The following is a 226,890-nucleotide window of genomic DNA, read 5'->3' as shown; positions in this document are numbered from 1 at the left end:
CAGCAAGACTTGCGTAGATACGTGCAAACGTTCGCGTATCGACACTACGTCTGGCGGCTCCCATGCACCACATGAACAGAACCATCAGGCCATAAAGGGCCGCATGTGACGTCTGTCCGCCCAGGATGGCATTTATCGCCATGCCCGCCAGAACGGGGTAGAGCAGGAATGCAACGTTTTCAGCAATAACCAGCATGAAAGTAATGCACAATTTCTTTCTGTGCCGCCAGGCAAGTCTCTTAAGTGAGATAGCAACCCCGGGGGCCATAGGTTTGTCGTTGCCTTTATAAATCATGATAAATTATATTAAACATCTGTGTGTAAAGGGTTCTGCAGTTGGTTTATTATGTCAGCTAAGTGAAACGAGACAGCAGAACAGAGCAGTCATAAATCCATGTGCTAAGTGTAACGTGATGATGTCAATCGTGAATGGATGTTTTATGGAGGATATGTGTACTCACTCCTGAGGTTATGTATCATATTGACATTGCATAATATCAAACCATTCTTATACATAAACATAAAGGTAGTCCGCAAAAGAAAACCATTAAAAAAAATTCATAATAAAAAACAAAATCATAGATATCTGGAAAAGTATTCAAAAGCAGATGTAATACAATGATGGTGTGTATAAACACTAAAACCAGACCGAATGTTATTGCAATGAAGTTTTTAAAAACTCCAGGTTTTTTCTGAATAATAAATGATAATGCTGTAATGATTATCAAAACACGAATCAGTAAAGATGAGGGTAATGTTGATTCTACTTTTTCATTAATTGAATGCACAAGGTAAAGCCAGGTAGATAGCAACCCATATGAAACGATGCAAAATAAAAGTGAGGCCATCAAATTCTCGCGCCGGAAAAAACATTTAGTCAGCACCATAAAACTCCTTAGACAAAGTACATATTGCATGCACCACTTAACCTGGTTGTAGATTATCACTTAGCGATGTTGATTAATTATTTATAAAATGTGTAGTGAATATGGAGAGTGAGTCTGGTAAAATTTTAAGAAAATTTCTTGATGAACTTTTCCAAAAAGTACCTGTCAAAAGACATCAGATTGAAAATTAATGTTTGTAATTGAGTTAAAGAGCTTTAAGCATGACGATAAAAGTGCTTTCAGGGTAAAATGCATGTTGTCATCAGCACTGTGGAAGAAAATATGAACAACAACAATCTGATTATCGTCGCAGAAGACGATGATGACATCGCTGCCATACTGACAGGCTATTTACGTAAGGCAGGTATGAAAACCTTAAGAGCCGAAGACGGTGAGCAGGCAATCAATCTTACCCGTCTGAACAAGCCTGATCTCCTGCTATTGGACATCCACCTGCCCGTGTACGATGGCTGGAATGTTCTCACCACGTTAAGAAAGGAAACGAATGTACCGGTCATCATGGTGACAGCACTGGATCAAGACGTTGATAAACTGATGGGGCTACGGCTCGGGGCTGACGACTATGTGATAAAACCCTTCAATCCATCTGAGGTTATTGCCCGGGTTGAAGCTGTGCTTCGCAGAACCAGACCGGTTGCAGAGTCTACACATTCACGGCCTTTAAGAACGCCTTTTTTAACGATTTATCCTGATGAGTTTTACGTTGAAATCACTGCACAAGGTGAGGTTTCCACGCCAGTATTAACCACCACTGAGTTTAAGCTTTTAACCTATTTGGCGAGAAACCCGAGAAAAGTCTGTTCACGTGAAGAGTTACTCGATGCGTGTTTACCTGAGGGAGACTCGCTGGATCGTACTGTAGACAGTCATATGAGTAAACTTCGGAAAAAGCTTGAACATGCCGGATTGAAGGGCATTCCGGAAAGCATCCGAGGATTAGGCTACCGGTTGGGTGACAAAAAATGAACAAAGAAACGATTCTGAGCCGTCAGATTTTGACATATATGTTGTTGTTAACGTTTGTTATTATTGCCATTGCAATACTAGGTTCCTACTTATTTTATAGTTTCCTGATTTATTACCTGCCGGGTGGAATGAACGAAGGTAGTGAAGATGCTATGACATTCCTTGACTGGATGTGGATTCTGATGGCGTCCATTACCAGTCTGGTCGTTGCACTTTTCTTTACCGTAAAGCTGTCTGCAAGAATATTCAACCCACTGAATGACGTTGCATACAGCCTGAAACAAATCTCTCAGGGAAACCTTAGTGCCAGAGCATTTAACAGCAGTTCTAAGTTGGGAGAGATGAATAGGCTCGTCAATGACTTTAATGAGATGGCTGAAAAGTTACAGACGCTGGATGCGCAGCGAAATTTATGGAATGCTGCAATTGCTCATGAACTCCGGACGCCGGTGACTATCTTACGTGGGAGGCTTCAGGGACTGGTTGACGGTGTTTTCGAACCAGAACCGTCGTTATTCAGAAACCTTCTTAAACAAACTGAAGGTCTGACCAACTTAATTGAAGATCTCCGCGTCGTGAGTTCTTCAGGAGGCGCAGGGTACTCCTTGATGCTGAGTGAAGTCGATCTCAAGGCCACGATTTCAAATGCGCTTGATACCTTTTGGCCGGACTTTGATAAAAAGCATTTCAAAATTGTCACTGAGATTAACCAGCAGTATTGCGTTTGCGATCCCTTACGCATTATTCAGTGCCTCACCGTTCTTTTTGACAATGCCTTAAAATACTCCACATCACAAACGCTGTTAATAAAGAATGGTATTACAGGAAACGATAATTTTATTATCGTTCAGGACCAAGGACCTGGAATTCCTGAAGAACTCCAGAAGTCCTTATTCCAGCCTTTTCAGCGAGGAGAATACGCCAAAAATATTAATCCAGAGGGCTGTGGTTTAGGGTTGTCGGTAGTTAAAGCCATTATGTGCGCCCACGGTGGAGACGTTAGCTATAGTTTAACACCAGAAAATGGCTCACTTTTCAAACTCTCATGGCCTGTTTAAGGGCATGAATACACAGGCTCGATCGAACCTGTTTTAGCAAGAGACAGATCCCACATACTGCCGAGTTTTGCGTCCCAAATTGATGGGGTGATTTTAAGTTTGCCTCTTTTGGGGCTTAATGTTATTTCGCTGAAATAGATATCATCTCCTTTTAGCATAAGATCGACGCGGCAGTAGTCTATTTCTTTTGCTAAGTCCTGGGCGGCAATAACGGATTTATGAAATGATTCTGGTTCATCAACCGGCAATGGCGTGTTTGGGTATTCCATCTGAAAGGGTTGTAAATTCCACGCTCTGTCATAAACGTTAATGAATTCGTTTCCATCGCTGTCAGTAAAGTCGGCCTCGATAAAACATGCCACACCGTGAAAGCAATGTATTCTTATCATTTCCGGAGTTATATTCCGGTGTTTACTGGAAAATAGATCCAGATACATTTCGCATAGGATCACGGGTGGTATGTTTTTATACTGCCATTCTCTGGTCGTATAATACATGTTCTTTTTAAGAGATAGTTTTAATTTGCTTTTAACCTTAGCGGGATCAATATTCGTTTTATCCGTGCATATGACCGCGCTACCACTATCATGATTGCATTTCAAAACAAATTTTGAGGGAAGTTTGTCGAAATCAATATCATCAACTCTATTATAAACACCTACTAAAGGAATAAGCTTAATTAAATTAGTCCGTTTCTCAACATACTGCCTGACCAGAAGTTTATCAGCAAGCAATGTATAAAATGGGTTGTGGATAAATAAAATGCGATGGCAAATTTTCTCATTAAGCGTTACAGGGTTGAGTAAATCCGGATATGTGCCAGATATTTCTCTTAACCTGTCTGCATGAAATGAAATGTCATTAGTCAAAATTGTTCTGCATTTTCTTAACAAATATTCAATGTATTTGATTTGATAGTTTATTTTGTTCATAACACCTCCGGTTCAGAAAGGAAATTCTGACAGAGGTTTGTTGATTTATTTTTTGCAAATTATGGAGAGTATATGGACCGACTTGCTTCTTTATTAACAGAAATTAATCCGGACCATTGTCCGCGCCTTGCACGAATCGGAAAAGTTAACTGCACTGAAGATCCGCTCTGAACGAAGAGCGGATCTTCAGTGCAAAAGAACAGCAAGGCCCGCCTTTATTATTAATAATGCCTTATCTACAACTGCTGAGTTACCCAGCTACCATTTTCAGCGAAAAATACCGTCGCATCGGCTCCATTGACCAGGGATATTTGAGGAGGTATGTGGCCAATATCAACATCATACAGTACGGGCACGGCAATATTCTCAAAAGCGGCTTTAAGGGCATCCAGATAATTATGTTTAGTCGGGTCGCTTACGTCGGGTGCAGCACTTCTGCCGATAAGAACACCATTTAAGTTATCAAACCAACCCTGTAATCGTAAGCTAAATAATGCGCGTGTTAATTCACAGGGAGCCATTTCCACATTTTCAAAATAGAGGATTATTCCTTGAGGGCTATTGCTCGCCTTGAACAAGGGCACATTCCCGAATGGTGTACCTGCTAACCTGGATATTATTTCGAGGCAGCCGCCGATCAGTTTCCCGCTAAATGTCAGAGAAGATGTAACACCATCAAGGCGTTTCCACTGTGTTTTTTGGGTCAGATTGAAACCTCCGTCTGACGCTGTTCCCCATTGATTTTCATCCGCTTGAAATGCTGTTGAAGAGTACTGTTTGATTACAGTTCCCCGATTCGATTCCAGAATTTCCCATACGGCCTGAGTGGTGGCATCTAACTTTTGAGCGCCAAGATCCATGAGGTTCGGTCCATGCAAAGTAGCCCAGCCCGATATCGTCATCAGTGGGAAATGAAGTGTACTAAGATCTGAAAAGCCCACAAACCATTTTGGTTTAGACCGGGACAACAGATCAAAATCAATCAAATCAAGTAATTCCATCGCCAGATCACCGCCCCAAGGTGGCATAACAGCTTTTATATCTGGGTCAGTAAGATAAGACATTAATTCTTCAACGCGAGAAAATTTAGTTGCGCTTTTATTTTTGTGCTGCGAGCGTAAGCAGCGTCCTTCGCGGACCTGGTAACCTCTTTTCTTTAGGTTTTTTATGGCGAGTTCCAGTCTGGGATGCAGATGTTCAGGTACGCCAGAAGAGGGAGCGGTTACACCAATAACATCTCCTGGAGCCAGCCTGGGTGGAAAGAGGACACTCATGGATAAATCCTTTTCAGAACATATAGAATTCCATAGCACCACGAAGCGGGAGCACAGAGTACGCTGAAGTCACGCGTGAGAAACGCTTTCCCGGGCTGAGAACCAGGAAAACCGATAACCATCTCCGGCAAGAAATCAGGCTCCGAGCCCAACATGTTGCCGGGTGGCGGCTGGCGCCTTACCCGGCCTACAAAGGCTACCCGCGATTTGGCGCTCTATTCGCGCCCTTCGTAGGCCCGCGCAAGCGTAGCGCCGCCGGGCAAGGACAGCGGGCACGGAGCCGATTTTGTGCCGGGTGGCGGCTGCGCCTTACCCGGCCTACAAAACTCTTCTGGTGGCATGCCCCAGGCCCGCGCCTGCACAGCGCCGCCGGGCAGTTACTGCGCCTGCTGTTGCGCCTGTGCCAGCTGGCGAACGATCGCCTCGCGCCGCGCATCCCCTTCCGGTAGCCGGGCCAGCAACGCCTGCAGGGCCGCCACGGCCTCGGGGTAATCTTCATTACGCACCGCGCTCAGGGCCAGCATCTCCAGCACCGGCAGGCTGTTCGGCTGCCGCTGATGCAGGTCACGCAGCAGCAGCTCGCCCATCCGAACCTGACCGCTATCTCCCGCCCGCACCAGCGCGCTGGCGTAATCGAAAGCCGCCGCCGGGTCGTCCGCCGCCAGAGCATGCGCCCGGCCAAAGGCGCCGATCGCCGTCTCGCCATCGTTTAACAACAGGCCCAGCCGCCCAAGCAGCTGCCAGCCGGCGAGGTCGTTCGGGGTATCCTGCAGGTGACTGCGCAGGCCAAGCCGCAGCTCCGCCAGCTCATCCATTCGCAGCGGCGCCGCCGTCGGGTCCTTAACCTGCTGCAACAGCGCAGGAAAATGTCGTTCAGCCTGCTGCCAGAGCAGCACCTGACCAATATCGCTGGTTTTCAGATACAGGCCCAGACTCAGGACCACCAGCAGCAGCGCGCCCGGAAGCAGCGCCCAGCGGCGTAGCGGCCGTTCGCCAGGCTGTGCCTGGGGCGGAATATCCGTCAGCAGGGTGCGCTGCAGCTCGACGACCAGCGCCGGGTTGTCCTCGCCGCGCTCCTGCGCCAGCTCCTGCAGGCGCGACTGGTACAGGGCGCGGTTGAGGGCATCGCGGTCTACCGCCCCTTTGCCCGACCACGGGAAGTACAGCAGCCCCAGCGCGCCAGCCAGCAACAGCCCGGCGATAACCACCAACAGGCTCATCGTTCTTTTCCTTCTTGCAATAATGCCGCCAGCCGCTGGCGCTCTTCGGCGCTGAGCGCCGCGTCAGGAATGTCGCGACGGCGCGCGCGGGCGATAATCACTCCCGCGCCCGCCAGCACGAACAGCCCCGGCCCCAGCCACAGCAGCACCGTGCCCGCGGTCAGCGGCGGCTCGTAGCTGACAAAATGACCGTAGCGGGCCACCATATAGTCAACGATCTGTCCTTTCGTTTTCCCCTGCTGCATCAGCTCGTACACCTTCTGCCGCATATCAGCGGCAATCATCGCGTTTGAGTCGGCGATGCTGTTGTTCTGGCATTTAGGGCAGCGCAGTTGGGAGGTGATCTCGCGGAAGGCCTGCTCCTGGGCCTCATCCTTAAACTGCCACGTATCGATGGCGGCCCACGCCTGGCCGGTCAGCATCAGCGCCAACAGGATGACTATTACACTTCTCATCAGCCCGCCCTCCGGTTGTATTGATCCCACAGCGGCTGGAGCTCCTCGCGCCACACCCGTTCGTTCAGGTCGCCGGCGTGCCGCCAGCGGATAATGCCCTGACCGTCGACGAGAAACGTCTCCGGCGCGCCATAGACCCCGAGATCCAGGCCAAGCATGCCGTTGCCGTCGTAGAGGCTCAGCCTGTAGGGATTACCCAGGCGCTGCAGCCAGCTCATCGCCTTCTGGCGATCGTCTTTGTAGTTCATCCCCACCACCCGCACGCCCTGCTGCGCCAGGCCGTTGAGAAACTGATGCTCGGCGCGACAGGTTGGACACCAGGTGGCCCAGACGTTGAGCAGCAGCGGCTTGCCGTCAATCAGCGTCCGTCGGTCCAGCGTCTGACCGGGGGTATTCAGCGCTTCAAGGCGAAATTCCGGCAGCGGTTTGCCAATCAGCGCCGACTCGAGGGTCGTCGGGTCATCGCCATCGGCGTTGCGCATCAGCTGCCAGAACAGCGCGGCGGCCAGCGCCAGAAACAGCACCAGCGGGATAAACAATAGCTTCCGGTTCATGAGGCCTCCTGCAGCTTCTTACGCATCCGGTAGCGCGGATCGAGCATGCAGCACAGACCGCCGAGGGCCATCAGCACCCCGCCGTACCAGATCCAGCGAACGAACGGTTTATAGTACAGACGCACCGCCCAGCTGCCGTCGCTCAGCTCTTCCCCCAGCGCGGCGTACAGATCGCGGGTCAGCCCGCCGCTGATCGCCGCCTCGGTCATCATCATCCGGCTGGCGGTGTAAAAGCGTTTCTCGGCATACAGCGTCGCTTCCGGGCGGCCGTTGCGGGTCACGGCGATAATGCCTTCGCCGCCGGTCCAGTTGGGGCCGACGATATTGCGCACGCCGTTAAACACAAAGTGATAGCGGTAGATATCGATGCTGTCGCCGGGGCGCATCCGTACATCGCGCTCCACGCTGTAGTTCTGGCTGAAGGTGATGCCGATAACGGTCACCGCCACGCCGACGTGACCGAGCACCATCCCCCACTGGCTGCGGGTCAGCGTGCGCAGGCCGCGCCAGAAGCCGTGGCGATGGGTGGCCCGTTCGTGAACCTCCATCAGGGCGAAGATCAGCACCCACAGGGCCATCATCAGGCCTATGACCGCCATGGCGGTGATACGGTCCTGCAGCAGCCACGGCAGCGCCAGAGAAAGTGACAACGTCACCAGCAGAGCGATAATCAGGCGCTTAATCTGCCTGGCGACGTCATCGCGCCGCCAGCGGATCAGCGGCCCCAGCCCCAGCAGCAGCGCAAACGGCGCCATCAGGGCGGTGAACATGGTATTGAAGAACGGCTCGCCGATGGAGATGCTGCCGAGGCCCAGCTCTTTATGCACCAGCGGCAGCAGCGTTCCGAGGAGCACCACCAGCATCGCGGCCATCAGCAAGATATTGTTGCCAAGCAGGAACGTCTCGCGCGACCAAAGCGTATGTTCCACCCGCGCCCGCACCCGGCCGCCCTTCAGGGCGTACAGCAGCAGCGATCCGCCGATGGCGACAATCAGCAGTACCAGAATAAACAGCCCGCGCGACGGATCCGAGGCGAAGGCATGCACCGAAACCAGCACCCCGGAGCGCACCAGGAAGGTGCCCAGCAGGCACAGGGAGAAGGCGGCGATGGCCAGCAGCACCGTCCAGGCGCGGAAGCTGCCCCGCTTCTCGGTCACCGCCAGGGAGTGCAGTAGCGCGGTTCCCACCAGCCACGGCATAAACGAGGCGTTTTCCACCGGGTCCCAGAACCACCAGCCGCCCCAGCCCAGTTCGTAGTATGCCCACGCCGAGCCCAGCACGATGCCGAGAGTGAGGAACATCCATGCCGCCTGGGTCCAGGGACGCGACCAGCGCGCCCAGGCAGTATCCAGCCGGCCCGCCAGCAGCGAGGCGATGGCGAAGGCAAAGGCCACCGAGAAGCCGACATAACCCATATAGAGGATCGGCGGATGGAAAATCATGCCGATATCCTGCAGCAGTGGATTGAGGTCGCGGCCATCAATGGGGTACTGCGGCAGGCCGCGGCTGAACGGATTGGAGGTGAAGAGGATAAACAGCAGGAAACCAAAGGCGATCATCCCCATCACCGCCAGCACCCGGGCGACGGCGTCGAGCGGCATCCGGCGGCTGAAGATGGCGACGGCGAAGGTCCAGACGCTGAGCAGCAGAACCCACAGCAGCAGCGAGCCCTCGTGCGCCCCCCAGGTCGCCGCCACCCGATACCACACCGGCAGCGCGCTGTTGGAGTTTTCCGCCACGTAGCGGACGGTAAAATCATTGACCACAAAGGCGTGCACCAGCAGCAGGAAGGCGCCGCCGATACAGGCGAATAGCCCACAGGCCAGCGGCCGCGCCAGGGCCATCAGCCGCCGATCCTGCCGCGCCGCGCCCCACAGGGGATAGACGCTCAGGAGCAGCGCCAGCCCCGCCGCCAGACACAATAAAAAGTTGCCCAGCTCCGGCATCATGGCTGCGCCCCCGTTTTCTCCGGCGTCATGGCGTTTTTCACCTCCGGCGGCGTGTAATTTTCATCATGTTTGGCCAGCACCTGCTGGGCGGTAATATGCCGCTCGCCGTCCAGCACGCCCTGGGCCACCACGCCCTGCCCTTCACGAAACAGGTCCGGCAAAATGCCCTTATAGCTGACGTCCACCACCCCGCGGGCGTCATACAGCTTAAAGCGCACATCGAGAGTTTGCGGGTCGCGCTGCAGGGAGCCCGGCTGAACGTAGCCCCCCACCCGCAGGCGCTGCCCGGTATGGGGTAGCGCCCGGGTTTCCGTTTTACCGTAGATAATTTCCCCCGGGGTGTAGAACAGATCGATATTGCTGCTCAGGGCGTACAGCGTCAGGCTGACGGTTAGCCCGAGGCCGGCGAGCACCGCCAGCACGATATACAGCCGGGTTTTACGACGCGCTTGCATCCGCTGCCTCCTTGTCATGTTCGCGGGCGGCAGCGATCCGCCGCTCGCGCGCCTGCTGGCGTCGCACCTCATGGAACAGCGCCCGCCGCGCCCACAGGGTATGCACCGTCAGCAGGCCAAAGGCGGCGACGGTCACGGCCACCGCCAGCCAGACGTACACGGCATAGCCGCCCATATTCAGGAAGGCAGCGAAAGACGAAAAGGCGGGGCTCATCGGGCGGCTCCTTTATTCACCAGCGCCACCACCCACGGTCGACGGCGCTCCAGTTGCAGGATCAGGTTACGCAGGCGCATCAGGGTCAGGGTGACCGACAGCGTGAGGAAGGCAAAGATGCAGATCCGCAGCGGCAGACGCATGCTTGGGTCGATGGTTTGCTGCAGGTTGGTCGAGCCCTGGTGCAGGGTGTTCCACCAGTAGACCGAGTAATGAATGATGGGCAGATTGACCACCCCGACCAGCACGAGGATCCCCGCCGCGCGCCCGGCCAGCCGCCGGTCGTCAAAGGCGTGCCACAGGGCGATGACCCCGGCATACAGAAACAGCAGCACCAGCTCTGAGGTCAGGCGGGCGTCCCAGATCCACCAGGTCCCCCACATCGGCTTGCCCCATGCCGCGCCGCTGACCAGCGCCACCAGGGTGCAGACCGCCCCCACCGGCGCCAGGGCGGCGATCGCCAGATCGGCCATTTTGATCTGCCAGACCACCCCGACGAAGGCCGCGACGGCCATCGCCAGGTACAGCCCCATCGACCACATCGCCGCCGGGACGTGAAGGTACATGATCCGGTAGCTTTCCCCCTGCTGATAGTCCGCGGGGGCGAAGCCAAAGCCCCACCCCAGGCCGATGACCAGCAACAGCGCGCTCAACGCCGCCAGCCAGGGGATCCAGCATCCGCACAGGCGGTACAGCCGCTCGGGGATCGCCAGTTGATGTAACGCTTTCCACATAGACGCTTACTCACACGGTTATGATGGCCGCGCCCGCAGGCGCAGCGAGTTATCGTACGGTCAGCCGCAGCGCAGCGGCGGTGGCGAACGGACACAGGGTGGCGCTGGCGGTTAAGAACGCCGCCAGCATCGCCAGATAGCCGCCGACCGGGAGCCCGGCGGCCGCCGCCTGGCAGGCCGCGGTGGCGAAAATCAGCAACGGCACCGCCAGCGGCAGCACCAGCAGGCTCAGCAGGACGCCGCCGCGCTTCAGGCCGACCGTCAGGCCAACCCCCACCGCGCCGAGAAAACTGAGCGTCGGGGTGCCGAGCAGCAAGGTCAGCGCCAGCACACCGGCGTCATGCAGACTCATCCCCAGCAGCAGCGCCGCCAGCGGCGAGACGATCAGCAGCGGCAGGCCGCTCATCATCCAGTGGGCAACCACCTTCACCAGCACCACCGCCACCAGTGGCGTCGGCAGGAGCATCAGTTGCTCCAGGGAACCGTCCTGCCAGTCGTCGCGAAACAACCGATCCATCACCAGCAGCGCCGCCAGCAGCGCGGCGACCCACACCACGCCCGGCGCAATCTGCGCCAGCAGCTGCGGCGCGGCGCCTACGCCGAACGGAAACAGGGTGATGACGATCAGAAAGAACCAGAGCGGATTGAGGATCTCCGCCCCGCTGCGCCACGCCAGGCGCAGTTCCCGGGCCAACAGCGCACGCATCATTGCCCGCCTCCAGCCTCGCCGCCGAGGCGCAGGGTGCGCAACGGACAGCCCAGCGGCCGCAGCGGCTGGTGGGTGGTGAGGATGGCGCATCCCCCCTGCCGGGCGTGCTGCTCCAGGCGACGGGTCAGGGTTTCCATCGCCGTGGCGTCGAGGGCGGTGAACGGCTCATCGAGGATCCACAGCGGCGCGTCGGTTAACCACAGGCGGGTAAGCGCCACCCGACGCTGCTGCCCGGCGGAGAGCTGGCTCAAGGGGAGATCTTCATAGCCCGCCAGGCCGACGGCAGCGAGGGCGCTTTCCCGCTGCTGAAGGCGGCTGGCCGGAAAGAAGAAACGCAGGTTTTCATCGGCGGTCAGCGCCGCGTTAACGCCGGGTTTATGGCCCAGCCACAGCAGCTGACGGTGAAATGACTCCCGGACCTTCGCCAGCGGCTGGCCCTGCCAACTCACCACCCCGCTTTCCGGGCGCGCCAGGCCGCAGAGGATCCGCAGCAGCGAGGTTTTCCCCGCGCCGTTATCACCGGCGACCTGCAGCAGCTCGCCGGCAGCGAGGGACAGCGTCAGCGCCGCAAACAGCGGTCGATCGTCAACGATGCAGGTCAGTCGCTCTGCATGCAGCATGAAGGCAAACTCCTTGATTCAGACAGTATTTTACGTCGTCGCTAAGTATGGGGTGCGCCGCGCGGGCGACGCAACCCTGACGGTTACTGTCCGGCCCCCGGCAGCTTCGAGATATCGGCGTTGCCTAACGCCTTCTCATCATGCGCCGCGGTCTCCTTACGCACCTTCGCCACATCGCTGGCGCTGACCGCCGGCGCGTTGTTGCCCCAGCTGGTGCGGATGAAATTGACCACATCCGCCACCTGCTGGTCGTCCAGGCGCCAGCCGAACGACGGCATGGTCAGGTTGGAGACTGCATCTTTCACCGCCGGCGTGGTGCTCCCGGTCAGAACGATGTGGATAAGCGAAGTGGCATCTTCGGTCTGGACCACCGGATTGCCCTTCAGCGACGGGAAGGCGCGCTTATAGCCTACGCCGTCGGTGCGGTGGCAGGCGGCGCAGTTATCGACATACAGCGCGGCGCCGGTTTTGCTGTCGTTACCCTTCCACAGATCTTTCGCCACGCTGTCTTCCACTGGGGCTGGGGTCTGTTTGCCGCCGCGCGGCGGGAGCGACTTCAGGTAGCGGGCGATGGCGGTGATGTCGTCATCAGAGAGATACTGCAGACTGTGCTCCACCACATCGCTCATGCCGCCGAAGACCACCGATTTATCGTTGCGTCCGGTTTTGAGGAACTCGGCCAGCTCGGCTTCGCTCCAGGTCCCCAGACCGTCGCGGTTTTCGCCGCGCAGGCTGGAGGCGACCCAGCCGTCAATCGGCGCATTGCTGCCCGCCAGGTAATCATCGCCTTCGCTTTCGCTGAGCGCTTTTTCCTGCATCGTCAGGCTACGCGGGGTATGACAGGCGCCGCAGTGGCCCAGGCCTTCCACCAGATAGCGGCCGCGCTCCAGCACCGGGTCAACCTGCGGGTTGGCGACAAAGTCGCTCGGCGTCGGGGCGAAGATGCCGCGCCAGAACGCCAGCGGCCAGCGCATCGACAGCGGCCATGGGATGTCGGTGTCCTTGTTGGCGACATTCACCGGCTCCACGCCGTGCATAAAGTAGGCGTACATGGCGCGCATGTCCGCTTCGCTGATCCGCGCGAACGAGGGATACGGCATCGCCGGATAGAGCGTGGAACCGTCTTTCCGCACGCCCTTGCGCACCGCGTCGTCGAACTCTTCGAAGGTGTACCCGCCAATGCCGTGTTCTTTATCCGGCGTGATATTGGTGGAGTAGATGGTGCCGATCGGCGTCTCCATCGGCAAACCGCCGGCGAAAGGTTTCCCCGCTTTGCCGTTGGTGTGGCAGGCGACACAGTCCCCCGCCCGCGCCAGATACTCCCCCTGCTTAATCAGATTGCTGTCCGCAGGCGCCTCTTCGGCAAAAGCCGCGCAGCTCAATGCCCCAAGCACCAGGGCCGATAACCATTGCATTTTCATCATCTGCCTTCCTTTATGCCTGCACCAGGGGACCCGGATTTTTCAGATACTGCTCACGGATCGCCTTCGCTGACCAGTAGGCCAGCGCTGCCACCGTGCCGGTTGGGTTGTAGCCCAGCCCCTGCGGGAACGCGGAGGCGCCGATGACGAAGACGTTATGCACGTCCCAGCTTTGCAGATAACGGTTAACGGCGCTGGTTTTCGGATCTTCCCCCATCACCGCCCCACCGTTCATATGGGTGGTCTGGTAGGTGGTGGTATCAAAGTGGCTGTTGGCGTTTTTTGGGCTGCCGAGGATATATTTCGGCTTCATCGCTTTGGCGATCGGCGCCATCTTATCGAACATAAACTGCGCCATCTTGATGTCGTTTTCCTGCCAGTCGAAGGTCATGCGCAGCAGCGGCTGGCCGAAGACGTTTTTGTAGTTCGGATCAAGATCGAGGTAGTTCTGCCGATAGGACTGGTGCGCGCCGTGGGCATCCATCGACAGGTGATGGGTGTAGGTGTCGGCCACCGCCGCTTTCCACTTGCTGCCCCACGCCGGGGTGCCCGGCGGTACCGGGAAACCGGAGATGGGCTTGGTCCCGGCCTGGTTGACCCAGAATGGCGAACCGCCGACAAAGCCCGCCGCGCCGTGGTCGAAGTTGTCGGCGTTGAAGTCGTCGACCCCGACGCCGTTGCCGCCCGCGCCGATAAACGGGTTGGTATAGGTGTCTTTGTCGAAAATGGCCTTGATGGTGGTCATGTTCTGGTAGGCGAAGTTACGCCCCACCACCCCTTCGCCGGTCTCCGGATTGTACGGTTTGCCGATCCCGGAGAGCAGCATCAGGTGCACGTTGTGGAACTGGAAGGCGCCGATAATCACCAGGTCCGCCGGCTGTTCCATTTCGCGCCCCTGGCCGTCGACGTAGGTCACGCCGGTGGCGCGGGATTTGTCGTCGGTCAGGTTGACCTTCAGCACGTTGGCGTTAGTCCGCAGCTCAAAGCGTTTTTCCTGGCGCAGCGCCGGCAGAATGTTCACGTTCGGCGAGGCTTTAGAGTACATGTAGCAGGCGTAGCCGCTGCAGAAACCGCAGAAGTTGCACGGGCCCATCTGCGCGCCGTAGGGGTTGGTATAGGAGTCGGAGGTATTGGCCGACGGCAGGTTATAGGGGTGATACCCCACTTCCAGCGCCGCTTTTTCAAACAGCTGCGCCGACCAGGTGTTTTTCTGCGCCGGCAGCGGGAAGTCGTCCGAGCGGTCCGGGGCGAAGGCGTTGCCGCCGCGGCCTTTGCCGACGACCTTGCCTTTGATCGACCAGGCGGTCCCGGAGGTACCGAATACTTTTTCCGCTTTATCGAAGAACGGTTCCAGCTCGTCGTAGGTGACGCCGAAATCCTGGATGATCATATCCTGGGGGATGAAGTTTTTGCCGTAGCGTTCTTCATAGTGGCTGCGCATCCGCAGCTCAATGGGATCGACGCGGAAATGGACGCCGGACCAGTGCAGCCCGGCGCCGCCCACGCCGGTACCCGGCAGGAAGGCCGCCAGCTGGCGATAGGGCACCGCCTGTTGGCTGGTGTTATGCCGGATGGTGACGGTGCTTTTCGATAGATCCTGGAACAGCTTGCGGCGGATGTTGTAGGTCAGCTCATCAATCACCTGCGGATAGGCGCCGTCCGGCCAGGTGTCGCGCATCGGGCCGCGCTCCAGCGCGACGACGTTGAGCCCCGCTTCGGTCAGCTCTTTGGCCATGATCGCCCCAACCCAGCCGAAGCCGACGATCGCGACATCGGTTTTTTTCAATACGGTGGCCATGATTACACCCTCTCCCCATTAATTGATACCGGCGGGAAGGGGTAGCGTTCGCCCCGTTCAACCCAGTCCATAAAGTCGGCGCGCGCGCCGGGAAAATTAATCAGCGTCCAGCCGACCATGCCTTTATTGCCGCCATGGATCGGGTCGCTGAAGAACCCTTCGCGGGTGTTTTGCAGCAGATAGGTGAAGAACAGCGAGGCCGGCAGCTGTTTGAACTCGGCTTTACCCGATTCCCACAGGCCGAGCGCCTCGTCCTGCTGCTCGCTGCTCAGTTCAGCGAAGGTTTTATGATATTTGTCCTGACACCACGCCTCGGCGTCGGCGATCCCGAGGTTATAGATCTGTTTGGGCACCAGCGGCAGCTGATAACCCATCTCTTTCGGCACGTCGGGATTGAAGGGCCCCTGCATATACCAGATGGAGCCGGTGGCGTAAGGGGTATTGAGCTGGCGGTCGATAAACTCCGGGACGCCGGCCTCTTTGGCGCCGGGACCGAGTTCATCCGCCGGGATTAAGCGAGCGACGGCGGCGTTGATAAACGCCCACTCACGATCGTTGAAGAACTGCGGCTTCCAGTCGCTGGCCGCCGCGGTGTTCCCGGAGGCTGGCTCTGAAGCGGGGGCCGCCTGCGCGGTCGCGCTGGTGGCCACGCCAATAGCCCCTGCTCCCGCGCCGCCGATCACCACCGTCGGGATCAGCGCCATCGATTTCACCAGGAAATCACGCCTGGAATTGTTGGTTTTCTCGCTCGACATCATCACATTCCTGTCATTGAAAATTACTGTTTTTGTCGCTGACAAAACCAGTGAATGTCGTGCTGGAACCGATACCATTGCGCTTTTAAACCGCTTAGCGTCTGGCCCGGCCCGGCAAGTCGGATAAAACATCGCCAGAGGCGATATCATTTATAGGGTTATCGTTTGGATAGTAGACGATTCTCAACGAAACGCGGAAAATCGGAGAGAAATTCACCGGTCTGTCATCGTGAGAAGAGTGCTGCCATAACCTTGAGGCGGTAAACCAGCGGCATTCACACCGCGCTGAGCTTACCCATGCGCCAAAAAAGAGTGACTTGTATCACAAATGTTATTTTTTGTTTATGGTACATGGCAGATTAAACGTCTGTAAATACTCGTATTAGGAATAATTAAACATTTTGAGCTGTTAAAAAAGTTAATAACCGTTGTTAACTATCTTGTATCTATTGTCCGGCTAGCGCCTTCAGCTGGTGATGTACCATCCACAGGAGAAGAGAAGATATGTTCGATCATGTGAAATTCGGCGTTAGCGACTATGCCGCCAGCAAAGCGTTCTTTTTGCAGGCCCTGGCCCCGCTTGGCGTAACGCTGGTCGGCGAAGGCGAACCGAGCTACGGCGCAGAGCTGGCCGGCAGCGGCGATGCTTCTCTATGCCTCTATCAAAGTGCGGAAAAACCGGCGCCGCTGCACATTGCCTTTCGCGCCGACAGCCGCGAGCAGGTCGATGCCTTCTGGCAGGCGGCGCTGGCCGCCGGAGGAAAGGACAACGGTGCGCCGGGGCTACGGCCAAACTACCACGCCAGTTACTACGCCGCGTTTGTGATTGCGCCAGACGGGCACAATATTGAAGCCGTGTGCCATCTGGCGGGGTAACGGGCGGCTACCGCTGCGGAAAAATCCACACATCCTCCGCCGGGAGCGTCAGATGGCAGTGTTCGGCATCGCGCAGCGCCGTTCCGTAGGCGCGCAGCGGAAAGTCGTCGCCTTCGGTACGGAACAGGTACTCCCAGCGGTCGCCGAGGTACATGCTGGTCAGCAGCGGTAGCTGGAGGCTATTATCCTGCGCGGCGCCGTCAAGTCGCAGGCGCTCGACGCGGATCACCGCCGTCGCCGGCTCGCCAACGCTAACCCCCTCGCCCGCTCGCCCCCACAGGCTCCAGCTGGCGCCTTCGATCCGCGCCCTGCCGTTCTCCAGCGCCATCACTTTGCCGTGCAGGCGGTTATTGCTGCCCATAAACTCAGCGGCGAACAGCGTCGCCGGGCTGCCGTACATCTCCTGCGGGGTCCCCTGCTGCTCAATGACGCCATTGTTCAGCAGCAAAATACGATCGGAGATGGCCATTGCTTCATTCTGATCGTGGGTGACCATCAGCGCCGACAGGCCCAGCTTAATGATCAGCTCGCGCAGAAACACCCGCGCCTCTTCGCGCAGCTTGGCGTCAAGGTTGGAGAGCGGTTCATCCAGCAGGATCACCGGCGGGTTGTAAACCAGCGCCCGACCGATGGCCACCCGCTGCTGCTGGCCACCGGAGAGCTGGTGCGGATGGCGGTTGCCAAGGTGCCCCAGCCCCAGCTGATCCAGCACACGCTGCACCCGCTCTTTTATCTCCCCGGCGGCCACTTTACGCAGCTTCAGCGGATAGGCCACATTGTCGAACACCGTTTTGTGCGGCCACAGGGCATAGGACTGGAACACCAGGCCGAGGTTACGCTCTTCGGCCGGGATCTCGCTGCGCGGCGTGCCGTCGTACACCGTGCGGTTGCCGATGGCGATCCGTCCGCTCGTCGGTTTTTCCAGCCCGGCCACCGCCCGCAGCAGCGTGGTTTTCCCACTTCCCGAAGGCCCCAGCAGCGATACTACCTCCCCCCGGCCGAGCGTCATGGACACCCCCTTCAACACCGGGTTATCGCCATAGGTGAGATGCAGATTTTCTACCGATAACTCAATCATGTAATTTCACTCCAAAGCGCAGGGCGATACCCAGGCCAATCACCACCAGCAGAATATTGATAAAGGAGAGCGCCGCGACGATATCGATGGCCCCCGCCGCCCACAGCGACACCAGCATCGAGCCGATGGTTTCGGTACCCGGCGACAGCAGATAGACGCCGGTGGAATACTCGCGCTCAAAGATCAGGAACATCAGCAGCCAGGAGCCAATCAGCCCATAGCGCGACAGCGGAACGGTCACGTGGCGGGTGATCTGCCCCCGCGAGGCGCCGGTGCTACGCGCCGCCTCCTCCAGCTCCGGGCCCACCTGCAGCAGCGTCGAGGAGATGAGCCGCAGGCCGTAGGCCATCCACACCACGGTGTAGGCCAGCCAGACGCTGAAGATGGTGTTGCGCAGGGCGCGCAGCTGCACGATAAGGTGCTCCCGCAGCCAGTCGGCCACCGGCAGCGCCGAGAGCCAGCCGTGCTTCAGCGACTGATCGAGCCACATCGGCACAAACAGGAATACCCACAGGAATGCCAGCCCGGCCAGCAGCCCCGGTACCGCGCGCGGGACCAGCACGCTGTAGTCGAGAAAGCGGGTGACGTTATCCGCTTTGCGGTGCATAGCGATGCCGACAAACAGATAGCAGATCACCGCCAGCGCGCCGCCGATGATGCCGATAGCCATCGAGTTGACGATCGCCCGCAGCAGGTTGGGCTGCTGCCAGATATTGTGGAACGTCGCCAGCGACAGCTCATCCCACAGCGACACGCCGACGCCCCAGTTGGAGATAAAAGCGCGCAGCGCCACGCCGAGCAGCGGTACGCCGATGGTCACCGTCAGCCAGGCCACCACCACCGCCCCGGCCACCCAGCGCCATTTGCCCAGCGGCAGCGCCCGCGCCTGGGACGCCTTGCCCTTCATGGTGACAAAGCGGTTGGCGGTGCGCATCAGCCTTCGCTGGAGCATCACCAGCGGGATGGTGATGCAGATCAGGACCACCGCCACCGCCGCCATCAGATGGTAGGAAGGGGTGCCGAGCTTGTTAGTCAGCTTGTAGAGATAGGTCGCCAGCACCATGTTGCCCTCGGGGTCGCCCAGCACCAGCATCAGACCGAAGACTTCCAGACCGAGAAAAAAGAGCAACACGCAGGCGTAAAGAATGGATGGCCGCACCATCGGCAGACTCACCGAGGTCATCACCTGCAGCGGCGTGGCGCCGACGGTGCGCGCCGCCTCTTCCACGTCGGAGCCGACGCTGCGCAGCGCCGAAGAGATATAGAGATAGGCATGCGGAACGTGAGTTAAGCCGGCGATGACCACAATGCTGAACATCGAGTAGATATTCCACGGCACAAAGCCGATCAGCTGCTGCGCCCACTGGGAAAAGAAGCCTACCGGCCCGGCGGCCACCACGTAGCCAAAGCCCAGCACCATCGGCGAGACGAAGATCGGCACCAGGATCAGCGGCTCAATGATCCGCCGGCCGGGTAAATCGGTGCGCACCATCAGAAACGCCAAAATACCGCCCAGCGGAATGGCGATAATCACCAGGCCAAAGGCCAGAATAAAACCTGACCTTAATGCCAGATAAAAATCCGGGTCGGTAAAAATAAAGGCGAAGGCTTCCAGACTCCACGATTTGGAGCGGGAAAAGAACGGTGCCGAAAGAAAACTCTGCACCACAATAAATAACAGTGGGACATAAATCACCAGCGCCGTGATGCACACCACCACGCCGCGCGGCAGCCCCTGCCACTTTCTGCGTAATACGTTCATGGTTCATCCCTTCGGTCAGGTGAATAAACCCGCCGGGTGTGAATAGGGGCATCAGCGATGCCCCAGGGGAGGATTATTTCGCGGCGGCGCTGCGCCATTGTTTAATAAACTGCAGACGTTTTTGCGGCTGTAAATAATCGAGCAGCGTTTCGTTGACCGGGATCGGTTTTAACGCTTTGCCCAGCAGCGCGGTCATGCCGTCGATATCATTTTTACCTGCAATATCGCGACGAATAGAGGGAATATCCGCCTGGCTGGCGAGGATCTGCTGGCCTTTTTCCGACAGGACATAATCCAGCCACAATTTCGCCGCATTGGGATGTTCGCTCTCCTGGCTAATAAACGAGACGCGGGAGAGCACCAGCACGTAATCTTTCGGATAGGCAATACCTAAAGAGGGATCGTTTTTCGCCCGCGCTTCGGCATAAGAGCCAAGAATGTTATAGCCGATCAGGTTTTCGCCGGAGGAGACGCGCTCCATCATCGTGCCGGTGGAAGACTGCACCGTCAGGCCGCCTTTGGCGATATTCGCCAGGTCGGCAAAATAGTTCGCGTCGGCCTGGCTGTCCTGTACCGCCAGCATAAAGCCGAGGCCCGATTTTTCGATATCGTAGGTGGTGACTTTGCCTTTAAATTTATCGGCCTGGCTGGCGATAAGTTTTGCCAGCGCGGTATGCGAATCCGGAACCTCATTCTGCGGGATCAGCCGTTTGTTATAGATAAACACCACCGGCTCATAGGTAGTGCCATAGGCTTTTTGCTGCCAGACCGCCCAGTCGGGTAATTGCTTCACCTCCGGCGAGGCATATTGTTCGGCGTATTCGGTGGCTAATTTCAGCGCGGTATCCATCGATGAGCTCCACACCACATCCCCGCTGCCGCCCCCGGCGGCCTGTTCGCTGATATAGCGGTTATACAGCTCGGTACTGTTCATGTCGTTATATTCGACTTTGACGCCCGGGTATTGCGCTTCAAATCCCTTAATTAACGGCCCGGCCGCTTTGGTATCGGTCGTGGAATAGACCACCACCTTGCCCTCTTTTACGGCGGCATCAATCGTTTTTTGATAATCCGCGGGATAGCCCGCAGGCACCTCCGCCCAGGCGGCACAGGCGAAAACGGCCGTCAGTGAAACCACTAAACCACTTATTTTCTTATACATGATACCAACCTTTAATCATCAATTAATAAACACAAATTTAACATATAGTGGTATCAGCTCCCCTTGCAACGACGGGGATGGCTTTTTTCTGGCTTTTGTGACACTGGCAGAATTTAAAAATGTGGTGTTTATGGCGTTAATTAAAACGCGATCCCGGCCCGGTTTTTTATCGTCTGTCGTATGCGCAGGCGCTGGCGCAGCGGCATGTCGCCGGGAGACGCCGCCCTTGACCTTCTGCGCCGGGCGGCGCAGCATAAAACGGCAAACATAACAAAATAACAACAGACTACAGGAGAGAATCAGTGCCTACAGGACACCGCTTTCTGGCGACGGATCTGCATCAGTTTGTCGTCTCACTGTTTACCCATCTCGGCAGTACCCCAGGGGAAGCCACCCTCGTCGCGGACCATCTGATCGCCGCCAATCTTGCCGGGCATGACTCCCACGGCGTCGGGATGATCCCCAGCTACGTCAAATCCCACACCGGTGGTTTTCTGCATCTCAACCGCCACGCCACGGTGACCAAAGACGCCGGCGCCGTGGTCACCCTCGACGGCAACGCCGGCTTCGGCCAGGTGGTCGCCCACGAAGCGATGCAGTTAGGCATTGAAAAGGCGAAGCAGCATGGTATGGCGGCTATCGCCCTGCGCAATGCGCATCACGTCGGACGCATCGGCTACTGGGCCGAACAGTGCGCCGCCGCCGGGCTGATCTCCATTCACTTCGTCAGCGTCATCGGCGACCCGATGGTCGCCCCGTTCCGCGGGAAGGACAGCCGCTTCGGCACCAACCCGCTGTGCGTGGTGTTTCCCCGCGCGGGCCATCCGCCGCTGCTGCTGGACTACGCCACCAGCGCCATCGCCTTTGGTAAAACCCGCGTCGCCTGGCATAAAGGCGAAGCCGTGGCCCCCGGCTGCCTGATTGACGCCGAGGGTCGACCCACTACCGACCCGGCGGTGATGCAGACCTCGCCGCTGGGCGCCCTGCTCACCTTCGCCCAGCACAAAGGCTATGCCCTGGCGACGCTGTGCGAAGTGCTCGGCGGCGCGCTCTCCGGCGGGCAAACCACCCATCAGGAGAGCCTGCAGACCAGCGTCGACGCCATCTTTAACTGCATGACCACGGTGATCCTGCGCCCGGACGCGTTCGATGCCCCGGACAGCCAGGCACAGACGGAGGCCTTTATCGCATGGTGTAAGAAGTCGCCGCACGATGTCGATGCCCCGGTGCTGGCGCCCGGCGAATGGGAGGCCGCCAACCGCGAAGCGCGGCTGGCGCAGGGGATCCCGCTGGATGCCGGCAGCTGGCAGGCAATCTGCGCCGCCGCGCGCGACGTCGGCCTGAGCGAATCGCACTTCGACCGCTGCCGCCCTCTCGCCTAGCCGCGTGTTACCCCGCAGAGCGTCTGACGTCGGCGCTCTGCGTCATCGTCATTAGTGACGAGGTCATGCTCCCGTCATCAATCTCTTTTCATTTTTCAATACAGATCAATAGCTTAAATTCTGGCACAAGACCTGCATAGCGCAACAGGCCTGCGTCTGCATCACCACCAGGCGATACCGCGATCGTTGCCCGTCGGGCCCGGCGCGACAGCGATCCTCAGTTCACTGTTAACAGGTCTGTTACTGATGAAAAAAATCACGAGCGTGTGCCCCTACTGCGGGGCGGGTTGCAAACTTAAACTGGTTGTCGACAACAATAAAATCATTCGCGCGGAGGCCGCCGACGGCGTCACCAACCAGAACCAGCTGTGCCTGAAAGGCTACTACGGCTGGGATTTTCTTAACGATACGCAGCTCCTGACGCCCCGTCTTAAACAACCGATGATCCGCTACCAGAAAGGCGGCGCCTTCACGCCGGTCAGCTGGCAGGAGGCGATTCGCTATACCGCCAGCAAGCTCAGGGAGATCAAAGAGAAGCATGGCCCGCGCGCCATCATGACCACCGGCTCCTCGCGCGGCACCGGCAACGAAACCAACTATGTGATGCAAAAGTTCGCCCGCGCGGTGCTGAACACCAATAACGTCGACTGCTGCGCCCGCGTCTGCCACGGCCCCTCCGTCGCCGGGCTACAGCAGGCGCTGGGCAACGGGGCGATGAGCAACTCGATTAGCGACATCGAAAACTCGAAGTGCCTGCTGGTCTTTGGCTACAACTGCGCCGACTCCCATCCCATCGTCGCCCGCCGGGTAATCAAGGCCCGGGACAACGGCGCCAAAATCATCGTCTGCGATCCGCGGCGCATTGAAACCGCGCGCATTGCCGATCGTCATCTGCAGCTCAACAACGGCAGCAACATGGCGCTGGTAAATGCCTTCGGCTATGTGCTGCTGGAGGAGGAGCTGTACAACAAAACCTATGTCGAACGCTATACCGAAGGGCTGGATGCTTACCGCGAGGCGGTGAAGGATTACGCCCCGGAAGCGGTGGAAGGGATTGTCGGGGTCAGCGCGCGGGAAATCCGGGAGGCGATGCGCATGTTCGCCGCCGCCCCATCCGCCACCATTATGTGGGGCATGGGGGTCACCCAGTTTGGCCAGGCGGTGGACGTGGTGCGCGGCCTGGCAAGCCTGGCGCTGCTCACCGGCAACCTGGGACGGCCCAACGTCGGCGTGGGGCCGGTCCGCGGGCAAAACAACGTACAGGGCGCCTGCGATATGGGCGTGCTGCCGAACCTGTTCCCCGGCTATCAGGAGGTCACCGACCCCGCCGTGCGGGCGAAATTCGCCGCCGCCTGGGGCATCGACCCGGCGCTGATGGACGACCAGGTCGGCACCCGCATCACCGAGGTGCCGCATAAAGCGCTGACCGGCGAGATCAAAGCCTATTATATCATGGGCGAAGATCCGCTGCAGACCGAAGCCGACCTCGGCCTGGTGCGCAAAGGCATCGAGGCGCTGGACTTCGTGGTCGTGCAGGACATCTTCATGACCAAAACAGCGGAAATGGCCGATGTCCTGCTGCCGGCCACCTCCTGGGGCGAGCACGGCGGCGTCTTCACCTGCGCCGACCGCGGGTTCCAGCGGTTTGAACAGGCGATCCCTCCGGCGGGGAATGTGAAGCGCGACTGGGAGATCATTAGCCTGCTGGCCAGCGAATTGGGCTATCCGATGCACTATGAGAACAACCAGCAGATCTGGGACGAGATGCGCGAGCTCTGCCCGCTGTTCTACGGCGTGACCTGGGAGAAAATGGGCGATATGGGCCATGTCCAGTGGCCGTGCCCGACCCTCGATCATCCCGGCACGCCATGGCTGTATAAAGACAACCGCTTCGACACCCCCTCGGGTAAAGGGCAGCTGTTCGCCACCGCCTGGCGCGCGCCGGCGGAGCGCCCGGATGACGAGTGGCCGCTGGTGCTCTGCACCGTGCGGGAAGTCGGGCATTATTCCTGCCGCTCGATGACCGGCAACTGCGCCGCGCTGCAGTCGCTGGCCGACGAGCCGGGACGGGTGCAGATGAATCCCGCGGATGCGCAACGACTGGGGATCGCCGACAAACAGCTGGTGTGGATCAGCTCCCGGCGCGGGAAGGTGATCTCCCGCGCCGACCTCAGCGATCGCATCAATCCGGGGGCGGTCTATATGACCTATCAGTGGTGGGTGGGCGCCTGCAATGAGCTGACCCAGGATAACCTCGATCCGATCTCCAAAACGCCGGAAACCAAATACTGTGCGGTGAAAGTGGAAGCGATTGCCGACCAGCAATGGGCGGAGCGCTATGCCTGGACGGCCTACAGCGACATGAAAGCGCGACTGAAAGCCGCTGCCGACGTCTGACCTCAGGGAGCGCAGCGCGCTCCCTCTGCCGCTGCCGGTGGGTTACGCCGCCGGCAGCTGTTTCTCCACCAGCCCCACCCACATGGCGACGCCGGGGCCGATCAGCGCATCGTTAAAGTCATAGCTGGCGTTATGCAGCGGCTTCGACGGGGTTTCGCCGTCGGTGCCTATCCAGAAATAGGCCCCCGGACAGGCCTCCAGCATGCAGGCAAAATCTTCGGAGGCCATCGACGGCGCCTGATTCCAGCGCACCGCTTGCGCGCCGAGAGTGGCGACGGCCACCTCGCGCACCTGCTGCGCCTGCAGCGCATGGTTTTTGGTCACCGGATAACCCGGGAACCAGCTAATCTCGCCCTGCACATCGGACACCTGCGGCTGGGTCGCCACATAGCTTTCGATGAGCTCCCGCACGCGGGCGCGAACGCGATTGCTCAGGCAGCGGAAGGTACCGCGCAGCACCACGGTGTCCGGGAGGACGTTGATCGCCTCGCCGCCGTTTATCTGGGTGATGCTGACCACCGCGGAATCCTGCGGCGACAAGCGGCGGGAAGGAATGGTCTGCAGCGCCATTATCAGCTGCGCCGCCGCGACGATCGGATCGGCCCCGCTCTCCGGCATCGCCGCATGACAGCTCTTTCCGCGCAAGGTTATCTCGAAGGCGTCCAGTGAGGCCATCATCGCGCCATCGCTGAGCGCCACTTCGCCAAGAGGGATCCCCGGCCAGTTATGCAGCGCGTAGATGGCGTCCATCGGGAAGCGCTCAAACAACCCCTCCTCCACCATTTTGCGCGCGCCGCCGAGGTTCTCTTCCGCCGGCTGAAAGACAAAGTGGACGGTGCCGCTGAAATGGCGGGTCTGCGCCAGATGGGCGGCGGCCGCCAGCAGCATCGCGGTATGGCCATCGTGGCCGCAGGCGTGCATCACCCCGGCGCGGCGTGAACGGTAGCTGACGCTCCCCAGCTCGGTGATCGGCAGGGCGTCCATATCGGCGCGCAGGCCGATAACCGGCCCGGGGCCGTTCTCCAGCGTCGCCACGACGCCGGTGCCGGCCAGCCCGCGATGCACCTGCAGCCCAAACGAGGCCAGCAGCTCCGCAACGCGGCGCGAGGTCTCCTGCTCCTGATATCCGAGCTCAGGCGCGGCGTGAAATTCACGTCGCCAGCCAACGGCTTCGGCGATCAATGACGGCGATACGGCCATGTATTACTCCTTTCCTGCATAGCGTAATGCTGAATAATCGGTCATGCGTCGCGTTTTTCCCCGTCGCTCACCGGCGTCGGGCGCTGCCGCTCCCTCCGTTATATCCTGTCGTTACCACGCTGACAACGTCACGGAATGCGGCGGCGGCGCGGCGTACAGCCCACCTGCTGCCCTGCGGCCCTTTTTTGGTAGTGATTTCAACGGTGACAACGGCCAGTCGATTAATTATTATGCAACTCAGGACGGCAATTTGCCGAAGGATCCACTACTGACCTCTCCGTCATCGGAAATAAAATGTTTAACCCAGACCAGAATCGTCTTGCCCCCACGCTGGCGATGATCATGGCCGCGTCGCTTGTGGGATTTATCACCGGCTATACGGTGCCGTTAATCAGTCTTGAGCTGGCGCAGCAGCAGATCGCGCCGCTGTACGTCGGCCTGCTGGCCGCCCTGCCGCCCGCCGGCATGATGATCTCCTCTTTCCTCTCTCCTGCGCTGTGCCGGCGCGTTGAAATGGGCGTGCTGCTGAGCGGCAGTCTGATCCTGCTGGCGCTGGCGACCATCGCCTCATGCATGACTACCGATATGACGCTGCTTTTGCTGCCGCGCCTGCTGACCGGCCTGGCCTCCGGGGTCATTATCGTACTCGGCGAAAGCTGGATCACCGGCGGCGCGGCGGGCAGCCAGCGCGCTACCCTCACCGGTCTCTACGCCTCGGCCTTTACCGGCTGCCAGCTGGCCGGGCCGCTGCTGATCTCCGTCGGCCCCGCCTGGCAGACCTCAGCGCTGATAGCGATTGTCGCGGTCACCGCCGTCTGCCTGCTGATGCTGCGCCATCTGCCCACCGGCACTCGTGAAAGCCTCGGGGAGCGCGCCAGCTGGCGCAGCCTCGGCGCCTTTCTGCCGGTACTGGCCTCCGGGGTCTTCTGCTTCGCCTTCTTTGACGCCAGCATCCTCGCCCTGCTGCCGCTGTACGGCATGGACAAAGGGCTGAATGAAGGGCTGGCGGTGCTGCTGGTCACCGTGGTGCTTACCGGAGATGCGATGTTCCAGACCCCGCTCGGCTGGCTGGCCGACCGGGTCGGGATTCGCCGCGTGCATCTGAGCTGCGCGGTGGTTTTCAGCCTGTCGCTGCTGGCCCTGCCGCTGATGCTCGGCTCGCGCATTCAGCTGATGGCCATTTGTCTGCTGCTGGGCGCCGCGGCGGGCGCGCTTTATACCCTGTCGCTGGTGCGGGCGGGGAAAACCTTCAATGGGCAGAAGCTGATTATGATTAACGCCCTGTTCGGCTTTTTCTGGTCCGCCGGCAGCGTTGCCGGGCCGGTAGTCAGCGGCATGCTGATCGGCATCACTGGTTACGATGGCCTGATCGTCACCCTGGTGGCCAGCGGCGTGCTGTTCCTGTTGATTCAGTGTCTGTGCAAAAACGAGAAAACCCTGCTTGCCAGTGAGCAGGAAGATGACATGGACGAGGCGACGGAGTCCGCACGGTAGTCTTCACGGGCTGGCCTGGCGCCAGCCCTTTTTTATGGCCCTCACCGGAGGGTATCCTGTTCTTGCTGGCTCACTGCTGTTAACCATTGCCGGCCCCCCAGCCGAGAGGAAATTCCATGGAAAGTAATACCTTACATCGTGGCAGATTGATCGATCATATTCTGCTGGTTGTCGAAGACTTTGAGGCAAGCAAAAACTTCTATACCGCCGTACTGTCGGCGCTGGAGATCCCGGTTATCACCACCGCCAATGAATACTTGCTGGCCGACGAACTGGTGGTGGCCTCACGCCACAGCCCGGAGGCTGCCGGGAAACTGACTGGGCGCCACCACCTGGCATTCCAGGCCAGAGATCGTGACATGGTGGACGCTTTTTACCATGCGGCGCTGACCCATGGCGGACGTGATAACGGCGCGCCTGGCGAACGACACTATCATCCTGGTTACTATGCCGCTTTTGTGCTGGATCCTCAGGGGAATAATATTGAGGCGGTGTACCATGGCAAGGCTGAGCGCAGCGCCGGGTCTGTTGCGATCAGCTTCACGCAGTAAGCGGGCGAAAGTCACATTTTCTTACCTGCGCAATTCCCATAATAAATGTGGGTGTTATCATTTCCTTAATGAATAATTCATACCCATAGCTGAGGCGTCGATGCTGGAAAACCTAATCATCTGATAATCAGACTTCCGACCATCACTGGCCGGACTGATTATCACTGCGCTGAAATCGAATGCGGACACTGGCGAGTGTTCGCCTATTTTGCCCATGATGATGACAAAGGTTTCCCGGTATGAATGTTTCCCCTCAGGAGCAAGCGACTTTATTCATTCTCGTCCCCTGCGGACAAACGCTCCACATCCACGCGATGGCAGCGAGACCCCTCCCTCGCATAAGAAACGTCACCCCCAGCCAGTTAACCCGGTGCGTTATCCCTGTGCCATGCTCGATCACTCCCTCTGCATGCCGTTGCGTTGCCTTACCCAATGACAGTCGCCAGGCGAATTTTATCTTTCGGTTTGTCATTCCGCGGCCAGCCTGTGACGACAGCCGCAAGGGATCCACATCAACCAGGCCCCGATACCAGGGAAACCGTCACCGACCAGGGAGTCTTCGCGTATGAAATTAGCGTTGGGACCGTACATCCGTTTTAGCAGAATCTTGTTATTTCCGCTGGCGATGGTTATCTATGATTTTTCTGCTTATCTGACTACCGATCTCATTCAGCCGGGTATTATCCACATCATCCGGGAATTTGAGGCTGATGTTGCGTTAGCCCCGGCCTCTGTCAGCCTCTATTTAGCCGGGGGGCTGGCATTACAGTGGCTGCTGGGGCCGCTCTCCGACCGCATTGGTCGCCGCCCCGTACTACTGACCGGAGCCATCATCTTTGCTTTGGCCTGCTTCAGCATGATCTTTGTCACGTCGATTGATCAATATCTTATCGCCCGTTTTATCCAGGGAACCAGTATCTGCTTCATTTCGACAGTCGGTTATGTCTCCATCCAGGAGGCTTTTGATGAAAAAGAGTCTATCCGCATTATGGCGGCGCTGACATCCATCGTTTTGCTGGCGCCGGTAATCGGGCCCCTGGCGGGCGCTGGCCTGATGAATTTCCTGCACTGGAAGTTATTGTTTGCGATCATCGGCGCCATGAGCTTGCTGGCCTGGGCGTTACTGATTTTTAACATGCCAGAAACGGTCACCTCTCAGGGCTGGGGGTTTCGTCCGGGAGAGGTATTTTCCGAGTTTGTCCGCGCCTTTAAACAGCCGGTGGTGCTCACGGGCGCGCTGGCGTTGTCATTCAGTAACCTGCCGATAATCACCTGGGTAGCACTCTCTCCGGTGATCCTGATCGATGACGGGGGGATGTCGCGCGGCGCCTATGCCTGGACCCAGGTGCCTGTCTTTGGCGGCGTTATTATTGCCAGCATCATCGTGGCCCGTTTTATCAAGGATCCCACCTCTCCTCGCTTTATCTGGCGCACTATCCCGATACAGCTGACCGGGTTGTTGGTATTACTGGCGGGAAATATTGCATGGCCCCATACCTGGTGGTGGTCCGTTTCAGGAACAAGTCTCTATGCCCTCGGAACAGGCCTGTTGTTCCCCGTATTATTCCGTTTTGCGCTTTTTTCCCACTCCCTGCCGAAAGGGACGGTTTCAGCCACCATCAACATTGTGGCGCTCAGTTTTATGGCGGCCTCGGTGGAAGTAGCGCGCTGGGTTTACTTCCAGGCTGGCGGCAGAATAGCCTTTCACTGCCTGGCGCTGATAGCGGGAATCGTCGTCATCATGCTGGTCTCGCGCTTGTTAAAACTTCGTCAACAACATCTCCTTCAGCCAGCCTGAAGGTTTAGGCCTTTTTACCCGCAACAGGAGAACACTATGTTTTCATACATTATGCTGGGAACGAACGATCTGCCACGCGCCATCAAGTTCTATGACCCGTTAATGGCGCTGCTGGGGCACGTCAAAGCCGGCCGTAACGAACAGGGGGCGTCCTGGGGCACCTTCAACGGCAATCACACCTGCGGGCTGTGCGTGGGCGTTCCTTTTGACCAACAGCCTGCCGGGGTGGGTAATGGAACGATGGTGGCGCTTAACGCCCGCTCCGTCGCACATATTGCGGAACTGCATGCCCTCGCCCTGCAACTCGGCGGACGTGACGAAGGCGGTCCCGGTCACCGGCCGCAGTATGGCGACGGTTTTCACAGCGCCTACGTCCGCGATCCCGACGGCAATAAGCTGGCGTTTGTTTACTATGCGTCTACAGATTGAATGGCTGCAGCGGAGGTGGCTTTTGCAGGCGGAGATAAGGGAGTCAGGACGGCCAACTTCGCCGTCCTTATTCACCGAGGAATAAAAAAGCCAGCAGCTCAAGCGCTGCGGCTTATCTTCCCGGCAAGTTATCTACCGCAAAGTGATAACGTAATCCGGCGTCGCGCATACAGCGTTTCCGCCGCCAGCTGAAAATGATATTCCATCGCCTTCAGCTTTTTCGTCTTGAGCTGTTTTAGTGGAATACCCTCGATATGCCCTGTCGCGACCAACCACCGGATTTCAGCCGTACTCAGCTTGAGCTGTTTTTTCAGTATTGATAGCAGGCTGATGCGAAATGGCTGACTGACTCTGACGCGCACCGTTATCCGCTGACATGCCATCAACGTAACCGACCATTGCTCGTGAATACGAAAATCAGGTTGCCCCGACGGCTCGGCGCGGTTGCGCTTCAGCGTCGCGAGGTCAGCGGCATAATAGTGAACCATGGCTGCATCGTTCTGCAGCAGGCGCTGAAGCAGTTCACGGTTTATCTTGCTGACGTGCAGCCTGGAAAACAGGGCGATATTCCAGGTGTAATCGCAGCGCGTGCATTTATAGATGCTCCAGATATCCAGCAGCTTCTTTTGCGAATTCACCCGGATGGCGCCGGAAGGCGCGAAGTCGCGTTTCACATTGCAGGCGGGGCAGCGTTTGGCAATGTGCTGATACCCCACGGGCGTGACCGTCCATGTAACTGTCATAACGTACCTTTTTTAACCCATACGAAACCGAGTCCGTCATTAACGGACCATGATTTTTGGCGTATGAAAAATAGTTAATCGCTATTTTTCAGTGGGTTAAAAAAAGATTTCCAACGTTATTTCCCTGGAGAAGTCCTAATCGACACCCTGAGATTAACAAAGGGGTTATCGCGGGATATATGAGCCCAGTCAATGTTTGTGCGGATGATTAAAAGCTTCGTCAATACACCCGGAATGCTCAGCGGGCTGGCATCGCGCCAGCCCGCCCGGTTTACAGCACCTTGCTGAGGAACGCGGCGGTGCGTGGGTTGGTCGGCGCGCTAAAGATCTGCCCCGGCTTGCCCTCTTCCTGAATCACGCCCTGGTCGATGAAGATCACCCGGTCGGCCACTTCGCGGGCAAAGCCCATTTCGTGGGTCACGATCACCATGGTCATCCCCTCGCTGGCGAGGTTTTTCATCACCTCCAGCACGTCGCCCACCAGCTCCGGATCCAGCGCCGACGTGGGCTCATCGAACAGCATTATCGACGGCTTCATCGCCAGCGCGCGGGCGATGGCTACCCGCTGCTGCTGGCCGCCGGACAGGCTCGAGGGCCAGGCGTCGCGCTTATCGCTTAAGCCCACCTTCGCCAGCAAGGCTTCCGCCAGGTCGACCGCCTGCTGGCGCGGCATATTGCGCAGATTCATCGGCGCCATGATCAGGTTTTCCAGCACCGTCATGTGCGGGAACAGGTTAAAGCGCTGGAACACCATGCCGACGCTTTCGCGCATCTTGTTGAGGTCGGTGGTCCGGTCGTGGGCGGCAAAGCCGTTAACCACCACCTCGCCTTCGCTGACCGTCTCCAGGGCGTTCATGCAGCGCAGGAAGGTGCTTTTCCCCGAGCCGGATGGGCCGATGATGCACACCACTTCCTGCGGTTTAATATCGCAGCTGATGCCGCGCAGCACGTGGCTGTCGCCGAAGCGCTTATGTAAGTTATTAATGTGAATCACTTTTGCCAAACCTCTTTTCCAGACGGTTAACCAGCTGCGCCAGCATGAAGGTGATCACCCAGTAGACCAGAGAGATGGTCAGGTAGGGTTCCCAGTAGGTGGCGTAGGCGCCGGAGACGGTGCGCGCGGCATAGGCCAGATCGGCCAGGCCGATCGCCGAGGCCAGCGACGAGTCTTTGACAATGGCGATGGCGTTATTGCCCAGCGGCGGCAGAATGCGGCGAAACGCCTGCGGCAGGATCACCTTGCGCATGGTTTTCCACCACGGCATGCCCAGCGCGCGGGAGGCCTCCATCTGCCCTTTGTCGATCGACTGGATGCCGGCGCGGAAAATCTCCGACACATAGGCCCCGGCGTTAAGGGTGATCGCCACGATGCAGGAGAGGAACGCCCCGTAGCTGGCGCGCAGCTCGCGGGCAAAGTCGGCGCTCATCAGGCCGCTGGTCACCAGCAGGCCGTCGCGCGGGTTGATAAACAGCGGCACCAGCGCAAAGTGCACCACCATAATCTGCACGAACAGCGGCGTGCCGCGGAAGGCGCTGACGTAAAAGCGCACCGGAAACTGCACCAGGTAGCGGAGAATATATTTCCACGGCCCGTGCTCGGCCTTCGCCATCCGCCCGAGACCGAGAGTTAACCCCCACAGCGTCCCGAGGATCACGCAGATAATGGTACATTTAATCGTCATCAGGGCGCCGTCCACAAACAGCGGGCCGTACTCCTCGATGATCTCCCAACGGAATCCCGTCATAGTCCTTCCCTAAAAAATACGGCTATCGCCTGGGCGATAGCCGTGGTCACTGAAAAAGGTGGATTATTGCGCTGGCAGCGTCGGCACGTTGTCGTCGAACCAGGTTTTATAGATTTTGGCGTAAGTCCCGTCAGCAACAATCTTTTGCAGCCCGGCGTTGATTTTGCCCAGCAGTTCGCTGTTGCCTTTCGCCACCGCAATACCGAAATACTGACGCTCAAATTTGGCATCCGGCACCAGCTTGAACTGCTTCTCCGGGTGCTGTTTGATGTAGTACTTCACCACCCCGACGTCGCCAACCGCGGCGCTGACGCCGTCCTCAAACAGCTCCTGGAGCATCAGCGGGGTATTGTCGAAGCGCTTGATCGCGGCGCTGTTTTTACCCAGCACCTCAGAAACCACGATATCGCCGGTGCTGGAGTTCACCACCCCGACCTTCTCGTTTTTCAGGGCCGCCAGCGAATCCACCTGCGAGTCCTGAGCGACGACGATAGACTGTTCGGCCGGGAAGTACGGCGCGGAGAAATCGACCATCTGTTTGCGTTTATCGGTGATGGTGATCCCGGAGATGATGATGTCGCGGTCGCCGGTGTTCAGCGTGGCGAAGATGCCTTCCCATGGGGTATTGACCAGCTTAACGTCAAAGCCTTCGGCTTTGGCGATGGCTTTGATGATGTCGATGTCGAAACCTTCCAGCTGTTTCTGGCTATTTTCAAATTCAAACGGCCGGTAGGTGCCGCCGGAGCCGACGGTATAGGTTTCCGCAGCCGCCTGTCCGGCAGCCGTCAGCGCGGCTATCATGCAACACGCTTTGAGCAAATTCTTGACCATGAGATTTCCTTTTTATGCATTTATTTTGCATAAAAATACACACACTCACTTTTATATGCAACCGGAAACCTTCCCGCTGGTGAATTATCTTCTCAATGGCCCCGTTTACCGCCGGATTTACCGATAGCCCGATGCAGATCGTTGATTCGTTTCAGGGATTTCACCGTTTTTTGTGGCGTGGTAGAGGCCACCGACAGGACAATCATCTCGAGACAGACCAGCACCGTACCGTGCAGCGGCATCCGGCTACTGTCCCCGCCGCGCGGGACGTCGATCACCACCTGCGCCTCCTGGCTGAAGCGCGAGTCCACCGCCTGGGTCAGCAGGATGGTCGGAATACCCAGCCGCTTCGCCTCGCGCAGGGTGGTCAACCCTTCGCGATGGGGGGATTTTTGCCCCATCATGATCAGCACATCGCCGCGCTGCAGGCCGATAAGCTGTTCGGCAAGGCTAAAGCCCGTGCGGTTCATCACGTACGCCGGCAGGCCAATACGGCTGAACAACCGGGCGGTGTATTCGGCGAGGATCCCCGAGGCGCCGATACCGAAGATCCCCACCTGGCGCGCGTCGCTGAGCAATGCCACCGCCTGAGCCACCGCCGCGCGGTTGTCGGCCCGCGACAGGACCTCGCACACCCGCTGATGGCCTTCAAGCACAAAATCAATACTGGAGTTGACGTCGCTGGAGAGCGCGGTAACCGTCGAGCGCATCTTTTCCGCCGAGGTGACCGAGGTGCCGAACCAGCGCTCCATGGTCTGCTTAAGCTCGCGCAGCCCGGCGAAGCCCAGCGCCTGGATGGCACGCACCACCGTGGCGTCGGAGGTCTGGGTCGCGGTGGCGATCTCCATCGCCGTATGCTCCAGCACCACCTCGCGGTTGTCGTTGATATAGCTGACCACCGCCCGCAGCCGGGGGGAGAGCTGGTGCGCCCGGGCGCGATAGCGTTCGCCGAACAGATCGACTTTGCCCTTCTCTTTTTTTACCGCGCTTTTCATTTGGCCTCCGCCGGGATCGGCCTGCCGGCAATATGCGACTGCACCTGGGCCACCATCAGGGACAGCGCGGCGTAGGAGTTAGAGATCACCTCTTCCCGCGGCAGTAAAATATAGTGCCCGGTGCGGCAGGCGCGCATAAAGTCGCACCAGCCGGGCATCACGCCCTCCATCGCCTGCAGCTCATCCTGCGGCTTACCGCCGGTATCCGACCGCCAGGTGGCGAAGACAAAATCAGCGTCCAGCTCCGGCAGCTGTTCCGCGCTGACGTCAATGCGCTGGCCGTCGGGGATCCGCTCAATCAGCGGCGGAAAGCGGAACCCGGCGTCGCGCAGCACCCGGCCCAGCGCATGATACGAATGATGCACCGTGACCTTGCCGTTGTTCGCCTGGATCACTGAGACGCTGTATTGCGGTGGGTTGACCATCGCTTTCAGTTGTTTAATTTGTTCCTGATAGCGGCGCTCGAGGATCGCCAGCCGCGGCTGGGTGCCGGTCAGCTGCGCCAGCTTGCGGTAAATCTCCGGGGCGCTGCCCTGCAGATGGTCGATGCTCACCGTCGGGGCAATCTTCTCCAGTTGCTCCACTGACACGTGGCGGCTGGGCTCAGTGATGATCAGATCCGGCCTGGCGGCGGCTACCGCTTCCAGATCGATATCGGCGGTGCCAATAAAGCGGATATCGCTGTTGTCGAAATCGACGCCGGTGAGCTGGGCGCTGGATCGCAGGTAGTGGCTGCCGTCCGGGCGCGTCCGGCCGTGGCTGGCGATCGGCGGCGCCCCGAGCTCAATCAGCGGAATGGTAATGTCGAGATCGTGCATCGAAACGATACGCTGCGGATGCAGCGGTACGGTGACGGTGCGGCCTAAATCATCGGTGAAAGTTTGAGTTTGTGGGGCGGCGGCGCTGACGGCCCCCGTCAGCAACAGCAGCAATGAGACGAACCAACGCATACTACCTTCCTGGTTAAAGGGCATCACGGCGACGCCAGAGCAAGACAACGAAGAACGGGCAGCCCACCAGGGCAATGACAATCCCCGCCGGGATCTGCAGCGGGGCAAACGCCAGCCGGCCAAGGGTATCGGTCGCCAGCACCAGCAAGGCGCCAATCAGCGCGCTGCCGCACAGCAGCGATACCTGGCCGCCGCGCAGCACGAAACGCGCCATATGCGGCGCCATCAGGCCCACAAATCCAAGGCTGCCGACGCAGGAGACGCTGGCCGAGGTCAGCAGCACCGGGGCGAAAAAGCGCAGCACCGTCAGCTGCTGCAGACGTACGCCGAGGCCGATGGCGGTCCGGTCGCCCAGCAGCGCCACGTCCGCCGCCCGGGCGGTACAGAACAGGATGATGGCCCCGGGCAGCGCCCAGCAAAAAGCCACCGCCAGCAGCGGCCAGGTGGCGGCCTGCAGGCTGCCCGCCAGCCAGATCATCGCCGTCTGCACGTCGCGTACGTCGGCGGTGGTCATAAAGATGCCGACCGCGGCCGCCAGGCTCCAGGAGACGCCGATGCCAATTAAAATAAAGCGCGGCCGCGAACAGTCGCGGGCCAGCGTCAGGACCAGCAGGGCCACCGCTATGCCGCCGACCATCCCCGCCAGCGGCCGCCAGACCAGGCCTACCGCCGGGAAAAACAGCACCAGCGCCAGAACCACGATGCTTGCCCCCTCTTTGACGCCGATCAGCCCCGGGTCGGCCAGCCCGTTACGGGTGATGCTCTGCATCGCCGCGCCGGCCAGCCCCAGCATGGCCCCGCACAGCAGCGCCATCAGGATCCGCGGCAGGCGGATATCAAACAGAATAAAGCGCGGCTGCTCGCCCATCTCCTGCGGCGCCAGCAGGGCCCGCGCCAGCGTCGACGCGGGCAGCGGATAGCTGCCGCGGCTGAGGCTGTACAGCCCCAGCGCCAGCAGCGTCAGCACTATGCTGGCGGCAATTTTTAACGCCGCAGGACGCAGCAGCAGATGACGGGAGGCGAAAGCCAGCGGCCGAAAACCGGCCCGGTGAACGGCGCGCGTCATTTAAAAAACCTCGCGGCGATAAAGATAAACAACGGCGCGCCCACCAGGGCGGTCATCGCTCCGGTGGCCAGCTCCTGCGGCGCGACCAGCGTCCGGGCGGCGATGTCCGCCAGCACCAGCGCCAGCGCCCCCACCGGCGCCGCGAGCGGCAGCGCCAGGCGGATATCTTCCGTCACCAGACGGCGCACCACGTGCGGCACCACCAGCCCGACGAAGCCGATCGGCCCGGCCACCGCCACCGCCGCGCCGCAGAGCAGCGCAATCGCCAGCAGGCCCAGCAGCCGCGTCTGGACGAGATTAACGCCAAGGCCCAGCGCCACCTTATCCCCCAGCGCCAGCACGTTGAGGCGTGGGGCAATGAGCAGCGCGACGCCAAGGCCGATCAGCGCCGGGACCAGCGCCGTCTGCAGCGTGCTCCAGTTCATTCCGGCCAGGTCGCCGGCCAGCCAGGTGCGCATCGCCAGCAGCGTCTGTTCATCGAGAATCAATATCGCCGCCGTCACCGCCGACGCAAACCCTGACAGCGCCACTCCGCACAACGTGATGCGCAGCGGCGTCGCCCCGCCGCGCCCGGCAGAGGCCAGCGCCATCACGCCACCGAACAGCAGCCCCGCGCCGCAGGCGGCGGTCAGCGGGCGCCCGGCGGGGAAAGCGCCGAAGGACAGGCCCAGCGCCGAGGTCGCCACCACCGCCAGCGAGGCGCCGGCGTTAAGCCCGAGAATATGCGGCTCGCCAAGCGGGTTACGGATCACCGTCTGCAGCAGCAGCCCGGCGACGCCGAGCGCCGCGCCGGTCAGCAGCGCCGCCGCCAGCCGCACCAGACGCAGATCGACGATAATCCGCTGCTCAAAGTTACGCGGATCGTACTCCAGCAGCGCTCGCAGCACCGTCTGCGGGGCGATCCAGCGGGCGCCTAAGCCAAGATGCACCAGCGAGGCGGCGATAAGCAGCAGCGTTAGCAGAAGCAGCGCCAGCCGGGGGCGGGGGCGACGCCGCGCGGAAAGCAGGATGGCCACGCTCATTGTGCCGCTGCCTGGCGGTCGCGAAACGGCATAAAGAAGGGTTTGCCGGTTTGCGGGTTAATCGACATCTGCACGTCAACGTCAAACACGCGTTTAATCAGCTCAGGGCTACAGACATCGTTGTCGCTAATCGTGCCGGCGATGCGCCCCTGTTTAAGGAATACCAGCAGATCGGCGTAGTTCACCGCAAAGTTAAGGTCATGGAGCACCGTCACCACCGTGCGGCCATGTTCGCGGGTGAGGGTCTGGAGCAGCTCAAGGATATCGACCTGATAGCGCAGATCGAGCCAGGTGGTCGGCTCATCGAGCAGAATGGTGGCCGTTTGCTGGGCCAGCGCCATGGCGATCCAGCAGCGCTGACGCTGGCCGCCGGAGAGGCTGTCCACCGGCAGATGGGCGAATTCGGCGGTACCGGTTAAGCGCAGCGCCTCCTCTACCGCCAGCTCATCGGCCTCGGACCACTGGCGCATCAGTCCCTGCCACGGGTAGCGCCCGCGCGAGACCAGCTCGAAAACGGTCAATCCTTCCGGGGTCAACGGCGATTGCGGGAGGATGCCCAGCTGGCGCGAGACGGTCTTCGTCGGCATCTGGTGAATGGCTTGCCCGTCCAGACGCACGCAGCCGCCGAGCGGTTTCAGCATTCTGGCGATGGTCGAGAGCAGCGTGGATTTGCCGGATCCGTTCGCCCCGGCCAGCACCGTCATTTTGCCGGTGGGAATGGTCAGGTTGATATCGTCAACGATCAGGGTCTGGCCGTAGCCGGCCGACAGGGCATCCAGTACGATCCCCTGCTCTGCAGGTTTCACCCGCTGTGGCATAACTCGCTCCTGCGCCGCAGCGTTCCAGGCGATAGCTGGACATTCTGCAGTCAAATCAAAATAAATCTCATTCTCTTTTGATCATGACGGGGATGAATGTAGTAGTCAATACTCGCCATCGTCTTCAGACGGGGACGCTGACTACAGCGAGGCTGTGCCAACGCAATATAATTAAAATAAAATAATATCAGCTAGATAACGACAGAACATTCCCTACTGGAGGTGTTTAAAACGTCCTGTTCCTCGCCGCTGAATTTTTATCTTGCATAACGTTTACTACTACATCCCTTCATGATTGAATGATTCTCAATTACACATCTGAAGGCGCATTCAGACGCTAAACAGAGTGCTTTTATTATTCAGGGCAATGATTTTATTGGCTTAATCTGACCGCAAAGGCAGATTCGTTCACGAGAAACAGATAATGACTCAACCCCATGTCGCCTGCAGGACGTTGCCAGGGCGCGCGCTTTTTTCGCTTCTTTTTTTAGCCTCACCGGGATTAATGGCCGCCGACAATCGCGCGGCGAAAAGTACTAACGACGCGGAAGAGACCATCACCGTAGTGGCCGACGGCGCGCAGCAAAGCGCCACAAGCGGCTATCAGCCGCTCAGCTCCGCCACCGCGACGCTAACCTCGATGCCGCTGCTGGATATTCCCCAGGTGGTCAATACCGTCAGCGATCGGGTTCTCGAAGATCAGCACGCCACCTCACTCGATGAGGCGCTGTATAACGTCGCTAACGTGGTGCAGACCAACACCCTCGGCGGTACCCAGGACGCCTTTACCCGCCGCGGCTTCGGCGCCAACCGCGACGGCTCGATCATGACCAACGGCCTGCGCACCGTGCTGCCGCGCAGCTTTAACGCCGCCACCGAACGGGTGGAAGTCCTGAAGGGGCCCGCCTCGACGCTGTACGGTATCCTCGACCCCGGCGGGCTGATCAACGTCATCACTAAACGGCCGGAGCGGCAGTTCTCCGGTTCGGTTTCCGGGACCTCCACCAGCTTTGGCGGCGGCACCGGCAGCGTCGACATCACCGGCCCCATCGAAGGCACAAATCTGGCGTACCGACTGATCGGCGAATATCAGAATGAGGATTACTGGCGCAATTTCGGTAAAAACAAAAGCAGCTTTATCGCCCCTTCCCTGACCTGGTTTGGCGAGCGGGCAACGGTGACCGCGTCCTATTCGCACCGCGACTACAGCGCCCCCTTTGATCGCGGCACTATCTTCGATCTGAATACCGGCTATGCGGTTAACGTCGATCGCAAAACCCGCTTCGATGAAGCGTTTAATATTACCGATGGCTATTCCGATCTCGCTCAGCTCAACGCCGAGTATCGCCTTAACGACGCCTGGACCGCGCGCTTCGACTACAGCTACAGCCAGGATCATTACAACGATAACCAGGCGCGGGTGATGGCCTATGATTCGGCGACCGGCAACCTCACCCGCCGGGTCGATGGTACCCACGGTTCAACGCAGAAGATGCACTCCACCCGCGCCGACCTGCAGGGCAACGTGGTAGTGGGCGGCTTTTATAACGAGCTGCTGACCGGCGTCGCCTATGAGAATTACGATCTGCTGCGCACCGATATGCTGCGCTGTAAGAACGTTAAAGGCTTTAACATCTATCATCCGGTCTACGGCACTCTCGACACCTGTAATACCGTCTCCGCCTCCGACAGCGACCAGCGGATCCAGCAGGAGAGCTATGCCGCATACGTGCAGGACGCGCTGTACCTGACCGACAACTGGATCGCCGTCGCCGGCGTGCGCTACCAGTACTACACCCAGTACGCCGGTAAAGGCCGACCGTTTAACGTCAATACCGACAGCCGCGATGAGAAATGGACGCCGAAAGCCGGCCTGGTCTACAAGGTCACGCCGAACGTCTCCCTGTTCGCCAACGTCGCCCAGTCGTTTATGCCGCAGTCGTCGATCGCCAGCTATATCGGCGAGCTGCCGCCGGAAGAGTCCACCTCTTACGAAGTGGGCGCCAAATTCGACCTGTTAAACGGCATTACCGCCAATATCGCGCTGTTTGATATTCATAAGCGTAACGTGCTGTACACCGAGAGCATTGGCGATGAGACGGTGGCCAAAACGGCGGGCAAAGTGCGTTCCCAGGGCGTGGAAGTGGATCTGGCCGGGTCCATCACCGATAACCTCAGCGTGATCGCCAGCTACGGCTACACCGACGCCAAAGTGCTGGAAGATCCGGATTACGCCGGGAAACCGCTGCCAAACGTACCGAAACATACAGGTTCGCTGTTCCTGACCTATGACATTCATAACGTCTATAACAGCAACACCCTGACCGTCGGCGGCGGCGGCCACGCGGTCAGCAAGCGTTCCGGCACCAACGGCGCGGATTATTATCTGCAGGGGTATGCGGTGGCGGATGTGTTTGCCGCCTATAAGATGAAGCTGCAGTATCCGGTGACGCTGCAGGTGAATGTGAAGAACCTGTTTGATAAGACCTATTACACTTCCTCGATCGGCACCAATAACCTCGGCAACCAGATTGGCGACCCGCGCGAAGTGCAGTTCACGGTGAAGATGGATTTTTAAGCCGGACCATGGCGTCGCGCCGGATATTCATTGCCGGGCGGCGCTGCGCTTGCGCCGGCCTACCTTTCCGTGACATTTGTCGCAGTTCGTAGGCCCGGTAAGGCGCAGCCGCCACCGGGCAAAACAGGCGCCTGGCACCGGATGCCCATTGCCGGGCGGCGCTGCGCTTGCGCCGGCCTACGTTTCCGTGACATTTGTCGCAGCTCGTAGGCCCGGTAAGGCGCAGCCGCCACCGGGCAAAAACAGGCGCCTGGCACCGGATGCCCATTGCCGGGCGGCGCTGCGCTTGCGCCGGCCTAGTTTCCGTGACATTTGTCGCAGCGCCACCGGGGAATGCGTTCAGCTTACCAGTCCGCCTCCTGGCCGAGGATGCGCAATATATCCTGACGATGCTGCAGCAGCTGCGGGTTATCGCGATGACGGGGAAAAGCCAGCGGCAGCGCAAACTCGGCGATAATCCGCCCCGGACGCGGCGACATCACCAGCACCCGCTCGCACAGCAGCAGCGCCTCTTCGATATCGTGGGTCACCAGCAGGCTGGTATACCCCTGCTGCTGCCAGAGGGCGATCAGCTCCCGCTGCATACTGATGCGGGTCAGCGAATCGAGTTTGCCCAACGGCTCGTCGAGCAGCAGCAGACGCGGTTCGTTCAACAAGGCGCGCGCCAGCGCCGCACGCTGCGCCATCCCCCCGGACAGCTGCCGCGGCCACGCCTCGCTGAAGGCCTGCAGCCCGATGCGGTCAATCAGCGCGTCTGCCTTCGCCTCCAGCCCCTTTTTCCCCTGCGCCTGCGGGCCCAGCAGCACGTTCTGCCGCACCGTCAGCCACGGATAGAGCGTCGGATCCTGAAACACAAGAATTCGCTCCGGCCCCGGGGCGCCGAGCGCCGCGCCGTCGATCTGCATCTGTCCGCTCTGCGGCGCTTCCAGCCCCGCCAGCAGCCGCAGCAGGGTTGATTTACCGCAGCCGGAAGGGCCCAGCAGCGCCACGCTTTCCCCCGGGCGCAGCTGCAGGCTGATATTCTCCAGCACCGGTACCGTCTGTTTGCCAAGCGTAAACGCATGATGAAGATGGCTGATGGATACCGCCGCGCCGCGCGCTATCGTCTCGGTTACCATTGCATCCCTCCTCGCTGCCAGCTCAGCAGCCGGTCACGCAGCATAAATAATCCGCTTATCAGGCCGGAGCATAACAAGGCCATCACCAGCAGCGCGGCATACATATTAGGATAGGCCGCCCAGCCCTGGGCCCACTGGAGGTAAAAGCCGATCCCCGACTTCACCCCGACCATTTCGGCGACAATCAGCACCGAAAACGACGCGCCGAGCCCCATAAACAGGCCGACAAAGACGTTCGGCAACGCGGCGGGGATCGCCACCCGCAGGATCAGGAAACGCTGGCTGGCGCCGAGGGTCCGCGCCACGTCGTACCACGCCTTATCAATGCCCATCACTCCGGACCAGGTCAGCACCGTGACCGGGAACCAGGTGCTCAGCGCGATCAAAAACACGCTGGCGCCGAAGCTCGAGGGAAAAATAAACAGGCACAGCGGCAGCAGCGCGGTGGACGGCACCGGCCCCAGCAGACGTAACACCGGATGCACCCAGTAGCCAATCCGTTGCGACCAGCCGATGGCCAGACCGGTGATGAACCCGCTGCTGGTACCCAGCAGCACACCAAGCCCCAGCAGCCCCAGGGAGTGCAGCAGGCTGTCGAGCAGGCGCGGCCAGTCGTCGTGCAGCACCTCGATCAGCGCCTGCGGCGGCGCGAAGAATGGTACCGGCAGCACGGCAGTTTTGGCGGTCAGCCCTTCCCAGACAGCAAACAGCACCGGCAGCAGCGCCAGCCACTTGCCGGCATGCAGCACACGCGCGCCGCGCGCCCGCCAGTAGCGATAGCTCAGCGCCAGCAGCAACAAGCCGCCGCCGAGGGTGAATTGCGCCAGCGCCCAGCCTTCGCTAAACGGCCAGCGCCGCCCGGCGTCGGGCCAGGTCAGAGTAAACAGACCGCCCAGCAGCCACAGCGCGGCGGCCAGCAGCCCTTCTCCCCACAGCGGCGCGCGGCCGGTGGGGTGCGCCAGAGCCTGCTCAGGCGAATACGTTGGCATAGATACTCTCCGCGAACTGATGGGGATCGGTACCCGGCTTGATCACCTGCACCCGCTGCAGGTCGACCGCATACTGCGTCAGCTCTTTCACGAACGCTTCGCCCACCGCGTGATGGCCGTGGCCCTGCCCGTGGAGGATGCCGCTCACCTCCGCTTCACTGGTATTCAGGGCATGGGCGAGGAAGGATTGCGCCACGCTTTCCGGATGCGCAGCGGCATAGCTGTGCGCCTCAAGGATCGCCTGGGTGAGCGCCGCGGCGGCCGGTTTATGGTCCCGCGCCAGGCTCCCGCTCACCCCCAGCACGCAGCAGCTGAGGTTGGCATAATCCCCGGTCATATTGCTGGCGATCAGCTGATACTTACCGGTCTCCAGCAGACGATAGCTGAACGGCTCGCTGCCGCTGATGGCGGCGATTTCGCGCTTGTCCAGCGCCACGCTGAGCAGATCCGCCGGGTAGACTTTCCACTGCACGTCGCTGATCGGGTCGATACCGTGGCGCTTAAGCAGAATGGCGAAGAAGTTTTTATCTGGTCCGGCCATGTCGGTGACGCCGATGGTTTGCCCCTTCAGGCTCTCGAGGCCGCCGAACGGCGAGTCTTTAGCCGTCAGCAGGTTCAGACAGCCGCCATGGGTCCCGGCGGTGAGCTTGACGTCAAAGCCCTGCTCCAGCGCCTTCAGCCAGCGCAGCGCCATCCCCACCCCGGCGTCGGCCTTACCGGTGGCGATCGCCTCCAGCAGCACATCGGTGGAGCTGCCGAAGTTAACAAACTCAACGTCGAGGTTGTATTTACTGAATATCTTCTGCTGCTCGGCGACGGCGACCGGCGCGAGGCATACCGCGCTTTTGTTGATCGCCAGCTTGATCTTGTAGGGCTGCGGCAGGCGCAGCGCCGGATGGGCATCGCCGCCGGCCATGTCCGCCATATCATGAGCCCACAGCGGCAGAGAGACCCCGGCCAGCGCCAGGCCGCCGCTGAGCTGTAAAAAACGGCGGCGGGAAAAAGGGGTTCTGGTCATGGTGTCACCTCGGCGGCGGGCACGCTAAAACGGCGGTCAAAGGTCGGCTTCACGTCCAGCCGGGTGCGGATCAGGCCGTTGGCGAGATAAAAGTCCGCCGTTGCCTGCTGCTGGGCCACCGTTTCCTCGGCCAGCGGCTGCCACTGCGACTGGCGGTTGGCAAACTGCGCGCGGGCGATCTCCGCCGGGAAGCGGATGATCTCCCCCAACGTTTTGCCGTAGCTGTCGAGATTGGCGTAGGCCCAGCGCTCGGCGCCGGCCAGGCGCTGGAGATAATCCTGCAGCGCGGCGCGTTTTTGCGGATCGTTAAGCGCGGAATCCGTTGCCGCGAGGAAGGTATTCCCCGGCAGCAGCCCTTTGCCGCTCACCAGGAGCTGCCCCTCGTTGGTCTTCACCATTTGGGTGGTGTAGGGCTCCCAGGTCGCCCAGGCGTCCACCGAGCCGTTTAGCAACGCCACTTTGGCGTCCACCGGGCCGAGGAACACCCACTGCACCTCCTTCGGTGAAATCCCCGCCTGCTCCAGCGCTTTCAGCGCCACGAAATGACCAATCGACCCTTTACCGGTGGCGATGCGTTTGCCTTTTAAATCAGCGCCGCTTTTTAACGTGCTGCCGGGGGATACCAGCACCGCGGTCCCCGCCGGGTTGCTTTTATCCACGGCAATAGCTTTGACCGGCGCACCGTTGGCCAGGGCGAAGAGCAACGGCGCATCGCCGATGATCCCCGCGTCCACGGCGCCCGCGTTGAGGGCTTCCGCCAGCGGCGCGGCGGCCGGGAACTCGGCCCACTTAATGTCGTAAGGGAGATTTTGCAGGGCGTTGGCCGCCTCCAGCTGCGAACGCATGCCGCCTTTTTGATCGGCGATACGCAGGGTAAGCCGCTCCTGCGCTGTCGCGTAGCCGCCCAGCGCCAGCAGCATCAGCGCGGCCGCCACCCGGCCTGAAAATGATAGACGCATCGTGATTATCCTTGTGATTGAAAGACGAAGTTGCCAGCTGCCAGCCAGGCGCTGTCGCTCTGTGGGGTATGTACCCGTCCGCAGAGCACATTGCGGTAGTGGCGTTCCAGCGGGTTTTGTCGGCTGAGACCATGATTGCCGGTCAGCTCGAGCGCGATATTCACCGCCTGAATGGCGTTGTCGGTGATGGTGACTTTCGCCAGATTGGCCTCGATGGCGGAAAAGCGCAGCGCGGCGGCCTGCTCCAGCAGGCTGCGGTTGACCAGCAGCAGCCCGGCGATCTGCCCGACTTTCTCCTGCACCCGTGGCAGACGAGAGAGCGGATGGCCGAGACCGGCGGGCACCCGCCCCGCCAGCCACCTCACCAGCCAGTCGTGAGCGGCGTGGGCAATGCTGTCATAGATCGCCGCCAGCAGCGCCGTCTGCCGGTTGGCGAACAGGCGAAACGGTTCGGCCTGGGCGGCGGGTGGCGCATCGGCCGGCCAGACATCCACCGCGTGCTCTGCCGCCACCCGAACGTGGTTAAAAATAACTTCATGGCTGCCGGTGGCCCGCATCCCGGCGTGATCCCAGCTCTTCACCACCGTGATACCCGGGCTGTCGCCAGGCACCAGCCAGGTACCCACCAGCGGCGGGTTATCATCGCTTCTGGCCCACACCGCCAGCCAGCGCAGCCCTTCAATGCCGGTGGTATTAATTTTATGGCCGCTGATGTCCCAGCCCTCCGCGCGACGGGTCGCCACGGTGTCCGGCAGGCCGCCCCGCGCCGGGGAGCCCAGCTCCGGCTCGACGCGCAGGCTGTTGATGAGGCCACCGTGTTCGACAGCATCGTGAAAAACCTGCTGGCGCAGCGGCGCGTGCCAGGCGTCATTTTCCGCCAGCCGCAAATGGTGGAGATACTGCATGCAGACGATCAGCGCTGTCGCCGGCTCTCCCCAGGCGATGGCGGCGATGACCTGCTGCAGCTGGGCCAGACTGGCGCCCGCGCCGCCGCAGGATGGCGGCACGGCGAGACTTAACCAGCCCCCCGCACGCAGATGGTCGATATTACGCCAGGGAAACTCGCCGCTGGCGTCAAGGCTGGCCGCCTGCTCCGCCATCTGCTGGCGAAGCGCCGTCAGCTGCCGGGCCCAGTCGTCGCGCTCAGGATGGATCACGATGCGCGCTCCGCCACCGCACGCCGCGCGGCTTTTTCCCGGGCGATCGGCAGCAGCGCCCGGCCATAGTCGGCCGCGTCGTTCAGCGGATCGAAGCCGCGGATCAGGAAGTTACGCACCCCGAGGTCGTAGTAGTCGAGCAGCGCATCCGCCACCTGCTCCGGGGTGCCCACCAGCGCGGTGGAGTTATGTCCGCCGCCCACCAGCTGGGCGATGCCGGTCCACAGGCGTTTGTCCACCACTCTGCCCTGCGCCGCAGTAGCCCGCAGCCGCTGGGCGCCGATGCTGTCCGGTTTGGCTTTGAACCCGCCCCCGCGCTGCGCCGCCTGCTCGGTGGCGACGTGCAGGATATGCTCGGCTTTCTCCCAGGCTTCGGCTTCGCTGTCGGCGATAATCGGCCGGAACGAGACGCTGAAGCCGATATCACGCTGGTGTTTCGCCGCTTCGGCGCGCACCCGCTGGATGGTCTCGCCGGTTTGCGCCAGCGACTCGCCCCACAGCGCGAAGACGTCGGCATGTTTGCCGGCGACGGTGATGGCCGCTTCCGACGAGCCGCCGAAGTAGATGGGAAGATGCGGCTTTTGCAGCGGGCGAATGGCGGACCAGGCCTGCTCGGCCTGATAGAAATCGTTGTGAATATCCACCGGCTGCTCGCTGGTCCACACCTGGCGCACGGTGTCGAGGAAGGCGTCGGTGCGAGCGTAGCGCTGGTCGTGGTCGAGATAATCGCCATCCCGGCGCTGTTCGGCATCGTTGCCGCCGCTGATGATATGCACCGCCAGCCGGCCGCCCAGCAGGTGCTCAAGGGTAGCGAATTTGCGCGCGGCAAGGGTTGGGGAAACAAAACCGGGACGATGGGCCAGCAGGTACTGAATTTTCTGCGTCGACAGTCCCGCCAGGGCCGTCACCAGAAAGCCGTCGGGTTGATCGGACCAGTGGCCGACCAGCAGACGATCAAACCCGGCGGCTTCATGGGTTTGCGCAAAGCGAACGATATAGTCGCGGTCAAAGATCGGCCCCACCGGGGCAATCGTTTCGGAAGAGAGGCGGTGGCCAATCATGCCGAGAAACTGAATGCTCATGAACAACTCCTTGCGTCAGGGTAATGGAGTGGCCGCGACAGCGGCGCTGGTCATTACCCTATACAGAGCGTGTTAATGAGCAAAATGCATTTTTATCATATCTTAATATGCTTAATTAGCATTAAACAAAAATACATAGTGCTTTCAGTCGGATACGGTCAGCTGCTGCACCACTTTGCTGGCGAAAAAGGTCAGCGGCGGCTGCAGGTTCGCCAGATACTGGGCGTGGATCAGCCACAGTGAGACCGCAGGCTGAAAATCGCTGAGGCTGAGGACCGCGATCTCGTCCCGCCACGGGCTGCTGGCCAGCGCCGCCCTCGGCACCAGACCCAGCCCCAGCCCCTGCGCCACCAGCGCTATCTGTAACTGCGCGCCCGCGCTTTCGACGTTGAGCGTCAACCGCAATCCCTGGCTCTGCAGCTCGCGAATGAGCCCGGCGCGCAGGCCACAGCCGTCGGGGTTAAGGATCCAGCCCCGTTCGGCGCACTCCCGCAGGGATGACGCGCGCAAATTCAAACGCCGGCCGACGATCGGCACCACCTCCAGGGGACACAGCAGGCGCCCGCTGTAGCTCTCGGCGAAGCTTTGCTGGGCGGGCCCCATCGCCAGCATGCCGTCCAGCTCGCCGTTTTCCAGCCGGCGCTGCAGCTGTCCACTCCAGCCGCAGGTGATCTGCGGCGACAGTCCGGGAAACTGCTGGCTCAGCGCCGACAGCGCCGCCGGCAGGGCAATCTCGCTGAGACTCTGCGGCACGCCGAGACGCAGCGCGCCGCGCGGCTCGCCTTCCGGATCCAACAGGCTGTAGAGTTTTTTCGTCTCACGCTTAATGCTCAGACACTGCTCGTACACCCGGTGTCCGGCGGCGGTCAGGGTCAGCGGGCGGGTCTGGCGCTCTAACAGCGTGACGTTCAGCTCCTGTTCCAGACGCTGCAGGCGCCGGGTGATGGCCGACTGGGTGATCCCCAGATATTCCGCGGCCTGATTGAGGGAGGAAAACTGCACCGTGGCCAGCAAAGCGTCGATATCGTCAATGCGCATAGGAACCTTATGTGAAATTTGCATATTAATATATGCGTAAATTGCATTTAAATAATATTAACGCCTCTGTTAGCGTTTTGACCAGTCCCTCTGACAGGAACCGCACATGACTGCACCACGACTGGAAAAATTACGCCATTTCATTCATGAGGTAGACCGCCTGCACCGCGAACACCACCAGACCGCCCCGCTGCTTGACGCCGTGGCGCAGCGGCTGGCGGCGCTGGTGCGTTACGACGACTGGCTGCCGGAAGAGTACACCCTGCCGCATCCGCACCATTACCAGCAGTATCTGCTGCATGCCGACTCCGGGGAGCGCTTCTCGATTGTCAGCTTCGTCTGGGGACCGGGGCAAGCGACGCCGATCCATGATCACCGGGTGTGGGGGGCCATTGGGATGCTACGCGGCGCGGAGGAAAACCAGCGCTACCAGTTGGATGCCGATGGCATACCGCGCGCGCTGGGCGCCGCCACGCTTCTGGAAGCAGGTCAGGTGGAGAAAGTCTCCGCTGACGATGGCGATATTCATCGCGTCAGCAATGCGCTGGCGGATCGCGTCTCCATCAGCATTCATGTCTACGGCGGCAATATCGGCGCGGTGAAGCGCGCCGTGTATACCCCGGAAGGGCAGCAGAAACCGTTTATCTCCGGCTACTCTAACCGCCATTTACCCAATATCTGGGATTCCTCCCGCGAACATCAAGGATAACCACTATGCCCACCTACGCTTATCGCCAGGCCGCCGGGATCCGCCAGGCGCTGCTCGACCGTCGTGAACTGGCGCTGATCGACGTCCGTGAAGAGGCCGATTTCGCCACCGCTCATCCACTGTTTGCCGTCAATCTGCCGCTCAGCAAACTGGAGCTCGAGGTCCGCCGGCGGATACCGCGCTTCACCACCCCGCTCACCGTCTACGACAACGGCGAGGGTCTGGCGGAGATCGCCGTCGAACGGCTGCGGTCCTGGGGCTATCAGGATGTGGCCCTGCTGGCCGAGGGTCTCGCCGGCTGGCGCCGCAGCGGCGGCGAGCTGTTTCAAGACGTCAACTCCGCCAGTAAAGCCTTTGGCGAGCTGGTGGAAAGCGTGCGTCACACACCGTCGCTCAGCGCCCAGGAGGTTCAGGCGCTCATCGACAGCCGGCAGGAGGTGGTGATCGTCGACGCCCGGCGCTTCGATGAGTACCAGACCATGAGCATCCCCGGCAGCATCAGCGTGCCCGGCGGCGAGCTGGCCCTGCGGGTGGAGAGCCTGACGCCCTCCCCGCAGACGCCGGTTATCGTCAACTGCGCCGGACGCACCCGCAGCATCATCGGCACCCAGTCGCTGATCAACGCCGGCGTGCCAAACCCGGTCCATGCCCTGCGCAATGGCACTATCGGCTGGACGCTGGCCGGCCAGACGCTGGCGCACCAGCAACAGCGGCAATACGATCCCTCCGCCCGCGCCTCCGGCGCCCGGGCCGCTGAGGTGGCGCATTTTGCCGAACGGGCCGGGGTGGCGGTCATCGATGAGGCCACGCTGCAACACTGGCTGCAGCAGAGCGACCGCACCACCTTCCTGTTTGATGTCCGCAGCCCCGAAGAGTACGCGGCGGGTCACTATCCCGGCAGCCTGAGCGCGCCAGGCGGCCAGCTGGTGCAGGAGACCGACCACTTCGCCAGCGTACGAGGGGCGCGCATTGTGCTGCTGGATGACGATGGCATCCGGGCGGCGATAACCGGCTCGTGGCTGGCGCAGATGGGCTGGGAGACGGCGCGGCTGAGCGCGCTGTCGACCAGCCAGTTGAGCGAACGCGGGGTGCCAGCCGCCGAGGTGCCGCCCGGCCCGCAGGCGGAGGAGATAAGCCCGGCGCAGCTGGCGCAACAGCTGGAAGAACCCGGTACGGTGGTGCTCGATTTTACCACCAGCGCCAACTTTGTCGCTCGCCATATCCCCGGCGCGTGGTGGCTAACGCGCTCGCAGCTGCGCCAGGCCCTGGAAGCAATCCCTCCCGCCCAACGTTACGTGGTGACCTGCGGCAGCAGTCTGCTGGCCCGCTACGCGGTGCCGGAGGTGGCGGCCTTGACCGGTAAACCGGTGCAGTTGCTTACCGGCGGGACGCTGGCGTGGATCGCCGCCGGTCTGCCGCTGGCGCATGGCGACAGCGGCCTCGCCGTCGAGCGCCGTGACCGCTATCGTCGTCCGTACGAAGGAACCGATAATTCCGCCGAGGCCATGCAGGCCTATCTGGAGTGGGAGTATGGCCTCGTGGATCAGCTGGCCCGCGACGGCACCCACGGTTTTCGGGTGCTCTAGCGCGAGCCCGCCTCAGGCTTCGCGCATGATCCACGAATACTGAAAGCTCTTCGGCGCCGGAAAATGGGTCCGGCGCCGGTAGGAGCCCAGCGACTGCGGGGTGCAGTAGGTACAACTCCCCAGCCATTCAACACTCGCCGGCGCCACCCCCGCCTCTGCGAAGATCGCTTCGGCAAAGGCGCGCAGATCAAACCACAGATTATCGCTGCCGCGTGCGGCGGCTTTGAGCGGATCGCTGACCGGGCCCGAACGGGAGTGGAACAGCCGCTGGCGATGGCGGGCCACCCGGTCACCGCCGGGCTGGTCCAGCAGTTGCTGATAGAATCCGGCGGAGACTTCGTAACAGCAGGGGTGAATATGCGGCCCCACGGCGATGACCAGATCGGCCAATGCCACCCCCTGCTGGCGAAAACAGGCCAGACTGTTGTCGACAATACCGCTGACCAGCCCCTGCCAGCCGGCATGCACGCTGCAGACGTAGCGACCGTCGCGCGAGGCGATCAGCAGCGGCAGACAGTCGGCGGTCACCACCCCCACCTTTTGCCCGGCTACCGCGGTAAACACCGCGTCGGCGTGCGGGCGCGTCGGCAGCGGCTGCTGATAATGATGAACCTCATTACCATGCACCAGCTTCACCGGAGCCAGCTCGGCATAGGGAAAGGCGGCGGTTTCATGGACATCGAGAAAAGCGTGGCGGATGCCAGGGATCGCATTGAGCAAACGGGAGGTGTAAGCCATAGGGACGATAAGCGTCAGGGAATGATGTCTTACCTTAGGCCAGGGGACGCGGACAGGCAAGGCGGCGGCCCGGCATTTTTTTACCAGACCGCCGGATGCATATCAGACCATGGCCGCGCGCTGCTGGCGATGCATCAGCCAGAACACCGCCACGCCGGCCAGCACAATGCCCGGCGCCGAGGCCGCCATCACCCCGACGGTGCCGGTGCCGGTGCCGAGGGCCAGCATCTTGCCGGCCAGCAGCGGGCCGCTCATCGCCCCAAGACGCCCCACCGCCACGGCGGTGCCCACCCCGGTGGCGCGGATGGCCGCGGGATAAAAAAGCGGCGCCAGAGCGTAAAGCACACTTTGTCCGCCGGTGGCGAACAGCCCGGCGACAAACCCCGCCAGCAGCATGCCAGTCAGCGACGACGCGCTGCCCAGCGCCAGCAGCGACGCCAGAATGCCGCTGTAGATCAGGAGCGACATCCGCAGCGGGGTGAGCTTATCCATTAGCGCCCCCAGCAGCAGCGTGCCGCAGGCGGCGCCGATCTGCAGAGAGAACATCACCCCCGCCGCCTGGCTGGCGCGGAATCCCTGGCCCACCAGCAGCATCGGCAGCCAGTTGATCAGCATATAGACCACCAGCAGGGTGAAAAAATAACCCAGCCACAGCAGCAGCGTAGCGGCGGCCTGGCCCGGGGCAAACAGGGTGCGCAGCGGCACGCTGGCCTCCGCGCGCTGAAAAGCCTGCGACTCCGGCAGCCAGCGCATCAGCAACGGGATCAGCAGCAGCGGGACCACGCCGCCAATCCAGAAAATAATCTGCCAGGCCGCGGCGAGACCGGAAAAGCCCAGCGCTGCCGCCAGCGCGGCGCCAATGGGTACGCCGCAGTACATCAGGCTTACCGCCCGGCCGCGGAAACGTGAGCCAGCGGCTTCCGAGGTTAAGGCAATCAGGTTCGGCAATACCGCCCCGAGCCCGACGCCGGTGAGCAGGCGCGCCAGCACCATCGTCGGGAAGCTCCATGCCAGCGCGGTGGCCAGCGAGAACAGGCCAAACAGCAGCACCGACCCCAACAGAATGCGCTTACGCCCGTGGCGGTCCGCCAGCATGCCGCCCACCAGCGCGCCGGGCAGCAGGCCGAGGATCCCAGCGCTGAAGATCCAGCCCATCTGCATTTTATCCAGCGCAAAGGCCTGCGCCATGCCGACGGCGGCGATCCCCGCCGCCTGCAGATCCAGCCCTTCCATCAGGGCCACCATAAAACAGAGCCCGATGGTGACCACCAGGCGCGAGGGGGTTGCAGTCGTTATCTTGGTCATAGGGTACCTTAGCGATAGCCGAACAAACGGAGCAGGTGACTGGCGGCTGATGCTTTGTCAGCCGCACGTTCTTAGTTATTTATTGCGGTTAAGCAGATCCAGCGCGACGTCGACGATCATATCCTCCTGGCCGCCGACCATCCGCCGCTTGCCCAGCTCGACGAGAATATCCACCGCGCTGAGGCCATAGCGCTTGGCCGCCGCTTCGCTGTGGCGCAGGAAGCTGGAGTAGACTCCGGCGTAGCCCAGCGCCAGCGTTTCGCGGTCGACACGCACCGGGCGATCCTGCAGCGGCCGCACCAGCTCATCGGCCGCGTTCATCAGGGCGTAGAGATCGGTGCCATGCTGCCAGCCGAGCTTGTCGGCGGCGGCAATAAACACCTCCAGCGGCGCATTGCCCGCCCCCGCCCCCATCCCGGCCAGGCTGGCGTCAATGCGATCGCACCCCTCTTCCACCGCGACGATCGAGTTCGCCACCCCGAGGCTCAGATTATGATGGGCATGCATCCCGGTGGCGGTCTCCGGCTTCAGCACCGCCTTCAGGGCGCGGAAGCGGTCGCGAATGTCGTTCATGTTCATCGCCCCGCCGGAATCCACCACATAGATACAGGTCGCGCCGTAAGATTCCATCTTCAACGCCTGCTGCGCCAGCGCCTGCGGGGAGATCATATGGCTCATCATCAGAAAACCGACGGTGTCCATTCCCAGCTCGCGGGCAAAGGCAATATGTTGCGCCGCGACGTCCGCTTCGCTGCAGTGGGTGGCGACCCGCACCACCCGCGCTCCGGCCTGATACGCCGCTTTCAGATCGTGCAGCGTGCCGATGCCCGGCAGCAGCAAGGTGGCGATTTTCGCCTGGCTCACGACATCCGCTGCCGCTTCAATCCAGGCGATGTCGCTGTGGGCGCCAAAGCCATAGTTGAAGCTGGATCCCTGCAGGCCATCGCCATGGGCCACTTCGATGGAGTCGACCCCAGCCTTATCCAGCGCGCTGGCGATCTGCTGCACCTGCGCCAGGGAATACTGGTGACGAATAGCGTGCATACCATCGCGCAGCGTCACGTCCGAGATATAAAGTTTTTTACCGTTCATGCTGTCGCTCCCGCCGCGCTGTGCATTGCCCCGACCATTTGCTCCGCCGTCGCCAGCGCCGCCGAGGTCATAATATCGAGGTTGCCCGCGTACGCTGGCAGATAGTGCGCCGCCCCTTCCACTTCGAGGTACACCGCGGTTTTCAGGCCGGAAAAACAGCCGACGCCGGGCAGGTTGACCGGCCTGTCCTCGGGGATAACCTCAAACTGAACCTGCTGCTTCAGCCGGTAGCCCGGGACGTAAGCCTGCACTGCCGCCGCCATTTCGGCGATCGAGGCGGCAATCGCCTCCTGCGACGCCAGCTCGCTCAGGATGTAGACGGTATCGCGCATCATCAGCGGCGGCTCCGCAGGGTTCAGTACAATAATCGCTTTGCCCTTGCCCGCCCCACCGACTTTTTCAATCGCCTGCGAGGTGGTTTCGGTGAATTCGTCAATATTGGCCCGCGTGCCCGGCCCGGCGGATTGGCTGGCGATCGAGGCCACAATCTCCGCGTAATGCACCTTCGCCACTCGCGAGACCGCGGCGACCATCGGGATGGTCGCCTGCCCGCCGCAGGTCACCATATTGACGTTACCCTGATGGAGATTGTCCGCGAGGTTGACCACCGGTACGCAGTACGGGCCAATCGCCGCCGGCGTCAGGTCGATAACGCGGATCCCCGGCTTCGCTTCGCGCAGCGCGGCATCGTTTTTGATGTGCGCCCCGGCGCTGGTGGCGTCAAAAACAAAATCGATGTCGGCAAATTCCGCCATCTGCATCAGGCCGCCCACCCCTTCGTGAGTGGTCGCAACGCCCAGGCGCCGGGCGCGGGCCAGGCCATCCGACTGCGGGTCGATGCCGACCATCACCGCCATCTCCAGATGCTGGCCGTGGCGCAGGATTTTAATCATTAAATCGGTGCCGATATTCCCGGAGCCGATAATGGCGACTTTACGTTTACGCATCACGATCTCCTTCTCCGGCGGCAACGAAGCGTGCCGCGACTGAGCCAATACCTTCGATATGGGCGACAAAGCTGTCCCCCTCGTTAATCGTCACCATCGGGCCTAACGCCCCGGTCAGCACGATATCCCCCGCCCGCAGCGGTTCGCCGAGACTCGCCAGCTTGCGCGCCAGCCAGACTGCGGCGTTCAGCGGATGCCCCAGACACTCGCTGCCGCGGCCGCTGGAGACCAGCTCCTGGTTGCGGGTCATGTGCATGGCGCACTGCTTCAGATCCAGTCCCGCCGGGCGCTGCGCCGGGCCGCCAATGACGTACAGGCCGCAGGAGGCGTTATCGGCGACGGTGTCGACAAAGCCGATTGACCAGTCGCGAATGCGGCTGCCCACCACCTCAAGCGCCGGCAATACCCATTCGATGGCGTTATACAGTTCATCAAAAGTGGTATCGGCATGCGGCAGATCCTGCTTCAGCACCAGGGCGATCTCGGCCTCCACCTTGGGCTGCAGCACGCGGCCAAACGGCACCTCGGCGTTGTCGCCGTAGCACATGTCGGCAAACAGGGTGCCGAAGTCCGGCTGATTGACGCCCAGCTGCTGCTGCACTTTGGGATGGGTCAGGCCCACCTTGCGGCCCACCACCCGCCGGCCATGGGCCACGTGGTGCTGGACGTTCAGACGCTGGATGGCATAGGCGGCGTCGGCATTGTCGACGCCGAGAATATCGCGCAGCGGGGCGATTGCCTGGCCGCTCTGTTCCGCGTCGCGGAGCTGCCGGGCCAGCGCGTCAAGAGAAAAAGTCATCATTTACTCCTTAAGCCCGTGCGAGGAAATTGAGCACCAGCTGATTAAAACTGTCGGCATGTTCCCACTGCGCCCAGTGGCCGCAGTCGCGGTAAATATGCAGTTCCGAACCGGCGATCCCGGCGAGCAGGCGCAACCCGGCGTCCATCGGCACGAAGCGGTCATTGCGTCCCCAGACGATCAGAGTTGGCGCGCTGATTTCGCCCAGCCGCGGGCCAAAGTCAGGAAACTGCTTCGGGTTGGCTTCCAGGCTCTTGACGAAGTTGTCCAGATGGTCGCGGCGCGACAGCATATTGTTGAGACGCGCCTCGAACAGCGCCTCGGTGAGGTCGCGGGTGTCGAAGACGAAGATGCTCATCATCTTTTTGAGGTTTTCAATGGTCGGCTCGCGGTACAGGGCGTTCAGCAGCTTGATGCCCTCGGTCGGCATCGGCGTGAACAGGCTCATGCCGCCGGTCCCCCCGCCCATCAGCACCAGCTTAGCCACCCGCTCCGGCCAGCTCAGGGTGAAGGCCACCGCGCTATGGCCGCCCATCGAGTTGCCCAGCAGATGGACTTTATCGATCCCCAGCTGATCGACCACGCTTTTCAGAATGCGGGCGTTGAGATCCGAACGCGAGCCGCTGTTGACGATAGCATCGCTTTTGCCCCACCCCGGACAGTCGAGGAGCAGCACGCGATAGCCCGCCTCGACCAGCGGGTCAATATTGCGGCTGAAGTTGGCCCAGCCGGTGGCCCCCGGCCCGGAGCCGTGCAGCATGACCACGGTCTCTTTCCCGTCGCCACAGTTATTGATATGGATGCGCAGCGTGCGGCCCCCCTCGTCGACATTGAGGAATCGGCTGGTGGCGGCTTCAGTTTGCGGTTGATAGCTCATGTTAGTCTCCCGGTTAATCAAATCTCGGTGGTGGCGCTCAGCGAGCCGAATCCGGCGATCCACTCGGGGATCGGCCGGTAATAGCGGCCTTCACTGCGCCAGCGGCCAAAAGCGGATAGCGCGGCAAAAGCGGCCACCCAGGTCTTAATTTCGTGCGTCGATTTGCCGGCCATCGCCGACAGCTCGTCATTGCCGATCGCGTCCAGTTCGCTCAGCCGCCCCTGCTCCAGCAGGCTCATAAAGCGGTTGTCCCAGACCGGATTGAGGGGATGGAGCGAGTGCGGGTCTTCGGTAAACCGTCGGGCGGCATTGATCACCCGCTGCTGGCGCCGTTCGCGTTCGTCCGGCGGCAGCTGTTTTCCGCCGCCGAGCAGGCGATCGCGCAGATGAGCGTCGGCCTTCGCCAGCTCCGGCACCGGCGGCTGGTGCGAGAGTCCGCCCGAGCCGAGGATCAGCACCCGCTTATTGAGGGTATTGAGAAAGCGGCCCATCGCCTCGCCCAGCAGCCGGGTGCGTTGAAAACCCGGCAGCGGCGCGGCGACGCCGTTAATAAACACCGGCAGCACCGGCACGCGGTCCAGGCCACCCAGCAGAAACTCCAGCGGCTGGGCGAAGCCATGGTCCACCTGCATGTTGTACGACACCGCCAGGTCGATACCGCTGTTGAGGATGGCGTGGGCGCAGGCTTCCGCCAGCTCGGCGGGCACCGGCAGGTCGCCGGCGGCGCTGGCGAAGTCGCCAATCGCGGTGGCGCCGACCCCGAGGCAGAACGGCGGCATCACGTCATAGAAAAAACCGTTGTAGTGATCGGGGGCGAAGAGCACCACCAGCTCTGGATCGAATTCAGCGATCCGCCGCCGGGCGTCGGCAATCACCCGGTTCACTTCATCGAGGACCGCCTGCTCCGGGTCCACGAATCCCACCAGCGGAGTGTGGGAGAGACAGTGCAAATAGGCATGCATATCAGGCCACCTTCTCTTCTGCGTGGGCAGTTTCCTCGATTGCGAGGGTCATTTTTTCCGCCAGGGCGGTCAGCTGCGCGCCGAGGGTCTGCGGGATGGCGAGAGCGGCGACAAAGCGGTCCGGCCTGACCACGGCGATGGCGGTGTTATGCAGTGCAAACCAGCTTTTGAGGCGGTTTTGTGTATCGCCCACCCGCAGCGTGCCGGGGGCGTTATCCTGCTCGCGATGGATCTGCACCTCGGGCACCACCTGGATAAAGCGCACGCCAATCGCGCGCCAGCGGGCGATCTGCCCGGCGTCGAGCCCCCACTGCGGGTTGCAGCCCCAGCCGATAATGGCGAAATTCGCGCCGATGACGTCGTCGAGCAGCACGCTCTCGCCGCTCTCCAGCGTCACCTGCGGTTGAATAAACATTTTGCCCACCGGCGAGGTTTTGCTGGCGCCGTCGGTCAGCAGCGCCCCCTCGCGGTATTGCGGCATCGGCTTAAAGCGCATTTCGAGGAAGTAGCGCTTCACCGGCGGCAGGTAGTTCAGCAGCCAGGAGAGACCGTCGCGCACGGCCCCCTGCCAGCGCTTCGGCGGCGCCAGCACGTAGCCGGCGGTGACCGACAGATCAATCATCGCTTTAGCGTGGTCGCGGCGCTCCTGCTGGTAGCTGTCGAGCAGCGCCTCTCCCGCTTTACCGTTGACCACCAGCGCCAGCTTCCACGCCAGGTTGAAGGCGTCGCGCATGCCGCTGTTGTATCCCTGCCCCTGCCAGACCGGCATGATGTGTGCCGCATCGCCGGCCAGCAGCACCCGGTTAATGCGAAAGCGCTCGGCAAGGCGGGCGTTATGCGTATAGACCCGCTGGCGGATCAGCTCGACGCGGTCCGGGTCCGGCAGCACTTTGCTCAGCAGACGGCGCATATTGTGCGGTTCGCTGAGCTGAGCTTCGGTTTCGCCGGGCATCACCATAAATTCAAAGCGGCGCACGCCGTGGGGCAGCGCGGCGGAAACGTAGGGTCGCACCGGGTCGCAGCACAGGTAAACGTGCGGGGTGGCCAGCGGGTCGTTAGCGATATCGATGACGATCCACTGATTCGGCGCGGTTTTACCTTCGAAGGGGATGTTCAGCGTACGGCGAATAAAGCTGGCGCCCCCGTCGCAGGCCACCAGCCAGTCCGCGCGCACCGTCTCCCGCTCGCCGTCCGGTCCTTTAAGATTTAACGTGACACCGTCACCGGTCTGGCTAAAGGCTTCCACTTCGCGGGAGAAGAGGCAGCGGACCTGCGGGAAACGCTGCAGACCGTGATACATCACCGCATCGACCTGCGGCTGAATGAAGGCGTTGCGCCGCGACCAGCCAAACTCATCGGTCATCGGCTGGATATCGGCAAAGCAGCGGCCTTTTGGGGTGAGAAAACGCATGGCGTGCCACGGCGTGGTATGCGGCAGCACGTCATTCACCAGCCCCACCGCCTGCATCGCCCGCAGGGATTCATCGTCAATGCCGATGGCCCGCGGGTAATCGATCAGTGTGGCGAGCTTTTCCACCACCAGCACGCTGATGCCCATCTGGCCAAGGTAGTTGGCCATCATCAGACCAACCGGACCGGCGCCAACGATGGCGACCTGAGCGGTATGCTGCACGGCGGGTTGAATATCGGGTGTAGATGTTGTCATTCTCAGCGACCTCACGACTCGGAAACTGCCCGGCTGACAGGCAACTTGTTAATCATGTGTAAACGTATTTTTATAATGGGCTGAGTATAGGGCGGGGGTTTTCGGCTACAATCAAAACATCATCGAATGTGCACCAGGTGCACAACACTGTTTTTAAAGCATTTTAATGGAGGATTTATGCGTGACGATGAGTCCGCAGCGTACAAAACGGTGCGCGGATTAAGCCGGGGTTTATTGTTATTAAAATTGTTAAATAAATTCGACGGCAGCGCGACACCGGGCCTGCTGGCGGAGTTTAGCGGCCTGCATCGCACCACCGTGCGCCGGCTGCTGGAGACGCTACAGGAGGAGGGTTTTGTCCGCCGCAGCCGCTCCGATGACAGCTTCCGGTTGACCATTAACGTCCGCCAACTGAGCGATGGATTTCGTGACGAACATTGGATTTCTGCCCTCGCCACGCCGCTGCTCGGCGAGCTGCTGCGCGAGGTGCAGTGGCCAACGGACATCACCACCCTCGACGTCGACGCCATGGTGGTGCGCGAGACTACCCACCGCTTCAGCCGACTGTCGTTTCACCGCGCGATGGTCGGACGGCGGCTGCCGCTGCTGCTCACCGCCTCCGGACTGACGTGGCTGGCCTTTGCCCCCGACGCGGAACGCGACGCCATCGTCAGCATGCTGGCCGCCCGTCCGGAAGCTGAGTATCAGCTGGCCCGCGAACCGGAACGGCTGGCGGCGATCCTCGCCCGCACCCGCCAGAACGGCTATGGCGAAAACTTCCGCGGCTGGCGGCAGGAGGAGAAAATCGCCTCGATCGCCGTGCCGGTCTGCAGTCAGCAGCGGGTTATCGGCTGCCTGAACCTGGTCTATATCGCCAGCGCAATGACCATTGATCAGGCGGCGCAGAAGCATCTCCTTGCGCTGCAGAGGGTGGCGAGGCAGATAGAAGCCCGCATGGAGGATGAAGAAGTGTGGTACGAAATGCCTTGATCGCGATGAGGGTAACCGCGATCAACCATTGCGCCCGGCTTCGTTATATAATTTAATACACAACGAATTTTCACGCCATTCGGGCCATACCATGTCAAAACACCCCTTACTGCTGGGCCTGACGCTGCTCAGCGCCAGCCTGTTCACCGGCCAGGCCTTCGCCGACCGCACCGTCACCGACCAGCTGGGTCGCCAGGTCACCCTCCCCGACCACGTCACCCGCGTTGTGGTTCTGCAGCATCAGACGCTCAACCTGCTGGTACAACTGCATACCGCCGAGGATATCGTCGGCGTCTTAAGCAGCTGGAAGAAACAGCTCGGGCCGCAGTTCGCCCGCTTTATGCCCGAGATCGGGCAACTGGCGACCCCGGGCGATCTCACCCAGGTCAATATTGAAAGCCTGCTGGCGCTGCGTCCGCAGGTGGTTTTCGTCGCCAACTATGCGCCGCCGGCGATGATCGCGCAGATCCAACAGGCCGGGATCCCGGTAGTGGCCATCTCGCTTCGCCACGATGCCGCCGGGGAAAAAAATAAAATGAACCCCACCATGGCTGACGAAGAGCAGGCCTATAACGCCGGGCTGATGGAGGGGATCCGCCTTATCGGCGAGGTAGTCGAGCGCCAGCCCGAGGCCGAGGCGCTGATTCACTACACCTTCGAGGCGCGCAAGCAAGCCAATGCGCCGGTGGCCGATATTCCCCAGAACCAGCGGGTGCGGGTGTACATGGCCAACCCCGATCTGAATACCTATGGCGCTGGCAAATACACCGGGCTGATGATGGCGCACGCCGGGGCGCTTAACGTGGCGGCCGCGAGTGTAAAAGGCGCCCGCCAGGTGTCGCTTGAGCAGGTGCTGGAGTGGAACCCACAGGTGATCTTCGTCCAGGACCGTTATCCGCAGGTGGTCAAACAGATAGAGAACGACCCGCAGTGGCAGACGATCGATGCGGTGAAACATCACCGCGTGTGGCTGATGCCGGAGTACGCCAAAGCCTGGGGCTATCCCATGCCAGAGGCCCTGGCGCTGGGTGAGCTGTGGATGGCGAAAAAACTCTATCCCGCGCGCTACCAGAGCATCGATGTGGACAGTAAAGCCAGCGATTACTATCAGCGTTTTTACCGCGTGGCGTGGACGCCAGATGCCCGCTAACTCTCAGCCCTGGCTGGTGCAGGGAAGCCTGGCGCTGGCGACGCTGGCGATCGCGGTCGCCTCGCTCTGTTTCGGCCAGTATCCGTTAAGCCTGAGCACCGTTGGCCACACCCTGGTCCATCTGCCGCCAGGAGAAGGGGTGATCGGGCAGATCGTCTGGTCGGTTCGCCTGCCGCGCGTGGTGATGGCCCTGCTGGCCGGGGGCGCGCTGGGGCTGTGCGGCGCCACCTTGCAGGGCGTGTTCCAGAACCCGCTGGTGGACCCGCACATCATCGGGGTGACCGCCGGCTCCGCCTTTGGCGGCACGCTGGCGATCCTGTTGGGCGTCGGCAGTCTGCTGATGATGGCCTCGACCTTTTTCTTCGGCCTCGTCGCGCTGGGGCTGATTTACGCCCTCGCCGCCCTGCAGGGGCGGGACAGCACGCTTGGGCTGATTCTGTCCGGGATCATTCTCAGCGGCTTCTTCGCCGCGCTGGTCAGCCTGATGCAGTACCTCGCCGACAGCGAAGAGACGTTACCGAACATCGTTTTCTGGCTGCTCGGCAGCTTCGCGACCGCCAGCTGGCATAAGGTACTGCTTATGTCCCTGCCGATGGCGCTTGCCGCCGGGGTGCTGTGGAAGCTGCGCTGGCGGATCAACCTGCTGGCGCTGGAGGAGCGCGATGCCCGCAGTCTTGGCGTTCCGGTGGCTGCGCTGCGTCGCGGCGTGCTGGTCTGCTGTGCAGTGCTGGTGGCAGCCCAGGTGGCGGTCAGCGGCAGCATCGCCTGGATGGGTCTGGTGGTCCCGCACCTCGCCCGCCTGCTGGTGGGCGCTGACCATCGTCGCCTGCTGCCCACCGCCTTCTGGCTCGGCGCCGCCCTGATGCTGGTGGTGGACGATCTGGCGCGTACGCTGACCCAGGCGGAGATCCCGATCGGGATCATCACCGCCCTGCTCGGGGCGCCGCTGTTTACCGTGTTGCTGGTGCAATCCCGACGCCGGAGTACGACCCGATGAACAGCTCATTATCGCTGCAAGCGCTACGCTACGGCCACCGTCAGCCGCTCTTCGCCCCGCTCACGCTGGCCTGCCGGCCCGGTGAGATCTGGGCGGTGCTGGGCGCCAATGGCCGGGGAAAAAGTACCCTGCTGGATACCCTGACCGGCGTGTTGCCGCCGCTGGGCGGCGAGATGCAGTGCGAGGGCGGCGTGGCCCTGGTTCCGCAGTCGTTTCGTCCCGCTTTTTGCTGGCGCGTGAGCGATGTGGTGCTGATGGGCCGGGCCCGTCACGTGGATCTCTTTGCCCAGCCGGACGAGGAGGATGCCCGGCGGGTTGAGCAGGCGCTGGCGCAGCTGGGGATTGCCGCCCTGGCCGAAGATGACTTCGGTGCCCTCTCCGGCGGCCAGCAGCAGCTGGTGTTGATTGCCCGCGCGCTGGTCAGCGCCAGCCAGAATATCCTGCTGGATGAGCCCTGCTCGGCGCTGGACCTTGGTAACCAGCAGGTGGTATTGCAGCTGATCGTCGACCTCGCCCACCGCCAGACGCGCACCGTCCTGTTCACCACCCATGATCCCAACCATGCCCTACAGGTGGCCAGCCATACGCTGCTTCTGCTGCCGGAGGGCCAGTGGCTGGCGGGCGAAACCGCCGACGTACTGAGCGAAACGCATCTCCGGCAAGCGTACGGCCTGCCGGTACGCCTGATCCACCATGCCGCCTCCGCGTTCCCTCTGCTGGCGTCGGGGTTTACGCTGCGTCGCTGAACGGCATAAAACCCGCCTGCCGGAGATACCCCTGGCCAACGTCGCCGAGGATAAAGCGATACAGGGCCAGCGCGGCGGGATCGGCCCTGAGACGCGCCAGCTGGTAATCGCAGCGAATATTCCACGGCGCCGGGATGGTCAGGGTACGCAGAACGTCGCAGGTGGCCAGCGCGGGGCCATAGTGCGCATAGCCGATAAACAGATCCGCCAGATTCTGGCGAATAAGCCACGCGCCGGCTATCTCTCCCGGCGGCACGCTCAGTGAGTCTCTGCCGCCGACCAGCTGCTGCGCCCGCCCGGCCATCGCGTTGCCCAACCCTGGATAGCGTGCCTCAATTCGGGCGAACAGCTGCCAGGTATAATCTCCCGACGGATCGCAGCCTGGCGTGGAGGTCGCCAACCGCAGGCGGGGCGTGCTGAGCAGCGCCAGCCAGTCCAGGCCATCGTTGTCCGGCGACCGCCGGGCGGTCAGCATCAGCTGGTTGCTGGCAAATCCCTGGCATTCCTGCGCCAGACCCGCCTGCAGCAGCGCCTGCGGGTGCGCCGCGTTGGCGGAAGCAAAAACCGCGCACGGTGCCCCGGCTTCGATCCGCTCGCGCAGCAGGCCGGCAGGGCCAAACTGCGCATCGACCGCCAGGCCAGTGTGCTGCTGGAAGTGCGCCACCAGCGGCAGGAAAGCGCTTCTCAGGCTTCCCGCCGCCAGCAGCGTGAGAGTGGTGTTTGCCATAGGATATCGCTATAAACCGGATAATATAGCGCTATATTACCCGGTTTGCCGTCGCGTCAGTAGCGAATTTCTGCCAGCGCCCGCAGCTGCTCGGGGGTGGCTACCGGTAGGTCAAAAAAGCGCAGATAGGCAGGGATCATTTCAAACAGCATGTCGGTCCCGCGCTGGATGTGGCACTGTCGTGCCTGAGCGGCCCTCAGCAGCGGGGTGTACTCCTGAGTCATGACGACTTCCCCCACCCAGGCGCCTGGCGCCAGACGGTCAACGTCCAGCGGCAGTGGATCGCTGGCCTTCATCCCCAGCGGGGTGGCATTGACCACCAGCTCGTGTCCGGCAGGATCGGGCTGCATCAGGGTGATATCGAGCTGCGGATAGTGCTGATGCAGCCGCCCGGCGAGGGCGTGCGCCACCTCGGGCCGGGTATCGTACAGGGTCAGGGCGCTGACCCCCGCCGCCGCGAGGGAGGCGGCGATAGCCGATCCCACCCCGCCGCTGCCAACCACCAGCGCCCGCGTCCCCTGCGGGTTAAACCCTTTACGACGCAGGCCCAGCACAAATCCCTCGCCATCGAACATGTCTCCGCTCAGGCTACCGTCAGCCTCGCGGCGGATGGCATTGCAGGCGCCAGCGATGGCCGCCGTCGGGCTCAGGCGCTGCACCAGATCGCAGGTGGCGATTTTATGCGGCATCGTCACCAGCGCGCCGATGATGTTGGTCATCGTAAACAGCGGCGGAATAAACGCGGCGTAGTCCTCCGGCCTGACCCCCATCGGCACCACCTTCACGTCCACCTGCTGGTCAACGAACCACGGGTTGTAGATCATCGGCGCCTTAAAACTGGCGGTCGGATAGCCAAGGTGCGCTATCAGCCGCGTATTCCCACTAATCACCATGCCTTGCTCCTTTGCTTACTGCGATAACTCGATACGTTTGACGTCGCCGAGGATAAACAGATAGGCCACCACGCCCAGCAGCGCGGCGCCGCCGATGTAGATCAAGGCGTAGAAGAAATTGCCGAACCCGGCAACGATAAAGCCGATCACCAGCGGGGTGAGGATCCCCGCGAGGTTGGCGCAGAAGTTAAACAGGCCGCCGGTCAGGCCGCCCAGCCCCTTCGGGGCGATATCGGAGATCAGCGTCCAGCCGAGACCCACCATCCCCTGGCCAAAAAAGGCAAACGACATCACCAGGAGCACCGCCAGGTCGCTCTCCAGCCAGTTGGCGGTGATGATGCAGCTGGCCATCAGCAGGCCGGCAACGATCGGCAGCTTACGACCGAGGTTGGCTGACCCGGTAGCTTTCAGCAACTTGTCGGAGAGCCAGCCGCCAAACATCACCCCGCCGGCGGCGGCGACAAACGGCAGGATGGAGAAGAAGCCAACCTTCAGCCAGGGCATATGCCGCTCGGTGGCCAGCCAGGTGGGGAACCAGGTGAGAAAGAACACCAGCACGGTATTGCCGGCAAACTGGCCGATGCTGGCGCCGATGATCTGCCGTTTGCTCAGCAGCTGGCGGACCAGCGGCCAGCTGAACGCCACATGCTGGTCGGTCGGGGCGCTGAGGCCGCCGCCGTTTTCGATATGCTCGCGCTCCTGCTGGCTAAGGCGCGGATCTTCATGCGGTTCGCGGTAGCAGCGCCACCACACCAGGGCAAACAGAATGCCGACGGCGCCAACGCTGACGAACAGCACCCGCCAGCCGAAACCGTCCATGATCCAGAACAGCAGCGGCGCAAAGCAGGCCAGCCCGAGATACTCCCCCACGGTGTACACCGCCGTGGCCTTCGCCCGCTCCTGCTGTGGGAACCAGGCGCTGACCACCCGGCTGTTGACCGGAAAGCACGGCGCTTCGCTAATGCCGAGCCCGAAGCGGCAAAGCAGCAGCGTCTTCAGCCCCACCGCCATGCCGTGGAACAGGGTAAACAGCGACCACAGGGTCAGTGACAAAAAGTAGGTCACTTTGTTGCCAAAGCGGTCGAGAAACAATCCGCCGGGGATCTGCGCCAGAGCATAGGTCCAGGCGAAGGCGGAGAAGAGGATTCCCATGATCGCCGGGTCGATCCCCAGCTCAGCGGTGAGCTTTGGGGCGGCGATCCCCAGTACGGTGCGATCGAGATAGTTGATCATGGTGCCAATGGCCAACAGCGCAAGAATGCCGATACGCCGCCGGGAGCGGCGCACGGTGACGGCTGGCTGGGCGGCAGCCGTCGGGTTAGGGCTATATGAGCTCATAGTCGGTTCCTGTCTCGGGTACAGAGGGTGTTGTTATTGTGTTTAACGCATAATGAACCATTTGATTCAGGCTAACAATACTGCATCGCCGCCAGACGGACGGCCGCATTCGCTGCGCCATAGAGCGCATAGCCAGCCCGGCGCTCGGTTAACTCAAAGAAAAAGCGGCCGGCGGTAAACGGCCGGGTGTAAAGATGCAGGAAATCTCCCCCCTGCGGATCGCGGTCATAGAGGAGCTGCTGGCGCTGAAGCTGCCCGACGTCCAGCTCGCCGCCAAAGCGCGCCAGCAGATCGTCATAATAATTGGCCGGGATCGGCAGCGTATGGCGGGCAACCTCGGCAAGCTGGTCGCAGGCGGCCGGCAGATCGCGGCAGGCAAAGGCGGCATGCTGCAGCCCCGCCCCCTGGTAGCAAGCGACGGAGCGGGCGATCTGCGTCGCCCGGCTCTGCGAAATATTCAGCGCCAGACGGATATCGCCCTGCGGGCTGCGCACCGCCAGGCTGCGCACCAGTCCATACGGGTCCGGCAGCGTCTGCTCATGCTCAAGGGAAAAACCAAACACCGTACGGAAGAACATCACCCAGTTATCGCGGCTGTCGGCCTCCATTCCCAGCGCCAGATGATCGATACCGAGATAATCCTCGCGCACCGTCACGCCATCACGCAGATGAAAATCGCGCTCGTAGATAGCCTCCCCGGCGTCGATGAGATAGATAAGGCTGCCGTCGGGGGCGCAGATCGCCGGGATCGGCGTTTCGTTCGGCCCGGCGTCGCCCTGCCAGGTGGCATACCCCAGCGCGCGGGCGCGGGCGACAAGCGACGCGCTGTGCTCGACCCGCAGCGCCATCGCGCAGAGCGATACCCCGTGGCGTTGATAAAAATGGTCGGCCCAGCTGTGCGGCTGATGGTTGATGACGATCCGCGCCCCGCCGTTGCGCCACAGCGTTACCCGTCTGGAGCGGTGGCTTCCCTCGTGCTGAAAACCCAGCGCCTGCAGATGTTGCCCCAGGCGCTGCGCCTCGGCGGCGCTGGCGGCAAACTCGATAAACTCCAGCCCGTGATAGACCGGCAGCGGCGGCGGTGAAAACAGATCGGCATCGCACGTCGGGAGCCGACGGCGGGTTTGCTCTTCCAGCCACAGCAGAGAACGATAACCATCTTTGGCCGTCGCGCCGTTCGGCGAGGCGCGAAAACCGTCATTGAAGATCTCCAGCGACCAGGGGCCGCGGTAGCCACAGCGGGTGATCTGCTCGGCAAACGCCTCTAGCGGCAGCTCCCCCTGTCCGGGAAAGCAGCGGAAGTGGCGGCTCCACTCCAGCAAATCCATTTTCATATACGGCGCATCGGCGAGCTGTACAAAGGTGATTTTCTCCACCGGCACCGACGGTAGCGCGTCCAGCGTGTCGCCGCGGGCCAGAATATGGAAGCTGTCGAGCACCAGGCCCAACGCCGGGCTGTCCACCCGCCGCACCCGCTCCCAGGCCTGCTGCCAGCGGTTCACATGGGTTCCCCAGGCCAGGGCCTCATAGCCGATAGCGATCCCCTCCTCTTCCGCCAGCGTGGCCAGCGCCCGCAGGTCCGCGACCTGCAATTCGCTATCCGCCGAGCAGTCCGGCTGTACATTGCTGCACAACAGCAGCGTCTCGCAGCCCAGCTCGCGCATCAGAGCAAACTTGCGCCGAGCGCGGGCCATATTCGCCGCAAACTGCGCCCGACTGGCGCCTTCAAAATCGCGAAAGGGTTGAAAAAGCGTGATTTTTAACCCTAAATCGGCGGCAAGCTGGCGGATTTCCGCCGGCGTCCCCGTATAATAGAGCAGATCGTTCTCGAAAATTTCCACCCCCTGATACCCCGCCGCCGCAATAGCGTGCAGCTTCTCAGGCAAGGTGCCGGAAATCGAAACGGTGGCGATAGAGCGCAGCATAAGGTCCTCGGGTCAACAGCTGACGTAAGCCTTGAATATGTATCATTTGGTTCATTTGCGCCATACTAGGTTGCTAAATTGTGATCATTATGTGTATTTTTTGTCACCCAAGAAAAAGGAGTTGCCATGACCGTCGTTGCCCATGATGAAGCACAATCCCTGAAGGCGCGGATCTTCAGCGCCGCTATCGCTGTCTTTGCTGAACACGGGCTGTCAGGCGCCCGCATGGAGCAGATCGCCACCGAGGCGCAGACCACCAAACGCATGGTGGTTTACTACTTCAAAAGCAAAGAACAGCTCTATCAGGAGGTGCTGCAGCATGTGTATGCGCGGATCCGCGAAACCGAGCAGCAGCTGGGGCTGGAGAATGTGCCGCCGGTGGAGGCGCTGGTGCGGCTGGTGCGCTGGAGCGTGCGCTATCACGCCACCCATGCGGACTATATGCGCGTCATTTGCATGGAGAATATGCAGCGCGGCAAGTGGTTAAAAAGCTCGGGTGAACTGAAGCCGCTGAATCGTACCGCCCTGTCGATTCTGGAAGACATTTTACTGCGCGGCCAGCAGCAGGGCGTCTTTCAGGCGGAGCTCGACGCGCGCGATGTCCACCGGTTAATCAGCAGCTTCAGCTTTTATCAGGTGTCGAACTTCTACACCTTCAGCAGCCTGTATCTTGACGATCCGCTACCCGCCATCGACGATGAAGCGATGGTGGCTCACCATTGTGACATTGCCGTCAGGGCGGTGATCCGCTTCGTGATTTCCTGACCCGCCGGCGTAAGGGTTCAGTGCCCGGAAAGCGCATGAATGACTTTCTCCATAGCCTCCAGGGTGAGCGGCGAACGCTGGATTTTGCGGTTCGCCAACGAGGTGCGCAGCACACCGGCAATGACAATGTGTTTCGGCTCCTGACCCAGGTCACGCATTTCCAGCACGACTTTACCCACCACGCGGCACATTTCCTGGTACAGGTCGTCGTCTTTCGCTTTATTTCCCATAGAATTTAGCTCGTATTTTATCATTATCAATCAAATCATTATTGATAGATTTCCCGCACAACGCAAACCATCGCCACTTTAAAGGTTCAATGACGCATTTTACCGGCTCATGATGGCGAAATAATCCATTTCTTTTACTCTTTTTCATAGCCGGTGACGAAAAAGTGTGTTGCGTAGATTTTTGCATAACGTGCCGGTTTTGTTACGCGTTTTGTCCATAATTTGAAACGAGGTTTTTATTTTCCTTTTTGATTTCGGCAGCGTATAATGCGCTTCGATTCTTTCTTGAATGGTTTCAGCGCATTGGACTGCATGATAAAACGCATAACACCTTGCCACATTTCATGGGCTGAACCGCCAGCACACATTCTTCTGCACGCTTCAGGGTTGTCACCTATCCTTAGGGCGTGGCTTAGCAACTTTCGTAATACAGGTTTGGCTCCCCGGCAGTGCGCCCGCGGAGCGAGAATTCCATATCCTTCACAACTTAAAGACTAAAACTGTCATGAAAAAGACCAAAATTGTTTGCACCATCGGTCCGAAAACCGAATCTGAAGAGATGCTGACCAAAATGCTGGAAGCCGGCATGAATGTGATGCGTCTGAACTTCTCCCACGGTGACTATGCGGAACACGGTCAGCGCATCCAGAACCTGCGCAATGTGATGAGCAAAACCGGTAAGAAAGCCGCTATTCTGCTGGACACCAAAGGGCCGGAAATCCGTACCATCAAGCTGGAAGGCGGCAACGACGTCTCCCTGAAAGCAGGCCAGACCTTCACCTTCACTACCGATAAATCCGTCATCGGCAACAACGAAATCGTTGCGGTAACCTATGAAGGCTTCACCTCCGACCTCGCCGTCGGCAACACCGTCCTGGTGGACGATGGCCTGATCGGCATGGAAGTTACGGCTATCGAAGGCAACAAAGTTATCTGTAAAGTGCTGAACAATGGCGACCTCGGCGAGAACAAAGGCGTTAACCTGCCGGGCGTCTCCATCGCCCTGCCGGCGCTGGCTGAGAAAGACAAACAGGATCTGATCTTCGGTTGCGAACAGGGCGTGGACTTCGTCGCGGCCTCCTTCATCCGTAAACGTTCCGACGTCGTCGAGATCCGTGAGCACCTGAAAGCCCACGGCGGCGAAAACATCCAGATCATCTCCAAAATCGAAAACCAGGAAGGCCTGAACAACTTCGACGAAATCCTCGAAGCGTCTGACGGCATCATGGTTGCGCGTGGCGACATGGGCGTGGAGATCCCGGTTGAAGAAGTTATCTTCGCCCAGAAAATGATCATCGAAAAATGTATCCGCGCGCGTAAAGTGGTTATCACCGCCACCCAGATGCTGGACTCCATGATCAAGAATCCGCGTCCGACCCGCGCTGAAGCCGGCGACGTGGCTAACGCCATCCTCGACGGCACCGATGCGGTGATGCTGTCCGGCGAATCCGCGAAAGGTAAATACCCGCTGGAAGCGGTCACCATCATGGCGACCATTTGCGAACGTACAGACCGCGTGATGACCAGCCGTCTGGACTTCAACAACGACAACCGTAAACTGCGCATCACCGAAGCGGTGTGCCGCGGCGCGGTAGAAACCGCTGAGAAACTGGAAGCGCCGCTGATCGTGGTCGCCACCCAGGGCGGTAAATCCGCACGCGCTGTGCGCAAATACTTCCCGGATGCCACCATCCTGGCACTGACCACCAACGAAACCACCGCTCGTCAGCTGGTGCTGAGCAAAGGCGTGGTACCGCAGCTGGTGGAAGAGATTGCCTCTACCGATGATTTCTATCATCTGGGCAAAGACCTGGCGCTGAAGAGCGGCCTCGCGCGTAAAGGCGACGTAGTGGTGATGGTTTCCGGCGCATTAGTGCCGAGCGGCACGACTAATACCGCTTCCGTACACGTGCTGTAATAATTTACAGGTTAATTGGTTTTTTTTAATAAAGCGCCTCGCGGGGCGCTTTTTTTTATTCATTGATTAGCTCTTCCTATTAAAAATGCAAATCGGAATTTACTATTTAATAAGGGATTATCTAAGATGAATCCGATGGAAGCGCGCTGTTTTCACTCGCCTTTTTCAGCGATTCTGAGCAATTCGATGCTTCTTTGAGCGAACGATCAAAAATAAGTGCGTTCAGGTAAAAAAAATATTCTCATCCCAAAAAACTTTGTGTAATACTTGTAACGCTACATGGAGATTAACTCAATCTAGAGGGTATTAATAATGAATCGTACTAAACTGGTACTGGGCGCGGTAATCCTGGGTTCTACTCTGCTGGCTGGTTGCTCCAGCAATGCTAAAATCGATCAGCTGTCTTCTGACGTTCAGACTCTGAACGCTAAAGTTGACCAGCTGAGCAACGACGTGAACGCAATGCGTTCCGACGTTCAGGCTGCTAAAGACGACGCAGCTCGCGCTAACCAGCGTCTGGACAACCAGGCTCACTCTTACCGTAAGTAAGAGTTCTGGTAATAAAAATGGCGCACTCTGTGCGCCATTTTTTTTGCCCTCAGCATGAGGGCTATTGGGTAAGCAGACCGTTGTCAGACGAACTATTCTGCGCCGACAGCGACGTCGCCGCGCTACCTGCCCCCGCCGACACCACCACCGGATACCCCGCCCTTCTCGACATCGCTTTTTTCAACTGCAGGTCATCCACTGCTTTATCCTCTGCGAAGGCGTGAAACGCCGCTGGCAGCGTGTAAGCGATGGTCCGGGTGTTTTCCCCTTCGGTCTGCGAAAGCGGCCTGTGGACTTCGACATAGCGTTTACCATCCGGCTCGACGGCAAACTTCACCGGCTGATTGATAATCCGTACCGGCGTCCCGGTTTTCACCTGGCTGAACAGCGCTTTGATGTCATCAGCGTTCATCCGCATACAGCCCGAGCTGACGCGCAGACCAACGCTGTCTGGGGCGTTAGTTCCGTGGATGAGATATTCACCGTTACCGTAGGCCAGACGCAGCGCATAGCGGCCCAGGGGATTGTTCGGTCCGGCCGGGACCACCGCTGGCAGCGTCACCCCTTTCTCCAGCGAGCGCGCGCGGATGCCGGCGGTAGGCGTCCAGGTAGGGTTAGGGATCTTCTGCCCCACGCGGGTGGTCATCTCCGGCGTTTCCAGACCTAACTGGCCAATGCCCAGCGGATAGACCTGCACCTGATTCTCTCCCGGCGGGAAGTAATACAGCCGCAGTTCGGCGAGGTTGACGACAATGCCCTCCCTCGGCACGTCGGGCAGCAGCATCTGAGAAGGGATAAGGACCTGAGTGCCGGGCTTCGGCTGCACCGGCGCAATCGTATCGTTGGCTTCGAGGATCAGCATCGCCGCGGTATCGAAATGGCGCGCAATCGCCTGCAGGTTGCGATCTCCCTCCTGGACCGTCCAGTACTGATTCTGACCAATCAGCCGACTGTTGGCGGGAGGAAGCGGATAATCAACGGCCCAGGCGGCCGAGGAGGCGCCAAGGGCGCTGAGAAGGGCTAAGGTGATCATCATTTTGCGTTTCATACTGAGATTCCTTCTTTCGCTGATAAAACGCCAGGAGACTGAACGGCGGCAGGGTCAGCGCCCTGCCGGACGTAACAGAATGAAATCTACCTGTTTATTCTAGCTAATATTTGCCGCTTTCGCGCGTATCGCGCGGATCATGGCTTCGAGGCCTTGCGAGCGGGAGGGGGTGAGATGCTGGGTGAGCGCCATTTTTTCAAACCACGGACGCACGTCGAACTCGGTGATGTCCTGAGCGGTCATCCGGTCATAGAGGATAAACACCACCGCTATCAGACCCTTGACGATCGCCGCATCGCTATCGCCGCGCAGGGTGATCACGCCTGTGGGATCCTGGTCCATCACGATCCAGACCTGGCTTTGACAGCCCTGAATAATGTTCTGCACGCTATGTTCTTCCGGGCTTAGCGGCGCCAGACGCTGGCCAAGCTCGATGATATAGAGATACTTCTCTTCCCAGTTGGCGCAACGGCTAAAGTTACGCAACAGTTTGTCTTTGTCCGGTAGTGCCGCCATTGTCCCATCCTTTACCCTAACAGTTTGCGGATCCGCTGGAGGCCGGCCACCAGGCGGTCCACCTCTTCCGTGGTATTGTACATCGCCAGCGATGCCCGACACATAGCCGGTACCTGATACCGGGCCATCAACGGCATCGCGCAGTGGTGTCCGGTGCGCACGGCGATCCCGTAGTTATCGAGGAAGCTGCCGACGTCATAGGCGTGATGCTGACCGAGGTTGAAAGCAATTACCCCTTTACGCTGCGCCGGGCCGTAAAGGATCAGATCCGGTACCGCGCGCAGGGCATCGAGCGCGTAGCGCATCAGCGTCTGCTCATACTCGGCAATCTGCGTCAGTCCCTGCTGGCTGACGTAGGTCAGCGCCGCGCCGAGGCCGATGATCCCCCCGGTATTCGGCGTGCCGGCCTCAAAGCGCCACGGCGCCTGATTCCAGGTGGTGCCCTCCGTCAGGCTGACGGTGGCGATCATCGACCCGCCTCCTTCCCAAGGCGCCATCGTCTGCAGCAGCTCGGACCGGGCGTAGAGCACGCCGATCCCGGTCGGCCCATACAGCTTGTGGGCGGAGAAAACATAAAAATCGCAGCCCAGCGCCTGGACGTCCACCGGGTGGTGCATCACCGCCTGGGCGCCATCCACCAGCACTTTCGCGCCATGCTGATGCGCAAGAGCAATCAGCGCCGCCAGCGGGTTTTCCGTCCCCAGCACGTTGGAGACCTCGGTTATCGCCAGCAGGCGGGTGCGCGGGTCAAACAGTCCCGGGACAACATCCAGTTGCAGCGTACCGTCCGGGTTCAGGGGGATCACCCGCAGCTCAGCCCCGACGCGGGCGCACAGCATCTGCCACGGCACAATATTGGCGTGGTGCTCCATTTCGCTGATGATGATGTTATCCCCGGCGCCGACGTTGGCGTTTCCCCAGCTGTTGGCCACCAGGTTGATACCCTCGGTGGTGCCGCGGACGAACACCACTTCCTCCGCCGATCCGGCGTTAAGGAAGGTGGCCGCCTGCTGACGCACGGCTTCCATCCGCGCGGTGGCTTCCGCGCTGAGGGTATGGATGCCGCGGTGCACCGCCGCGTAGCCGTGGCGATAGAATTCCGCTTCGGCGCCGATCACTGCCTCCGGCTTCTGGGCGCTGGCGGCGCTGTCGAGATAGACCAGCGGCTGACCGTTGACCTCCCGGTTCAGTACCGGAAAATCGGCGCGAACCTGTTCTACTGAAAATGTCATACTATGCCTCCCGGCAAACGCTGTCCAATACGCGCCAGCACCTGCTCTCTGAGCGCGTCGCTGCGGATAGCCTCGGTGAGCTCGGCGGCGAAGGCGTAGAGGATCATCTGCTGCGCCGCCTGCTGTTCGATACCGCGCGAGCGCAGATAGAACAGCTGCTCTTCGTCAATGCGCCCCACCGTCGCCCCGTGGCTGCATTTCACGTCATCGGCGTAAATTTCCAGCTGCGGTTTGGTGTCGACCTCCGCCAGCCGCCCGAGCAGCAGATTATTGTTGGTCATCTGACCGTCGGTTTTCAGCGCGAGCGGCGCGACGTTGATCAGCCCGTTAAACACCGCCCGCCCCTTATCGCTGACGATGGTTTTGTGCAGCTGGCGGCTGGTGCAGTAGCCGACCTGATGGTCGAGCCAGGTGCGGCTATCGCAGACCTCATTTTTCACCGGCATCGCCAGCGAATTGAGGCGCAGGTTGCTGTTTTCGCCGCCCAGGCGGGTGCTGGTCTGGTGACGCAGCACCTGGCCGCCAAGCAGGAAACTGCTGCTGAAGGCCGAGGCGTCGCGGCCCAGCAGCAGGTCGTTATGGGCGAAGTGATAGCTGCGGGCATTCTCAAATGCCAGCTTGATATGCTGGAGGTGCGCGTTATCGGCCACCGTCATGGTCAATCGCCCGCCGGTGAAATGCGGCTGCTCATTGAGGCTCAGGTAATGCTCGACAATCGTCGCCTCCGCCCCGCTCTCCAGCGCCAGGTGATGGCGATAGTGGGCGGTATTCAGCGCATCGCCGGCCAGGCCACTGGTGATATGCATCAGCAGCAGCGGTTTATCCAGGCGGCGGTTGCGCGGCACGCGAATGCGGGTCACCGTCTGGGCCAGGCTTTCGGTCAGATGGAGAAACACCTCCGGCTGCAGGGCATCCGGCAGATGCTGGCGCTGATTATCGACACTGACCTCCACGCCGCTGGCGGCAAGATCGTCGCTCAGCTGAGGATGATAGCGGCCATCGATAAACACCAGCCGCCAGGCGTCCAGCGGCAGCGCCAGCGCATCACGCTGTTCAGCGCTGAGAGAGGCCCCCTCATCGGCGACAAAGCGACCGTTAAGTAGGGCATCCAGCGGAGTGTATTTCCAGTCCTCGTGCTTGCGCGTCGGCAGCCCAAGGCGCAGCAGCTGCTGCAGATGCTGACTGGCCTCCGGGGTACGCGGGCCGCCCTGCGCTTCAAACAGATGGTGCCACTGCTGCAGCGCGTTACTGCTGTTCGGTAAGCCAGCCATAGCCCTGCTCCTCCAGCTGTTTGACCAGAGAGAAATCGCCCGACTTCACAATCCGTCCCTGATAGAGCACATGGACATAGTCCGGCTTGATATAGTCAAGGATGCGCTGATAGTGGGTGACAATGATAAAGGCGCGTTTGCCGTCGCGCAGGGCATTCACTCCCTGGGAGACGATTTTCAGGGCATCGATATCCAACCCCGAATCCGATTCATCGAGAATGCACAGCTCCGGCTCAAGCACCGCCATTTGCAAAATATCGTTGCGCTTTTTCTCACCGCCGGAGAAGCCAACGTTCACCGAGCGGGTCAGGAGATCTTCCGGCATCTGCAGCAGCTTGATCTTTTCTTCCATTAAGTCCTGGAAATCGAAACGATCCAGCGCCTCCTGGCCACGATAGTTGCGCACGGCATTCAGCGCAGTCTGCAGGAAAAACTGGTTGCTGACGCCGGGGATCTCTACCGGATACTGGAAGGCCATAAAGATACCTTCCCCGGCGCGATCTTCCGCAGCGAGTTCGAGCAGGTTTTTGCCCTTAAATTCGACGCGACCGCCAGTCACCTCATAATCTTCACGCCCGGCCAGGGTGGCCGAAAGCGTACTTTTGCCTGAGCCGTTCGGCCCCATAATGGCGTGGACCTCTCCCGGGCGCACCTCAAGGTTCAGCCCGCGCAGGATCGCTTTATCTTCGACGGCGACGTGTAAATCTTGAATACTTAACATCTTTTTTCCTTAATTATCAGCCGACGCTATGTTCAAGGCTAATGGCCAGCAATTTTTGCGCCTCTACAGCGAACTCCAGCGGCAGCTCGGAGAAGACGTCTTTACAGAAACCGTTGACGATCATCGAGATGGCATCGTCTTCGCTGATCCCGCGCTGCAGGCAGTAGAACAATTGATCTTCGCCAATCCGCGAGGTGGTCGCCTCGTGCTCCAGCTGGGCGCTATTGTTGCGGCATTCTACATACGGGAAGGTATGCGCCCCGCAGTCCGGGCCGATCAGCATCGAATCGCACTGGGTATAGTTGCGGGCGTTGGTGGCGGTCGGCATGATTTTGACCAGCCCGCGATAGCTGTTCTGACTGTGTCCGGCGGAGATCCCTTTCGAGATGATGGTCGAGCGGGTGTTCTTGCCGATATGGATCATTTTGGTGCCGGTGTCCGCCTGCTGATGGCCGCTGGTCAGCGCCACCGAAAAGAATTCGCCGATCGAGTTATCGCCGCGCAGGATGCAGCTGGGGTATTTCCAGGTGATGGCCGAGCCGGTTTCCGACTGGGTCCATGACATTTTGCTGTTCTCCCCTTCGCACAGGGCGCGCTTGGTGACGAAGTTGAGGATCCCGCCGGTGTTGTTATCGCCGGGGAACCAGTTCTGCACCGTGGAGTATTTCACTTCCGCGTCTTTATGGATGATGACCTCAACGACCGCGGCATGCAGCTGATAGCTGTCGCGCACCGGCGCCGAGCAGCCTTCAATATAGCTGACGTAGCTGCCTTCATCGGCCACCAGAATGGTGCGTTCAAACTGCCCGGTCTTTTCGGCGTTGATGCGGAAATAGGTCGACAGCTCCATCGGGCAGCGGACGCCCTTCGGCACATAGATAAAGGTGCCGTCCGAAGCCACTGCGGCGTTCAGCGCGGCAAAGAAGTTGTCATTCCCCGGCACTACGGTGCCCAGATACTTTTTCACCAGTTCCGGATGGTCGTGGATCGCCTCGCCGAAAGAACAGAAGATGATCCCCTGCTCGGCCAGCTTTTCTCGGTAGGTGGTCGCCACCGACACCGAGTCAAATATCGCGTCCACCGCCACCTCGCGCCCTTCGTGTACCGGCACGCCAAGCTGGTTAAAGGCTTCTTCCACCTCGCTGGTCAGAAAGGTATTGGCCCCGGTCTGCTGCACCGCGCCAGGCTCGGAGGCGCAGGTCTCATCGCAGTTGCCGCAGGAGGGCGCGGAATAGTAGCTGTAATCCTGATAATTCAGCTTATCGTAATGCGCTTTCAGCCAGTGCGGCTCCTCCATTTCCAGCCACGCCCGGTAGGCATTCAGACGAAACTCCAACATCCACTGCGGCTCATTGCGGCGAGCCGAGATAGCCCGAACGACTTCTTCATTAATGCCTTTGGCCAGCTCATCGGTTTGCAGGCGAGTAAAAAAGCCCTCTTTGTAGTTGAGCGGGCCGCCGGTCCAGGTTTTGACATCGTCAGTTGCTTCAGTATTACGCGACATAGTTACTCCGCCTGCACCCCAAAACTTTCGCCGCAGCCGCACTCATGCTGCGCTTTCGGGTTATGAAATTTAAAGATTTCATTTAAACCTTCCCGGACATAATCCAGCTCGGTGCCGTCGATGAACGGCATCGCCTGCAGCGGCGCAAACAGCTTCGCCCCGTCAGATTCAAAGAGCAGATCGTCGGGCGCCGGCTCGGCAATCATTTCGAGCACATAGCCAAAACCGGCGCAGCCGCTGGTTTTAATGCCCAGCCGCAGCCCTTTCTTATCCGGCTGCTTGCGCATCAGATCGCGGATATGCGCGGCAGCGGCCGGCGTCATGGTCAGTCCCTGCCAGCTGAAATCGGCGGGATTAAAAGTTCCTGCTTGTACTTCCATCGATAGACCTCCAGGTTGGCGCCATCAAGGCATACCGCCATGTTAGTGATAATGATTATCACTTCAACCCTTCTGCAGCAGGGGTATTGCCTCATTTAGCGCTTTTTATAAGCATAGACCCTCGCCCGGGGATTATCAGGGCGTGCAAAGAGAACTTAATTGATTGATTTATAATATGTTATTTTGAAATCATTCTATCTCCGCACGCAATGGCAAAGATGTATCGAAAATACCGATTTATGCAATAGCGGCAGACCACCTTGTTGGTTATCCGTTGCAGGCGAGCATAAAGTGACAACGTAACAGAAAGACCATGCCAGCGCGGGGCGCAACCCCGGCCATACGCTAGAAAAAAGCGGGTAGTGAAAGCGCCTGCCGGTAACGCTTCAGGAAAGGAATAAGCGCCGCTCGCCTGGCCGCGTTCGGGAAATAAAAACCAAAATAAAACGGGCAAACGGGGCTGCCAGGCGGGATACCGGCTGGCTAGGTGCCTTTACTCACCAGCCGGGCGGCCTGGACAAAGACCTCATCCTCTACCCCGTCCCCCTTCTGTCTGCCCAGCCTCACCAGTTCATCCACGATACTCCCCTGATTAATCTGCTTTTGTGTAGCCACTAAGCTAATGACCGCCGCGCCAATGGCCATGCCAATCAATGCCGTTTGTTCATCTTTATCTTTCATGGTGTCGCTCCGTCTGTCCTCCTCAGAAAGGCTAGCAAAAGATACCATCTGCTCAATTTCAAATTCACCTTCTTTACGTCTGACGCAAAGCCTGCGGCAGGGCACCTGGCAGGAGAAAAACAAACTAAGCGGCTGATTGCAATGGCATAACACTAATGAACAATTAACATACTTGTGAGTCTTGAAATTATTTTTTAGACTCACTGGTCTGTTAATTATCAATTGCGTAAAATCTTATGCCTAATTCGACCTTATTTTTCACCACCCTTTGTCTCTCTCGCGTCCTGGTGACCTTCTTCTTCTGGATGGCAGGCATCTACGGCGTCTTTCATTTCGCGGAGATCGTTCAGGAGATGGTGACCGTCGGCCTGCCGTGGCCGGTCTTGTTCGCGGCGGGCACGATTTTTTGCCAGCTGGCGGGTTCGGCGCTGATCGTTTTTAATCCTGCCGGCTACGGCTGGATTGGATCGGTGATGCTGATTGTGTTTACATTACTCACTATTCCGCTGGGACACGCCTTCTGGGCCTTCAGTGAACTCCGGCGCACTGAGGAATTCCATATTGCGCTTGAACACATTACCGTGGTCGGAGGATTAATTATGAGCGCGCTGTTTGCAGGCTATCGGCGATGAGCGAAACCCCTCGTCAGAAAGGTCGGCCAAAAGATCCATTGAAAACGCAGGCGATACTTCAGGCCGCCCGTAAGCTGTTTCTGGAACAGGGCCTGGAGGTGACAACGGCCGAAATCGCCCGCGTAGCCGGGGTGGCGAAAGCCACCCTGTATGCCAATTTCAGCGATAAAGAACATCTGATAGAGGCGGTCTTACGCCAGGAATCGGATCTCACCATCAGCGACCATGATTTCGCCCAGCGCCATCATCTGCCGCTGATCGAGGTGCTGACGGCGTTTGGCTATCGCTTTGTCCGCTTTATCAACCAGCGGGAACTGACCGGCTGGGACCGACTGATCGCCTCGGCTGCCGTGCGTCACCCCGATCTCCCCGGCCGCTTTTACGCCGCCGGGCCGGGGCGCGCGCAGCAGATGCTGGAAGCGATCATCGCCGAGGCGATCGAAGCCGGTACTTTACGAGCCTGCGATCCGCAGGAGGCTGCCGACGAACTGGCCGGTTTATGGCTGGGAATGACCAGCCTGGCGATAAAACTTGGCGCAAGACCTCCGCTGTCCGACGACGAAATCAAACAGCGGGTTGAGCGCGCCCTGGACGTCTTTCTGCGCGCGTATTCCCTGGCGCCGGGCTGATCCCTCCTTCCCCTTTTCAGTGCTGTGGCCTGGCGTAAGGCTGATTTATTGTGCCCAATCCGCGCCCGGCGCAAAAAATAATGTCCTTACCGGTTAGCATTAAAAGAAAATAACAACCACAGAGTGCAACGCAGATTATTCCATGAGGGAATAGTGGGAATGCTAATATTTCATTTCCTCGCCGGTTTTTAGAGGCCTATAGTTTTTTTACCTGCAGAACATCCACTAAGGTTAAAAAACATAAGGACATAATAATGATTGTTTCAGCCCCCAGCGATTATCGCGAAGCCGCTCGTCGTCGTCTGCCCCGCTTCCTTTTCGATTATATTGACGGTGGCGCGGTGGCGGAAAACACCATGAACGCCAACGCCGCCGAGCTTGCCTCGGTAGCTCTTCGCCAGCGCGTACTGTGCGGGGCCGGCGAACCGACGCTGGCGACCACGATCCTTGATGCCCCATGGGCGATGCCCGTGGCGCTGGGGCCCGTCGGCGCCACCGGGATGTACGCCCGCCGCGGCGAAGTCCAGGCGGCCCGCGCCGCCTCCCGCGCCGGGATCCCGTACACCTTATCCACCGTGTCGGTCTGCTCGATTGAAGAGGTGGCGAGCCACGCCAGCGGCGCGCTCTGGTCCCAGCTGTACGTACTGAAAGATCGCGGCTATATGCGTAACGCGCTGGAGCGCGCCTGGGCCGCTGGCATGAAAACCCTGGTATTTACCGTCGATATGCCAATCCCCGGCTCGCGGTATCGCGATAACCGCTCAGGGATGTCCGGGCCGCACGCCACCCTGCGACAATATCTCCAGGCTTGCACCCATCCGCGCTGGGCGATGAACGTCGGGCTGGCGGGCAGACCCCTGTCGTTTGGTAATATCGAAGCCTACACCGGCCACAAAATGACCATGGACGACTATATGGGGTTCATCAGCAACAACTTCGACCCGTCCATCGCCTGGCACGATCTGGAGTGGATCCGCGACAGCTGGCAAGGAAAATTAATCATCAAAGGGATCCTCGATGCCGACGATGCGCGCAATGCCGTGCGGCTGGGCGCCGATGGTATTGTGGTGTCAAATCATGGCGGCAGACAGCTCGATGGCGCCATCCCCACCGCCCGGGCGCTGCCCAGGGTGGTGGATGCGGTCGGCGACGATCTGACAGTGCTTGCCGATTCCGGGGTGCGCTCCGGCGTGGACGTTATACGTCTGCTGGCCCTCGGCGCGAAAGGCGTGCTGCTCGGTCGGGCCTATATTTATGCCCTGGCCGCGTCGGGCGAAGCGGGCGTGGCGCATCTGCTGCGCTTATTTGCCGAGGATATGAAGGTTACCATGACCCTCACCGGCGCGACCTCGCCATCGGCCATCAGCCTCGATTGCCTTGATCGCCTCGAACAGGATCAATACCGCACTCATGCGGTGCCGGTATCCTTACCCGCCTGACGCTGCCCGGGACCTGGCCTGGCCATGTGCCTCGCCCAGGTCCGGCAAAGTGGAATTACCTCTGAAGGTGCAACTCTGTCTGTTGTACCGTGTTCGCCGGGCGGATGCGGAACCAGATCGCGTACATGGCCGGCAGGAAGATAAGGGTCATGATGGTTCCTCCCAGCGTCCCGCCAATCAGCGTATAGGCGAGCGTTCCCCAGAAGACCGACTGGGTGAGAGGAATGAACGCCAGGATCGCCGCCAGCGCCGTCAGCAGAACCGGGCGGGCGCGCTGCACCGTCGCCTCCACCACCGCGTGGAACGGATCGAGCCCCGCCTGTTGGTTATGATGGATTTGGCCAATCAGGATCAGCGTATTGCGCATCAGGATCCCCGACAGGGCGATCAGGCCCACCAGGGCATTGATGCCAAACGGCTGATTGAACAGCAGCAGCGTCGGGACCACGCCAATCAGCCCCAGCGGCGCGGTCAGGAAAACCATGACCATCGCCGACAGCGAACGCACCTGCAGGATAATGATCAGCAGCGTGAGGGCGATCATTATCGGAAATAACGGCACCATCGCCCGGGTGGCCTTGCCGGATTCCTCAATCGACCCCGCCGTCTCGATGCGATAGCCAGGCGGCAGCGAGTCGATAATGGGCTGCAGCGGCTTCATCAGCGCGGTGGAGACATCCGGCGGCTGCAGGTTCTCCGCAACATCTCCGCGGACGGTGATGGTCGGCGTGCGGTCGCGACGGCGAAGCAGCGGGTCCTCCATCCTGATCGACACGTCGCCAATCTGTGACAAGGGAACCCGCTGCCCGCCGCTGCCCACCAGGGTGAAGTCGGCGATTTTCGCCGGATCCAGACGGATGTCGCCCGCCGCGCGGCCGATCACCTGCACGGCGCGAATATCTTCCCGGACGGTGGTGATCGGGATCCCTGACAGCAGGAACTGCAGCTGCTGGGCGACGGACTGGGAGCTGAGTCCGCTCGCCTGCAGCCGGTCCTGATTGAGGCTGAAATGCATCACCGGTACCCGCGAACCCCAGTCGGTATTGACGGTGCGCATCAGCGGACTGGCCTGCAGCACCGATTTAACCCGCTCGGCGATGTCGAGCAGAGCGTGCGGATCCGGCCCCATCACCCGCCAGGCGACCGGATAAGGCGAATAAGGGCCAAACACCAGCTGAGTGACGCGCACCCGCGCCTCCGGCGCCAGGCCATTGGCCACCGCCTCCCGCAGCCGCCGCTTGAGCGCCTCGCGGGCACCCTGCCCGTCGGTCAACACCACCAGTTTGGCGAAGGAGGGATCGGGCAATTCCGGAGCCATCGCCAGGTAAAAGCGCGGCGCGCCCTGGCCGATATAGCTGGTGACAATCTTCGCCTCCGGCTGCCGCTGCAGCCAGTGCTCAATTTTCGCCGCCGCGGCGCTGGTCTGGCTAATCGACGACCCGTAAGGCAGCTGCACTTCAACCAGCACTTCCGGACGATCGGAGGTGGGGAAAAACTGCTTTTTCACCACGCTCATGCCCAGGGACGCCACGATAAACAGCGCCACCACCCCGGCGGCCACGCGCCATTTGCGGGCGATAACCCGGGTCAGCAGCCGACGGAAGCGCTGATAGCGCGGGGTGTCATACAGCGCGGCGTGGCCGGCCGCCGCGGGCTTTCTGTCCGGCAACAGGTGCACCCCCAGCCAGGGGGTAAAAATCACCGCCACAATCCAGGAGGCAATCAGCGCGATACCGACGATCCAGAACACATTGCTGGCGTACTCCCCGGCGGTGGACTGCGCAAATCCATTGGGCATAAAGCCCACGGCCGTCACCAGGGTACCGGCCAGCATGGGCGCGGCGGTATGGCTCCAGGCATAGGCCGAGGCTTTGAGGCGGTCATACCCCTCCTCCATTTTTACCACCATCATTTCGATGGCAATGATGGCATCATCCACCAGCAGCCCCAGGGCGAGGATCAGCGAGCCGAGAGTGATGCGGTCGAAGTTTTTGCCGGTCGCCTCCATCACCACAAACACCACGGCGAGGGTTAAAGGCACCGCCGCCGCGACCACCACGCCCACGCGCCACCCCATGCTGACAAAGCACACCGTCATCACCACCAGCAGGGCGACAAAGAATTTGATCATGAACTCATCGACCGCGGCGCTGATATTCACCGACTGATCGGTCACCTTGGTCAACGACATGCCGAGCGGCAGGCTCTGATTGATGCTGGCCGTTTCGGCATCCAGCGCTTTCCCCAGCGCCAGACCATTCCAGCCCTCGCGCATCACCACCCCCAGCAGCAGCGCCGGTTCGCCCTGATGGCGGATCAGGAAGGTGGCGGGATCTTCGTACCCCCGCTCAACCGTGGCGACATCGGCCAGTTTCAGCGTTCTGCCCCCGGCAATAATCGGCGTGTCGCGGATCTGCTGCAGGCGGTCAAACGCCCCATCGAGGCGGATAAAGATCTGCCCGCCCCGGGTCTCGATAGCCCCGGCGGCGGTCAGCACATTCTGGCTGTTCAGCGCGGCAAAAATCGCCTCTGGCGAAAGGCCCAGGGTGGCGAGACGATCATGAGAAAACGAGAGATAAATGCGCTCCGCCTGTTCGCCGAGGATATTCACTTTTTTCACCCCGGATACATGCAGCAGCTGCTGGCGCAGGGCTTCAGCGTCACGCACCAGCTGCCGCGGCGGCTCTCCCCGCGCTTTCAGAGCAAAGAGGGCAAAGGTGACATCGGCGAATTCGTCATTCATCATCGGGCCGGAGACGCCGGCAGGCAGGTTTTTCGCCTCATCCCCGAGCTTTTTGCGCGCCTGATAAAACTGCTCCGGCACCTCGGAAGGCGGGGTCTGATCCTGCAGCGACAGGGTGATCAACGCTATGCCAGGGCGGGTATAGGTCTCCGTGCGATCGTACCACTTTAGCTCCTGGAGTCGTTTTTCCAGCGGCTCGGCGACCTGATCCTGCATCTCCTGCGCGGTGGCGCCGGGCCAGACGGTAATGACCGTCATTTGCTTGACCGTAAAGGGCGGATCTTCCGCTCGCCCGAGTCCGAAGAACGCCACCAGCCCGGCGACGGAGATAAGGATAATCAAAAACAGGGTCACCGACCGCTCGCGGACGGCCAGCGCGGAGAGATTAAAACGCCCGGCGCTCATGGCTGGCTCCCGGCGGCATTATGCTCGCGTCGTTCCGCCAGACGCACCGCCTCGCCCTGGCGCAGAAGATGGGCGCCCAGGGCGACGATCGGCTCGCCGGGCTTCAGCGGGCCGGTCACCCGCGCGGTTTCATCATCCAGGCCGAGCACAGTTACCGGTTGCCAGGAGACGGTGGCCGGACGAGAGGCAATGCGCCAGACGCCAGGGCCGTTACCCGGATCGTAGACCGACGCCAGGGGCACCGCCAGCACCTGGCCTGGCGCCTGGTCGTTGCCGATGCGCAGGGTCACGGTAGACCCCAGCGGGGCATTCGCCAGCGCGCCGTTCAGCACATAGCGCGCTTCAAAGGTGCGGGTGGTGGCGTCAGCCGCGTCCGAAAGCAGGCGCAGGGTCGCCGTGACCGGCTGAGATTCGCTGCCATAGCGTGTCGCCAGCGCCTCGCTGCCGACCGCCGGGCGCAGCGTCTCCGGCAGTTGCACCCGCGCTTCGCGCTGCCCCGCCCGCGCCAGGCGGATCACCACCTGCCCGGCGCTGACCACCTGCCCCGGCTCAGCGAGGGTTTCCACCACCACGCCGTCAGCATCCGCCAGCAGTCCGGCATAGCCGGTGGCGTTTTGCGCCACATTGGCCTGCGCCTGGGCCGCGCTGAGGTCGGCTCTCGCCGCCTCTGCTGTCGCGTTAATCTGGTCGAATTCCGCGGCAGAGATGGCGCCGCTCGCCACCAGGCCGCGATAGCGGGCCAGATCGTTGGCCGCCTTTTTGGCTCGCGCCCGCGCGGCATCTACGGCCCGCTGTTGGGACTGCGCCTGCAAGGCTAGATCAGCCGGATCCAGGCGCAGCAGCAGCTGACCGCGCTTGACGCTCTGCCCGGTTTCCACCCGCCGTTCAAGCACTTTTCCCGCCACCCTGAAGCCGAGGTCGCTTTGGGTTCGGGCCACTACCACGCCGGTAAAGGCCCGCGAGCCGGCCTCCGCGCGCTCGACGGTCGCCACCCGGACCAGCCGCGGCCGGATGCGGGGGTCGTCATGATCGGCAGGTTCGCCGCAGCCCGCGAGGGCCAGCGGCAGGAGGCAGACGGCAAGATGGACGGCGTTGAGCCTGAGCATGGGTCACCTTAATGAAAAGACCGGATGGTGACCGCATTCTCAGACTAGTGACCAATAAAGTCAATAGTCACTAATCAGGGGGAGAGACTTCTCAGGATCAGGGAGGCAAGCAGCACCGCCGCGGTGGGCGCGGTGTCGAGATTGTATTGCAACTGCACCGGATTGATGAAAGGACACATCACCATATACACCGCCAGGGTCGCTTCATCCAGCGGGGTTTTGCGCTCGAACTCACCCGCCTGGCGGCCTTCGACAAGGACTTGACCAATCAGCTGCTGCAGATGACCGGCATACTGTTCCGTTGAAGGCCATTTATCGCGCGCCGCGACGGCGGCGATGTCGTACAGTTTGCGATCCTCGAAAAACAGTTCACTGCCGGCCTCGGTCAGCGCCCGGAACAGGCGGCGCAGTTTCTCGCTGGCGGACGGCGCATCGGCGATGGCCGCGCTGACGGCCACCATGATCTTCTCCAGCCGGCTGGCGCAAATCGCCTCGCCAATCGCCTGCTTGGAGTCAAAGAATTTATAGATATAGGCTTTGGAAAAGCCTATCGCTTTGGCGAGATCGGTGACCGTCGTTTTCTCATAGCCATAGCGACTAAAGTGCGCCATGGCCGCGTCAAGAATCTGGTCCCGAACGCTGTGGTCATGGGGACCACGGCTTGCAGGGGTGGGGGTATTTTTCGTCATCCGTTTAGCTTAATGCGATCGCTATCGTTTGACAACGAGTGACGTTATTATGATTTGGTCACAATAACGCCCCGCTCTGTGATCCTCTTGCCGCGTTACGCCTCACCCGCCTCTTGGTTTATCGCGCCGGCGGGCAGACAACCCAGGCCTTGCAGCGTCTGATACACCGCGCTGTCGAGCGGGGTATGCGGTTCCGCGCCTAAAAAATCAACCAGTTTATCGTTGCGCAGGCGTACCGGCAGACGCCAGAGATAGTGCATCTCGACCATTTCGCGCAGGGTGGCGTTGAAGGGCGCCGCCAGCTTTACCAGCCACCAGGGAAAGGACTTCACTACCGCCCTGCCGCCATAGCGGGCGACCACCCGCTGGATCGCCTGACTCATTTCGCTGCCGTCCGGGTCCCAGTGGCCCTGCATATGAAAGCGGGCGAACGGCTCAAGCTCATGCCTGCGGGCCAGCAGCGCGGCGATGGTGGCGGCCACGTCGGGCAGCCAGGCCCACTGATGCCCCACGCCGATCGCCCCCGGGTAGCTAATGATGCGGGGAAGCTGACCAGGCTTGACCAGCCCCTGCGAAAACCAGTTATTTCCGGCGCGTGGACCAAAAAAATCGCCCGCCCGAACAATCAACGCCCGGCCGCCGCGCTGCACGTAATCCTTCAGCGCCAGCTCCATCGCCACCCGGATGGCGCCTTTGCGGGTCACCGGCTGTTGTGCGGCCTCTTCAGCAATCAGCGGAAAGGCATCCGGTCCATAGTTGTAGACCGTGCCGGGCAGGACTACAAGCGCCCGCTGCCGTTCGGCGGCCTGCAGGGTGTTGCGCAGCATAGGCAGTACCTGTTGCCGCCAGTGCCGGTAGCCCGGCGGATTCACCGCATGGACGATGACGTCGCAACCGGCAGCCGCCGCCGCGACCTGGCCGCCATCCAGCGCGTCGCCGGCTATCCACTGCATGCCATCTGCGGGACCGCAAATCTGAGCGCCGCGCTTCAGCGCCCGAACCTGCCAGTTGTCTGCCACCAGCCGGCGCGCCACTTCCCCACCGATGCCCCCGCTTGCTCCCAGAATAAGTACCTTGCCGCTGCTGTTCATCCTCTTTCCCCGTTCGCTAATGGATGCTTGACAGCCTACCTGTGGCTCATATCAAATGAAATTGCATACCATCGTCGAGCGGCTATACATATTTGTATGAATACCTCTATTCCCTGGGAGTGGTACCGAACCTTTCTCGCCGTCCTGCAGGAAGGCTCTTTATCGGGCGCATCGCGTACCCTGAACATCACTCAGCCGACGGCGGGGCGCCATATTGCCGGGCTGGAAAACGCCCTCGGCCAGGCCTTATTTACCCGCTCGCAAACCGGCCTGCTGGCGACCGACGCGGCGCTGGCGCTGCGGGTGCACGCCGAGGCGATGGACAATACCGCCCGGGCGCTGGAACGCACCGCGGCTAACTTCAGTCGCGACAGAGCCGAGCTGCGTGGCGTGGTGCGGGTGGCCGCCAGCGAGGTGGTCGGCGCCGAGGTGCTGCCGCCGCTGGTTGCCCGGCTCAGGCAGGCGTGCCCGAATATCGTCATCGAACTGATGCTCTCCAATCGGTTTCAGGATCTGCTTCACCGGGAGGCGGATATTGCGGTGCGGATGGTCGCCCCGCAGCAGGAGCAGCTTATCGCCCGCCGTCTCGGCAGGATCGAGCTTGGGTTACATGCCACCGCCGCCTACCTGACGCGCCAGGGCCTGCCCGCGACCCTCGACGATCTGGCCAGCCACGCGCTAATTGGTTTTGATAGCGCCACCCCTCTCGTGCGCCGGGCGCTGCAGGCTTACCCCCGCTTTCAGCGCGAGGCGTTCGCGATGCGGACCGATAGCGACCTCGCCCAGTTGAGCCTGATCCGCGCCGGAGCGGGGATCGGCATCTGCCAGGCGCCTCTTGCGGATGGCATTATTCCCCTGCAGCGAGTGCTGGCGGCCGACTTTTCTCTGTATCTTGATACCTGGCTGGTAATGCATGAGGATCTGCGCCACAGCCCTGCCTGCAAGCGGGTATTTGATTTTCTCGCCCAGGGGTTGCAGGCGTATATTCGTGGCCCACTGGCGAGCTGACCCACCCCATCGCGCGGGCATTTCATTGCCTGCGGAAATAGTCACTCATTGACACTGTAAATATGGCATTGTATAAAACCCCGCCCCAATAATGAGTTTCATTTGCATTACTCCCATTTGCTGGTCATCCACTCGCCTGTTTACAAGGATAGCGTTTAATGAAGAAGGTCCTTTGCGCGTTAGGCTTGATGTTCACCGCCGTCAGTTCCGCGCTGGCAACAACCTACCCCCTGACGATTGAAAACTGCGGCTATCAGGAGACCTTCACCCGGCCGCCGGAGCGCGTGGTCGCGCTGGGGCAAAATACGGTCGAAATTCTACTGCTGCTCGGGCTGCAAAAGCAGGTGGTCGCCAGCGCCTTCTGGCCGACCAGCGTTTTACCGCAGCTGGCTGAGCAAAACGCGAAGATTAAAACCTTGACGGTGGAAATTCCGAGCCTGGAATCGGTGCTGGCGCAAAATCCTGATTTCGTTCCCGCCCAGTTGCCGCTGCTGCTGGGGCCGGAAAGCAAAGTCGCCAGGCGTGAAGATCTCGCCACCGTCGGCGTGAACAGCTACGTTTCACCGGGGATGTGCGCCACTAAAAAGGCCACCGGCGATATGTACGGCAGCCGGCAAAAGCTGTGGGATATGACCTGGCTGTATCAGGAGATTAGCGATTTCGCCCGCATTTTCAACGTCGAAGATCGTGGTCAGGCGCTGATTGCCGATTTCAAAAAACGTGAAGCCGACCTGCGCCAGGAGTTTGGTAAAAGCAAAAAGGATCTCTCCTTCGTCTTCTGGTTCTCCAGCGCCTCACCTTCGGCCGATGCCTATGTCGGCGGCAAAAACAGCGCCTCCGGATTTATCGCCAGCGTGCTGGGCGGACATAATGCGATCACCTCCGAAACCGAGTGGCCCACGGTGAGCTGGGAGAGCATTATTGCCGCCAACCCGGATGTGATCGTGGTCGCCAGCCTGGATCGTAACCGCTGGGCGCTGGATAAGGCCGAGGAGAAGATCAAATTCCTCAAAAGCGATCCCGCCGTCAGCCAGCTGGAGGCGGTGAAAAAAGGCCATATCGTGGTCATGGACGGTCAGGCGATGAATCCGACCATTCGCACGCTTTACGGCGCGGAACAGGTGGGCGAGCAGCTGAGAAAAATGGGGCTGAACTGATGAGCGTCGCCGCGATTGAGACGCGCCGCAGCATACTGCTCACCGGCTGGTGTGTACTGGCAGCGATCGTGCTGGCGCTGGTGATCGCTGTTGGCGTCAGCGTTGGCGAGCTGGCCATCCCGCTGCAGAATGTCTTTTACGCTATCAGCAACAGAACCGGCTTAACCGCTGAGCCGCTCAACCGTATCTATGAGAGCGTTATCTGGGATTTCCGCCTCAGCCGCGCGCTGGTCGCCGCCTGCTGCGGCGCAGGCCTCGCTATCTGCGGCGTCGTGCTGCAAAGCCTGCTGAAGAATGCCCTCGCGGAACCCTACGTCCTCGGCGTCTCCGCCGGGGCCTCCACCGGTGCGGTGTCGATCGTGGTGCTGGGCCTTGGCGCTGGCGCAATTTCCCTCTCGGCAGGCGCCTTTGCCGGGGCCTTCGCCGCCTTCGCCTTTGTCGCCTTGCTGACTAACGGCGCGCGCGGCGGCAATGAGCGTACGATTCTTGCGGGCGTCGCCGCCTCGCAGTTATTTAACGCCATCACGGCCTATACCATCAGCACCTCCGCCAGCGCGCAGCAGGCGCGCGATGTGATGTTCTGGCTGCTGGGCAGCTTCAGCGGCGTCCGCTGGCCCGAATTCCAGTTGGTCATCGTGGTGGTGCTCGCGGGTCTGGCGGTCTGCCTGTGGTATGCCCGGGCGCTGGACGCGTTCACCTTCGGCGACGATGCCGCCGCCTCGCTGGGGATTGCTGTGCCGCGCGTGCGCCTGCTCCTCTTCACCACTGCGGCGCTGATCACCGCCACCATCGTCAGCATGGCCGGCTCAATCGGCTTTGTTGGCCTGGTGGTGCCCCACGTGATGCGTTTCTTCTTTGGCCCGCTGCACCGAACGTTGCTGATCGCCAGCGCGCTGGCAGGGGCGATATTGATGGTACTGGCGGACATTGCGTCGCGCCTGCTGATTGCCCCGCAAAGTCTGCCCGTTGGGGTAGTAACCGCCCTGGTTGGGGTGCCTTTCTTTGCCGTGATTATCTACCGCTCAAGGAATAAGTGATGAGTATTTGCGCTGAAAATATCACCTGGAAGGCAGGCAAAAAGGTCATCGTCAATAATGTCTCGCTGCGGGTGCCGCGCGGCGAAACGGTCGGACTGCTGGGGCCCAACGGCTGCGGCAAATCCTCGCTGCTGCGCGTTCTGGCGGGCCTGCGCCGCCCGGATGCAGGTCGCGTCACCCTCGACGGCCAGGATATCGCCCGGATGGCGAAAAAGCAGCTCGCCCGCCGCGTGGCTTTCGTCGAGCAACACGGCATGACCGAGGCCAATATGCGGGTGCGCGACGTCGTGCGCCTGGGACGCATTCCCCACCACTCTCCGTTCTCAAACTGGAGCGCTCAGGATGACGAGGCGATTGCCGCCGCGCTGCAGCGGGTAGCGATGCTGGAGAAAAGCGAACAGGGATGGTTAAGCCTCTCCGGCGGCGAGCGGCAGCGGGTGCATATCGCCCGCGCGCTGGCGCAGAGCCCGAGCGAAATCCTGCTGGATGAGCCGACCAACCATCTGGATATACACCATCAGATGCAGTTAATGCAGTTGATCAGCGAGCTGCCGGTAACCAGCATTGTGGCCATTCACGATCTTAACCATGCCGCGATGTTCTGCGATTCGCTGATCGTGATGCAGCAGGGGCAGATCCTCGCCAGCGGGACGCCGGAGGAGATTTTGTCCGAAGCGCTGCTGTGGGACGTTTTCCGGGTGAAAACCAAAATCGAGATCTCCCCTTACCACGGCAAAAAGCACATTCATTTCATCGTTTAGGTTGGGCGGATATGCCTCTTTTCTCCCTGCGCCCTGCGGCAACCCTCTGGCCTCCGGTGTTACTGGGAAGCCAGTTCGTTTTTAATATTGGCTTTTACGCGGTCGTTCCTTTCCTCGCCCTCTTCCTGCGCGACGACATGCTGCTCTCAGGCGGACTTATCGGCCTGATTCTCGGGCTGCGTACCTTCTCCCAACAGGGCATGTTTATCCTCGGCGGGACGCTGGCCGACCGCTATGGCGCTAAGGCGATCATTCTCGCCGGCTGCGTCGTTCGCGTCGCCGGTTTTCTCCTGCTGGCGTGCGGGGCGTCGCTGTGGCCCATTATCCTCGGCGCCTGCCTGACCGGCGTCGGCGGCGCCCTGTTCTCCCCGTCGATAGAGGCCCTGCTGGCGCGGGCCGGCACCCTCAGCCAGGCCAACGGGAAACGCAGCCGCGCCGAGTGGTTTGCGCTGTTTGCGGTATGCGGTGAACTGGGAGCGGTGATCGGCCCGGTGGCCGGAGGCGTGCTGAGCGGGATCGGCTTTCGGCATATCGCCCTCGCCGGCGCGGGAATATTTCTTCTGGCGCTGGCGGTGCTCTTTTTCTGTCTGCCCGCCGACGGGCACACGACAACAACGCGCAGACGAGTCCCATGGTGGACGCCTTTGCGCCAGCCGCGCTTTGTCGCGTTTATTCTCGCCTACAGCTCATGGCTGTTGAGCTACAACCAACTGTACCTCGCCCTGCCGGTGGAGATCCAACGTTCCGGCGGCCGCGAGCAGGATCTGGCGCCGCTCTTTATGCTGGCCTCGCTGTTGATTATCACCCTCCAGCTCCCTCTCGCCCGCTTCGCCCGGCGAATGGGCGCCGTGCGCATCCTGCCGGTGGGCTTTCTGCTGCTGTCGGCTTCCTTTGCCAGCGTGGCGTTATTCGCCGCCGCCCCACCCGCCGAAGGTTGGCTGCGGTTAATGCCGGCGGCTGGTTTTGTCACGCTGCTCACCCTCGGCCAGATGCTGTTAGTGCCCGCAGCCAAGGATCTGATCCCGCTGTTCGCCGAGGAGTCGACGCTGGGCGCCCACTACGGAGCGCTCGCCACCGCAGGAGGGTGCGCGGTGTTAGCCGGGAATTTACTGCTCGGTCATTTACTTGACCAGGCGCTCATTCCGTCGCCGCAGGCGGTTTATCCCTGGCTTCTGCTGGCGCTGTTTCCGCTGTGCAGCGCCGTCGCCCTGCGGGCGATCTGTCGCCCGCTGGCGGCAACATGACGCAGAGCGGGTAACAGCCCGCTCTGGAAGTGAACCGACGATAAAGTACACCGCCTGGGGAAGATAACGGGCGCGCCCCGCCTTACTTTGCCGCCAGCTCGCGACGAATAATCTCGGCGCCGGCGCTCAGGGCGTGCAGTTTGCCGGTCGCGACATGGCGCGGCAGCGGCGCCATACCGCAGTTGGTGGACGGGTAGAGTTTGTCGGCATCGACGAACGCCAGCGCCTTGCGCAGGGTTCCAGCCACCTCTTCCGGGGTTTCGATCGCATGGCTGGCGACATCGATCGCCCCGACCATCACCTTTTTACCGCGGATCAACTCCAGCAGATCCATCGGCACGCGCGAGTTGTGGCACTCGAGAGAGATAATATCAAGGGACGATTTCTGCAGCTGCGGGAAAGCCTCTTCATACTGTCGCCACTCGGAGCCCAGCGTCTTTTTCCAGTCGGTATTGGCCTTGATGCCATAGCCGTAGCAGATATGCACCGCTGTCTCACACTTCAGCCCTTCGGTGGCTCGTTCTAAGGCGGCGATCCCCCAGTCGTTGACCTCATCGAAGAAGACGTTAAAGGCCGGCTCATCGAACTGAATAATATCAACCCCCGCAGCCTCTAACTCTTTCGCTTCCTGATTGAGGATTTTGGCAAATTCCCAGGCCAGCTTTTCCCGGCTTTTGTAGTGGTTGTCATACAGCGTGTCGATCATGGTCATCGGGCCCGGAAGCGCCCATTTGATCGGCTGACTGGTGAGCTGCCGCAGATAGCGAGCGTCCTCCACGAAGACCGGTTTCTGGCGCTCCACGGCGCCCACCACCGTTGGAACACTGGCCTCATAGCGGTTACGAATTTTCACGATCTCGCGTTTGGCAAAATCCACCCCGCTGAGGTGCTCGATGAAGGTGGTGACAAAGTGCTGCCGCGTTTGCTCGCCGTCGCTGACAATATCGATCCCGGCCCGCAGCTGGTCGTCGAGGGATAACCGCAAGGCGTCGCGCTTGCCGGCCAGTAATTCTTCGCTGGACAGTTTCCAGGGCGACCACAGGGTCTCTGGCTGCGCCAGCCAGGAAGGTTTCGGTAAACTGCCGGCGGTCGATGTCGGAAGCCATGTTTTCATAGTCATTAGCCTTTTATATGGGTTTAGCAAAGCGCGAAATTAGCAGACCATTGCTCAAGCAACGTCTTGTGCGGGTTGATAAAATGTTGTTGTGTAAATTTCCCCTGCTCAATCGCCAACAGGCTGCGCTCTTCCCGGTCATAGACGATTTTTGTTAATGAATGATCCAGGTGGCTGAGATTGGGCTGATAGTATTGCCCCGCCGGGGAGTTGGCATTGTAGATCTCCGGGCGATATATTTTCTGAAACGTCTCCATCGTGCTGATGGTGGCGATCAGTTCCAGGCTGGTGTAATCGCTGAGCAGATCGCCGGTAAAATAAAAGGCCAACGGCGCGACGCTGTTTTTTGGCATAAAATAGCGTACCTGCAGCCCCATTTTGCTGAAATAACGCTCGGTCAGCGAGACGCCTTCCTGAGCATATTCAATGCCGAGGACCGGATGTTCGTTACCGGTGCGATGGTAAACATCTTTACTGGAGACGCTCAGGCAAATCACCGGCGCCTTGCTGAAGTTGGCGCGCCAGGCGCTGGATTGCACAAAATCCTTAAAGATATTGCCGTGCAGCTCGCCAAAGTTTTCCGGTACGCTGAAGCGACTCTGGTCCTTATTATGTTCCAGAAGCAGTACGCTAAAATCGTAATCCCGCACATAGGAGGAGAAGTTATTGCCGACGATACCGGCATGACGCTCCCCGCTCTTTTTATCGACAATATGCGTTTGCAGGATCTCAATCACCGGGAAGCTGGCGCTATCCTGAGCAATATTCATCTCGACAGAAATAATATCCAGTTCCACCGCATAGCGATCGTTATGGGGATTATCCCAGTGGGCCAGGCTATTAAAACGGTTATTCATCATGATTAACGTATTGCGCAGATTTTCCTCACGGTTCACCCCTCTGGCTAAATTAGCGAAGTTGGTGGTAATACGCGTATTTTCCGCAGGGTTATAGTTTTCATCAAACCGGGTGCGCTTAATCGTATAGGTAAATTTATTATTCATGGCGATTGTCCATCCTGATGGCGGGCATAAAGCGAACCCGGCGGAATACTCTCCACCAGCCTGGCGACGCGGAGTCAGGCCGGGCGCGCTTCAACCGGTAAATGTTGTTGATTCGTTAATGAACCTATTTTTGCCAGAGTCAGCGCTGGAGGGAAAGCGACTTAAATTCAATGCAACATGAGCCATCCTCATGTTGCTCCAGGCGGTGGCCGATGGCCGACGCAGGCCGACAATATTAGTCAATAAACGTTTGTTCAATGGATGTAGGCAGGGTACACTCTTTAACCACTATAAGATGGGCTTTTACCTGCCCGCCGTACCCGTTTAGCTGGAGCTTTTGTCGTACAGAATGATTGTTGATATCAGTATTATGTCGATGTGCATGGCCGTACTGCTGATTATGAGCGTACTGCTGAATTAAGAGGCTCCCGAACGCAATGACACTCGCTCTCATCTGACCTCCACATTCGCGAGGAAAAAAGAAGATTCAGAGGATTCGCGCCGCCTGGGATTGTTCCGCCTGCCGGCACCCTCTACTCTTTTGGGACTTGCTTATTGAGGAATCCCGGATGAAAAAAGCTCTGCTTGCCCTGTTCGCTATCGCCACCGTTACCGCCGCCAGCGCCTTTGCGGCTGATAAAACCGACGTCCCGGCGCCTGTCGTCGATAACGGAGTCCGCCCGCCGATGGAGAGGGATCGTGGCCCCCTGCCGCCGTTCCCGCCGCAGCTTCCGCCGCACAGACCGGTGCTGTTTTCAGCCACGGTAGCAACCGATACGCCAGCGGAAACCATTAACAAACTGACCGCGCTGATCCCCGCCGGCCAGGCGAAACACTACGAAGTGCACGTTGAGGTGGTGCCGGTTGGCGAGGGAACCGACAGACAATAGCCCAAAGGAGATCTACGCTGTCATCTGTCAGCAATAAAAAAGCTGCCGCATATCGCGGCAGCTTTTATGTACTTATTTACAGCTGAGCAGCTGAAAATTAGCTACGCACTTTCCGGTAGATAAACAGTACCACCAGCGCACCGATAACCGCTACCACGAAGCTGCCGAAATTAAACCCATCGACCTTGCCAAAACCAAACAGGGTACTGATCCAGCCGCCGACCACGGCGCCGATGATCCCCAAAATAACGGTCACGATAAATCCGCCGCCATCTTTTCCCGGCATAATCCACTTGGCTAAAATACCGGCAATAAGTCCAAAAATGATCCAGGAAAGAATACCCATGGTTAGCCGTCCTCTTGTTACCTTTAAGCATTTAGTATTGAAAAGAGTAGCATAAATAACGAGAGTGGATCGGTAATAATATAAATATTAGATAATTCCCTGCCGACGCGCGGCTGATCTTGTGACAACCTCTCTGGCTCTGGCAGGCCGGCTCTCGCTTATTACCTTAAAAAAAGGGAGGCTATTCGCCTCCCGCCATGCGGCTTATATTACCGCGGTGGTTAGTCGTGATGAACAACATAACCGCGACTGTTCGTCGAAGATTTCAATTTGCCAGACCTGATGGCGCGTCCCGACGTGCAGCGCTTTGCAGACGCCGCGCACCCGGCCCCCGCGCGCCGAACGGATGTGGTTGGCGTTAACCTCCAGCCCCACCACCTTTTGTTCGCCTTCGCTGCACAGATAGCCTGCCACCGACCCCAGGGTCTCCGCCAGCACCACCGACGCTCCGCCGTGCAGCAGGCCAAACGGCTGCTGTGTGCGGCTATCGACCGGCATAGTGGCCTCCAGCGTATCGTCGGTAACGGTCTCAAAGCGAATATCGAGCAGCCCTACCATGTTCCCCTCACCGAGCCGGTTGAGCTGCTCCAGCGTGGCCTGACGTTTCCAAATCATCCGATTATCTCCAGTAACGCCTGCAGCGGGTGGCGAACGCCGCTGCCTTCAATACGCTTCACCTGACTGCGGCAGGAGTAGCCCGTCACCAGACAGCGGTTTCGCGGCAGCCGCTGCATCGCCTGCTGCCAGGAGAGCGCGTAAATGGCCAACGAGTTGGCGTGGTTTTTCACTTCATGACCATAGGTGCCAGCCATCCCGCAACACCCAACGCTGACGTTTTCCAGCTTCGCGCCGAAGTGGGCAAAAATATCTGCCCACTGCTTTGTCGCCGCCGGTAGCGCGGTCACTTCGGTACAGTGACCGAACAGGTACCAGGGCTCACCGCCCAGATCGGGACGGGCGTCGCTGGTTAGGGCCTTCGGCAACCACTCATGGACTAACAGCACCTGGAAATCGCCGCGCTTGTCGCCGAGCGTCTGCTTGTACTCATCGCGGTAGCAGAGCACCAGCGCCGGATCGACGCCCACCAGCGGCATGCCCAGCTGCGCCACGCGGTTGAGGAAGTCCGCCGTCTTCTGCGCGGTGCGCGCGAAGCGGGTGAGGAAGCCTTTGATATGCTGCGCCTTGCCGTTCGGCGAGAACGGCAGGAGCACCGGCTGATAGCCTAAGGCCTCGACCAGACGGATAAAGTCGGCCACCACCTGGGCGTCGTAGTAGCTGGTGAAGGGATCCTGCACCACCAGCACCATCTTCGCTTTCTGCTCGGCGCTCAGCGCTTCGAGCTGCTCAAGGGTCATATTGGCGGAACGGTGGCCGGCCATCTGCTGCTTCAGCGACGGCGCCGAGAGCAGCGGCAGATCGACCATCCCGATATGCTTCTCCGACAGCTTTTTCAGCCAAGGCTGGTTAATAAAAAAGTTAAAGGTCTTCGGCGCCTGCGCCATCAGCGGCGCATAAGATTCGACCGAGGCCACCAGATGATCGCGCACCGGCCGCAGATAGCGGCTGTGGTACAGCTGCAGGAAGCGCGAGCGGAACTCGGGAACATCGATTTTGATCGGGCACTGGGTCGAACAGGCTTTACAGGCCAGACAGCCGGACATCGCCTCTTTGACCTCATGCGAGAAGTCATATTCGCCTTTGCGCGCATGCCAGCTGTTGCGCGTGCGCGCGACCAGCGAGCGCAGGCTGACGCCCTGCTCCGGCAGCGCCTTCTCCAGCTGGTTGGGATCGACGCCGCGGTCGGCCAGCAGGCGCAGCCATTCCCGCACCAGCGTCGCCCGCCCTTTCGGCGAGTGGATGCGCTGGTTGCTGACTTTCATCGACGGACACATCGGGCTCTTGACGTCAAAGTTGAAGCACAGCCCGTTGCCATTACACTCCATCGCCCCACGCCAGCTGCTGCGCACCGCGATGGGGATCTGCCGATCCCAGGTGCCGCGCTTCGCCGCATCGACTTTCATCATCGGCGCGTCGATACCTTCCGGAGGACAGATTTTACCCGGATTCAGGCGGTTATCGGGATCGAAGACCGCTTTGATCTTGCGCAGCTCGGCATACAGCGTCTCGCCAAAGAAGGCCGGGCTGTACTCCGCGCGGAACCCTTTGCCATGTTCGCCCCACAGCAGGCCGCCATACTTCGCCGTCAGCGCCACCACATCGTCGGAGATCTGCTTCATCAGCACCTCCTGCTGCGGATCGCACATGTCCAGCGCCGGGCGCACGTGCAGCACCCCGGCATCAACGTGGCCAAACATGCCATAGCTCAGGCCGTGGCTGTCGAGCAGCGCGCGGAACTCGACGATGTAATCCGCCAGATGTTCGGGCGGTACGCAGGTGTCCTCGGCGAAAGGAATAGGCTTGGCGGCGCCTTTGGCATTGCCCAACAGGCCGACGGCCTTCTTGCGCATGGCATAGATGCGCTCCACGCCTTCAAGATCGTGACAGACCTGCCAGCCAATGACGCCCGCCTCGCTGGCGGCCATCAGCTCGTCCAGCCGCTGGCACAGGGTATTAACCTGCTGGTCAATCAGCGCCGCGTCATCGCCGGCGAATTCGACGATATTGAGCCCGAGCATCTCTTTATCCGGTACGTCGGTGATCAGTTCGCTTACCGAGTGCCAGACGATATCCTCGCGCGCCAGATTGAGAACTTTAGAATCGACGGTCTCCACCGACAGGGCTTTCGCTTCGACCATAAAGGGCGCATTGCGCAGCGCAGAGTCGAAGGAGTCATATTTGACGTTGACCAGACGGCGCACCTTCGGCAGGCGGGTGATATCCAGCCGCGCTTCGGTAATAAACGCCAGCGTCCCTTCCGAACCGGTTAAAATACGGGTCAGGTCGAACTCGCTCATCTCATCGTTAAAGACGTGACGCAGATCGTATCCGGTGAGGAAGCGGTTGAGTTTGGGAAACTTATCAATGATCAGGTCACGCTGCGCCTTGCAGCGCTGGTAGACCGTGTTGTAGATCCGGCCAACCGTCGAGGGGGTATTGCCCAGCGTCTCCGCCAGCGCCACCGGCACCGCCTGGGTATCGAGGATATCCCCGCCCATCAGCACCGCCCGCAGGCCGAGCACGTGATCCGACGTTTTGCCGTACACCAGCGATCCCTGGCCGGACGCGTCGGTGTTAATCATCCCCCCCAGCGTGGCGCGGTTGCTGGTGGATAGCTCAGGCGCAAAAAAGTAACCATAGGGTTTAAGAAACTGGTTCAGCTGATCTTTGATGACCCCGGCTTCAACGCGCACCCAGCCCTCTTCGGGGTTGATTTCGATAATGCGGTTCATATAGCGGGACATATCAACGATAATCCCGCCGTTCAGCGCCTGGCCATTAGTGCCGGTGCCGCCGCCACGCGGGGTGAAAATCAGCGATTTAAAACGCGGTTCGGCGGCGAGGCGCGCCAGCAGCGCCACGTCCGCTGTGGATCGAGGAAAAATGACCGCATCCGGCAGCAGCTGATAGACGCTGTTGTCGGTGGCCATCGTTAGCCTGTCGGCATAGCTGGTGGCGGTATCGCCGGTAAAACCCTGTTGCTCCAGTACCTGCAAAAAATTCAGCACCAGTTGAACTACCCCTGGCGCCTGAGAAATTTGTGGGATCATCACGCTTGACCCTGCCTGACTATGTTGTGTTTGAAAATATTGTGTTGGTGCTAACTAAACGTTTGCGTAGCGCATTGAACTTTTTATCACATTTTTTTCATATGCGCCCACGTGTTTTCTGTGCAAAATCAGCCCGGCAAAATTATTGATATTATTATCAGTATATGGATTTACGCGGCGCCAGCTGTTTGGCGCGACTGGAAAGGTAAAATTTCTCTATGATTAATCCCCATCAGCCTCGGGACATTCCGCAAATACTGCTGTCGGTGCTGTTCCTGGCCCTGATTATCATATCCTGCCTGTGGGTTGTGCAGCCGTTTATTCTGTCCTTCGCCTGGGCCGGTACGGTGGTGATCGCCACCTGGCCGGTGCTGCTGCGTCTGCAGCGTGTGCTGTTCGGCAAACGACTGCTGGCGGTGCTGGCGATGACCCTGTTGCTGTTTCTGCTATTCGTTATTCCTATCGCTCTGCTGGTCAACAGCCTGGTGGATAACAGCGTTCCGCTGATCAAACTCATCAGCAGCGGAAATGTGACGCTGCCGGATTTCGCCTGGCTCAACAGCGTACCGCTGGTCGGCGATAAACTGTACTCCGCCTGGCACGGTCTGCTGGATATGGGCGGCTCGGCGATTATGGCCAAGGTTCGTCCCTATATTGGCACCACCACCAGCTGGTTTGTCGGTCAGGCGGCGCACATCGGCAAGCTGCTGGTCTACTGCGGTTTGATGCTGCTGTTCAGCGCGCTGCTCTACTGGCGCGGCGAGCAGGTGGCCTATGGTTTCCGCTACTTCGCCACGCGCCTCGCGGCCAAACGCGGCGACGCCGCGGTGCTGCTGGCCGGCCAGGCCGTGCGCGCCGTGGCGCTGGGCGTGGTGGTCACTGCCCTCACTCAGGCGGTACTGGGCGGGATTGGCCTTGCCGTCTCCGGCGTGCCCTACGCCGCTCTGCTGACCGTGGTGATGATCTTTACCTGTCTGGTTCAGCTCGGCCCTTTACTGGTTTTGGTGCCGTCGATTATCTGGCTTTACTGGAGCGGGGACACCACCTGGGGCACCGTGCTGCTGGTCTGGAGCTGCGTAGTCGGCACCATGGACAACGTTATTCGTCCGGTGCTCATCCGCATGGGCGCCGACCTGCCAATGATCCTTATCCTCACCGGCGTCATTGGCGGCCTGATCGCCTTCGGCATGATCGGCCTGTTTATCGGTCCGGTGCTGCTCGCCGTCTCCTGGCGACTGTATGACGCCTGGGTGCATGAGGTGCCGCCGCCGCCGAAAGACCCTGACGTCGTCCTTGAAGAGCTCAGTGAGCTGGACGCCGGTCGCAAGTAATGCCTGGCAGGCGGGGAGACCCGCCTGTTTCTTTGCCCGCATATTGTTAAGCAAAATTTATTGATCGCCGGCAATGCGCTGGCCCCGCGCGCCCTTCACCTCGCTTTCCTCCCCCGGTCCTTCACAACAATTTAACTATTGAGAGGAATCTGATCGACGGCAAAGGCCCCGCTGCCTACTATTAGCTCACGGTTATAAATCAACACCTTGATTTATAAGCATGGAAATCCCCTGAGTGAAACAACGAATTGCTGTGTGTAGTCTTTGCCCATCTCCCACGATGGGCTTTTTTTTTGCCCTGCGCATCACGACACCAGATAGCCTGACACCGGTAAAAAAAATCCCCGGCATCGCTGCCGGGGATCGGTCCTGTCAGGGCGAACTTATTTTTTCAGTTCCGCCAGACCTAACCAGGTTTGTACCACGGTATCCGGGTTCAGGGACAAGCTATCAATCCCCTCTTCCATCAGCCAAGCGGCGAAATCCTCATGGTCAGACGGCCCCTGGCCGCAGATGCCGACGTATTTACCCTGTTTCTTCGCCGCGCGGATGGCCATCGACAGCAGGGCTTTCACCGCGTCATTGCGTTCATCAAACAGCTCAGAAACCACACCGGAATCGCGGTCCAGACCGAGCGCCAGTTGGGTCATGTCGTTCGAACCGATGGAGAAGCCGTCGAAGTACTCGAGGAACTGCTCCGCCAGCAAGGCGTTCGACGGGATCTCGCACATCATAATGATCTTCAGCCCGTTCTCGCCGCGCTTCAGCCCCTGACGCTCCAGCTCTTCGACCACCGCTTTCGCCTGGGCGACGGTACGGACGAACGGGACCATCACTTCAACGTTGGTCAGTCCCATATCGTTACGCACGCGCTTCATCGCTTCGCACTCCAGGGCGAAGCAGTCGCGGAAGCTTTCGGAAACGTAGCGTCCGGCGCCGCGGAAGCCGAGCATCGGGTTCTCTTCTTCCGGCTCATAGCGCTCGCCGCCCACCAGGTTGGCGTATTCGTTCGATTTGAAGTCCGACAGACGCACGATCACCCGTTTCGGATAGAAAGCGGCGCCGAGGGTGGCGATCCCTTCGGTCAGGCGGCCAACGTAGAACTCTCTCGGCGAATCGTAGCCTTTCATCAGCTCGCGGATTTCGTTCTGCAGGCCCGGCTCCTGGTCGTCAAACTCCAGCAGCGCGCGCGGATGAACGCCAATCATACGGTTGATGATAAATTCCAGCCGCGCCAGACCGACGCCTTCGTTCGGCAGGCAGGCGAAGTCGAACGCGCGATCCGGGTTGCCGACGTTCATCATCACCTTCAGCGGCAGATCCGGCATGTCGCCGACGCTGGAGCTCTTGACGCTGAAGTCGAGCAGCTCGGCGTAGACATAGCCGGTGTCGCCTTCGGCGCAGGAGACGGTGACATTCTGATTTTCCTGAATGCGATCGGTAGCATCACCGCAGCCGACCACCGCCGGGATCCCCAGCTCACGGGCGATAATCGCCGCGTGACAGGTACGCCCGCCGCGGTTGGTGACAATCGCCGAGGCTTTTTTCATGATCGGTTCCCAGTCCGGGTCGGTCATGTCGGTAACCAGTACGTCGCCTGGCTCAATGCGATTCATCTCGCTGATATCGTGGATCACCTTGACCGGACCGGCGCCAATGCGGTGGCCGATGGCGCGCCCTTCGGCGATGATCTGCCCCTGAGCGTGGAGGGTATAACGCTCCATCACCTGGCCGCGGGAACGCACGGTTTCAGGACGCGCCTGGACGATAAACAGCTTACCGGTGTGGCCATCTTTCGCCCACTCGATATCCATCGGACGGCCGTAGTGCTTCTCGATCTGCACCGCCTGCTTCGCCAGCTCCTGCACCTCCTCGTTGCTTAACGAGAAAATATCGCGCTGCGCCTGCGGCACATCTTCGATACGCACCTGTTTACCGTGCTCCTGGGTCGGCGCGTAAACCATACGGATCTTTTTCGACCCCATGGTGCGGCGCACGATCGCCGGACGGCCAGCGGCCAGCGTCGGTTTGTGGACGTAGAATTCGTCCGGGTTCACCGCGCCCTGCACCACCATCTCGCCCAAACCCCACGCCGAGGTGATAAACACCACCTGGTCAAAGCCGGATTCGGTATCGATGGAGAACATGACGCCGGAGGAGGCCAGATCGGAGCGGACCATCCTCTGCACCCCGGCGGAGAGCGCCACGCCGCGGTGATCGTAACCCTGATGCACGCGATAGGAGATTGCGCGATCGTTAAACAGCGAAGCAAACACGTGCTTCACGGCAACGAGCACGGCGTCAAAGCCCTGCACGTTGAGGAATGTCTCTTGCTGTCCGGCGAAGGAGGCGTCCGGCATATCTTCCGCGGTGGCGGAAGAGCGCACGGCGAATGAGGCCTCGGCGTCATCGGCGGACAGCAGGTCATAAGCATCGCGAATCGCGTTTTCCAGTTCGCTCTGGAAGGGGGTATCGATGATCCACTGTCGGATCTGCGCGCCCGCTTTCGCTAATGCGGAAACGTCGTCAATGTCGGTTTCATCCAGCAGCGCATAGATGCGCTGGTTAACACCGCTTTGGTCCAGGAACTGATTGAAAGCATCAGCGGTGGTGGCAAACCCGTTAGGTACGGAAACACCCATACCGGACAGATTCGTAATCATTTCACCAAGGGAGGCATTTTTGCCCCCAACTCTGTCTACATCATTCATGCCGAGTTGGTTATACCAAAGCACCAGCGGTGACGAGCCATTGTTGGACATCGAGACAATCCTTTTGTGATTTAATACCAGTGAAAAAAATTTCACGATCGACTGCAGGATTATCCTGACATATTTATGAAGCTGAAAAAAACGGTGAATCGTTCAAGCAAATTATTTTTTCATTTTTCGGACTGTTCCCCCGATATTGCTAACTTGATGATTTTTAGGAATTCTGATGAAAAACGCTGGAAATAACGGCGACAAAAAGAAAATGAACCACCCTTTTCATAAAAAACAAAAATAGCGTTTCAATTTTAACAAGAGACAAATCAAACAGGGATATGCTTAAATTTAATATCCGCTTTCAGGCAATTAAACTCATTATACCGGATGGTCAAAATGGAAAGTGCTGTAGATCGCCACGTATTTTATATTTCTGACGGTACCGCCATCACGGCGGAGGTGCTGGGGCATGCCGTGATGTCGCAATTCCCGGTCGCCATCAGCAGCGTAACCCTGCCGTTTGTGGAAAACATCAGCCGCGCGCGGGCGGTAAAGGAGCAGATCGACGCCATCTATCAGCAAACGGGTATTCGCCCGCTGGTGTTCTACTCCATCGTCATCCCGGAAATACGCGACATTATTCTGCAAAGCGAAGGCTTTTGTCAGGATATCGTGCAGGCGCTGGTGGCCCCGCTGCAGCAGGAGCTCAACCTCGACCCGACGCCGGTGGCCCACCGCACCCACGGCCTCAACCCCGGCAACCTGATTAAATACGATGCGCGTATCGCCGCCATCGATTATACCCTCGCCCATGACGATGGCATCTCGCTGCGCAACCTTGACCAGGCGCAGGTGATCCTCCTCGGCGTCTCGCGCTGCGGCAAAACACCCACTAGTCTGTATCTCGCCATGCAGTACGGTATTCGCGCCGCCAACTATCCGTTTATCGCCGACGATATGGACAATCTGGTGCTGCCGGCCTCGCTGAAACCCCTGCAGCATAAGATGTTCGGCCTGACCATCAATCCGGAGCGTCTGGCGGCGATCCGCGAGGAGCGCCGGGAGAACAGCCGCTACGCCTCGCTGCGCCAGTGTCGGATGGAAGTGACCGAAGTGGAGGCCCTGTATCGCAAGAATAAAATCCCCTGCCTGAACAGCACCAACTATTCTGTTGAGGAAATTGCGACAAAAATCATGGACATCATGGGGCTGAATCGCAGGATGTACTAATACACTAGTACATTATTAAAAATTTGTTTATGCTATCACCCGTGGCCTATACAGGATCATGCCCTGCTCTTGCAATAAGCAGGGATTGGTTTATCGTGATGCGCATCACTTCCCGGCATTTTCGCCGCGGAAGAAACAGATTTTTGAGACCCCAATGAATAAAACAGACGAATTGCGTACCGCGCGCATTGAGAGCCTGGTAACGCCCGCGGAGCTGGCCCAGCGCCATCCCGTGACGGCCGACGTGGCTGCCCACGTCTCGGCCTCCCGCCGCCGAATTGAAAAAATCCTCAACGGCGAAGACCGCCGACTGCTGGTGATTATCGGCCCCTGCTCCATTCACGACACCGACGCGGCGCTGGAGTATGCCCGCCGCCTGCAGGGCATGCGCGAGCGCTACCAGCCGCAGCTGGAGATCGTGATGCGCACCTACTTTGAAAAACCGCGTACCGTGGTGGGCTGGAAAGGCTTAATCTCCGATCCCGACCTCAACGGCAGCTACCGGGTCAACCACGGAATTGAGCTGGCGCGGCGCCTGCTGCTGCAGGTTAATGAGCTGGGGGTACCGACGGCCACCGAGTTTCTCGATATGGTGACCGGTCAGTTTATCGCCGATCTCATCAGCTGGGGGGCCATCGGGGCGCGCACCACTGAAAGCCAGATCCACCGTGAAATGGCCTCAGCGCTCTCCTGCCCGGTTGGATTTAAAAACGGCACCGATGGCAATACGCGCATCGCGGTGGACGCCATCCGCGCCTCCCGCGCCAGCCATATGTTCCTCTCTCCGGACAAGCAGGGGCAGATGACGATTTACCAGACCAGCGGCAATCCGTATGGGCATATTATTATGCGCGGCGGCAAACGGCCAAACTATCACGCCGAGGATATCGCCGCCGCCGGCGAGGCGCTGCGTGAATTCGATCTGCCGGAACAGCTGGTCGTTGATTTCAGCCATGGCAACTGCCAGAAGCAGCACCGCCGTCAGCTGGAGGTGTGCGCCGATATCTGTCAGCAAATTCGCGCGGGCTCCACCGCCATCGCCGGGATTATGGCCGAAAGCTTCCTGCAGGAAGGCACTCAGAAAGTGGTCCCCGGCCAGCCGTTGACCTGGGGCCAGTCGATCACCGACCCCTGCCTGAGCTGGGAAGACAGCGAAAGATTATTGAGCGAGCTGGCTGCGGCCACCGCCACCCGCCTGTAACCGCTCCGCCCGCCGCGCCTGCGGCGGGCAATTCTCTTCGCTGACTCCCCTACCAAATCCGGTAACACGATAAATAACGCTTGCCGTCAAAAACAACATTATTGATAATGATTATCATTGTTGCCTTGATTTTTATTCTGAGAGCTATGACGCGTATGGATAACACTGCCACAGCTGAAAAACCAAAAGACAATGCCCCTTATCCCGTGGCGACGGACAGAGAGATCAGCAGTCGGGTTCTGTTAGGCAGCGAAGGACGAGTAGTGATTGAGCATGGCGGCCAGCGCTATCTGCTGCGCCAGACCCACGCTGGGAAGTTAATTCTGACCAAGTAAGCGCCCCGCTGAACGCGGGGCGAGGCAAGTTAGCTCGAGCAGCTGACTTCCAGACGTTTCCCCCAGTCCGGCGGGCGGCGGACGTAGTCGTCCTCGCGATCGGTAAAGGGGTCTGCCAGCGCGGCATGCAGGCGCTCCAGCTCGCCCATATCGCCCGCCTCAGCCTGCTCGATCGCCCGCTGCGCCAGCCAGTTACGTAACACCAGCGCCGGATTCACGCCCTGCATCCTCTGCTGGCGCTGCGCGTCGTCCACCTGTTCATCACGCAGCCGCGCACGATACCCGGCAAACCAGCTGTCAAAGGCCGCGCGGTCGATAAACTCATCGCGCAGCGGCGATGCGGCGCTGAGCTGTTCGCTGTGGCTCAGCAGGCGGAACGTCCGGGTATAGTCGCTCTTCTCGCGGATCATCAGGGCAAACAGCCCGTCCAGCAGGTCGTTATCCCCTTTCTGCTGGCTGAACAGGCCGAGTTTATCGCGCATCCGCTGGCCATAAGCGGTCAGCAAGGCGTGCTGATACTCATCCAGCGCCGCGTTTAACGCTTCAGCGCTGATAAACGGCGACAGCGATTGGGCGAGACGCTGCAGATTCCACAGCCCCACCGCCGGCTGGTTTTCAAAACTGTAGCGCCCCTGATAATCGGAGTGGTTGCAGATGAAGTCCGGTTGAAAATCGTCAAGGAAGCCATACGGGCCGTAGTCGATGGTCAGACCGAGAATCGACATGTTGTCGGTATTCATCACCCCATGGGCAAAGCCCACGGTTTGCCAGCTGGCGATAGTCTGCGCGGTACGCATGACAATGTCACGGAACCATAACAGGTACTTGTCCGCCTCATCCTGCAGCTGCGGCCAGTGGTGGCGAATAACATAGTCGGCCAGTTGCTGGACCTTCTGCGGCTCACGGCGATAGTAAAAATGTTCGAAATGGCCGAAGCGCACATGGCTCTCGGCCACCCGCATCAGCATCGCGCCGGGCTCCACGCGCTCGCGGTAGACCGGGGTATCGCTGGTCACCATCGCCAGGGCGCGCGTCGTCGGGATCCCCAGAGCATGCATCGCCTCCGACGCCAGACTTTCCCGGATCGTCGAGCGCAGCACGGCGCGGCCGTCCCCCATCCGCGAATAAGGAGTCAGGCCGGCGCCTTTCAGATGCCAGTCGTAACGGCGGCCATCCGCCAGCTGCTGCTCGCCGAGCAGGATCCCGCGTCCGTCGCCCAGCTGGCCGGCCCAGGCGCCAAACTGATGGCCGCTGTATACCTGCGCCAGCGGCGACATGCCCGGAAGCAGCGCTTCGCCGCCCCAGACACCGGCCCCGCTTTCAGGCGCAAACAGGGCGTCGGGCACCCCCAGCTGTTGCGCCAGCGGGGCGTTGCGCCAGATGAGTCGGGCGTTATCCAACGGCGTTGGTGACAGGGAAGTGTAAAAGTCCGGCAGTTCATCCCGCCAGTGGGTGGTAAAAGAAAGGGTCATGGTTCCTCCTCTCTCCAGTGTAGTGCCTGGAACAGCGGATTAACACGGGCGGAGTGCAGGGTTATCGGCATAAAAAAGGGAAGCGTTCGCTTCCCTCTTGCTTCTGAATGACGTCAGATTCGCCGCGCCTGCCAGAACTTTTTGTTCCAGTAGACGTTATCCAGCGAGGAACGGGTGACGCCCTGGCTGGTGGAGGCGTGAATAAACTGGTTGTCGGTATCGTAGATGCCAACGTGCAGACCGCTCTCCCCTGAGCCGGTTTTGAAGAACACCAGATCGCCGGGCAGCAGATCGCGCTTATCGATGCGGGTGCCGATCTCCGCCTGCTCGCGGGTTTCACGCGGCAGCTGGAGGGCAAATTTATCGCGAAACGTGCGCACCACGAAGCCGGAGCAGTCAACGCCGCGCGGCGTCATGCCGCCGTAGCGATACGGCGCGCCGCGCCAGCTGCGCAGCTGCTCGTTCAGATTCGCCACCACCGTGATGGAGTCAGCCAGCCGAGGATTCGGCGGCGGTGCCCGATGGCTGCTGCAGCCGGCTAAAATTAACGCCGCCGCCAACATGAACCAGAAGCGCATTTCAGATGATCCCTCTGTCCCTAGTCTCTATCGCAATAATTTAGCTTGTTTATCAATATAGTGACAAGATAACTGCGTGCTACTGTGACGCGATGAGCATAATATGACCGGCCACCTCAACGCGCTGGAACGGGATCGCATAGGCGGCGGTTAAATTTTCCTCATTCAGCACCTCGGCGGTCTCCCCGCAGGCGATGGCTTCCCCCTGGCAGAGCAGCCAGCTCTGACCGGCGTGGCGCAGGGTATGGTTGAGATCGTGGCTGCTCATCACCACCGCAATCCCCGCCGCGCTCAGCTCGTGTAACAGCCGATCCAGCGCCGCCTGCTGGGCCACATCCAGACTGTTCATCGGCTCATCCAGCAGCAGCAGCTGACCCGCGGAATTACTCAAGGGATCGATCTGCAGGATCACTGCCGCCAGCCGCACGCGCTGCCACTCGCCGCCCGACAGCTGATTGACCGGACGGCCCAGCTTATTGTCCAGACCAAGCCTGGCCGCGATATCGCTCAGACGGGCGCTATCACCCTGCTGCTGCATATGCAGCGCCAGGTAGTGCCATACCGGCATGGCGAACGGCGGGGTCTGGTGTTGACTCAGATATCCGCGACGGCGCGCCAGCTCCCTCGCCGGCCACTCGTCAAGCAGCCGGCCGTTAAAATGAACCGTGCCGGGGCCGTCGGACAGCCCCGCCATGCGGGTCAGCAGCGTGCTCTTCCCTGCGCCGTTCGGCCCCACCAGATGGACAATCTCCCCGGCGCGAAAAGCCGCAGAAAACGGGGCCAGGCGCCCCGCCGCTTCTACATCCTGTAGCTGCATCAGAAACGACATTATTGCGCCAGCGCTCCTTTAATCGCCGCCACCAGCTGCGGATCGTCCGGCGTCATATCCGGAGAGAAGCGCTGAATGACGTTGCCCTGGCGATCGATGAGGAATTTTTCGAAATTCCACAGAATGTCGTCCACATACAGCGGCGCCCGGCCTTTGCTGGCCATCCGCTCATAAAAACCGCTGCCTTCCGGGGCCACCGCTTTCGGCGCGGCGGCAATCAGTTTTTGATAGAGCGGCGCGCGATGTTCGCCGTTGACGTCAATTTTGCTAAACAGCGGGAAGGTGACGCCGTAGGTAGTGCTGCAGAAGGTCTTAATCTCCTCTTCACTGCCCGGCTCCTGGCCGAGGAACTGGTTGCAGGGGAACCCCAGCACGCTGAAGCCCTCGGCGGCAAACTGCTTTTGCAGATCCTCGAGTTGCTCATACTGCGGCGTCAGGCCGCATTTCGAGGCCACATTGACGATCAGCAGCACCTTGCCGGCAAAGGATGCCAGGGTAGTTTTCTCGCCATCAATGGTCGTCACTTCGGTATTCAGAATGTCATGTTGCATAGCCTGTCCTCAATGGATAAACCGGTTTCCGGTGAAGGTGATCCCTTTCTACTGTAGCGGATTCAGCGCCCGCCATTCTACTGCCATTCCCCCCGAGTTGTCGCATGATGTAACAGCGCTTCGCTGGCCGCCGGCAACATGAAATCCTCTCAATTGGGCCGTCGACCATTTCCGTGTACAGTGTTCCATGAATGTAATATGGTTTCGTTACTTGTTAATTTAAGAGAGTTTTAGTGATGAAGAAGTTGTTTAGCCTGGCGTTAATCGCCACCTCTGTCGCCCTGCTGAGCGCCTGCTCCCCGGATGAAGATAATAAAGTAAAAGTCGCTATCAATACCGGGCCGGACGAAGCCATCTGGAAAGTGGTGGAGCAGGTGGCGAAGGATAAATACCACCTCGACGTCGAAGTGGTCTCCTTCAATGATTATGTGCTGCCCAACGAAGCGCTGAACAACAAAGATGTCGATGCCAACGCCTTCCAGACCCTGCCGTACCTTGAGGCGCAGTCGAAAGAACGCGGCTATAAATTTGCAGTGGTCGGTAAAACCTTTGTCTTCCCTATCGCCGCCTATTCTCACCGGATCAAAAATATCAGCGAACTGCCCGAAGGGGCGACGGTGACCATTTCTAATGAAACCACCACCCTGGGCCGCAGCCTGCTGCTGCTTCAGGCGCAGGGGTTACTCAAGCTGAAACCGGGCGTCGGCTATTTACCCACCACGCTGGATATCATCGACAATCCGAAACAGCTGAAAATTGTTGAAGTGGATACCCCGCAGCTGACCCGTACCCTTGACGATCCGAACGTCAGCCTGTCAATCATTAACACCAACTTCTCCGCCCAGGCGGGCCTGTCGGCCGCCCGCGACGGTCTGTTTATGGAGGGGCCGGATTCCCCATACGTGAATGCGATAGTCGCCCGCGAGGATAATAAGGACAGCAAGAAAATTCAGGAATTAAAAGCCGCCTTCCAGACCAGCGAAGTCGCGGAAAAAGCGAAGGAAGTCTACAAAGGCGACGCGATCAAAGGCTGGTAAGCCTGAACCGGCGCCGTCCCTGCCGACGGCGCCGCGCTATCCCCGCCCCCGCGAACGCAGCAGCAACCAGATAAAGACCGGCGCGCCCAGGGTCGCCGTCACCACGCCAATCGGCAGCTCTGCGGCGGAAAGCGCCAGCCGGGCAATGATATCCGCCCCCAGCAAGGCGCTTGCCCCGGCCAGCATACAGGCCGGGAGCAACACCCGGTGATCGCTCAAGCCGCATAGCCGCAGAATATGCGGGATCACCAGACCGATAAAGCCAATCGCCCCCGCCAGCGCCACGCTAACGCCGACCATCCAGCCGGTCGCCACCACCAGTAATTTGCGCCACAGCCACAGCGGCAGCCCAAGCTGACGAGCGGAGACTTCGCCCAGCGCCAGTAAATTCAGGGGTTGCGACTGCAGACAGACCCAGCAGAGCACCGGCAGGAGGGCTATCATCAGCCACAGCTGTTGCCAGTCGACGCCGCCAAACCCGCCCATCATCCAGTACATTAGCTGACGCAGGTCAAAAGAGGTGGAGAAGTAGACTGCCCAGGTCATCAGGGCGCTGCAGATGATCCCCAGCGCCACCCCCGCCAGCAGCAGACGGCTGGTAGACAGATGGCGGCGGGCGAAACGCAGCAGAATAAAAGTGATCAGCAGCGCGCCAAAGATGGTACACAGGCCGAGCGCCCAGCCGGGCAAGACTCCTTTGCCCAGCAGGACGGCGGCAATCAGCCCGACGCCCGCGCCGTTGGAGACCCCCAGCAGCCCCGGCTCCGCCAGAGGATTTTCAAACAACGCCTGCATAATCGCCCCGGAGAGCGCCAGCGCCGCCCCCACCAGCAGCACCGCCAGGGTTCGCGGCAGGCGGATCTGCCAGATAAACAGCTGACCTTTGGCGCTGAGCCACTCGCCGGGCGGGATCCATTGATCCCCCGCGCACAGGCTGATCAGCAGGGTGACCAGCAGCAACAGCGTTAATCCGAAGAGCCAACGCCGGCTACGGCGCTGTTGAAGATGGGCGAGAGTCAGCATAGATTCCATTACGCAGGGGGAACAAGAGGCTGATTTTACGGTGGCTGTCGCGGTGAGAAAAGGAAAACCTCACGACCAAACGTCGACGCGAAGGAAAATCTCCTCCGCGTCTGCGGTCGTTCGTCACACCAGAATCTGAAACAGCAGCGCAAAGAGAATGATGTTCGCCACCACGATTGCCCAGCCGTTATAGAGCATATATTTCAGATGAGTAGACTGCGCCAGCCCCATCTGGCCGAACATATCTGATGAGGGAAACGGCCCGAACCAGTCCACCTGGGATGAGGCCAGCAGCACGGCGGTGGTCCCCTGGGGCGGCACGCCGGCGGCCATCAGCATCGGGCCAAAGATTTTATGAGTAAAGGTCATCTGGGCCACCGCCGCACCGGGCACATGGCCGATAATATTGAACGCGAAGATGCTAAAGCACAGCCAGGCCGGGGAGATCCCCTCCAGCAGCGGTTGAGTATACTCCAGCAGCCCCTGATAGGCGTGCAGGCCATCCATCAGCTCAAGGATCGGGTTGTACAGCCAGTAGAGAATAAACATCCACACCAGACGGCCGCAGCCGTGATACAGGGCCTGAAGGATCTGCGTCGGTCGCAGGCCGCCTACCAGGCCGGTCATCAGGGCCACCAGCAGCATCACGATTATCGCGAAGCTGAAGCCGGCTTTAATCACCACGCCAACGATCGCCATCACGATGATGGTCGCCGCGAAGGCCAGCGCGCTTAATTTACGCCGACGCTGCTGCGCGGCGCTGAGATCCTCTTGCGGCTTTTCCGCGAGATCGACGTCATAGCGCAGTTTGCCTTCGGTCATCTTCTGGATCCGTCCCGCCATTACCCAGCCGGCCAGCAGCGTGACCGCGCTCATCGGCAGACCAACGTACAGCAGATAGTCCGGATAGCTCAACCCACCGAGGCTGAGGATCGTCACGGTACTGGGGGTGAAAGGCCCGGTAAACAGCCCAACGGAACCGGCGGTCATCATCAGCGCGGCGACCGTTGGCGGCGTCAAGCGTACCGCTGCCGCCACCGGAATGATTACTGCCACGATAATGGCATTGCCACCGGCCATAGTGCCCAGCGAACCGCAAATTAAAATCGATGACGCCACAATGCCGAATTTCACCCGCGTCTGACTCGACAACCCGATGCGATGGACGACAAATTTTACCAGCTCAACCGCTGCGCCGGTGCGGGTGGCCACTTCCCCCACGCCGGCGCCGAGCATAATGATAAGCCCAACGGTGGCAATAAATGACCCGGTGGATTTCGCCAGCATCGTGCCCATTTCCGGCAGGCCGGTCGAGGTCATTATCATGGCGATAATAATCGAGGAGATGACCGCCAGCACAATATCAACGCCGATCAGCGATAATATCGCTAGCGCCACCAGCGGCGTAAATCCCAGCAGACCAAGCTCGCTGCCTGGTCGACCGTGGCACCACAGCGCGATCAACACGAACAGCAGCAATAACAGACCAATAATAACGTTTTTCCGCGTGATATTTCGTCTGACAGGCGCATTGCCTGTGAGCGTTGAGTCACTCATAACACTCCTTAATGCCAATCAATCCGACCATGATGGTCAGGTGGTGTATGGGGGCCTGCTCAGAAAATATCCTCCCTCTTTTTCATTATTGATTGGCCGCGGCCTGAGGGTTTGTTTGGGTACAAAGGAAACGATTCTGAGAGCGTAATATGCCGCCATTGGGCGGGGTCTACAGCACAAGATGTAACCAATGCGCTGATTGGTGATTAAATCTATGTTAACTTAGTGTTAGTAGAAAATGACTTTTTATCGGTAGGCTATAACCCTGAGTTAACTGTTCATGAAACTGCGTCATCTGGAAATCTTCTATGCCGTCATGACCTGCGGCTCTTTATCGCGAGCGGCGGAAGCGCTCAATATCTCCCAGCCCGCGGCCAGCAAAGCGTTAAAAAGCGCCGAAATGAAGCTGGGTTTTACCCTGTTTCAGCGGGTGCGCGGCAAGCTGCTGCCGACCAGCGAGGCGATCACACTTTTCGAAAAAGCGCAGAGCATTTATCAGGACCTGGACAACCTGCGCCTGCTGGCCGACAACCTGGCTCGCGATCCGCGCGCCAAGATCACTTTAGGCTGTCTGCCAAGCCTGGGGTTAAGCCTGGTGCCGGAGCTGGTGACCGACTTTTATCAGCAAAACAGCAACCTGGTGATGACGCTCACTACCGAGCACACCGAGACGCTGGTCAAAAAACTGGATTTGCGCGAGATAGATTTGGCGCTGACGCTACAGCCGGTGCAGCAGGGAGAGATCCTGACCACCCTGATTGCCGAAGTACCGCTGGTGTACATCGACCGTCATTATCGTCAGGGGGCGGTGGAGATCGACCAGATCGACCAGCAGCGCTGGATCTCGCCGGGACCGCACTCGCTCTCTGCCGCCATCGCCACCCGTCGCGACTTTTCCACCACCCGGCTAAACGTCCAGACCTACTATATGGCCACCGAGTTCGTGAAGCGCGGCATGGGCTGCAGCATCACTGATATCTTTTCCGCCCAGCACAACCTGGCCCCGGAGATGATCCATCCCATTACGCCGCCGATGGCGATTAACCTCTGTCTGTTACGCCGGGCCGACGTTTCCCTGAGCCCGATGGCGCAAAAGTTCGTCGATTTTCTCTGCCAGCGTCTGCGCCAGCAGCTCAAGGAGATTAACCTGCGGTTATACCCTGACCATAAAAAGTCAATTGCGCCGCTGGGGTAAATGCTTTGACATAACCCGATAAATTTATCAGCGGTGGATATATCGGGTTATGAACAAACGCATTGTCATTATCGGCGGCGGCGTGGTCGGTCTGGCCACGGCCTGGGAACTGATCAAGCGCGGCCATCAGGTGCAATTACTGGAGCGCAATGCCGAACCGGGCAGCGCCACCAGTTTTGCCAACGGCGGACAATTAAGTTACCGCTACGTCGCCCCCCTTGCCGACAGCGGCGTTCCCCTGCAGGGAATGAAATGGATGGGCAAAGCCGATTCGCCGCTGAATATGCGTCTCAGGATGTCTCTCCAGCAGTGGCGCTGGCTGCTGCAGTTTCTGCGCGCCTGTAATAACCAGACCAATAAAATGAATGGCGACCATATTTTACGCCTGTCGCTGCTCAGCCGTCAGGTCATGCAGGCGTGGCGGGATGAGGATAATCTTGCCGATTTCCACTGGCAGCGCAGCGGAAAATTAATTATCCATCGTCGCGAATATGATTTTAATAAAGCAGCAAAAGGGATTGATCCTCAGTATCAGCAGGCGCTGAATGCTGAAGCCTGCCTGCAGCTGGAGCCGGCGCTCAAACATATTAGTCCTTCTCTGCAGGGCGGAATCTATTCGCCAGGCGATGAAACGGCAGATTGTCATCAGTTCTGCCTTGCCCTGCTCGACAAGCTCAATGCCAGCAGCGACTTTAGCCTGCTGACCCAGTGTGAGGTGCGGCGACTCCATAAGCGCGGGGGACGCATCAGCAGCCTGGAGACCAGTCAGGGGCCCCTCACCGGCGATGAGTATGTCGTCGCCGCCGGTAACGGCAGTGGTTCTCTGCTTGGGCATCTGGGGGTTCGCGTGCCGCTGTGCGCCCTGAAGGGGTACAGCCTGACCCTGCCCTATCCTGAAAAAGCAGGTATTGCCCCTGACATCAGCGTCACCGACTACGGGCACAAAATCGTTTATGCCCGCCTTGGCCAACAGCTGCGTATCGCGGCGATGGTGGACATCGGCTACGACGGCGACGAACTGCGCGAAAGCCGCATTCAGGCGCTGAAAAACATCGTCGCCCGCAGCTTTCCTGAACTGGAGGGGCTGGACGAGGCCGAAGTCTGGACCGGCATGCGCCCGTCAACGCCAGCCGGCCCGCCGATGCTGGGGCGCGCCGGCTACCCCAACCTGTGGATGAACCTCGGCCAGGGTAGCCTCGGCTTTACTCTCGCCGCCGGCAGCGCGGTGGTGCTGGGCGCGTTAATCGACAATCAGATGCCAGACATTTCTTTAGAAGGTCTCACATGGAAACAAACCGCATGACAATTATTCGCAATAATCCACAACCTCGTCTTGCCGCCAGCGTTGCGTATGGCGATCTGCTGTTCCTCTCCGGGCAGACGCCAAAAAGCAATGAAGACGATATCGTTTTACAAACCCGTGAAGTACTGGAGAAGATCGACGCGCTGCTGGCCGCAGCCGGGAGCGATAAGCAGCACATTCTCTCCGCGCAGATCTGGTTGAAAAATATCGAGCGTGACTTTGCCGCATTCAATGAGGTGTGGGTGCAATGGATGCCGGAAGGCTATAGCCCGGCGCGAGCGGCCGTGCAGGCGGAGATGGCGCGACCAGAAATCCTGGTGGAGATCATGCTCACCGCCGTCAAAGCGTAAAGATGGACAGAAAAGAAAAAGGCCGCAATGCGGCCTTTTTAATTAGTGCAGATTATTTGTCTTTCGGCGACGCGTTTTCGACACGGCTTTTCAGCTTCTGACCGGGTCTGAAGGTCACCACGCGCCGGGCTGTAATGGGAATATCCTCCCCCGTCTTCGGGTTACGTCCCGGGCGTTGGTTTTTATCCCGCAAATCGAAGTTGCCGAACCCGGAGAGTTTGACCTGTTCTCCGTTTTCCAGAGCACGACGGATCTCTTCGAAAAACAACTCGACCAGTTCTTTGGCATCCCGCTTGCTAAGCCCAAGCTTATCAAACAGATATTCTGACATTTCAGCTTTTGTAAGCGCCATAGGTTCAATCCCTCAATGATGCCTGGAATCGCTCTTTTAATGCCTCTACACATCTGGCAACGGTAGCGGCAATCTCCTCTTCTTCGAGTGTACGGCTGGTATCCTGCAGGATCAGGCTAATCGCAAGGCTCTTATACCCTTCCGCCACACCCTTACCACGGTACACGTCAAATAAGTTTACGCCAACTACCTGATTTACGCCAACTTTCTTACATTCGGCTAAAACATCGGCGGCAGCCACGTTTTCCGCGACCAGCACTGCGATGTCGCGACGGTTCGCCGGGAAGCGGGAAATATCGCGCGCCTGAGGCACCACGCGGTCTGCGAGCTTGTTCCACTCCAGTTCGAACACCAGAGTGCGACCGTTCAGATCCAGTTTACGTTCCAGCTCAGGATGAACAACCCCAATGAAACCAATGCGTTCACCTTTAAGATAAATCGCTGCGGATTGTCCCGGATGCAGCGCGGTGGTCGCTTCAGCACGGAATTCGATATCCGCTAATTTTCCGGTTAAATCCAGAACGGCTTCCAGATCGCCTTTCAGATCATAGAAATCGACCGTCTCTTTCGCCAGTGTCCAGTGCTCTTCGTAGCGGTTGCCGCAGATCGCCCCGGCCAGCATCACATCCTGACGAATGCCCAGCGGCGCATTGGTGTCCGGCACAAAGCGCAGGCCGCTCTCAAAGATGCGCACCCGGCTCTGCTGACGGTTCTGGTTGTAGACCACGGTGCCCAGCAGGCCGGTCCACAGCGACAGGCGCATCGCCGACATTTCGCTGGAGATCGGGCTTGGCAGGATCAGCGCCTCTTCCCCGGCGTGGATCAGCTGCTGGACTTTCGGGTCGACGAAGCTGTAGGTGATCACTTCCTGATAGCCTTTGTCGTTCAGCAGCGTTTTCACGCGCTTCAGCGACAGGTCCGCTTCGCGGTGGGTTCCCATGATCAGACCCGCCTGCACCGGCTCGTCAGGAATGTTGTTGTAGCCGTAAACGCGAGCCACTTCTTCAACCAGATCTTCTTCGATCTCCATGTCGAAACGCCAGCTCGGCGCAACCGCCTGCCATTCGCCCTCGCCAACCGTCACTTCGCAGCCGAGGCGCTGCAGAATGTCGGTGACCTGCGCGTCAGCGATATGGTGGCCAATCAGGCGATCCAGCTTGCTGCGACGCAGCGTAATGGTGGCGCGTGTTGGTAGATTCTCTTTGCTGGTAACGTCAATGACCGGGCCGGCTTCACCGCCGCAGAGGTCGATCAGCAGACGGGTGGCACGCTCCAGCGCTTTATACTGCAGGGCCGGATCGACGCCGCGCTCATAGCGGTGAGAGGCATCGGTGTGCAGGCCATGACGGCGCGCGCGGCCGGTAATGGACAGCGGGCTGAAGAACGCGCATTCCAGCAGCACGTTTTGGGTTTCGTCGTTAACGCCGGAGTGTTCCCCGCCGAAGATCCCCCCCATCGCCAGCGCTTTGTTATGGTCTGCAATGACCAGCGTGTCGCTGTCGAGCTTTGCTTCAGAGCCATCGAGCAGGACCAGGGTTTCCCCTTCTTTCGCCATGCGCACCACGATCCCGCCTTCAATACGGTCGCGGTCAAAGGCGTGCATCGGCTGGCCCAGCTCAAGCAGCACATAGTTGGTCACGTCAACCACCGCGTCGATGGAGCGGATCCCGCAGCGGCGCAGCTTCTCTTTCATCCACAGCGGCGTCGGCGCTTTGACGTTGATACCTTTCACCACGCGCCCCAGATAGCGCGGGCAAGCCTGCGGCGCGTCAACCTGAATCGGCAGCACGTCGTCAATCGTCGCGGCAACCGGCGTGATTTCCGGCGCGTTCAGCGGCGCTTTGTTCAGGACAGCGACATCGCGCGCCACGCCAATGATGCCCAGGCAGTCGGCGCGGTTTGGCGTGACGCTGATTTCGATGGTGTTATCGTCAAGCTTGAGGTATTCGCGAATATCGGTGCCGATGGGCGCATCTGCCGGCAGCTCGATGATACCGCTATGGTCGTCGGAAATACCCAGCTCGGAGAAGGAGCACAGCATCCCCTCAGACGGCTCGCCGCGCAGCTTCGCGGCCTTGATTTTGAAATCGCCCGGCAGCACGGCGCCGATGGTGGCTACCGCGACCTTTAGCCCCTGACGGCAGTTTGGTGCGCCGCAGACGATGTCCAGCAGGCGTTCGCCGCCGACGTTGACTTTGGTGACGCGCAGTTTGTCGGCGTTCGGGTGCTGACCGCACTCCACCACTTCCCCGACTACGACGCCGTTGAAGCTGCCGGCGACCGGCTCAACGCCATCTACTTCGAGGCCCGCCATGGTGATCTGATCGGAAAGCGCTTCGCTGTCGATCGCCGGGTTAACCCATTCGCGTAACCACAGTTCACTGAATTTCATTGTTCTGTCCTGCCCTTATTTAAACTGTTTGAGGAAACGCAGATCGTTTTCGAAGAACGCGCGCAGATCGGTGACGCCATAGCGCAGCATGGTCAGACGCTCCATGCCCATGCCGAAGGCGAAGCCGGAGTAGACTTCCGGATCGATACCCACGTTACGCAGCACGTTCGGGTGCACCATCCCGCAGCCCAGCACTTCCAGCCATTTGCCGTTTTTACCCATCACGTCAACTTCCGCAGACGGTTCGGTGAACGGGAAGTAGGACGGACGGAAACGGACCTGCAGATCTTCTTCAAAGAAGTTGTTCAGGAAGTCGTGCAGCGTCCCTTTCAGGTTGGTGAAGCTGATATTTTTATCAACGATCAAACCTTCCATCTGATGGAACATCGGGGTGTGGGTCTGATCGTAGTCGTTACGATAGACGCGGCCCGGCGCGATAATACGGATAGGCGGCTGCTGCTTTTCCATGGTGCGGATCTGCACGCCGGAGGTCTGCGTACGCAGCAGGCGAGTGGCATCGAACCAGAAAGTGTCGTGGTCAGCGCGCGCCGGATGGTGACCCGGAATATTCAGCGCATCGAAGTTGTGGTAATCGTCTTCGATTTCCGGGCCCGTCGCCACGGTAAAGCCGAGCTCACCGAAGAAACTTTCAATACGGTCGATGGTGCGAGTAACCGGATGCAGGCCGCCGTTTTCAATGCGGCGACCCGGCAGCGAGACGTCAATGGTCTCTGCGGCCAGACGCGCATTCAGCGCTGCGCCTTCCAGTTCAGCTTTACGCGCGTTCAGCGCCTGCTGCACCTGCTCTTTCGCCTCGTTGATGACCGCACCGGCTGCCGGACGCTCTTCCGGCGGCAGCTCACGCAGGGTGGTCATTTGCAGGGTCAGATGCCCTTTTTTACCCAGGTATTCCACGCGGACGTTGTCCAGCGCAGCAACATCTGATGCCTCGTTAATGGCTGCCTTGGCACTGGCAACCAGCTCTGCGAGATGTGACATGGTTTTCCTCATTATGTCGGTGCAGACACCGGTTATAGTGAAATTAATATTCCGAATCCATATACGAAAAAAGCCTCCACAGGGGAGGCTTTCTGGCGCTGTTTTCCGTTTCTTCTTTCACGCGCAAGCCCCCTGAGTTCAGGTGCTAAAGTAAAAAAAGAAGCGGAAAATAGCAGCATTCATGCTTGCATTACCTTGTCTGGTAAGAAACGTCAGAGCTGTATTGAAAAGCCTGCGCCGATAAAAGTCAATGTATTGATGGTGTTGAAACGAAAAGAGGGAGACAAGCTCCCTCTTTCAACTGGCTTATGCCAGAGCTGCTTTCGCTTTTTCGACCAGAGCGGTGAACGCTACTTTGTCGAATACAGCGATGTCAGCCAGGATCTTACGGTCGATTTCAACAGAGGCTTTTTTCAGGCCATTGATGAATTTGCTGTAAGAAATACCGTTCTGACGTGCTGCTGCGTTGATACGTGCAATCCACAGTTGACGGAACTGACGTTTACGTTGACGACGGTCACGGTAAGCGTACTGACCAGCTTTGATAACAGCCTGGAAGGCAACGCGGTATACGCGAGAACGCGCACCGTAGTAGCCTTTAGCTTGTTTCAAAATTTTCTTGTGACGTGCACGTGCAATTACACCACGTTTTACGCGAGCCATGTGTGCTCTCCTGTATCTATTCTAAGTTAAAAAAGTTAAACGTTAACGACTTATGCGTACGGCAGGCACGCGATAACCAGGCCCAGATCGCCTTTGGAAACCATGGCTTTCGGACGCAGGTGACGTTTACGCTTGGTAGCTTTTTTAGTCAGAATGTGACGCAGGTTAGCGTGCTTGTGCTTAAAACCACCTTTACCGGTTTTTTTGAAGCGCTTAGCAGCACCGCGTACGGTCTTAATTTTTGGCATTTTAATAACTTCCACTTCGCATTGTTAATAAACGAAACAAAGGCGAACAAAACCAGTGAGCCGAAGCCCACCGGAAATGTTTCTTGATGGCCTTACTGTTTCTTCTTAGGAGCGAGCACCATGATCATCTGGCGGCCTTCGATCTTCGTTGGGAAGGATTCGACTACTGCCAGTTCAACCAGATCGTCTTTCACGCGGTTAAGCACTTCCATACCGATCTGCTGGTGGGCCATCTCACGACCGCGGAAACGCAGCGTGATCTTGGCCTTATCGCCATCTTCGAGAAAGCGAATCAGGCTGCGGAGTTTTACCTGATAGTCACCTTCATCAGTACCAGGGCGGAATTTAATTTCCTTAACCTGGATAACTTTCTGCTTCTTCTTCTGTTCCTTAGAAGACTTACTCTTTTCATAAAGGAACTTGCCGTAGTCCATGATACGACAAACTGGCGGCTCGGCGTTAGGGCTGATTTCAACTAAATCTACTCCAGCCTCTTCAGCCTTTTCGATAGCTTCTCTCAGACTCACAATTCCCAGCTGCTCACCTTCCAGACCTGTTAAGCGAACTTCCTGGGCGCGAATCTCGCCATTAATACGATTCGGACGTGCCGTTTGAACTCGTTTTCCGCCTTTAATACCTTATTCCTCCAGTTGTTGAAGACTGCGGCTGCGAATCTCTTGTTGCAGCTTCTCGATCACTTCATTTACGTCCATGCTGCCGAGGTCTTTCCCGCGACGGGTGCGCACGGCCACTTTGCCGGCTTCGACTTCTTTGTCGCCACAGACCAACATATACGGGACACGACGTAAAGTGTGCTCGCGGATTTTAAAGCCAATCTTCTCATTTCTCAAGTCTGCTTTTACACGAATGCCCGCATTTTGTAGTTTACGCGTCAATTCGTTAACGTATTCAGCCTGAGAATCGGTAATATTCATGACCACTACCTGCACTGGTGCAATCCAGGTTGGGAAGAAGCCTGCGAACTCTTCGGTCAGGATGCCAATGAAGCGCTCCAGAGAACCGAGAATCGCACGGTGAATCATGACCGGCACCTGACGCTCGTTGTTTTCGCCCACATAGGAGGCGCTTAAACGCTGCGGCAGAGAGAAGTCCAGCTGTACGGTACCGCACTGCCATGCACGATCGAGGCAGTCATACAGGGTAAATTCAATTTTCGGGCCGTAGAACGCCCCTTCACCCAGTTGATATTCAAATGGGATGTTATTTTCTTCCAGCGCCACCGCCAGATCCGCTTCCGCGCGATCCCAGGTCTCGTCGCTACCGATACGTTTTTCCGGGCGAGTCGACAGTTTGACGACGATCTTCTCGAAGCCAAAGGTGCTATACATATCGTAGACCATACGAATACAGGCGTTCACTTCATCGCGAACCTGATCTTCAGTACAGAAGATATGCGCATCATCCTGGGTAAAGCCGCGCACGCGCATCAGACCATGCAGCGCGCCAGACGGTTCGTTACGGTGGCAGCTACCGAATTCCGCCATACGCAGCGGCAGGTCGCGGTAGGATTTCAGCCCCTGGTTGAAGATCTGCACGTGACCCGGGCAGTTCATCGGCTTGATACAGTATTCACGGTTCTCAGAAGAGGTGGTGAACATCGCATCTTTGTAGTTGTCCCAGTGGCCGGTTTTTTCCCACAGCACACGGTCCATCATGAACGGACCTTTTACTTCCTGATACTGGTACTCTTTCAGTTTAGAACGAACAAACGTTTCCAGTTCACGGAAGATGGTCCAGCCGTCATTGTGCCAGAACACCATCCCCGGCGCCTCTTCCTGCATGTGATACAGGTCGAGCTGCTTACCGATTTTACGGTGGTCACGCTTGGCGGCTTCTTCCAGACGCTGCAGGTAGGCATTCAGCGCTTTTTTATCTGCCCACGCGGTGCCGTAGATACGCTGCAACATTTTATTGTTGCTGTCGCCGCGCCAGTAGGCTCCGGCGGTTTTCATCAGCTTAAAGTGATGGCAGAAGCGCATGTTCGGTACGTGCGGACCGCGGCACATATCGATATATTCTTCATGATGATACAGGCCAGGCTTGTCATCATGGGCAATGTTTTCATCAAGAATAGAAACTTTATAGCTTTCGCCGCGTTTCACGAAGGTTTCACGCGCTTCATGCCAGCTCACTTTCTTCTTGATAACGTCGTAGTTTTTCTCGGCGAGCTCATGCATACGTTTTTCGAGCGCGTCGATATCTTCCTGGGTCAGGGTGTGGTCGAGGTCTACGTCATAGTAGAAACCATTATCGACAACCGGACCGATAGCCATTTTGGTGTTGGGCCATAGCTGTTTGATGGCATGGCCTAACAGGTGCGCGCAGGAGTGACGAATGATCTCCAGCCCTTCTTCATCTTTCGCGGTGATGATAGAGAGAGTGGAATCGGATTCGATCGGGTCACAGGCGTCTACCAGTTCACCGTTTACCCGCCCGGCAATGGTGGCTTTCGCCAGGCCTGGACCGATATCCAGCGCGACATCCATCGGACTAACTGCGTGGTCAAAATGGCGTTGGCTGCCATCAGGAAGCGTAATTACAGGCATTTTATGTCCTTATTTGCAGTGGTGCCCCGCACGAAAGAGCACATACAAAACTATATAATCATAATTATCATCAGGTTAAGGCGCAGTTCCCGCTTCACTCTGCGAAAATAGGAGCACGACCGGAACGATCGCTCCCCCCTGCAGCCGCCTGCTGATAACACCGGGGAGTAGTTTACACATCATTGGTACGTGATTAAAGCCGCGACAGCATAAATGATGGCGGAATGCGGAGAAAACAAGAGGGCCACGGATAAAAAGCAGAATATAAGCGATGTGGCGCGGTAATATTGGCCAATGGCGCCGGACGATATTATTCGGACATGATAAAAGAGAGGTAGAGATATTACCTGCTGAATGTATACCGCGGGCCATTAAACCGGTACCACTTAACCCGGCTTATTAGACCGCTCGCGAAACGATAGCCTGCAATATTAAGACCACTCGCCGGCCATCAGCGTATGCACATTAAAGGCGTCGTTCATGGATTTTCCGGTGGTAGGGGCGCCGGGCGCAATATTCGAACCAGCCTCAACGTCAGTGGCTTTGGCGATACCTACCTGGGTATGATCCTGATGACCCGATGGCGGAACGGGCGTGGCGGCTGATGCGCCAAAAGAAAGCACGCACAGCGCCAGGGCTGCGATGGTATAACGATTGTTTTTCATGATGTTAATTCTCTTATTACGGAAATCAGACCGGGCAATGTCGCCCTCCGGTCAGTGCTTGTTAGTATAGATCCAGATCACATATTTGTCCGTCGAATATTTAGCTATTTGTGTCAAATAGAATGAATATTTGTCAGGCGCTCGTGAATAATGGAGAAAAAATGGAGGGCTATTTCCTTTTTACAAAAAGTAAAACGAACGGCCAGAAAAAATAATATCACTAATTGCTAAAACCAAAACGAACAGGCCGGGGAAAACCCGGCCTGAAATATTACATCTTATACCCGAGGGAGAGCGAGGTCCGGCGATCGGTATGCTCCGGCGCGGACGCAGGCGGCTCAGAGTTCCAGGTCACGTTGTAGGCGACCTTCAGGGCGAAATGGGCGTTAATCGCCACGTTTAACGCGCTCTCTGAGTTGACCGTGGTGTCCTCGGCGCCGAACACCGATACCCCTTGCGAAAATTTGGCGTTATCGGTCATCTGCCAGGCCCATGTACCCGAAGCATAACCCAGCGGTTGGGTATCAGTATCCCCGTCGGTATATTCGTCATAGCGAACGCCAGGACCGAATTCAAACCGCAGACTGTGCACCGGCCCGTTGAGGATCTGACGACCATAGCCCGCCGTCACAACATCGCGCTGTTGATAGCCGTTGTAGCGGTCAGTTAGCCAGCTACCCTGACCAAAAACATAGTTCATATCGGTCAGGTTGTAGCGGCTACGTCCGCCGACAGCATATTTTTCTGAGGATCGCTCATCATTGGACGACGTGTTGCTGGCGTTGCCCCACAGCGACCAGGCGGTGGTATTACCATACCAGGTCAGGGTGGAATCCGCCGTCATCGAAGAGCTCTTGGTGTTGCCGGACTGCGCCAGGTAGCCTGCGTTAACCACCCCTTCGAACGGTTTTTTGGCAGCGGAAGGGTCATCCATGACGGTAAATACAGAATCATCGGCCATTGCGCCAACAGACGCAAAAAGCCCCCCCGCCAGCATAACCGCTGCGGGTACTGTCTTTAAAAGCTTCATTATAACTCTCTAAAATACATTTTTTTAGGACAGTACAAATGATGAACAGGCATAATCTCGCCGGCTCATTGAATTTAGCGTCCGTACAACATAAAAGAGACCTGAGGGTCCCGGAAACTTTCGCGAGGATCGCGGAGTGCAGGTCCTAAGAAAGGTAGCAAATTATAAAAAAGCACGAATAACATAGCAATCACTTACTCTTTCGTTTTTTGAATAAGACAGCTCCGGAAACAATCTTTATTTCATAATGAAAATAGAGGCATCTTTGCAAAACTGTCAGGAACTGGACTTTCCCTCCCCGAGTCATCGTGCCATGCTTAAATTAACGACAGTCGCCGTATTAAGGAGGAGAAGGAATGACCAAAATTTACACGCTCACGCTGGCCCCCTCGCTGGATAGCGCCACGCAAACCCCACAGATCTACCCGGAAGGCAAACTTCGCTGCAGCGCGCCGGTATTTGAACCTGGCGGCGGCGGGATCAATGTGGCCCGCGCCGTGACCTTTCTCGGCGGCAAAGCCACCGCCATTTTCCCGGTCGGTGGCGCTACCGGCGAGCATCTTGCCGCCCTGCTGGCCGATGAGCAGGTGCCGGTCGAGACAGTCGAAACCCGCGACTGGACGCGGCAAAACCTGCACGTCCACGTGGCCGCCAGCGGCGAACAGTATCGCTTCGTTATGCCCGGCGCGGCACTGACGGACGATGAATTCCGCCGTCTGGAAGAGAAGGTTCTGACTATCGAACCCGGCTCTCTGCTGGTGGTCAGCGGCAGCCTGCCGCCAGGTATTAGCGTCGATAACCTGATGCAGCTGGTGAAAAATGCGCAACAGCAGGGACTGCGCTGCATCATTGACAGTTCCGGCGATGCGCTGGCCGCCGCGCTGGACGTCGGCAATATTGAGCTGGTGAAACCGAACCAGAAAGAGCTTAGCGCCCTCGTGCAGCGCGATCTCAGCCAACCCGATGACGTGCGCCTTGCCGCTCAGTCGTTGATCCAGTCCGGTAAAGTGCGCCGGGTGGTGGTCTCCCTGGGTCCGCAGGGGGCGTTAGGCGTGGACGCCAGCGGCAGCGTTCAGGTTGTGCCGCCACCGATGAAAAGCCAGAGCACCGTCGGGGCTGGCGACAGCATGGTGGGCGCCATGACCTTGCGTCTGGCGGAAAACGCCAGCCTTGAAGACATGGTTCGCTTTGGCGTCGCCGCCGGTAGCGCCGCGACCATCAACCAGGGCACCCGCCTCTGCTCGCGGGCCAATACGCAAAAAATCTATGATTATCTCTGCGGGCGTTGATCTTCCCGGCCCCCTCCGCGCAGGCGGAGGGGAATCACAATATAAGCAGGATGGTCTATGCTGGAAAGGCCATGCATAACAACGGGGTGTAGAGATGAGCAATGAGATTACCGCCTGGGTCGTCAGCGTGACCTTCCATGAACAGGCGCTGACGGAGATCAATGAGGTAAGCAACCATTTTACCCGTGCCGGGTTTGTACTGACGCTCAATGATGAAGAGGGCACGCCCCATGAGCTGGGTACCAACACCTTCGGCCTGCTGAGCGGCCAGACGGCCGAGGAAGTTAAGGCCCTCAGCGCTGGCCTGGCGGAAGCGGCCCTTGGCCGCCCGGCGGAAATCGCTGTGGCCACATTCGCCGAGTGGTTAAAAGCTCAATAAGTGCGTTTTAGCGCAACGGAAAGCGTCAGTTGTGCGTCAGTTCCAGGTTTACCCGGTAGTAATGCGCTAACCTTATGATATGGTGGAAAACATGGGGAGAGACAGCATGTGGCAAGCAATCAGTACTCTTTTACGCGATTGGCATACCGAAGACGCTGAAATCGAACTGAAAACCGAGCTGCCCGGTGGAGAGATCCATTCCGCCTGGCATTTACGCTTCGGCGGGAAAGATTACTTCGTGAAATGCGACGAACGGGAACTTCTGCCTATCTTCACCGCCGAGTCCGATCAGCTGGAGCTGCTGTCGCGAAGCAAAACCGTTCGCGTACCGCAGGTCTTTGCCGTCGGCAGCGATCGCGACTATAGCTTCGTGGTCATGGAGTACCTCCCTCCCCGTCCGCTGGATGCGCACAATGCGTTTCTGCTTGGCCAGCAGCTAGCCCACCTCCATCAGTGGAGCGATCAGCCGCAGTTCGGTCTGGATTTTGATAACGATCTTTCCACCACGCCGCAGCCCAACGCCTGGCAGCGTCGCTGGTCGGTTTTTTTTGCCGAGCAGCGTATCGGCTGGCAGCTGGAGCTCGCGGCGGAGAAGGGATTGCACTTTGGCGATATCGATACCTTAGTCGATATGGTACAGCAGCGACTGGCCAACCATCAGCCGCAGCCTTCGCTGCTGCACGGGGATCTGTGGTCCGGCAACTGCGCCTTAGGGCCGGATGGCCCCTATATATTCGATCCCGCCTGCTACTGGGGCGACCGCGAGTGCGATTTAGCCATGCTGCCGATGCATCCGGAACAGCCCCCGCAAATCTATGACGGCTATCAGTCCGTTTCGCCTCTGCCGTCGGGTTTTCTCGATCGTCAGCCGATTTATCAGCTTTATACTCTGCTGAACAGAGCGATTTTGTTTGGCGGCCAGCACCTGGTAACGGCCCAGCAGGCGCTGGATGATGTATTGATGGAGAAAATGCGTTAAACAAGCTTCACGGCGGACCTTGCCGGTCCGCCGCAGCGTTTTATCAGTTAATCTCGACGCCGTTCAGGCGGAATTTGATGGTCATCGTTACGCCGGTACCCGGTCTTCCCTGCTGATAACGCCATCTGCGCATCGCGCTTTTCACCTCGCGTTCGAACATATTCGCCGGCTGAGCAGAGAGGATCTGCAGATTATCAATGCGGCCATCAGGCGAAACGTCAAACTTCACCCGTACCGTACCTTCTATGCGCAGCGCCTGAGCGCGCGCCGGATAGGACGGCTGAACGCGGCTGATCGCCCGCGGGCCGCTTGGAGCAGTAACGGTGGGTTTAGCCGCTGCTGTCGAGGTGCTTGGCGCTGTACGCGCCGGCGCCGTATTGTTGTTTTCAAACGGCGAGGCCGGACGCGGCTCTGCAGCCGGCTTCACTTCCCGCTTCGGCTGTTCAACCTTTTTCTCCGGCTTAGGCTTGGGTTTAGGTTTGGGCTTCGGCTTAGGTTCCGGTTTATGGATCACCACCGGCGCCTCTTTCGGCGGTTCAGGCACTACCTCTGGCTCCGGCTCAGGTTCGGGTTCAACAACGGGCTCCACGACAGGCTGCGCCGCCGGAGGCGGCTCAAGATCGGCCGGCGCCACCATTGTGATCTCTATCGGCTGCGTCGGAGAAGGCTGTTCAATAACCTGATGTACCGAGGTATAAAGCAGCCCCGCCACAACGGCACCGTGGATAGCCACGGACAGCAGCGTTGGCCACGGAAAGCGGCGAGGTAAATCAAGGGTCATTGTATTTGAGCTATTCGGCGAGGTAGCATAAGCCATAGTTTTTCAAGGTTCTTTGCTAATTGATAATCATTTACGTCGAGTCTATCACTATGCGTCAAGTAATTACATACCTTCGTTTCAGCAGTAAGCCACAAGAACGTGGTGACTCAATACGCCGCCAGAAAGGTCTATTTGAGAGATGGCTGAAAGATAACCCTGATGCAAAAGTTGTCGATGAATTCTCAGATGAAGGTGCATCGGCATATCACGGTCACCATCTGAAAGGCGATTTTGGACGAATGCTTCAAAACATACAGGATGGTAAGTACCTGTCAGGGCAAACTGTCTTACTTGTCGAATCAGAAACCCGTCTTAACCGACAGAAAGCACGTAATACCGAAAACCTTGTAGACCTCATTACGGGTAAAGGTGTTGATGTGATTTGTCTCGAATCAGGCAAAATCTACACCAGCACCAATATTGATGACCTTGATACATCTATTCAGTTGAAGATAGCCGCACACATCGCACATCAGCAATCAAAAGAGAAATCAATCAAGGTAAGTGCTGCATGGGAGCATAGAGCACAGCTTGCATTAGAAGGCAAACAGCAACTGACTAAAAATGTCCCAGGCTGGATAGACCCTGATACTCGTAAACTTAACGAGCACTCATCAACCGTTGTGACAATTTTCGATTTGCTCCTTTCTGGTGAATCTCTTCACAACATTGCTCGTTACCTTCAGGCAAACAACATTAAGTCATTCTCTCGACGTGAAAAAGCGAATGGCTTTAGTGTTCACTCTGTCCGTACTATCTTACGCTCTGAGTCAACCGTTGGAACACTGGCAGCATCCAAGCGTAATGACCGCCCCGCTATCCCCAACTACTATGAACCAGCGATTGATGTTGCCACCTTTAATAAGGCTCAGGAGATTCTGTCAAAAAATCGTGTTGGCAGAGCGCCAGCCAGTGACAATCCAATTACTATCAATCTGTTTAAGGGAATCATTCGCTGTCAATGCGGTGCCTCAGTACATCCCACAGGTGTCAAGGCAACCTATCAAGGTGTTTACCGTTGTAACAATGTCCCTGATGGACGTTGCAATGTTCCTACCATTAAACGTAAACCCTTTGATAAATGGATGCTTGATAACATCGTTGGCTTCCTTGAGAGGGATGATGGTAACAACACTGACAAACGAAAAGCTGAGATTGAGTATCAAATTTCGTTGGTAACCAGCAAGTTAAAAAAGGCAACCACCCTGCTTCTCGAACTGGATGATGTTACAGAGCTTAAAGAACAGGTCAAAGAACTGAACATTCAACGCAGTAACTTGCAAAGTGAATTAGACGAACTCAATCAGCGTGAAACATTGAGTGATAAGCCGTTGCATCACCTGTCGGAGATTGACTTGACGACCAAAGCAGGAAGAGTAGAAGCACAACTCATACTGTCAAAATTCGTACAATCCATCGAGCTGCAACGTGAAATGATAATAATCACGCTTCGAAACGGTACTGTAATTGGAAAATCAAGAGACTTATCTCCTGTGTTATCACGGGATTTAATGAAGCAAGTTGTATCATCCCCGTCACCTACAGACATCGACATGTTCAGCGTCATTACATCTGATGAAGAGTTCAGGAAGCCTGGTAAGTAGGTTACAAAACGTTCTTAGCAAGAGATTTTACGCTATGACCTGACGGCTTCCCTTTTTCATCTTTGAAAAGTGCATAAATAAACACCACAACCCTGATAATACTGCAAAAACCGCATAAATAATCACTTTATTAACAGGGTTTATCAGTGTATCAAGGCATCTGAATTTTCACCATCAGCCCAGTGATACCAACGGTTGAGGGCGTTTTACTGTTTCACGTAAGGCTACAGGACTGATTCTGTTAGTTTACTCACTGATGCTCAGAGGATGTCACTAAAAATCGGCTGACACTATGTATTTACAAACAGAAAACATTTTATAATGTTTCGGATTATTACTATTGCGAAGGAATTGTGCATGGCAAGTTACGTTGATTCAAACTTATCCAAAGGTGAAGAGGTTATCGTGAGGGCACATGTCTCATGGTTATCATTCCTTATCACTATTATTGTTTCGCTGTTCTTTCTTTTCATTGCTTTTGGTGGATTCATGGCATCGGCAGCAGCGAAAGAAGGGGAAGCTCATCCAAATAGCGTAGGCTGGGTCTTTCTGTTTCTGGGGCTGTTTATGCTGCTTAATGTTGTTGTTAAGGTTGCAACAACGGAACTCGCGCTGACCAACAAACGTATCATTGCAAAATTCGGTTTTATTCGTCGCTCAACCATCGAGTTGCGCCTTGAAAAGGTTGAAAGTATCAGTATCAATCAAGGGCTTTTAGGGCGCTTGCTGGGTTACGGTACGGTTGTTGTAAAAGGAACTGGCGGTACAGGTACGCCGATTCCATCAATTAAGAAACCTCTTGATTTCCGCAGAATTGTTAACAATTTCTTAGAAGAAAAAGAAACCTCGGCTTAATAAATTTTTCTGGGGCTTCCTCTTTAGGTTGCCCCTCAATCTCCGCTTACCCCTTCTTTTTTCTCCTGTCATTTTTTTGGTCTGGTTAAGGTATACCTCAAGAGGCACCGATTTAGTGAACCAGTTCACCTCAAAAATGATTTATTGAACCATGCAAAACAGACTGATATAATTGAACCATCTTAAACAGACTGCTACGGCTAACTATCATGACTTCACGTGTCTACGCTTACCTCAGAGCTTCCACCACTCAGCAAGACGCAACACGCGCCAAAGGTCAGTTGGATGAATTCGCTACAGCCAACGGTATGACTATTTCAAGCTACTTCGCAGAGAATGAATCAGGTGCATCTCTAAAGCGTCCTGAGTTGTTCAGATTACTTGAGATTGCACAGAAGGGAGATGTTCTCTTAGTCGAGCAGGTAGACCGCCTGTCACGTTTGAGCGGTGAAGACTGGAACAAGTTACGGTCACTGATTAATGAGAAAGGTGTGAGAGTGGTTGCCTTAGACCTGCCAACAAGCCACCAGCTTATTCAGTCAGGAGATGAGTTCACCAGCAGGATGCTTGAGGCGTTGAACGGGATGATGCTGGACATGCTCGCCGCTATTGCCAGAAAGGATTACACAGACCGTAAGAGAAGACAGGCTCAGGGTATTGTAAAGGCTAAATCAGACGGTAAGTACAAAGGCCGTCCAGAGGACACACAGCGCAATGAGAGAATAGCCAAGCTGTTACAGGCTGGTATGTCCTACAGTGACGTAATGGAAACAGTGGCTTGTTCGCGGGCAACTGTGGCAAAGGTCAGTAAGAGCCTCAAAGAATTAGCTTAATTTAACTGGTGAAGACTCACGCCCTGCTTGCGTGGGGCTTTCTGATTGATTTCATTAGAGATATGTTGAGGAATTGCTTGTTAACCGCTACTTTCTCAGGTTCGCCTTCTAAGCAGGTATTCATCTGCTCATCAAATCTTCCAGACCCTCATAGATATGTTCCATAGTGTATGAATATTGGACTATCAAACGACCTTACCCAATTTTGGGAAAAATAAGATTAATGCCATTCGAGATGGATTCATAGTCTGCCATGATTCATTCATGCAGATGGCAAAACAGATATTGTTGTATCACTGGTTTTTTGGTCGATTTATATGTGAAAAGGAAGAGTAACATGAACAAAGTTAAAGCTGTTGTTTTCGGAGTTATGATGTCTGCTGCTATAACAGCCAATGCTGCAAATGAAACCACTACTGTAACAGGTGAAGTCGGTAAAGATGTCAAACTATCCCTTGAGTCCAATCCGACTACGGGTTACGGCTGGATGATTAAAGACCTTCCTGACGGATTGATTTTCGTTTCTGGAGGATATGAGCAGTCAAAAGACTGTCCGAAAGGTGCCGTAGGGTGCGGTGGTGAAGAAGTGCTTCACTTCATTGGTGAAAAGAAAGGGGAAAGCACACTAAAACTCATTTACGGTCAGTCATTTAACAAATCAAGCTGGCAGGAAAAAGAAGTTAAAGTTGTGATTAAGTAATCTTGCCCTCCCTCTTTGTTTTCACAGGGAGGGATGTATCATCTACTCACAGCCTAATACCTTTGAAAAATACCGCTGCAATTGTATAGGCAGAGCTAAAAGGTTTAATGTCTGGATCCGGCTTATGCTTACCGTTATCCCTGTACCATTGTTTCTGGCATTCAACACAAGCCATGCGAAAGTTGAAAGGATAATTTCCTTGATTGGTGATTCGGGAATTTAACTTTCTGTTAAGTGTTATTGATATTCTTTGTAAGTGAATCAATCAAATTTTCATGGCTTTTTGCGTTAGCCATGTTTATTGAAGTGAAACAAAAAGACTCAATCAGTTAACTTAACAGATAACTCTATTTATATCATATTTTCATCAATTTTTCTTAACAAAAAGTGCTAAATATGCATTTCCGCCATCACGCCATCCCGCCAATAATAACCATTCATCAATTTCTGTAATAACAAAATACCACTGGACAAAAACACAGTTCCGTATGATAATAATACAGTAATACTCATTTATCAAAATCGGTCAACAGGGTCTTAGATAGATGAGAATAGCTGGAAGGTCACTTTCTCAGGTTTTATTATGGGGGGTGACCTTTCCTGTTTAAGGGTTATTAATATGAATGAAAAAGAAATACTTTATCGTTGTAACTGAAAAGACACATCGGTTCTACATGCAATATAAGAGCCTTTCCGAATTAACAGGAATTACACCTCCCTCTGATTACACCCCGCCTCGTATGATGACTAAAACCAGACGGTACGAAATCATTAAGGCTATCTGTCAGAAACTGAAACCCCTTGACAGAATTTAACAACATGTTAACATTTTTATATTGGATTGATTTCCTAACAAATTAATGGCTTTCCTGTGGCATCCCTTCCTCGGGGACAGGTTAGCCAACCCCCTTACACATTCCAGATGACACTACACGGGTTACGTAAAAGACGGCCTGTGTGGTGTATTTTTGTATCTGAATTTCACGAGAGCGTTAATAATGAATAGTCCTACACAGAAACGAATTGAAATCGAATCACATTTCATCCCCAAAATTAAAGCCGCACTGGAAAATATCGAAGATGCAAAGGATATTTACAACGCAGACAGCCTGAATAAAGATACTCTTATTGCTATCAAGACTAAGCAACTAATGTCTCAGCCAGTCGAAGATTATGGATTCAGAATCCGACAGGTTACACACCCGGCGATGGTACAGACCATTATTCAGAAAATGATGAATGAGGGTTATATTGTGTATGAAATGGGAGCTGGATTTATCAAGTTTGTACCCTTACAGCAGTCACCAAAACATAACCCGCTTGCTGAGATTGAAAAGGCATGTAAGAAAGCCGCTGAGAAATTTGTTGATGCAGGAATCACTGAGAGAGCAAATAAGGTAAATAAGGCCATCCATGCTCACAACGTATTGGTGAAACAGGCTGAAGAAGCGTTATCGGGAATTAAACCGCTTGAATCGTATCTATCTGTGATTGTCGCTGATGAGGTGGGTAATGACTAACAAAGTCACTGAGGCCGCTTACAAGGCTCAGATTGCCACTTTACAGGCTCAGTTAATGCAACGCCATACAGTGACTGCCATCGACGCCGTACAGCCTTTCTGTGAAGCTATAGGTATCAATCCCGCTGATTACGTTAAGGCCACCAGCGCTATGAGTAACCAGCATAAAGCGTTCTGTGACGGGATTCTGAAAGCGGCTTCTTCAAAGGTCACCCGCTTGCAGCGTGATGCAACTGTACGAATCCTCGAAGCACAGACAAAGCGAAACAAAGCTATAGCGGCAGCCTCAGAAGCGGCTGAAGTTGCTCAGTCGATGGAGGGCTGTAAATGAATCAACTCTTCAATGAATATGGTCAGCAAGTACGAGCAAACATAGCTCTGAACCTTCACCCTTTTTATTTGGGGAAACTGGAAAGGCTGGCAAGCCGAATCGGTAGCGGGATTAAGTCAGAAGAACAGCGTCTAATACTGGCAATTGGTGAAATGCTACGAAACGTGGAGACTGAACAATGAACCTTTACGCATTCAACCCACTGAAACAAAATGATAAGCAAGAGGTGATTACCCCCGTAGCCTTTAATTTGGTCTTATCGCTACCTGAACAGCTACTGAAAAGGCTGGATAAGGTCGGCTATGAACTGGTTAAGCGTTACGGTATTGCAGGGTGTAGTGATAAGCAGCGACATCACATCGCTATAGTCCATTTGCTCAAAAAACATACATTGCGATTGCGATGATAGCTTGTACCTTAAATAATCAGGCACTGTGTACCGTCAGGGTTTAGAAGCAAGACATCCCCCCTCACCTCCATAGACGAAATGCAAATTTCACTGAAATCAAAATCTCCCAGCTTTCTCAGATGATTTTGGACTTTGACTCTTGCCCCCTGCGGGCTATCCGCATGAACCAGAAACTTATAGATAACGCTGCTTTTTGACGTCAACTGAACCCGCGAATCATAAGAGGACATATGTAATCTCCTGAATGCTACTTGCTTTATCACGATTCACTGTACATAAAACCAGCATGGCAATCAATTGGCAATGTGAGATGAGAAGGGACTTAAAGGAGGCTTGCAAGTCAAATGAACGCCAGATAACCTAAAACCCGAATAGCCTATATTCAAGGGTCATTGCGCTCATAGTCGTTTCTGTTGAAAAATGATGCTCCGATTTTAAATGCAAATAGCAATCATATTCAATAAGGCGTCTTAACCTGAGTCAATTTTTGCCGCCATTTGCAGAAAAAAGCTGCGTCGGCAGTGCTTTCCACTCCAGAGCGCATCTTTGCATTGCAGTCCATCGCTGTTTAACTTAACGTAATTCGCCTGATTATTGATAAGGAGCTTTGCCGTGCTTTACGTTATCTACGCTGAAGATATCGCCGATTCTCTGGAAAAGCGGCTGTCGGTTCGCCCCGCGCATCTCGCGCGTTTACAACTCTTACACGATGAAGGCCGACTGCTTACCGCCGGGCCAATGCCGGCCGTTGACAGTAACGAACCGGGCGCAGCAGGATTCAGCGGCTCAACGGTGATTGCCGAGTTTGAATCGCTGGAAGCGGCCCAGGCCTGGGCTAATGACGATCCGTATATCGCCGCCGGGGTTTACCGCCAGGTCTCAGTTAAGCCGTATAAGAAGGTTTTTTGAAAATACCCTTTCCTTTTTCTGGCTAACCACAAAAACACCCAGGTCATCAGAATGAAGGGCGCATTTTGGTACACGACATTGAAGTGTCGCCCTTTTTAACCTCGCGAAAGCGTTGACTGTTATCCGCCTGAGAAGCCTGGAAGATGAGCACGCACTTTCTCCTGCTACCCCATCATCGACCATCGCCTCGCTTTTTTCGACAATGGAAAATGCTGACAAAACATCGACGCCACGCGTGATAGTGAATTACTAATACTTTGTGTAAGGCTGTTAGGGAGGATCGCGTTGTTATTTAGCGCTTGCATTTAATGTCAGCACATCCTGATATAGCCCTATAAATCTACAGTGCAATAGAAAGAAAATAATTACTGAAAGATAGTTGCTTAACGACAGATATGAAAGCCTGAAAAAAAATGTTATTGGGCATCCACTGCGGATGCCGCGGAACCGAACGTAGCCCATCTTGCTATATTCAGGACCGTAGCCGCTTGAAAGCACGTGGAAATAACACCCCTGTAGACAAAGGTTTACCTGGCAGGCATAAAGGGGTATTAACTACGCTGCCAGCGTTAAGTTGCTGAGCATCATTTTTAAAGCCTATTAATTTCGTTGCGTAAACTTCACGCAGAGTGATAGTAGGGGCATCACTGCTTGATTAAAAAATTTGAAAGGGAATAACAAATGTTTTCAATAAGCCCTGTATTTTTTTGGGCTAACATTTATGTACCTGCCGATTTTGAGGATTATTGTGTGAATACCCTGAAAAAAACCGCATTGCTTTCTGTACTTGCCTTATATATTCCTGTGTCGCAAGCCGCGGCTAAGGAATACAGTCTTGATCCACAGCATACCTCGGTTGTGATCTCCTGGAACCATTTCGGCTTCTCAAACCCTACCGCCTATCTCTCTGATGTTTCAGGGAAACTGGCCTTTGATAAAGAGAATCCGGAGAAATCCTCGGTGAACGTCACGCTGCCAGTGAAAACCATTGACGCTCACGTCAAGGCGTTAACGGATGAGTTTTTAGGCAAAGAGTATTTTGATGTTAAAACGTTTCCCGACGCCACTTTCCAGAGTACCAAAGTGGAAAGCAAAGGCGACAATAAATATGACGTGGAAGGTAATTTGACCATTAAAGGCATCACCAAACCGGTGGTCCTGCATGCCGTCCTGAATAAGCAGGATATGCACCCAATGGTGAAAAAAGAGGCCATTGGATTTGATGCCACCGGGGTGATAAAACGTTCAGACTTTAAGCTTGATAAATATGTGCCGGCGGTAAGTGATAACGTCACCATCACGTTATCCACGGAAGCCTATGCAAAATAAGTAAAAGCTGGCGCAACGATTGCGTTTTATTCAGGATGCTTATTGCATGGCCTCTCTGGATAATATAACAGGCTCAGATTATTCATGGTCAGGATCGGTCGGTTCATTGAGCTTCAACGCGCTGGACCGCTTAATAACCCCCTTGCCTGTCTGAGTCTGTTTTCTCATTCCCTCAGTTCCCGCCTGGTTACCGCAGCTGGCCGGTCATATCATTAAGCATTTAACAACGCCATGCCCTTCCTGAGCGGCAATAAATGCTATCTGACGGTTAATTCCTGTCGCGCCGCAAACGACTTGGCTCTGGATCTTGTCGTCCGTCATTACAAGCCAGGCGTAGCATCTCTCTTTCACTGAGGCGGGAGCTCTGTTTTGTCGTCGCATAGCAGCATGAAAAACCATCATTGCCCTATGGAGATGTGCAACGGGAATTTAGCGCAGAGAGAAAACGACAACGGCACCGCGTACGGTGCCGTTTGCCTGCTCGCTTAGCTGTCAGGGAAGATAAACAGCAGGGCATGACGCTGCCGTTTCACCAGTCCCTTCCTGATAGCGAGGATCCGCATATTGCGGCGCGATTGGGCTTCCAGCCAGCGCGCTTTACGGCGATTCACCTGTCTCAGCATGCGCCAGCGCCCTACTTCCGTTCTACTACGCTTCATTGCAACGACTCTACGAGTGAAAATAGCCCCCATTATAAACCTCTGCCAGCAACTGACTACCGCTTTCGCTGCGTTTTTATTTGCCAGAAAAATACTGATGCGTAAACTCATCACATATCGTCATTCAAAAGGATTTTACATCTATGACAACCTTTTACACGGTGGTGAACTGGCTGGTCATTCTGGGGTACTGGCTGTTGATCGCCGGTGTAACATTACGAATTCTAATGAAACGCCGCGCTGTCCCGTCCGCCATGGCATGGTTGCTGATCATTTATATCCTGCCGCTGGTGGGGATTATCGCCTATCTCTCCTTTGGCGAGCTGCATCTCGGCAAGCGTCGGGCCGAGCGCGCCAGGGCGATGTGGCCCTCGACGGCCAAGTGGCTAAACGACCTCAAAGCCTGCAAACATATCTTCGCGGAAGATAACAGCCCGGTGGCCGAATCCCTGTTCAAGCTGTGCGAACGGCGTCAGGGCATTGGCGGCGTAAAAGGCAACCAGCTACAGCTGCTGACGGAATCTGACGACGTGATGCAGGCCCTGATCCGCGATATTCAGCTGGCCCGTCACAACATAGAGATGGTCTTTTATATCTGGCAGCCCGGCGGCATGGCCGACAGCGTCGCTGAATCGCTGATGGCCGCCGCTCGCCGCGGGGTTCACTGTCGGCTAATGCTCGACTCCGCGGGCAGCGTGGCCTTTTTCCGCAGCCCATGGGCGGCGATGATGCGTAACGCCGGTATTGAAGTCGTCGAAGCTCTTAAGGTTAACCTGATGCGCGTATTCCTGCGCCGGATGGACCTGCGTCAGCATCGTAAAATGGTGATGATCGATAACTATATCGCCTACACCGGCAGCATGAATATGGTCGATCCGCGCTACTTTAAACAGGACTCAGGAGTCGGACAGTGGATTGATCTAATGGCGCGAATGGAAGGCCCGGTGGCGACCTCGATGGGCATCGTCTACTCCTGCGACTGGGAAATAGAGACCGGCAAGCGCATTCTGCCGCCGCCGCCGGACGTCAATATCATGCCGTTCGAAGAGGCCAGCGGACATACTATTCACACGATCGCCTCCGGACCGGGCTTTCCGGAAGATCTGATTCATCAGGCTCTCCTCACCGCCGCCTATGCGGCGAAAGAGCATCTGATCATGACCACCCCCTACTTCGTACCCAGCGACGACCTGCTGCATGCGATCTGTACCGCCGCCCAGCGCGGCGTTGACGTGAGCATTATTTTACCGCGCAAGAACGATTCGCTGCTGGTAGGCTGGGCCAGCCGGGCCTTCTTCACCGAGCTGCTGGCGGCCGGGGTCAAAATCTATCAGTTTGAGGGCGGACTGTTGCATACCAAGAGCGTGCTGGTCGATGGCGAGCTAAGTCTTGTGGGGACCGTCAACCTGGATATGCGCAGCCTGTGGCTCAACTTCGAGATTACCCTGGTCATCGATGACGCCGGTTTCGGCAGCGATCTGGCGGCGGTTCAGGATGATTATATCTCGCGCTCGCGCCTGCTGGATGCCCGTCTCTGGTTAAAACGTCCGCTGTGGCAGCGGATCGCCGAGCGACTGTTTTACTTCTTCAGCCCGTTGCTGTAAAACGTGCCCATCAGATACCGAATGAGTAGCAATCATGGATATGGATTTAAACAACCGCCTGACCGAAGACGAAACGCTCGAGCAGGCTTACGATATCTTCCTCGAACTGGCGGCCGACAATCTCGACCCGGCGGACATCATTCTGTTTAACCTGCAGTTTGAGGAGCGCGGCGGCGCCGAACTGTTCGACCCTTCGGCAGACTGGGAAGAGCATGTGGATTACGATCTCAACCCGGATTTCTTCGCCGAAGTGGTGATTGGTCTGGCGGATACCGACGGCGGGGAAATCAATGATATCTTCGCCCGCGTTCTGCTGTGCCGCGAGAAAGATCATAAGCTGTGCCATATTCTGTGGCGTGAATAACCTTTAACATCCAGTAAAAAGCCTGCCGCGGTTCTCCCGGCAGGCTTTTTTTACGTCGCCAGCTTACTTCGGCAAGGCATGACCGCAGGCATGGCAGAAACGGGCGTTATCGTCATGGTCGCCCTGCTGACACTGCGGACACAGGCGCTGCTGTCGTCGACGATTCAGGGCGCTGGTCATATGCGTGGTGATAAGTCCGGTCGGTATGGCAATAATGGAGTAGCCGATCAGGATAAGAATGGAGGCCAGGATGCGACCCAACGGCGTGTGCGGCGTGATGTCTCCGTAGCCGACGGTGGTGATGGTCACGATGGCCCAATAGACCGAGGCGTTAAGCGTGGTAAAGCCGTATTCCGGCCCCTCAATCAGATACATTAACGAGCCGAAAATCACCATCACAATGGCGATAAACGAATAAAACAGGATCAGCTGATGGCGCGCGCTGACAATCGCTCGCCAGAACACGTTGAGCGAAGGCATAAAGCGCAGTAGTTTGAGAATACGCAGCGCGCGGATCGCCCGCATTGCCCGCCAGGCGAATACATAATTGAGGCTAATTTCCGGCCATAGCCACATCACATACAGCGGTAAAATCGTCGCCAGGTCAATCAGCCCCCAAAAGCTGAAAATATAGTGGAGCGGATTGGGCCAGGTAGCGATACGCAGCAGGTATTCCAGGGTAAAGACCGCGGTCACCAGCAGCTCCAGCCAGACGAAAATATGCCATTCATCTAATGTCAGGTGATATTGCGTGCCCAGTCCCGACTCGATAAATATTACCAGTACGCTGAGCAGGGCGAAAAGTCCGCACAGCCCTTCAAAGCGGCGGCCGGAACGTCGGTTCTGATCGAAAAGTAAATGATAAAGCCGCAGACGAGCGGCAGAAAGCATACCCACTTCGTTAACCTCGCAAAAAAAAAGGGCTGACCTGCGTCAGCCCCTGAGATTATAACGGGTCTACCTTAAGGCAGGAAACCGCATGGCGGAAACTGCCTTCCAGCACCGGGCGGGTTTTGGCGCACTCCGGTCCGGCAAGCGGACAGCGGGTGCGGAATACGCAGCCTGAGGGCGGATTAATCGGCGAGGGTAATTCGCCTTCGAGCAGTTGTATAGTTTTCGTTTTCTCGAGATCAGGATCGGGGATCGGCACCGCCGACATCAGCGCTTTGCTATAGGGATGCAGTGGATTATGGTACACCTCGTCGTAGGTCCCCAGCTCCACCGCATGGCCCAGATACATTACCAGAACCCGATCGGAGATATGCTTAACCACCGCCAGATCGTGAGCGATAAATATCAGCGATAGCCCCATCTCACGCTGCAGTTGCTGCAGCAGGTTGACGACCTGCGCCTGAATCGACACGTCAAGCGCGGAGACCGGCTCATCGCAGATAATCAGCTTTGGCTCAAGGATCAGCGCCCGCGCGATGCCGATACGCTGACACTGACCGCCGGAGAACTCGTGCGGATAGCGGTTGATCAGGTTGGGCAGCAATCCAACTTTCATCATCATCGCTTTGACGCGATCGCGCACTTCCTGACGGGGCATCTTCGGATGATAGGTACGCAGCGGTTCGGCGATAATTTCTCCGATGGTCATGCGCGGGTTCAGCGAGGCCAGCGGATCCTGAAAGATCATCTGGATATCGCTGCGCACGTCGCGCCACTCTTCCTGCTTCATGCCCAGCAGATCTTTACCCAGCCAGGCCACTTTACCATCGGTCGCTTTCACCAGACCAATAATGGCGCGGGCGAAGGTCGATTTGCCGCAGCCCGACTCCCCTACCACACCGAGGGTTTCACCCTCGTAAAGGCGCAGCGTCACGCCATCCACCGCTTTCAGCGTTTTCGACGGCTGCCAGAACCACTGCTTGCCATCTTTGATATCGAAGTGCACCTTCAGGTCGGCAATTTCGAGCAGGACTTTTCGTTGTTCAGTTACGGCGTTCATAGCAGATCCCCCACCGGTTTAAAGCAGGCGCGCAGGCGGCCTGGCGCGAACGATTCCAGCGGCGGCGCGCTGCTGCACTGCTCCATGGCATGCGGGCAACGCGGCTGGAATGGACAGCCTTTTGGCAATCGCAGCAGGTTCGGTGGGTTGCCGGGAATGGTCAACAACGCATCGCCTTCCGCATCCAGACGTGGAACCGCATTCAACAGCCCAATAGAGTATGGGTGCGACGGTTGATAGAAGACATCGCGCGCCTGACCGTACTCCATGGTGCGCCCGGCGTACATCACCAGCACTTTATCGCAGATCCCTGCCACCACCCCAAGGTCGTGGGTGATCATGATAATGGCCGTGTTGAATTCGCGTTTAAGCTCATTCAACAGCGTCATGATCTGCGCCTGCACGGTAACGTCCAGGGCAGTGGTCGGTTCATCCGCAATCAGCAGCCGGGGCCGGCACAGCAGCGCCATGGCAATCATCACGCGCTGACGCATGCCCCCGGAGAACTCGTGCGGGAACATTTTCATGCGCTTACGCGCTTCCGGCATTTTTACCGCGTCGAGCATCTTCACCGACTCTTCAAACGCTTCGGCTTTACTCAGCCCTTTATGCAGCATCAGGACTTCCATTAACTGCTCGCCCACCCGCATATAGGGGTTAAGAGAGGTCATCGGATCCTGGAAAATCATTGAGATTTGTTCAGCGCGCAGTTTGTTCAGCTCACGCTCGGGCAAATTGAGGATTTGCCGACCGTTAAAGGTGGCGGAACCCCCGATGCGACCGTTGGCCGCCAGCAGTCCCATCAGGGCGAAGGCGGTTTGCGATTTACCGGAGCCGGATTCGCCCACAATGCCGAGCGTCTCGCCCGCCTGCAGAGTGAAGTTCAGATCATTGACGGCGGTGACGTCGCCATCCGGCGTTTTAAAGGTGACGCGAAGATCTTTCACGTCCAGCAGTAGCCCGCTGTGGCTCTGCGCTTGCGGCGCTTTTGCCGTTTCAATCATGGTCATGGCAGCGCTCCTTAGCGGTCTTTCGGGTCGAGGGCATCACGCAGACCATCGCCGATAAAGTTGAAACAGAACAGGGTCACCACCAGGAAACCCGCCGGGAACAACAGTAGCCAGGGCGAAACTTCCATTGAGTTGGCGCCATCGCTGAGCAATGCCCCCCAGCTGCTGAGCGGCTCCTGCGTCCCCAGTCCCAGGAAACTGAGGAAGGATTCGAAGAGGATCATGCTGGGGACCAGCAGCGAGGCATACACCACCACCACCCCCAGCACGTTGGGGACGATATGGCGCAGCACGATGCTCGCCGTCGAGACCCCGCCGACCTGCGCGGCTTCGATAAACTCTTTGCGCTTCAGGCTTAGCGTCTGCCCGCGCACGATACGCGCCATATCCAGCCAGGACACCATGCCGATGGCGACAAAGATCAGCAGGATATTCTGACCAAAAAAGGTCACCAGCAGGATGACGAAGAACATAAACGGGAAGGAGTTGAGGATCTCCAGCAGACGCATCATCACCGAATCCACTTTGCCGCCGAGATAACCGGAGAGCGAACCGTACAGCGTGCCGAGGATCACCGCCACCAGCGCCGCCGCCACCCCGACCATCAGCGAAATGCGCCCGCCGATCGCTACGCGCACCAGCAGGTCGCGCCCGGAGGAGTCGGTTCCGAAGTAGTGGCCGGAGGCCATATCCGGGGCATTGGACATCATGCCCCAGTCGGTATCGAAGTAGGAGAACGACGACACCATCGGCGCGAAGGTAACGAACAGCGCAATAAGCACCAGCATAATCAGGCTGGTCACCGCGGCGCGGTTATGCATAAAGCGGCGACGCGCGTCCTGCCAGAGGCTACGCCCCTCCACTTCCAGCTTCTCACTGAAGTTTTCCAGCGCCTCGCTATTTTTCTTACTTAACATCATGGCGAACTCCGGCTTCAGTAGCGAATCTTCGGATCGATAACGGCGTACAGCACGTCAACGATGGCGTTGAACAGGATAGTCAGGGCGCCAACGAGGATCGTCAGGCTGAGCACCAGCGAGTAGTCGCGGTTAAGCGCCCCGTTAACGAACAGCTGGCCGATCCCCGGCAGGCCGTAAATGGTTTCAATGACCATTGAGCCGGTGATGATGCCCACGAAAGCTGGCCCCATATAGGAGAGCACCGGCAGCAGCGCCGGCTTCAGCGCATGGCGCAGAATAATGCGACGCATCGGCAGCCCCTTCGCCCGCGCGGTGCGGATAAAGTTAGAGTGCAGCACTTCAATCATTGAGCCGCGAGTAATACGCGCGATGCTGGCGATATAGGCCAGGGAAAGCGCCACCATCGGCAGGATCATAAATTTCAGCGCCCCGCCGTTCCAGCCGCCGCCCGGCAGCCAGTGCAGGGTAATGGCAAAGATCATCACCAGCAGCGGCGCGACCACAAAGCTCGGAATAACCACGCCGGTCATGGCTACCCCCATCACCGCGTAGTCCCAGCGGGTATTTTGCTTCAGGGCGGCTATCACCCCGGCGGCAACGCCGATCACCACCGCCAGTAAAAAGGCGGCGAAGCCCAGTTTCGCTGAAACCGGGAAGCTGGCGGCCACCAGATCGTTGACGGAATAATCTTTGTATTTAAAAGAGGGACCAAAATCGCCATGCGCCAGCTGCTTCAGATAATTGAAGTACTGCGTCATGATGGGGTCGTTTAAATGGTATTTTGCTTCAATATTCGCCATGACTTCCGGCGGTAGCGTGCGTTCCCCGGTAAAAGGACTTCCCGGCGCCAGACGCATCATGAAGAATGAGATGGTGATAAGAATAAATAGCGTCGGAATCGCTTCCAGACAGCGACGTAAGATAAATTTTAACATTGCCCGTACCTTCTGGCGTGTGCCTTTGCACTGCTCTCAAATAAGACACGATGGAGCGAGCCGAGACCCGCTCCACGTATTGCCATTAATGTTTGATAACGTAGAGGTCTTTGGTATAGACGTTATCCATCGGGTCTTTACCGGTATAGCCACCGACCCACGGTTTCACCAGGCGGGCGTTAACGTAGTAATAGACCGGTACGATCGCGCTGTCTTTGTCCAGCTGCTGCTCTGCTTTCGCATAGGCCGCCGTGCGCTGCGCTTCATCGGATGCTTTTACGGATTCAGCCATAATCTTGTCGAACGCCGGGCTCTTATAGTGCGCGGTGTTCATTGAACTGTCAGAGAGCATGGTGTTCAGGAAAGAGGTTGGCTCGTTATAGTCGGCGCACCAGCCCGCACGCGCCACGTCATAGGTGCCCTGATGACGGGTATCGAGGAACGTTTTCCACTCCTGGTTGACCAGCTTCACGTCAATGCCCAGGTTTTTACGCCACAGCGAGGCGGCGGCAATCGCCAGCTTCTTGTGCAAATCAGAGGTGTTATACAGCAGGTTGAAGGTCAACGGTTTATCGGCGCTATAGCCGGCTTCGGCCAGCAGTTTCTTCGCTTCTTCGTTGCGTTTTTCCTGCGACCAGGTAAACCATTCCGGCTCGCTCAGCTTCGCGCCATCGGTATACGGTGGGGTGTAGCCGTAGGCCGGCAGATCGCCCTGTCCTTTCACCTTATTAGCAATAATATCGCGATCCAGACCCAGCTTCAGCGCGGTACGCACGCGCACGTCGGTGAACGGGGCCTTCTGGTTGTTGATTTCGTAATAATAGGTACACAGATAGGGGTCAACGTGCAGCTCGTTGGGGATCTCTTTTTTCAGCTTCTGGAAGAGTTCGATCGGCAGCTGGTTATAAGTCATGTCCAGTTCACCGCTGCGGTAGCGGTTAACATAGGTCACTTCGGAAGAGGTCGGCAGCCAGGTAACGGTGTTAATGACGGTTTTAGCATTATCCCAATAGTGCGGGTTACGCTCCATCACGATCCGCTCGTTGACCACCCAGTCTTTCAGAGTATACGCGCCGTTGGTAACGATATTGCCAGGCTGCGTCCACTTTTCGCCAAATTTTTCGATGGCCGGTTTGTAGACGGGAGACATCGCCGGGTTAACCAGCAGTTTATAAAAATAGGGTACCGGTTCGCTGAGGGTGACTTCCAGCGTGTGGTCGTCAATGGCTTTTACGCCCAGCTCGCTCGGCGCTTTTTTGCCGTCAATGATTTCGTCGACGTTAACGATATGACCATATTGCGGATAGCTGGCATAAGGAGACGCGGTTTTCGGATCCACCAGACGCTGCCAGCTGTATACGAAGTCCTGGGCGGTAACCGGCTCGCCGTTAGACCATTTTGCATCTTTACGCAGATGGAAGGTCCAGACTTTAAAATCTTTATTATCCCAGCTCTCCGCCACGCCAGGGATCGGGTGGCCATCTTTCGGCGAAGTATTCAGCAAACCTTCGAACAGGTCGCGGCTAATATTGGCCTCTGGCACCCCTTCGATTTTATTTGGGTCCAGCGATTGCGGCTCGGCGCCGCTATTACGTACCAGGGTTTGCTTCTCTGCCAGCTGCACACCAGCCGGGACATCCGCTGCCATTGCCATATTGCCGGCGATCAGTGCGGATAGCACTCCCGCGGCGATTAAACGCTTTTTAGTGATGATGGTCATTGTGTTGTAACTCCAGTCATTATAATTACTGGTTTTTTAACCAGCCTGTTTTTCCCGTTTTCGGGTTCTGTCCAACGCAGGAGTATGCGATTGGCAGATTGCTATCACCGACTTATTTATTACGACCGCTCGAACGGCAGTCTTAACGTCGATTCGTTGCCCTCGCTGGAGGGTCGTTCTGGCGAAATGAGTTAATTAAAAATAATTCTCATTTGCGTACATAATTCAGCAGACGATAACGGCGGAAAGTACCAAAAGGTAAACACCTCCGCCAATGCAATTTGCAAATATGTTACCGAATTCTCTTTTATTGCCGGTTTTGCCAGCGTGACAAGCGTTTGCCATAAAACGTCGATGTAAAAATATTATTATTTATCAGAGCATTACGATAATTTCATCAGCCGACATTCTGAGCAGCGACCACAAGATGGTTTTTTGTACAAAAATTTAACAATAGATTACTTTTTAGCACATTCATCTGCCGCCTTGTTAAAATTACTAATATCATTTCGATGATCCGACAGCAAGTACCAGAGAATGATGTGAAGAAAATAACATCACAGGAGTGGGAGGCGTGAGGAGAATGTTAAGAGAAATATTTCATATCTTAATGAAAAATATGAAATTAATAGCGATATCGCAAAATATTATCCCTACCGCCAGTTCCGCGCTGGCTAATAGGTTTTGCTAATAATCGCGCAGGCGTGAAGCGAGACTCCCCGCCTGCTGGCGACGAACTAACTCAGCAGCCCTGGGAAAAGCGCTTTAATCCCGGTCACAATAAACTCAATGCCGAGGGCCATCAGCAACAGGCCCATAATACGGGTGATGACGTTGATTCCCGTCTGCCCCAGCAAACGGACCAGCCACGGCGCCATACGGAAAATCCCCCAGCAGCAGAGGGCAAATACCGCTATCGCCAGTGAGAACCCGACCAGATGCACCCAGGAGTGGTACCGGGTCCCCCAGACGATAGTTGAACTGATTGCCCCTGGCCCGGCCATTAATGGTAGCGCGAGAGGAACGACGCCGATGCTCTCCCGGACCGCCGTCTCCGACTTTTCCTGCTTGTTCTGCTTATCTTCGCCGAGCTTACCGCTGATCATCGACATCGCGATGGTCACCACCAGGATGCCGCCGGCGATACGGAAGGAGTCAATGGAGATACCGAAAATCTGCAGAATGCCATCGCCGAGGAACAGCGACGTCAGGAGGATGATCGCCACCGACAGGTTGGCGGTGAGGTTGGTCTTATTACGCACCGCAGCCGGCTGATAGCTGGTCATACTGATGAATACCGGAATAATGCCAACCGGGTTAACCAGGGCAAATAAGCCGATGAAAAACTTGAAATATGCAGAAAAATCGAACAGTGATTGAGTCACATTGGGCTCCGCAGCATCATCAAAATTGGCGGTTGACTGTTAACAGCATAAAATAACTGCGCGAAACATACGCTTTTTACCTGCAATATTCATTATAAATATGCATAACCCGGTGATATGTATCGAATGTTAGCCATTTGTATATTTAATGCTAATCGTTTTTTTAATTTCAAAACCCGCCCATCACACTTGATCGAACCGGTCAAAAAGCAGCCAGCTGAAAGGTATCAGCAGCGACAATACTTGATCTAAATCACGTAATTTGTACTCAGAAGTGAGTAATCTTGATGACACCAACAGAGTGGAAGGCAGCAGTACCTGAAAGCGAAAGAGATAAAGCTTTTTTAGTAAATCGGTGAAACAGCGCCCTGATTTTTCTACATAAACATTTACATGCAAGCTGTTAACGGCCTGTCTATAATGTCGAATCGAGCGACTGATTTACTAAAAAAGTTTAACATTATCAGGAGAGCATTATGGCTGTTACTAATATCGCTGAACTGAACGCGCTTGTTGAGCGTGTCAAGAAAGCCCAGCGTGAATATGCCAGTTTCACTCAAGAACAAGTCGACAAAATCTTCCGCGCCGCCGCTCTGGCCGCTGCAGATGCTCGAATCCCTCTCGCCAAAATGGCCGTAGCCGAATCCGGCATGGGCATCGTTGAAGACAAAGTGATCAAAAACCACTTTGCTTCCGAATACATTTACAACGCTTATAAAGACGAAAAAACCTGTGGCGTTCTGTCAGAAGACGACACCTTTGGCACCATCACTATCGCTGAGCCTATCGGCATCATCTGCGGTATCGTACCGACCACTAACCCGACTTCAACAGCCATTTTCAAATCGCTCATCAGTCTGAAAACGCGTAACGCCATCATTTTCTCTCCGCACCCGCGTGCAAAAGAAGCCACCAACAAAGCGGCTGATATCGTGCTGCAGGCTGCCATCGCGGCCGGCGCGCCGAAGGACCTGATTGGCTGGATCGATCAGCCGTCTGTAGAACTGTCTAACGCGCTGATGCATCACCCGGACATCAACCTGATCCTGGCGACCGGTGGTCCAGGCATGGTGAAAGCAGCATACAGCTCCGGTAAACCTGCTATCGGCGTCGGCGCCGGTAACACCCCGGTAGTCATTGATGAAACCGCCGACATCAAACGTGCCGTAGCGTCCGTACTGATGTCTAAAACCTTCGATAACGGCGTGATCTGTGCTTCTGAGCAGTCCGTTGTGGTGGTTGATTCAGTCTATGACGCGGTTCGCGAACGTTTCGCCAGCCACGGCGGCTACCTGCTGCAGGGTAAAGAGCTGAAAGCCGTTCAGGACATTATCCTGAAAAATGGCGCGCTGAACGCGGCTATCGTTGGTCAGCCAGCGGCCAAAATCGCTGAACTGGCAGGCTTCACCGTGCCGGCCACCACCAAAATTCTGATTGGTGAAGTGACCAACGTTGACGAGAGCGAGCCGTTTGCTCACGAAAAACTGTCTCCGACGCTGGCTATGTACCGTGCAAAAGATTTCGAAGACGCGGTAGCCAAAGCAGAAAAACTGGTCGCCATGGGCGGTATCGGCCACACCTCTTGCCTGTACACCGACCAGGACAACCAGCCGGCTCGCGTGGCTTACTTCGGCCAAATGATGAAAACCGCGCGTATCCTGATCAACACCCCGGCTTCTCAGGGTGGTATCGGTGACCTGTACAACTTCAAACTCGCGCCTTCCCTGACTCTGGGTTGTGGTTCCTGGGGTGGTAACTCCATCTCTGAAAACGTTGGTCCGAAACACCTGATCAACAAGAAAACCGTTGCTAAGCGAGCTGAAAACATGTTGTGGCACAAACTTCCGAAATCTATCTACTTCCGTCGTGGCTCCCTGCCAATCGCACTGGATGAAGTGATTACCGATGGTCACAAACGCGCGCTGATCGTGACTGACCGCTTCCTGTTCAACAACGGCTATGCCGATCAGATCACTTCCGTACTGAAAGCTGCGGGTGTTGAGACGGAAGTCTTCTTCGAAGTTGAAGCTGACCCGACGCTGACCATCGTACGTAAAGGTGCCGACCTGGCGAACTCCTTTAAACCAGACGTGATCATCGCCCTGGGCGGCGGTTCCCCGATGGATGCGGCGAAAATCATGTGGGTCATGTACGAACATCCGGAAACCCACTTCGAAGAACTGGCGCTGCGCTTTATGGATATCCGTAAACGTATCTACAAGTTCCCGAAAATGGGCGTCAAAGCCAAGATGGTGGCGATCACTACCACTTCCGGTACCGGTTCTGAAGTTACGCCGTTCGCCGTGGTGACCGATGACGCGACCGGTCAGAAATACCCGCTGGCAGACTACGCGCTGACCCCGGATATGGCCATTGTCGATGCCAACCTGGTGATGGATATGCCGAAATCGCTGTGTGCGTTCGGTGGTCTGGATGCGGTGACTCACGCCCTGGAAGCTTACGTTTCCGTACTGGCTTCTGAGTTCTCTGACGGCCAGGCGCTGCAGGCGCTGAAACTGCTGAAAGAGTACCTGCCGGCTTCCTATCACGAAGGTTCCAAGAACCCGGTTGCCCGTGAGCGCGTACACAGTGCCGCGACTATCGCCGGTATCGCGTTCGCTAACGCCTTCCTCGGCGTGTGTCACTCGATGGCGCACAAACTGGGCTCCCAGTTCCATATTCCGCACGGTCTGGCCAACGCCCTGCTGATCTGCAACGTTATCCGCTATAACGCGAATGACAACCCGACCAAGCAGACCGCGTTCAGCCAGTACGACCGTCCGCAGGCTCGTCGTCGTTACGCTGAAATCGCCGATCACCTGGGCCTCTCCGCACCAGGCGACCGCACCGCAGCGAAAATCGAGAAACTGCTGGCATGGCTGGAAAGCATTAAAGCTGAGCTGGGTATTCCGAAATCTATCCGCGAAGCTGGCGTTCAGGAAGCTGACTTCCTGGCCCACGTTGATAAACTGTCTGAAGATGCATTCGATGACCAGTGCACCGGCGCTAACCCGCGCTACCCGCTGATCTCCGAACTGAAACAGATCCTGCTGGATACCTACTACGGCCGCGAATTCGTCGAAGGCGAAGCCGGTGCGAAAGCCGAAGTTGCTCCGGTAAAGGCTGAGAAAAAAGCGAAAAAATCCGCTTAACCAACAGCGATAGCATCGCGACAAGCCCCGTCACCTGACGGGGCTTTTTTTATCCCCGCTATCAGCCATTCTTTATCGCCAGCTACGCCAACCTATAGCAGACATTAAAAAGGCGCCCACAGGCGCCTGTACGAGCTTCTGAGGGTATCAGCAGGGACGGTGCTGGTTTTGTACCTTGGTTAACGAACCGACGCTCAGCGCCTCTTTATAATGCTTACGGCAGACCGATACGTACCGCTCATTACCGCCGATGACGACCTGCTCACCCTCATTATAAGGACGCCCCTCCTGATCGAGGCGCAATACCATGCTGGCCTTGCGGCCGCAGAAGCAGATCGTTTTCAGCTCAACCAGCTTATCTGACCAGGCCAGTAAATACTGGCTGCCGGTAAAGAGCTCACCACGAAAGTCCGTCCGCAACCCATAGCAAAGCACCGGAATATCCAGCGTATCGACAACTTCGGACAGCTCATGAACCTGTTCACGCGTCAGAAACTGGCTTTCATCCACCAGCACGCAGTGAATCGGCTTTAGCTGGTGCTCCGCCGCAATATCGTCAAATAACGAGGTCTGTGGATTATACAATCGGGCCGGCGAGGAGAGCCCGATACGTGAACTGACTTTTCCGGCGCCAAAGCGGTCATCAATCTCAGCGGTATAAACGACGGTACGCATCCCCCGCTCCTGGTAATTGTACGAAGATTGCAACAGAGCGGTCGACTTACCTGCATTCATTGCAGAGTAGTAGAAATAAAGTTGTGCCATCGGCTGCGTGACCCCAATCAAAGTGTTTTATCGCGGCGACGATTGTACCATATTTTATGCGCACAGCCGCGCTTTCAGCAGGGGTATTGTCGCGAAGCTGAAGGGCCTGCAAACCGAAAGGATTAAGAAGATGAATTGAATTTTCAGGGCCACTATTTGTACGCCCCGTTACGCTACTGGCGCGGTAACCATTGTCTTTTCGTGCTTATAGACCGGTTGCCCATGGGCTATAAGCAGGGCTGCCGGTTGTTTTATATTAAGCCTTGTAACCAAAAATGCGCTAATACTGACGAGGGTTATTTACCCATGTAAAGGATCATTTCTCTCACTGAACCTCTCAAAAAGCATACCGTCTCAATGTTTTAGCTTGCCTTCGCCTCATCGCTATAAGCGATGAAAGATGTGAAGCGGCACGGGAATTTTAACTTAAATTAATTAATTCTCGCGACAAATAACCAGTAATTTTGAATTCCTTACATTCCCCCCTATTGCACAACGCATTTTATCGCTCTATTATTAGTTCAACAAACCACCCCACAATATAAGTTTGAGATTACTACAATGAGCGAAGCACTTAAAATTTTGAACAACATCCGTACTCTTCGTGCGCAGGCAAGAGAATGCACCCTGGAAACGCTCGAAGAAATGCTGGAAAAATTAGAAGTCGTCGTTAACGAGCGCCGTGAAGAAGAAAACGCTGCCGCGGCAGAAATTGAAGAGCGTACGCGTAAGCTGCAGCAATACCGTGAAATGCTGATTGCTGACGGTATTGATCCGAATGAACTGCTGAGCACCATGGCTGCCGTTAAAGCCGGTACCAAAACCAAGCGTGCTGCACGTCCGGCTAAATATAGCTATGTTGACGAAAATGGTGAAACCAAAACCTGGACCGGTCAGGGCCGTACCCCGGCTGTGATCAAAAAAGCAATGGATGAGCAAGGTAAATCACTGGACGATTTCCTGATCTAATCTCCGTTGATCGCTATAAAAAATCCCGCTGCGGCGGGATTTTTTTGCCCTCAGGGCCGATATAAAAAAACCGGGAGTCGCAGATGCGCTCCCGGTTTGTACTTTCAACCGCGCGGATTACTTCGCTACCGCCGTTTCCAGCCAGGCTTTAAAATCGTCGCCCAGCGTTTTGTGACGAATACCATATTCGACAAACGCCTGCATGTAGCCAAGCTTATTACCGCAGTCATGGCTCTTGCCTTTCATATGATAAGCTTCAACCGTTTCTTTCTCGATCAGCATATCAATGGCGTCAGTCAGCTGAATTTCATCACCAGCGCCCGGAGGGGTTTTCGCCAGCAGCGGCCAGATATCGGCGCTGAGGACATAACGACCCACCACCGCCAGGTTGGACGGCGCAACGTCAGCTTTTGGCTTCTCAACCACACCCACCATCGGTACGCTTTCGCCCGGCTTCAGGGATTCGCCTTTGCAGTCAACCACGCCATAAGCGGTTACGTCTTCGACAGGTTCAACCATAATCTGGCTGGCGCCAGTCTCATCGAAGCGAGAGATCATCTCAGCGAGGTTATCGCGGCTCAGATCGGATTCATATTCATCCAGAATAACGTCTGGCAGAATAACCGCGACCGGCTCATCTCCCACTACCGGATGGGCGCACAGCACCGCGTGACCCAGACCTTTCGCCAGGCCCTGACGAACTTGCATAATAGTCACGTGCGGCGGGCAAATAGACTGCACTTCTTCCAGCAGCTGGCGTTTTACACGTTTTTCCAGCATCGCTTCCAGCTCAAAACTGGTATCGAAATGGTTTTCGATAGAGTTTTTCGACGAGTGCGTTACCAGAACAATTTCAGTAATTCCTGCAGCGATACATTCATTAACAACGTACTGAATTAACGGCTTATCTACCAGCGGCAGCATTTCTTTTGGAATCGCTTTGGTGGCCGGCAGCATCCTGGTGCCTAATCCCGCAACCGGGATAACCGCTTTTCTGACTTTAGAATTAAGGGCAGCCATTGAAATCTCCTGGACTGTTTGTTTTTTAAACTTCTCGTTACAAATAACGTGTCGAGTATATCAGTCAACCGCGTATTCACTGGTCTGAAAAGCTGCCGATAGCCTCGAATTAGGACTTTTACGCATAAAACTGCTCGATGTTACCACCGCTAAAGGGCAAGAGGTAATCCCGTCTGCTTAGATATAAACGCAATTGCTCATTCTGCAGACAACATTAAGCGTAAACGACCGCCAGCCCCCCAAATTTGGCACTGCCACGAGGTGCAGCGTTGGCTAATTTGGTTAAGATAAGCATCACCCAGCGTCCCCAAAGGAACGCCATTACTAATCTGAATTTGATGCTCCCCCGTATTCAGCGTGCCATTAAGTCCCGCTGACACCAGAATTAAATTTTTCAGCCCGCTGTGGTAATACCCTACTAACAGAGGGAACTGGCCCGGAAGATTTGCCTGACGCAGCAGTTGATTCACCTGTTTTAACAAACTTCCCATTTCTGGTAGCCGTTGTCCCTGGTGCGCCAGTTGCTCCTGCAGCAGACCATTAAACAACGCGCGCAGCAATAATGCTGCCAACACACCATTATCGCCTGCGCGTGTGACATCCAGACAATAGAAAGCCAAATCATTTTCCGAAAGCGGTGCGATATCGAGTACCAGACCGGGCTTGTCTGCCGACACCAGTTGTCGATAATGAATACGGCAGTGCGACATTTCCTGTTGCACCGGCGGCTGTAATTCCTGCAATAGTCTTGAAGCGGCGATGGGATTACTGACCAGCGCATCCCAGTCCTCAAATAAACGCTCTTCCTCTTCCACGCGCGAACTGAACATCGCGGGATAGAGACAGGCGTAAACGGTCTCGCGCAGGCGATCGAAATCTTTTACTGGCTTTAACAGCACGTCCTGGACGCCAAGTCGCAACGCTTTAGCTATATCCGCCATGTTTTCGGTGGCGGAGATCATCAGGATCGGTAACTGTTCGCCGCGGTTACGCAGCGTTTCCACCAGCTCCAGACCGTTCATTCTCGGCATAGAAATGTCGCAAATCATCAGGTCCGGATGCACCTCCGTCATTTTATGCAGGGCATCCTTGCCATCTTCCGCCTGGAAGGTTGTTGCTCCCAGCGAGGTCAGCCATCCATGCAAGAGTGAGCGGAAAACGGGTTCGTCTTCAACTATCAGAATCTGTTTTCCCGCCAATGGCTGCGTCATGATATCTCCCCTGGCTGACGATAATTCAATAGTGGCACGCTATTCTCACTATCGCCTGTCAGAATTTGCTTAAGTCAGTAACTCGTACGTCAAACGGCTGTACGCACTAATGGTAATAATTCATCCATTTTCTTTTCTACCGCCAGTTGCCCCGCGGCGATCGCCTCTCCGGCGCGATGAAAATCAAGCGTCGAAACTTGCGGACAGTATGGCTGCAACAGGATATCCGGCGGGTCACCCGCCATACGATTGCGTTTAAGACGGTTTTCCAGTACCTGGATAGATGTGGTCATGATCTCCATCGCCGTCGGCGTCACGGCCGTACGGCGGGAACTCATTCGCGTCAAGCGCGCGCGCAGACGAGTATGCCATGGCCCCTCCTTCTCTTCCGCTTCCTGCCGCGGCGTTTCAAGGGAGAACAAATCCTGCTGCATAAGATGGGCATCATGTTGCAGGTCGACGGCAATCACAATATCCGCTCCCATTGCCCGGGTGAGCGACACAGGAACCGGATTGACCACCGCGCCATCGACCAGCCAGTAACCATTATGCCTTACTGGCGACATTAACCCCGGCATACTGCAGGAGGCGCGAATGGCTAAATGTAGATCGCCTTCGGTAAACCACAGCTCCCTACCGGTGCTTAAATTGGTGGCAACAGCGGCAAACCGGCGCTCGCAGCGTTCAATCTCGGTGACGGGCATAATGCGGCGGTAATGATTGAATACCTTTTCCCCCCGCAGCAGTCCCCCCCGGCGCCAGGAGAGATCCATCAGCTTCAGGACATCCCAGTTGCTGAATGAGCAGACCCATGATTCGAGTGCCGGGAGTCGGTTACAGGCATACGCCGCCCCTACCAGCGAACCGATAGAACAACCGGCTACGATATCAATCTCAATACCGGCCCGCTGGAGGGCGTTGATGACGCCAATGTGCGACCATCCGCGAGCGGCTCCCGCACCTAGCGCCAGACCAATTTTAAGCTTTCTCATTAGTACTAATAACTATCCTTCCACTCTGAGCGTGGCAACATTGTCACGGCTCAGTTAACATAATGCCCTTTGGCGTAGAAGCGCCGTTACTCTTTCTTCCATGGAGGCAGTTTTGTCGCAATTATGCCCCTGTGGCAGCGCACTGGAGTATAGCTCATGTTGCCAGCGATATCTGTCCGGCGCTGAGCTTGCGCCGGGCCCGTCACAGCTTATGCGCTCCCGTTATAGCGCGTTCGTCATGAAAGACGCTGACTATCTAATCAAAACCTGGCACCCGTCCTGTCAGGCGCAGCAATTTCGCGCCGAACTGGAGAAAGGGTTTTCCCAGACCGAATGGCTGGGCTTAACCCTGTTCGCCAGTGATGAGGGGCGAGCTCCAAATGAAGGTTTTGTCAGCTTTGTCGCCCGCTTTAATGACAATAACCGCCCTGGCGCCATTATTGAACGTTCCAGATTCTTAAAAGAAAATGGACAGTGGTACTATATCGACGGGACACGACCGCTGATTGGCCGTAACGACCCCTGCCCCTGCGGCTCAGGTAAAAAATTTAAAAAATGCTGCGGCCAGTAACGCTGGCGTAGCGCTTGCAAACATTACAGGATTTTCCTCGCGATGCATTCATTACAACGTAAAGTACTACGCACTATTTGCCCTGATCAGAAAGGCCTCATCGCGCGTATCACCAATATCTGCTACAAGCATGAACTCAACATTGTGCAGAACAATGAGTTTGTTGACCACCGTACCGGTCGTTTCTTTATGCGCACCGAACTGGAAGGCATTTTTAACGACGCTACTCTGCTGGCCGATCTCGACAGCGCCCTGCCTGAAGGCTCCATCCGCGAACTGAATCCGGCAGGCCGTCGCCGGGTGGTGATTCTGGTGACGAAAGAGGCGCACTGTCTGGGCGATCTGCTGATGAAAGCCAACTACGGCGGGCTGGATGTCGATATTGCCGCGGTTATCGGCAACCATGACACCCTGCGCTCGTTGGTGGAGCGCTTTGGTATTCCGTTTGAGCTGGTCAGCCATGAAGGACTGAGCCGCGAAGAACACGATCAGCGGATGGGCGATGCTATCGCCGCCCACGAACCGGATTACGTGGTGCTGGCCAAGTATATGCGCGTCCTGACGCCAGAATTTGTCGCCCGCTTCCCGAACAAAATCATCAATATCCACCATTCGTTTTTGCCGGCGTTTATCGGCGCCCGTCCCTATCATCAGGCCTATGAGCGCGGCGTGAAAATCATTGGCGCTACCGCCCACTACGTGAATGACAATCTGGATGAAGGCCCGATCATCATGCAGGACGTGATTCACGTCGATCATACTTATACCGCAGAAGATATGATGCGCGCTGGGCGCGATGTCGAAAAAAACGTCTTGAGCCGGGCGCTGTATCAGGTACTGGCGCAGCGCGTCTTCGTTTACGGTAACCGGACGATTATTCTTTAATCGACTGAGAAATGAATTGGTTAGCTTTACGGCGTTACGCGTAAAAATCAGGCAACCAGTTTATTTTTGTCAAACGAATGCTTTACAGGGGCGCATCATTTGGTATGATGCGCCCCGCTTCCCGAGAAGGAAGCAGGCCAGTACCAAGCATTACCCCGTGGTGGGGTTCCCGAGCGGCCAAAGGGAGCAGACTGTAAATCTGCCGTCATCGACTTCGAAGGTTCGAATCCTTCCCCCACCACCATTATTCACTACAGTGATATGGTTTCCCCGACAAGCGTAAACGATGTTTGCACTTAGCGGGAAGGGTAAGAACCTTCGACTCGAGCGCCAGCGAGAGAACGTTGCCGCAGGCAACGGCCCGAAGGGCGAGGAGAGATAGCGACGAGTTATCCTTCCCCCACCACCATTCATTTTGCTGAATAGCCTACAATGTGATTTTACCCCTGGTGGGGTTCCCGAGCGGCCAAAGGGAGCAGACTGTAAATCTGCCGTCATCGACTTCGAAGGTTCGAATCCTTCCCCCACCACCATCTCCCCATGTCATGCCCAGCATAATCTACCTACGGTATTCTATATTCTGCCCTACAGGGAAGGATGAGAAGCTTCGACTAAGGTTCGACTCGAGCGAAGCGAGAGAACGTTGCCGCAGGCAACGGCCCGAAGGGCGAGGCGCTTTAGCGCCGAGTAATCCTTCCCCCACCACCATCTCTTCATGTATTGCCCAGCTTATTCCACCTGCGATACGCTATATTCTGCCCCACGGGGAAGGATGAGAAGCTTCGACTAAGGTTCGACTCGAGCGAAGCGAGAGAACGTTGCCGCAGGCAACGGCCCGAAGGGCGAGGCGCTTTAGCGCCGAGTAATCCTTCCCCCACCACCATCTTCTTAAAAAACACCTCAATCCAATTACTCTACGATATTCTATATTCTGCCCCACGGGGAAGGATGAGAAGCTTCGACCAAGGTTCGACTAGAGCGAAGCGAGAGAACGTTGCCGCAGGCAATGGCCCGAAGGGCGAAGCGCTTTAGCGCCGAGTAATCCTTCCCCCACCACTGTTGCACTCTCAGCCACCTGTTCTGCTGTCTCATCGCTCGCGCTTCGCTTAGCGAGGCTACAAGTGGTGCCGTCTGGTAGCCCGGACAGGTGCGCAGCACCGCCTCCGGAAAAACTCACAGCGGTGGCAACCGCCTTTTTACCGGCGAGCTTTTCACCACCGAGGTGTTACACTGCGCATACTCCGCCAGACCGTCCAGCAGGGTATCCAGCTGGGCAATATCGCGCACCACGAGACGCATCACAAAACAATCTTCCCCGGTCACCTTGTCACTTTCAATACATTCCGGCATCGCCTGGATATATTTATCCACCTTCTGCAGCAGCCCAGGCAGCGGCCGGACCCGCACCAGCGCCTGCAGGCTATAGCCCAGCGCGGCGAGATTTACCCTCGTCCCATAGCCCTGAATAACGCCCCGCTCCTCCAGGCGCTTCACCCGCTCGGCGGTGCTCGGCGAGGTCAGCCCCACTCGCGCGCTCAGGACCTTGAGCGAAACTCTGGCATCCTGAGTCAGGCAGGTGAGGATCGCCCGGTCAATTTCATCAAGTACGTCATTCATATATTTCACCTAATTATAAAAGGCATTTCCCCCCTTCTACCTTAATTCAGCCATATCACCCTGTCAGGGTTTTTCGCACAATAACTAAAAAATGGTGGAGGTGAAAAATGCAACTTACCCGCGGCGTCTGGCAGATGAGCCTGGCAATGATAATCTCCGGCTCGATCGGCGCGTTCGTGCTGCTCTCTGGTTTGCCGGTGACTGATGTGGTGTTCTGGCGCTGCCTGATTGGCGCGCTAACCCTGCTGGTGTTTATCGTGTTAAGCCGCCAGCCCTTCAGCCGGCTAACGCGTTTCACTCTCGCTCTGGCGGTGATTGGCGGCGCGGCGCTGGTCGTCAACTGGCTGCTGCTGTTTGCCGCCTATTCACGGATCTCAATCGGTATGGCCACCGTGGTCTATAACACCCAGCCGTTTATGCTGGTACTGATGGGGATGGTGCTGGGGGAACGGGTCAGCGCCGTGAAATGGGGATGGTTACTGCTGGCCTTTGGCGGCGTAGTGATCCTGTTGTCGAGCGAGCTGACGCCTGCACACGAAGAGGGGCTTACCACCGGCGTGTTGCTGGCGCTGGGCGCGGCATTCTTCTATGCCCTGACCGCCATCATCGCGCGCAAACTGCATCCGCTCCCCGCGCAACATATCGCCTTCATTCAGGTTCTCGTCGGCGTCGTGATGCTGCTGCCGCTGGTGCATGCCCCCGAATTGACGGCCAGCTTCCCCTGGCGCTATCTGCTGATCCTCGGCATCGTCCATACCGGGATCATGTATCAGCTTTTATATAGCGCGATACAGAAACTGCCGACGCCCGTTACCGGTTCGCTCTCCTTTATTTATCCGCTGGTGGCGATGGTGGTTGACTATCTGGTCTTCCACCATGCGTTATCCGCGGTGCAATTGCTCGGTGGGATGCTTATTCTGTTTGCTGCCGCTGGGAATAATCTCGGCTGGGGCGAAAAAAAACCCCGCCGCGGCGGGGTCAGTGAGCAGTCGCGGGCCAGTTAGCGACGGGCGCGGACAATCTGGTATTTGCGCGTCAGGTATTCGACCGGCGCGCTCCAGATATGAACCAGACGGGAGAACGGGAACAGCAGGAACAGGGTCATGCCCAGCACCAGGTGAACGCGGAAAATAAACGCCACGCCATCCAGATGCTGTGACGCGCCGCCGTGGAACGTCACCACCGACTGCGCCCAGCCGACTAGTTTCATCATTTCACTGCCGTCCATATGCTGAGCGGAGAACGGGATCGTCAGCAGGCCGAGCGCACACTGCACCATCAGCAACGAGAGGATCAGAATATCCGCTCCGGTGGTGGTGGCGCGAACGCGCGGGCTGAGCAGACGACGCTTGAGCAGCAGTAACCCGCCCACCAGGGTCATCACGCCGCAGGCGCCGCCGGCGATCATCGCCATCTTCTGCTTGACATCGATCGGCAGGAAGGACTCATACATCCAGTGCGGGGTCAGCATGCCGAGGAAGTGGCCGGCGAAAATACCCAGGATGCCGATATGGAACAGGTTCGACGCCAGGTTCATCCCCTTACGGTCCAGCATCTGGCTGGAGGCGGCGCGCCAGGTGTACTGGCCATAGTCATAGCGCAACCAGCTGCCAATCAGGAACACCGAACCCGCAATGTACGGATAAATGTCAAAGAAGAACATATTCAGGAAGTGCATTATTGCTGTCCTCCGTTAGAGATATTCAGATATTGCGGGGCCACGGCTCCGGCAAAACGACGCTGGTGAGCGGAAATTTCCGACTCGCCGCAGCCCTGGTCGGCAAAGAATTTGACCTGTTCTTCTTCCCAGACGGCGTCCAGCGCCTGCGGCGTATCGTCGCGCGCTTCGTCGGCAATCTTCTCCGCCACCTTCTGGCTGTCGACCTGAGTATTGGCCAGCTTCAGCAATAGCTCGAACAGCACCGCATAGCGACTTTCGCGCTGCTGCAGGCGCGCGCTGAGCAGACCGAGGATCGGCGCGACGTCCCGCAGGCCGCCAAGCGCTTCCTCTTCCGGCAGCTGCGCCAGATACTCCAGATATAGCGGCAGATGATCCGGCAGCTCATGGCTATCCAGCAGCAGACCGTGGCGCTCGTACTGCGCCATCAGGTCGACCATCGCCTGCCCGCGATCGCGGGATTCGCCGTGGACATGTTCAAACAGCAGCAGCGAGGTGGCCCGGCCGCGGTCAAACAGTTCGCTATAGGCCGCCTGGGCGTCCAGCGGATCCTGAGCCACTAAATCGCGCAGGAAAACGCCCAGCGCGTGGGCATCCTCTTTGCTGAGTTTCTCTGATGACGCGAGCGCCTCGAACATCTCCTGCTGATGCTGCCATAAGGCAGCGTCAGGATATTCGAGCAGACGCGATACAATCACGAGTTCAATCATGCGTGCGGCTCCGTTTTGCTGGTCACGTCGATGGCGTCGATGCGACGGCTGTTGAACAGGTTGAACTGACTGTCAGAGCCGTGGCAGCCATCGCCAAAGCTAAAGCCGCAGCCGTTTTTCTCCGGAAACGCTTCTCGCGCCTGTTCACGATGGCTGCTCGGCACCACGAAACGATCTTCGTAGTTGGCGATCGCCAGATAGCGATACATTTCCTGGGCCTGCGCTTCGCTCAGCCCCACCTCTTCCAGCGCGCGGGTATCAACGACGCCGTCAACGGTTTCCGCACGCTTATAGTGGCGCATCGCCAGCATTCGTTTCAGCGCCAGCAGTACCGGCTGGGTATCGCCCGCGGTCAGCAGGTTCGCCAGATATTGCACCGGAATACGCAGGCTTTCCACGTCCGGCAGGATCCCGTTGCTACCCAGTTCACCCGCATCGGCGGCGGACTGAATCGGCGACAGCGGCGGCACGTACCAGACCATTGGCAAGGTGCGATATTCCGGGTGCAGCGGCAGGGCCAGCTTCCAGTCCATCGCCATTTTGTAAACCGGCGACTGCTGCGCAGCTTCAATGACCCCCTGCGGTACGCCATCCTTCAGCGCCTGCTCGATCACTTTCGGATCGTTGGGATCGAGGAACACGTCCAGCTGACGCTGATACAGATCTTTCTCGTTCTCGGTGCTGGCGGCGTTTTCAATCGCGTCCGCGTCGTATAGCAGGACGCCGAGATAACGGATACGGCCCACGCAGGTTTCGGAGCACACCGTCGGCATCCCGGATTCAATACGCGGGTAGCAGAAGATGCATTTCTCGGATTTCCCGCTCTTCCAGTTGAAATAGATCTTCTTGTACGGACAGCCGGTGATACACATCCGCCAGCCGCGGCACTTGTCCTGGTCGATCAGTACGATGCCGTCTTCTTCACGCTTATAGATGGCGCCGCTCGGGCAGGTCGCAACGCAGGCCGGGTTCAGGCAGTGCTCGCACAGGCGCGGCAGATACATCATGAAGGTGTTTTCGAACTGGCCGTACATCGCCTTCTGCATGTTGTCGAAGTTCTGATCTTTGGCGCGTTTTTCAAACTCGCCGCCGAGGATTTCTTCCCAGTTCGGACCGCTGGTGATCTTGTCCATCCGCTGGCCGGTGATCAGCGAGCGCGGACGGGCGATCGGCTGATGTTTGCTCTCCGGCGCGTTATGCAGATTCTGGTAGTCATAATCAAACGGCTCGTAGTAATCATCGATGCCCGGCAGATGCGGGTTGGCGAAGATTTTTCCCAACAGCATCGCGCGATTGCCCATGCGCGGCTGCAGTTTACCGTTGATTTTGCGGATCCAGCCGCCCTTCCATTTTTCCTGGTTTTCCCAGTCGTTCGGGAAACCGACGCCCGGCTTACTTTCCACGTTGTTGAACCAGGCGTATTCCATCCCTTCACGGCTGGTCCAGACGTTTTTACAGGTCACCGAGCAGGTGTGGCAGCCGATGCACTTATCGAGATTCAGCACCATGCCGACTTGTGAACGAATTTTCATTTTACGCTCTCCTGTACCTGGTCGTTGCCTTCGCCGTCTAACCAGTTAATGTTCTTCATCTTACGTACCACCACAAACTCATCGCGGTTGGAGCCGACGGTGCCGTAGTAGTTAAAGCCATAGGCCAGGTGGCCGTAGCCGCCGATCATGTGGGTCGGTTTCGGCGTAATACGGGTGACGGAGTTATGGATCCCCCCGCGCTGACCGGTGATTTCAGAGCCCGGCAGGTTCACGATACGTTCCTGCGCGTGATACATCATGGTCATCCCGGCTGGAACGCGCTGACTCACCACCGCACGCGCCGTCAGGGCGCCGTTGGCGTTGAACACTTCGATCCAGTCGTTATCTTCGATACCCAGATCTTTCGCATCCGCTTCGCTCATCCAGACAATCGGCCCACCGCGCGACAGGGTCAGCATCAGCAGGTTATCGCTGTAGGTCGAGTGGATACCCCATTTCTGGTGCGGGGTCAGGAAGTTCAGCGCCTTCTCCGGGTTGCCGTTGGACTTCTCGCCCATCACCGCTTTCACCGAACGGGTGTCGATCGGCGGCCGATAGACCAGCAGGCTTTCGCCGAAGTCGCGCATCCACTGGTGATCCTGATACAGCGACTGACGCCCGGACAGCGTGCGCCATGGGATCAGCTCGTGAACGTTGGTGTAACCGGCGTTATAGGAGACATGCTCGTCTTCCAGGCCAGACCAGGTCGGGCTGGAGATAATCTTCCGCGGCTGCGCCTGAATGTCGCGGAAGCGGATCTTCTCGTCTTCTTTGTTCAGCGCGAGGTGCGTATGCTCGCGACCGGTGATCTCGCTCAGCGCTTGCCACGCTTTCACCGCCACCTGACCGTTGGTTTCCGGGGCCAGGGTGAGGATCATTTCCGCGGCGTCGATGGCCGTTTCCAGCTTCGGCTGGCCTTTCGCCGGGCCTTCCGCCTTGGTGTAGTTGAGCTTACGCAGCAGATCCATCTCGCTCTGGGTGTTCCAGGCGATGCCTTTCCCGCCGTTGCCGATGGTTTCCAGCAGCGGGCCGATCGAGGTGAAACGTTCGTAAGTCGCCGGGTAATCACGCTCAACCGGAATAATATGCGGCGCGGTTTTCCCCGGGATGAGATCGCATTCGCCTTTTTTCCAGTCTTTGACATCCAGCGGCTGCGCCATTTCCGCGGCGGAGTCGTGCTGGATCGGCAGGGTGACGACGTCGGTTTCTTTGCCGAGGTGGCCCATGCAGACTTCAGAGAATTTCTTCGCGATACCTTTATAGATATCCCAGTCGCTCTTCGATTCCCAGGCCGGGTCAACGGCGGCCGACAGCGGGTGAATAAACGGATGCATATCCGAGGTATTCATGTCGTCTTTTTCGTACCAGGTGGCGGTCGGCAGCACGATGTCGGAGTAGAGACAGGTGCTCGACAGACGGAAATCGAGGGTCACCACCAGATCCAGTTTGCCGTCGAGGCCGTTATCCCGCCATTCGACTTCTTCCGGCTTCACGCCGCCCTGCTTGCCCAGGTCTTTGCCCTGAATGCCGTTCTCGGTACCCAGCAGGTACTTGAGCATGTATTCATGGCCTTTACCGGAGGAGCCCAGCAGGTTGGAACGCCAGATAAACAGGTTACGCGGGTGGTTTTTGCCATTTTCCGGCTGCTCGGCCGCAAAGCGAATCGAGCCCTCTTTCAGCGACTTCACGGTGTAATCCACCGGGGTCATGCCGGCTTTTTTCGCTTCGTCAGCGATACGCAGCGGGTTGACGCCAAGCTGCGGCGCCGACGGCAGCCAGCCCATCCGCTCTGCGCGCACGTTAAAGTCGATCAGGTGGCCGCTGTAACGGGATTTATCCGCCATCGGCGACAGCAGTTCCTGCGCGGTCACCGTTTCATAGCGCCACTGGCTGGAGTGGTTATAGAAGTACGAGGTACTATTCATGTGACGTGCCGGACGCTGCCAGTCAAGGGCGAACGCCAGCGGCTGCCAGCCGGTCTGCGGACGCAGTTTTTCCTGGCCCACATAGTGCGCCCAACCGCCGCCGCTCTGACCGACGCAGCCGCAGAAGATCAGCATATTGATCAGGCCGCGGTAGTTCATGTCGAGGTGGAACCAGTGGTTGAGGCCCGCCCCGACGATAATCATCGAACGACCGTGAGTTTTATCGGCGTTATCGGCAAATTCACGGGCGGTACGGATGATATGCGCGCGGGAGACGCCGGTGATCTTCTCCGCCCACGCCGGGGTGTAGGCTTTCACTTCATCGTAGCCGGCGGCGCAGTTGTCATCGTTCAGACCGCGCTCCAGGCCGTAGTTAGCCATGGTCAGGTCATACACGGTGGTGACCAGGGCGGTAGAGCCGTCGGCCAGCTGCAGGCGTTTGGCCGGCAGTTTGTGCAGCAGAATGTTTTCCAGATCGACTTTGTTGAAGTGCTCAGACCCTTCGCCGCCGAAGTACGGGAAGCCGACGTTCGCCACTTCATCATGGCTGCCCAGCAGGCTCAGACGTAGCTCAATCTCTTCGCCAGTTTTACCGTCGCGCTGTTCGAGGTTCCATTTGCCTTTGTCGCCCCAGCGGAATCCGAGGGAACCGTTCGGTACGGTCATGTCGCCCTTCTCGTCAAAGGCGACGGTTTTCCATTCCGGATTATTCTCCTGACCAAGGGAATCCACGAGGTCGGATGCGCGCAGCGTACGGCCGGCGGCATAATAACCGTCGCGCTCCTCGAGCATCACCAGCATCGGCATGTCGGTATAGCGGCGCACATAGTCGGTGAAATACTGGCTCGGCTTATCGAGGTGGAATTCACGCAGCATCACATGGCCCATCGCCAGCGCCATCGCGGCATCGGTACCCTGCTTCGGCGCCAGCCACAGATCGCAGAGTTTGGCGATTTCGGCGTAGTCCGGAGTGATGGCTACGGTTTTGGTCCCTTTATAGCGGACTTCGGTAAAGAAGTGCGCATCCGGGGTGCGGGTCTGCGGCACGTTTGAGCCCCAGGCGATGATATAGCTGGAGTTATACCAGTCGGCGGATTCCGGCACATCGGTCTGCTCGCCCCAGGTCATCGGCGAAGCCGGCGGCAGGTCGCAGTACCAGTCGTAGAAGCTCAGGCAGGTGCCGCCGATCAGCGACAGATAACGGGCGCCGGACGCGTAGGAGACCATCGACATCGCCGGGATCGGCGAGAAGCCAGCCACGCGGTCCGGACCGTAGGTTTTGACGGTATAGACGTTGGAGGCGGCAATCAGCTCATTCACTTCCTGCCAGGAGGAACGTACAAAACCGCCGCGACCGCGGGCCTGTTTGAAGCTTTTAGCTTTGTCGGCGTCTTCGATAATCGACGCCCATGCCTCAACCGGATCGCTATGCTGAACTTTCGCTTCCCGCCACATCTTCATCAGGCGTTTACGCATCAGCGGGTATTTCAGGCGGTTAGCGCTGTACAGGTACCAGGAGTAGCTGGCGCCGCGCGGGCAACCGCGTGGTTCGTGGTTCGGCAGGTCCGGGCGGGTGCGCGGGTAGTCAGTCTGCTGCGTTTCCCAGGTCACCAGACCGTTTTTGACATAAATCTTCCAGCTGCATGAGCCGGTGCAGTTGACACCGTGAGTGGAACGCACAATTTTGTCATGCTGCCAACGTTGACGGTATCCATCCTCCCAGTCCCGGTTGGTGTTTAGAAGCTGGCCGTGCCCATCGGCAAAGGTTTCACCCTTCTGTTTGAAGTAGCGAAACCGGTCCAGGAATTTACTCATCGGGTTTCTCCTGATATGGAGCCTGACGGCTCTCTGATAAATCGACATTGCTGGATTTGCAGCGAAGGTAACGCTATGAAAGAGGGCGAGAATTGATAGCGATCAATCCGAACTGGCTTGTTACTGCGCAGCAAAACCTCGATTACCACCAAGGTGGTATAAGATGTTATTTTTTAACTTGTTGTTTTTTAATGATTTTCATCTCAAAAAGCGGCGCCTCACCGGGATTTGTTAACAACGGAGGTATTAAGGGGTAGAGCCATTTCACTGGCAAGCCCACCTGTTCTGGCTCAGCGGTCGATGCGGACAATATCCTCCGTTAGTATGTTGTAACTAATAAAGCGGTTAAAAAAGGCGCCTCCGTGGGGAGCGCGCCTTTTTATACGCCAACGTTACCGCGGCCGATTACTGACGCTTACGACCGTATACCGCCCAGGTAATCACCACGCAGGCAATATAGAACACGAGGAACACTTTCATCGCCCCGGCCGGCGAGCCGGTCAGATCCAGCGAGATACCGAACGCTTTCGGAATAAAGAAGCCGCCGATAGCGCCAATGGCGGAGATAAAGCCCAGCGCCGCCGCGGTATCGGTCGCCGCCTCGCGCATCGCCTGCGCTTCGCTGCCGCCCTGGGCCTTCACGCGGTCCATAGTCAGCTTACGGAAGATCACGGAGATCATCTGGAAGGTGGAGGCGCTCCCCAGCCCGGCGGTCAGGAACAGCACCATAAACACCGCGAAGAAGGCGATAAAGTTACCGCCCTGGCCGTTGGTCGGCAGGGTCAGGAACAGCAGCGCGCAGAAGACAGCCATCACCACAAAGTTGACCAGCGTTACACGGGTCCCACCGAGGCGGTCGGAGATCGCCCCGCCCATCGAACGCGCCAGCGCGCCAATGAACGGGCCGAAGAAGGCGTAATGCAGGATCTGCACATCCGGGAACTGAGTTTTTGACAGCATCGCGAACCCGGCGGAAAAGCCGATAAAGGAGCCGAAGGTCGCGAGATAGAGCAGCGCCATAATCCACAGATGCAGGCGCTTAAGTACCGGCAACTGCTCGCTCAGCGACGCTTTCGAAGCCGACAGGTCGTTCATAAAGAACCACGCCGCCAGAGTGAAAATAATCAGGAAAGGTACCCAGATCCACGCGGCGTTTTCCAGATACAGCATCGAGCCGTCCGGTTGCTCGCTACCGTTACCGCCAAAAACGGCAAAGATAGAGATCGAGACCACCAGCGGCGCGACCAGCTGCATCACGCTGACGCCCATATTGCCAAGTCCGCCGTTAACGCCGAGCGCCCCGCCCTGCTTCGCTTTCGGGAAGAAGAAGCTGATGTTGGCCATACTGGAGGCAAAGTTGGCTCCGGCGAAGCCGCACAGCAGAGAGATAATCACGAAGATGCTAAACGGCGTAGAGGTATCCTGGACCGCGAAGCCCAGCCAGACGCACGGCACAATCATGATCCCGGTGCTGAACGCCGTCCAGCGACGGCCGCCGAACAGCGGCACCATAAAGGCGTAAGGCACGCGTAATAAGGCGCCTGACAGCGCCGGCAGCGCGGTCAGCATAAACAGCTGATCGGTTGTAAACTGAAAGCCTACTTTGTTGAGGTTAACGGCAACCGCGCTGAACAACATCCAAACGCAGAACGCCAGTAACAGACAGGGAACGGAGATCCATAAATTGCGGCTTGCCACACGATGGCCGCGCTGTTGCCAGAATTCAGGATCTTCAGGCCGCCAGTCGGTTATGACCGAGCGGTTAGCCTTCTCCGGGAGGGAAGATTGACTCATAGATACCTCTGATTATTCATATTTCCTGCCGCTACCTTAGGGGTTACCCGGGGTGGTAAGTTGATATAAATCAAAGGAAAAGCGCGAGCTAATTTGTGCAAAAATAAACCATGCCTCCAAGTGAGTAGAGAATGGTGGGGAAAAAAGTGTGGTTTTTCACGCTGCTGCCGGGTTGCGTATAATCCCCCCCCTAACATCGCCTACCACCGACAATTAAGGAGTAACTCTTTGGGGGTATGGGTATACTCCAGGGGATAGTCGAGAATAAGCGCCACTCCCGGAGACATGACCGGTCAGGAGCCACGCATTCCATGTTAAAACGCCTTTTTACCCCGCTGACGCTGGTCAATCAACTGGCGTTAATCGTGCTGCTCGCCACGATTATTGGCGTCGCCGGCATGGCGATCTCCGCGCGCCTGGTGAACGGCGTGCAGGGCAGCGCGCACGCCATTAACAAGGCCGGTTCATTGCGTATGCAAAGCTACCGGCTGCTGGCGGCGATCCCGCTGAATGAAAACGATCAAAAACTGGTGGCGGACATGACCGCCACCGTCTTCAGCCCGGAGCTGCAAAATTCCGCCCGCCGCGACGGCCAGGAAATCCAGCTTAAAGCCCTGCAGCAGTACTGGCAGCTGGCGCTGGCCCCCGGCATGCAGCGCGCAGTCAATCAGGCGGAAGTGGCCCAGGATGTCGCCGACTTTGTCGATCGTATCGACCAGTTGGTCACCGCATTCGACCACACCACCGAGCAGCGTATCGAACGGGTGGTCTGGATCCATCGCATCCTCGCCATTGGTATGGCGCTGCTGCTGATCTTCACTATCATCTGGCTACGCGCCCGCCTGCTGCGGCCGTGGAAACAGCTGCTGAGCATGGCGCGCGCGGTGAGCCAGCGTGATTTCACCCAGCGGGCGCACATCAGCGGCCGCAACGAAATGGCGACCCTGGGCATGGCGCTGAATAACATGTCGGAAGAGCTGGCGGAAAGCTATGCCGTGCTCGAGCGGCGGGTGCAGGAGAAGACTGCCGGACTGGAGCAGAAGAACGAGATCCTCGCTTTCTTATGGCAGGCCAACCGCCGGCTGCACTCCAGCGCCCCGCTCTGCGAACGTATTTCGCCGGTACTGAATGGCCTGCAGGGGCTGACGCTGCTGCGCGATATCGAGGTACGGGTTTACGACCTGGAAGACGAAGATAATCACCAGGAGTTTACCTGCCACTCGGATGATGACTGTGATGATAAAGGCTGCTACCTCTGTCCACGCAATCTGCCGCCGCTGCCGGATGGGGGAACAACGCTGAAGTGGCGGCTGTCGGATGCGCATAGTCAGTACGGCATCCTGCTGGCGACGCTGCCGGTTGGCCGCCATCTCAGCCACGATCAGCAGCAGCTGGTGGATACCCTGGTGGAACAGCTGACCAGCACCCTGGCGCTGGACCGCCATCAGGAGAAGCAGCAGCAGCTGATCGTCATGGAAGAACGGGCCACTATCGCCCGCGAGCTGCACGACTCCATCGCCCAGTCGCTATCCTGTATGAAGATGCAGGTTAGCTGTCTGCAGATGCAAGGCGACGCCTTGCCGACGGAAAGCCGCCAGCTGCTGGGGCAGATCCGTAACGAACTGAATACCTCGTGGGCCCAGCTGCGGGAGCTGTTAACCACCTTCCGCCTGCAGTTGACCGAGCCGGGGCTGCGCCCGGCGCTGGAGGCCAGCTGTCAGGAGTACAGCGCCCACTTCGGCTTTACGGTGCAGCTTGATTACCAGCTCCCGCCGCGCTTTGTGCCCTCGCATCAGGCGATCCACCTGCTGCAGATCGCTCGCGAAGCGTTGAGCAACGCTCTGAAGCATGCCAGCGCAACCGAAGTAACCGTGACGGTGTCACAACGCGATAATCAGGTTCGTCTGGTGGTAGCGGATAACGGCCGCGGCGTACCGGACCACGCCGAACGGAGTAACCATTACGGTTTAATTATTATGCGGGATCGCGCCCAGAGCTTGCGCGGTGACTGTCAGGTACGACGCCGGGAAACCGGTGGAACCGAAGTGATCGTCACGTTTATCCCGGAAAAAACGTTTTCCATCCAATAAGGAGACCCTCATGAGTCAACAGGAACGGGCAACTATCCTTCTCATTGACGACCATCCGATGCTGCGCACCGGCGTGAAACAGTTGATCAGCATGGCGCCGGACATCCAGGTGATTGGCGAGGCCAGCAATGGCGCGCAAGGTATCGAGCTGGCCGAGTCGCTGGATCCTGACCTGATCCTGCTGGACCTTAATATGCCGGGCATGAACGGTCTGGAGACGCTGGATAAGCTGCGTGAGAAATCCCTTTCTGGCCGGGTAGTGGTCTTCAGCGTCTCCAACCATGAAGAGGACGTTGTCACCGCCCTGAAGCGCGGCGCCGATGGCTATTTGTTGAAGGACATGGAACCGGAAGATCTGCTGAAAGCGCTGCAGCAGGCGGCCGCCGGAGAGATGGTATTAAGCGAAGCATTAACGCCGGTGCTGGCCGCCAGCCTGCGCGCCAACCGCGCCACCTCCGATCGCGACATCAGCCAGCTGACCCCGCGCGAGCGCGACATTCTCAAGCTGATAGCCCAGGGACTGCCGAACAAAATGATCGCCCGTCGCCTGGATATCACCGAAAGCACCGTCAAAGTACACGTAAAGCACATGCTGAAGAAAATGAAGCTCAAATCCCGCGTGGAAGCGGCGGTATGGGTCCACCAGGAGCGAATCTTCTAAGGCGAGTCCGTCCAGGAGACGCCTGGCGTGGTAAACTTGACCAGCGGCTCGGTCAGCGCCAGGGCGATCTCATTGGAGGAGACGCGCTGCCCCTGTTTATCCTCCACCACCACCGACAGGCGCCAGCGGTTCGCGGCGCCCGGTTCACTGTTCCACACCGGCATAATGATGCTCCAGCCATCGGGGCTGCTGGCATCTACCGGCGGCGTCAGGCTGAGGGCCTGGGTGTCTCCCTGCCAGTGCAGCGCCTTGATGCCATGCAGACTATGGATCTGCAGCTTCAACTGCACCGTCTCCCCGGACTGCAGATCCCAGGGCGGCGTGGCCAGATAGACCGTCAGATTTTTGCGCTGACGATACTCCACCACTGGCAGATTATCCCGCTCCGGACTATCGAAGCGGCTCCCGCGCAGCGAGTTGCTGATCGCCACCTCGTCTGCCGCAAGCTGCTGCTTAAGGGGTACGCCAAAGCGGTAGTTTAGCTTCAGGCCCACATTGTTCTGGCTGACGCCATTTTCCCCCTGCTTATGCTTAGCGGTCACCGTGACCAGCGGGACCGGGGTGTAATTGAGCCCAACGGAGACGGCCACCGGATTATGGTAGCCGGTGCCGGAGTGAAACAGATCGACGCTATCGCCGAAATACTGTTCGACGCTGACGCTGGTGTTGATGTGCTGGTAGAACGGCAGCCGCGCCTGGGCGGTGACGTCATACCCTGCGGCCATCCGCTGCTCCTGAGTCTGATTATCGCGTAGCTGCCAGTCGCCCAGCGGATGGTAATAGTTTGCCGACAGGCGGAGATATTCTCCCCACGCTTCGGCGCCAACGCTGCCGCGCGCCAGGCTTTCGCTCAGCACTTTATCGTAAAACGAGTTATAGCCCAGCAGCCAACCGCCGACCCGCCAACGCTGGCCAAGCCCGATGTTGCCCACCAGATCGTGCTCGCGCCGGGTCACCGAGTACTGGTTCCACGTCAGATAACGGTCGTTATCCTGCAACGGCACGAACCAGCTCCCTTTACTGCCGGTGAATTTCCCCTCTTTATCGACCAGCAGGTCGACATTGGCGTTGCCCCACGGCGAGAGCCAACTCTCCAGCTGATGACTCACTTCATTGCCGATTTTACTGATGGCAAACAGCTGCGCCTGTTCACCCGCCGTCAGACCATTGTCGCTCATGCTGGCCTCGCCAAACTTCTTCGCCACTTCGGCAAAGTGCCGGGCGTCGTCATCAACCTGGGGAGCAATCCCCATATCGGGCAGCGGATCTTGCGCTTGCGCAGGGCGGGTGGTGTCGCTGGCGGTCAGCGCCCAGACGGGAACGCCCGGCAACAGCAGGAGAAAGGTCAACGTTGGCAACAAACGGAACGACACAGGCATTAACAGAGTTTGCGCAAGCTCACAAAAATGGATAGAAGTGTTAGTTTATCGTTTTTTCCCTGCTCCCGCAGCCCTGTGGGCAATTCCAGGAATAAGCTGAAACCGGTTGGGTAAGGTGCCGCCCAACCGGAGGCGTCGCTGCGCGCCACCGTTACGCCCGGGTTCGTTGCGCCGCCAGCAGCGCGTTGAGCTCCGGCACGCAAGAGCCGCAGTTGGTCCCGCATTTCAGCTTCCCACCCAGCGCCCCGACGCTGGCGCAGCCGCTGGCGATGGCCTCGTTAATTGACCATTCCCCCACCCCAAAGCAGCTGCAGACGATCCGCCCCCGCGGCGCGACGGCGGCGCCCGGTCGGCCGCTAAGCAAGGCATGTCGTTGGACAGCATCGGACGGCGGCGCGGCAAAGGCAGCGCTTATCCATGCGCAATCCACCGCCGGCTCGCGCGCATCGCTCCACCAGCCGAGCATCAGCCTTCCCTGATGCCAGGCCAGCAGGTTCCACACCGCGCCGCCGTCAGCCACCTGTAACTGCCAGCCGCGCCGGGCGCACCACGCGCTGAGCCACTGTCGGGCAGATGCCTCCCCGGCCAGCGAGTAGTGCAGCACGCCTGGCGCCGCCCGCCGCCGCCAATGCCAGGCCGCAGGAAATGGTAGCGGTTCGCGGCAAAAAAGCTCGCTGTGCCAGGCCGGTTGCCAGGCGGCGATCGCCACCGCCGCCTGTTTACTTTCCGGCTGGCCGGAATACGGGTCCGTGACGGCGGCCAGCAGGTTATTCACCCGCCCCTGACGGGCAAACTGGTTGTTCCAGTGCATCGGAACAAACAGCGAGCCGGGGCGCTGCCCTTCGCTGATCGCCACTTTCGCCACCATCACCCCATGCCGCGACCAGATCCGCGCCAGCCCGTCAGCGGGAAGCTGATAGCGAACGGCATCCTGCGGCGCCACCTCCACCATTGGCTCCGCGATATGCTGCATCAGCCGCGGCACTGCGCCGGTACGGGTCATGGTGTGCCACTGATCGCGGATCCGCCCGCTGTTGAGGATCAGCGGATAAAAGGCATCGGTTGTCGCCCGGGTCGGTTGAGGCGTCACCGGCACCATCCGCAGCCTGCCATCGCCATGCCAGCCGCGCGTGATATCCCAGGCGGCCTCGCTGCGGCTGACCGGCCAGCGCACCGGCGGCATGGCGTCCCACGCCTCACGGCTGAGATCCGCCAGCGCGCCGATATCAAACGCCCGCTGGCCGTCGTTTTCGAAACCGGACAGCGCCGCATGCTCGCGGAAGACGTCATGCGGATGCTGCCAGGCAAACGCCTCGCGATACCCCAGCGCCTGGCCCACTCTGGCGATGATCCACCAGTCCGCTTTCGCCTCCCCCGGCGGCGGCAGAAAGCTGCGCTGACGGGAGATCCGCCGCTCCGAGTTGGTGACCGTGCCATTCTTCTCGCCCCAGGCCAGCGCCGGAAAGCGGATGTGGGCGAAACGTCCGGTATCGGTCTGGGCGGCGACATCCGAGACGATCACCAGCGGACAGGCGGCCAGCGCCTGGCTCACCGCGTGGCTGTCAGGGAGCGACACCACCGGGTTGGTACCCATGATCCAGACCGCTTTGACCTCGCCGCGGCCAATGGCGGCAAACAGCTCCACGGCGGTCAGCCCGGGGGTCTGCGCCAGCCGTTCCGTCCCCCAGAAGCGGGCCAGCCGCTGCAGATCGTCTGGCACAAAATCCATGTGCGCCGCCAGCATCGTCGCCAGCCCGCCGACTTCGCGGCCGCCCATGGCGTTGGGTTGACCGGTCAGCGAAAAGGGGCCGCAGCCGCGGCGGCCATACTTCCCGCTGGCCAGATGGACGTTGATGATGGCGTTACATTTGTCGCTGCCGCTGGCGGATTGATTGATTCCCATGGTGTAGAGGGTGATCGCCCGCGGGGCGGCGATGAACTCGCGATAGAATCCCGCCACCTCATCGGCAGGCAGACCGCAAAAGGCCGCCACCCTCGCCACGTCCCAGCCGCGGGCGGCGGCCAGCGCCTGCGGGCCGTCGCGAAAGCCATCGACGCAGGCTCCTGCCTCAGCCAGGGCGTTAAGCAGCCCCACAAACAACCCGCCGTCGCTTCCCGGAGCCAGCGCCAGATGGCGGTCGGCGATCTCGCAGGTAGCGGTGCGTCGGGGGTCGATCGCCACGATCCGCAATCGGGGATTATCCCGCTTCGCCTGCGCCAGCCGCTGGAACAGCACCGGATGCGCCCAGGCGGCGTTCGAGCCGACCAGCACCACCAGATCGCTGTTTTCCACATCATCGTAGCTGCAGGGCACCACGTCGGCGCCAAAGGCCCGCTTGTAGCCAGTGACCGCTGACGACATGCACAGCCGTGAATTGGTATCGATGTTCGCCGCGCCGATAAACCCTTTCATCAGCTTATTGGCGGCATAGTAATCCTCGGTTAACAGCTGGCCGGAGGCGTAAAAGGCCACCGCTTGCGGTCCGTGCTGGTCGATGATCTGTCTCAGGCGCGCAGCGGTTTCCGCCAGCGCCTGAGGCCAGGCTACCTGCTGGCCGTCGACCTCCGGCGTCAGCAGCCGCCCCGCCAGACCCGTGGTCTCCCCTAAGGCGGCCCCTTTGACGCACAGACGGCCGAGGTTCGCCGGGTGCTGATCGTCGCCGCGCACGCTCACCTGCCCCGCGTCGTCCACGCTCGCCAGCACCCCGCAGCCTACGCCGCAGTAGGGGCAGGTCGTTCGGATGGTCTTCATCAGGAGGCCTCCGCGCGAGCCAGCAGCTGCTGGTTGCCCACCCACACTTTGCCGTTTTCTACTTTCACCGGCCAGGCGCGTACCGCCTGTTCGTCGCCGTCGCACGGCCAGCCGTCGCGCAGGCGTATCCGCTGTTTGTACAGCGGGGAGATCACCACCGGCTCGCCGCCGACGTCCCCTAACAGCCCACGCGACAGCACGTTGGCCGCGCTGCCCGGCTCGCGGTTGTCGAGGGCGTAGACCCGCTCGCCGAAGCGGAACAGGGCAATCTGCCGCTCCCCTAAGCGGGCGCCGATCCCCGCCTGCGCCGGAATGGCGTCAAGATCGCATACCGCCTGCCACGGTCGGGATGGGAGTTCGCCTTCGGGCAACGTCTCAGTCAGCAGCGGCTGCGGCTGACCGCGCAGATCGCGGCGCTGCACAGCCTCGTCGGGCTGGTCGCTATTAACGAAGGAGCGGAACAGCGCCAGACGCTGCGGATCGTTGAGGGTGGTCTGCCACTCGCACTGGTAGCTGTCGACGATCCGGGCCATCTCCTGCTCCAGCTCCTCGCCAATGCCAAGACTATCCTCCAGCACCACCTGCCGCAGATAGGCGACGCCGCCCTCCAGGTTATCCATCCAGGTGCTGGTTCGCTGCAGGCGATCGGCGGTACGGATATAGAACATCAGCAGACGATCGATGCTGCGGATCAACGTCGCTTCGTCGAGATCGCTGGCAAACAGGTCGGCGTGACGCGGTTTCATCCCGCCGTTGCCGCAGACGTACAGATTCCAGCCTTTGTCGGTGGCAATCACCCCGATATCTTTCCCCTGGGCTTCAGCGCATTCGCGGGTGCAGCCGGAGACCGCCATCTTGATTTTGTGCGGGGCGCGTAGCCCTTTATAGCGATGCTCGAGCCGTACCGCGAGCCCGGTGGAGTCCTGCACGCCGTAGCGACACCAGGTTGAGCCGACGCAGGATTTCACCGTGCGCAGCGACTTGCCGTAGGCGTGGCCGGTTTCAAACCCGGCGTCGGCCAGCTCGCGCCAGATAGCCGGCAGCTGTTCCAGCCGCGCGCCAAACAGGTCGATGCGCTGGCCGCCGGTCACTTTGCTGTAGAGCTGGTAACGTTTGGCGATCTGCCCGATGGCGATCAGTCCGTCCGGCGTCACTTCCCCTGCCGCCATCCGCGGCACCACCGAATAGCTCCCGTCCTTCTGGATATTGGCGAAATAGCGGTCGTTGGTATCCTGCAGCGGCAGGTGCGCCGGCTTCAGCAGGTACTCGTTCCAGCAGGAGGCCAGCACCGAGGCCACCAGCGGTTTGCAGACATCGCAGCCGTGCCCCTGGCCGTAGCGGCTAATCAACTGCTCGAAGGTATGGATATGGTTAACCCGCACCAGGTGGTAGATCTCCTGGCGCGACCACGGGAAATGTTCGCAGACGTCTTTTTTCACTTCGACGCCCTGCTCCGCCAGCTGATACTCCATCACCTGTTTCACCAGCGCGCTGCAGCCGCCGCAGCCGGTAGCCGCTCTGGTGCAGCTTTTTATCGCCGACATATCCCCCGCCCCATTGTTCACCGCCTGGCAGATATCGCCTTTGCTAACGTTATGGCAGGAGCAGATCGGCGCGCTGTCCGGCAGCGCCGCGACGCCGAGCGCCTTCGGCGCGGCTCCCTCCAGCGCGGGCAGGATCAGACTCTCCGGACGCGGCGGCAGCGCCATGCCGTTCAGCATCATCTGCAGCAGCGTGGCATAGTCGCTGGCATCCCCCACCAGCACGCCGCCAAGCAGGGCTTTGCCGTCCTGACTGACGACGATTTTTTTGTAAATCTGCTGCGGACCGTCGGTCCATTGATAGCTCTGACAGCCCGGCGTGCGCCCCTGCGCATCGCCAAACGAGGCCACGTCGACCCCCAGCAGCTTCAGTTTGGTGCTCATGTCGGCGCCGCTAAAGCTGGCGTCCTCTCCTGCGAGAGTGGCCGCGGCGATGCGCGCCATCTGATAGCCCGGCGCCACCAGACCGTAAATTTTATTGTCCCACAGGGCACATTCGCCTATCGCCAGCACGTCCGGGTCAGAGGTACGGCACTGGCCGTCGATGTGAATTCCCCCGCGTTCGCCCACCTGCAGCGCGCAGCCGCGGGCCAGCGCGTCCTGCGGGCGGATCCCCGCCGAGAAGACCACCATGTCGGTCCGCAACGCGCCGCCGTCGGCAAAGTTCAGCCGCAGGCCGTCGGCCTCGCGCACGATGGCGGTGGTCGCTTTGCTGGTATGCACCCCCACGCCGAGGGCGACAATCTTCTCCCGGAGCATCGCCGCCCCGCCGTTATCCAGCTGGACGGCCATCAGGTTCGGGGCAAACTCCACCACCTGCGTCTCCAGCCCCAGCTGTTTCAGGGCGTTGGCCGCCTCCAGCCCCAGCAGCCCGCCGCCGATAACCACCCCGCTCTTCGCCGCGGCGGCATGGGCGGCGATACGGTCGAGATCGTCAAGAGTGCGGTAGACAAAGCACCCCGCGAGATCGTTACCGGGGATTGGCGGAACAAAGGGATACGAGCCGGTCGCCAGCACCAGTTTATCCCAGTGGATTTCATGCCCCTCGGCGTCCCGTACCAGCCGTGCTTCGCGGTCGATGGTCGCCACCGCCTCGCCGAGGCGGAGTTCAATACCATGTTCAATAAAGAAGTCCCCGGCCGCCAGCGACAGCGACTCGGCGCTGCGTCCGGCAAAATACTCGGAGAGATGTACCCGGTCGTAGGCGGGATAACGCTCTTCGCCAAACACCACGATTCGATATTGCTGATGCAGATTGCGGCTCACGCATTGCTCGAGAAAATGGTGGCCGACCATGCCATGTCCCACCAGCACTAATACAGGTTTCGTCATCGTCATTATTCCTGCAGCCTGCGGCTGCGTTGAAGAGGTGTCAAAAAGCCAGTCCACGGTGGCAGGCTCATCGCTTTCCAGGCGCGCGGTGAGCGCGGCGGCGGCGGTGCAGTCGCCCATCAGCAGCACGCCGCGCAGGCGGCCATCGCGCAGCATCAGGCGGCGATAGTGGCGGTCGATGGGGTCCCAGCTGGTATAAATGTCATCCTGTTCGCCGGCCTGCTGCTCGCCAGCGCTAAAGAGTTCAATGCCGGTGACCTTCAGGCGGGTCCCGGCGTCCTGCCAGACAAAGCCCTCGCCGGGGGCGCCGCACAGGCGATCCGCCAGCACCTCGGCCTGACGCAGGCAGGGAGCCACCAGTCCCCAGGTCTGGCCGTCAATTTCGCAACATTCGCCGATGGCGCTGATCCCCGGCAGCGAGGAGGCCATCTGACGGTCGACCACGATCCCCCGCTGGCACAGCACGCCGGACTGCGCCGCCAGACGGCTGTCAGGCTGCACGCCGGTAGCCAGCACCACTCTGGCGGCGCGGAATACGCGCCCGTCCGCCAGCCGCACGCCATCGGCGTCGATGGCGGCGATGCGGCACTCCAGCACGCAGCGAATGCCGCGCGCTTCAAGCTGCTGCCTGAGCTCATCGGCGGCAAAAGCGTCGGTCAGCGGCGCCATTAATCCGCTGCCGCGATGCAGAAGAGTGACCTCTCCGCCGTGACGACGCAGCGCCGCCGCCGCTTCCACCCCCAGCACGCCACCGCCAATCACCACCGCCGGGCCGGGTATCGCCAGAATACGTTCCACGTCCGCCAGGGTGCGGAAGGGCATAACCTGCGGACGATCAATGCCCGGCAGCGGCGGGATAAAGGGCCGCGAACCGGTGGCGAACACCAGCTCATCCCACGGCAGCCAGGTTTCCGCGATGCGCAGCCGCCGTTGCTGAATATCGACTTCATCGACCGCCTCGCCAGACCGCAGGCACACCCCGTGCCGGGTGTACCACTCCGCCGGCAGCAACGGGATCTGCGCCGCCGTTTTTTCACCTGCCAGCAGCGGCGAGAGCTGAATGCGGTTATAGGCCGGGTGCGGCTCGTCGCCGACGACGGTAATGGCAAACCGCGCGGGGTCGCGCTCAACCAGCCGCTGCACCAGCCGGGTGGCCGCCATGCCGTTACCGATCACCACCAGTCGCCGCGTCATGACCGCCTCCTTACGCCGCTTTCGGCTGTTTTTCATACAGGAAATGGAGGATCTGCTGGCGCAGATGGTGATACCGGCTGTCGTCCGCCAGCTGAACGCGGTGGCGCGGACGCGGCAGATCGACCGCGAGGATCTCGCCGACCGTCGCCGCCGGACCGTTGGTCATCATCAGCACCCGATCCGAGAGCAGCACCGCTTCATCAACGTCGTGGGTGATCATGACGATGGTGGTATTGAGCTCCTGCTGGATATGCATCACCGTGTCCTGGAGGTGGGCGCGGGTCAGCGCATCCAGGGCGCCGAAGGGCTCATCAAGCAGCAACACTTTCGGCTTCATCGCCAGCGCCCGGGCGATACCCACCCGCTGCTTCATGCCGCCGGAGATCTCCCCGGGACGTTTGTGCAGCGCATGACCCATCTGTACGCGCGCCAGGTTGTGTTCGATCCACTCCCGGCGCTCACTCTTGCTCATGGTGCGACGGAACACCTGATCCACCGCCAGCGCCACATTGTCGAAACAGCTCAGCCACGGCAGCAGCGAGTGGTTCTGGAAAACCACCGCCCGCTCCGGCCCGGGACCGGCGATTTCCCGGTTATCACACAGTAGTCCGCCCTCGGTAGGGGTGGTGATCCCGGCGATCAGGTTTAGCAGGGTCGATTTTCCGCAACCCGAGTGGCCGATCAGGCTAATGGTCTCCCCTTCGACGATATCGAAGGAGACATTCTGCAGCGCCAGGAACTCGCCGCTGGCGGTGTTGAAGCGTTGGCTGACGGCCTGCACCTGAATTAATGGTTTCATGTTGGCTCCTTATTTTTCCTGCCAGCTAAAGCGGCGAGCGAGCAGCATCAGGCCCTGCTCCAGCAGCAGGCCGACGACGCCGATAATGACGATGGCGATGATGATGTTCTCCACATTGAGGTTGTTCCACTCGTTCCAGATCCAGAAGCCGATCCCCAGCCCGCCGGTAAGCATTTCCGCCGCCACGATCACCAGCCAGGCGATGCCGATGGAGAGGCGCACGCCGGTAAGCACCGCCGGCAGCACCGCCGGAAAGAGGATTTTGCGCATCACCGTCCACTCCGAGAGCTGGAGGACGCGGGCGACGTTGAGATAGTCCTGCGGGATCCGCCGCACACCCTCCGCGGTGTTGATCACCATCGGCCAGATGGAGCAGATAAAAATGGTCCAGCTGGAAGCCGGCTCCGCCTTCTGGAACAGCAGCAGGCCAATCGGCAGCCAGGCCAGCGGGCTGACCGGGCGCAGCAGAGCAATCAGCGGATTAAACATGCGGGCGAAGAACAGCGAACGGCCGATCAAAAACCCCAGCGGAATGCCCGCCAGCGCCGCCAGGCCGAAGCCCACCGCCACGCGCTGCAGGGAGGCCAGCACGTTCCAGCCGATGCCCATGTCATTGGGCCCGTCCTGATAGAACGGATCGGCAAACAGGGTCAGCGCCGAGTCCAGCGTGCTCAGCGGCGTGGGAAAGCCTTTGCTATGCATCGCCGCCAGCTGCCAGGCCAGCAGCAGCACTCCCAGCCCCAACAGCGGGGGCAGCAGGCGCTGGGTGAGCTCACGCAGCCAGCGCGTGACGGCCGGCGTGGTGCACCGGACCTGCACCGGCGGCAGGATAATCACTTCGCCAGGCGCGTTGTCCACGCTGACGACCGGTTGCTTACGTTGTGCCTGCTTCATCTCATGCCCCCTTACGTTGAATAGAGAAATGGCGGGCGTAGCCTTCCGGGTCGGACCCGTTCCATACCGTCCCGTCCATTAGTGTGCTGCTGCGCATCCTGGCTGCCGGCGCGCTGATCCCTCCTACCGCCTGGGCGGCAGCCTGCCAGACATCGATGCGGTTAATGCGCGACGCCACCGCGAGGTAATCCGGAGCCTGCTTCAGCAACCCCCAGCGGCGGAACTGGGTGAGGAACCACATCCCGTCCGACAGCCACGGGAAACTCACCTCGCCCCCGGCCCAGAAGCGCATCGGATGGGCATCCTGCCAGCGGCGGCCAAGGCCGTTGTCATACTCTCCAAGCATCCGGCCGGTGAGGTATTGCTCCTTGGTATTGAGCCAGCCGCGTCTTGCGAGCAGGCGGGCCGTCTCCCGGGTGTTCTCCGGCGAGGCGGCGATCCAGCGCTGCGCCTCCATCAGGGCCGCCACCAGCGCGCGGGCGGTGTTCGGGTTGCGTTCCACCCAGTCGCGACGGGTGCCCAGCACCTTTTCCGGATGCTCGGGCCAGATATCCTGGGAAGTGGCCGCGGTGAAGCCGATACGGTCGTTAATAGCGCGGGCGTTCCACGGCTCGCCGACACAAAAGCCGCTCATATTGCCGATGCGCATGTTCATCACCATCTGCGGCGGCGGCACCACGACGGTGCGCACATCGTTGAAGGGATCGATGCCGGCGCTCGCCAGCCAGTAGTAAAGCCACATGGCATGGGTGCCGGTAGGAAAGGTATGGGCGAAGGTGTAACTGCCCGGCGCGCTGCGGTCGATCAGCCGCTTCAGCCCGCCGAGGTCGGTCACCCCTTTCTCCTGCAGCTCGCTGGAGAGGGTAATCGCCTGGCCATTGCGGTTGAGGGTCATCAAATTGGCCATCGCCTGCGGCTTGCTGGCGATCCCCAGTTCGAGGCCGTACAGCAGGCCATAGAGAATATGCGCCGCGTCGAGCTCGCCGGCCACCAGCTTGTCGCGCACCGCCGCCCAGCTGGCTTCCTTACTCGCCACCAGGGTGATGCCATATTTTTGGTCAAACCCCTTCGCCGCGGCGATGGCCAGCGGCGCGCAATCGGTCAGCGGAATAAATCCGACCCGCACGCGGGTTTGCTCCGGTTTGTCCGAGCCGCCGGCCCAGGCGGCCTGCATCACGCCCGGCAGCAGCATCGCGCCGCCCAGCGCGGCCCCTGCCTGCAGCAAGCGCCGCCGGGAAATTGAAAATTTGTCGCCCATATCCGCTCCACCATGCGCAAAAAAAAAGCGCCCGACAGTGCATACACACTGCAGGACGCCTTTATCCACGGACACCCGAACCGCCATTGGTTCGTTGCCCGGACTTTTATTCACTTAATAAGTAATGCAAACGGGATGCCAGCTTTGGCAATAGCGCGCTGGCGGGCTTTTTCCCAACGCTGGCCGGTTTTTCACCTAAAAGTGCACCGCCGGCAGGCAAAGAATGCCCATCGATTGTGCATCTACTCCTTTGGTGTTAGCGGCCAAATCGCCTTCACCATCAGCAGCGCGCGGGCTATCTCAACCATGCGCTGATTTTTGTCCATGGCCATCTTGCGCAGCGTCTGCCAGGCCTGCTCCTCCTGCATTCCCTGGTGCGTCATCAGCAGAATTTTCGCTTTTTCGATCAGCTTGCGCTCTTCGAGCGCGTCTTTCAGCGAGGCCAGCTGGCTGGAGAGCTGCTGCAGCTCATAGGCCTGCTGGCGCACCAGCGGCAGTAGCTGTTTATCGAGCCGTGGCGTCACGCTATCGTCTTCCTCTCCGGCCTGCCAGCCAGGCGCGTCGTCTGCTAACAGCGCGTCGGTGGCATCCAGCAGATCGTCGATCAGTTGCTCTTCCACTTCGCGCAGTTGCTCAAGCCGTTGGGTTTGCAGGCCAAACCAGCGCAGCGCCGTTTCCCCGCCGTCGGCAGCCGGCTGGCGGGTACAGGCGATCCGCCGCAGCTGTTCAATATCCAGACCGGCGTGGCACTGGGTTCTGAACAACTGGACGGTCGCCGGGCTGCCCAGCGCCTGAAAGCTGTCGAAGCAGGGCTGCTGACCGTCAATACGGTCCACCAGCTGCTGGCGCAGGCTGTCGCTGAACTCGCCGCGGGTAAAGCCCAATGCTCCCAGCGCGCGCTCCTGGCCCACCAGCTCTTTTCCCTGCATAAAGCTGTACAGGGCGACCATCCGACCAGCCACCGGCGGATCGTCAATGCTGTCATTGAGCTGCGGGGCGATGTTCAGCAGATGGCGGATGACGCGGCTGAACTGCTCCGTCGCGGCTTCAGCGGCAATTTGCCGGCGGCCGATCTGCGCGCGTAGCGCCGGGAGCTGCGCCAGCTCGTCAACCGCTCTGGCGATACGCCAGCACAGCGCGCTGCCGGCTACCGCGCGCGCCCGTTCGAGGCTGGCATAAAACAGGGCTAGCCGCTCGTCAACCAGCGCCCCTCCCGCCCGACACTCCGCTGTATACAGCAAGCCGCCCGAGCAAAGATAGATATTCGACGCCCCGCGCTCACACTGCAGCATATGCACCAGCGCGCTGAGCTGGCTGGCCAGTTCCCCCAGTTGGCTAAGCTGCTGAAGCTTTTGTTTTTGCAGGCGACGCGCCAGCTGCAGCCAGGCCGTCGCATCGTGCGCATGACCAGTCGTATTATTCATACCCCTCCTCCGGGTTAACGCTTTATACTGCCTAAAGCAATAACCGTGCCTTTAAGAAGGAGTTTGTATGCAACGTATTGTGATCATCGCCAACGGCGCCGCCTACGGCAGCGAATCCCTGTTCAACAGCCTGCGCCTGGCCATTGCCCTGCGCGAGCAGCAGTCCGACCTCGATCTCAAGCTGTTTCTGATGTCCGACGCCGTCACCGCCGGGCTGCGGGGGCAGAAGCCGGCAGAAGGGTATAATGTGCAGCAGATGCTGGAGATCCTCACCGCCCAGCAGGTTCCCGTGAAGCTGTGTAAAACCTGCGCGGACGGCCGCGGGGTCAGCGCACTTCCGCTGGTTGACGGCGTGGAGGTTGGCACTCTCGTTGAGCTGGCCCAGTGGACCCTGGCGGCAGATAAAGTGCTGACCTTCTGAATCTGGGGCGCCAAACGGCAGGAAATATCAGGTTTCGCCGCCTGCAGAGATAAAAAAAACGTTAGCTGAATGCTTTCAGGAACAACGTCATTTTTGTTTAATCTTTATCCCTTTTTTTGATCAAAATCAGCATCCCGACCCGCGCCGTTTGGTGTGATGCACAGAGCAAAGTGTGAACAATATCACGCGAGGACTGGGTGGGCAGGATGCTGTAGCGGGACAGAAACGGGGTATAAAATGGCGATGGTTAAAGCAAGTTTGACGTTATTTGGTGGTGACACGCTGGTGGTGCGGTGCTCAGAGCGCTGCCATATTCATCTGATGAGCGCGAAGGTCCCGGGCGACAGTCATGCGGATATTCTGAGCGTGCAGGATCGGGACAGCGCCTATCTGACGGTGCCCTACAGCGGCACCTGGAACGTGCTTATCGACAGTCACAGCCAGTCGCTGGAGCACTCCATCAGCTACGTGCCGGCCTGACCGTCACTGCCAGAACACACGCCCGGTCATGCCGGGCGTGAGATTCATGACAAACCTCATGCAATCATTGTACTTGCAGATTGCACCAGAAAAATAACAAGGAAAATCAATTTATTGATTTTCGGCTGATAACCACCAGTAAGGAAAAACCACGCTTTTTCCTTACTGGTCAGCAATCGGACGCCCGGTCATGCCGGGCGTTTTCTTTTGCGCGCGCTCAGGCCAAGCCCGGCGTCGGACTCTCGCCCAACAGCGCACGGACGCTGGCCACCAGGTCATCGAGACTGGCATCGTGCATGCCCAGCTTGCGCAGCGCCTGCTCAAGCGAAAACAGATACTGGGCGTTGGTGCCGAGCGGCCCGCTGGCCCGGGCGATCAGCGGGGCGATAACCTGGGCACTGGTATCCGGTTCAAACAGTGGATGGCGCGGATCCATAATAAACACCAGGGCATTCACCGTCCGTCCGTCGTCCAGCTCCAGCTTGCACCAGGTGGGCAGATAGCAGCCGGTGATCATCTCCCGCTTCCACAGCAGGGTCAGCTCCTCCTCCAGCGTGTCGTCAGGCAGACGATAGGCGACGCCGGTGGTTCGGCCGCCCTCTTTGAGGGCCAGCATGCGTCCCGGCTGGCAGGCACTACCGCGCCCGGCGGTCAACCGCAGGCAAAACGCGCGGTGCCAGCCCGGCAGCGTGCCGGTGCAGGACTCGCGATAATTGAGCGCCGGGTTCCAGATAAGCGAACCGTAGCCAAAGATCCATACTGAGCCATCATCCGGGCGGCAGGCCAGCGTCGCCGCCAGCGAGGCTGCACGTTGTTCTGCCGACCAGAGTAGCGATTCCTCAATAGCGCCAAACGCTGTCTTACAATCCGCATTCATTAAGAAATCACGAGTTAACACTGTTTACTACCTCCGCCACTGCCCGCTTCCCGGCGTTCGTCTCATGCATCCGTCAATATTGCTGAAATATTATCCAGCTTTATCTTTCAATAAGCAATCAGCGGGGCGCTGGCAAGCGAAAAAGCGGCGTCAGCGATTATTTTTTCTTATGCCACTTATCATCATCGCCTTTCTCATAGCTGTTCTTCACCGCCGCCCAGGCGACTTTGTGCGCCGTCTCTTCGCGGCTGGCGTCATCGCGCCGCTCGTCTTTATCTTTATATTGATCCCAGGCGCTGTTAAACGCTTCTTTATAAATTTCCTGCGCATGGGCAGGCAGTACATGCTGAACGCTGTCGGGGAGTTCTTGTTTACTGCGATAGGGCATACTGACCTCCTGTTTAGGCATTAAGTTTAAGTCTGGTACGCAGTCGGCTGGCTATCAAGGTCAAAATGAGTAGAAAAATTATTTTAGTAATTATCTGAATAATAAGAACTAAATATAAGTAAACATAAATTATAATAAACTAATCAAGATATCCCTCGATACCCGTAAATTTAAGTAAAAAACCAGCGGTAATTTAGCAAGATCTGTTACTTTACCGCCCTACGTTTTTATAATTATAACACCTGCATAAATGGAGATGGTTCATGACCCATGCACATGAGGCGGTAAAAACCCGCCATAAGGAGTCTTCCCTCGTCTTTCCGGTGCTGGCGCTGGCGGTGCTGTTTTTCTGGGGCAGCAGCCAGTCACTGCCAGTGGTTATCGCGATCAATATCCTCGCGCTGGTCGGCATTTTGAGCAGCGCCTTCAGCGTGGTCCGCCACGCCGACGTCCTCGCCCACCGCCTGGGCGAACCCTATGGCTCCCTGATTTTAAGCCTGTCGGTGGTTATCCTTGAGGTCAGTTTGATCTCTGCCTTAATGGCCACCGGCGACGCCGCGCCGACCTTGATGCGGGATACCCTCTACTCCATTATTATGATCGTCACCGGCGGTCTGGTCGGTTTCTCTCTGCTGCTGGGCGGGCGTAAATTCGCCACCCAATATATGAATCTGTTCGGCATTAAGCAGTATCTTATCGCCCTGTTTCCGCTAGCGATTATCGTGCTGGTCTTTCCGATGGCGCTGCCGGGCGCGAACTTCAGCACCGGGCAATCGCTGTTGGTGGCGGTAATTTCGGCGGCCATGTACGGCGTTTTCCTGCTTATTCAGACCAAAACCCATCAGAGCCTGTTTGTTTATGAGCATGAAGACGACAGCGACGATGACGACCCGCACCACGGTAAACCGTCCGCCCACAGCAGCGGGTGGCATACCGCCTGGCTGCTGGTGCACCTGGTGGCAGTGATCGCGGTTACCAAAATGAACGCTAACCCGCTGGAAACGCTGTTGACCAGCATGAATGCCCCGGTGGCCTTTACAGGCTTCCTGGTGGCTCTGCTGATCCTGTCGCCGGAAGGCCTTGGCGCCCTGAAAGCGGTGCTCAACAATCAGGTTCAGCGGGCGATGAATCTGTTTTTCGGCTCCGTGCTGGCCACCATATCGCTGACGGTCCCGGTGGTCACCCTCATCGCCTTCCTGACCGGCAATGAGCTGCGCTTTGGCCTTGGCGCCCCGGAGATGGTGGTGATGGTCGCCTCGCTGGTGCTGTGCCATATCTCCTTCTCCACCGGACGCACCAATGTGCTGAACGGCGCGGCCCACATGGCGCTGTTCGCCGCCTATCTGATGACCATTTTCGCCTGACCCCGCTTTCCCACCCGGCGGAGTCCGGGCGAAAAAAAGCCTGCCGGTTTTGACGCCGGCAGGCTTTTTTACTGATGCAGTCAGGCTTACTTGCTGGTATCCAGCTCGTCGAAGCTTTTCACCAGATCGTCAATCGCTTTCATCTGTTTGAGGAACGGCTCCAGTTTATCCAGCGGCAGCGCGGACGGGCCGTCGCATTTCGCGTGGTCCGGATCCGGATGCGCTTCAATAAACAGACCGGCGATACCTACCGCCATACCGGCGCGGGCCAGCTCGCTCACCTGCGCACGACGACCGCCGGAGGCTGCGCCAAACGGGTCGCGGCACTGCAGCGCGTGGGTGACGTCGAAAATGACCGGCGAGTTGTTGGAGGCTTTCTTCATCACGCCGAAGCCGAGCATATCCACGACCAGGTTGTCGTAACCGAAGTTAGCGCCGCGATCGCAGAGGATTACTTTGTCGTTACCCCCTTCGATAAACTTATCGACGATGTTGCCCATCTGACCCGGGCTGACAAACTGCGGCTTCTTGACGTTGATCACCGCCCCGGTCTTCGCCATCGCTTCCACCAGGTCAGTCTGGCGCGCGAGGAAAGCCGGAAGCTGGATCACGTCCACCACGTCAGCCACCGGCTGCGCCTGGCTGGCTTCATGAACGTCGGTGATGATTTTCACGCCAAAGGTCTGCTTCAGCTCCTGGAAAATCTTCATCCCTTCTTCCAGACCCGGCCCACGATAGGAGTGGATGGAGGAACGGTTGGCTTTATCAAAGGAGGCTTTGAAGACGTAGGGAATACCAAGCTTCTGCGTAACGGTGACATAATGTTCGCAGATACGCATCGCCAGGTCGCGCGACTCCAGCACGTTCATCCCGCCGAACAGCACGAACGGCAGGTCGTTCGCTACGTTGATATCACCAATGCTAACCACTTTTTGTTTCATAAGTTCGCCTTATCAGGGTGTAACCGGAATGGTTCCAGACTAATGCAATGTAATTTGTTTATGCGAAATCGTGTTGATCTGCGCGCGGATCATCTCGCTGATCGGATCCTCCGGGCACTGCTCAACGAAATAGCTCAGATCCAACAGCGCCACGTGATCGCAGTCCAGCTGGGCGTATATCAGCCCGCGGTCGCGGATCTCATACGGATCTTCCGGATTAAACTGCAGCAGCGCTTCGCTGGCGCGCAGGGCCAGCTCCATCTGCCGCTCTTCCATCAGCGCCGACTTCAGGGTGTCCAGCAGCTTGCGGATCACCTCGGCGTTATCCGCTTCGTCGAGATCTTCATTAAACAATTCCGCCACCGGCCCAATGTTGCCCTTGAGCCATACCTCCAGGGTATGCTCGTCGAGGGTCTCGCCGTTAAACGGATTAATCAGCCACATCTCTTCGCTGGTTTCCGGGTCCGCACGCAGCAGCATCTGGGTCGGGAAGATCACCGGCACCACCGGCAGCGCCAGGCGCTGGGCGATCCACAGCAGGATCGCGCCTAACGACACCGCGCTCCCCTGGCGGTTAACCAGCACTTTATCCAGCCATAGCGCGTCGGAAAGACGATACACGCCCTGCGAGGCGCCAAAGCCCCACTCGTCGTAAAACAGCTCCAGCAATCGTTCTATCTGGCGCTCCTGGTCCCACGACGGCGCAATCTCCTCCTGCGCGAGGCGCAGCAATCGCTGCAGCTCTTCCTCGACAAAACGCGACGGAAAATCGTCGCGGACCTGTTCAGAAATGAGGACCATGCCATCACACAATGGCGCTTTGTTAAATTCGAAATCCGCTAATGACCCCATGACCTACCCCAGTATCGGTATTCTTGTGATGGCGAGTTGAATGATGATAAACAACACCACCAGCGCCAGCAGGAACGCGATAAAGCGGCTCTGCTGGCTGCGCGGACGACGACGGCCCAACGCGATAAAACCTAATGCGATGTAAATGATAACGCCAAACAGCTTTTCAGTCAGCCATGCGCCGTCTTCTGTGAACGGCAGGTAGTGCGTTATCGCCATTAACCCTGCGCCGCTGAGAAACAGCAGCGTATCGCTGCAGTGCGGCGCAATTCGCACCCACCGCTGGTTCAGCAGCGGGCTCTGGTGATACATCCACCAGTAACGTAAAACGAACAATCCTACCGACACCGCCACTGTGGCAATGTGCAGGTAGAGGACAGCCGTGAATAAGTTCATCAGCCAACATTCTCCATGTCGGGTAAACGTCCGAGGGTCAGACGCTCATTGTCGCCATAGTCGCGACAGGTCGCGACGTCCAGATAGCCCGCTTCGCGGAACAGCGCGCGAACCGCCTCGCCCTGAGTCCAGCCATGCTCCAGCAGCATCCAACCGCCGGGCTGCAGATACTGCCGTCCCTCGCGGATGATATGCGCCAGATCGGCCAGCCCCTGGTCGCCTGCGACCAGCGCCGTCAACGGCTCAAAGCGCACATCGCCTTCGGCGAGATGCGGGTCGGCGGCGTCGATATAGGGGGGATTGCTGACGATCGTGGCGAAGCGCTGCCCGTCCAGCGCGCTAAACCAGTCGCTTTGACTTATCGTCACGTTAGCGATGCCCAGATGTTCGGCATTGTGCAACGCCAGCGCCACGGCGTCCGGCATCACGTCCACCGCGGTGACCTCACAGTCCGGACGTTCGCTGGCCAGCGCCAGGGCAATGGCGCCGGTCCCGGTGCCGAGGTCGAGAATACGGCACGGCGCGGTTGGCAGACGCGCCAGCGCCTGCTCTACCAGACATTCGGTATCCGGGCGGGGGATCAGCGTCGCCGGGGAGACGAACAGCGGCAGCGACCAAAACTCGCGCTGTCCGACCAGATGAGCAATAGGTTCCCCGCGCTGGCGTCGCACCAGGAGCGCCTCCAGCCTCGCCGCCTCGTCAGCAGAGAGCGTCGTTTCACCGAAGGCCAAAATCCAGGTTCGCGCCCGGCCGGTAACGTGTCCCAGCAAGATCTCGGCGTCGCGTCGCGGGCTGTCGCTCTCCGCCAGGCGGGCGATCGCCTGCTGCAGCCAGGCCTGAAAGGTCATCATTCCTGCTCGGACAGCGCCGCCAGCTGATCGGCCTGATGTTCCTGGACAATCGGCTCAATCAGCATGTCGAGTTTGCCCTCCATCGCCTCATCCAGACGGTAGAGCGTCAGGTTGATGCGGTGGTCGGTCACGCGGCCCTGCGGGAAGTTATAGGTGCGATTGCGGTCGCTGCGGTCGCCGCTGCCCAGCAGGTTGCGGCGCGTGGAGGCTTCCGCCTGCTGACGTTTGGCCACTTCGGCGGCGCGGATGCGCGCGCCCAGCACCGACAGCGCCTTGGCTTTGTTTTTATGCTGAGAACGCTCGTCCTGGCACTCCACCACGATGCCGGTGGGCAGGTGGGTAATGCGGATAGCCGAGTCGGTGGTGTTAACGTGCTGACCGCCTGCCCCGGAGGAACGGAAGGTATCGATGCGCAGATCCGCCGGGTTAATGTCCGGCATTTCGGCTTCCGGCAGCTCCGGCATCACCGCCACCGTACAGGCGGAGGTGTGGATCCGCCCCTGCGATTCGGTGGCCGGCACACGCTGCACGCGATGGCCGCCGGATTCAAATTTCAGCCGACCGTAAACGCCGTCGCCGCTGATCTTGGCGATCACCTCTTTAAAGCCGCCGTGCTCACCTTCGTTGGCGCTGAGGATCTCTACCTGCCAGCGGCGCGATTCTGCGTAACGGGTGTACATGCGGAACAGATCGCCGGCAAACAGCGCTGCTTCGTCGCCGCCGGTCCCGGCGCGCACTTCCACGAAGGCGTTACGCTCGTCATCAGGATCTTTCGGCAGGAGGAGAACCTGCAGCTGTTGCTCCAGCTGGTCGCCTTTTTCTTTGGCGTCACGCAGCTCTTCCTGCGCCATTTCGCGCATTTCCGGATCGTCGAGCATCATCTGCGCGGTTTCAATATCCTCCTGCACCTGACGCCAGTCGGTATAGCAGCGCGCCACATCGCTCAGTTGAGCATACTCCCGCGACAGCGCGCGGAATTTATCCTGATCGGCAATCGTCGCGGCATCGCCGAGCAGCGCCTGCACTTCTTCATGGCGCTCGTACAACGCTTCCAGTTTGGCAACAATAGAAGACTTCATAGGCGTGAATTCACCCTGTCCTGAAAATAAGAGAAAGGTGCGCTATTCCAGCCCGAGGCTGTTGCGCAGAATATGCAGACGTTCGTCGTCCCCGTCACGGGCGGCCTGCTGAAGAGATTTGGTTGGCGCGTGGATCAGGCGGTTAGTGAGCTTGCGCGCCAGATCCTGCATAATTTCCTGGGCATCACCGCCCTGCTCCAGCGCGGCCAGCGCTTTCGCCGTCAGCTCCTCACGGACCTGCTCAGACTGAGAACGGTATTCGCGAATGGTCTCGCTGGCGCTCTGCGCGCGCAGCCAGGCCATAAATTCGCTGGTTTCCTGCTCGACGATCGATTCCGCCTGCACCGCGGCAGCCTTACGCTGCGCCAGGTTATGCTGAATGATGTTTTGCAAATCGTCGACGCTGTAGAGGTAGGCGTTAGCCAGTTTGCCGACCTCTGGTTCAACGTCGCGCGGGACGGCGATATCCACCAGCAGCATCGGCTGGTTACGCCGCGCCTTAAGCGCACGCTCCACCATGCCTTTGCCGATGATCGGCAGCGGGCTGGCGGTGGAGCTGATAATGATGTCGGCCTCTTTCAGCCGTTCGTCGATATCGCTGAGGGCTATCACCTCGGCGCCCACTTCCTCCGCCAGCGCCTGGGCGCGTTCACGGGTGCGGTTGGCGATCACCATTTTGCGCACGTGATGTTCGCGAAGATGGCGCGCTACCAGCTCAATGGTTTCACCGGCGCCGACCAGTAACACGGTGACGCTGGAGAGCGATTCAAAGATTTGCCGCGCCAGGGTACAGGCGGCGAAAGCCACAGAGACCGCGCTGGCGCCGATATCGGTTTCGGTACGCACGCGCTTAGCCACTGAAAAGGATTTCTGGAACATCCGCTCCAGCTCGCTGACGTTAAGATGGCCGCGGCTGGAGTCGGCGAAGGCTTTTTTCACCTGGCCGAGGATCTGCGGCTCGCCCAGCACCAGCGAATCGAGGCCGCTGGCGACGCGCATCAGATGGCTGACGGCGTCATTATCCTGATGCCAGTAAAGGCTTTTTCGCAGGTCTTCTTCGTTGAGGCCGTGGTAGTTGCACAGCCAGCGGATCAGCGCTTCCTGCAGGTTATCCTGCTCTTCGACGCTGAGATAGAGTTCCGTGCGGTTGCAGGTCGACAGCACCACCCCACCCTGCACCATCGGCTGAGCCAGCAAGCTCTCCAGCGCCTTATCGAGCGTTTCCGGCGAAAACGTGACGCGTTCTCGCAGGGCGACCGGAGCTGTTTTGTGATTGATGCCAAGAGCTAAAAGGGTCATTGTGAGGGAGTAGTACCAGCGTTGCTAAGGTTAGTCTGAGTGCATCATACAGGATGCGCGTAATCAATAAAAGAGAGGCTCCCCTTTTGGAGTAATAGTTAAAGCAAGACCGCCATTAAGGTTAATTTTTTGATTTCAGACAACTTGAACGTAGACGCTATCGCCCGGCGACGCTAGCATTAAGGGTTATAAATGTAACCTGCTACACAAATCGGCCCGCTGTTCCCTGTCGCCGTTTTTCCCTGTAGACATCAAGGATTTGTCATCATTATGAATCGACTGTTCCGCCTGCTGCCGCTGGCCAGCCTCGTCCTCACCGCCTGTTCTCTTCATACGCCGCAAGGGCCTGGCAAAAGCCCGGATTCGCCGCAGTGGCGTCAGCACCAGCAGGCTGTCCGCAGCCTCAATCAGTTCCAGACCCGCGGGGCGTTTGCCTATCTTTCCGATGAGCAAAAAGTCTATGCCCGCTTCTTCTGGCAGCAAACCGGCCAGGACCGCTATCGCCTGCTGCTGACCAACCCGCTGGGCAGCACCGAGCTGTCGCTGACCGCGCAGCCGGGCAGCGTGCAGCTGATCGATAACAAAGGCCAGACCTATACCGCCACTGATGCCGAAGAGATGATTGGCCGTCTGACCGGGATGCCGATCCCGTTGAACAGCCTGCGCCAGTGGATCATCGGCCTGCCGGGCGACGCCACCGACTATTCGCTGGACGATCGGTACCGTCTGCGTGAACTGAACTATACGCAAAACGGCAAAACCTGGCACGTGACCTACGGCGGCTACACCAGCGATACCCAGCCAGCCCTACCGTCCAATGTCGAGCTGAACAATGGCGCTCAGCGCATCAAGTTGAAGATGGATAACTGGATCGTGAAATGATGACCCGCTGGCCCTCTCCTGCAAAACTGAATCTGTTTTTATATATCACCGGCCAGCGGGCCGATGGTTACCATACCCTGCAAACGCTGTTTCAGTTTCTCGATTACGGCGATACGTTGACCATCGAACCGCGTACTGACGGCCAACTGCGCCTGCTGACGCCGGTGGCCGGCGTGCCGGACGAGGAGAATCTGATCGTTCGCGCCGCGCGTCTGCTGATGCATGCCGCCAGCGAAAGCGATCGCCTGCCGGCGGGCAGCGGCGCCGATATCAGTATCGATAAGCGCCTGCCGATGGGCGGCGGCCTGGGCGGTGGCTCCTCCAATGCCGCCACCGTGCTGGTGGCGCTCAACCATCTGTGGGGCTGCGGTCTCTCGGAAGATGAGCTGGCGACTCTTGGCCTTCAGCTGGGGGCCGATGTGCCGGTTTTCGTGCGCGGCCATGCCGCCTTCGCCGAGGGGGTGGGTGAAATACTGACGCCGGTAGAACCCGAGGAAAAATGGTACCTGGTGGCCCACCCGGGGGTCAGTATTCCGACGCCGATCATTTTTCGCGATCCGGAGCTACCACGAAATACCCCGCGCCGGTCAATTAATACGTTATTAAATTGTGAATTCAGCAACGATTGCGAGCTTATCGCAAGAAAACGTTTTCGCGAGGTTGATGCCGCGCTTTCCTGGCTGTTAGAATATGCGCCGTCACGCCTGACCGGCACAGGGGCCTGTGTTTTTGCTGAATTTAACACCGAATCCGCTGCCCGTCAGGTGCTGGACACTGCCCCGGCATGGCTAAATGGCTTTGTGGCGCGCGGAGTTAACCTTTCGCCGCTCAAGCAGGCCCTGCTCTGAATCCTGCGCCGTGATGGCACATTGATAATGAGTCAGCCGGGGAAATTGAGTTACGGTGACAACGTCACCCTGTTCCAGACGTTGCATCGTGCTCTTTAAATACACCGACTGGATCGAATGGCGCCATCCCGCACATTATTGGCCCATTCATCCACCACTGGACGCATGCCTGAGGTTCTTCTCGTGCCTGATATGAAGCTTTTTGCTGGTAACGCCACCCCGGAACTAGCACAACGTATTGCCAACCGCCTGTACACTTCTCTTGGCGACGCCGCTGTAGGTCGTTTTAGCGACGGCGAAGTCAGCGTACAAATCAATGAAAACGTACGCGGTGGTGATATTTTCATCATCCAGTCCACTTGTGCTCCCACCAATGACAACCTGATGGAACTGGTTGTTATGGTTGATGCTCTGCGTCGTGCTTCGGCAGGTCGTATCACCGCCGTTATCCCTTACTTCGGTTATGCTCGTCAGGACCGTCGTGTTCGTTCTGCTCGTGTGCCAATCACCGCGAAAGTGGTGGCGGATTTTCTGTCCAGCGTCGGCGTTGACCGCGTGCTGACCGTTGACCTGCACGCAGAACAGATCCAGGGCTTCTTCGATGTGCCAGTCGATAACGTGTTCGGCAGCCCAATCCTGCTGGAAGATATGCTGCAGCTGAACCTGGACAACCCGATTGTGGTTTCTCCGGACATCGGCGGCGTCGTGCGTGCCCGCGCTATCGCTAAACTGCTGAATGATACCGATATGGCTATCATCGACAAGCGCCGTCCTCGCGCCAACGTCTCCCAGGTGATGCACATCATCGGCGACGTTGCCGGTCGTGACTGCGTGATGGTCGACGATATGATCGACACCGGCGGCACCCTGTGTAAAGCGGCAGAAGCGCTGAAAGAGCGTGGCGCGAAACGCGTATTCGCTTACGCGACGCACCCAATCTTCTCCGGCAACGCTATCCAGAACATCAAAAACTCTGTCATTGATGAATTTGTCGTCTGCGATACCATTCCGCTGGCACCAGAAATTAAAGCGCTGGATAAAGTGCGTACTCTGACGCTCTCCGGTATGCTGGCTGAAGCTATTCGCCGTATCAGCAATGAAGAATCTATCTCTGCTATGTTCGAACATTAATCGAGCCCAGCACAAAAACCCGCTGCGGCGGGTTTTTTTGTCTCCGCACCTTATTTGTATGATCAATGCCTCCTTCACCTGCCATTTAGTTGACAGATGATGCGCTCATGGATGAAACATTATTGTGAACAGATTATTTTCCTCACATGTGATGCCTTTCCGCGCCCTCATCGACGCTTGTTGGAAAGAAAAGTACACCTCCGCCCGCTTCACGCGTGACCTGATCGCCGGGATCACCGTCGGGATCATTGCGATTCCGCTGGCGATGGCGCTGGCGATTGGCAGCGGTGTGCCGCCGCAGTACGGCCTCTATACCTCAGCGGTGGCAGGGATTGTGATCGCCTTGACCGGCGGGTCACGCTTTAGCGTTTCCGGTCCGACCGCCGCCTTTGTGGTGATCCTCTATCCGGTTTCCCAGCAGTTTGGTCTGGCGGGACTGCTGGTGGCGACGCTGATGTCGGGGATCTTTTTAATCCTCTTCGGCCTGGCGCGCTTTGGCCGCCTGATCGAATATATCCCGCTGTCAGTCACCCTCGGCTTCACCTCGGGGATCGGTATCACCATCGGCACCATGCAGATTAAAGATTTCCTCGGCCTGCAGATGCCCCATGTGCCGGAGCATTATCTGCAGAAAGTGGCGGCGCTGGCGATGGCCCTACCGACCATTAACGTTGGCGATGCCGCCATCGGCGTCGTTACTCTTGGCATTCTGATCCTCTGGCCGCGGCTGGGTATCCGCCTGCCGGGCCACCTCCCGGCGCTGCTGGGCGGCTGCGCGGTCATGCTGGTGGTCAACTTGCTCGGCGGCGATGTCGCGACGATCGGCTCGCAGTTCCATTATCAGCTGGCGGACGGCACTAAGGGCAATGGCATTCCGCAGCTGCTGCCGCAGCTGGTATTGCCCTGGGATATGCCGGGCTCAAACTTTACCCTGAGCTGGGCCTCGCTGCAGGCTCTGCTGCCTGCCGCCTTCTCAATGGCGATGCTCGGCGCCATTGAATCTCTGCTGTGCGCGGTGGTGCTTGATGGCATGACCGGCACCAAGCACAAAGCCAATAGCGAGCTGATTGGCCAGGGGCTGGGCAACATTGTCGCGCCGTTCTTCGGCGGGATCACTGCCACCGCGGCGATTGCCCGCTCGGCGGCGAACGTCCGCGCCGGCGCCACATCGCCTGTTGCCGCCGTGATCCACGCCCTGCTGGTGATCCTGGCGCTGCTGATCCTCGCCCCACTGCTCTCCTGGCTGCCACTGTCGGCGATGGCCGCCCTGCTGCTGATGGTGGCATGGAATATGAGCGAGGCGCATAAAGTCATCAATCTGCTGCGCCACGCGCCGAAGGACGACATCGTGGTGATGCTGATGTGCATGTCGCTAACGGTGCTGTTTGACATGGTGATCGCTATCAGCGTCGGGATCGTGCTGGCTTCGCTGTTGTTTATGCGCCGTATCGCACGCATGACTCATCTGGCGCCGGTCAACGTCGAGGTGCCAGACGATGTGCTGGTGCTGCGGGTAATTGGGCCGCTGTTCTTTGCCGCCGCCGAAGGCTTGTTCAACGATCTGGAGACCCGGATCGCCGGCAAGCGCATCGTGGTGCTGAAATGGGACGCGGTGCCGGTTCTCGACGCCGGTGGCCTGGATGCCTTCCAGCGCTTTGTGAACAAGCTGCCGGAAGGCTGTGAATTGCGCGTATCTAACCTCGAGTTTCAGCCGCTACGCACGCTAGCGCGCGCAGGCGTCAAGCCGCTGCCCGGACGCCTGAGCTTCTACCCCGATCGTCAGGCCGCGCTGGCTGACCTGTGATCACCCGGCGGCAGGTCCCTGCGCCTGCCGCATCAAGGATCCGGTCGCCTGCTGCAGCCAGCTCAGCACCGCCGGCGTCATCCAGGTGCCCTTCATCAAATGCGGCTCCTGCTCCATTGCCCGACGAAACTTCTGCAACGTCTGCGGCCGGGTACCGGCGTAGGACTGAAACAGTTCAAGCCACGCCCGGGCCAGCGCCTGACCCGACGCCGAGTCCGGCGCTACGCCCTCCCGGCACGCCTGATGCAGCTTCGCCACCAGCGCAGGCCACTCCTGTAGCCGGTCAAAATAGTGCTTGCGGGTGAACGCCATCTCTTCTTCGTCAAGGTACCGCGCCCAGATGGCCAGTTTGCTTTCGGCAAAGGCCTCGGTGATATAGGCGATGATTGCCGGCGTGACGCCGGTCTGTTCAACCATCTGCGGCTCGGCGGCATGCATCTCGTTCAGGCGGGTCAGAAACTCCGGACGCCCGGCCGTATCCTGCTCCAGGCGCTCCATCCAGCGCGTCGCCAGACGCATCGCCTGCGGACTGTCCGTCGGGCAGCCGCTCGCCATCAGCGTCTGCACCTCCTCCGTTAGCTCGCGCCACGCCTGCGCCCTCTGTTCATCCTGTGCCGCAAACGGCAGCACGGCTAACTCCTGTTGACTAAACCAACGATCGTACATTTTCATTAACTCCAGCGTCTGTAGCCAGGACTCCAGATCGGGTTCATTGCCGCTCGCCAGCGCCTCGCGCAGCACCAATAGTCGGTCGCGCAGCCTGCCAACATCGCGCAGCTGGGCGTTGAGCGTATCTATCTGCTGCGTCAGCAGCTCGGGCAGCGACAGCGTTTGCCGATCGAGATAGTCCTTGATTGTGGCGAGCGTTAGCCCGGCCTGCGCCAGCGCCTTTATCATATGCAGGCGCTGAACCGCGGACAGGTTATAGAGCCGATAGCCCGCCTCGCTTCTGGCCGAAGGCGTTAACAGCCCCGTCTGTTCATAATGATGCAGCGTACGTACCGTCAGTCCGGCACGCTTCGCCAGCTCTCCCACCTGAATTAACATGACTGCTCCTCTCTGTGGCCAGGTCCGCTACTCTGCAGCCTGACGTAACGTCAGGGTCAAGCAAAAACCGCGCTTGCTATTCATTTTTGCTGGCAACCATAGCAGCACGAAGGCCAGGACGGAATGGGGGCGTAATATGGCGGGAAAAAGAGGAAGAGATAAAGTGAGACACAGAAAAGCGCATCGGCCTTCAGCGGCCGATGCGGGAAATCATGCTACGGTTAGCTGTGACGATGCTGGTTACGACGGCAGCGTTTATCGTAGTGGCGCACCCACCAGTAGCGGTCGCTGACCTGCTCGTGGCCGCCAATACGGGCACCGGCCAGCCAGAGCACTGCGCCAACGAAGATGCTTAGGATTGCGCCATGCGCAAAGAATTGTGGCAGGTTAAGCTGCGGAAGCTGGTTCAGAATGGAGTAACCTACCCCCACAACCATCACCACCAACCCTAACCCCATGAGTACGTTACCGAGTAACGAAGCGTTTTTGCGTTTCATGTGTCACCTCCGGACTTTGGGTTGCCAGGGAATGTCCCCAAATCTTATAGGTGTAGTATAGACAAGGTCTCTTCTGCGGAGTGCGTCCACGATCACATTAGTGAACAGCGAATAGACAAAAATTTACAAATAAGTCTATGAACCATATCAAATTCTAATGATTTAGTGAGTAAATCATCAATGCGGGTATTGTCTAATAGCCAGAATTTTGTCAAGCGCGCCCGCAGACAGTACACTACGCGGCAGAGAATGCCCCTTGCAGGATAGAAAACGTGACCATTAAACTAATTGTCGGCCTGGCCAACCCCGGTGCGGAATATGCCGCCACCCGGCACAACGCTGGCGCCTGGTATGTGGATTTACTGGCGGATCGCCATCGTGCGCCGCTGCGCGAAGAGAGCAAATTCTTCGGCTACACCTCGCGCATCAACCTGGCGGGCGAGGACGTCCGCCTGCTGGTCCCCACTACCTTTATGAACCTCAGCGGTAAAGCCGTGGCCGCGATGGCGACCTTTTATCGCATCAACCCGGATGAAATTCTGGTCGCCCATGACGAGCTGGATTTACCGCCGGGCGTGGCGAAATTTAAGCTTGGCGGTGGCCATGGCGGCCACAATGGCCTGAAGGATATCATCAGTAAGCTCGGCAATAACCCGAACTTTCACCGTTTACGCGTCGGAATCGGCCATCCGGGCGACAAAAACAAGGTTGTCGGCTTTGTGCTTGGCAAACCACCGGCCAGCGAGCAGAAACTGATCGATGACGCTGTCGACGAAGCGGCGCGCTGTACCGAAATCTGGTTAAAGGACGGGCTGACCAAAGCGACCAACCGTTTGCACGCCTTTAAGGCGCAATAAGCCGTTGTCGTGCGGCATTTTTGCCGCGCACCGTGTATAATAGGCAAAGCTATTCAATTTTCTGCAATCTGTTCCTTGTAACAGATTGATTATCCAAAGATTAAGGTGATTTAAATCATGGGATTCAAATGCGGTATCGTCGGTTTGCCCAACGTCGGCAAATCCACCCTGTTCAATGCGCTCACCAAAGCGGGTATTGAAGCGGCCAACTTCCCCTTCTGTACCATTGAGCCGAACACCGGTGTCGTACCGATGCCCGATCCGCGTCTGGACAAGCTGGCTGAAATCGTCAAACCGCAGCGCATCCTGCCGACCACCATGGAGTTCGTGGATATCGCGGGCCTGGTGAAAGGCGCGTCCAAAGGTGAAGGTCTTGGCAACCAGTTTCTGACCAACATCCGTGAAACCGAAGCCATCGGCCATGTGGTTCGCTGCTTTGAAAACGATAATATTATTCACGTCGCGGGGAAAGTGAACCCGGCGGAAGATATTGACGTTATCAACACCGAACTGGCGCTGTCTGACCTTGATACCTGCGAACGCGCGATTCACCGCGTCTCCAAAAAAGCCAAAGGCGGCGATAAAGACGCGAAGGTTGAGCTGGCCGCGCTGGAAAAATGCCTGCCGCAGCTGGAAAACGCCGGTATGCTGCGTGCGCTGGATCTGACCAAAGAAGAGAAAGAGGCCATCCGCTATCTGAGCTTCCTGACCCTGAAGCCGACCATGTACATCGCGAACGTCAATGAAGACGGTTTCGAGAACAACCCGTACCTCGATCAGGTTCGCGCCATCGCCGAGCAGGAAGGGTCTGTGGTGGTGCCGGTGTGCGCCGCCGTTGAAGCGGACATCGCCGAGCTGGACGATGAAGAGCGTGACGAGTTCATGGCTGAGCTGGGCCTCGAAGAGCCGGGCCTGAACCGCGTGATCCGCGCCGGTTACGCTCTGCTGAACCTGCAGACCTACTTCACCGCGGGCGTGAAAGAAGTTCGCGCATGGACCATCCCGGTGGGAGCGACCGCGCCGCAGGCAGCCGGTAAGATCCACACCGACTTCGAAAAAGGCTTTATCCGCGCGCAGACCATCGCTTATGAAGACTTCATTGCCTACAAAGGCGAACAGGGCGCGAAAGAAGCCGGTAAAATGCGTGCTGAAGGTAAAGACTACATCGTGAAAGATGGCGATGTGATGAACTTCCTGTTCAACGTCTAATCCCACTGGCTGGCGTTTTCGCCGCCACCGCGCAAAAAAATCCACGCAGCGGCGTGGATTTTTTTTTACCCAGGCGACACGCTACTCCACAATATGGGTATCTTCTGCCGCCTCGTAGCCATCAACGATCTGCACAATTTTCTTTAACTCAGCCTCAATAAAAGCCGGGGTAGCGCTTTCCCCTGAGGCCGGGTGATGAAGCTCCACCGAGATACCGCTGGCGGCATTGGTCAGCGACAGGCTGATCTCCTGCAGGCCCCGCGAGGACGAAGAATGCCCGATATGCTGCATGATAGCCGCCGCCGCCGCGCGCGTATCAACGTCTGCGAGATGCCCCCATCTCATTTCAACATGCCCCTGCTGCCCTGCCTTTATCACCTGCAGCGTATAGCCGCTTCTTGCCGTTGCCATGCCTTTTCCTCCGATTTAGTTGCCCGGGCGTCACATTATCAGCCCGGTTTTATCAGCCAGGTTCGCGCACCTGCGCCTTGCCGTTAATGACTCTTTTCCACATAGGTCTGCATGTTTTCTTTGGTCACTAACTCAAACGGGATCCAGACATGAGACTCGACCTTTTCTCCTTTAATCAGCTTCAGCGCTACCGCTAAGGCCGTTTTGCCCTGACCGACGGCGTCCTGGAAAACCGTCACCTGAATCTTATCGCTGGCCAGGGCTTTCAGCCCGTCCGGGGTGGCGTCGATCCCGCCGATCAGCAGCTTCTTCTGGCTTTTCTCCAGCGCCATCGCCGCGCCAATCGCCATCTCATCGTTGTTCGCCGCCACAATATCAATCGCTTCTCCGTTGCCCGTCCAGTTCTGCATCAGATCCATTCCCTCGCTGCGGGAATAGTTGGCCGGCTGTTTCTGCACCACTTTCATTGCCGGATACTTGGCCACCACCTGCTCCACATCTTTGGTGCGCTGCAGCGCGCCGGCGTCGGTGAGATTGCCGATCATGATGGCGACGTTGCCTTTGTAGTTCGCCAGCTTCGCCAGCGCCTCCATCTGCAATGTGCCAGACTCCCGCTCGTCCGAACCGACAAACACCACGCCGGGCGGTAACGTTTTATCCCCCGGCGTCCGGTTCACATACACCAGCGGCATTTTGGCCTGCTGCGCCATCTTCGTCAGCTGCGGGGTGCTGGCGGAGTCCACCGGGTCGACGATGATCGCGTCCACGCCGGAGGCAATGAAGCTCTGCACCTGATCGGCCTGGCGTCCGGTGTCGCCGCGGGCGTCTTCAAACTGTACGTCGACGTGGCGGGCTTGAGCTTCTTTCTCAATGGACTGGCGGATAATAGTGAGAAAGTTTTGATCGAAGTAGGCCATTGAGACGCCGATCTTCTCCGCTAATGCCGAAGCGGAACTGGCCAGAAGGCCTACTAACAGGATGATTTTACAGTGCTTCATAGTATGCCCTCAGAGATCGAAATAAAATTTTCAATACAACTACAAACGGTATATTTAAATCATTTTCAGACTACGAAGGGCGTTCGGTTCTTGCAATATTGATGTAAAGAAAATGTTGCCATGCGCACACTTTATTTCACCGCCTCACTCACCGAGGGCTCACCGGTTGCGGGGAGCGCAGCGGTCGGCGACGCCGGCTGTTTTCGCTTCAGCAGGGCATACTCCACTATCAGCTGTTGCAGATGCAGCTCCACGAGGCTTCCCCGCGCGGCTGGCCAGGGTTGATCAACGGGAAGCGCGGCCAGCTGGCGCAGCTGCTCCTCCAGCGGAACAGCGCGGTTAAACGACTGTGTGATGGCAAATACTGCGGTTTTCAGTTCGCTCACCGTCAGGTACTTCCCCTTCTGCTCGTCGAGGGCATTGAGCTGGTCGGCGAGCCGCTGCAGCTGCTGCATGCCCTCCGACCAGCCGGTAAGATTTTCCGCGGGCAATGCGCCAGCACTCAGCTGCTGCCGCCACTGCTGCGCCAGCGGTTGCGCCTGATCCGGCCAGCGGATAAGGGCCTGGTGGACCAGCTGGTCGCCGTAGCTGACCGCCCAGTCCGGCGCCAGGCGGGCAAGCTCGCCAAGCTGGCGCTGCGTCTGTGGCAGATCAACCGGCCCCGGGGGCGTTGTCGCCGGCAGGCCCGGTATCGGTCCGGCATTTTGGGTGACCGAAATGGGCGGCAAGTCGGACTGACGCAGCGCCAGCCATCCGCCGACGGCGATACCCGTTACCGCCAGCATGGTAACCATTCCGGCGATAAACGGCTTCCAGCGCGGCGCGGCTGCCGGAGTAGACGCCGCCACCGGCGCGGGCCGCTTTGCAGGTGAAGGCGGAGCCAGCGGTTCAGCCTTTGGTCTACGTTTTAGGTCTGGCACTGGCTCAACCTTCGCCGCATCCTCTTCGCTGACCAGAGTGCCAGGAAGTTCCGCGTCAGACACCGCCACCGGCGGCGCGGTGGGAAGCGCTGGCGCAGGGTCGAGGCTCTCGAAGCGAGTTGCCGTGCTGTGCAGTAGCGCCCGCAGGTCGCTCAGCTGGTTTTCAGGAGCGATCTCAAGGCGCTGGAGCACTGCGTCGAAGCTTTGCAGCGAACGTTCAGCCTGCTCAAGCGACTCAACATCCTCTGGGGTAAGATTCAGGGTACGGATCACCTGCCGCAGCCGCTTGCTCAGGGTGCGGAAGATCTCTGTCCGGGCCGGGAGCGCCTGTGGCCACAGGTTTTTCCCCTGACGAACCAGCAGCGACTCCATCAGCGTCAGCCCCTCATTGATCCCTGCCACCCCGCCCAGCCGGGCGCGGGCCAGGGTATACCAGGCGACAGTCTGCAGGTCCGCGCCGTGATGCTCCAACAGCCCGCGGGCAAGCTGCTCGGCATACGGCCAGTTAATATCCGGCCGCGCCGGGTGGCTGAGCTTGTTCATTTCCGCACGCAGGGCCATAAAATCAGCCAGCGTGCGCGGGTCGCCACCGGCTTTATAGTGACGGTCGTGGTGTGTTGTCATCATGATGTCTTTCAGCGAGAGATTAGAGGGCGGAGCGGGCGTCAAGGTACTGCTGACGTTTGAGGTGGCGGATCAACACCCTGCCCTCGGGCATAAACTCCGTGCCGTAACGCACCAGGCCAATATCCTTCAGCTCCGCATCAATGGCATAGCGCAGTTCGCCGGGCGCATGCTGATCGAGCATCACCACCGCGATCCGCTGCAGGCGCGGTTCGTATTTCAGCAACACCGCCGACAACGTGCTCATCAGCTGATGCGCCGACGCTGGCATCCCCTGGAGGACAGCGGTCATATCCGGCAGGCCGTAGTCCGGCAGATGCGCCAGCGTTCCGGCCCGACAGTTGAGGATGCGCTGCATGTTATCGAGCACCGACAGGATGACCTGATCCGTTTCGCTGACAGTATTCAGGTCAAGCCCGCCGGCGAAATTGCCGTACAGGATGTCATACAGGGAGGGACGAGGCATTTTCACTTCTCCTTAAACGGGTGCAGCGTCAGTTGATTTTGGCTGGCTTCGATAATGCGCGGCCTCGCCGGATCAAGTTCGTCCCGGGTGAGTACCAGCCGCCAGCTGTTTTGCGTCAGGTCTGGATCGATAAACATGGCCGCCACCGCCACAAACTGCGCGCTGGTTTCCATGGGCATATCGACGGTCACCGATTCGCCCGGACGCAGGCGAACATCTTTTTCCGCCACCCGGTCCGCCTGCAGCGCCTGGCCATCGCCGGCAAACAGCGACGGGTAGTCAGTATTGTCGAACGCTTGCCGGTTCTTCAGCTGATAAATACGCACCACCGTCGCCAGGGAGGCGCCTTTGGCGTTGTTATTCACGCCTTCCCGGGCGCGAAGATCCAGATGCAGGGTTTTCACCTGGGGGTAAAAAATGGACTGGGTCACGGAAACGGCGCCGTCTTTCACGGTCTGCGTCAGGCCGCAGCCGGTTAAGACGGTAACCATGAGGAATGCCAGCAACCTGGCGGAGGGTTTAACTGCGGTAATCGCCATCTTCATCGCTCTCCCTGCGGTGGATATTTTCCCGGACGCGCTGATAGCGCCCCAGATAAATCGTGACTCTGTCGTCAGCCTGCTTCTGCGCATCCAGCGGACGCAGCACAGCGGTACGGCCGAGCTGGACGGCATGCTCCTGCTGGCAGCAAAGTTGCGCATCCGGCAGTAAATGGCGGGCGACGCAAAGCTGCAGCCGCACGTCAAGATGAGATCCGAGCCAGACGTGCAGAAGCGCCATCAGGTCGCTGAACAGTTCGCCGCCGGGCAGCCAGCCGCGAACCTCATCAGGCTTTTCCGTGGCCAGCTGCAGCAATACCTGACCGTTCACATCCGTGGCGTGGATTCCCATCACTGGCCTATGTTGCAGGCTAACCGGCTGACGGACGCTCATCGTTAACGGCTGCGACAAGGGGATCCGGCAGGGATCGTGGTGGTACACCGTCGCCCGGGTCCCCGGGGCCAGGAGCGCCACCAGCGCCTCCATGCCTTCCCCGGATCTCCCCGGCAGCATCATCACCGGCAGCAGCGCCAGAAATCGCGACAGCGGCGCTGCGGCAACGGCGGCACATCCCGGTATGCCCAGCCCCGCCAGGCCCAGCAGATACTGCGAGATGTTGTCCGTGCCGCCCGCCCGAAAGGTTGCCGGGTAGGAATATTTGCGCCAGATACGGTAATACTGGGCGATCAGCCGATGGTTAAAGATATCGAGGAAATCCTCGGTGGCCTCGACGCCTTCCCGCCGTTGCGCAATGTCATCGCTATAGTGGGTCGGCAGCGGGGATTCCACGCCGTAGAGTCCCATAAAAGTCACGCGAACCGCCGGCGGACGGGGCGGTTCAGGATCGTCCATTCCACGGATTTCGCCAGCCGGAAAGCCCATCCCCGGATGCGGGCGAAAGCGTATGGGTTCATCACCTACTAGCCAGCCGCTGCCGATGATCGGCGCCTTCGGATGGTTCTTCTCCAGCAACTGGCAGAAGCGGTAAAAATTCATGTACGGCAACTGAGGCCGGAGCTGCGCCATCAGCCGGGCAGGCGCAGACTGTGATTCTCTTTCCACCGGATACATTTCCCTTCAGGTTGAACAATGAGCGTCAGCTGGTTGAACTGATTCATATCGGCATACAGTGCGAAAAAGCGGTTGAGCATGTCGCCAAACAGGTGGACATCGCCCGCACCGGTAAATCCGCTACCGTCGAGCGTCACTTCGATATCCAGCCCGCGCAGCAGGAAGCCCTGCTCGAAACGCTGAATTCGGTGATGGCTGACCGCCAGAATGGCGTCCAGACGGCGATTATTGAGCTCATCCTCCCGCCAGTTGTAGAGCGACAGCGTGCCGCGCAGCACCTCGGCGCTGCTCATCATGTTGAGAAAACGGGTGCCCAGATGGCTCATGACCCGCCAGTGGTAGCGGTCTTCCGCCGGGGGATAGGCCGGCAGCGTGGGCCTGCAGAGATTGCGGACGGTAAGCGGCGTGGCTGATATCGACTCACAGCGATCCAGCAGCGTGCTCTGTAGCGCCCGGCGCGGCAGCTGGCCGTTAGTGCCGGTGATGCGCAAGGAGACCGTTTCCCGCGCCAGCTCCCGGTCAGCCTCCCATTGCTGTCCGCCGAGGATAAGCCAGGTATCGTGCATGCCGGTTACGCCCCGTTTTACGCGGGTGTGGTAGTAGCGCTCAGGAGCATGGCGACGCATCATCCCGCCCTGGTGACGAAAGCGGGTGAAAGGCACATAGCGCGCCTCCCCGGTGCGCCCGGAGCCGGTCACGCTGTCGACAGAATAGATTTCGGTATGCCCGTCCTGCAGGCGCTTCGGACGCAGGAGGTATTCGCTCTCCAGCCCGCTGATGGTCAACGGATCGGCCTCAAGGGTAAACAGGTTAATCACCGGCACACAGTGCAGGCGCAGGCTGCTTGCGCTGACGGGTAAATCACTTTGCCAGACCTCGCTGAACACCACCTCAAGCGTGAAATGCGATATCCCCGCCGGCAGGGTGATGTTTTCCAGGCCATTTAGCTGCACGAACATAAATTTTTCGCGAAAGGTGAAATACTCGAGCAGCAGCTGATAGCCGCTGAAAGCGCTCTCCCCCTTCGGCCATAAACGATCCTCCTCGCTGAATCCCCCCGGGGAAAAATAGCCGTCGAGGCTTACCCGCTCTGTCTGACCCGGCAGACGCAGGTACAGCGCGGCCTGGCGTCGGGTCAGCCACAGATGGAGGGCGCTGCCGGTAACGGCGTCTTCCCCCAGGTACAGCGCCAGGCGGCGGAGATCGGTCTGCGACCAGTCAGCCAGCTCGCTACAGGCGAATCGTAGTCGCAGGGCCGAACGCCCGTCCGGCTCCGCCGTCATCATCGCCTCATCTATCGCCAGCGGGTTAAGCGTCAGATCGCGGGTGGTTCGGTACCGGCACACGGTATTTTTCGGCCCCAGTGGGCGGGAGCTAATCTCAAACCCGGCGGGCACCGTTTCCGCCATCTTCATCGCCGGCAGCGTTGGGGTCAGCGCCACGATCGATAGCGATGGAATAGTGCGCAAATAGTGCGGCCACAGCATGCTGACCAGCCCCTCGGTCAGCTCCGGCAGATCATCATCAATTTTTTCGCGCAAGCGACCTACGGAAAAGGCAAAGCCTTCAAACAGGCGCTCAACGTAAGGGTCCGGCGTACCGGCTTTATCGAGATCCAGCATCGCCGCCCGATCGGGGTGAGCCTGCGCGAACGCTTTTGCCGCCTCGCGCAGGTAGCGCATTTCAGCATCAAAATATCGCAGGGTTAAATCGTCCATTATGAATATTCCATTATTCGTCTACAGGGAGACACGCAGCATGGCTGCGCGGTCAGATTAGTTGGCCGTCGGGCGGCCATGAGCGAAGGAGGCCTGGCGTTGCAGGTTAACGCCAATCAGTGAGGGAGAAGGTTCAGTATCCCTCTTCGCCGGGTATATCGTCGGTCAGCGGAACACGTTCAGCAGACGCGCGCACGCTGAATATCGTCTCCGGTAGCGTAAAGTTTCGCAGCGCCAGCAGCGCCAGCGGTCCTTCCCCCGCCTCGGTACGCAGCGTGTAGTTCAGCAACAGACCATCCGGCGCTTTCCAGCTCAGGCTCCAGCTGCTGCTCGTTCCGGGATAAGCGCTGACCACCGCCTTATCCAGCAGACGGATCCACCCCCAGGCGCCCGGGAAATCGCCATACTGGCGGGTGCCCGCCCGGGTACTGACCCAGCTCAGACTGGCGCCCGGCGCTTCGGTGTCAGCGGGCCAGCTGAACCGCCGCCAGACCGGCATCTGGTTCATATAGACAAGTTTCTGACTGTCGATGACCAGCTCCGTCTGCATCACGCCGTCCGCCGTGCCGGGGCGAAGCGCAAAATGCAATCCCGCTTCGCCGTTGGCGAACGCGACGTCGGAGAGATGGCTCAGGGTATTCATCGCCTGCAGAAAGGCCGGGTTAAACGTCAGCCCCTGAGCATTGATACTGTCCGCCATCCAGCGGCTTCCCTCTTTATGCAGCACGCCGTTCAGCCGGGTCTGCAGAAAGCGGGCGATGCGCCCGGTCTCGCTGTTGAGGTATTTTGCCAGCAGCGGCAGAGAGACTTCACTGCTGGTATTTTTAAAGGGGTAGCGACCGCCAAAAGCGCTATTCCAGTCCTCCACCACTGCGCTGCGCCACTGGGCGTTGAGGCTTTCCGCCGCCGGGGTCAGCACCTGCTGCCAGGCCTGTTCCATCGGGCGAACAAACAGCGTCTGCCCAAATCCACTCCACTCCTGGCCCAGCCCCGCCGCCACCAGGCTGCCGTAGTCGCGCGTTTCGGTTAAATCCACGGCCTTGCCCTGGAATACCGTCTGCGCAAGCAACCGGGTCATCGCCTGCGGATCGGTGGCGTTGGTGACCTGCTGCAGGCGCAGACGCACCTGGGTGACGCGGGTCAGGAAGGTCTGCAGGCTAAGACGGCTGGTGGGTGTCCCGCCGTCGCGATTGTCCAGCAGCGCCAGTACGGGCCCGAAGGTGGCATCCAGAGGACCGCGCGCGCCGGACCGTTGATCGATGACGGGCGAGTTATCACGGTTGAACAGCTGCCTGGCCGATTTGACCAGCGAATCGGCGATGGCTTCCCCGGTCTGGCCGGTTCGCCCCTGCACGCTCAGGGTGTTCATCAGCGCCACCAGCGGCGACTGGCGCACATCGGCCATCAGGGTCAGCTGGTCGATAGCATCGGAGAGGCTCGCCGCGCGCTGCCAGCGCAGACTGTTGAGGAAATCCAGCCAGGCGCCGCTGAAATCAGCGAAATAACGCTCCGCCAGCCTGGCTCGCAGAGCTTCCGGCGACGTCGACTGCGCGGCAGTCTGCTTCGTATCGCTCAGCACCCAGTCCATTTCATCGCGGCGTTCCGCGACCACTTTCTCAATGGCCGGCTGCACGGCCTGCTCCCAGGCCTGACGGGTAAACATTCCCGGCACCACCTCATCAGTGCTGAACAGACGCGAAGCATCGGTGTCGGCAGTCATATCCGCCAGGCGCATATCGGCATACTGATTCGCCACCTGCGCGAGCATCTTCTGGTAAAGCGTGGACTCACTGTTGCGCTGGCCCAGTTGGCGAATTAACCGTGTGCGCACCTGGCTGACCAGACCGTCATCGACAGGCAGACGCCACTGCGGATGCGATGCCAGGCTGGCGGCATAAAATGCCAGCAGCGAAGGGCCGCTGCCCTGCCAGACGGCGTCGGCGATGCCTGAGCGCTGCGGCCAGTCCTGCATTAGCGTAGTGGCGAACCACGCGGCGTCCATTTTTTCCGGGCGGGTCAACATCAGATATTGTTTCAGTTGTCCGTAAGCGGTCTTCGTCATCTTCTCACGCAGTGGGCTGTCCGGCGGCAGCTGCACGAAGGCGGTGAGCTGCTCTTCCAGATGATGCGCCGCCGCATCGCGCAGCAGCGGCTGCGCCCTCTCTCCGTAGTGCGGGAACAGCGCCGCCAGCAGGTCATCGTTCTGACTGAGGCCAGCGCGGAGGTACCACGGCGCGCCGTGCTGCGAGCGGTATTCCAGTTGAGAAAGCGTTTTCTGTAACGCGGAGAGCGCATGCAAGCGTACGGCCAGCGGCTGTTTCTCCGCTGAGGCCAGCCGCACCTGCTCCTGTGCGATCGCCACCAGGTGGCGGTTGGCGATAAAAGAGACTGTCATTGAGGCGGCCCAGAGTAACATCAGGGCGGCGGCGGCCACGCTCATCCCACGCATCCAGTTGACTCCCTGTTTGCGCGGACGTAGACCTGCGGGTAATTCCGTCATCCTGTCCGGCAGAATATCCCAGCGGTTATCCCGGCCCCAGTGATGGCTGATACTGCGGCCGGCCTCCGCCGACGGCGCGCTGAACACCACTCCGGCCAGCGGCTGCGGGCGGTAAGGATTAAGCAATACCGATAACGGCTCCGTCACCGTTTCCGGTTTACGGGTCAACTGATCGGCCAGCGCGAGTAAAAAATTGTGCTGTGGCTGACCGCAGACCTGCTGTATGCCTTGCGCGGTCAGCTGCGGTATCAGCCCGGTAAGCTGTCCGGCGAGCGTCTGCGGTGAACAATTCGCAGGCAAAAGGCACCCCACTGGCTGGGTGACGCGCCCGGCCTGTTCTCCGGCGCGCGGATGCAGGGACCAGACGTACAGCGGCAGCTTCCAGCCCAGAGCCTCATAGCGAAGCTTTAAAGCATGAGACACGCTATCCATTGCATCTGGCGTGAGACCTGAGGTTGCGCTGTTTTCCGTTGCCGGCATACCGTCCAGCGCTGAGGTCACCCAGACCATTCCGTCCACCGCACGGCGGCGCAGTTTACGCAACGCAGCCAGCCAGTCTGCATCGGCCGGAGTCGCAGGATCGCCACCCCACAGCAGCACAGTCCCCCGGTCTTCCTGCCAGAGTTCCCTGGTGAGTTTTGGGGCCAGTTGTTCCACATCACTGACTGAGCCGGTCATCAGCAGGATGCGGACTTTGCTATGCCAGAAATGACCGTAAGTATGTCGCAGAACTTGTTGTACTTCGTTTATTATCTTTTTACTTATGTCTACCTGTTTCAAATGAGCACTATTGTTTGACCGAGTATTCTGTTTATCATTTAATTTACAGAAAAAACGCAATCTTGATGCAAACGCAACAAGTGAGTACCGACTGACTAGCAGCAAAGAGAGGAAAACAGGAACTGCGAAAATAGTACAGAGCACCCGAAATTTTTCTGCTGGTTCCATCCATCCCAGGGATGGTCCCCATAGGTAATATATTAGAAATAAAATAACAGTAATAATAACGACAAAAAAAACGCCAGAAAATTTAATAAGGATTTTCTTCATGTTATAATAAACCTCTAAACACTTGCAACTGAGTTAAATAAATGACAGTTCAAAACATCATTATTTTTATTTACCAATAAATACTGTCCTGGGGGGAGATGCTCATTTACATAACTCAATTGCAAAAACTCGGTAAGAGGTGGGCATTTACATAAATAGTTGTCTGAATCAACGTACATATACGACGAAAGTGCACTTTCCGACATTACATCTGTTGTTTTTAACACCAATTTTTTAAGCTCTTCTTCATTCAACCCAGAATATATAACACCAGATAGCCTTCTCCCTTCATTAACCCTTCCCCAAAGGAGCAATTTATCTATTCCTACCCAATCACATTCTGGTCGAAAAAAAGCCCCTAAAGATGAGCGACCACCAGTCTCGCCATCATTTCTCAGTCTTCCCAACAAAAACATCACAGATTCAGATTTATCGTCGATTTCATCGTCAAGTAATTCTGCGCCATAAAAACTGGCGGCAATAAGAACTATATATTCATCAGAAGAGCTATCCAGCAATTTATCGATGGATTCAGATAAGTTTCTACTAAACTCAATATTCTCCCCGGGATATATATTATCAAGTCGTTCTTGCCAAATATTTTCCATCAGAGGTTTAAAATTATCATTAAGAGCGCATATCACTTTTACCCTAATATATTTAGGCAAAAGGGTTATATGCATATGGATATCATTAATCAGAAATCCCATTATTTTATTAAATAAAATAGCGTTTCTATCCTGTATTTGATGAATGCTATTTAATTCATTTGTTGGGGAATTAAAACTAAGATATCTGGACATATGCGTAAACTTTGGTGCATAGCGAACAGGCAATAAATCTCCCTCTATGATATTAGTCACATCTCCATTTAAATCAGGCAATCTGATCTGTAACTCAATGATCTCAAGATAGGCCCTTCCTTTTTGAAGCAACTCCTGATAATAATCCAGGCGAGTTTTATTCCAGTAAACTGTTTCGATATTCTCATTATTCCACATTATAACTCTGAAGAAAAATACAGCCCCGCTTAAGAGTAGCGGCACCAGCAATAACTCAGACCAGAAAACATAATTATTTTTTGATAAATACTCAGAAAAATAAACCAAGAAAACACATACATATACAGCAATAATACAAACACAAATTCCGAATTCAACCCATAGTGATAATGCTTTTTGGGATGTTTTCTCTTCCGAAGGAATATCAAAAATATTTACTGGCATAAGTTCATTCCTTTAAAACACGCGAACCGGCGGAAATAAGAATAGCGCCACATGAACAGCGGTGCCCTTCTAACGCAACAGCTAACCCGTTATCGCAATGTTTTTCATCTCCCTCACTTATACTATTTACACCGTGTGTTGGACATGAGACCAGATCAGACTTACGTGCCACAGATTTACCATCAATGATTATCTGAGATGAGCCCGTTAAGACAGATCCACCATGAGATGTTTTATCACCTACACAAATAGTTTTTTTCATATTCTAATCTATTCAGTCTGATATATTAATTGGCAATAGTAACTTCAGGAAGTCTTTTTAAAATGACAGGTTGGAATCCATCGGGATCATCAATCATAACCGGTTCACCATTTTTCATGACAGGATTTCCATTATCATCTGTTTCCTGAACCTTCTCCTGAGGTTTTCCAGTTTTTTCATCAACAACGATAACCTGATCTGGACCTGTAAACTTAAATGCCGACTCGATACTATAATCGATATAGTAATCTTTAACTTTTTCAATAGATGTTTTGAAAACATTGATACTTTCGCCCTGCAATGCAGAATCAGGGAATTCATCAAGCCGCAATATTGTATCAAATGTCTTACTGTAAAATAGTATATTATAAAAAACGCTTAATTTTTAGAGGCTAATCTATCATCACGGGCACATCCAGTATAAAAAACCATATAATCATGAGCATCAAATAATATCCCATCTCTTCGATTGACACAAACGGATGGATATGTACAATTACTATTTAGTAATAAAAATTGAGATATTTTACCTCCTCTTTTTATTCGAATTATGCTTTCAGGAAATAACGTTTCACCAGGAATATTAACATAAGTACCTGCGGGTATTTTTACATATTCCCCATCAAACACCCCAATCCATAAGTCCTGTTTTTTATTTACCAACCAATACTGATTGGAAAATAAAGACTTATTTCTCTTTATATCTGGGAGATTGTTTTGAGTTGTTTTAAAATCAATAAATTGATCATGATATCTTTCGTTTGCATCTCGATCTAATAGATTTCCAGGGTCACTCTTGGAAAAGAGTATCTCATCATTTCTATCGCTAGCATGGATAAATTGTGTTGATATCAAAAAAATAAAACAAAACAAAATATTTCATGATTTACCATCCTATGGATAATCAAAATAATTGATAAAGATATTAATCAAAAATAGTAACTTCAGGAAGCCTTTTTAAAATGACAGGATTATAGCCATCAGGGTCATCAACCATTACTGGCTTTCCATTAATCAAGATGATTTTCCCTTTGTCATCAGTTTTTGGTACCTTAGGTAAAGCTTTTCCTGTGTCAGGGTCAACAATAACGATCTGATCTTTTGCGATTATTCTAAATGCAACGTCAAGCGCATCATACCGATAGTATCCATTTATTGACACCAAAGATTCTTTTATATATTTAAGATCTTCAGGAGTTGAATAAGGTATTGAATCAAGCACAATTATCGCATCATATATTTTATCATATAGTAAAATATCATATAATATGCTATGGCGGGTTGAGTTAGGTTCAAAACTAAAACTAGTACATCCAGAGTAAAAATATGTATATAATGAAGAGTCAAAAACTATATTATTTATTACACTGAGACATTTAGATGGGTAATTATTAGTTTCACGTTGCAATAAAAATTGTGAAATTTTACCCTTTCTTTTAACTCTTAATATTCGTTGTTGATGATACCCACCATTAGGAATATCCTTGTAATAGTTTGCTGGCACTTTGATATTTTTTCCATCAAACAAGCCAAGCCATAGATCCTGTTCTTTATTTACCAACCAATATTCATTACTTGAAAAAACTTTGCTCCTCTGAGAATCAGGTAAATTATTTTGCTTATTTTTGTAATTACGATAATCACCGCGATATTCCTCATCAACACGTTGTTGTTCCTGTCTTGAAAAAATCTCCGAGAATGTCATGGAATTTGTATCCGAGTTGACGCTGGATACTGAGTTATCTGACGCATAACAGATTTGTAAGCTTGCCGCTTCTAAAAATAAAAGCGACATGAAAGAATATTTAATAAAAATTCTCATTTCTCATTTTCTTATTAAGGATAATTAAACCCATCGATGAAAGGAGCAGGATCAAGCCTGTTTGCTATACCAGGACCAGGTCTCTCTTTTACTCTAACTTCAAAATGGAGATGAGCACCTAAAGCTATACTGGTCATTCCATTGGCATTACCTGTGCAACCAGTTTCTCCCAATAATTCACCACAACGTACATGGTCTCCCCTTTCTAAACCAGAATGAATTGCAGACAGATGGGCGTAGAAAAAATAAACCTCACTAATTTCACTATCATTACATCTACAAAGCAACGCCTTCTCTAGTGGAAGATCGTCAATCTGAACAATAATACACAACTGTCTGCCATAATCACTACGAGGAGGATCAATTATAAAAGCGATGCGACCATCTGCTACTGAAAATATTGGTGTATTTGGCGCAGCTTCTATATCCAAGCCCTGGTGTTGATAACGACGTCCATTAGAGCGAGTTCTCCATCCCTTAAAAGTAGCACTACGGACTCGAGGAAGAGCATGAGTACGAATCCGGCAAACAGAAAGTGGATTACTCCATGTATTCCCCTCAACGTTTACAGAAGGAGATGGGGTATTTCTTGGCTGCGAATTCGTAATAGTTACTGGAGGTAAATCCGTATTTAGAATGTACGTAGAATTAAGTTTCTGAATAATATCTTTGGTGGAGTAATTTTTCATCTTCGGTTCAATTCGGTAATGATCAGGTACGATAATTGAATCGAAATAATTGACCATCCATGCAACAAAAGCGGTCCTCCATGTACTATCAATAGAATAATACCTAATTATCATCTCATTATCTTTTAAATTACCAATTAGTCGGTTATAGAAAACAATATTAGTCGGGATTTTTTCGCCTTTTCCAGGAGTTTCTTTCCCATTCATAATAATGTCATATGCGCCAAATGCCCCATTCATATGAACAAGGTAAGCTATTTTAACTAATTCATCTGATTCAAGAGCACTAACTGCTGATAACTTTAAACTAAGTGAGTCAATCCCTTTTCGATCATACAATCCAATCATATCAATACTGTATTCTGCATTAACCCGCAAAGATAAAACAGTATCTTTATCGATTTCCGTTATAGTTCCATCGACCAATTCACCAAAAAGTTTTCTATTTTTATAGACCAGTTTCTGGTAGGAATATTTTCCTGTTATAAGCTGATATATTTTAGACTCCGATTCTGCACATAGGGATAGCCATGTATCAGGTTTAAACTGTCCTAACCCTACCGCTCCAGAACCAGTAGGATTGGTCGCATTTGCTTTCCATCTTGACTCTGCATAAATTAATGCAGAAAGTCCCTCTGGCTGGAATTCATATTTTTTAGCTGTTTCAATGATATAATCTCGATATTGTTCTGCCTCTGGAGGAAGGCGTAACCCTTCACTGACATTACCAATATTACTCACACTGGTGGGAGCACCACCTTCGGTTCTCGTGGTTTGATTTACAGAAGGTGTCGGGCTTTCCGCTGTTCTACTTTCTGATGGGCCGGAAGCAGATGAGTCATTTCTCTGTTTCGCCTTTTCTTTTTCCTGTTGTTTGCTCGATTGTTGGGTACCTTGTTTAACTCTGGTACTCCCTTTTATTATCATTTCCCTGGATGATATCCGCAAACTTAACGTTCCCAGCGGCAATTTTTTATGGTCTGCAATCAGAATGTATTCTTTTTTATTTAAATGTTGCAGTTCAACCTTTATACCTTTGGTGCTGTCTTCAATAAGCAGACCAGCGACAACACCAGTGCTGTCTGTTACATAATCACACGTCTTACCATCAAAAGTGAGTCTGAGTTTTGCATCTCCAAGCGGGCGCCAGACGAGATCGCAAATCCTCAAAGTCAATTGAGTATCATAAACTTTGTCTTTTGATGGTAAACTCAATACCTGACCGGGCTGGATAATATGCTGCTCTGCTTTAGTGAGAAGACCGTTAATATTGGCCAGTTCATTAACATCAATTCCGAATTTACGACTGATTTTCCACAGGCTGTCACCCTTCTGAACTGTATACTGTTCCATGGCTATTCCTTATCTTGTTCGTTTAATTCACCATCATATTGCGGACCATGTTCATCGAAATCCAGGTCATCATCAGTCTCATCCTCAATATCATGCACATCGTTATAAGAAAAAAGGCTCGTCCATTTATCATCGCCAATTATTGCATGAAAATTTTTACTTTCAGGCTGTTCAAAACAACCTGACTCTCCATCATTAAAAGCAGAGTTCCATATTTGTTCTTTTGATTCACTATCAAAAAGACTCACTTTCATAGTAGATGGCGCAGCATTACCAAGAGCATCTAACAGCATAAAACTCATTGACTGTGGACCACTATCAGGAAGTTCTGGAATATTTGACTGCATAGAAGCTGGGCCACTGTAGAGAAGCTTACTTTGCTTCATCATAATATCACCAGGGCAGCCTAACTCGATGTTTCCTCCGGAAAGGCGAATGTATGCCCCGCCAGCACAGGTAAACGTTAAAGTTTTTGCCGCTGTAAAAGTCATATCCTTTGTTGTACTGGTCAGCGAAATATTTTGCTTAGCTATTACTTCAATATTTCCTGACTGAGCCTGTGATATTATATCACCTTTAGCTACAATAGCTTCTACGCCCTCAGTTTCGGTAAAGATTGATATTTTTTCAGAAGCGGCAAGGGTAATATTTTTCTTTGCTCCCAGTTCAACATTTTGCCCTGCAGTCATATAAATATTTTCGCTTGCAACTGCCTGAAGATGACTTCCACTGGCTAAAGCAATACCTTCTGGTGCACTCATCAGTAATAAAGCCTGCTTTAGCGCAAGTAACTTCTCTTCCATCAGTGCCTGTTGTTGCTCATATTGCAAGAGCTGTGCTTTTGCCGCTGATGCTGCCAGTGAAAGAGACTCCATTTGACTAACGGCTTGCGTCAACAAGGAATGTACTGCAGCCATATCCAGCACTTTCCCTTGTGCCTCAGGCTGGCTGTCCGCAGTAATGAATATCCCTTTCCCCGCGCGGATCCCTCCCCACGAATCGGTACGCAGTTCAAACCCTTCCCCCCTAAGCTTGCGGATGGCATCAACGTTATGACCTAAATTCAGCTGCGTCTTGCCGCCGTACTCGGTGCTGAGCTTGATATGCTCCTCGCCGCGCTTGTCCTCCATTCGCAGCTTATTATTGGCCGGAGTACGAATCACATTGCGGGTGCTGTTTTTCTCCGTCACAGGATCGACATGCCGCGAGTCATGCAGCGCATGCGCAATATACGGCCGGTCGGGATCGCCTTCGTGGAAAGCAATCGCCACCTCCGTGCCCTGGATCAGCGGGAAGTGAAAGCCGTACACGTCGCCGCCGTAGGGTTTGGCGAGACGCACCGGCATGCTTTCCTGACCCTGCCCTTTCTCGTCTCTGTCAGCGTCAAATTTCACCCGGTACAGGCCGGACGCATCTTGCCAGGCATAGATATCATTCGCCTTCGCGCTGGTCACCCGCGCCGTCATGGTGCCAGTCACCTTCGGGCGCGGCAGCAGCGGCGGACGCCAGCACAATGTTTCGCTGTAGGGCACCGCAAGCAGGGACACCCGCAGCGCCTCCCGGCGGCTGGCGGTAAAACCGGTGCCGGTGATTAACAGCGGATCCTGTACGGGCGCAGGCAGGGTCGACGGCAGACTGTCGGTAACGTTCAGCACCTGGGCCGGCGCCAGCCAGGCTGCAGTACTGCTCGCGGTAATAAGCGTCTGGTGAGCCAGAAAACGCTCATGGTCGAGGCGGGCATAGAAGTTGGCGGTCTCCGTCTGCGGGTCGATTTTATCGCCACGCTCCCGGTGACGAAGCTTATAGTGGTATACCTCACCGTAAGTGATGCCTTCACCATTTCCCCGGGTCATTTCCGCTGTTGCCGACTGGAGAACGCTCTGCGCATCGCGGGGGTTATAATCCCGGGTAGTGACGTTTGCCTCTACGACATTGTGCGTGATGCTCAGACCCCATATCGATTCCGCACCGCTGTCGCTCATCCCGGACGGGCTGTTTACAGGAAGTGTCTTATCGAACATCAGCGCCCGCTGCGCGTCGGCGAAGTGGACCACTTCGCTCTGGGCCTCTTCCTGCAGGGTGAAGAAATAAAATATCCCCACCTCTGCCAGCAGGCGCTGGATAAACGCCAGGTCGCTCTCCTGATACTGATTAATTTGCTCGCGCCGCGGATAGTGTTGCTTGAGATTAAACTCATACTCCCAGTCATGGAGGTGATGTTCCTGCAATACCTGCTCCACCACCTCCGGTACCGATTTGTTGACGAAAAAACGATGGCTGCGAAACTGTTTATCCAGCAGGGAGAGAAACGGCTGGAGGGTTATCTGATAGGTCGACTGATCTTCAGAACGATTGACGCGCCGGAAGGTGGTAATCACACCATGGACGCGTTTGCAGTCCGCCAGCTGCTGCAGTGCGCCGCCGCCCATCGTCAGCATGGCGGGTTTGCTCAGGAGCTGTGCGGCATCAATATTTTTCTCTGCGCTGGTAAACGTAATAGTGTAATAATAAAGTTCACTCAGTTTTTCTGCCCCACTGAATTCTTCCACATCCAGCGATGCGGTACATGAAGGAATATCCAGCTGGTAACGGTTAAGGGTGGTGCCGGTAATTATTGAAGAAGTATCCATTATATTCCTGTTTTACTCCGCTGTAATGACCATCAAAAATCAATTCACAGGACGCCCTGTTTAATTTTGTTTAATGATAATCATCTCATTCATCATAAATATATTTATGTGCATATCGATATATCAGATACCCCACCAGGAGTTTCGTAACTAAAAGGTAACCCCAGGGATATTTATATTCACAGACTGAGAAATAAAAAAAGCAGCCAGAAACCGGAGCCTTCAACGTTTATCGCCGCCAGCATTTCTCTGCCACTGTCCTTAGCGCTATCCATACTGATCTCCTTTATCCATCCCCTTTCCTGCGCTTCATCCCCGCAGAGACCGCGCTTTGCCGACAAGTTTGACTGGCTGCAGGCACGCTACCGCCCATCGCTGTTTCCTGTTTATCAGGGACCCGTAGCGCACAAGGTCAGGCAGGCAGATTGTTGTTGTTCAACCTCCGCGATCGGGGTCGCTGATTACTCGGTTTCGCTTTTTAATCCGTTAGTCTCTGCTCCTGAGGTATTGGCCGTGCCCGGCGTCAGACAGGCGTCCTTCTGCGGGACCAGACTGATCTCCACCCGGCGATTTTGCGCCCGCCCCTCTGGCGTCTCGTTGCTGGCGACAGGACGACTTGCGCCGTAGCCCTGCACCGCAAAACAGCTCTCCGGCACATCGCCGGTATCGCGCATCCAGTCGCGGACCGCCTCGGCACGCTTCAGGGAGAGTTGTTGATTGGATTTATCGTTGCCGATGCTGTCGGTATGGCCTGCCACCACGATCAGCCAGCCGGGTTTCGCCTTAATGCCCAGCAGCGAGTTCACCAGCAGCTTTGTCGAACCCGGTTTCAGCGTCGATTTGCCGGTATCGAACAGCGCCATGCTATCGAGGCGGATCGTCTGCGGTCCCTGCACAACCTGCTTAATGACCGGACGTGGCGGCGGGGGCGGCGCCCAGTCATTGATAGCGGCTTCCACGAAGGGGATCAGCCGCCCCCCCTGATACAGCCCCAGCCGATAACGCAGCGGCTCCCCCCGGCGCAACCAGTCATCCAGCAGGCGGCTGTCGGCACGCAGACGCTGCTGCGCCTGCAGCTTCGGCGTCGGCGGCGTGCCGCTGAGGCGGTGATACACCGCCAGATGATCGCCGACGCTGCGCACCAGGCGCTGGTTGTTGATAAAGGAAGCCAGCATCGCCAGCGCCAGAAAGAGGAAGCCCACGCCAGCGGCAAGACCAACATCGCGCATCCGGCGGCTGACCCCGTGGCGGTGCGGCAGTGACGACAGAAGAAGATCCGGCAGCGGGTGAGGACCTGGCGCCGCGTCGTTGCCCGGGGAGAGCGTGGTGATCCCGGCGATTTGCTGTTGCCAGAGGTTGTTCGCCACCGCCGCTACCGGTGTCAGGCAGATGCCCGCGGCACACAGGTTCAGCGGAGGAAGTTCCGCCTGCCGGGCGCGGAATGGCCGGAAAAGAGCGTTTTCGGCCAAGGTCAGAATGCTCTCCAGCCACAGCGTCTGATGCAGGCGTGAGGCAGGGCTGCCCTCCCGCTGCCACTCGGCAACCGCCTGGGGCGCTTGTCCCTTCTGCTGCACCTGGAGACCAGGCCTCTCCGGCGTGACGGTAAACCAGCGGCTTTCCACGGCCTGGCCGCCTGGCGGCGTCACCCAGAACACGCTCCACACCGGCGGCAGACCGTTTAGCCAGGTTCGGCACTGAACGATACTCCGCCGCCAGTCGCGCAGCGACTGCGCCAGATGCTCCCCGGAGGGGTGGTGCTCCGGTACCACCGCCAGCAGCACGGAAACCTGCGATACCAGCGCCGGACGCGCCGCCGCCAGGTACTGCGCCAGCCGCGGCAATTGCTCCGCGCTGTCTCCCCGTAGATACCAGCCGTGACGGGTTTCGCCGTGCGCCGAACGCCCGGGAAACAGACCGTCGGTATCCCCGCAGACCAGAACCACTGCCCCCTGAAAATCCTCGGGTGGCAGGACGATTTCCGATCGCTGACGGCTGACTGCCCGGCGACGCTGACGCCAGAGCGCCGCGCCGCCCGCCAGCAGGATGCACAGACTGAAGATCACCTGGTTGCCGATGGACAGCGGCCAGAAGCCCAGCACTAGCCACAGGGCCAGGATGACGGTCAGTATCGTAAGCAGACGACGGGCGTTATCACGCATCTCTTATCCCTGCCCTGCTATCTGCGCCACCATCTGTGACAGCATGGCGGAGCAGGTCAACCACAGCGCCGCCAGCGCCACAATGCCAGCCGCCCAGCCGCACCAGTACATCCGCCGTCCGCTGCGCAGCCGGGAGGCACGAACCACCACCGGCGCCTCCTGGGTCAGGCTGAACGGCGGGACCCGCGCGCCAAGCGCTTGCGCCACGTCCTCACGCCGTTCGTCATCCTCGGCGCGGTACTGTCCGACAAACCCCAGTTGCAAAGTACGATAGAAACAAGTCAGCACTGCCGCATCCGCCGTGGGCTCTCGCAGCAGCTGGCGGATCCGTTCCCAGAGCTCTTCCCCGGCGTTGAGAGTGCTGAAAAAGCGCGCCTGCAGCGGATCCTTGCGCCACCTGCGGTAGCCATCATCCTGACTGGCGCGGTTGAGGACGCTCTCATCGAGCAGCGCGCAGTAGGCATAGAGCATCTGCTCAGCGCTGGCTTCACTGACTCCCCCCGCCGTCAGCGCCTCGCGCGCCTCGGTCACCCATCGACAGGCCTGGCGATAGAGCGCCTCGCCATCCGTCACCGGCTGGCCGCAGCGTAACTGGCTGACCATCAGCCAGCCCGGGTAAAAGGTTTTGTTGATCAGATCGCTTTCAGAGGTATTCATGAGCGCAGTACCGCAAAGAGTTCAAGTTTCACGTCGCCAAGCGATTCCGGGGTATAGAAGGTGCAGTTGCCGGCCTCCAGCATCGTGCGGGCGGCGTCGGTGGAGAGATCCAGAGCGAAATATTGGTTTTCCAGACGTAGCGGAATGGCCGCCGGCACATGGCTCAGCGGTTTGATCGCGATGCCGCTGAGGGCAATATTGACGACCTCGGCGACATCATCATGGCTACCCGCCTTACAGAGCTGCGGAAAGCGGCTCTGTAGCTGGTGAGGGGGGAGTGAAGAGCGCACCGACAGATAAAAATCCGCCCCCTCGCGCAGCCGCGCATCGTGCAGCCTGCCCCGCCAGATCTCCCGGTCGGCGCCCTGCTCCAGAGCGATGGCGATCACCCTTGAGGGCAGGCTGACTTCGAGCAGCGTATCCAGCAGGGCAAACAGCGGTGGGAATACCTGCTCTGGCGAGGCATGCCGGTAGCGGGGGATTGCTTCCAGATGATGTTCAAGGGAGAAAGTCAGCAGACTGCCGGCCAGCCTGGCCAGTTCGCGATAGAGCAGCTCCGGATGGCGCGAAGGGTCCTGATGCAGCTCGCTGAGCACCGGTTCAGCGCTGTTCAGCGCGTTGAGCAGCCAGAACAGGGAAACATCCGCCACGGCAAAATCAGCCATCCGCGCATTGCTTTCACGACGCATGGCCATCAGGCGTCTGCGTCGGGCCTGCAGGCGATGTAACAGCTCGCCCAGCTCGCTGACCAGCGTCGGGCTTGCCGCCAGCGACAGCAGCGGCGGGATGAATTCCGGGTCAACGATCCACTGCCCCTGGGCGTCGCGCACCAGACGCGCTACCGGGCAGGTGAGGAAGGCTGCATTTTCCTCGGTGGAGAGACGCAGCGTTAGCGCGTGCCGCAGAACGGCCAGCTCGCTGCGTTCATGGCCGGCCAGCTCCTGGACGGTCACCTGCTCGGCGCGCCAGCGGCGCGGGCGGGCGCTCTCCTGGCCGTCATCAAGATTGCCGCCGCTGGCGCTGAGCAGCGGCAGAGCGAGCAGAACCTCCACGCTGTCCTGCATCACGTCCGATACATCGCGGACCGGTGGCAAAATATCCGCCAGCTCGGTGTCAATCAGCGTTCCGTCGGCGAAACGCACGATCAGCCGGGTAGCGTTGAGCCGGGAAAGGGTGAGCGCGCTCGCGTCAAACTCCGCGCGCAATACCCCCCACGGGTGGGCGAGCGCCATGCGGGAGACCGTATCGGCGACGTGCGCGTCCCAGCGGGCCTGTTGCTGAAACTGCTGCGGGACCAGAAAAGCCCCGTCGCGCCATAATGGGCGGAAAATCTTCATTGCACCTCCTGTGCCTTTCACTTTCATTGGTCTGCAGACAGGACCAAATGCCCGGACGGATATCCCTCATCCGCCGTGTGTTCGGCTGGATTTATTACCTGCCGCTTCAGGGAAAGGAAATATCTCCCCTGCCCGCGAGAGTTTCGAAGTCAGATGGTATTTTTTGGTCAAGGGATGTTTATCATAAAGCGAAAGAGTCAGGGGGAGGTAACGCTTGGCCCTAAATAATATCTGAATTCAACCCAAGGTAGCTTTATTGCTCTCGGTCATCACATGTAGAAGGAATATTCCATAAGCGACCCTTTTATTATTTTCCTGTTGAATATTAATTAGCGAATTAATCCCTCCGTCAGGAATATTTATATTTACCTTAAATATAAATAATAATAAAAATATCACCGCAATCGATATACCCTCAGTAGCGCTGAGTCCAGAATCTCCCCCGGCAACTGCCAGATACCCGGAGGAGCGCCCCGCCCCACCCGGCCATTGCCAGGCGCTGCATTACCCCGTATTTTGGTTTCCCGCTCCGCTGTGGGCGGGTGTCAGGGCGAACGAGAGAGAGAAAATGAAACCACTATTTGTCTATGGGACGCTCTGTCCCGGTCGCAGCAATGCGCATATTCTGGAAGCGATCGGGGGCGAGTGGCGTCCCGGCTACGTCACCGGCACCTTTTACGCGCGCGGCTGGGGCGCAGCCGCCGATTTCCCGGGGATCGTCCTCGACGCTCACGGCCCACGGGTCAACGGCTATCTGTTCCTGTCCGATCGGCTGGCGGCGCACTGGCCCATGCTGGACGACTTTGAGGAAGGGTACGATCGGGTGCCGGTGGAAGTGACCACCGACGATGGACAGCAGATCAGCGCCTGGATTTATCAGCTTCAGCCCCGGGGGTAATCCCCCGCCGCGCTGCGCGGCATGGTACAGCAGCCCAGCGCGATCGCGAGTCTGGCGTCGTTTCTGCCAATGCAGGTATACTTGCCAGATGTTTCCTCAGTTTCAGACACGCAGATGACAAAACTCACCTTACAAGAGCAGATGCTCAAAGCCGGCCTGGTCAGCAGCAAAAAAATGGCTAAAGTCCAGAGGACGGCGAAAAAATCCCGCGTTCAGGCCCGTGAGGCCCGGGAAGCGGTGGAAGAAAATAAAAAAGCCCAGCTGGAGCGTGATAAACAGCTTAGCGAGCAGCAAAAGCAGGCGGTGCTGGCGAAAGAGTATAAAGCCCAGGTGAAGCAGCTGATCGAGATGAACCGCATTACGGTCGCCCGGGGCGATATCGGCTTTAACTTTACCGATAATAATCTGATCAAAAAAATCATGGTCGACAAGCCCACCCAGACCCAGCTGATTAACGGCCGTCTGGCGATTGCCCGCCTGGCGGTGGATAACAAGCCCGAAGGTGAATATGCGATTATTCCGGCGGTGGTGGCTGAGAAAATTGCCCAGCGCGACGCCAGCAGCATCGTGTTGCACAGCGCCCTGAGTCAGGATGAGCAGGATGAAGACGATCCGTACGCCGACTTTAAGGTGCCCGACGATCTGATGTGGTAACCCCGGGCTTTCCCGCCGCGGGCGATCAAAACGGGCTCGCCTGCTGGATATGCATCGGCTCATGGCTGACGGGGTGGACAAAGCGCAGTTCGCTGGCGTGCAGCATCAGCCGCGGAGCCTGTTCCGTGCCGGGCAGCTCCCGGCCACCGTACAGATCGCAGCCAAGGATCGGATAGCCCAGCAGCTGGCAGTGAATACGCAGCTGATGGGTCCGTCCGGTCTCCGGGGTGAGCGCCACCCGGGTTAACGCCAGCGCCCTCTCGCCTTCTCGCGCCTGATACAGGCGGTCTATGACCCGATAGCGCGAACGCGCCGGTTTGCCGTGGCGGGCGCAGAGCGCCATGCGCGGGAAACGGGCCGGATCTTTGGCGATTGCCGCCTCCACTATCCCCTCATCTTCCGCCAGATGGCCGCACAACAGCGCCGTATAGACCTTGTCCACCGTGCGCTGGCTGAACTGCTGGCACAGCAAGGCGTTAATGCCCTTGTTGCGGGCGATCACCATCAGGCCGGAGGTGCCGAAGTCCAGGCGGTGCACCAGGGTGCAGCCCGGAAAGCGCTGTACCAGCCGGTGATGCACGGAGTCGAGGTTGCGCGGATCTTTGCCCGACAGGCTCAGCAGCCCGGCGGGCTTATTGATCAGCACCAGGTGTTCGTCCTGATACAAGAGGGTGATCTGTTCGCGGCACGGCGGCGCGACAAAGGTATCGATAATGGTGGACATCAGGCGGCCCGAAGAAGGAGTGGCTGGCGATAGTACCCCATTTTGCCCAGCGGCACGATGCTGGCGCACAATCCGCCCTCGCGGCGGCGTCATTTATCACCCACACTTATCGCAAAGGCATGGCCTGTACAGGCAATGTGCTTTACACTGCGCGCTGCAAAATTTGTGTTAACCAACGAGTAATACGGTAATGGCGATGAACGGAACAATCACAACGTGGTTTAAAGATAAAGGTTTTGGATTTATCAAAGATGAAAACGGCGAAAATCGTTATTTTCACGTGATTAAGGTCGCCAATCCTGATCTTATCAAGAAAGACGCGGCGGTGACTTTCGAACCTACCACCAACAATAAAGGGCTGTCGGCCTACGCGGTGAAGGTCATTCCGGAAAGCAAATATATCTATATTGCCGGCGAGCGGTTGAAGCTGACCTCCATCAAATCCTATGTGGTGTACCGGGAAGAAGAGCCGGTCGAGACCCGCGTCGATAAAGAAAACGCCGTGCTGTCGGTCGGGCTGCTGATGAACAGCATCCGGCCAAAAGCCACGGTGCAGCCGGGAGAGATGCGCTCGGTGAAAAAGCTGGCGATCACCACCTTTCAGGGGACAACCCTGATCTTTTCGGAAGACGAAATCGATATCGATGCCACGGTAAAATTGCTTAAGGTGTAAGCCCTGGCGCGCGGTTTCCCGCGCGCCCGAAGTCCTGCCCGATATGCTACCCGCCATCGCCCCTCGCCGGACGGGGCGATGGCGCCAGAGAGCCGATAAGGATGCCGCCATGCCCGTAAATTTTGACTTCAACGATCTCTACGCCTTTCGCGCCCTGATGGAATATGGCAGTTTTCGGCTGGCGGCCGAATCCATCTGCCTGTCGCAGTCGGCCCTTAGCCGACGCATCGAAAAGCTGGAGACGGCGCTGGGCAACCGGCTGTTCGATCGCACCACCCGGCGGGTGACCCTCACGCTGTATGGGCAAAATTTTGCCGAACGTTCGGAGCAGCTGCTGGCCCATGTCGAGACGGTGCTGGCGGATATCAGCCAGGTCAGCAAGGCGCGCACCGGGCTGGTGACGGTGGCGACAGTGCCTTCCGCCGCCTACTACTTTATGCCGGAAATCATCCGCAGCTTTCAGGCGCGTTATCCCCAGGTGCGCATCCGGTTGATTGACAGCAGCGTCGGGAATGTGATCGAGGCGGTCAGCAGCGGACAGGCTGACTTTGGCCTCTGCTTTGCCAAAAACCTGCCAGCCAGTATCGAATTCACCCCTCTTGCCGACGACCGCTATGTGGCCGCCTGTCGGCACGATCATCCGCTGGCGCGCAAGACGCACCTAAGCTGGCAGGCGTATTTTGAACAGGATTATATTGGCCTGGATCGGGTCTCCGGCAACC

At 57.9% G+C, this 226,890-nt stretch carries 215 protein-coding genes, 2 tRNA genes, 5 other RNA genes, 3 pseudogenes and 1 other annotated feature (2 of these 226 running past the window's edge); of the genes and pseudogenes, 81 read left to right on the top strand and 144 right to left on the bottom strand.

Going from position 1 to position 226,890, the window contains the following annotated elements; genetic code table 11:
- On the bottom strand, positions 1-268 hold the start of the coding sequence (locus AB1E37_RS10530; protein ID WP_004151176.1) for an ABC transporter six-transmembrane domain-containing protein. Its footprint begins 617 nt before the window's first position; only the first 268 of its 885 coding nucleotides appear in the window; its start codon is at positions 266-268; the stop codon falls past the left edge of the window.
- 229 nt (positions 269-497) lie between these two features.
- Entirely contained in the window at positions 498-887 is a 390-nt protein-coding gene (locus AB1E37_RS10525; protein ID WP_004219658.1) for a transporter, read from the bottom strand.
- A gap of 282 nt (positions 888-1,169) precedes the next feature.
- Here AB1E37_RS10525 and AB1E37_RS10520 point away from each other — a divergent pair, with 282 nt between their 5' ends.
- Entirely contained in the window at positions 1,170-1,874 is a 705-nt protein-coding gene (locus AB1E37_RS10520) for a response regulator (RefSeq protein WP_004151175.1), read from the top strand.
- Positions 1,871-2,932 carry a HAMP domain-containing histidine kinase CrrB gene (gene ccrB / locus AB1E37_RS10515; RefSeq protein ID WP_004184324.1) on the top strand — a complete coding sequence of 354 codons (1,062 nt, stop codon included), beginning with the start codon at positions 1,871-1,873 and terminating at the stop codon, positions 2,930-2,932. Before AB1E37_RS10520 ends, ccrB begins: the two co-directional genes overlap by 4 nt.
- Here ccrB and AB1E37_RS10510 read toward each other — a convergent pair.
- The 14 genes from AB1E37_RS10510 to AB1E37_RS10445 form a co-directional block, all read right to left on the bottom strand.
- Positions 2,929-3,864: an ATP-grasp fold amidoligase family protein gene (locus AB1E37_RS10510; protein ID WP_004148636.1), complete on the bottom strand. Its 936-nt coding sequence runs from the start codon at positions 3,862-3,864 to the stop codon at positions 2,929-2,931. The two genes, ccrB and AB1E37_RS10510, sit on opposite strands and share 4 nt — an antisense overlap.
- Positions 3,865-4,100: 236 nt before the next feature.
- Positions 4,101-5,138, bottom strand: a complete 1,038-nt coding sequence (locus AB1E37_RS10505; RefSeq protein WP_004184325.1) for a S66 peptidase family protein — start codon at positions 5,136-5,138, stop codon at positions 4,101-4,103.
- Positions 5,139-5,515: 377 nt separating this feature from the next.
- The gene (ccmI, locus tag AB1E37_RS10500) at positions 5,516-6,358 is read right to left on the bottom strand and encodes a c-type cytochrome biogenesis protein CcmI (protein ID WP_009307659.1); all 843 of its coding nucleotides are present in this window, start codon (positions 6,356-6,358) and stop codon (positions 5,516-5,518) included.
- Positions 6,355-6,801 carry a cytochrome c-type biogenesis protein gene (locus tag AB1E37_RS10495; RefSeq protein ID WP_004891317.1) on the bottom strand — a complete coding sequence of 149 codons (447 nt, stop codon included), beginning with the start codon at positions 6,799-6,801 and terminating at the stop codon, positions 6,355-6,357. The genes ccmI and AB1E37_RS10495 overlap by 4 nt, the downstream gene beginning before the upstream one ends.
- A gap of 11 nt (positions 6,802-6,812) precedes the next feature.
- Entirely contained in the window at positions 6,813-7,367 is a 555-nt protein-coding gene (locus AB1E37_RS10490) for a DsbE family thiol:disulfide interchange protein (RefSeq protein WP_023313313.1), read from the bottom strand.
- Positions 7,364-9,316, bottom strand: coding sequence for a heme lyase CcmF/NrfE family subunit (locus AB1E37_RS10485; RefSeq protein ID WP_023313314.1), 1,953 nt, complete (start codon positions 9,314-9,316; stop codon positions 7,364-7,366). Before AB1E37_RS10485 ends, AB1E37_RS10490 begins: the two co-directional genes overlap by 4 nt.
- Positions 9,313-9,771, bottom strand: coding sequence for a cytochrome c maturation protein CcmE (gene ccmE, locus AB1E37_RS10480; RefSeq protein WP_004143391.1), 459 nt, complete (start codon positions 9,769-9,771; stop codon positions 9,313-9,315). The genes AB1E37_RS10485 and ccmE overlap by 4 nt, the downstream gene beginning before the upstream one ends.
- Entirely contained in the window at positions 9,755-9,985 is a 231-nt protein-coding gene (ccmD, locus tag AB1E37_RS10475; RefSeq protein ID WP_004143390.1) for a heme exporter protein CcmD, read from the bottom strand. Before ccmD ends, ccmE begins: the two co-directional genes overlap by 17 nt.
- Positions 9,982-10,719, bottom strand: a complete 738-nt coding sequence (locus AB1E37_RS10470; RefSeq protein WP_002908223.1) for a heme ABC transporter permease — start codon at positions 10,717-10,719, stop codon at positions 9,982-9,984. Before AB1E37_RS10470 ends, ccmD begins: the two co-directional genes overlap by 4 nt.
- Positions 10,720-10,768: 49 nt before the next feature.
- Positions 10,769-11,428 (bottom strand): heme exporter protein CcmB, encoded by a 660-nt coding sequence (gene ccmB, locus AB1E37_RS10465; protein WP_004151166.1) that lies wholly within the window; start codon positions 11,426-11,428, stop codon positions 10,769-10,771.
- Entirely contained in the window at positions 11,425-12,048 is a 624-nt protein-coding gene (gene ccmA / locus AB1E37_RS10460) for a cytochrome c biogenesis heme-transporting ATPase CcmA (protein WP_004898745.1), read from the bottom strand. Before ccmA ends, ccmB begins: the two co-directional genes overlap by 4 nt.
- A gap of 83 nt (positions 12,049-12,131) precedes the next feature.
- Positions 12,132-13,472 (bottom strand): cytochrome c, encoded by a 1,341-nt coding sequence (locus tag AB1E37_RS10455; protein ID WP_004184337.1) that lies wholly within the window; start codon positions 13,470-13,472, stop codon positions 12,132-12,134.
- 10 nt (positions 13,473-13,482) lie between these two features.
- Positions 13,483-15,267 (bottom strand): GMC family oxidoreductase, encoded by a 1,785-nt coding sequence (locus AB1E37_RS10450; protein WP_002908285.1) that lies wholly within the window; start codon positions 15,265-15,267, stop codon positions 13,483-13,485.
- Positions 15,268-15,269: 2 nt separating this feature from the next.
- On the bottom strand, positions 15,270-16,025 hold the full coding sequence (locus AB1E37_RS10445) for a gluconate 2-dehydrogenase subunit 3 family protein (RefSeq protein WP_074187644.1): 756 nt from the start codon (positions 16,023-16,025) through the stop codon (positions 15,270-15,272).
- A gap of 501 nt (positions 16,026-16,526) precedes the next feature.
- Between AB1E37_RS10445 and AB1E37_RS10440 the strand changes: the two genes are divergently transcribed.
- Complete coding sequence (locus AB1E37_RS10440) at positions 16,527-16,898, top strand: VOC family protein (protein WP_002908289.1); 372 nt, start codon at positions 16,527-16,529, stop codon at positions 16,896-16,898.
- 7 nt (positions 16,899-16,905) lie between these two features.
- Here the strand turns inward: AB1E37_RS10440 and AB1E37_RS10435 are convergent, their stop codons facing one another.
- From AB1E37_RS10435 to AB1E37_RS10425, 3 genes are all read right to left on the bottom strand, one after another.
- Positions 16,906-17,976: an ABC transporter ATP-binding protein gene (locus tag AB1E37_RS10435; protein ID WP_002908292.1), complete on the bottom strand. Its 1,071-nt coding sequence runs from the start codon at positions 17,974-17,976 to the stop codon at positions 16,906-16,908.
- Positions 17,969-19,738 carry an iron ABC transporter permease gene (locus tag AB1E37_RS10430; protein WP_002908294.1) on the bottom strand — a complete coding sequence of 590 codons (1,770 nt, stop codon included), beginning with the start codon at positions 19,736-19,738 and terminating at the stop codon, positions 17,969-17,971. Before AB1E37_RS10430 ends, AB1E37_RS10435 begins: the two co-directional genes overlap by 8 nt.
- Positions 19,739-19,811: 73 nt before the next feature.
- Positions 19,812-20,900: an ABC transporter substrate-binding protein gene (locus tag AB1E37_RS10425; RefSeq protein WP_004148645.1), complete on the bottom strand. Its 1,089-nt coding sequence runs from the start codon at positions 20,898-20,900 to the stop codon at positions 19,812-19,814.
- A gap of 302 nt (positions 20,901-21,202) precedes the next feature.
- Between AB1E37_RS10425 and AB1E37_RS10420 the strand changes: the two genes are divergently transcribed.
- Both AB1E37_RS10420 and fdhF read left to right on the top strand, forming a co-directional pair.
- On the top strand, positions 21,203-22,282 hold the full coding sequence (locus AB1E37_RS10420) for a malate/lactate/ureidoglycolate dehydrogenase (RefSeq protein ID WP_032447640.1): 1,080 nt from the start codon (positions 21,203-21,205) through the stop codon (positions 22,280-22,282).
- 246 nt (positions 22,283-22,528) lie between these two features.
- Positions 22,529-24,679: a formate dehydrogenase subunit alpha gene (gene fdhF / locus AB1E37_RS10415; protein WP_015958569.1), complete on the top strand. Its 2,151-nt coding sequence runs from the start codon at positions 22,529-22,531 to the stop codon at positions 24,677-24,679.
- Between the two features lie 42 nt (positions 24,680-24,721).
- On the opposite strand, the gene AB1E37_RS10410 is transcribed toward fdhF, so the two are convergent.
- Positions 24,722-25,879: a M20 aminoacylase family protein gene (locus AB1E37_RS10410; RefSeq protein ID WP_004180310.1), complete on the bottom strand. Its 1,158-nt coding sequence runs from the start codon at positions 25,877-25,879 to the stop codon at positions 24,722-24,724.
- Positions 25,880-26,173: 294 nt separating this feature from the next.
- On the opposite strand from AB1E37_RS10410, the gene AB1E37_RS10405 reads away from it, so the two are divergent.
- From AB1E37_RS10405 to AB1E37_RS10390, 4 genes are all read left to right on the top strand, one after another.
- Positions 26,174-27,373, top strand: coding sequence for an MFS transporter (locus tag AB1E37_RS10405; protein ID WP_004148650.1), 1,200 nt, complete (start codon positions 26,174-26,176; stop codon positions 27,371-27,373).
- Between the two features lie 116 nt (positions 27,374-27,489).
- On the top strand, positions 27,490-27,924 hold the full coding sequence (locus AB1E37_RS10400) for a VOC family protein (protein WP_004175720.1): 435 nt from the start codon (positions 27,490-27,492) through the stop codon (positions 27,922-27,924).
- 565 nt (positions 27,925-28,489) lie between these two features.
- The gene (locus tag AB1E37_RS10395; protein ID WP_004189544.1) at positions 28,490-29,722 is read left to right on the top strand and encodes a multidrug efflux MFS transporter MdtM; all 1,233 of its coding nucleotides are present in this window, start codon (positions 28,490-28,492) and stop codon (positions 29,720-29,722) included.
- 36 nt (positions 29,723-29,758) lie between these two features.
- On the top strand, positions 29,759-30,151 hold the full coding sequence (locus AB1E37_RS10390; protein WP_004143365.1) for a VOC family protein: 393 nt from the start codon (positions 29,759-29,761) through the stop codon (positions 30,149-30,151).
- Between the two features lie 128 nt (positions 30,152-30,279).
- On the opposite strand, the gene AB1E37_RS10385 is transcribed toward AB1E37_RS10390, so the two are convergent.
- From AB1E37_RS10385 to AB1E37_RS10345, 9 genes and pseudogenes are all read right to left on the bottom strand, one after another.
- Positions 30,280-30,867, bottom strand: coding sequence for a DUF1062 domain-containing protein (locus AB1E37_RS10385; protein WP_029504161.1), 588 nt, complete (start codon positions 30,865-30,867; stop codon positions 30,280-30,282).
- Between the two features lie 298 nt (positions 30,868-31,165).
- Positions 31,166-31,888, bottom strand: a complete 723-nt coding sequence (locus AB1E37_RS10380; protein WP_004189541.1) for an amino acid ABC transporter ATP-binding protein — start codon at positions 31,886-31,888, stop codon at positions 31,166-31,168.
- The gene (locus AB1E37_RS10375; RefSeq protein WP_032447642.1) at positions 31,875-32,639 is read right to left on the bottom strand and encodes an amino acid ABC transporter permease; all 765 of its coding nucleotides are present in this window, start codon (positions 32,637-32,639) and stop codon (positions 31,875-31,877) included. Before AB1E37_RS10375 ends, AB1E37_RS10380 begins: the two co-directional genes overlap by 14 nt.
- A 63-nt stretch (positions 32,640-32,702) precedes the next feature.
- Positions 32,703-33,470, bottom strand: a complete 768-nt coding sequence (locus tag AB1E37_RS10370) for a basic amino acid ABC transporter substrate-binding protein (RefSeq protein WP_004175717.1) — start codon at positions 33,468-33,470, stop codon at positions 32,703-32,705.
- Between the two features lie 92 nt (positions 33,471-33,562).
- Positions 33,563-34,496 (bottom strand): annotated as a pseudogene (locus AB1E37_RS10365) (MurR/RpiR family transcriptional regulator).
- Entirely contained in the window at positions 34,462-35,439 is a 978-nt protein-coding gene (locus tag AB1E37_RS10360) for an ABC transporter substrate-binding protein (RefSeq protein WP_004148675.1), read from the bottom strand. Before AB1E37_RS10360 ends, AB1E37_RS10365 begins: the two are co-directional and overlap by 35 nt.
- On the bottom strand, positions 35,429-36,481 hold the full coding sequence (locus AB1E37_RS10355) for an iron ABC transporter permease (protein ID WP_004175715.1): 1,053 nt from the start codon (positions 36,479-36,481) through the stop codon (positions 35,429-35,431). Before AB1E37_RS10355 ends, AB1E37_RS10360 begins: the two co-directional genes overlap by 11 nt.
- Positions 36,478-37,503 carry an iron ABC transporter permease gene (locus AB1E37_RS10350; protein WP_032447643.1) on the bottom strand — a complete coding sequence of 342 codons (1,026 nt, stop codon included), beginning with the start codon at positions 37,501-37,503 and terminating at the stop codon, positions 36,478-36,480. Before AB1E37_RS10350 ends, AB1E37_RS10355 begins: the two co-directional genes overlap by 4 nt.
- A complete protein-coding gene (locus tag AB1E37_RS10345) occupies positions 37,500-38,321 on the bottom strand; it encodes an ABC transporter ATP-binding protein (RefSeq protein WP_004180324.1) in 822 nt (273 codons plus the stop codon). Before AB1E37_RS10345 ends, AB1E37_RS10350 begins: the two co-directional genes overlap by 4 nt.
- A 505-nt stretch (positions 38,322-38,826) precedes the next feature.
- Between AB1E37_RS10345 and AB1E37_RS10340 the strand changes: the two genes are divergently transcribed.
- Positions 38,827-40,899 carry a TonB-dependent siderophore receptor gene (locus AB1E37_RS10340; protein WP_085855847.1) on the top strand — a complete coding sequence of 691 codons (2,073 nt, stop codon included), beginning with the start codon at positions 38,827-38,829 and terminating at the stop codon, positions 40,897-40,899.
- Between the two features lie 344 nt (positions 40,900-41,243).
- On the opposite strand, the gene AB1E37_RS10335 is transcribed toward AB1E37_RS10340, so the two are convergent.
- The 7 genes and pseudogenes from AB1E37_RS10335 to AB1E37_RS10305 form a co-directional block, all read right to left on the bottom strand.
- On the bottom strand, positions 41,244-42,017 hold the full coding sequence (locus AB1E37_RS10335; protein ID WP_002908439.1) for an ABC transporter ATP-binding protein: 774 nt from the start codon (positions 42,015-42,017) through the stop codon (positions 41,244-41,246).
- On the bottom strand, positions 42,011-43,006 hold the full coding sequence (locus AB1E37_RS10330; protein ID WP_032447645.1) for an ABC transporter permease: 996 nt from the start codon (positions 43,004-43,006) through the stop codon (positions 42,011-42,013). Before AB1E37_RS10330 ends, AB1E37_RS10335 begins: the two co-directional genes overlap by 7 nt.
- A complete protein-coding gene (locus AB1E37_RS10325; protein ID WP_032438302.1) occupies positions 42,987-44,024 on the bottom strand; it encodes an ABC transporter substrate-binding protein in 1,038 nt (345 codons plus the stop codon). Before AB1E37_RS10325 ends, AB1E37_RS10330 begins: the two co-directional genes overlap by 20 nt.
- Positions 44,021-44,983 carry an ABC transporter substrate-binding protein gene (locus AB1E37_RS10320; protein ID WP_032447646.1) on the bottom strand — a complete coding sequence of 321 codons (963 nt, stop codon included), beginning with the start codon at positions 44,981-44,983 and terminating at the stop codon, positions 44,021-44,023. Before AB1E37_RS10320 ends, AB1E37_RS10325 begins: the two co-directional genes overlap by 4 nt.
- Positions 44,984-44,988: 5 nt before the next feature.
- Positions 44,989-46,140, bottom strand: a complete 1,152-nt coding sequence (locus tag AB1E37_RS10315; RefSeq protein ID WP_032447647.1) for an acyl-CoA dehydrogenase family protein — start codon at positions 46,138-46,140, stop codon at positions 44,989-44,991.
- Positions 46,127-47,222, bottom strand: a pseudogene (locus tag AB1E37_RS10310) (LLM class flavin-dependent oxidoreductase). The gene AB1E37_RS10315 and the pseudogene AB1E37_RS10310 overlap by 14 nt, the downstream one beginning before the upstream one ends.
- A gap of 144 nt (positions 47,223-47,366) precedes the next feature.
- Entirely contained in the window at positions 47,367-48,260 is an 894-nt protein-coding gene (locus AB1E37_RS10305) for a LysR family transcriptional regulator (protein ID WP_029884578.1), read from the bottom strand.
- Positions 48,261-48,366: 106 nt separating this feature from the next.
- Here AB1E37_RS10305 and AB1E37_RS10300 point away from each other — a divergent pair, with 106 nt between their 5' ends.
- Together AB1E37_RS10300 and AB1E37_RS10295 are read left to right on the top strand one after the other, a co-directional pair.
- The gene (locus AB1E37_RS10300; RefSeq protein WP_002908526.1) at positions 48,367-48,969 is read left to right on the top strand and encodes a cysteine dioxygenase; all 603 of its coding nucleotides are present in this window, start codon (positions 48,367-48,369) and stop codon (positions 48,967-48,969) included.
- Positions 48,970-48,974: 5 nt separating this feature from the next.
- A complete protein-coding gene (locus tag AB1E37_RS10295) occupies positions 48,975-50,555 on the top strand; it encodes a rhodanese homology domain-containing protein (protein ID WP_023286570.1) in 1,581 nt (526 codons plus the stop codon).
- Positions 50,556-50,567: 12 nt separating this feature from the next.
- On the opposite strand, the gene AB1E37_RS10290 is transcribed toward AB1E37_RS10295, so the two are convergent.
- The 8 genes from AB1E37_RS10290 to AB1E37_RS10255 all read right to left on the bottom strand — a co-directional run bounded on the left by AB1E37_RS10290 (position 50,568) and on the right by AB1E37_RS10255 (position 58,941).
- Complete coding sequence (locus AB1E37_RS10290) at positions 50,568-51,293, bottom strand: polyphenol oxidase family protein (RefSeq protein WP_004175690.1); 726 nt, start codon at positions 51,291-51,293, stop codon at positions 50,568-50,570.
- Between the two features lie 102 nt (positions 51,294-51,395).
- Complete coding sequence (mhpT, locus tag AB1E37_RS10285) at positions 51,396-52,598, bottom strand: 3-(3-hydroxy-phenyl)propionate transporter MhpT (RefSeq protein ID WP_032447648.1); 1,203 nt, start codon at positions 52,596-52,598, stop codon at positions 51,396-51,398.
- A gap of 75 nt (positions 52,599-52,673) precedes the next feature.
- Positions 52,674-53,690, bottom strand: a complete 1,017-nt coding sequence (gene mhpE / locus AB1E37_RS10280; RefSeq protein WP_004180340.1) for a 4-hydroxy-2-oxovalerate aldolase — start codon at positions 53,688-53,690, stop codon at positions 52,674-52,676.
- A complete protein-coding gene (gene mhpF, locus AB1E37_RS10275) occupies positions 53,687-54,637 on the bottom strand; it encodes an acetaldehyde dehydrogenase (protein WP_029884580.1) in 951 nt (316 codons plus the stop codon). Before mhpF ends, mhpE begins: the two co-directional genes overlap by 4 nt.
- Positions 54,630-55,436: a 2-keto-4-pentenoate hydratase gene (mhpD, locus tag AB1E37_RS10270; RefSeq protein ID WP_002908598.1), complete on the bottom strand. Its 807-nt coding sequence runs from the start codon at positions 55,434-55,436 to the stop codon at positions 54,630-54,632. The genes mhpF and mhpD overlap by 8 nt, the downstream gene beginning before the upstream one ends.
- A gap of 10 nt (positions 55,437-55,446) precedes the next feature.
- On the bottom strand, positions 55,447-56,313 hold the full coding sequence (gene mhpC, locus AB1E37_RS10265; protein ID WP_029884581.1) for a 2-hydroxy-6-oxonona-2,4-dienedioate hydrolase: 867 nt from the start codon (positions 56,311-56,313) through the stop codon (positions 55,447-55,449).
- Positions 56,314-56,330: 17 nt separating this feature from the next.
- Positions 56,331-57,275: a 2,3-dihydroxyphenylpropionate/2,3-dihydroxicinnamic acid 1,2-dioxygenase gene (mhpB, locus tag AB1E37_RS10260; RefSeq protein WP_020801869.1), complete on the bottom strand. Its 945-nt coding sequence runs from the start codon at positions 57,273-57,275 to the stop codon at positions 56,331-56,333.
- A 1-nt stretch (position 57,276) separates the two neighbouring features.
- Positions 57,277-58,941, bottom strand: coding sequence for a bifunctional 3-(3-hydroxy-phenyl)propionate/3-hydroxycinnamic acid hydroxylase (locus AB1E37_RS10255; RefSeq protein ID WP_029884582.1), 1,665 nt, complete (start codon positions 58,939-58,941; stop codon positions 57,277-57,279).
- A 177-nt stretch (positions 58,942-59,118) separates the two neighbouring features.
- Between AB1E37_RS10255 and AB1E37_RS10250 the strand changes: the two genes are divergently transcribed.
- From AB1E37_RS10250 to AB1E37_RS10235, 4 genes are all read left to right on the top strand, one after another.
- The gene (locus tag AB1E37_RS10250) at positions 59,119-59,931 is read left to right on the top strand and encodes a DNA-binding transcriptional regulator (protein ID WP_032447649.1); all 813 of its coding nucleotides are present in this window, start codon (positions 59,119-59,121) and stop codon (positions 59,929-59,931) included.
- A 91-nt stretch (positions 59,932-60,022) separates the two neighbouring features.
- Complete coding sequence (locus tag AB1E37_RS10245) at positions 60,023-61,081, top strand: ABC transporter substrate-binding protein (RefSeq protein WP_029884120.1); 1,059 nt, start codon at positions 60,023-60,025, stop codon at positions 61,079-61,081.
- Complete coding sequence (locus tag AB1E37_RS10240) at positions 61,071-62,078, top strand: iron ABC transporter permease (RefSeq protein ID WP_029884121.1); 1,008 nt, start codon at positions 61,071-61,073, stop codon at positions 62,076-62,078. The genes AB1E37_RS10245 and AB1E37_RS10240 overlap by 11 nt, the downstream gene beginning before the upstream one ends.
- The gene (locus AB1E37_RS10235) at positions 62,075-62,824 is read left to right on the top strand and encodes an ABC transporter ATP-binding protein (RefSeq protein ID WP_029884122.1); all 750 of its coding nucleotides are present in this window, start codon (positions 62,075-62,077) and stop codon (positions 62,822-62,824) included. The genes AB1E37_RS10240 and AB1E37_RS10235 overlap by 4 nt, the downstream gene beginning before the upstream one ends.
- On the opposite strand, the gene AB1E37_RS10230 is transcribed toward AB1E37_RS10235, so the two are convergent.
- The 4 genes from AB1E37_RS10230 to AB1E37_RS10215 form a co-directional block, all read right to left on the bottom strand.
- Entirely contained in the window at positions 62,808-63,551 is a 744-nt protein-coding gene (locus AB1E37_RS10230) for a substrate-binding domain-containing protein (RefSeq protein WP_029884123.1), read from the bottom strand. The genes AB1E37_RS10235 and AB1E37_RS10230 overlap by 17 nt on opposite strands.
- A 56-nt stretch (positions 63,552-63,607) precedes the next feature.
- On the bottom strand, positions 63,608-64,444 hold the full coding sequence (locus tag AB1E37_RS10225; RefSeq protein ID WP_004215272.1) for a shikimate dehydrogenase: 837 nt from the start codon (positions 64,442-64,444) through the stop codon (positions 63,608-63,610).
- 15 nt (positions 64,445-64,459) lie between these two features.
- The gene (locus AB1E37_RS10220) at positions 64,460-65,782 is read right to left on the bottom strand and encodes an MFS transporter (RefSeq protein WP_016530159.1); all 1,323 of its coding nucleotides are present in this window, start codon (positions 65,780-65,782) and stop codon (positions 64,460-64,462) included.
- A gap of 71 nt (positions 65,783-65,853) precedes the next feature.
- Positions 65,854-67,707, bottom strand: a complete 1,854-nt coding sequence (locus AB1E37_RS10215) for a bifunctional sugar phosphate isomerase/epimerase/4-hydroxyphenylpyruvate dioxygenase family protein (RefSeq protein WP_023301812.1) — start codon at positions 67,705-67,707, stop codon at positions 65,854-65,856.
- A 126-nt stretch (positions 67,708-67,833) separates the two neighbouring features.
- Here AB1E37_RS10215 and AB1E37_RS10210 point away from each other — a divergent pair, with 126 nt between their 5' ends.
- Positions 67,834-68,472 (top strand): TetR family transcriptional regulator, encoded by a 639-nt coding sequence (locus AB1E37_RS10210; protein ID WP_029884124.1) that lies wholly within the window; start codon positions 67,834-67,836, stop codon positions 68,470-68,472.
- 17 nt (positions 68,473-68,489) lie between these two features.
- On the opposite strand, the gene fumD is transcribed toward AB1E37_RS10210, so the two are convergent.
- The 3 genes from fumD to AB1E37_RS10195 form a co-directional block, all read right to left on the bottom strand.
- Positions 68,490-68,702 carry a fumarate hydratase FumD gene (fumD, locus tag AB1E37_RS10205; RefSeq protein ID WP_032447650.1) on the bottom strand — a complete coding sequence of 71 codons (213 nt, stop codon included), beginning with the start codon at positions 68,700-68,702 and terminating at the stop codon, positions 68,490-68,492.
- Positions 68,692-68,850, bottom strand: coding sequence for a hypothetical protein (locus AB1E37_RS10200; RefSeq protein WP_014343172.1), 159 nt, complete (start codon positions 68,848-68,850; stop codon positions 68,692-68,694). Before AB1E37_RS10200 ends, fumD begins: the two co-directional genes overlap by 11 nt.
- Positions 68,851-68,938: 88 nt before the next feature.
- Positions 68,939-69,070 (bottom strand): hypothetical protein, encoded by a 132-nt coding sequence (locus AB1E37_RS10195; RefSeq protein WP_004217210.1) that lies wholly within the window; start codon positions 69,068-69,070, stop codon positions 68,939-68,941.
- Positions 69,071-69,207: 137 nt separating this feature from the next.
- Between AB1E37_RS10195 and pykF the strand changes: the two genes are divergently transcribed.
- Positions 69,208-70,620: a pyruvate kinase PykF gene (gene pykF, locus AB1E37_RS10190; RefSeq protein WP_002908859.1), complete on the top strand. Its 1,413-nt coding sequence runs from the start codon at positions 69,208-69,210 to the stop codon at positions 70,618-70,620.
- Between the two features lie 312 nt (positions 70,621-70,932).
- Complete coding sequence (locus AB1E37_RS10185; protein ID WP_002908860.1) at positions 70,933-71,169, top strand: major outer membrane lipoprotein; 237 nt, start codon at positions 70,933-70,935, stop codon at positions 71,167-71,169.
- 61 nt (positions 71,170-71,230) lie between these two features.
- Here the strand turns inward: AB1E37_RS10185 and AB1E37_RS10180 are convergent, their stop codons facing one another.
- From AB1E37_RS10180 to AB1E37_RS10145, 8 genes are all read right to left on the bottom strand, one after another.
- Complete coding sequence (locus AB1E37_RS10180; protein ID WP_029884125.1) at positions 71,231-72,217, bottom strand: L,D-transpeptidase family protein; 987 nt, start codon at positions 72,215-72,217, stop codon at positions 71,231-71,233.
- A 99-nt stretch (positions 72,218-72,316) separates the two neighbouring features.
- Positions 72,317-72,733 carry a cysteine desulfuration protein SufE gene (gene sufE / locus AB1E37_RS10175; RefSeq protein ID WP_002908865.1) on the bottom strand — a complete coding sequence of 139 codons (417 nt, stop codon included), beginning with the start codon at positions 72,731-72,733 and terminating at the stop codon, positions 72,317-72,319.
- Between the two features lie 11 nt (positions 72,734-72,744).
- Entirely contained in the window at positions 72,745-73,965 is a 1,221-nt protein-coding gene (sufS, locus tag AB1E37_RS10170; RefSeq protein ID WP_032447651.1) for a cysteine desulfurase SufS, read from the bottom strand.
- Entirely contained in the window at positions 73,962-75,236 is a 1,275-nt protein-coding gene (gene sufD / locus AB1E37_RS10165; RefSeq protein WP_029884126.1) for a Fe-S cluster assembly protein SufD, read from the bottom strand. The genes sufS and sufD overlap by 4 nt, the downstream gene beginning before the upstream one ends.
- Entirely contained in the window at positions 75,211-75,957 is a 747-nt protein-coding gene (sufC, locus tag AB1E37_RS10160) for a Fe-S cluster assembly ATPase SufC (protein WP_002908876.1), read from the bottom strand. The genes sufD and sufC overlap by 26 nt, the downstream gene beginning before the upstream one ends.
- A 16-nt stretch (positions 75,958-75,973) precedes the next feature.
- Positions 75,974-77,461 (bottom strand): Fe-S cluster assembly protein SufB, encoded by a 1,488-nt coding sequence (gene sufB, locus AB1E37_RS10155; protein ID WP_029884127.1) that lies wholly within the window; start codon positions 77,459-77,461, stop codon positions 75,974-75,976.
- Positions 77,462-77,463: 2 nt separating this feature from the next.
- Complete coding sequence (gene sufA, locus AB1E37_RS10150) at positions 77,464-77,841, bottom strand: Fe-S cluster assembly scaffold SufA (protein ID WP_004143232.1); 378 nt, start codon at positions 77,839-77,841, stop codon at positions 77,464-77,466.
- 483 nt (positions 77,842-78,324) lie between these two features.
- Complete coding sequence (locus AB1E37_RS10145; protein WP_002908880.1) at positions 78,325-78,522, bottom strand: hypothetical protein; 198 nt, start codon at positions 78,520-78,522, stop codon at positions 78,325-78,327.
- On the opposite strand from AB1E37_RS10145, the gene AB1E37_RS10140 reads away from it, so the two are divergent.
- The 4 genes from AB1E37_RS10140 (at position 78,521) to lldD (ending at position 81,222) form a co-directional block, all read left to right on the top strand.
- Positions 78,521-78,658 carry a hypothetical protein gene (locus AB1E37_RS10140; RefSeq protein WP_014343173.1) on the top strand — a complete coding sequence of 46 codons (138 nt, stop codon included), beginning with the start codon at positions 78,521-78,523 and terminating at the stop codon, positions 78,656-78,658. The two genes, AB1E37_RS10145 and AB1E37_RS10140, sit on opposite strands and share 2 nt — an antisense overlap.
- Before the next feature lie 100 nt (positions 78,659-78,758).
- Positions 78,759-79,154 carry a DoxX family protein gene (locus tag AB1E37_RS10135; protein WP_032447652.1) on the top strand — a complete coding sequence of 132 codons (396 nt, stop codon included), beginning with the start codon at positions 78,759-78,761 and terminating at the stop codon, positions 79,152-79,154.
- Positions 79,151-79,783, top strand: a complete 633-nt coding sequence (locus tag AB1E37_RS10130) for a TetR/AcrR family transcriptional regulator (RefSeq protein ID WP_002908882.1) — start codon at positions 79,151-79,153, stop codon at positions 79,781-79,783. Before AB1E37_RS10135 ends, AB1E37_RS10130 begins: the two co-directional genes overlap by 4 nt.
- Before the next feature lie 254 nt (positions 79,784-80,037).
- On the top strand, positions 80,038-81,222 hold the full coding sequence (lldD, locus tag AB1E37_RS10125) for an FMN-dependent L-lactate dehydrogenase LldD (protein ID WP_029884129.1): 1,185 nt from the start codon (positions 80,038-80,040) through the stop codon (positions 81,220-81,222).
- 55 nt (positions 81,223-81,277) lie between these two features.
- Here the strand turns inward: lldD and AB1E37_RS10120 are convergent, their stop codons facing one another.
- From AB1E37_RS10120 to AB1E37_RS10105, 4 genes are all read right to left on the bottom strand, one after another.
- Positions 81,278-84,370, bottom strand: a complete 3,093-nt coding sequence (locus tag AB1E37_RS10120) for an efflux RND transporter permease subunit (RefSeq protein WP_032447654.1) — start codon at positions 84,368-84,370, stop codon at positions 81,278-81,280.
- Positions 84,367-85,476 (bottom strand): efflux RND transporter periplasmic adaptor subunit, encoded by a 1,110-nt coding sequence (locus AB1E37_RS10115; RefSeq protein ID WP_085855849.1) that lies wholly within the window; start codon positions 85,474-85,476, stop codon positions 84,367-84,369. The genes AB1E37_RS10120 and AB1E37_RS10115 overlap by 4 nt, the downstream gene beginning before the upstream one ends.
- Positions 85,477-85,550: 74 nt before the next feature.
- Positions 85,551-86,087, bottom strand: a complete 537-nt coding sequence (locus tag AB1E37_RS10110; protein WP_162550527.1) for a TetR/AcrR family transcriptional regulator — start codon at positions 86,085-86,087, stop codon at positions 85,551-85,553.
- Positions 86,088-86,260: 173 nt separating this feature from the next.
- Complete coding sequence (locus AB1E37_RS10105) at positions 86,261-87,256, bottom strand: NAD-dependent epimerase/dehydratase family protein (RefSeq protein WP_032447657.1); 996 nt, start codon at positions 87,254-87,256, stop codon at positions 86,261-86,263.
- Positions 87,257-87,352: 96 nt separating this feature from the next.
- Between AB1E37_RS10105 and AB1E37_RS10100 the strand changes: the two genes are divergently transcribed.
- The 5 genes from AB1E37_RS10100 (at position 87,353) to AB1E37_RS10080 (ending at position 92,463) form a co-directional block, all read left to right on the top strand.
- Positions 87,353-88,264, top strand: a complete 912-nt coding sequence (locus AB1E37_RS10100) for a LysR family transcriptional regulator (RefSeq protein ID WP_004180365.1) — start codon at positions 87,353-87,355, stop codon at positions 88,262-88,264.
- A gap of 158 nt (positions 88,265-88,422) precedes the next feature.
- Positions 88,423-89,421, top strand: a complete 999-nt coding sequence (locus AB1E37_RS10095) for an ABC transporter substrate-binding protein (protein ID WP_004200258.1) — start codon at positions 88,423-88,425, stop codon at positions 89,419-89,421.
- Entirely contained in the window at positions 89,421-90,458 is a 1,038-nt protein-coding gene (locus AB1E37_RS10090; protein WP_029884133.1) for an iron ABC transporter permease, read from the top strand. Before AB1E37_RS10095 ends, AB1E37_RS10090 begins: the two co-directional genes overlap by 1 nt.
- Complete coding sequence (locus AB1E37_RS10085) at positions 90,458-91,219, top strand: ABC transporter ATP-binding protein (RefSeq protein WP_004212506.1); 762 nt, start codon at positions 90,458-90,460, stop codon at positions 91,217-91,219. Before AB1E37_RS10090 ends, AB1E37_RS10085 begins: the two co-directional genes overlap by 1 nt.
- Positions 91,220-91,275: 56 nt before the next feature.
- Positions 91,276-92,463: an MFS transporter gene (locus AB1E37_RS10080; RefSeq protein ID WP_020317066.1), complete on the top strand. Its 1,188-nt coding sequence runs from the start codon at positions 91,276-91,278 to the stop codon at positions 92,461-92,463.
- An 82-nt stretch (positions 92,464-92,545) separates the two neighbouring features.
- On the opposite strand, the gene AB1E37_RS10075 is transcribed toward AB1E37_RS10080, so the two are convergent.
- Together AB1E37_RS10075 and AB1E37_RS10070 are read right to left on the bottom strand one after the other, a co-directional pair.
- On the bottom strand, positions 92,546-93,577 hold the full coding sequence (locus tag AB1E37_RS10075) for a methionine synthase (protein ID WP_002909005.1): 1,032 nt from the start codon (positions 93,575-93,577) through the stop codon (positions 92,546-92,548).
- Positions 93,578-93,600: 23 nt separating this feature from the next.
- Positions 93,601-94,581, bottom strand: coding sequence for a DUF1852 domain-containing protein (locus AB1E37_RS10070; protein ID WP_002909008.1), 981 nt, complete (start codon positions 94,579-94,581; stop codon positions 93,601-93,603).
- Between the two features lie 569 nt (positions 94,582-95,150).
- On the opposite strand from AB1E37_RS10070, the gene AB1E37_RS10065 reads away from it, so the two are divergent.
- Positions 95,151-95,471, top strand: coding sequence for a hypothetical protein (locus tag AB1E37_RS10065; protein ID WP_004184563.1), 321 nt, complete (start codon positions 95,151-95,153; stop codon positions 95,469-95,471).
- Between the two features lie 97 nt (positions 95,472-95,568).
- Here the strand turns inward: AB1E37_RS10065 and AB1E37_RS10060 are convergent, their stop codons facing one another.
- The 3 genes from AB1E37_RS10060 to AB1E37_RS10050 all read right to left on the bottom strand — a co-directional run bounded on the left by AB1E37_RS10060 (position 95,569) and on the right by AB1E37_RS10050 (position 99,485).
- Positions 95,569-95,817, bottom strand: a complete 249-nt coding sequence (locus AB1E37_RS10060) for a GlsB/YeaQ/YmgE family stress response membrane protein (protein ID WP_002909014.1) — start codon at positions 95,815-95,817, stop codon at positions 95,569-95,571.
- A gap of 204 nt (positions 95,818-96,021) precedes the next feature.
- Positions 96,022-96,432 carry a 1,4-dihydroxy-2-naphthoyl-CoA hydrolase gene (gene menI / locus AB1E37_RS10055; protein ID WP_002909015.1) on the bottom strand — a complete coding sequence of 137 codons (411 nt, stop codon included), beginning with the start codon at positions 96,430-96,432 and terminating at the stop codon, positions 96,022-96,024.
- A complete protein-coding gene (locus AB1E37_RS10050; protein ID WP_032447658.1) occupies positions 96,429-99,485 on the bottom strand; it encodes an FAD-binding and (Fe-S)-binding domain-containing protein in 3,057 nt (1,018 codons plus the stop codon). Before AB1E37_RS10050 ends, menI begins: the two co-directional genes overlap by 4 nt.
- 218 nt (positions 99,486-99,703) lie before the next feature.
- On the opposite strand from AB1E37_RS10050, the gene ydiK reads away from it, so the two are divergent.
- Both ydiK and rprA read left to right on the top strand, forming a co-directional pair.
- On the top strand, positions 99,704-100,816 hold the full coding sequence (gene ydiK, locus AB1E37_RS10045) for an AI-2E family transporter YdiK (protein WP_020805190.1): 1,113 nt from the start codon (positions 99,704-99,706) through the stop codon (positions 100,814-100,816).
- A gap of 188 nt (positions 100,817-101,004) precedes the next feature.
- Positions 101,005-101,112: antisense sRNA RprA (gene rprA, locus AB1E37_RS10040), an RNA gene on the top strand.
- Positions 101,113-101,199: 87 nt separating this feature from the next.
- Here rprA and ppsA read toward each other — a convergent pair.
- On the bottom strand, positions 101,200-103,578 hold the full coding sequence (gene ppsA, locus AB1E37_RS10035; protein ID WP_002909055.1) for a phosphoenolpyruvate synthase: 2,379 nt from the start codon (positions 103,576-103,578) through the stop codon (positions 101,200-101,202).
- A gap of 75 nt (positions 103,579-103,653) precedes the next feature.
- Here ppsA and AB1E37_RS10030 point away from each other — a divergent pair, with 75 nt between their 5' ends.
- The 4 genes from AB1E37_RS10030 (at position 103,654) to hemP (ending at position 106,287) form a co-directional block, all read left to right on the top strand.
- Positions 103,654-103,773 carry a hypothetical protein gene (locus AB1E37_RS10030; protein WP_002909058.1) on the top strand — a complete coding sequence of 40 codons (120 nt, stop codon included), beginning with the start codon at positions 103,654-103,656 and terminating at the stop codon, positions 103,771-103,773.
- Positions 103,774-103,917: 144 nt separating this feature from the next.
- On the top strand, positions 103,918-104,751 hold the full coding sequence (locus AB1E37_RS10025) for a pyruvate, water dikinase regulatory protein (RefSeq protein ID WP_002909061.1): 834 nt from the start codon (positions 103,918-103,920) through the stop codon (positions 104,749-104,751).
- A 154-nt stretch (positions 104,752-104,905) separates the two neighbouring features.
- A complete protein-coding gene (gene aroH / locus AB1E37_RS10020; protein ID WP_004180369.1) occupies positions 104,906-105,952 on the top strand; it encodes a 3-deoxy-7-phosphoheptulonate synthase AroH in 1,047 nt (348 codons plus the stop codon).
- Between the two features lie 155 nt (positions 105,953-106,107).
- Positions 106,108-106,287 carry a hemin uptake protein HemP gene (gene hemP, locus AB1E37_RS10015; protein ID WP_014343179.1) on the top strand — a complete coding sequence of 60 codons (180 nt, stop codon included), beginning with the start codon at positions 106,108-106,110 and terminating at the stop codon, positions 106,285-106,287.
- Positions 106,288-106,316: 29 nt separating this feature from the next.
- Here the strand turns inward: hemP and selO are convergent, their stop codons facing one another.
- The 4 genes from selO to AB1E37_RS09995 form a co-directional block, all read right to left on the bottom strand.
- Entirely contained in the window at positions 106,317-107,759 is a 1,443-nt protein-coding gene (selO, locus tag AB1E37_RS10010; protein ID WP_004184566.1) for a protein adenylyltransferase SelO, read from the bottom strand.
- Positions 107,760-107,872: 113 nt separating this feature from the next.
- Positions 107,873-108,337, bottom strand: coding sequence for an NlpC/P60 family protein (locus AB1E37_RS10005; RefSeq protein WP_002909082.1), 465 nt, complete (start codon positions 108,335-108,337; stop codon positions 107,873-107,875).
- Between the two features lie 79 nt (positions 108,338-108,416).
- Entirely contained in the window at positions 108,417-109,166 is a 750-nt protein-coding gene (gene btuD / locus AB1E37_RS10000) for a vitamin B12 ABC transporter ATP-binding protein BtuD (RefSeq protein WP_002909083.1), read from the bottom strand.
- A complete protein-coding gene (locus AB1E37_RS09995; protein ID WP_004180371.1) occupies positions 109,166-109,717 on the bottom strand; it encodes a glutathione peroxidase in 552 nt (183 codons plus the stop codon). Before AB1E37_RS09995 ends, btuD begins: the two co-directional genes overlap by 1 nt.
- Before the next feature lie 236 nt (positions 109,718-109,953).
- On the opposite strand from AB1E37_RS09995, the gene AB1E37_RS09990 reads away from it, so the two are divergent.
- Positions 109,954-110,754: a MetQ/NlpA family ABC transporter substrate-binding protein gene (locus AB1E37_RS09990; RefSeq protein WP_002909085.1), complete on the top strand. Its 801-nt coding sequence runs from the start codon at positions 109,954-109,956 to the stop codon at positions 110,752-110,754.
- 36 nt (positions 110,755-110,790) lie between these two features.
- Here the strand turns inward: AB1E37_RS09990 and btuC are convergent, their stop codons facing one another.
- Both btuC and AB1E37_RS09980 read right to left on the bottom strand, forming a co-directional pair.
- Positions 110,791-111,777: a vitamin B12 ABC transporter permease BtuC gene (gene btuC / locus AB1E37_RS09985; protein WP_117116828.1), complete on the bottom strand. Its 987-nt coding sequence runs from the start codon at positions 111,775-111,777 to the stop codon at positions 110,791-110,793.
- Positions 111,778-111,900: 123 nt separating this feature from the next.
- Positions 111,901-113,334, bottom strand: a complete 1,434-nt coding sequence (locus AB1E37_RS09980) for a gluconate:proton symporter (RefSeq protein WP_004148738.1) — start codon at positions 113,332-113,334, stop codon at positions 111,901-111,903.
- Between the two features lie 280 nt (positions 113,335-113,614).
- Between AB1E37_RS09980 and AB1E37_RS09975 the strand changes: the two genes are divergently transcribed.
- The 3 genes from AB1E37_RS09975 to AB1E37_RS09965 are packed head-to-tail and all read left to right on the top strand — an operon-like array spanning position 113,615 to position 116,182.
- Positions 113,615-114,529, top strand: coding sequence for a LysR family transcriptional regulator (locus tag AB1E37_RS09975; protein ID WP_002909089.1), 915 nt, complete (start codon positions 113,615-113,617; stop codon positions 114,527-114,529).
- Between the two features lie 49 nt (positions 114,530-114,578).
- A complete protein-coding gene (locus tag AB1E37_RS09970; RefSeq protein ID WP_029884135.1) occupies positions 114,579-115,832 on the top strand; it encodes a D-amino acid dehydrogenase in 1,254 nt (417 codons plus the stop codon).
- A complete protein-coding gene (locus AB1E37_RS09965) occupies positions 115,829-116,182 on the top strand; it encodes a RidA family protein (protein ID WP_002909094.1) in 354 nt (117 codons plus the stop codon). Before AB1E37_RS09970 ends, AB1E37_RS09965 begins: the two co-directional genes overlap by 4 nt.
- A 52-nt stretch (positions 116,183-116,234) precedes the next feature.
- Here AB1E37_RS09965 and ihfA read toward each other — a convergent pair whose 3' ends face one another.
- The 10 genes from ihfA to AB1E37_RS09915 form a co-directional block, all read right to left on the bottom strand.
- The gene (gene ihfA, locus AB1E37_RS09960; protein ID WP_002909098.1) at positions 116,235-116,534 is read right to left on the bottom strand and encodes an integration host factor subunit alpha; all 300 of its coding nucleotides are present in this window, start codon (positions 116,532-116,534) and stop codon (positions 116,235-116,237) included.
- 4 nt (positions 116,535-116,538) lie between these two features.
- Complete coding sequence (pheT, locus tag AB1E37_RS09955) at positions 116,539-118,926, bottom strand: phenylalanine--tRNA ligase subunit beta (RefSeq protein ID WP_002909101.1); 2,388 nt, start codon at positions 118,924-118,926, stop codon at positions 116,539-116,541.
- A gap of 15 nt (positions 118,927-118,941) precedes the next feature.
- Positions 118,942-119,925, bottom strand: coding sequence for a phenylalanine--tRNA ligase subunit alpha (gene pheS, locus AB1E37_RS09950; protein ID WP_004184569.1), 984 nt, complete (start codon positions 119,923-119,925; stop codon positions 118,942-118,944).
- A 63-nt stretch (positions 119,926-119,988) separates the two neighbouring features.
- Positions 119,989-120,113: a sequence feature (Phe leader region), on the bottom strand.
- Positions 120,064-120,108, bottom strand: coding sequence for a pheST operon leader peptide PheM (pheM, locus tag AB1E37_RS09945; protein ID WP_001386830.1), 45 nt, complete (start codon positions 120,106-120,108; stop codon positions 120,064-120,066). Its footprint overlaps the feature before it by 45 nt.
- A 118-nt stretch (positions 120,114-120,231) precedes the next feature.
- Positions 120,232-120,588 carry a 50S ribosomal protein L20 gene (rplT, locus tag AB1E37_RS09940; RefSeq protein ID WP_000124850.1) on the bottom strand — a complete coding sequence of 119 codons (357 nt, stop codon included), beginning with the start codon at positions 120,586-120,588 and terminating at the stop codon, positions 120,232-120,234.
- A 50-nt stretch (positions 120,589-120,638) separates the two neighbouring features.
- A complete protein-coding gene (gene rpmI / locus AB1E37_RS09935; RefSeq protein WP_001124225.1) occupies positions 120,639-120,836 on the bottom strand; it encodes a 50S ribosomal protein L35 in 198 nt (65 codons plus the stop codon).
- 92 nt (positions 120,837-120,928) lie between these two features.
- Complete coding sequence (gene infC, locus AB1E37_RS09930; protein ID WP_004189469.1) at positions 120,929-121,471, bottom strand: translation initiation factor IF-3; 543 nt, start codon at positions 121,469-121,471, stop codon at positions 120,929-120,931.
- 3 nt (positions 121,472-121,474) lie between these two features.
- Positions 121,475-123,403 (bottom strand): threonine--tRNA ligase, encoded by a 1,929-nt coding sequence (gene thrS / locus AB1E37_RS09925; RefSeq protein WP_002910026.1) that lies wholly within the window; start codon positions 123,401-123,403, stop codon positions 121,475-121,477.
- 431 nt (positions 123,404-123,834) lie between these two features.
- Positions 123,835-124,068 (bottom strand): hypothetical protein, encoded by a 234-nt coding sequence (locus AB1E37_RS09920; RefSeq protein ID WP_015958606.1) that lies wholly within the window; start codon positions 124,066-124,068, stop codon positions 123,835-123,837.
- Positions 124,069-124,339: 271 nt separating this feature from the next.
- The gene (locus tag AB1E37_RS09915) at positions 124,340-125,098 is read right to left on the bottom strand and encodes a YdiY family protein (RefSeq protein ID WP_002910030.1); all 759 of its coding nucleotides are present in this window, start codon (positions 125,096-125,098) and stop codon (positions 124,340-124,342) included.
- A 356-nt stretch (positions 125,099-125,454) separates the two neighbouring features.
- On the opposite strand from AB1E37_RS09915, the gene pfkB reads away from it, so the two are divergent.
- The 3 genes from pfkB to AB1E37_RS09900 all read left to right on the top strand — a co-directional run bounded on the left by pfkB (position 125,455) and on the right by AB1E37_RS09900 (position 127,745).
- Entirely contained in the window at positions 125,455-126,387 is a 933-nt protein-coding gene (pfkB, locus tag AB1E37_RS09910; protein WP_004145382.1) for a 6-phosphofructokinase II, read from the top strand.
- 94 nt (positions 126,388-126,481) lie between these two features.
- A complete protein-coding gene (ghoS, locus tag AB1E37_RS09905; protein ID WP_002910033.1) occupies positions 126,482-126,766 on the top strand; it encodes a type V toxin-antitoxin system endoribonuclease antitoxin GhoS in 285 nt (94 codons plus the stop codon).
- Positions 126,767-126,872: 106 nt separating this feature from the next.
- Positions 126,873-127,745 carry a fructosamine kinase family protein gene (locus AB1E37_RS09900; RefSeq protein WP_002910036.1) on the top strand — a complete coding sequence of 291 codons (873 nt, stop codon included), beginning with the start codon at positions 126,873-126,875 and terminating at the stop codon, positions 127,743-127,745.
- 43 nt (positions 127,746-127,788) lie between these two features.
- On the opposite strand, the gene tonB is transcribed toward AB1E37_RS09900, so the two are convergent.
- The gene (gene tonB, locus AB1E37_RS09895; protein ID WP_004891169.1) at positions 127,789-128,526 is read right to left on the bottom strand and encodes a TonB system transport protein TonB; all 738 of its coding nucleotides are present in this window, start codon (positions 128,524-128,526) and stop codon (positions 127,789-127,791) included.
- 89 nt (positions 128,527-128,615) lie between these two features.
- Between tonB and AB1E37_RS09890 the strand changes: the two genes are divergently transcribed.
- The 10 genes from AB1E37_RS09890 (at position 128,616) to AB1E37_RS09845 (ending at position 137,055) form a co-directional block, all read left to right on the top strand.
- The gene (locus tag AB1E37_RS09890) at positions 128,616-130,169 is read left to right on the top strand and encodes a recombinase family protein (protein WP_117116834.1); all 1,554 of its coding nucleotides are present in this window, start codon (positions 128,616-128,618) and stop codon (positions 130,167-130,169) included.
- Positions 130,170-130,526: 357 nt separating this feature from the next.
- The gene (locus AB1E37_RS09885; RefSeq protein WP_004898926.1) at positions 130,527-131,024 is read left to right on the top strand and encodes a PH domain-containing protein; all 498 of its coding nucleotides are present in this window, start codon (positions 130,527-130,529) and stop codon (positions 131,022-131,024) included.
- A gap of 209 nt (positions 131,025-131,233) precedes the next feature.
- Entirely contained in the window at positions 131,234-131,857 is a 624-nt protein-coding gene (locus tag AB1E37_RS09880) for a recombinase family protein (RefSeq protein ID WP_004898927.1), read from the top strand.
- Positions 131,858-132,194: 337 nt separating this feature from the next.
- Entirely contained in the window at positions 132,195-132,557 is a 363-nt protein-coding gene (locus AB1E37_RS09875; protein WP_012967828.1) for a protease inhibitor I42 family protein, read from the top strand.
- 998 nt (positions 132,558-133,555) lie between these two features.
- Positions 133,556-134,077 (top strand): hypothetical protein, encoded by a 522-nt coding sequence (locus AB1E37_RS09870; RefSeq protein ID WP_004898933.1) that lies wholly within the window; start codon positions 133,556-133,558, stop codon positions 134,075-134,077.
- Positions 134,070-134,408, top strand: coding sequence for a hypothetical protein (locus AB1E37_RS09865; protein ID WP_004898935.1), 339 nt, complete (start codon positions 134,070-134,072; stop codon positions 134,406-134,408). Before AB1E37_RS09870 ends, AB1E37_RS09865 begins: the two co-directional genes overlap by 8 nt.
- Positions 134,405-134,590 (top strand): hypothetical protein, encoded by a 186-nt coding sequence (locus tag AB1E37_RS09860; RefSeq protein ID WP_004898938.1) that lies wholly within the window; start codon positions 134,405-134,407, stop codon positions 134,588-134,590. The genes AB1E37_RS09865 and AB1E37_RS09860 overlap by 4 nt, the downstream gene beginning before the upstream one ends.
- An 839-nt stretch (positions 134,591-135,429) precedes the next feature.
- Entirely contained in the window at positions 135,430-135,726 is a 297-nt protein-coding gene (locus AB1E37_RS09855) for a YciI family protein (RefSeq protein ID WP_002910042.1), read from the top strand.
- Positions 135,727-135,838: 112 nt separating this feature from the next.
- Entirely contained in the window at positions 135,839-135,979 is a 141-nt protein-coding gene (locus tag AB1E37_RS09850) for a hypothetical protein (protein ID WP_009485717.1), read from the top strand.
- A 428-nt stretch (positions 135,980-136,407) separates the two neighbouring features.
- Complete coding sequence (locus AB1E37_RS09845) at positions 136,408-137,055, top strand: YceI family protein (RefSeq protein WP_004175590.1); 648 nt, start codon at positions 136,408-136,410, stop codon at positions 137,053-137,055.
- Between the two features lie 485 nt (positions 137,056-137,540).
- Here the strand turns inward: AB1E37_RS09845 and AB1E37_RS09840 are convergent, their stop codons facing one another.
- Positions 137,541-137,714: a YciY family protein gene (locus tag AB1E37_RS09840; RefSeq protein WP_004194006.1), complete on the bottom strand. Its 174-nt coding sequence runs from the start codon at positions 137,712-137,714 to the stop codon at positions 137,541-137,543.
- Between the two features lie 143 nt (positions 137,715-137,857).
- Here AB1E37_RS09840 and cls point away from each other — a divergent pair, with 143 nt between their 5' ends.
- Together cls and AB1E37_RS09830 are read left to right on the top strand one after the other, a co-directional pair.
- Positions 137,858-139,318, top strand: coding sequence for a cardiolipin synthase (cls, locus tag AB1E37_RS09835; RefSeq protein WP_002910077.1), 1,461 nt, complete (start codon positions 137,858-137,860; stop codon positions 139,316-139,318).
- Positions 139,319-139,352: 34 nt separating this feature from the next.
- Entirely contained in the window at positions 139,353-139,682 is a 330-nt protein-coding gene (locus AB1E37_RS09830) for an HI1450 family dsDNA-mimic protein (protein WP_002910079.1), read from the top strand.
- A 63-nt stretch (positions 139,683-139,745) separates the two neighbouring features.
- On the opposite strand, the gene AB1E37_RS09825 is transcribed toward AB1E37_RS09830, so the two are convergent.
- From AB1E37_RS09825 to AB1E37_RS09790, 8 genes are all read right to left on the bottom strand, one after another.
- The gene (locus AB1E37_RS09825; protein WP_002910080.1) at positions 139,746-140,573 is read right to left on the bottom strand and encodes an ion transporter; all 828 of its coding nucleotides are present in this window, start codon (positions 140,571-140,573) and stop codon (positions 139,746-139,748) included.
- Positions 140,574-140,628: 55 nt separating this feature from the next.
- Positions 140,629-141,633 (bottom strand): murein tripeptide/oligopeptide ABC transporter ATP-binding protein OppF, encoded by a 1,005-nt coding sequence (oppF, locus tag AB1E37_RS09820; protein ID WP_367777082.1) that lies wholly within the window; start codon positions 141,631-141,633, stop codon positions 140,629-140,631.
- The gene (locus tag AB1E37_RS09815; protein WP_004151853.1) at positions 141,630-142,643 is read right to left on the bottom strand and encodes an ABC transporter ATP-binding protein; all 1,014 of its coding nucleotides are present in this window, start codon (positions 142,641-142,643) and stop codon (positions 141,630-141,632) included. Before AB1E37_RS09815 ends, oppF begins: the two co-directional genes overlap by 4 nt.
- Before the next feature lie 11 nt (positions 142,644-142,654).
- Positions 142,655-143,563, bottom strand: coding sequence for an oligopeptide ABC transporter permease OppC (gene oppC / locus AB1E37_RS09810; protein WP_004145396.1), 909 nt, complete (start codon positions 143,561-143,563; stop codon positions 142,655-142,657).
- A 14-nt stretch (positions 143,564-143,577) separates the two neighbouring features.
- A complete protein-coding gene (oppB, locus tag AB1E37_RS09805) occupies positions 143,578-144,498 on the bottom strand; it encodes an oligopeptide ABC transporter permease OppB (protein ID WP_002910089.1) in 921 nt (306 codons plus the stop codon).
- Positions 144,499-144,583: 85 nt separating this feature from the next.
- Positions 144,584-146,218, bottom strand: a complete 1,635-nt coding sequence (gene oppA, locus AB1E37_RS09800) for an oligopeptide ABC transporter substrate-binding protein OppA (protein ID WP_004148754.1) — start codon at positions 146,216-146,218, stop codon at positions 144,584-144,586.
- Between the two features lie 737 nt (positions 146,219-146,955).
- Complete coding sequence (locus tag AB1E37_RS09795; protein ID WP_002910095.1) at positions 146,956-147,603, bottom strand: YchE family NAAT transporter; 648 nt, start codon at positions 147,601-147,603, stop codon at positions 146,956-146,958.
- A gap of 183 nt (positions 147,604-147,786) precedes the next feature.
- Positions 147,787-148,002 (bottom strand): hypothetical protein, encoded by a 216-nt coding sequence (locus AB1E37_RS09790; protein WP_004145398.1) that lies wholly within the window; start codon positions 148,000-148,002, stop codon positions 147,787-147,789.
- 77 nt (positions 148,003-148,079) lie between these two features.
- Here AB1E37_RS09790 and adhE point away from each other — a divergent pair, with 77 nt between their 5' ends.
- Entirely contained in the window at positions 148,080-150,755 is a 2,676-nt protein-coding gene (gene adhE, locus AB1E37_RS09785; protein WP_002910097.1) for a bifunctional acetaldehyde-CoA/alcohol dehydrogenase, read from the top strand.
- A 147-nt stretch (positions 150,756-150,902) separates the two neighbouring features.
- Here the strand turns inward: adhE and tdk are convergent, their stop codons facing one another.
- On the bottom strand, positions 150,903-151,520 hold the full coding sequence (gene tdk, locus AB1E37_RS09780) for a thymidine kinase (RefSeq protein WP_002910100.1): 618 nt from the start codon (positions 151,518-151,520) through the stop codon (positions 150,903-150,905).
- Positions 151,521-151,527: 7 nt separating this feature from the next.
- Between tdk and AB1E37_RS09775 the strand changes: the two genes are divergently transcribed.
- A complete protein-coding gene (locus AB1E37_RS09775) occupies positions 151,528-151,659 on the top strand; it encodes a hypothetical protein (RefSeq protein ID WP_004145401.1) in 132 nt (43 codons plus the stop codon).
- A gap of 422 nt (positions 151,660-152,081) precedes the next feature.
- A complete protein-coding gene (gene hns / locus AB1E37_RS09770; protein WP_002910103.1) occupies positions 152,082-152,489 on the top strand; it encodes a histone-like nucleoid-structuring protein H-NS in 408 nt (135 codons plus the stop codon).
- 117 nt (positions 152,490-152,606) lie between these two features.
- Here the strand turns inward: hns and galU are convergent, their stop codons facing one another.
- The 3 genes from galU to rssA form a co-directional block, all read right to left on the bottom strand.
- Positions 152,607-153,509, bottom strand: coding sequence for a UTP--glucose-1-phosphate uridylyltransferase GalU (galU, locus tag AB1E37_RS09765; RefSeq protein WP_002910105.1), 903 nt, complete (start codon positions 153,507-153,509; stop codon positions 152,607-152,609).
- 197 nt (positions 153,510-153,706) lie between these two features.
- Complete coding sequence (gene rssB / locus AB1E37_RS09760; RefSeq protein ID WP_002910107.1) at positions 153,707-154,720, bottom strand: two-component system response regulator RssB; 1,014 nt, start codon at positions 154,718-154,720, stop codon at positions 153,707-153,709.
- An 89-nt stretch (positions 154,721-154,809) separates the two neighbouring features.
- Positions 154,810-155,712 (bottom strand): patatin-like phospholipase RssA, encoded by a 903-nt coding sequence (gene rssA / locus AB1E37_RS09755; RefSeq protein WP_002910108.1) that lies wholly within the window; start codon positions 155,710-155,712, stop codon positions 154,810-154,812.
- Positions 155,713-155,824: 112 nt separating this feature from the next.
- On the opposite strand from rssA, the gene AB1E37_RS09750 reads away from it, so the two are divergent.
- The 8 genes from AB1E37_RS09750 (at position 155,825) to AB1E37_RS09715 (ending at position 158,227) form a co-directional block, all read left to right on the top strand.
- Complete coding sequence (locus tag AB1E37_RS09750) at positions 155,825-156,283, top strand: YchJ family protein (RefSeq protein ID WP_002910109.1); 459 nt, start codon at positions 155,825-155,827, stop codon at positions 156,281-156,283.
- A gap of 42 nt (positions 156,284-156,325) precedes the next feature.
- Entirely contained in the window at positions 156,326-157,168 is an 843-nt protein-coding gene (purU, locus tag AB1E37_RS09745) for a formyltetrahydrofolate deformylase (protein WP_004151854.1), read from the top strand.
- Positions 157,169-157,327: 159 nt separating this feature from the next.
- Positions 157,328-157,412: transfer RNA gene (locus AB1E37_RS09740), tRNA-Tyr, on the top strand.
- Between the two features lie 43 nt (positions 157,413-157,455).
- Positions 157,456-157,577, top strand: a non-coding RNA gene (locus AB1E37_RS09735) — RtT sRNA.
- A 39-nt stretch (positions 157,578-157,616) separates the two neighbouring features.
- Positions 157,617-157,701, top strand: a tRNA-Tyr gene (locus AB1E37_RS09730).
- Positions 157,702-157,744: 43 nt separating this feature from the next.
- A non-coding RNA gene (locus AB1E37_RS09725) (RtT sRNA) lies at positions 157,745-157,876 on the top strand.
- A 43-nt stretch (positions 157,877-157,919) separates the two neighbouring features.
- A non-coding RNA gene (locus AB1E37_RS09720) (RtT sRNA) lies at positions 157,920-158,051 on the top strand.
- A 44-nt stretch (positions 158,052-158,095) separates the two neighbouring features.
- Positions 158,096-158,227: non-coding RNA, RtT sRNA (locus AB1E37_RS09715), on the top strand.
- 114 nt (positions 158,228-158,341) lie between these two features.
- On the opposite strand, the gene AB1E37_RS09710 is transcribed toward AB1E37_RS09715, so the two are convergent.
- Positions 158,342-158,785, bottom strand: coding sequence for an Lrp/AsnC family transcriptional regulator (locus tag AB1E37_RS09710; protein ID WP_004211128.1), 444 nt, complete (start codon positions 158,783-158,785; stop codon positions 158,342-158,344).
- A 107-nt stretch (positions 158,786-158,892) separates the two neighbouring features.
- Here AB1E37_RS09710 and AB1E37_RS09705 point away from each other — a divergent pair, with 107 nt between their 5' ends.
- Positions 158,893-159,789 (top strand): DMT family transporter, encoded by an 897-nt coding sequence (locus AB1E37_RS09705; protein ID WP_004180381.1) that lies wholly within the window; start codon positions 158,893-158,895, stop codon positions 159,787-159,789.
- Here the strand turns inward: AB1E37_RS09705 and narI are convergent.
- The 6 genes from narI to AB1E37_RS09675 form a co-directional block, all read right to left on the bottom strand.
- The gene (narI, locus tag AB1E37_RS09700; RefSeq protein ID WP_002910189.1) at positions 159,786-160,463 is read right to left on the bottom strand and encodes a respiratory nitrate reductase subunit gamma; all 678 of its coding nucleotides are present in this window, start codon (positions 160,461-160,463) and stop codon (positions 159,786-159,788) included. The genes AB1E37_RS09705 and narI overlap by 4 nt on opposite strands.
- Positions 160,463-161,173 carry a nitrate reductase molybdenum cofactor assembly chaperone gene (gene narJ / locus AB1E37_RS09695; RefSeq protein ID WP_002910191.1) on the bottom strand — a complete coding sequence of 237 codons (711 nt, stop codon included), beginning with the start codon at positions 161,171-161,173 and terminating at the stop codon, positions 160,463-160,465. The genes narI and narJ overlap by 1 nt, the downstream gene beginning before the upstream one ends.
- A complete protein-coding gene (gene narH, locus AB1E37_RS09690) occupies positions 161,170-162,705 on the bottom strand; it encodes a nitrate reductase subunit beta (protein WP_002910193.1) in 1,536 nt (511 codons plus the stop codon). The genes narJ and narH overlap by 4 nt, the downstream gene beginning before the upstream one ends.
- Complete coding sequence (locus AB1E37_RS09685; RefSeq protein WP_029884525.1) at positions 162,702-166,445, bottom strand: nitrate reductase subunit alpha; 3,744 nt, start codon at positions 166,443-166,445, stop codon at positions 162,702-162,704. The genes narH and AB1E37_RS09685 overlap by 4 nt, the downstream gene beginning before the upstream one ends.
- A gap of 166 nt (positions 166,446-166,611) precedes the next feature.
- The gene (locus tag AB1E37_RS09680) at positions 166,612-166,725 is read right to left on the bottom strand and encodes a hypothetical protein (RefSeq protein ID WP_032418701.1); all 114 of its coding nucleotides are present in this window, start codon (positions 166,723-166,725) and stop codon (positions 166,612-166,614) included.
- 125 nt (positions 166,726-166,850) lie between these two features.
- Positions 166,851-168,239, bottom strand: coding sequence for a NarK family nitrate/nitrite MFS transporter (locus AB1E37_RS09675; protein ID WP_004175568.1), 1,389 nt, complete (start codon positions 168,237-168,239; stop codon positions 166,851-166,853).
- 311 nt (positions 168,240-168,550) lie between these two features.
- Here AB1E37_RS09675 and narX point away from each other — a divergent pair, with 311 nt between their 5' ends.
- A complete protein-coding gene (gene narX / locus AB1E37_RS09670; protein WP_004175566.1) occupies positions 168,551-170,329 on the top strand; it encodes a nitrate/nitrite two-component system sensor histidine kinase NarX in 1,779 nt (592 codons plus the stop codon).
- A gap of 10 nt (positions 170,330-170,339) precedes the next feature.
- The gene (gene narL, locus AB1E37_RS09665; RefSeq protein ID WP_002910198.1) at positions 170,340-170,990 is read left to right on the top strand and encodes a two-component system response regulator NarL; all 651 of its coding nucleotides are present in this window, start codon (positions 170,340-170,342) and stop codon (positions 170,988-170,990) included.
- Here narL and AB1E37_RS09660 read toward each other — a convergent pair.
- The 7 genes from AB1E37_RS09660 to nasR all read right to left on the bottom strand — a co-directional run bounded on the left by AB1E37_RS09660 (position 170,987) and on the right by nasR (position 183,563).
- A complete protein-coding gene (locus AB1E37_RS09660; RefSeq protein ID WP_002910201.1) occupies positions 170,987-172,369 on the bottom strand; it encodes a YchO/YchP family invasin in 1,383 nt (460 codons plus the stop codon). The genes narL and AB1E37_RS09660 overlap by 4 nt on opposite strands.
- A 151-nt stretch (positions 172,370-172,520) precedes the next feature.
- Positions 172,521-175,121: a nitrate reductase gene (locus AB1E37_RS09655; protein WP_004898965.1), complete on the bottom strand. Its 2,601-nt coding sequence runs from the start codon at positions 175,119-175,121 to the stop codon at positions 172,521-172,523.
- On the bottom strand, positions 175,121-179,188 hold the full coding sequence (gene nirB / locus AB1E37_RS09650; RefSeq protein ID WP_004898968.1) for a nitrite reductase large subunit NirB: 4,068 nt from the start codon (positions 179,186-179,188) through the stop codon (positions 175,121-175,123). Before nirB ends, AB1E37_RS09655 begins: the two co-directional genes overlap by 1 nt.
- Positions 179,189-179,198: 10 nt before the next feature.
- The gene (locus tag AB1E37_RS09645) at positions 179,199-179,987 is read right to left on the bottom strand and encodes an ABC transporter ATP-binding protein (protein WP_004145418.1); all 789 of its coding nucleotides are present in this window, start codon (positions 179,985-179,987) and stop codon (positions 179,199-179,201) included.
- Between the two features lie 9 nt (positions 179,988-179,996).
- Entirely contained in the window at positions 179,997-180,881 is an 885-nt protein-coding gene (gene ntrB / locus AB1E37_RS09640) for a nitrate ABC transporter permease (protein ID WP_004898970.1), read from the bottom strand.
- Between the two features lies 1 nt (position 180,882).
- Positions 180,883-182,139, bottom strand: a complete 1,257-nt coding sequence (locus AB1E37_RS09635; protein WP_004175561.1) for a CmpA/NrtA family ABC transporter substrate-binding protein — start codon at positions 182,137-182,139, stop codon at positions 180,883-180,885.
- A gap of 242 nt (positions 182,140-182,381) precedes the next feature.
- On the bottom strand, positions 182,382-183,563 hold the full coding sequence (gene nasR, locus AB1E37_RS09630; protein WP_029884258.1) for a nitrate regulatory protein NasR: 1,182 nt from the start codon (positions 183,561-183,563) through the stop codon (positions 182,382-182,384).
- 67 nt (positions 183,564-183,630) lie between these two features.
- Here nasR and AB1E37_RS09625 point away from each other — a divergent pair, with 67 nt between their 5' ends.
- Together AB1E37_RS09625 and AB1E37_RS09620 are read left to right on the top strand one after the other, a co-directional pair.
- Positions 183,631-183,984 carry a DsrE/DsrF/TusD sulfur relay family protein gene (locus AB1E37_RS09625; RefSeq protein ID WP_002910380.1) on the top strand — a complete coding sequence of 118 codons (354 nt, stop codon included), beginning with the start codon at positions 183,631-183,633 and terminating at the stop codon, positions 183,982-183,984.
- A 237-nt stretch (positions 183,985-184,221) separates the two neighbouring features.
- Entirely contained in the window at positions 184,222-184,464 is a 243-nt protein-coding gene (locus tag AB1E37_RS09620; RefSeq protein ID WP_002910387.1) for a DUF1883 domain-containing protein, read from the top strand.
- A gap of 217 nt (positions 184,465-184,681) precedes the next feature.
- On the opposite strand, the gene AB1E37_RS09615 is transcribed toward AB1E37_RS09620, so the two are convergent.
- Positions 184,682-185,362, bottom strand: a complete 681-nt coding sequence (locus AB1E37_RS09615) for a gamma-glutamylcyclotransferase (protein ID WP_004152258.1) — start codon at positions 185,360-185,362, stop codon at positions 184,682-184,684.
- A gap of 136 nt (positions 185,363-185,498) precedes the next feature.
- Positions 185,499-185,729: a putative cation transport regulator ChaB gene (gene chaB / locus AB1E37_RS09610; RefSeq protein WP_002910389.1), complete on the bottom strand. Its 231-nt coding sequence runs from the start codon at positions 185,727-185,729 to the stop codon at positions 185,499-185,501.
- A 263-nt stretch (positions 185,730-185,992) separates the two neighbouring features.
- Between chaB and chaA the strand changes: the two genes are divergently transcribed.
- A complete protein-coding gene (gene chaA, locus AB1E37_RS09605) occupies positions 185,993-187,093 on the top strand; it encodes a sodium-potassium/proton antiporter ChaA (RefSeq protein WP_002910392.1) in 1,101 nt (366 codons plus the stop codon).
- Positions 187,094-187,179: 86 nt separating this feature from the next.
- On the opposite strand, the gene kdsA is transcribed toward chaA, so the two are convergent.
- Genes kdsA through hemA form a run of 6 tightly spaced genes read right to left on the bottom strand, consistent with a single transcriptional unit; the run spans position 187,180 to position 192,511 of the window.
- Entirely contained in the window at positions 187,180-188,034 is an 855-nt protein-coding gene (gene kdsA, locus AB1E37_RS09600) for a 3-deoxy-8-phosphooctulonate synthase (RefSeq protein WP_002910393.1), read from the bottom strand.
- Positions 188,035-188,073: 39 nt separating this feature from the next.
- Positions 188,074-188,886 carry an invasion regulator SirB1 gene (gene sirB1, locus AB1E37_RS09595; RefSeq protein ID WP_002910395.1) on the bottom strand — a complete coding sequence of 271 codons (813 nt, stop codon included), beginning with the start codon at positions 188,884-188,886 and terminating at the stop codon, positions 188,074-188,076.
- A gap of 3 nt (positions 188,887-188,889) precedes the next feature.
- Entirely contained in the window at positions 188,890-189,282 is a 393-nt protein-coding gene (sirB2, locus tag AB1E37_RS09590) for an invasion regulator SirB2 (protein ID WP_004145428.1), read from the bottom strand.
- On the bottom strand, positions 189,282-190,130 hold the full coding sequence (gene prmC, locus AB1E37_RS09585) for a peptide chain release factor N(5)-glutamine methyltransferase (RefSeq protein WP_032447666.1): 849 nt from the start codon (positions 190,128-190,130) through the stop codon (positions 189,282-189,284). Before prmC ends, sirB2 begins: the two co-directional genes overlap by 1 nt.
- Positions 190,130-191,212, bottom strand: a complete 1,083-nt coding sequence (prfA, locus tag AB1E37_RS09580) for a peptide chain release factor 1 (RefSeq protein WP_002910403.1) — start codon at positions 191,210-191,212, stop codon at positions 190,130-190,132. Before prfA ends, prmC begins: the two co-directional genes overlap by 1 nt.
- A gap of 42 nt (positions 191,213-191,254) precedes the next feature.
- Complete coding sequence (hemA, locus tag AB1E37_RS09575) at positions 191,255-192,511, bottom strand: glutamyl-tRNA reductase (RefSeq protein WP_002910404.1); 1,257 nt, start codon at positions 192,509-192,511, stop codon at positions 191,255-191,257.
- A gap of 270 nt (positions 192,512-192,781) precedes the next feature.
- Between hemA and lolB the strand changes: the two genes are divergently transcribed.
- The 4 genes from lolB (at position 192,782) to dauA (ending at position 197,176) form a co-directional block, all read left to right on the top strand.
- The gene (lolB, locus tag AB1E37_RS09570; RefSeq protein WP_002910405.1) at positions 192,782-193,393 is read left to right on the top strand and encodes a lipoprotein insertase outer membrane protein LolB; all 612 of its coding nucleotides are present in this window, start codon (positions 192,782-192,784) and stop codon (positions 193,391-193,393) included.
- Entirely contained in the window at positions 193,393-194,241 is an 849-nt protein-coding gene (gene ispE, locus AB1E37_RS09565) for a 4-(cytidine 5'-diphospho)-2-C-methyl-D-erythritol kinase (protein WP_004898981.1), read from the top strand. The genes lolB and ispE overlap by 1 nt, the downstream gene beginning before the upstream one ends.
- 183 nt (positions 194,242-194,424) lie before the next feature.
- Positions 194,425-195,372 carry a ribose-phosphate diphosphokinase gene (gene prs, locus AB1E37_RS09560; protein ID WP_002910407.1) on the top strand — a complete coding sequence of 316 codons (948 nt, stop codon included), beginning with the start codon at positions 194,425-194,427 and terminating at the stop codon, positions 195,370-195,372.
- Positions 195,373-195,496: 124 nt separating this feature from the next.
- Positions 195,497-197,176 (top strand): C4-dicarboxylic acid transporter DauA, encoded by a 1,680-nt coding sequence (gene dauA, locus AB1E37_RS09555; RefSeq protein ID WP_117116826.1) that lies wholly within the window; start codon positions 195,497-195,499, stop codon positions 197,174-197,176.
- Here dauA and AB1E37_RS09550 read toward each other — a convergent pair whose 3' ends face one another.
- Positions 197,177-198,223: a MerR family transcriptional regulator gene (locus AB1E37_RS09550; protein ID WP_032447667.1), complete on the bottom strand. Its 1,047-nt coding sequence runs from the start codon at positions 198,221-198,223 to the stop codon at positions 197,177-197,179. It abuts the gene before it with no gap.
- A gap of 221 nt (positions 198,224-198,444) precedes the next feature.
- The gene (gene ychH / locus AB1E37_RS09545; RefSeq protein ID WP_002910437.1) at positions 198,445-198,720 is read right to left on the bottom strand and encodes a stress-induced protein YchH; all 276 of its coding nucleotides are present in this window, start codon (positions 198,718-198,720) and stop codon (positions 198,445-198,447) included.
- Between the two features lie 272 nt (positions 198,721-198,992).
- On the opposite strand from ychH, the gene pth reads away from it, so the two are divergent.
- Together pth and ychF are read left to right on the top strand one after the other, a co-directional pair.
- Entirely contained in the window at positions 198,993-199,577 is a 585-nt protein-coding gene (gene pth, locus AB1E37_RS09540) for an aminoacyl-tRNA hydrolase (RefSeq protein ID WP_004180389.1), read from the top strand.
- Between the two features lie 117 nt (positions 199,578-199,694).
- The gene (gene ychF, locus AB1E37_RS09535; RefSeq protein WP_002910443.1) at positions 199,695-200,786 is read left to right on the top strand and encodes a redox-regulated ATPase YchF; all 1,092 of its coding nucleotides are present in this window, start codon (positions 199,695-199,697) and stop codon (positions 200,784-200,786) included.
- 81 nt (positions 200,787-200,867) lie between these two features.
- Here ychF and AB1E37_RS09530 read toward each other — a convergent pair whose 3' ends face one another.
- From AB1E37_RS09530 to AB1E37_RS09435, 20 genes and pseudogenes are all read right to left on the bottom strand, one after another.
- Positions 200,868-201,197, bottom strand: a complete 330-nt coding sequence (locus AB1E37_RS09530) for a DUF1869 domain-containing protein (RefSeq protein ID WP_032447668.1) — start codon at positions 201,195-201,197, stop codon at positions 200,868-200,870.
- An 83-nt stretch (positions 201,198-201,280) separates the two neighbouring features.
- Positions 201,281-202,195, bottom strand: a complete 915-nt coding sequence (locus tag AB1E37_RS09525; RefSeq protein WP_002910453.1) for a sugar ABC transporter substrate-binding protein — start codon at positions 202,193-202,195, stop codon at positions 201,281-201,283.
- A 131-nt stretch (positions 202,196-202,326) separates the two neighbouring features.
- Positions 202,327-203,742 carry a VasL domain-containing protein gene (locus tag AB1E37_RS09520; protein ID WP_004898990.1) on the bottom strand — a complete coding sequence of 472 codons (1,416 nt, stop codon included), beginning with the start codon at positions 203,740-203,742 and terminating at the stop codon, positions 202,327-202,329.
- A 19-nt stretch (positions 203,743-203,761) separates the two neighbouring features.
- Entirely contained in the window at positions 203,762-204,205 is a 444-nt protein-coding gene (gene tssE / locus AB1E37_RS09515) for a type VI secretion system baseplate subunit TssE (RefSeq protein WP_004175538.1), read from the bottom strand.
- Between the two features lie 2 nt (positions 204,206-204,207).
- Complete coding sequence (gene tssJ / locus AB1E37_RS09510) at positions 204,208-204,744, bottom strand: type VI secretion system lipoprotein TssJ (RefSeq protein ID WP_004898993.1); 537 nt, start codon at positions 204,742-204,744, stop codon at positions 204,208-204,210.
- Positions 204,725-205,741: a type VI secretion system baseplate subunit TssG gene (gene tssG, locus AB1E37_RS09505; RefSeq protein WP_014599196.1), complete on the bottom strand. Its 1,017-nt coding sequence runs from the start codon at positions 205,739-205,741 to the stop codon at positions 204,725-204,727. Before tssG ends, tssJ begins: the two co-directional genes overlap by 20 nt.
- Positions 205,742-205,770: 29 nt before the next feature.
- Entirely contained in the window at positions 205,771-207,534 is a 1,764-nt protein-coding gene (gene tssF, locus AB1E37_RS09500) for a type VI secretion system baseplate subunit TssF (RefSeq protein WP_004898999.1), read from the bottom strand.
- A 133-nt stretch (positions 207,535-207,667) separates the two neighbouring features.
- Positions 207,668-210,982 (bottom strand): ImcF-related family protein, encoded by a 3,315-nt coding sequence (locus AB1E37_RS09495; protein WP_284302528.1) that lies wholly within the window; start codon positions 210,980-210,982, stop codon positions 207,668-207,670.
- 116 nt (positions 210,983-211,098) lie between these two features.
- The gene (locus AB1E37_RS09490; RefSeq protein WP_004899005.1) at positions 211,099-212,310 is read right to left on the bottom strand and encodes a hypothetical protein; all 1,212 of its coding nucleotides are present in this window, start codon (positions 212,308-212,310) and stop codon (positions 211,099-211,101) included.
- Positions 212,311-212,314: 4 nt separating this feature from the next.
- Complete coding sequence (locus AB1E37_RS09485; RefSeq protein ID WP_004899008.1) at positions 212,315-212,572, bottom strand: PAAR domain-containing protein; 258 nt, start codon at positions 212,570-212,572, stop codon at positions 212,315-212,317.
- A gap of 25 nt (positions 212,573-212,597) precedes the next feature.
- On the bottom strand, positions 212,598-212,903 hold the full coding sequence (locus tag AB1E37_RS09480; protein WP_223340659.1) for a hypothetical protein: 306 nt from the start codon (positions 212,901-212,903) through the stop codon (positions 212,598-212,600).
- Positions 212,904-212,950: 47 nt separating this feature from the next.
- Positions 212,951-213,445: a hypothetical protein gene (locus tag AB1E37_RS09475; RefSeq protein WP_223340661.1), complete on the bottom strand. Its 495-nt coding sequence runs from the start codon at positions 213,443-213,445 to the stop codon at positions 212,951-212,953.
- A gap of 52 nt (positions 213,446-213,497) precedes the next feature.
- On the bottom strand, positions 213,498-214,394 hold the full coding sequence (locus tag AB1E37_RS09470) for a hypothetical protein (RefSeq protein WP_153517862.1): 897 nt from the start codon (positions 214,392-214,394) through the stop codon (positions 213,498-213,500).
- A gap of 14 nt (positions 214,395-214,408) precedes the next feature.
- Positions 214,409-216,436, bottom strand: a complete 2,028-nt coding sequence (locus AB1E37_RS09465; protein ID WP_021440344.1) for a peptidoglycan DD-metalloendopeptidase family protein — start codon at positions 216,434-216,436, stop codon at positions 214,409-214,411.
- A 2-nt stretch (positions 216,437-216,438) separates the two neighbouring features.
- On the bottom strand, positions 216,439-219,066 hold the full coding sequence (locus AB1E37_RS09460) for a type VI secretion system Vgr family protein (protein ID WP_284302527.1): 2,628 nt from the start codon (positions 219,064-219,066) through the stop codon (positions 216,439-216,441).
- A 150-nt stretch (positions 219,067-219,216) separates the two neighbouring features.
- Positions 219,217-219,341, bottom strand: a pseudogene (locus AB1E37_RS09455) (hypothetical protein).
- Positions 219,342-219,527: 186 nt separating this feature from the next.
- Positions 219,528-221,225, bottom strand: a complete 1,698-nt coding sequence (locus tag AB1E37_RS09450) for an OmpA family protein (protein WP_032447673.1) — start codon at positions 221,223-221,225, stop codon at positions 219,528-219,530.
- Between the two features lie 3 nt (positions 221,226-221,228).
- Positions 221,229-221,882 (bottom strand): type VI secretion system protein TssL, short form, encoded by a 654-nt coding sequence (gene tssL, locus AB1E37_RS09445; RefSeq protein ID WP_023341804.1) that lies wholly within the window; start codon positions 221,880-221,882, stop codon positions 221,229-221,231.
- Positions 221,879-223,219 (bottom strand): type VI secretion system baseplate subunit TssK, encoded by a 1,341-nt coding sequence (gene tssK / locus AB1E37_RS09440; protein WP_032415142.1) that lies wholly within the window; start codon positions 223,217-223,219, stop codon positions 221,879-221,881. Before tssK ends, tssL begins: the two co-directional genes overlap by 4 nt.
- Positions 223,220-223,456: 237 nt before the next feature.
- A complete protein-coding gene (locus AB1E37_RS09435; protein WP_153582896.1) occupies positions 223,457-223,675 on the bottom strand; it encodes a hypothetical protein in 219 nt (72 codons plus the stop codon).
- Positions 223,676-223,787: 112 nt separating this feature from the next.
- On the opposite strand from AB1E37_RS09435, the gene AB1E37_RS09430 reads away from it, so the two are divergent.
- Both AB1E37_RS09430 and AB1E37_RS09425 read left to right on the top strand, forming a co-directional pair.
- Entirely contained in the window at positions 223,788-224,117 is a 330-nt protein-coding gene (locus tag AB1E37_RS09430; protein ID WP_002910650.1) for a gamma-glutamylcyclotransferase family protein, read from the top strand.
- A 114-nt stretch (positions 224,118-224,231) separates the two neighbouring features.
- Positions 224,232-224,771, top strand: a complete 540-nt coding sequence (locus tag AB1E37_RS09425) for a DUF2058 domain-containing protein (protein ID WP_002910652.1) — start codon at positions 224,232-224,234, stop codon at positions 224,769-224,771.
- A gap of 25 nt (positions 224,772-224,796) precedes the next feature.
- Here the strand turns inward: AB1E37_RS09425 and AB1E37_RS09420 are convergent, their stop codons facing one another.
- Positions 224,797-225,495, bottom strand: a complete 699-nt coding sequence (locus AB1E37_RS09420; RefSeq protein WP_032447674.1) for an RluA family pseudouridine synthase — start codon at positions 225,493-225,495, stop codon at positions 224,797-224,799.
- Positions 225,496-225,685: 190 nt separating this feature from the next.
- Here AB1E37_RS09420 and AB1E37_RS09415 point away from each other — a divergent pair, with 190 nt between their 5' ends.
- Both AB1E37_RS09415 and AB1E37_RS09410 read left to right on the top strand, forming a co-directional pair.
- A complete protein-coding gene (locus tag AB1E37_RS09415; protein WP_002910657.1) occupies positions 225,686-226,168 on the top strand; it encodes a cold-shock protein in 483 nt (160 codons plus the stop codon).
- Between the two features lie 109 nt (positions 226,169-226,277).
- On the top strand, positions 226,278-226,890 hold the 5' portion of the coding sequence (locus AB1E37_RS09410) for a LysR family transcriptional regulator (protein WP_004152315.1). The gene runs 287 nt beyond the window's last position; the window shows 613 of its 900 coding nt (coding positions 1-613); it begins with the start codon at positions 226,278-226,280; its stop codon lies off the right edge, out of view.

This window comes from Klebsiella sp. Shm-1, from assembly GCF_040804525.1.
Lineage (GTDB): Bacteria > Pseudomonadota > Gammaproteobacteria > Enterobacterales > Enterobacteriaceae > Klebsiella > Klebsiella pneumoniae.
The sequence above is the reverse complement of the archived record's forward strand: the minus strand, read 5'-3'. Positions and strand labels throughout refer to the sequence as shown.

Excerpts from the sequence above, each read along its gene's own strand:
- AB1E37_RS10525 (WP_004219658.1), bottom strand. The coding sequence starts at position 887 with ATGGTGCTGACTAAATGTTTTTTCCGGCGCGAGAATTTGATGGCCTCA.
- AB1E37_RS10520 (WP_004151175.1), top strand. The coding sequence starts at position 1,170 with ATGAACAACAACAATCTGATTATCGTCGCAGAAGACGATGATGACATC.
- ccrB (WP_004184324.1), top strand. The coding sequence starts at position 1,871 with ATGAACAAAGAAACGATTCTGAGCCGTCAGATTTTGACATATATGTTG.
- AB1E37_RS10510 (WP_004148636.1), bottom strand. The coding sequence starts at position 3,864 with ATGAACAAAATAAACTATCAAATCAAATACATTGAATATTTGTTAAGA.
- AB1E37_RS10505 (WP_004184325.1), bottom strand. The coding sequence starts at position 5,138 with ATGAGTGTCCTCTTTCCACCCAGGCTGGCTCCAGGAGATGTTATTGGT.
- ccmI (WP_009307659.1), bottom strand. The coding sequence starts at position 6,358 with ATGAGCCTGTTGGTGGTTATCGCCGGGCTGTTGCTGGCTGGCGCGCTG.
- AB1E37_RS10490 (WP_023313313.1), bottom strand. The coding sequence starts at position 7,367 with ATGAACCGGAAGCTATTGTTTATCCCGCTGGTGCTGTTTCTGGCGCTG.
- AB1E37_RS10485 (WP_023313314.1), bottom strand. The coding sequence starts at position 9,316 with ATGATGCCGGAGCTGGGCAACTTTTTATTGTGTCTGGCGGCGGGGCTG.
- ccmE (WP_004143391.1), bottom strand. The coding sequence starts at position 9,771 with ATGCAAGCGCGTCGTAAAACCCGGCTGTATATCGTGCTGGCGGTGCTC.
- ccmD (WP_004143390.1), bottom strand. The coding sequence starts at position 9,985 with ATGAGCCCCGCCTTTTCGTCTTTCGCTGCCTTCCTGAATATGGGCGGC.
- AB1E37_RS10470 (WP_002908223.1), bottom strand. The coding sequence starts at position 10,719 with ATGTGGAAAGCGTTACATCAACTGGCGATCCCCGAGCGGCTGTACCGC.
- ccmB (WP_004151166.1), bottom strand. The coding sequence starts at position 11,428 with ATGATGCGTGCGCTGTTGGCCCGGGAACTGCGCCTGGCGTGGCGCAGC.
- ccmA (WP_004898745.1), bottom strand. The coding sequence starts at position 12,048 with ATGCTGCATGCAGAGCGACTGACCTGCATCGTTGACGATCGACCGCTG.
- AB1E37_RS10455 (WP_004184337.1), bottom strand. The coding sequence starts at position 13,472 with ATGATGAAAATGCAATGGTTATCGGCCCTGGTGCTTGGGGCATTGAGC.
- AB1E37_RS10450 (WP_002908285.1), bottom strand. The coding sequence starts at position 15,267 with ATGGCCACCGTATTGAAAAAAACCGATGTCGCGATCGTCGGCTTCGGC.
- AB1E37_RS10445 (WP_074187644.1), bottom strand. The coding sequence starts at position 16,025 with ATGATGTCGAGCGAGAAAACCAACAATTCCAGGCGTGATTTCCTGGTG.
- AB1E37_RS10440 (WP_002908289.1), top strand. The coding sequence starts at position 16,527 with ATGTTCGATCATGTGAAATTCGGCGTTAGCGACTATGCCGCCAGCAAA.
- AB1E37_RS10435 (WP_002908292.1), bottom strand. The coding sequence starts at position 17,976 with ATGATTGAGTTATCGGTAGAAAATCTGCATCTCACCTATGGCGATAAC.
- AB1E37_RS10430 (WP_002908294.1), bottom strand. The coding sequence starts at position 19,738 with ATGAACGTATTACGCAGAAAGTGGCAGGGGCTGCCGCGCGGCGTGGTG.
- AB1E37_RS10425 (WP_004148645.1), bottom strand. The coding sequence starts at position 20,900 with ATGTATAAGAAAATAAGTGGTTTAGTGGTTTCACTGACGGCCGTTTTC.
- fdhF (WP_015958569.1), top strand. The coding sequence starts at position 22,529 with ATGAAAAAAATCACGAGCGTGTGCCCCTACTGCGGGGCGGGTTGCAAA.
- AB1E37_RS10410 (WP_004180310.1), bottom strand. The coding sequence starts at position 25,879 with ATGGCCGTATCGCCGTCATTGATCGCCGAAGCCGTTGGCTGGCGACGT.
- AB1E37_RS10405 (WP_004148650.1), top strand. The coding sequence starts at position 26,174 with ATGTTTAACCCAGACCAGAATCGTCTTGCCCCCACGCTGGCGATGATC.
- AB1E37_RS10400 (WP_004175720.1), top strand. The coding sequence starts at position 27,490 with ATGGAAAGTAATACCTTACATCGTGGCAGATTGATCGATCATATTCTG.
- AB1E37_RS10395 (WP_004189544.1), top strand. The coding sequence starts at position 28,490 with ATGAAATTAGCGTTGGGACCGTACATCCGTTTTAGCAGAATCTTGTTA.
- AB1E37_RS10390 (WP_004143365.1), top strand. The coding sequence starts at position 29,759 with ATGTTTTCATACATTATGCTGGGAACGAACGATCTGCCACGCGCCATC.
- AB1E37_RS10375 (WP_032447642.1), bottom strand. The coding sequence starts at position 32,639 with ATGACGGGATTCCGTTGGGAGATCATCGAGGAGTACGGCCCGCTGTTT.
- AB1E37_RS10370 (WP_004175717.1), bottom strand. The coding sequence starts at position 33,470 with ATGGTCAAGAATTTGCTCAAAGCGTGTTGCATGATAGCCGCGCTGACG.
- AB1E37_RS10360 (WP_004148675.1), bottom strand. The coding sequence starts at position 35,439 with ATGCCCTTTAACCAGGAAGGTAGTATGCGTTGGTTCGTCTCATTGCTG.
- AB1E37_RS10355 (WP_004175715.1), bottom strand. The coding sequence starts at position 36,481 with ATGACGCGCGCCGTTCACCGGGCCGGTTTTCGGCCGCTGGCTTTCGCC.
- AB1E37_RS10350 (WP_032447643.1), bottom strand. The coding sequence starts at position 37,503 with ATGAGCGTGGCCATCCTGCTTTCCGCGCGGCGTCGCCCCCGCCCCCGG.
- AB1E37_RS10345 (WP_004180324.1), bottom strand. The coding sequence starts at position 38,321 with ATGCCACAGCGGGTGAAACCTGCAGAGCAGGGGATCGTACTGGATGCC.
- AB1E37_RS10340 (WP_085855847.1), top strand. The coding sequence starts at position 38,827 with ATGGCCGCCGACAATCGCGCGGCGAAAAGTACTAACGACGCGGAAGAG.
- AB1E37_RS10335 (WP_002908439.1), bottom strand. The coding sequence starts at position 42,017 with ATGGTAACCGAGACGATAGCGCGCGGCGCGGCGGTATCCATCAGCCAT.
- AB1E37_RS10330 (WP_032447645.1), bottom strand. The coding sequence starts at position 43,006 with ATGCCAACGTATTCGCCTGAGCAGGCTCTGGCGCACCCCACCGGCCGC.
- AB1E37_RS10325 (WP_032438302.1), bottom strand. The coding sequence starts at position 44,024 with ATGACCAGAACCCCTTTTTCCCGCCGCCGTTTTTTACAGCTCAGCGGC.
- AB1E37_RS10320 (WP_032447646.1), bottom strand. The coding sequence starts at position 44,983 with ATGCGTCTATCATTTTCAGGCCGGGTGGCGGCCGCGCTGATGCTGCTG.
- AB1E37_RS10305 (WP_029884578.1), bottom strand. The coding sequence starts at position 48,260 with ATGCGCATTGACGATATCGACGCTTTGCTGGCCACGGTGCAGTTTTCC.
- AB1E37_RS10300 (WP_002908526.1), top strand. The coding sequence starts at position 48,367 with ATGACTGCACCACGACTGGAAAAATTACGCCATTTCATTCATGAGGTA.
- AB1E37_RS10295 (WP_023286570.1), top strand. The coding sequence starts at position 48,975 with ATGCCCACCTACGCTTATCGCCAGGCCGCCGGGATCCGCCAGGCGCTG.
- AB1E37_RS10290 (WP_004175690.1), bottom strand. The coding sequence starts at position 51,293 with ATGGCTTACACCTCCCGTTTGCTCAATGCGATCCCTGGCATCCGCCAC.
- mhpT (WP_032447648.1), bottom strand. The coding sequence starts at position 52,598 with ATGACCAAGATAACGACTGCAACCCCCTCGCGCCTGGTGGTCACCATC.
- mhpE (WP_004180340.1), bottom strand. The coding sequence starts at position 53,690 with ATGAACGGTAAAAAACTTTATATCTCGGACGTGACGCTGCGCGATGGT.
- mhpF (WP_029884580.1), bottom strand. The coding sequence starts at position 54,637 with ATGCGTAAACGTAAAGTCGCCATTATCGGCTCCGGGAATATCGGCACC.
- mhpD (WP_002908598.1), bottom strand. The coding sequence starts at position 55,436 with ATGACTTTTTCTCTTGACGCGCTGGCCCGGCAGCTCCGCGACGCGGAA.
- mhpC (WP_029884581.1), bottom strand. The coding sequence starts at position 56,313 with ATGAGCTATCAACCGCAAACTGAAGCCGCCACCAGCCGATTCCTCAAT.
- mhpB (WP_020801869.1), bottom strand. The coding sequence starts at position 57,275 with ATGCATGCCTATTTGCACTGTCTCTCCCACACTCCGCTGGTGGGATTC.
- AB1E37_RS10255 (WP_029884582.1), bottom strand. The coding sequence starts at position 58,941 with ATGACAACATCTACACCCGATATTCAACCCGCCGTGCAGCATACCGCT.
- AB1E37_RS10250 (WP_032447649.1), top strand. The coding sequence starts at position 59,119 with ATGCGTGACGATGAGTCCGCAGCGTACAAAACGGTGCGCGGATTAAGC.
- AB1E37_RS10245 (WP_029884120.1), top strand. The coding sequence starts at position 60,023 with ATGTCAAAACACCCCTTACTGCTGGGCCTGACGCTGCTCAGCGCCAGC.
- AB1E37_RS10240 (WP_029884121.1), top strand. The coding sequence starts at position 61,071 with ATGCCCGCTAACTCTCAGCCCTGGCTGGTGCAGGGAAGCCTGGCGCTG.
- AB1E37_RS10235 (WP_029884122.1), top strand. The coding sequence starts at position 62,075 with ATGAACAGCTCATTATCGCTGCAAGCGCTACGCTACGGCCACCGTCAG.
- AB1E37_RS10230 (WP_029884123.1), bottom strand. The coding sequence starts at position 63,551 with ATGGCAAACACCACTCTCACGCTGCTGGCGGCGGGAAGCCTGAGAAGC.
- AB1E37_RS10225 (WP_004215272.1), bottom strand. The coding sequence starts at position 64,444 with ATGGTGATTAGTGGGAATACGCGGCTGATAGCGCACCTTGGCTATCCG.
- AB1E37_RS10220 (WP_016530159.1), bottom strand. The coding sequence starts at position 65,782 with ATGAGCTCATATAGCCCTAACCCGACGGCTGCCGCCCAGCCAGCCGTC.
- AB1E37_RS10215 (WP_023301812.1), bottom strand. The coding sequence starts at position 67,707 with ATGCTGCGCTCTATCGCCACCGTTTCGATTTCCGGCACCTTGCCTGAG.
- AB1E37_RS10210 (WP_029884124.1), top strand. The coding sequence starts at position 67,834 with ATGACCGTCGTTGCCCATGATGAAGCACAATCCCTGAAGGCGCGGATC.
- fumD (WP_032447650.1), bottom strand. The coding sequence starts at position 68,702 with ATGGGAAATAAAGCGAAAGACGACGACCTGTACCAGGAAATGTGCCGC.
- AB1E37_RS10200 (WP_014343172.1), bottom strand. The coding sequence starts at position 68,850 with ATGAAAAAGAGTAAAAGAAATGGATTATTTCGCCATCATGAGCCGGTA.
- AB1E37_RS10195 (WP_004217210.1), bottom strand. The coding sequence starts at position 69,070 with ATGTGTGCTGGCGGTTCAGCCCATGAAATGTGGCAAGGTGTTATGCGT.
- pykF (WP_002908859.1), top strand. The coding sequence starts at position 69,208 with ATGAAAAAGACCAAAATTGTTTGCACCATCGGTCCGAAAACCGAATCT.
- AB1E37_RS10185 (WP_002908860.1), top strand. The coding sequence starts at position 70,933 with ATGAATCGTACTAAACTGGTACTGGGCGCGGTAATCCTGGGTTCTACT.
- AB1E37_RS10180 (WP_029884125.1), bottom strand. The coding sequence starts at position 72,217 with ATGAAACGCAAAATGATGATCACCTTAGCCCTTCTCAGCGCCCTTGGC.
- sufE (WP_002908865.1), bottom strand. The coding sequence starts at position 72,733 with ATGGCGGCACTACCGGACAAAGACAAACTGTTGCGTAACTTTAGCCGT.
- sufS (WP_032447651.1), bottom strand. The coding sequence starts at position 73,965 with ATGACATTTTCAGTAGAACAGGTTCGCGCCGATTTTCCGGTACTGAAC.
- sufD (WP_029884126.1), bottom strand. The coding sequence starts at position 75,236 with ATGGCTGGCTTACCGAACAGCAGTAACGCGCTGCAGCAGTGGCACCAT.
- sufC (WP_002908876.1), bottom strand. The coding sequence starts at position 75,957 with ATGTTAAGTATTCAAGATTTACACGTCGCCGTCGAAGATAAAGCGATC.
- sufB (WP_029884127.1), bottom strand. The coding sequence starts at position 77,461 with ATGTCGCGTAATACTGAAGCAACTGACGATGTCAAAACCTGGACCGGC.
- sufA (WP_004143232.1), bottom strand. The coding sequence starts at position 77,841 with ATGGAAGTACAAGCAGGAACTTTTAATCCCGCCGATTTCAGCTGGCAG.
- AB1E37_RS10140 (WP_014343173.1), top strand. The coding sequence starts at position 78,521 with ATGGTGTCGCTCCGTCTGTCCTCCTCAGAAAGGCTAGCAAAAGATACC.
- AB1E37_RS10145 (WP_002908880.1), bottom strand. The coding sequence starts at position 78,522 with ATGAAAGATAAAGATGAACAAACGGCATTGATTGGCATGGCCATTGGC.
- AB1E37_RS10135 (WP_032447652.1), top strand. The coding sequence starts at position 78,759 with ATGCCTAATTCGACCTTATTTTTCACCACCCTTTGTCTCTCTCGCGTC.
- AB1E37_RS10130 (WP_002908882.1), top strand. The coding sequence starts at position 79,151 with ATGAGCGAAACCCCTCGTCAGAAAGGTCGGCCAAAAGATCCATTGAAA.
- lldD (WP_029884129.1), top strand. The coding sequence starts at position 80,038 with ATGATTGTTTCAGCCCCCAGCGATTATCGCGAAGCCGCTCGTCGTCGT.
- AB1E37_RS10120 (WP_032447654.1), bottom strand. The coding sequence starts at position 84,370 with ATGAGCGCCGGGCGTTTTAATCTCTCCGCGCTGGCCGTCCGCGAGCGG.
- AB1E37_RS10115 (WP_085855849.1), bottom strand. The coding sequence starts at position 85,476 with ATGCTCAGGCTCAACGCCGTCCATCTTGCCGTCTGCCTCCTGCCGCTG.
- AB1E37_RS10110 (WP_162550527.1), bottom strand. The coding sequence starts at position 86,087 with ATGGCGCACTTTAGTCGCTATGGCTATGAGAAAACGACGGTCACCGAT.
- AB1E37_RS10105 (WP_032447657.1), bottom strand. The coding sequence starts at position 87,256 with ATGAACAGCAGCGGCAAGGTACTTATTCTGGGAGCAAGCGGGGGCATC.
- AB1E37_RS10100 (WP_004180365.1), top strand. The coding sequence starts at position 87,353 with ATGAATACCTCTATTCCCTGGGAGTGGTACCGAACCTTTCTCGCCGTC.
- AB1E37_RS10095 (WP_004200258.1), top strand. The coding sequence starts at position 88,423 with ATGAAGAAGGTCCTTTGCGCGTTAGGCTTGATGTTCACCGCCGTCAGT.
- AB1E37_RS10090 (WP_029884133.1), top strand. The coding sequence starts at position 89,421 with ATGAGCGTCGCCGCGATTGAGACGCGCCGCAGCATACTGCTCACCGGC.
- AB1E37_RS10085 (WP_004212506.1), top strand. The coding sequence starts at position 90,458 with ATGAGTATTTGCGCTGAAAATATCACCTGGAAGGCAGGCAAAAAGGTC.
- AB1E37_RS10075 (WP_002909005.1), bottom strand. The coding sequence starts at position 93,577 with ATGAAAACATGGCTTCCGACATCGACCGCCGGCAGTTTACCGAAACCT.
- AB1E37_RS10070 (WP_002909008.1), bottom strand. The coding sequence starts at position 94,581 with ATGAATAATAAATTTACCTATACGATTAAGCGCACCCGGTTTGATGAA.
- AB1E37_RS10065 (WP_004184563.1), top strand. The coding sequence starts at position 95,151 with ATGAAAAAAGCTCTGCTTGCCCTGTTCGCTATCGCCACCGTTACCGCC.
- AB1E37_RS10060 (WP_002909014.1), bottom strand. The coding sequence starts at position 95,817 with ATGGGTATTCTTTCCTGGATCATTTTTGGACTTATTGCCGGTATTTTA.
- menI (WP_002909015.1), bottom strand. The coding sequence starts at position 96,432 with ATGATTTGGAAACGTCAGGCCACGCTGGAGCAGCTCAACCGGCTCGGT.
- AB1E37_RS10050 (WP_032447658.1), bottom strand. The coding sequence starts at position 99,485 with ATGATCCCACAAATTTCTCAGGCGCCAGGGGTAGTTCAACTGGTGCTG.
- ydiK (WP_020805190.1), top strand. The coding sequence starts at position 99,704 with ATGATTAATCCCCATCAGCCTCGGGACATTCCGCAAATACTGCTGTCG.
- ppsA (WP_002909055.1), bottom strand. The coding sequence starts at position 103,578 with ATGTCCAACAATGGCTCGTCACCGCTGGTGCTTTGGTATAACCAACTC.
- AB1E37_RS10030 (WP_002909058.1), top strand. The coding sequence starts at position 103,654 with ATGAAGCTGAAAAAAACGGTGAATCGTTCAAGCAAATTATTTTTTCAT.
- AB1E37_RS10025 (WP_002909061.1), top strand. The coding sequence starts at position 103,918 with ATGGAAAGTGCTGTAGATCGCCACGTATTTTATATTTCTGACGGTACC.
- aroH (WP_004180369.1), top strand. The coding sequence starts at position 104,906 with ATGAATAAAACAGACGAATTGCGTACCGCGCGCATTGAGAGCCTGGTA.
- hemP (WP_014343179.1), top strand. The coding sequence starts at position 106,108 with ATGGATAACACTGCCACAGCTGAAAAACCAAAAGACAATGCCCCTTAT.
- selO (WP_004184566.1), bottom strand. The coding sequence starts at position 107,759 with ATGACCCTTTCTTTTACCACCCACTGGCGGGATGAACTGCCGGACTTT.
- AB1E37_RS10005 (WP_002909082.1), bottom strand. The coding sequence starts at position 108,337 with ATGCGCTTCTGGTTCATGTTGGCGGCGGCGTTAATTTTAGCCGGCTGC.
- btuD (WP_002909083.1), bottom strand. The coding sequence starts at position 109,166 with ATGTCGTTTCTGATGCAGCTACAGGATGTAGAAGCGGCGGGGCGCCTG.
- AB1E37_RS09995 (WP_004180371.1), bottom strand. The coding sequence starts at position 109,717 with ATGCAACATGACATTCTGAATACCGAAGTGACGACCATTGATGGCGAG.
- AB1E37_RS09990 (WP_002909085.1), top strand. The coding sequence starts at position 109,954 with ATGAAGAAGTTGTTTAGCCTGGCGTTAATCGCCACCTCTGTCGCCCTG.
- btuC (WP_117116828.1), bottom strand. The coding sequence starts at position 111,777 with ATGCTGACTCTCGCCCATCTTCAACAGCGCCGTAGCCGGCGTTGGCTC.
- AB1E37_RS09980 (WP_004148738.1), bottom strand. The coding sequence starts at position 113,334 with ATGAGTGACTCAACGCTCACAGGCAATGCGCCTGTCAGACGAAATATC.
- AB1E37_RS09975 (WP_002909089.1), top strand. The coding sequence starts at position 113,615 with ATGAAACTGCGTCATCTGGAAATCTTCTATGCCGTCATGACCTGCGGC.
- AB1E37_RS09970 (WP_029884135.1), top strand. The coding sequence starts at position 114,579 with ATGAACAAACGCATTGTCATTATCGGCGGCGGCGTGGTCGGTCTGGCC.
- AB1E37_RS09965 (WP_002909094.1), top strand. The coding sequence starts at position 115,829 with ATGACAATTATTCGCAATAATCCACAACCTCGTCTTGCCGCCAGCGTT.
- ihfA (WP_002909098.1), bottom strand. The coding sequence starts at position 116,534 with ATGGCGCTTACAAAAGCTGAAATGTCAGAATATCTGTTTGATAAGCTT.
- pheT (WP_002909101.1), bottom strand. The coding sequence starts at position 118,926 with ATGAAATTCAGTGAACTGTGGTTACGCGAATGGGTTAACCCGGCGATC.
- pheS (WP_004184569.1), bottom strand. The coding sequence starts at position 119,925 with ATGTCACATCTCGCAGAGCTGGTTGCCAGTGCCAAGGCAGCCATTAAC.
- rplT (WP_000124850.1), bottom strand. The coding sequence starts at position 120,588 with ATGGCTCGCGTAAAACGTGGTGTAATTGCACGTGCACGTCACAAGAAA.
- rpmI (WP_001124225.1), bottom strand. The coding sequence starts at position 120,836 with ATGCCAAAAATTAAGACCGTACGCGGTGCTGCTAAGCGCTTCAAAAAA.
- thrS (WP_002910026.1), bottom strand. The coding sequence starts at position 123,403 with ATGCCTGTAATTACGCTTCCTGATGGCAGCCAACGCCATTTTGACCAC.
- AB1E37_RS09920 (WP_015958606.1), bottom strand. The coding sequence starts at position 124,068 with ATGAAAAACAATCGTTATACCATCGCAGCCCTGGCGCTGTGCGTGCTT.
- AB1E37_RS09915 (WP_002910030.1), bottom strand. The coding sequence starts at position 125,098 with ATGAAGCTTTTAAAGACAGTACCCGCAGCGGTTATGCTGGCGGGGGGG.
- pfkB (WP_004145382.1), top strand. The coding sequence starts at position 125,455 with ATGACCAAAATTTACACGCTCACGCTGGCCCCCTCGCTGGATAGCGCC.
- ghoS (WP_002910033.1), top strand. The coding sequence starts at position 126,482 with ATGAGCAATGAGATTACCGCCTGGGTCGTCAGCGTGACCTTCCATGAA.
- AB1E37_RS09900 (WP_002910036.1), top strand. The coding sequence starts at position 126,873 with ATGTGGCAAGCAATCAGTACTCTTTTACGCGATTGGCATACCGAAGAC.
- tonB (WP_004891169.1), bottom strand. The coding sequence starts at position 128,526 with ATGACCCTTGATTTACCTCGCCGCTTTCCGTGGCCAACGCTGCTGTCC.
- AB1E37_RS09890 (WP_117116834.1), top strand. The coding sequence starts at position 128,616 with ATGCGTCAAGTAATTACATACCTTCGTTTCAGCAGTAAGCCACAAGAA.
- AB1E37_RS09885 (WP_004898926.1), top strand. The coding sequence starts at position 130,527 with ATGGCAAGTTACGTTGATTCAAACTTATCCAAAGGTGAAGAGGTTATC.
- AB1E37_RS09880 (WP_004898927.1), top strand. The coding sequence starts at position 131,234 with ATGACTTCACGTGTCTACGCTTACCTCAGAGCTTCCACCACTCAGCAA.
- AB1E37_RS09875 (WP_012967828.1), top strand. The coding sequence starts at position 132,195 with ATGAACAAAGTTAAAGCTGTTGTTTTCGGAGTTATGATGTCTGCTGCT.
- AB1E37_RS09870 (WP_004898933.1), top strand. The coding sequence starts at position 133,556 with ATGAATAGTCCTACACAGAAACGAATTGAAATCGAATCACATTTCATC.
- AB1E37_RS09865 (WP_004898935.1), top strand. The coding sequence starts at position 134,070 with ATGACTAACAAAGTCACTGAGGCCGCTTACAAGGCTCAGATTGCCACT.
- AB1E37_RS09860 (WP_004898938.1), top strand. The coding sequence starts at position 134,405 with ATGAATCAACTCTTCAATGAATATGGTCAGCAAGTACGAGCAAACATA.
- AB1E37_RS09845 (WP_004175590.1), top strand. The coding sequence starts at position 136,408 with ATGTTTTCAATAAGCCCTGTATTTTTTTGGGCTAACATTTATGTACCT.
- AB1E37_RS09840 (WP_004194006.1), bottom strand. The coding sequence starts at position 137,714 with ATGAAGCGTAGTAGAACGGAAGTAGGGCGCTGGCGCATGCTGAGACAG.
- cls (WP_002910077.1), top strand. The coding sequence starts at position 137,858 with ATGACAACCTTTTACACGGTGGTGAACTGGCTGGTCATTCTGGGGTAC.
- AB1E37_RS09830 (WP_002910079.1), top strand. The coding sequence starts at position 139,353 with ATGGATATGGATTTAAACAACCGCCTGACCGAAGACGAAACGCTCGAG.
- AB1E37_RS09825 (WP_002910080.1), bottom strand. The coding sequence starts at position 140,573 with ATGCTTTCTGCCGCTCGTCTGCGGCTTTATCATTTACTTTTCGATCAG.
- oppF (WP_367777082.1), bottom strand. The coding sequence starts at position 141,633 with ATGAACGCCGTAACTGAACAACGAAAAGTCCTGCTCGAAATTGCCGAC.
- AB1E37_RS09815 (WP_004151853.1), bottom strand. The coding sequence starts at position 142,643 with ATGACCATGATTGAAACGGCAAAAGCGCCGCAAGCGCAGAGCCACAGC.
- oppC (WP_004145396.1), bottom strand. The coding sequence starts at position 143,563 with ATGATGTTAAGTAAGAAAAATAGCGAGGCGCTGGAAAACTTCAGTGAG.
- oppB (WP_002910089.1), bottom strand. The coding sequence starts at position 144,498 with ATGTTAAAATTTATCTTACGTCGCTGTCTGGAAGCGATTCCGACGCTA.
- oppA (WP_004148754.1), bottom strand. The coding sequence starts at position 146,218 with ATGACCATCATCACTAAAAAGCGTTTAATCGCCGCGGGAGTGCTATCC.
- adhE (WP_002910097.1), top strand. The coding sequence starts at position 148,080 with ATGGCTGTTACTAATATCGCTGAACTGAACGCGCTTGTTGAGCGTGTC.
- tdk (WP_002910100.1), bottom strand. The coding sequence starts at position 151,520 with ATGGCACAACTTTATTTCTACTACTCTGCAATGAATGCAGGTAAGTCG.
- hns (WP_002910103.1), top strand. The coding sequence starts at position 152,082 with ATGAGCGAAGCACTTAAAATTTTGAACAACATCCGTACTCTTCGTGCG.
- galU (WP_002910105.1), bottom strand. The coding sequence starts at position 153,509 with ATGGCTGCCCTTAATTCTAAAGTCAGAAAAGCGGTTATCCCGGTTGCG.
- rssB (WP_002910107.1), bottom strand. The coding sequence starts at position 154,720 with ATGACGCAGCCATTGGCGGGAAAACAGATTCTGATAGTTGAAGACGAA.
- rssA (WP_002910108.1), bottom strand. The coding sequence starts at position 155,712 with ATGAGAAAGCTTAAAATTGGTCTGGCGCTAGGTGCGGGAGCCGCTCGC.
- purU (WP_004151854.1), top strand. The coding sequence starts at position 156,326 with ATGCATTCATTACAACGTAAAGTACTACGCACTATTTGCCCTGATCAG.
- AB1E37_RS09710 (WP_004211128.1), bottom strand. The coding sequence starts at position 158,785 with ATGAATGACGTACTTGATGAAATTGACCGGGCGATCCTCACCTGCCTG.
- AB1E37_RS09705 (WP_004180381.1), top strand. The coding sequence starts at position 158,893 with ATGCAACTTACCCGCGGCGTCTGGCAGATGAGCCTGGCAATGATAATC.
- narI (WP_002910189.1), bottom strand. The coding sequence starts at position 160,463 with ATGCACTTCCTGAATATGTTCTTCTTTGACATTTATCCGTACATTGCG.
- narJ (WP_002910191.1), bottom strand. The coding sequence starts at position 161,173 with ATGATTGAACTCGTGATTGTATCGCGTCTGCTCGAATATCCTGACGCT.
- narH (WP_002910193.1), bottom strand. The coding sequence starts at position 162,705 with ATGAAAATTCGTTCACAAGTCGGCATGGTGCTGAATCTCGATAAGTGC.
- AB1E37_RS09685 (WP_029884525.1), bottom strand. The coding sequence starts at position 166,445 with ATGAGTAAATTCCTGGACCGGTTTCGCTACTTCAAACAGAAGGGTGAA.
- AB1E37_RS09675 (WP_004175568.1), bottom strand. The coding sequence starts at position 168,239 with ATGAGTCAATCTTCCCTCCCGGAGAAGGCTAACCGCTCGGTCATAACC.
- narX (WP_004175566.1), top strand. The coding sequence starts at position 168,551 with ATGTTAAAACGCCTTTTTACCCCGCTGACGCTGGTCAATCAACTGGCG.
- narL (WP_002910198.1), top strand. The coding sequence starts at position 170,340 with ATGAGTCAACAGGAACGGGCAACTATCCTTCTCATTGACGACCATCCG.
- AB1E37_RS09660 (WP_002910201.1), bottom strand. The coding sequence starts at position 172,369 with ATGCCTGTGTCGTTCCGTTTGTTGCCAACGTTGACCTTTCTCCTGCTG.
- AB1E37_RS09655 (WP_004898965.1), bottom strand. The coding sequence starts at position 175,121 with ATGAAGACCATCCGAACGACCTGCCCCTACTGCGGCGTAGGCTGCGGG.
- nirB (WP_004898968.1), bottom strand. The coding sequence starts at position 179,188 with ATGACGCGGCGACTGGTGGTGATCGGTAACGGCATGGCGGCCACCCGG.
- AB1E37_RS09645 (WP_004145418.1), bottom strand. The coding sequence starts at position 179,987 with ATGAAACCATTAATTCAGGTGCAGGCCGTCAGCCAACGCTTCAACACC.
- ntrB (WP_004898970.1), bottom strand. The coding sequence starts at position 180,881 with ATGAAGCAGGCACAACGTAAGCAACCGGTCGTCAGCGTGGACAACGCG.
- AB1E37_RS09635 (WP_004175561.1), bottom strand. The coding sequence starts at position 182,139 with ATGGGCGACAAATTTTCAATTTCCCGGCGGCGCTTGCTGCAGGCAGGG.
- nasR (WP_029884258.1), bottom strand. The coding sequence starts at position 183,563 with ATGAATAATACGACTGGTCATGCGCACGATGCGACGGCCTGGCTGCAG.
- AB1E37_RS09625 (WP_002910380.1), top strand. The coding sequence starts at position 183,631 with ATGCAACGTATTGTGATCATCGCCAACGGCGCCGCCTACGGCAGCGAA.
- AB1E37_RS09620 (WP_002910387.1), top strand. The coding sequence starts at position 184,222 with ATGGCGATGGTTAAAGCAAGTTTGACGTTATTTGGTGGTGACACGCTG.
- chaB (WP_002910389.1), bottom strand. The coding sequence starts at position 185,729 with ATGCCCTATCGCAGTAAACAAGAACTCCCCGACAGCGTTCAGCATGTA.
- chaA (WP_002910392.1), top strand. The coding sequence starts at position 185,993 with ATGACCCATGCACATGAGGCGGTAAAAACCCGCCATAAGGAGTCTTCC.
- kdsA (WP_002910393.1), bottom strand. The coding sequence starts at position 188,034 with ATGAAACAAAAAGTGGTTAGCATTGGTGATATCAACGTAGCGAACGAC.
- sirB1 (WP_002910395.1), bottom strand. The coding sequence starts at position 188,886 with ATGGGGTCATTAGCGGATTTCGAATTTAACAAAGCGCCATTGTGTGAT.
- sirB2 (WP_004145428.1), bottom strand. The coding sequence starts at position 189,282 with ATGAACTTATTCACGGCTGTCCTCTACCTGCACATTGCCACAGTGGCG.
- prmC (WP_032447666.1), bottom strand. The coding sequence starts at position 190,130 with ATGACCTTTCAGGCCTGGCTGCAGCAGGCGATCGCCCGCCTGGCGGAG.
- prfA (WP_002910403.1), bottom strand. The coding sequence starts at position 191,212 with ATGAAGTCTTCTATTGTTGCCAAACTGGAAGCGTTGTACGAGCGCCAT.
- hemA (WP_002910404.1), bottom strand. The coding sequence starts at position 192,511 with ATGACCCTTTTAGCTCTTGGCATCAATCACAAAACAGCTCCGGTCGCC.
- lolB (WP_002910405.1), top strand. The coding sequence starts at position 192,782 with ATGAATCGACTGTTCCGCCTGCTGCCGCTGGCCAGCCTCGTCCTCACC.
- ispE (WP_004898981.1), top strand. The coding sequence starts at position 193,393 with ATGACCCGCTGGCCCTCTCCTGCAAAACTGAATCTGTTTTTATATATC.
- AB1E37_RS09550 (WP_032447667.1), bottom strand. The coding sequence starts at position 198,223 with ATGTTAATTCAGGTGGGAGAGCTGGCGAAGCGTGCCGGACTGACGGTA.
- ychH (WP_002910437.1), bottom strand. The coding sequence starts at position 198,720 with ATGAAACGCAAAAACGCTTCGTTACTCGGTAACGTACTCATGGGGTTA.
- ychF (WP_002910443.1), top strand. The coding sequence starts at position 199,695 with ATGGGATTCAAATGCGGTATCGTCGGTTTGCCCAACGTCGGCAAATCC.
- AB1E37_RS09530 (WP_032447668.1), bottom strand. The coding sequence starts at position 201,197 with ATGGCAACGGCAAGAAGCGGCTATACGCTGCAGGTGATAAAGGCAGGG.
- AB1E37_RS09525 (WP_002910453.1), bottom strand. The coding sequence starts at position 202,195 with ATGAAGCACTGTAAAATCATCCTGTTAGTAGGCCTTCTGGCCAGTTCC.
- AB1E37_RS09520 (WP_004898990.1), bottom strand. The coding sequence starts at position 203,742 with ATGATGACAACACACCACGACCGTCACTATAAAGCCGGTGGCGACCCG.
- tssE (WP_004175538.1), bottom strand. The coding sequence starts at position 204,205 with ATGCCTCGTCCCTCCCTGTATGACATCCTGTACGGCAATTTCGCCGGC.
- tssJ (WP_004898993.1), bottom strand. The coding sequence starts at position 204,744 with ATGGCGATTACCGCAGTTAAACCCTCCGCCAGGTTGCTGGCATTCCTC.
- tssG (WP_014599196.1), bottom strand. The coding sequence starts at position 205,741 with ATGAATTTTTACCGCTTCTGCCAGTTGCTGGAGAAGAACCATCCGAAG.
- tssF (WP_004898999.1), bottom strand. The coding sequence starts at position 207,534 with ATGGACGATTTAACCCTGCGATATTTTGATGCTGAAATGCGCTACCTG.
- AB1E37_RS09495 (WP_284302528.1), bottom strand. The coding sequence starts at position 210,982 with ATGGAACCAGCAGAAAAATTTCGGGTGCTCTGTACTATTTTCGCAGTT.
- AB1E37_RS09490 (WP_004899005.1), bottom strand. The coding sequence starts at position 212,310 with ATGCCAGTAAATATTTTTGATATTCCTTCGGAAGAGAAAACATCCCAA.
- AB1E37_RS09485 (WP_004899008.1), bottom strand. The coding sequence starts at position 212,572 with ATGAAAAAAACTATTTGTGTAGGTGATAAAACATCTCATGGTGGATCT.
- AB1E37_RS09470 (WP_153517862.1), bottom strand. The coding sequence starts at position 214,394 with ATGAGAATTTTTATTAAATATTCTTTCATGTCGCTTTTATTTTTAGAA.
- AB1E37_RS09465 (WP_021440344.1), bottom strand. The coding sequence starts at position 216,436 with ATGGAACAGTATACAGTTCAGAAGGGTGACAGCCTGTGGAAAATCAGT.
- AB1E37_RS09460 (WP_284302527.1), bottom strand. The coding sequence starts at position 219,066 with ATGGATACTTCTTCAATAATTACCGGCACCACCCTTAACCGTTACCAG.
- AB1E37_RS09450 (WP_032447673.1), bottom strand. The coding sequence starts at position 221,225 with ATGCGTGATAACGCCCGTCGTCTGCTTACGATACTGACCGTCATCCTG.
- tssL (WP_023341804.1), bottom strand. The coding sequence starts at position 221,882 with ATGAATACCTCTGAAAGCGATCTGATCAACAAAACCTTTTACCCGGGC.
- tssK (WP_032415142.1), bottom strand. The coding sequence starts at position 223,219 with ATGAAGATTTTCCGCCCATTATGGCGCGACGGGGCTTTTCTGGTCCCG.
- AB1E37_RS09430 (WP_002910650.1), top strand. The coding sequence starts at position 223,788 with ATGAAACCACTATTTGTCTATGGGACGCTCTGTCCCGGTCGCAGCAAT.
- AB1E37_RS09425 (WP_002910652.1), top strand. The coding sequence starts at position 224,232 with ATGACAAAACTCACCTTACAAGAGCAGATGCTCAAAGCCGGCCTGGTC.
- AB1E37_RS09420 (WP_032447674.1), bottom strand. The coding sequence starts at position 225,495 with ATGTCCACCATTATCGATACCTTTGTCGCGCCGCCGTGCCGCGAACAG.
- AB1E37_RS09415 (WP_002910657.1), top strand. The coding sequence starts at position 225,686 with ATGGCGATGAACGGAACAATCACAACGTGGTTTAAAGATAAAGGTTTT.